Genomic DNA, 230686 nt, shown 5'->3' on the forward strand with positions numbered 1-230686 from the left:
CCGGAGGTGGTGCTGGAGAAGAAGTTCATGAACCGCGAGCCAGCCCATGCGTCCGTGTTGCTGGCCATCGTCTTGCGCGAGCAACCCATGGTGCTGCTGACGGAGCGCACGGCACACCTGTCCACCCATTCCGGGCAGGTTGCCTTTCCGGGGGGGCGCGCCGATCCGGAAGACGCCAGCCCGGCCGACACCGCCTTGCGCGAAGCACAGGAAGAGGTGGGGCTCGACCGTGCGTTTGTCGAGGTGCTGGGAACCCTGCCCACCTATGTGACCGGCTCATCGTTCATCATCACCCCCGTGGTCGCTCTGGTGCAGCCGGATTGCGTGCTGCAGCCCAACCCGTATGAAGTGGCCGACCTGTTCGAGGTGCCCCTGGCCTTCTTGCTGGACCCGGCCCATCACCGTCGCCACGTGTTTGATCGCGATGGCGTGCACCGCGAGTGGTTCTCCATGCCCTACGAGCAGGGCAACAAAACCCATTTCATCTGGGGTGCCACGGCGGGCATGCTGCGCAATTTCTACCGCTTCATGCAGGCCTGAAGCTGCCGCGCCCGCGATGGGGCGCACCAGGGCGAAGCGCCAGTATCATTGCCCTCCATGAGTTTCTTCGCCATCCTGTTCGCTCTGCTGATCGAGCAGGCACGTCCCCTGGCTCGCAGCAATCCCATCCATGCGGGGCTGCGTGCATGGGCGCTGTCCGTGAGCCGCAATTTCGACGCGGGCAAATCGCACCACGGCTGGGTGGCGTGGAGCCTTGCTGTGCTTGTGCCTGCACTGGTCACACTGGCCATCCACTGGCTGCTGTTGTGGGGGCTGGGCTGGCCGTTTGCAGTGCTCTGGAGTGTGGCGGTGCTGTATGTCACGCTGGGCTTTCGCCAGTTCAGCCACCACTTCACCGGCATCCGCGATGCGCTGGAAGAGGGGGACGAAGATGCGGCGCGCGAGCGCCTCGCGCACTGGCAGCAGGTGGATGTGGGCGCGCTGCCGCGCAGCGAAATCGTGCGCCATGTGATCGAGTATTCGGTGCTGGCCGCCCACCGGCACGTGTTTGGCGTGCTGGCCTGGTTTTCGGTGCTCGCCGCGCTGGGGCTGGGGCCGACGGGGGCGGTGCTGTATCGCCTGGCTGAATTTGTCTCCCGCTACTGGCACTACAAGCAGCGGACCGGTGCCTTACCAGCCAGCGAGTCCCTGCAGCAGTCTTCGGCACAGGCCTGGACGGCGATTGACTGGTTACCGGCGCGGCTCACGGCGCTGAGTTTTGCGGTGGTGGGCAGCTTTGAAGAAGCGATTGAAGGCTGGCGTTTTCACGCACAGCGGTTTCCGAACGACAACGATGGCGTGGTACTCGCCGCGACAGCCGGGGCCATTAATGTGCGCCTGGGCGGTGAGGCGCTGAAGGCGCGCACCGAGTTGCACGCGCCGCAGGGCCTGGAGATCGACGCTGACATGGGCGATAGCGACTCCACCCCCGGCCGCGAGCCGGAAGTGGGCCACCTGCGCAGCGTGGTCGGCCTGGTGTGGCGCTCGGTGGTGGTCTGGATGCTGCTGCTGGCGTTGCTCACGCTGGCGCGCTTGCTGGGCTAGCGGGTCAAAGCTTGTTGGCGCGGCGTAGAGCAGCGCTTCAGGCGGAGGTCCTCAATACCGGGTGTGGCTCAGCTCTTCAAATAAATCGCTATATATTTTGTAGCGCGAGGGGCTTATTCCTCCAGCGCTTGGGCCACTTTTTACAGCATCCAGTACGCCACAGCCCGGTTCATGCAGGTGAGTGCAGTTGTAGAACTTGCAGGCCGTCGCGTGTTCTGCGATGTCGGGCATGCAGGCGGCGAGCTGCATGGGGGCGATATGGTGGAGCCCAAATTCCTGGAACCCCGGCGAGTCGATCAGTGCGGTGGTGCGCGCCGCATCCATCCAGTACCAGTGGGTGCTGGTGGTGGTGTGTTTGCCAGAGTTCAGCGCCTGCGAGATTTCCCCGGTCAGCACAGAAGCGCCGGGCACCAGCAGGTTGATCAGCGTGCTTTTACCTGAGCCCGACGGGCCTAACACCAGCGTGGTTTTACCCTGCAGGTGTTCCATCAGCAGGGCGCGGTCCACATCGCTGGACAGCGCCAGAGACAGCGGCAGCACCCCGTAGTGTTTGCCTGCGCCCATGTGCCGGTAGGGCAGCAGGCGCTCCCATGCGCGGGCAAAGGGTTCAACCAGATCACTCTTGTTGAGGGCAATGATGGGCTTGATGCCCTCAGCTTCGGCCGCAATCAGCGCGCGGGACAACTGGCTTTCTGAGAACACCGGCTCTGCCGCAATCAGGATGAGCACCTGGTCCAGGTTGGCGGCAAACGACTTGGTGCGGATCTCGTCCTGGCGGTAAAAGAGGTTGCGCCGCTCCTTGACCTTTTCGATGGTGCCTTCTTCGCCTTGGCCGGGCGGCGGTGCCTGCCACAGCACATGGTCGCCGACGACGGCCTGGCTTTTTTTGCCACGGGGGTGGCAGATGCGGCGCTCCCCATCCGGGGTCTCGACCATACAGTGGCGCCCATGGCTGGCCACCACGGTACCTTCCATGAGGGCGCTGCGTTCAGCCATGGTGGGCCTGTGTCACAGCGCGACCAGCGCGTCGAACTGTGTGGCGCACTCAAAGTCGGTGCTGGAGATGCCGTGCACGTCGTGCGTGTTCAGCCGTACCACGCAACGGTTGTAGTGCACCGACAGATCGGGGTGGTGGTCTTGCGCGTTGGCGATAAACGCCAGCGCGTTCACGAACGAGATGGTCTCGTAGTAATTGGCAAAGTGGTAGGTCTTCTCGATGGCGACGTTGGCGCCGTCGCCGCTGAGGCTCCAGCCTTCCAGCTTGGCCAGGTTTGCTACGACTTCTGTGGCTGTCAGGGCACGGCGGGTCAGCGTAGACCAGTCTTTTTTCTTCAACATCGTAGTCATGGATGGGCAGAGGTTTGCATGCGCGCCAGCCGTTCGGTGGCCGGTGGATGCGAGTAATAAAACTTCACGTACACCGGATCGGGTGTGAGCGTGGAGGCGTTGTCTTCGTACAGCTTGAGCAGGGCCGACGACAGATCGGCGCCGCTGGCCTGGGCCACGGCATACGCATCCGCCTGGAACTCATGGCGGCGCGACTGCTGCGAGAACAGCGGCGAGACGAAGAAGGTGAATACCGGTACGACCAGCATGAACAGCAGCAATGCCAGTGCGTCATTGGGGGCAGCTGCCATGGCCGGGTCCAGCGAGATATTGGGGCGCACACCCAGCCCGGTGTAAAACCACACCTGGGTGGAGAGCCAGCCCAGCAACGCAAAGCCCGCCAGGCTCAGCGCAAACATCATCACGACGCGTTGGACGATGTGGCGGTGTTTGAAGTGGCCCAGCTCATGGGCCAGCACGGCTTCGACCTCGCCGGGGGCCAGCTGACGCAGCAGAGTGTCGTAGAACACCACGCGCTTGGCGGCACCAAAGCCCGTGAAGTAGGCGTTGGCGTGGGCACTGCGGCGGCTGCCGTCCATCACAAACAGGCCCTTGGCCGAGAAGCCGCAGCGCTGCATGAGTGCCGTCACGCGGGCTTTGAGCGATTCATCTTCCAGTGGCTGGAATTTGTTGAACAGCGGTGCGATGAAGGTGGGGTAGATCACCATCAGCAGCAGGTTGAAACCCATCCAGAAGCACCAGGCCCACAGCCACCACAGCGGGCCTGCAGCGCCCATCAGCCAGAGGATCAGTGCGGCAATCGGCAGCCCGATGAAGGCGCCCACCAGCAGGCCCTTGAGGGCATCCGCCAGCCACAGGCGCCAGGTCATCTTGTTGAAGCCAAACCGTTCTTCCACCACGAAGGTCTGGTACAGCGACAGGGGCAGGTCGATCAGTCCGCTGATGGCAGCAAAGGCCACCAGCAATGCCATCTGTTGCCACATGCCGCCACCCAGTGCGCCAAGCAGCGCTTGGTTCAGTGCATCCAGGCCGCCGAGCAAGGTCCAGCCCAGCAGCACTGCCGCGCCCAGCGCCATCTCCAGCATGCCCAGGCGGGCTTTGGTGATGGTGTAATCAGCCGCCTTCTGGTGTGCGGCCAGCGCGATGCGTTCGGCAAACGGGGCGGGGACTGCAGTGCGGTGGCGGGCTACATGCCGGACCTGGCGTGTCGCCAGCCAGAACTTGAGGGCCAAGCCCAGCAGCAGCGCGGAGGCAAAGGCCAGGGTGAGCAGCAAAGAGGGGGAAATGTCGTCAGAGGTGGGCATGTGCGGCGAGTTTAGGCCATCGGCGACAATGCGCGCCATGTCAGAAGCCAACAACCCCACCCCTGCCACGCTTGCCAAATCCGACCAGAACCTGGTCTGGCTGGACTGTGAAATGACCGGCCTGGAGCCCGACACCGACCGCCTGCTGGAGATTGCTGTGGTCGTGACCGGCCCGAGTCTCGAACCCCGCGTTGAAGGTCCCGTGTTTGCCATTCACCAGTCGGACGAATTGCTGAACAAGATGGATGCCTGGAACAAGGGAACGCACGGCCGCAGTGGCCTGATCGACAAGGTGAAGGCGTCCACGGTGACGGAGGAGGAAGCGGAGCAGAAGATCCTCGCCTTCCTGGCCCAGTACGTGCCCAAGGGCACTGCGCCCATGTGCGGCAACAGCATTGGCCAGGACCGGCGTTTCCTGGTGCGCTACATGCCCAAGCTCGAAAAGTTCTTTCACTACCGCAACGTGGATGTGAGCACGCTCAAGGAACTGGCCAAGCGCTGGAAGCCCGAGGCCTACACCAGCTTCAAGAAGGCGCAAAAACACACGGCGTTGGCAGATGTCCATGAGTCCATCGACGAACTTGCACATTACCGCCAGCACCTGTTGGCGGTGGAGGCGAAAGCGCCTTGAGTTGCCGGTGCGAGGTGGGGCAAGAATCCCCCGTGGCGCCGATCTCAACGCGCTTGCTTCGCCGGGGCAGCATCGAATTCTTCGTATCTGGAAGCCTCCTCTAGCGATGCGCAGGGGATGGGCTTGCGGGGAAACCCTTAACCGTGCGATAATCTACGGCTGCGCAGGAAATCCTCGCAGTTTGTGCATCTCCCCTCACACACCGGGCTTGCCAGCCGACTGTCTTAGACAGTGCTGGACTAGCGAACAACGCCCACCCGCACCGGCCTCTACCGAGAGAGCCAACGCAGGTTTCGTTTGATGGTTGATGTTTTTTAACCATTGACGAAGCCCCTCGCAGGCGCTGCCTGCGATCGTCTTCGTGAGAGAAAAATCATGACCGACACCTCTTTGGTGCAGGGCGAATTCGCGCCTGCCGATACTTCCTTTGCTGCCGACGTTTCCGTGCAGTCTTCCCCTCTGGACGCCGTGATGGCATCTGCCATTGAGGCCGATGCCGCTGTGACCGCCGAACCCAACGGTTTTGTGGAGCTGGGCCTGGCGCCTGAACTCGTTCAGGCGGTGGCCGACCTAGGCTATACCCAGCCCACGGGCGTTCAGCTCAAGGCCATTCCCCTGGCCATGGGAAGCGGCAACGACTCCACCAAGTTCATCGACCTGATGGTTTCCAGCCAGACCGGCTCGGGCAAGACAGCTGCCTTCCTGTTGCCCGTGCTGCACACCCTGATCAAGCAGCAGGCCGCCGCCGAAGCTGAAGAACGCGCTGCTTTCGAGCGCGCTGTTGCAGAGGCTGCCGCCCGTGGCGAACCTGCACCGAAGCGGGCCAAGCGCAAGGACCCCACCAGCTCGCGCAACTTCAAGGCAGCGACCCCTGGTGCGCTGATTCTGTGCCCCACGCGTGAACTGGCGCAGCAAGTTGCGCACGACGCGATCGACCTGGTCAAGCATTGCCGCGGCCTGCGCGTGGCCAACGTCGTGGGTGGCATGCCTTACCAACTGCAGATTGCCAAGTTGCAGAACGCCAACCTCGTGGTGGCAACCCCTGGCCGCCTGCTGGACCTGCAGCGCTCGATGCAGATCAAGCTCGACAAGGTGCAGTTCCTGGTGGTGGACGAAGCCGACCGCATGCTCGATCTGGGCTTCTCGGACGATCTGGCAGAACTGAACCAGCTGACCAGCCAGCGCAAGCAGACCATGATGTTCAGCGCGACTTTTGCCCCGCGCATTCAGCAACTGGCCATGCGCGTGATGCACGACGGTGGTTCGTCGGTGCAAAAGGTGACCATCGATTCTCCGCAAGAGAAGCACGCCAACATCAAGCAGGTGCTGTACTGGGCTGACAACGCCCAGCACAAGCGCAAGATGCTCGACCACTGGTTGCGTGACACCACGATCAATCAGGCTATCGTCTTTGCCAGCACCCAAGTGGAGTGCGATGGTCTGGCCAACGACCTGCAGCAAGACGGTTTCTCCGCCGTGGCGCTGCATGGCGCCCTGAGCCAGGGCCTGCGCAACCGCCGCCTGATGGCGCTGCGCGCGGGTCAGGTGCAGATCCTGGTGGCGACCGATGTGGCTGCCCGTGGCATCGACGTGCCCACCATTACCCACGTGTTCAACTTCGGCCTGCCCATGAAGGCTGAGGATTACACCCACCGCATCGGCCGTACTGGCCGTGCGGGCCGCGATGGCCTGGCCGTCACGTTTGCCGAGTTCCGCGATCGCCGCAAGATCTACGACATTGAGTCGTACAGCCGCCAGCAGTTCAAGGCCGAAGTGATTCCGGGCATGGAGCCTTCGCAGCGCGCCCCGCAGGCGCCTCGCGGTGGGGACTTTGGTGGTGGCCGTGGCCGCTCGTATGACAACCGCGACAACCCATCGCGTGGCCGTTTCGGTGGTCCCGCACGCGGTGGCAACGACCGTGGTGGTTTCGGTGGTGGCTTTGGCGGCGGTTTTGCCGGCCGTGACAATCGAGGCGTACCTGCCCGTGGTGAAGGCGGCGGTTTTGCAGGCCGCGACGATCGCGGCGGTGATCGTGGTTTTGCCCCACGCCGTGACAGCGAGGGTTATGGCCGCAAGCTTGGTTTTGGCGACACAGGCCGTGGTGGCTTTGCTCCCCGTGGCGACGCGGGTGCACCGCGCGGTGATTTCGCACCCCGCAAGCCCGCGTTTGCCAAGCCTGCTGGTGGTGGCGGCAAGCCTTTCGTGGCCCACGACGCCCGCAAGCGTCCTGCTCGCCCGGCTCGCTGAGCGTTGAGGGTTAATGGCGCTAGTTAGCTAGCTAGTGCCGCTCCTGTTGCAAAGGCTGGTACCGCAAGGTGCCGGCCTTTTTTCATGGTGGCGGCCCGGTGTGTCGCAGAGGCGGCGGGCGGCTCGTCAATAATGGCCTCCGGAGGAATCTGCTGTGTCGTCTTCTTTATCTTCGGGTGCGGACTTTGAGCACATGTTCGGGCTGGCGCCGGTGTCACTCTGGCTGGAGGACTACAGCGCGCTCAAGCAGCTTTTTGATCAGTGGCGTGCCGAAGGCGTGACCGACATCCGCCAGTTCCTGGCCCAGGACCCAGCCCGCCTGAGGGCCTGCAGTGCCGCCCTCAAGGTGCTCAAGGTGAATCAGCGCACGCTGGATCTGTTTGCCGCCGAGAGCCAGCAGGTCCTGGAAGCCAACCTGGACAAGGTGTTTCGGGACGACATGCACGACGCGGTGGCGCATGAGCTGTCGCAGTTGTGGGATGGGCAACTGGAGTTTTCCAACCAGACCGTGAACTACGCGCTCGACGGTCGACGGCTGGATGTGCAGATCCGTGCGCGCATCCTGCCCGGCTACGAGGACAACTGGAGCCGTGTGTTGGTGTCACTGGAGGATGTGACGGCCACCGTGCGCGCAGGGGCGGAGCTACGCCGCAGCGAGCGCTACGCTCGCGACCTGTTCGAACATTCGCCCGTGTCCTTGTGGGTGGAGGACTTCAGCGCGGTCAAGAGCCTGCTCGATGGTGTGCGTGCGCAGGGCATTGACGATTTCAAGACATTCATTCGGGTGCATCCCGAGTTCGTGACACGCTGCATGCACGAAATCAGGGTGATTGACGTGAACCAGCAGACCCTGCGCATGTTCGGCGCAGAGAGCAAGGAGATGCTGCTGAACAACATTGGCAGGGTGTTTCGCGGGGAGATGCACGAGTCCTTTGCGGAGCAGTTGCTGGACCTGTGGGAGGGCAAGACCTTCCAGCAGCGCGAAGTGGTCAACTACGCACTGTCTGGCGATGCGGTGCATATCCACATGCAATTCTCGGTGCTGGCCGACCACATGAGCGACTGGGGTCTGGTGCTCCTGTCGCTGGTGGACATCACGGCGCGCAAGAAGGCTGAGGCCTACCTGGAGTACCTGGGCAAGCACGATGTGCTCACGCAGTTGCGCAACCGCGCCTTTTACGCCGAGGAACTCAACCGCCTGACCCGCAAGGGCCCCTGGCCTTTGTCCATCATCGCCATCGACCTCAATGGGCTCAAGGTGGTGAACGACGAGCAGGGCCATGCGGCGGGAGACTCCATGCTGCGCCGCGTTGGCGAGGTCTTGGCCAAGGCTGTAGATGCACCGGCTTGTGCAGCACGCATTGGCGGCGACGAGTTCACGGTGTTGTTGCCCGGTACGGATGAACGTGGAGCCATGGCCCTGCAGGAACGCATCTTGTCGATGCTCGAACTCAACAACCAGTTCTACCCTGGCCAGCACCTCAGTCTGGCCATGGGAATCGCCTGTTGCCAGTCGGGCGATGCGGTAGAGGCTGCAATCCACCGTGCAGACCAAGCGATGTACGCGGAAAAGAACCGCTACTACCAGCAAAAGAACGTGGACCGGCGGCAGTCTGGCAGTCCTTGATACGCAGCTGGATCAGAGATAGACCGGGGTGCGGCCGATCTCGGGCCAGCGATGGTGCAGAAACATCCACGACAGCATGCCAATGCACAACATCAGCAGCGATGACAGTGCCAGCAAAACCGTGGAATGCATCACCAACGGTGCAATGAGGCCCGCCACCAGCCCATTGGCCGTCGAACCGACAAACGCCTGCATGGACGAGGCCATGCCCCGGCGCTCCGGGTAGAGGTCCAGTACCAGCAGCGTCACCACGGGCACCATCAGCGCCCAGCCAAAAGAAAAGATCGCAATGGGTGCGAGTGCCCACCAGGCGTGGGCGGTGAACAGGAGATTGGCGCCCAGGTTCAACACGGCCACCGAAAACATGATGACGAACCCGTGGCGGATCTGGCGCTTGGGCGGAATGCGTCCCGCCAGCCTTCCGCTGAGCCATGCACCGCCCATGATCCCTGAAATGGTGAGCACAAAGAACCAGAAAAACTGTGTCGGTGCAAGCGACAGGTGCTCCCCCAGAAACGCGGGGGCCGACAGCACGTAAAGGAACATGCCATTGAAGGGAACGCCGCTGGCCAGTGCCAGCAGCACAAAGCGTGCACTGGTGCCCAGCTGCATGTAGCCCCGCATCAGGTGGCGCACATGAAAGGGCTGGCGCTGCTCCACATGGAGGGTCTCGGGCAGCAGCCGGAAGTTGGCAGTCCACAGGGCAACGCCTACCAGGGTCAGGAACCAGAAAATGCTGTGCCAACCCGCGTGGACAAACAGCCAGCCACCAATGATGGGTGCAATCGCCGGAGCCACACCAAAGTAGATGGTCACCTGGCTCATGACCTTCTGGGCCTGTGCCGGGGGAAACATGTCGCGGATTACCGCACGCGAGACCACGATGCCTGCCCCCGTGGACAAACCTTGCAGCGCGCGGAAAAAGACCAGCTGCCCAATTGTTTGTGACAGGGCGCATCCGGCGGAGGCGAGCGTGAACACGGCAATGCCCCACAAGATCACGGGCCTGCGCCCGAAGCTGTCCGCCAGCGCGCCATGGAACAGGCTCATGAATGCAAAGCCGAAAAGGTAGGCCGACAGCGTCTGCTGCATCTCCACCGGCGTGGCTCCCAGCGCCGCGGCGACGCCTGAGAACGCGGGGATGTAGGTGTCGATGGAGAAAGGCCCGAGCATGCCCAGCACAGCCAGCAGGATCGCGAGCGCCCAGCGGGGTGCTTTCCAGAGCAGATGGGCTTGAGGATTCATGGATGGAGACCGATGGAGTTGCAGACGCGCGGAAGGACATCACACCGCCGTGCCATTGTGGGATGGCGCGGAGGGCGGATGGATTATGCGGGACGCACTTGGGCGTCTGTGAAAGAGGGGCACCGTCGCGCAACCCCCTGATCACGCCCCCTTCGGCTTCAAGCCAACGCCTTCAGTAGTTGTAGGGAACCCATTCGCCGTTCCCCGAGCGCATCAGGTACTTGCCTTCCATGTTGCGCATCACGATCACATCGGCGTTCTCTGAAACAAACGGGGTAGTGACCGGTGTCGCGAGCCGCTCTGCCAGAGGGCGTGCGGAGTTGGCGTAAGGGTTGTCGCGAATCAGATCGCCCAGCAAGGTGTACAAGCCCAGATAGCTCATCGGCTGGTTCACGACAAGGGGACCGGGAGGAGGGGATGCGTCTGATGCCTTCATGCCCACCAGCTTCACCGCAGCCGGGACAAGGGTGATGCGGGGGCCGGGAATCTCCCGCATGCCCGACATCTGGATCTTGTCTCCGCGCAGCGACGCCCCATGCTCGGGAACCAGCATCACGACAACGGGGCGTCCAGATGACTCCAGCTCAGAGATGAACTTGTCGAAGTCGGCGAGCAGTTGCACCAGGCGGGGCTTGAACGTCTCCAGGCTGTTGCGTGAAGCCATGCCCGGTACGCGATTGCCATCGTGCAGCGAGATGGTGTTGTAGTACAGCGCTACCGGTCCGGTACTGCGGTCAGTGCTGCGCTTCTTCCACCACTGCGCCAGCAGGGCATGGTCGTTGTAGATGGGCGAGCCATCAAAATTCTGCATGTGGACGGGTGCCCCCTGGTTGGATTGCAGCTTGCCCGCAAGACCTCCGCGTTGCTCCAGCGCATGCGCAAACTCTTCATACACCCCGTCGTGGTTGAGCAGCGCAGCGGTCTGGTAGCCCACTTTCTCCAGGTTGGGAAATACATAACACTGCGGATCGATGCCCTCGTACAGCTTGGTGTGCGGTGTTTGTCCGCAGGTGCCGTGCAATACCCGCAACGAGGCCGGCCCGCTGTAGCTGGCGGCACTGTTGAAGTTCGTGAACAGCACATCAAAGCGCTTGAGGAACGGGTTGTCGCGCTGTCCTACAAAGTCCATGTCGTCCCATGAGAGGGAACAGACATGCAGCAAGATGATGTCGAACGCGGGTGGTCCGTTGGGCGCGGTGAACTGAACGCGCCGCTGGCTTTCGCTGGCATAGAAGCGCTGCAGCAGGGCGTCTGGTGACGTGTCCTGGCTGTCGTTGGGCGCAGCAGCCGAATTCGATCCATTGGCTGCAGCCATGGTGGTTGGAGATGTAGCTGCCTGCTCCTGCAAGGCCGCGACCACCGGCACGCTCAACAACGTCAGCAATGCAAAGGTTCCTGCACGCACCCGCCGGGCCAGTGCCGAATAAAGCACGATACCGGCCAATCCCACCAGCAGTATTTCAGGGTTGAACACCCGCTGGGCGAGTTCCAGCCAGTAGTCTGCGCTGAAACCGCTCAGCGCTTTGAGCTGTGACAGCACGCGCGCCGGGCTGGGGAGGTATGAGTCGGCATACAGAAGTGCGATGGCTGCCAGTATGGCGATGGCCGTGCGTGCACGTCGCCACCCGTTGTGCGCAATAGGGGGCAGCATGGACGCCCACAACAGCAGGTTCAGCCACCAGTTCAGGCCGATGTAGCCACCAAAGTACAAACCTACCTTGGCAAGGAAAATCAGGTGCCAGAAGCTCATGCCGGCAGCCTTTCTTGCCCGCGCTGCTTGCGAAGGGGCCATCGGCTGCGTGCCGATTCCACCAGCGAAGCCCAGAACTTGCGGTAGCCCAGAACACCCAGCTGCGCGATTTCCTGCAGGCCATGCAAAGGCCGGTCGGTATCGTGGCTGTCGTTCCATTGCGTCCAGGTGTCGGGGCGGGCAAAGGTGCACTGCACCAGATCGATTTGTTGTTCGCGCGTCATGGGGTCAAACTGAAAACCGGTGGCGCTCTGGCCCCTGTGCAGCATCACCGTGGCTGGAAAGACGCATTCCGAATCGTTGCGCCACAGTCCTACCTGCACCTTGTCTCCTACGGCCAGCGGTATGCCTTCAGGCAACTGCAGGCCCACACCGGTCATGGAAAAGTCGATACAAACGGCCCGTAGCACTGTCCCATCGTCCAGGTACAAGGTCGCGGGCAATTGCGTGGCCACGCGGTGCATGCGCCGCACCTGGCGGGCCTCGGACGCCACACCCAATGCAGCACCTAGCATGAGGATGCTGTAGACCGTCCACAGCAGGTTGAGGAGCACGGTGGCGGTTTCCTCGGTGTTCCAGAAGAACAGGCGCAACAGGCCCATGCCAAAGGCCGCAAAGTTCAGCAGAACCAGGATGGTGTAGGGGCGGGAGATCACCCAGTCGAAATACGGCTCATCCACCAGCCCGCCCTTGGCTGTCACGTTGAACTTGCCCAAGCGCGGGTTGATCAACGCCACCGTGGTGGGCAGGGCCACATACCAGGCCAACACTGTCTCGTAGACCTCCGCCCAGAAGGTGTGCCGGTGCTCGCCTTGCACGTGCGCATTGGCAATGTTGGACTGCAGGATGTACGGCAGCACGTACAGCGCAATCATGATGGCGCCTGCATTGATGATGTGCCATTCAAAAAACAGGAAGGCCATGGGCGCGGTAAGGAACACCAGCCGCGGCAGCCCGAAGAAGAAGTGCACCATGGCATTGGCGTAGCAGATGCGCTGCCACAGCGTGAGCCCCTTGCCCAGAAAGGGGTTGTCCACGCGAAAGATCTGCGCCATGCCGCGCGCCCAGCGGATGCGTTGGCCCACGTGGGCCGAAAGGCTTTCCGTGGCCAGACCGGCGGCCTGCGTCTCGTTGATGTAGGCCGTGGTGTAACCGCGCCGGTGCAGCTTGAGGGCGGTGTGCGCATCCTCGGTCACGGTTTCCACGGCAATGCCGCCCACTTCCAGCAAAGGTCCACGCCGTATCACCGCGCAGGAGCCGCAGAAGAACGTGGCGTTCCAGAAATCATTGCCATCCTGGATCAGACCGTAGAACAGCGCACCCTCGTTGGGGACACGGCGGAAGGTACCCAGGTTGCGCTCAAACGGATCGGGCGAGAAGAAATGGTGCGGCGTCTGCAGCATCGCGCACTTCGGGTCGCGCTGGAACCAGCCCACGGCCGTGGTCAGGAAGGAGCGTGTGGGGATGTGGTCGCAGTCGAAAATGGCAACCAGCTCACCATCAGTCTTTTTGAGCGCGTGGTTCAGGTTGCCAGCCTTGGCGTGGTTGTTGTCGGGCCGCACGATGTAGCCCACCCCCATGGATTCAGCGAATGCACGGAATTCCTCGCGCCGTCCGTCGTCCAGGATGAAGACCTTGACCTTGTCTTGGGGCCAGTCCAGTGCCATCGACGCCAGCACTGTGGTGCGCACCACGCTCAACGGCTCGTTGTAGGTGGGGATATACACATCCACCGTGGGCCAGGACGCGGGCGTACCTTGCAGCTCCGCCGGACGGCGGTGCAGGGGCCAGGCCGTCTGTATGAAGCCCAGTACCACCACCAGCCAGGTGTAGGCCTCTGCCGCCAGCAGGCCATAGCCCAGGAAGGACTCGATGACCGAGTCGAATTCAATCGACGAAGTCAGGCGCCACCAGGCATAACGCCCCATGGCCAGCAGGCTGATGGCTGCAAGCGCCAGCGAAGGATAGCGGCCTGGCAGGCGCCGGAGCACCAGGGACAGTCCCCAGCAGAGCAGCATGAACAACAGTTGCCCGAACCAGTTGAATGGGGTGGTCATGACGACCAGACCGGTGACCGCCCCCACCGCCAGGATCACCCAGCGCAGACCCGGAATCTCCAGGGCCGGTGTGAGCCACTGGTCTGCCAGCCGCATGCCCTTGCCCACGTTGACGTGGGTGGCCAAGCGGTCCATGGCCCGCAGGAAAAGCCGGATCGGCCAGAAAAGCAGATTCAGTGCGAGTGCCACACCCCTCCAGAGCCAGCGCATCGCCCAGCCGAGGCCTGCCCATAGACCCCTCACTGGACGCAGCAACCAAGGGCGTAAAGCGCGCTGCGGCGAGGGCGGCAGCACAAAGCAGCGCCACAGCCACATCCACCAGGGAGCACCAGGCTCAATCTCCAGCCAGAGTCGGAGCCATCCCAGCACTTGGTGGGCAGGTGCTCGTACACCCGGTGGCTCAGGGGATGGCGTGGGCGTCGTGATGCTGGAAGGGGCCTGGTCCGTCATGGTGCCGCCACCTCTGCTGCAGGCGAAGGCAGCACCTGCACGGGAGACACTGCCGACAGCCAATGGAAAATGCCCTGGAGATCGTGTGCAGACTGTGCATGTGGGGCCATGCTGTTCACGGACTGCGATGCCGCCAGCGCACGCGCGAGGTTCTCGTCTTCGTGCACCGTGTACGGCAGCAACTGGCTTCCCCACTGCTCGCGCAGAGTGGTGAGTGCTTCCCGGTGTGAGGCGCGGCGCGGGTCAAAACGTGTGACTGCGATGCCCTGCGCGTTGGGCGCTGCTGGCGATGCCTGCAGCATGGCGCGTACGCTGTCCATGCTGGCACATCCGCGGGCAGACGCTTCCAGGACCACCAAAACCGCATCTGCGCAGCGCAGCGCTGCCTGGGCCAACGGCGAAGGCCATTGCGGTGTGTCCAGCAGCACTGTGCAATGCTCCGGCACATCGAGCAGTGCCAACTGGTCTTGCAGCCACTGTGGGTTGGCCGCCAGCAGTTGGTGGAGTGTGGTGATGGTATCTGGCGCCGCCGGGCCAAAGGGAAGAACGCCTACGCCGTCTGTGTTGTCAAAGCTGCCATCCGCCCACCATGAGCCCGTGGCGGCAAGTGCTGCCCACCCCTGGCGGGCGGGGCGTGGCATGCCCAGGTGCATGCCCAGCAGATTCTGGGCACACAGCTCCACGGCCAAGGTGGGCTGACCTTGTCGGGCGCCCAGCGACGCCAGGTGTGCGACCAGGGTGGTACGCCCAGACCCGCCGAGGGGCGAAACAACAGCAATCACGCGCATGCAAACTCTTTGTTCATGGAGCCTTGTTCACCCCGTCTTGCGGAGGAACGGGGGATTCTTCAGGCGGAAGGGCTGGGCGGTAGGGCTGCACACAGCGCAGCGGCTGGCGTGCTTGCAGCATGCGGCGCAGCAGCCTGGCACAGGGCCAGGCCAGCAAGGCGCCCAGCAGCACGTAAACGAGCACCCACGCATTGCTCATGCGGAAGCCCTCCCGAGTGCACGTGGCACGGCGCGCCGTCCGATGGGGCGAGGTCGCACTTGCGGGCTCGCCGCAACTGGCGGCTGGGCGCTGGGCTGCTGGTCTTCCAGAGGGTTGTGCTGGGGTAATGCCGGCGTTGCCTTCGGCGCCTGCGCCTTGGGTGTAGCGGAACTGTTCACAAGGACGGCAGCCGGTGGAGCGCTGACGTCGGCCAAGATGGCGCTGTAGTCAGGCACCCCTTTGCGCAGGGTCTCCTGCAATTGGTCGGTCATGGCGCGTATGCCGGGTGCGGAGCAATCTGTGGCCTGTGAGGTGAACAACTGGGTCAGTGGCAGCGCAAACACACGCTGCAGGGCCAGCTCCACATCGGGCTCCCGGCAGGCAAAAAGGAACACGTAGATTGCTTCGTGGTCGGCCGTGAACAGGTCTCCATCGCGAGAGGTGTGACAGGCACGCAAGGCATCGATGTGCGGCATCTGGTCCAGCATGTTCAGCCGGACCATGCTGTGCGACAGACCGATGTCATGGGTGCGGTCCAGCATCCCCCGTACCAGCGTACAGAACCGTGCCGGGGCCTGGTAACCCCGCTCACGGGGGGGCATAAAGCTGTCGAGCGCCAGCGCATAGTCGGTGTGTACTTTGCGGGTATGGCTCTGGGCATTGATGTCCTGCAGCAGTTGCAGCAGGCGCGAGAACCCCACCTCTTTGTAGACCACCACGCTGGCGCCCAGTTGGAGCAGTGCCTGTTCGCTGTGGGTGCGCAACTTGCCCAGGTTCTCGCGCACCACGATCTTGAGCGTGGGGGGGCGCGAGAGGCGCAACTGGTGCACCAGGCGTGCGCGGGACTCGAAATCGCTCGCAGAGCCCGCATCGATCAGCACCGTGGAGGCCACGCAGGTGGCGGCAGCCACTTCGATGTCCTCCAGCCCATCGAAGATGCGCCAGTGGCCGGGGATACCGCGCTGCCCCTCCACCGATGCCCGGGTGGCCAGCACACTCCATTGGTCGGCCGCAGTGACCAGTTCGGGTGTGGCGCCCTGGGTGCGCGTGCCGTCGGCAGCCAGCCGGTGGGTGCTGGCGTCCTGCACCAGGCCAAAGCCCGTCTGAAACAGTGCCCCGGTGTCCGAACTCCAGCGGTCCAGGCTCAGGCGCCAGCGGTCTGCGTCGGCATGCAAGGTGGCAATGTGCATGGACATCTGGCACAGGTTGCGTAGCGTTGGTAAAAGGGCGCTGGTGTCCAGTGGTGGGGTGAATCCGAGCACCACAGGGCGAGGCCGTTGGCGGCACAGTGTGCTGAGCTGGTCGCTGACCCGGGCGAGTTGCGCCATGTTGAGCCCGGACAGCAGGTTCTGTGCGTCGTACAGATGCAGCGCGTGCTGTGGTGGCAGGCCGGTGCGTTCAAGCTCCTGCAGCAACGCACTGAGGCCGTCGCGCTGGACTTGCGCGTGCAATCCCGGTGAAAATGTCCAGGGCCTCAGCCGACCCGTTTGGTAGGCGGCTTGTACTGCCGGGCGCTCCAGCAATTCATCCAACCACTGCGTGCTGGATGCGACCAGCCCCAAAGGGCCTGCCGCCAGGGCATCTTCAATGATTGCGGGGAACCATGCCGCAGCGCTGCGGCTGTCGGCGGCGACGAGGGATACGGGCACATGGGCCGGGAGTTGGCCGATACCGTCCGGCAGCCCTGCAATGCCGATGTTGGTCGGTCGCATGGCGTTGCCGGCTGCACCCTTGGAAGGCCAAAGGCGTGTGGCGAGCGAACGCAGCACACCGCTGGCGGGTGGGCTCTTGCGTGGGGATGAAGCGGCAGAGGACATGTCAGAAGCTGGAATAGGTCTGCACCGGACGGGGGCGGTTGTCCAGCGGAGCGTTCCCGGGCTCAAAGCGGTAGCGGCCGTACACCATGAAATTGGTGGGCGCGTAGTAGGCCGAACGATCCAGCTCCAACTGTGCACCCAGTGCGAGGTGGGGGGTGACCTGGTACTCCAGTGCGCCCCTGAATGAGCGACCGAAACCCGAGCCCGAACTGCCCGCATACACCGGAACACCACCGTCGGCCGCCAGCCGGGCACGCGCCAGGGACTGCAGGAGTGCGCTCTGCGGAAAATAGTCGCTCTCGCCACTGCTGCTGCGCGAGACGGACACAGACCCGCGCGCGAGCCACGTGAGTGCGCCACGGCGTCCGCTCCACTCCAGTGGCAGGGCGACGGACACGTAGTTGCGCGGGCTGTAGTAGCCCCCGTGCCCGAAGCTGTACTCGGCCAGGTCTTTGCCATAGCGCCAGGCCGACACGGCAACCCCGAGGTTGACCACCCCGTCAGCATGACGCCATACGTCGCGGTCCAGGGCCCATCGCAGTTGCATGCGGGTGTTGGTCGCCACGTTCTTGCCGGTGAGCGCGGCCAGGCTGAGGCTCAGCGAAGTGCTGTAGGGGCCCATGTCGGTGGAGAGGCGGCCTGCAGCGCCCGTTGCCACCACGCCGCCCCATACCTGGCCTGTGATGGGGTCGCGTGCCCCTGCGTACGACAGCAGGCTGCCGGTGATGGGGCGCCGATACGCTTCGAGGTTGTAGCTGTAGCGGCCGATATCGCCGGTCTTGGACAGTCCCCCTACGACATTGGTCACCGGAAAACCTACCCCGGTGGTTCCGATGTCCCACTGGATGTCGTCGCCAACGTAGCCGAACCCCAGGTTGGACCCCTGCCCGCGTTGGCGTCGCTCGGTGGCAAACGGCGACCCGGGCGGTAGCGCCGCCACCTGCCCGTAGGTGAGCAGGTCCGGACCGTCAGCGGGAAGATCGCCCGCATCCAGCTGCACCCGATCCACGTGCAGGAAGTAGTGCCCGTCGTAGCCACGCGGCATCCACGCCACCACAGGTCGCTCCCAGCCGTGCAGGCTGGAGATGCCGTCGGTGGAGCGCTTGCTCAGTGCCTGATGTCCCGCTTCGATCCGCGGCTGGCGCCGTGCCTCGATGGCGTCGATCTCGCCCTGGATCTTGGCGACGACGGCGGGGGCGGAGGGGACGGACAGCGTGTAACTCTGCTGGAGAGCCAGTGGTCTGTCTGAATCAACCGGCGCCTGGGCCTGGCTGTCTGAGAGCGTTGCAGTCGGGGGAGTGTCCTTTCCGCGCGTCTCCAGCATGAGCGCACTGCGGAAGAACACCATGGCCTGTGCGTAGTTGCGGTTGGCCCGCTCCAGGCGCGCTGCATGCAGCAGCACGTCACTGTCCTGCGGAAAGCGGTCCAGCAAACGGGTCGCCAATGCCCGTGCCTCGTCCATGCGGCCAATGCGTTGCCAGATGCGTAGCAGTGCCAGTTGCTGCCCCACATCGCTCGGAGGGATGCGGTCTTTCAACCAGTCGGCCTCATTGGTCGCAGCCCGCCGGTCTCCGGTGTCCTGCAGTCGTGACAGGGTGTCCGCCAGCGCCATGCGAACAGACAGATCATCCGGTTGTGCGGATGCCAAAGGCTTGAGCAACTGGGCGGCATGGGCATATTCGGCTGCAGCCATGAGCAACCGTGCCTGGGTCAGGCTGCGTTGGCGTGGTGTGGAGAGTGTGTCCGGCAGGGGTGTCGCCTGGCGTGCCAGGCGCGAGGCTTCGTTGGTACGTCCGGCCTGCCGCTGCTTCTCGATGAGCCGCTCCTGGTGCGCGGTGTACAGCGCTACCAGCCGGCTTTCTTGCTCGGCGCTCCAGCCCTTGGTTTGCAGCAGGCGAGGCAATTGCTCGGCGAGGCCGGCATCGTCCTCCGCCCGGTTGAGCAGCTGTGCGTAGTCCAGCTGCGTGTCTGGCGCCAGCGTGGGGACACGCGCTGCCAGGCGATGAAAGACTGCCACGCCCCGCGCGGGCTGTGCACGGAGAAACCAGGCATTGGCAACGCTGTAGAGCAGGTCTACTTCATTGCCCGCTGTTCGCTCCGCTTGCTGTAGCAGTGCCTCGACTTCAGCTGCCGGCAGGGGTTTCAGGGCCTGCGTGACGAGCGACTTGACCTGGGAGCGCCGCACTAGCGCGCGCATGGCGTCTGTCTGATCGGTGGAGGGTATCCGCTGCATGTCTGCAAGGGCAGCGGTGTCATCGTCCAAGGCCGAACGTATCAGGGCGCGGGCATACAACATCTCGGCACTGACAGTGCCGGACGGAATACGTGCCACGCCCTCATCCATGGCGTGCAGTGCTTCCTGGGGGCGGCCCAGGCGCAAGTAAACACGTGCGAGGCGGTGCCGTAACCACGCATCGTCAGGGGTCAGTACCACGGCAGACTCCAGCGCATGCAGTGCGGGGCCCAGGCGCTGGGCCTGCAGGTCGTCCTCTGCCTGGGCCACCAGCACATCCGCCTGGGCACTGGCGAGTTTTTCGGCGAGTGTGGTGTCACGTGCAGCGGCCTCTGCCAGCAGGGACTGCGCTTTGGTCACCCGCCCGGTGCGGGCATAGAGGCTTGCCAGGCCTTTGATGGCGGAAGTGCTGTTGGGCTCCTGTTGGAGGGCCTGTTGGTAGAAATTCTCTGCCAGCGCATGGTCACCCTGCAGGTCGCGAATGCTCGCCAGGGTGGTCAATGCGTCAGCACTTTGGGGCTGCATCTGCAGTGCGCGTTCGGCCAAGCTGGCAGCGGTGACGAGTTCGTTCTGCTCGACAGCTCGGTCGGCCTGTCGCAGCAGTCCCCAGAATCTGGCGGTAGCCTGCAGGTCCTTCCAGCGGCCCTGGCGTGTGAGCGCATAGGCCTGGCTGAAGAGGTCCTGCGCCTGGGCATGCTGGCCCTGGCGCAGGCGGATCAACCCCAAGTTCCCCAGGCTCTCTCCGTCCTGGGGGCGCAAGGCCAGCGTCGCCTGGATCTGCTCTTCCGCCAGCTCCATATCGCCCTGGTCCAGTGCCGTGCGCGCTGCCTGACGGGCGATGTTGGCCGGGTCGCGGGCCGCGCGCTCTGCGCGTTCGACCGCCTGTTGCATGGCGGCCAGTCGCTCCACCATGGCGCTGTCAGCCGGATAGCGCTGCAGAAATGCGCGCACGCGGGGCAGGTTGGCGGGTGTGTTGGTCAGCCGGTCCAGGGCGCGGCGCCAGAGGTCTTGCAGCTGCTGGGCATTGGTATCGGGCTGCTTTGCCAGGGCCTCGATCTCCTGCACCACGGCCGTTGGGTTGCCACCCTGGTACATCCGCAGCTCCAGCTGTGCCAGCCGGTAGCGGGACTCCCCGGTCTGCTGGTACAGCTTGGCCAGCTGGCGCTGGGATTCGGTGCTCTGCTTGGCGGTGGAGCCCATGATTTGGTGGTACTCCAGCGCCAGTCCGCCGAGCGTGGGCGGGCCTTGCGGGAACAGCTCGCGCGCCAGGTCGGCGGCCTCGGCCTTGCGGCCTGCGCGTGCCATCAGGCGCATCTGGGCGAGTTTTTCCCGGTCGGGGCCATACACGCGCACCAGAGTTTCCAGTTCCTGGGTCAGCACATGGCTGGGGTGGCGGGCACGCAAGGTGGCCAGAGCGCGTTGGGCCTCATCGGTTTTCTTTTCGCGCAGAGCCAGGTCGCCCAGCGTTGCCAGCCCCTCAGGAGAGTTCGGGTCCATGGCCAGCAGTTTGTCCACCAGCTGGCGGGCCATGTCCGGCCGGTTCTTGCTGGCCCACAGGCGGGCGCCGCTGAGCAGCTCCGCTTCGATAGCGGGTGGGGTGCTGGCATGCACGCCGTGCTGCCCAGGCAGGCAGGCGGCGGCAAGCAGGGTCAGTGAGGGCAGCCAGCGGCGTGTACGGCGTTTCACGGTTTCCATCGCACAGTGAGTTGGCCGTTGGCGGTGAAGCGATAGTGCCCCTCCATCGCGCCCAGCCCAAACAGGCCGAGGACCTGCTCGTAGTAGGCCGTGGGGCGCAAGGGGCGGGCCTCTAGGCGCATGCGCTGCGATTGCAGGGCGCGATCATCCCCCACCGCGCGCAAAAACGGCAGGACTGCCGCCGAGAACCCGGACGGAGCGGGGCCCGAGGCCTGCGCCGTCAGGATGTCGATGGATTCCGGCGGGTATCCCTGCTCCCGCACAAAGCGGGCCATCGGCTGCAGGGTCTCCAGCAGGGCCTTGCGCCCGGGGGAGTTGGCGTGCAAGGTGCCCGCCCACAGATAGACGCGGATGGCGTTGTAGCTGCCCTGGCCTTTTTCCTTGCCCTTCTCGTCCACCAGAAAGCCCTGCTTGGTGTCGTACACGGTCCAGTCCGGCGTGAAGCCCTTGGGCGACGCGCCCTGGATGACCTTGAGCGAACTGTCCACCAGTTGCTTCCATTCGGGCTGCGGGTCCACCGCTGCCAGCCAGTGCATCAGGTGCATGGGCATGTAGCTGGGGTTCAGGCGCCAGCGACCGTCTCCCTGCGCAAAGCCTTGGGGTGCAGGCAGAAGGGTCAGTCCCAGGCCGGGCAGTTGTGCGGTTTCTTCACGCAGGATGCGGGCTGTCAGCAAGGCCGAGAGCGCGCGGTAGCTGCGCACGTTCCACAGGCGGCCAGCTTCGCCCAAGGCGTACGCAATCCAGAGGTCGGCATCAGAAGCGGCGTTGCTGTCGATGACCCCCCAAGAGCCATCGGGGCGTTTGCCCCAAAGCCAGGCCGGGAGGCGGGCGGTCATGTCGCCGTCGCACAGGTTGTTTTCCGTCCAGCGCAGTAGCTTGTCGAAGGCGGCGCGGTCGTTGGCCACCAGGGCAAAAAACAAGGCATAAGCCTGGCCCTCGGAGTACGTCTGCCCTCCCCCCGCATCGTCTGAGACGACGCGGCCGCCTTCGTTGATGAACTGGGCCTTGAAGGCCTCCCAGGCGGGCCATCCGGGGCGTTCTGCTGCGGATTGGGTTTGCGCGCGGAGACTTGGCAGCCAGGACAGCAGCGCGGCACCGCCGCCAGCCTGCAGGGCCGTGCGCCGACGGAGGGAATCAGTCATGCTGGGAGGCCAATCGGCGGCGCGCCATGGTGCGCAAGGCGCCATAAACGATGAAGGTCAGCAGAAGGCCGGTGGCGATGCCCGCCAGCGCCAGCAGCAAGGGGTGACTGTGCAGGTGGAACCACAGGCGCTGCCACCACGGCAGGTCGCCCACGTAGTACACCGGCTTGATGCGGAAGCTTTCGATGGCGTCGCCGCGCATCAGTCCCAGATCGCCGCGCAGGCTCTTGATCTTGCCCGCGTCGTTCAGGCTCTGGCTCAGCAGCCCCATGGCTTCCTTGTCCGTGGCGGTGAGGGCCACCACACTGCGCCCGCTGTGCAAAGGCGATTCAAAGCCGGTGACGGCAGCCAGCGGACCTGTGCCTTGCAACACGGCTTGCCCGCCGGACGCGGAGAGGCGGTGTTCGGACTCCAGGTTGAACAGTTCGATGAACGATCCCAGGGCCCGCTCCAGGGGCTGGACGGACCGTGCCCCGGCGGCCAGCAGCGCCGGCAGATGGTTCTTCCATTGCTCCAGCAAACCATCGGCGTCGGCCTGCGACACGATCAGGATGTCTGTGTCGCCAGCCTTGTTGGCATCTGCGGCGCGCAGCAGCTGAAAGCGGGTACCGGGATAGCCGGTCGATGCACTCATGCGGCCCACGGAGGTCAGGAAGACCTCGATGTCTGCGGTGCTGGGCTGGTTGGGCAGGATGATGGAGGTCTGGGCCAGGTCCGGCACGCGGGTGAATGGGAAGCCACTGTTGGCATAGGCCGCCAGATTGGGCATGGCCAGGTAGTGGCGAAAACCCGTGAGGTCGATGGTGGACTGTGGATCGATGGCCGCAAACAGTTCGGTCGGCGGCGCGGACTTGCAGCGGCCCAGGTCGTTGGGCGGTATCTGGAACGCGAACTGCAACTGGTTGTCGCCACCGATCATGAAAGCCGGAATCTTGAGGTCCGAACGGTTCTGGGCGTTCCCGTCGTCGAACAAGGGCAGCATCACCGTGTTCTTGCCACTGGTGCGGTCGTCTCGCGACTGCAGCGGATACGACTGGATGAACTGGTTGTTGATGGAGATGTTCAGGCTGCCATGGTCCGAAACACTGCTGGGGGTGTAGCGGTAGGCGAGGTCCAGCGGCACGCCCTTGGCGTTCCAGGTGAACAGGTCTGGGGCCATGCGGGTGTAGATGTTCACCGTGTCGTTGAGCACCGTGCCACGCAATTGCAAGTCCGAAGGACTGCCCACCAGCTCGGCCAGCTTCACGGGCCGCTGGGTGGTGATCCAGCGGGGGGCGTCATAGGGCTTGGTCAGTGCGGGATAGTCCAGCGACTTCACGGCAATGGTCTGCCCGGACAAAACCGCTTTTCCCAGGGCCAAGGCGTCGGCCGCCATCTGCAGCTGGGCGTCGTCCTTGCCCAGCACCAGCAGCAATTTGGCGCCTGGTACTTCGGGGTGGTTGACCACCGAGATCGTGGGCTCGGTCACGGGTGCCATGTCCTGCAGGAAAGCGGGACGTTGGCTGTTGGTGGCCAGCACCACGGCGTGCGAGCGGGGGAGCTGGTTTTCCAGCACCGGGAACTGGTTGCCTCGGTAGCCTGCGAGCATGCCGATCCAGCTGGCGATGGAGCCAGACGCCTTGAGTGTGCCGGTGCTGGGTTGGTTGCCAAACACAAACGGCAGCTTGACGGGGCGGTTGTCCCGGGGGTCGAAGAACGGTGCCGGCAGCAGCGCGAGGTCATTGCGCAGAGGGATCTGCCGCAGCGAAAGCTCCAGCTGGCTGTCGTTGCTGATGGTGGCCCACAGGCTGGAATGGGTGGGCGTTTCACATTCCATCGTGTAGTGGCCGATGAACTGGAAGCGGAACCGGTTGTAGTCCGTGAAATAGCGGGGGTCGATGTTCAACTCGACCGTCTGTGGTGTGCCCAGACGCTCCTTGTCCAGCACCACTGTCTGCAAGGTTTCGTCGTTGAGCATCAGCTTGAGATGCGACAGCGAAGGAATCAGCGCGGGTGACAGCGTGAAGGTCAGGCGCAGCTTGGCAGCTTCGACGATTTCGTCGCGCCGTACACCCACCCCCACGCTGGCTTCGCTCTCCACACCGCGCAAGGCGATGGGGCGCCCCACGCCCAGCTCCTTGAGGCTGACCTTCCACTGCCGCGCAGGCAACGCCGCGTTGGGGGCAGCCGGGCTTGCCCCGCTCGTGTTGTCAGTAGCCTGCGCTGCGCGGTCTGCCTCGCGTTCCTGGCGGGCCATCGCCTTCTCCTTGGTCGCGGCGTTTCGGGCCTTGCTGGTCTGGGCCTTGGCTTCAGGGGTGGGGGCGGAGATCAGCCCGGCAGTGATCAGCGCAATCAAAAGGGGGAGTGCGCGGGTAGCGGAAGTGGATTTCACAGTGTTCTTTTTGCTGGCTCGTACCTGGTGGATGGGACGCGTTGGACCCATGCCGGGGCGGTGTCACTTGTATGACAAAGTGTATCGAGGAGGCAGTGCGCGGCGGCTTCGCAAGACAGTTGTTTGCAATTGCGGGGCCGATAGCGTTGCTGCTTCACAGCAGCAAATACGCGAAGAGTGGTCGCCTGGATTCATGGTTCGAAAAAACGGTGCGCGACTGTTGCACTGTTCGGGGCCCGTGACATGGTGTGTTGTACGTCTATGGCCAGCGAACAGCAAGCAGCCCACGCGGTGGTTCTTGCAAAGACACATCCGTTGCCGCCCGTGGAGGGCGGACACCGGGGCCGTAGGCCCCAGGCGGCCAGACGATGATGCTGCCGGCGGATGACTCCTGACCCTGGCGGGCCGGGCTGCCGCTGACGGGGAAGCAATCGGTCTGAAAACAAAAAAGCCTGCTACTTATGGGTAGCAGGCTTTTTGTGCCTTGCGGCTTGATTTGGTGGGTCCTGAGTGACTCGAACACTCGACCTACGGATTAAGAGTCCGCTGCTCTACCAACTGAGCTAAGAACCCAAATCTTTAAAATTCGTCTGCATCGCTGCAGAGCCTCGAATTATGCACTAGTTTTTGCGATCTTTGCAACTCGCGCCCAAAAATTATTGCATCGCATTGCGGCTGGCCAGTTCCACAAAGAGGCCGCTGTGGTCCAGTTCGCCCAGGCCGTGGTCCACGCCCTCGGCATACAGCGCCTCAAAAAGGGCCGTGATGGGGGCATCGAAGCCGGTCTCTCGGGCAGTGGCCAACGCATTGCGCATGTCCTTCAACTGAACGGCCATGCGGCCCCTGGGGGCAAAGTCGCGTTCCACCATGCGCTGGCCATGCAGCTGCAGGATGCGGCTGTCGGCAAAACCACCGCTGATGGCTTCGCGGACCTTGGCCATGTCGGCGCCTCCCTTGGCGGCAAACAGCAGGGCTTCGGCCACGGCGCCGATGGTGATGCCCACAATCATCTGGTTGGCCAGCTTGGCCAGCTGACCCGCACCGTGCGGCCCGACATGGGTGGAGCGGCCCAGGCAGGCGAATACGGGCTGGGCGCGCGCAAAGTCCTCGGGGCGGCCACCGGCCATGATGGCCAGGGTACCGGCCTCGGCCCCGACGGTGCCTCCTGATACCGGTGCGTCCAGGTGGGCCACGCCCAGCTCGCCCAGGCGGGCCGCGTGGTCGCGCGCCTCGCTGGGCTGGATGGAGGCCATGTCGATGAAAAGAGCGCCCGGGCGCATGGCCTGGGCTGTGCCTTGCTCAAACAGGACCTGGCCGACGACCGGCCCGTTTTCGAGCAAGCTGATGGCCACATCGGCGTCCTTGACGGCATCGGCAGGGCTGCTGTGCACGGTGACACCCCATTGCGTCAGCGGTTCTGCCTTGGCGCGGGTGCGGTTCCATGCGTGTACCTGGTGGCCTGCTTCGCTGAGGCGTCGGGCCATGGGCAGCCCCATCATGCCAATGCCAAGAACGGCGATACGAAGCGGAGTGGTAGTCATGGCGTTGTTCTTCTTGGGAAAGGAGTTCAAGAGCGTCTCTGTTGCCATCATGTGCCTTTTTGGCGCTGCAGTCTGTCACGGAGCTTGCAGCGCACAGCGATTGGCCAGATGATTCTGCAGCGCCAGCGCCGTCCCTGCGTCTGCCGAGCCTGTGGGCCGGGCCGCGGTATGGCACCGAAGGCCGCTCACACAAACCGGAGACCCTTGCCCATGACCTTGCCCCTGTACGACCCCGCCTGGCTGGAGCGCATGTACAACAACCGCGCCCTGGTCCCTGACCACATGGACTACTTTGAGCGCTGGGCCCGGGACTCCGCCCAGGTGCGCGCCAACATTCCCTGTGCGCTCGATGTCGCTTATGGAACCGGTGTGGGTGAAACCCTGGACGTGTTCCCCTCCGCCCGCACCACCGGTGGACCGGTGCCGGTGCTGGTGTTCATTCACGGGGGCTACTGGCGGTCGCTCGACAAATTCGACCACTCGTTCATCGCGCCGCCCTTCACCCAGGCCGGGTTTTGTGTGGTGGTGGTGAACTACGCGCTGTGCCCGGGCACCCCCGATGCGCCGGTGAACATTCCCCACATTGCGCGGCAGATGGAAAAGGCGCTGGGCTGGGTGTGGCACCAGATCGCCGCCCATGGTGGCGACCCCCGGCGGATCACCGTGGCGGGGCACTCGGCGGGCGGGCAGCTGGCGGCCCTGCTGCTCACCAGCGTGTGGCCCCTGATCGGCAAGGGCTTGCCCGACGGCCTGGTGCGCAATGCGCTGTCGATCTCGGGGGTGCACGACCTGGAGCCCATCATGCACACGCCCATGTACCAGTCGGTGTTGCACCTGACTGAGCAGCAGGTGCTGCAGTGCAGCCCCGCACGTTTGCTGGAGCCGCCCACGGGCACGCTGTATTGCGCCGTGGGGGGCGATGAAAGCCCCGAATTCCTGCGCCAGAACCAGCTCATGCAGGACGCCTGGGGCAGCCATTTTGTGCCCCGCAGCGTAGCCTTGCCGGGGTTGAACCACTTCAGCATCGTCGATGCCCTGGCCAAGCCGGGGCATGACCTGCACCACATGGCGCAGAACCTGCTGCGGGCCTGAGAACAGGTTCTCCTACCGGGCGGCGGCTCGCGCCCGGTGGGTGGGTTACATCAGCAGGTGCTCGCCTGCGTTGTCGCCGCCCAGGATCACGTAGTTGACCTTGCGCACATCCATCAGCTTGGTGCCACCCGCATAGCTGATGGAGCTTTGCACGTCCTGCTCCATCTCAATGAGCGTTTCGGCCAGCTTGCCCTTGATGGGCTCCAGGATGCGTTTGCCTTCGACGTGCTTGTATTCGCCCTTGTTGAAGTCGCTGGCCGAGCCGTAGTACTCCTTGAACAGCGCGCCGTCCACTTCCACCGTCTTGCCCGGTGATTCCTCATGGCCGGCAAACAGCGAGCCAATCATCACCATGCTGGCGCCAAAGCGGATGCTCTTGGCAATGTCGCCATGGCTGCGGATGCCGCCGTCGGCAATGATGGGCTTGGTGGCCACGCGGGCACACCACTTCAGCGCGCTGAGCTGCCAGCCGCCCGTGCCAAAACCTGTCTTGAGCTTGGTGATGCACACCTTGCCCGGGCCCACGCCCACCTTGGTGGCGTCGGCGCCCCAGTTTTCCAGGTCGATGATGGCTTCGGGGGTGGCCACGTTGCCGGCAATCACAAACGACTGCGGCAGGTGCTTTTTCAGGTAGCCGATCATGTTCTTCACGCTGTCGGCATGGCCGTGGGCGATGTCGATGGTGATGTACTCGGGCGTGATGCCCTGTGCCACCAGCTGGTCCACCGTGGCGTAGTCGGGTTGCTTCACGCCCAGCGAGATAGACGCGTAGCAGCCCTTGGCATGCATGTCCTTGACGAACTGGACGTTGTCCAGGTCAAAGCGGTGCATGACGTAGAAATAGCCGTTCTGTGCCATCCAGGTGCAGATGGTTTCGTCCACCACGGTCTTCATGTTGGCCGGCACCACCGGCAGGCGGAAGCGGCGGCCACCCAGCTCCACGCTGGCGTCGCATTCCGAGCGGCTTTCCACGCGGCACTTGCGGGGGAGCAGCAGGATGTTGTCGTAGTCGAAGATTTCCATGAGATTCCAAGCTCCATAAAGGGACGCCGCCAAACTATTTCGACGGCGGTGGGCGCTTGGCTGTCAGACCGGCTTTGCGGGAGTGAACGTGACAGTCACTCCGAACCCTGCTGAGCGCAGGCACAAAAAACCGGGCGTCAAGAAACTTGGGCCCGGTGATTGATTCTACCCGCCTGACAAATGGCCGTCATAACGGCCCCGGTATTACCTGCATACGGATTGCGCAGCCGCCACGATCTGGCCCGACGCATCCTGTACCCAGCCGACCAGGTGCAGCCGTTCGGCCCGCGCGCCTTCGGGAATGCGCATGGACCGGGTCTCCATCCAGGCCCACGGTTTGCCTGGGGTGCGAGCTTGCCGCTGGGCGGGGAGCCACTCGCCCTCGAACGCGTTGCGCACGACATGGCGGGGCACCACCGTGCCGTCCGTGCCGGCGGCGATGGCTTCCACCAGCAGCAGGTGAAAGGCAAAGGGGGCTGCGGCCACCTTGCGCTGTGGCTTCGCAGCGGAAGGCGCGAAGTTGATGCCCACACCCACATAGTCATTGAACGCCACCCCGTGGGCCACGCGCAGCCTGCCACGTGCGTCCACATCGACGGTGCTGATGTGTACGTCAGTGGAGGTGGGGGGCTTGCGCCCCAGGGCTTGCAGGCGGGTCAGCGCGTCGGTCGAGGCCGCAGCCGACAGGGGGGCGTCGTCGCCCGCCTTGCCCGGCACGATCCAGTCCAGCACCAAGGCACCTGCCTTGGCTGACGGTGCCGGGGTGGCCGCATCGCCCCAGCAGGACTCGCAGTCGGCGCTGATGAAGCGCTCGAACACGGCCACAGGCCTGGGGGTGCCGTCGCTGCTGCAACTGGCCTGGGCCATCGCCTGGGGGGCGTGCGCCAGGGCCAGCCACAGGCTGGCCAAGGTGAGGGCAATGTTTTTCATGGTGCGAGGCGGCGTGGGGCAGGGTGCTTTCTACAATGGCTGGATGTTCCCACAAGACCCGTTTTCGGGTGCGCCAGATGCCCTGGTGCCCCCACACTCCGGTGCGCCCTCGGCCGCATCCCCCCTTCTGGCCCACCTGAACGATGAACAACTGGCTGCGGTGACCTTGCCCGCAGGCCATGCGCTCATCCTGGCGGGGGCGGGGTCGGGCAAGACCCGGGTGCTGACCACCCGCATTGCCTGGCTGCTGCAAAACGGCTACGCCACGCCCGGTGGCATTCTGGCCGTCACATTCACCAACAAGGCTGCCAAGGAGATGGTGGCCCGCCTGTCGGCCATGCTGCCGGTGAACGTGCGTGGCATGTGGATTGGCACCTTCCACGGCCTGTGCAACCGGCTGCTGCGCGCGCATCACAAGGCAGCGGGGCTGCCGCAGTCGTTCCAGATCCTGGATACGCAAGACCAGCTCTCGGCCATCAAGCGCCTGTGCAAGCAGCACAACGTGGACGAGGAGCGCTTTCCTCCCAAGCAGCTGTCGTACTTCATCGCCAGCTGCAAGGAAGAGGGCATGCGTCCCGGCGACGTGCCCACGCACGACAGCGACGCCCGCAAGAAGGTCGAGGTCTACCAGCTGTACGAAGAGCAATGCCAGCGCGAAGGCGTGGTGGACTTCGGCGAGCTGATGCTGCGGTCTTACGAGCTGCTGCGCGACAACGACCCGATCCGCGAGCACTACCAGCGCCGGTTCCAGCACATACTGGTCGATGAGTTCCAGGACACCAACAAGCTGCAGTACGCCTGGCTCAAGCAACTGGCGGGCAACGACGTGGGCGGGCGCTATGAAGCGCGCGGTAGCGTGATAGCCGTGGGCGACGACGACCAGAGCATCTATGCCTTCCGTGGCGCGCGCGTGGGCAACATGACCGACTTTGTGCGCGAGTTTGATGTGCAGCGCCAGATCAAGCTGGAGCAGAACTACCGCAGCTACAGCAACATCCTCGACTCGGCCAACCACCTCATCAGCCACAACAGCCGCCGCCTGGGCAAGAACCTGCGCACCACCCAAGGTGCTGGCGAGCCCGTGCGCGTGTACGAGGCCAGCTCTGACCTGGCCGAGGCGCAGTGGATGGTGGACGAGATCAAGCAGTTGGTGCGCAACGACGGCTTTGAGCGCAAGGAGATTGCCGTGCTCTACCGCAGCAATGCGCAAAGCCGGGTGATCGAATCGGCATTGTTCAATGCCAGCGTCCCCTACCGTGTGTACGGCGGCCTGCGGTTTTTTGAGCGTGCCGAAATCAAGCATGCGCTGGCCTACCTGCGCCTGTTGGAGAACCCGCACGACGACACCAGCTTCACGCGCGTCGTCAACTTTCCTCCGCGCGGCATTGGCGCGCGCAGCATCGAGGTGCTGCAGGACGCGGCCCGCGCCGCGGGCTGCTCGTTGCACGATGCGGTGAGCGCCGTGCCCGGCAAGGCGGGGGCCAACCTGGGCGCGTTTGTGGCCATGGTGGATGTGCTGCGCGAGCAGACCCAGGGCCTGAACCTGCGCGGCATCATCGAGCAGATGCTCGAATCCACGGGGCTGGTGGAGCACTTTCGCACCGAGAAGGAAGGCGCCGACCGCATCGAGAACTTGGAGGAACTGGTCAACGCCGCCGAGAGCTTTGTCACGCAAGAGGGCTTCGGCCGTGACGCGGTGGCGCTGCCGCTGGACGAGCACGGCACGCCGCTCATCCAAAGCGCGGTCAGCCAAGGGCTGGACCTGAACGCGCCCGTACTCGACGAGCCTTTGAAACCCGCTGTGCCCGGCATCGTGGACGCCGACACCGGCGAAACCCTCTCGCCCCTGGCCGCCTTCCTGACCCACGCCGCACTCGAAGCCGGTGACAACCAAGCCCAGGCTGGGCAGGACGCTGTGCAGCTCATGACGGTGCATGCCAGCAAGGGGCTGGAGTTTGACTGCGTGTTCATCGGTGGCATGGAGGAGGGCCTGTTCCCCCACGAGAACTCCGCCAGCGACCGCGACGGCCTGGAGGAGGAGCGCCGCCTGATGTACGTGGCCATCACCCGCGCGCGCAAGCGCCTGTACCTGAGCCACTCGCAAACGCGCATGCTGCACGGGCAGACGCGCTACAACATCAAGAGCCGGTTTTTTGACGAGCTGCCCGAAGCGGCCCTCAAGTGGATCACGCCCAAGCAGCAGGGCTTTGGCTCGTATGCGCCTAGTTTTGCTACTAATTCAGGAGCTGGTGGTGTATATGGATCTAGCGCTAGAGGCCAATTTGGCTTCAAATCCGAGACGTTTGCCAGCCCCCCGGTGCCTGTGCAGAAGGCGGCACCATCGCACGGCCTGCGCGCGGGGATTGCCGTGTTCCACACCAAGTTTGGCGAGGGCAAGGTGCTGGCCATTGAAGGCACCGGCGACGACGCACGTGCACAGGTCAACTTTCCGCGCCACGGCACCAAGTGGTTGGCGCTGTCGGTGGCCAAGCTGACGGTGGTCGAATAGCGCGTTTTGAGCCAAATCGCCTGCTAGCGCTAGTACCTTATGCCCTGGTAGCTATTGTTTGTATAGCAAACCGGGGCCGCCAATGACAACGGGGCCCTGAGGCCCCGTTGGTTTTTGAAGCGGGCCGCACCGGGTGCAGCCCTGTTGGCCCTTCGCTCAGGCTGAGTTCAGGCCTGGTTCAGGCTGGGCTGCTTGGCCGCTGCCGTCAGGTAGCCCACGGCCGCGCCGTTCTTGTTCTTGTAGTTGGCCTTGATCATCGGGTCCAGCGTGTCCTTGACCACGCTGTGGATGGCGCCCCAGTCACCGGCGTGTTGGAAGTTGCTCATGATGTACGTCCAGCCGTTGATCTCGTCCACGGCGTGCAGGCCGGTGGACTCGCCGCCCGAGGGGATCGACATCACGCGCGACAGCTGCTTGGTGTCCACGTTGTAGGCCCACAGGAAGTTGTTGACGTGCTGGCTGCTGTCCTCGCCGATGAACAGCGTGCGCATCTTTTCGGAGAACTTGAGGTTGTCCGGGTTGGCGATGTTGTTGGGGTTGGCGGTGTTGCCCAGGGCGTCGGCGGTGATGTCTTCACCGGCCAGCAGCACCTTGGTGTCCACGGGCATCCATTCGCTGTTGATGGTGCCGCCGGCGGTGTCCTTCTGGCCACCCTTGAGGTTCAGCGCCATCACGGCACCAGCCACCAGTTGCTTGGGCACCGAGATGCCGTTGCCCGGCACGTTGGCGGCGTTGCCTGCCACCATGGACGACTGGATGTTCTGCAGCGCAGAGTAGGCAATCTTGTCCTTGGCGTTGACCGTGGTGCCTTCCATCTTGGTGAAGCCCAGGCTGGCGCCCAGGTAGGCGGCGTAGCGGTGGGTTTCCAGGAAGGCGGCAGCCTTTTCCATGCCGGGGTTCAGCTTGATCCACTCGGTCTTGCCGTTGGCCACGATCTTGGTGTAGCTGGCATCGGCCGGGTCGGTGGTCTTCACGGTCATGATGTCCGTGGGCTTGAGCGTGTTGGCCAGGTTCTCGATCTCGGCGCTGGTGGCCGAGCCCATCTTGATCCAGGTGAGGGGCGCTGCCGTGCCGACCTTGGGGTCGATGGAGAAGCCGCTGCCCACCTTGGCCACGTACAGCGTGCCGGACGAAAGGTCTTTTTCCTTGTCGGCCACGAACACGAAGTAGCCGCTATTGGTGGCGTCGTCGCCCATCAGCGCCGTGCGGTTGTCAGGCATCACCTGCACCAGCTCGTGCGAGATGCGGCCCATGCAGAAATGCTTCTTGATGCTGGCGGTGCCGTCGGGGTTCACCGTCACTTCGGGCATGTGGCCGTAGTGGTAGGGGTTGGCCTTGGTTTCGTCGCCATACAGGTTCTTGCTGTAGGCCTTGAACATGGCGTTGCTGGCAATGCTGAACGCATCGGGTTCGTACTCTTCGCTCGACAGGTGGGTGCCCCAGGGCGACAGGCTGGCGCCGCAGGTGATCCACAGGCCGTGCACCTTGGAGGTGTCCACGTTGTGGTACTTCACCAGGCTCAGCTTGCCGGTGGTCTGGTCCTGGTCCAGCGTCAGCACGGCGATGGGCGAGGGCAGCTTACCGTACATGTCGGTCTTGCCGTCTTGCGCCCAGGTGGTGTATTCAAACTGCACCACGGCAAACACGGCCTTGCCCTTGAGGCCGGTCACGGTGGGGTTGGCCACAGTCAGCAGCGAGGTGCCGTCGGGCGAGTCCGAGAAGTATTGGCGCTCCTTGCCAGCCACCGTGGCGTCGATGATGGGCTTGTTGTTGATGTCGTAGTAGCCACCCGACAGGATGGTGCCGCCCTTGCCGTCGGACACCATGTCGCCCGTCACGAAGAACGGCTGGTAAGCCAGCTGGTACGAGCGCACCGAATCGTCGCTGAGCTTGATGTTGAGCGTGGAGCCCACGGTGGTGGTGGCCATGGCAGCGGCGTTGGCCAGGGTGGGGGCTGCCATCGACGTGAAGCTGGCCGACACAAAGCTGGGCGCGGCGGAGTCGCTGCCACCGCAGGCGGTCAGCAGGGCGGCCGAGGCGCTGGCGCTGAGCGGCAGCATGGGAACGCCGGCCAGCAGTTGCAGGGCCTTGCGGCGGGTGGGCATCGTCGGTTGGGTCATTTTCGGGGTGTTTCCAAGTGGGTATGCGAACGGGCATGCCACGCCCTGATCCGACCAGGAGCCTTGTTGGAAAGGCGTGTGGAACGGGTGGCATGGAATCCAGGCCGCGATCCTAGGAACGCCCCGTGACAGTGGTTTGACGTTTGTGTGACGGTTTGACGCAGTGCATGGCGCACTGCGTAACTGCACCCCCAGGCGCGCCGCACAGCCATCGCGGCGAGCGCTGCGGCTCAGCGCGGCAGAGTACCGCTGAGCAGCGTTCAGTCCCGGGAGCCGGGCGGGCCGTAGGAGTTGCCAGTTCCGTAGTTGTTGGCCGGTGCGGCCGCGCCACCGCTGCCATCCTTGATGCCCTTGCGGCCTGACACCTGCCACGCGGTGCGCTGGTTGACCAGCCCCGCCAAGAACTCCATCTCTTCGTCCGTGTGATTGATGGCACCGGCCGGAGTCAGCAGCCGGCCATTGCGGGGTGCGGGCTCGGCCCAGAACGACTGGTGGTAGCTGGACTGGCTCAACAGGCGCTCGCCGCCTGCCGTCAGCTCCACCGTGCCATAACAGTTGCAAAGGTAGCCGCGCTGGTCCTGGTCGGCAAACACCTCGGCGTACACGCCGGTGCCGCGGATGCCTGCGGTGGCCGTGGGCAGCGCAATCTGCCGGTCGGGGCCACGCCCCCACACGGTGGCCACCGCACCGCTGAGCAGGCGCAGCAGCTTGACGGCGGTGGGGGTGTCGCTCTCCATCGCCATGCGCGAGTTCTGCCGCACCATGAAGGCGCTGTCTCCCACTGAGAACACCAGGCTGGCGCCCGGCCCGGTCTCAATGCGGTCGTTGGCGGTGATGGTGTGCTGCGCCGTTAGGGGCTCGCCATTGCGCAGCACATCGCCGCGCACTTCCACGATATTGCTGCGCGCCTGCGCATGGGCGGCAGCCCAGCCACCGCCCGCTACCCACAGCGCGGCGGCCTGCACCACGCTGCGGCGCTGGAACCAGACCAGCTCTTCGTCAGAGCGGCCCTGCAGGTGGTGCGTCAGGGGGGCTGGGGGGCGGGTTGTCATGGGGCGCCTCTTCTTGCTGCGGGGTGTAGGGGGGCTCGAAGCAGTCGCGGAAGGTGAAGACCACCGAGGTGAAGAACATGGCCGCCAACATCATGGCAGCGCCCACCATGATGCCACCGGCCATCGATCCCGCAAGCCCCGCCACAGCCAGCAGGGCCGACACGATGCTGACCACCAGCCCGCCCAGCAAAAACACCCCCAGCCAGCCCAGGCCGTAGACGAGGAACGCGCCAAAGTTGCGCACGCAGGCCACGATGGAGAAGAACAGCGCCTTGACCGGCGGCACGCCATGCCAGTGCACGAGGCCCGGTGCATGCCAGAACAGCAGCGACAGGGGCAGGTACAGCAGCATAGACAGCCACATGGCGCGCTGGAAGTCCGGGTTCTCGGCAATCTCTCGGGTCATGGGCGCGCCACCCAGGTAAACCTGCGCAAACTGGCCGCCGTCCAGCAGGGCCGACAAGCCCATGATGCCGAGAAAAGCCACCGCATACAGCACACCCAGTGTGAGCATGTCGCGCAGCCGCTCGCGCCCGGTGCGAAAGGCCACCAGCAGCACCGTGGGCATCGGAAACCGCCCTTGCGATGCCTGCGCTGCCGCCACCATCATGGCCAGCGTGGCAGACGGCAGCAGTGCCAGTGCAATGGCCGGACCCACCAGCGGGATCATGGTGGCCAGCGACATGGCCGCCATGGTCATGAAGAACAGCGCAGCCAGCGCCATGGGCTGCCGCCAGAACGCCCGAACGCCGAGCTTGACCCAGGCCATGCCGGTGCGCGCGGGGACGATATGGAGTTTCATGAATACGTTGGAAAGGAAGAGGGGCCTGCACCGCCGACTGCGCCCCAGCGCCCATGGGGGGCACCTAGCGGCATCTGATGTCGAGTGGGCGAATAAGGTCGAATTTACCCCACTGCCCCAAACCGGTGGCGGGGTCAGGGGTTAGAGGCTGCCCGCCTGTGGTGGGATCAGCCCGCGCGTACGGGCAGGGCCAGGCGCCCGCGCAGCACGCGCTCGAAGTGCGTGGGGTCGTGGGGTTTGAGCATGGAGGCCTCGCGCGGCAGGTAGAAGTCCCACAGGCGCGAAATCCAGAACCGCAGCGCCCCTGCGCGCAGCATGGCGGGCAGCAACTCGCGCTCGGCGGCCGTCAGCGGACGCACGGCCTGGTAAGCGTCCAGCATGCGCGTGGCGCGCTCGGCATCGTGGGCGCCGGTGGGCAGGTCGATGCACCAGTCGTTCAGGCACACGGCCAGGTCAAACAGCCAGGTGTCCACACCTGCAAAGTAGAAGTCGAAGAAGCCCGTCAGCTCTTCCCCCTCGAACATCACGTTGTCGCGGAACAGGTCGGCATGCACGGGCCCGCGCGGCAGGGCGGCATAGGCGGAGCTGGCGGCCACATGGTTCTGGTAGGCCAGCTCGGACCGCAGCAATGCGGCCTGTGCGTCGTCAATGTGGGGCAGCACCACCGGCACCGTCTCGTTCCACCAGGGCAGCCCGCGCAGGTTGGGCTGGTGGCGGTCAAAGTCGCGGCCCGCCAGGTGCATGCGGGCCAGCATGGTGCCCACGGCCGCGCAGTGCACGCCCTGCGGGGCCAGCTGGCTCTTGCCGCGCAGCTTGTTGACCACGGCGGCGGGTTTGCCACACACGGTGTGCAGGATGTCGCCGTTCTTGTCGGCACGCGGGTCGGGCACGGGCACGCCGCCGTGCGCCAGGTGCTTCATCAGGTACAGGTAGAAAGGCAGCTGCTCGGCCGTGAGGCGCTCGAACAGTGTCAGCACGAACTCGCCCTGGTCGCTGGTCAGAAAGTAGTTGGTGTTCTCGATGCCGCCCTCAATGCCGCGCAGCTCCACCAGCTCGCCCAGTTGCAAACGGCGCAGCAACTCGCGCGCCTCGGGATTGGAGACTTCGGTAAAAACGGCCATCGCTCAGGGGGTCGAAGAAAAGAGAGAAGGGGAAGGGGCGGGACAACGGGCGGGGCTCAACCGGTGGCAACGCAGTGCGTGCGCGCCACCCTGCCACCCATCAGAACTTGAACACGTTCCAGACGCGGGGCGCCGTGGTGGTTTCAGCGCCATTGTTGCCACCGGCGCGGCTGCGCGCGCCATCAGGCGACTGCACTTCGTAGGCGGGCAGGTTGCCGGTCTTGGGCTGCACCGAGATGTTCTGGGTTTGCCCGCCGACCCGCAGCTCGTCCACACGGCTGCCTGCGTCTTCGATCTGGATGCGCTCCGTGCGCTGGTTGGTGCGACCAGACAGGGGCTCGGGATCGGGCAGCGCATCGCGCTGGTTACCAGCGCCTGCGGTGGTGGCAGCGGGGGATGGGGACGGGGTTTGGGCCAGGGCATTGCCGCAGGCCATGCCCAGCAGCAGGAGAAGGTGAACAGCGCGCATCGGGCGATTGTAGAGCGCCGCCCGGCGGGCGCTGCCCGTGCACAATTGCCGGATGAGCAACAAAAAGACCCTGGTGCTGGTGGACGGCTCCAGCTACCTCTACCGCGCCTTCCACGCCATGCCCGACCTGCGGGCCGTGCCGGGCGACCCTACAAGCCCTGCCACCGGTGCCATTCGCGGCATGATCAACATGATGCAGGCCCTGCGCAAAGAGGTGACGGCCGACTACGCCGTGTGCGTGTTCGACGCCTCGGGCCCCACCTTCCGCGACGCGCTGTACACCGAATACAAGGCCACGCGCTCGCCCATGCCCGACGACCTGCGCAGCCAGATCGAGCCCATCCACCAGGTGGTGGACCTGCTGGGCTGGAAGGTGGTGGCCGTGCCCGGCGTGGAGGCCGACGACGTGATCGCCACCCTGGCCCACACGGCCGCAGCGCAGGGCATTGAAGTCATCGTGTCCAGCGGCGACAAAGACCTGAGCCAGCTGGTCAACGAGCACATCACCATCATCGACACCATGAGCGGCAAGCGCCGCGATGTGGCGGGCGTGACGGCAGAGTTTGGCGTGCCGCCCGCGCTGATGGTGGACTACCAGGCGCTGGTGGGCGACACCGTGGACAACGTGCCCGGCGTGACCAAGGTGGGCCCCAAGACCGCCGCCAAGTGGCTGGAAGAATATGGCTCGCTCGACAACCTGATTGCCAACGCCGACGCCATCAAGGGCGTGGCGGGCAACAACCTGCGCGAGGCCATCGCCAGCGGCCAGCTGGCCTTGAGCCGCCAGCTCGTCACCATGAAGACAGACTGCGCGCTGGCCGACCACATCCCCGGCCTGCCCGCGTTTGACGACATCACGCTGGACGCGCCGGACAACGAGGGCCTGCTGCCGTTTTACGAAAAGTACGGCTTCAAGGGCCTGGCTGCTGCCATCAAGGGCGCTACTGCTTCTGCCACCACAGCCCCCACCGTTGCCATGCCCGGCCAAAGCGGCGACCTGTTTGCCGACCATTCCGCCAGCACCGTGGCCGAAGAAGCCCAGCACCGCACGGTGGTGTACGACACCATCCTCAACTGGGCCGACTTTGACCAGTGGCTGGAGCGCCTGCACAAGGCCCCGCTCACGGCCATCGACACCGAGACAGACTCCCTCGACGAAATGCGCGCGCAAATCGTCGGCATCAGTTTCAGCGTGCAGCCCGGCGAAGCCGCCTACATCCCTCTGCGCCACGAAGGCCCCGATGCGCCCGCGCAACTGCCGCTGGATGAAGTCCTCGCCCGCCTCAAGCCCTGGCTGCAAGACCCCAAGCACCACAAGCTGGGCCAGCACATCAAATACGACCGCCATGTGTTCGCCAACCACGGCATTGAAGTGCAGGGCTACGCGCACGACACCATGCTGCAAAGCTACGTGCTGGAAGTGCACAAGCCGCACAACCTGACCAGCCTGGCCGAGCGCCACACCGGCCGCAAAGGCATCACCTACGAAGACCTGTGCGGAAAAGGAGCGCACCAGATCCCGTTTGCCCAAGTGCCGGTGGACAAGGCCGCCGCCTACTCGTGCGAAGACTCCGACCAGACCCTGGACGTGCACAACGCCCTGTGGCCCCTGCTGCAGGCCGACGACAAACTGCGCTTCATCTACGAACTGGAGATTGCCAGCAGCGAAGCCCTGTACCGCATTGAACGCAACGGCGTGCTGATCGACGCGCCCACGCTGGCCGCCCAAAGCCACGAGCTGGGCCAGCGCATCCTGCAGCTTGAAACCGAGGCGTACGAGATTGCAGGCCAGCCCTTCAACCTGAGCAGTCCCAAGCAGCTCGGCGAAATCTTCTTCGACAAGCTGGGCATGCCCGTGGTGAAGAAGACCGCCACCGGCGCCCGCAGCACCGACGAAGAAGTGCTGGAAAAGCTGGCCGAGGACTACCCCCTGCCCGCCAAGCTGCTGGAGCACCGGTCGTTGAGCAAGCTCAAAGGCACCTATACCGACAAGCTGGCGCAACTGGCCCTGCCACGCACCGGCCGCGTGCACACCCACTACGCGCAGGCTGTGGCGGTGACTGGGCGCTTGTCCAGCAACGACCCCAACCTGCAGAACATCCCCATCCGCACGCCCGAAGGCCGCCGCGTGCGCGAGGCCTTCGTAGCGCCCGCAGGCCGCGTGATTGCCAGCGCCGACTACTCGCAGATCGAGCTGCGCATCATGGCCCACCTGAGCGGCGACCACTCGCTGCTGCACGCCTTCCACGCCGGGCTGGACGTGCACCGTGCCACCGCCGCTGAAGTGTTTGGGGTGGAGGTCGATCAGGTGTCCAGCGAGCAACGCCGCTACGCCAAGGTCATCAACTTTGGTCTCATCTACGGCATGAGCAGCTTTGGCCTGGCCAAGAATTTAGGCATCGAGACCAAGGCCGCCGCCGCCTACATCGACAAATACTTCCAGCGCTACCCCGGCGTGAAGCAGTACATGGACGACACCAAGGCCGCCGCCAAATCCATGGGCTATGTCGAAACCGTGTTTGGCCGCCGCCTGTACCTGCCCGAGATCAATTCCCCCAATGGCCCCCGCCGTGCCGGGGCCGAGCGTGCTGCCATCAACGCCCCCATGCAGGGCACCGCGGCTGACCTCATCAAGCTCGCCATGGTGGCTGTGCAAAAAGAGCTGGACGCCCACAAGCCGGACATCCAGATGATCATGCAGGTGCACGACGAACTGGTGTTTGAGCTGCCCGAGGGCGAGGTGGACTGGCTTAAGACCCACATCCCGCGCCTGATGGCGGAAGTGGCGGCGCTGAAGGTGCCGTTGCTGGCTGAGGTGGGGGTGGGGGCTAATTGGGATAAGGCGCATTGAGGCGGCGCGGGCTATCAGATTCTCAGATTCATTAATTCACTATGTCCAAAGCGCCGCGTAAGTACTCAACCGAATTTGTGCTGAATATCTATTCGACGGATCCGGCCATGATCTCGCCCGCGCATCTTGATGACCTCGTGTATGAGAGCGATGAAGCACGGGAGCAGATACGAAACTCAAATATCTACTTGATTCTCAAGCGACCACGAATTGCCTTTGTCCCCGGTAGCATTTCGATCCGAGATCGGGAAGTAGTCGGCGAGTTGTCCGTTCAACTCGAAGACAAAGCCCCTACCTTTCCTTTCCGCCTCTGCGGGGAGCTTCCTGCCGAAGTCTCATCGGTGGCTGCTCTCAAGTACCCATACACGAAACTCTCTTTTTTGTCGTCAGGTGGTGACACGCTGATGACTGTGCCTGTCGCATACCTTCTCAAGCATTGCGAGGCACAACTAAACGGCCTAGACAGTCAAGAAGTCGTGTATGTAGGTCAAGCATTTGGAACGGCTGGTGAAAGATGTGCAATCGAACGCCTGTCCTCTCATTCAACTCTGCAAAAAATCCTTGCCGATATTTCAGCAAATGAGCCCCACATGGAGGTTTTGCTTGCGCTCTACAGTTTCGGCTTCCATCGATTTATTATGAGTATCGATGGCATAAACCCCGCCTTGATTGACGGGGATGCTGATAAGCAGCATTACCAAAAAGTACTTCAGTCGCAGTTCAAGCGGTCAATGAGGGTTTCCCTTGCCGAAGCCGCACTAATCCGACATTTCGAACCTAAGTACAACAAGCAGTACAAGACAGGCTTCCCTCATAAGCGACAGAAGATTCTGGAAAAACTCTATGACTTCGACTTTGCGGGTTTGGTTGTCGAGGCAAGCGTTGAAGACCATCGCATGCATTTGTATTCAGAGAAGCAGAGTCCAAAATCTCATCACATAGCCAAGTTCGACTTGCATGAGCCGGCCACTCGTCGGAGCTTCTTTTACGCAGAGCCTTAAAAAACGAGCACGGATGGGTCGGTGAGAAAAACGTCTCAAATGGCCTCTGCAGAGAGCATTCGCCCCCAACCCCAACCTGCAACGAATCAGTCCGATCTTTAAACTGCTTTAACACCAGCTGGCAAACCCGCCAGTTTTGACTGTCTTGTCTGGAGCCCTCATGTCCACCCCCTACACCCCCCCCGCAATCTGGCAATGGAACAAAGAAAACGGCGGCCAGTTCGCCAGCATCAACCGACCCATCGCCGGGGCGACGCATGACAAGGAATTGCCCGTGGGGCGCCACCCGCTGCAGCTTTACTCGCTGGGCACACCCAATGGCGTGAAGGTGACCGTGATGCTGGAAGAGCTTCTGGCGCTGGGCCACAGCGGTGCGGAGTACGACGCGTGGCTGATCCGCATCAACGAGGGCGAGCAGTTTGGCAGCGGGTTCGTGTCGGTGAACCCCAACTCCAAGATCCCGGCCCTGCTGGACCGCACCGACCCCGCCAACCCGGTGCGAGTGTTCGAGTCCGGCGCCATCCTGATGTACCTGGCTGAAAGGTTCGGTAGTGCCTTTTTGCCCAAAGACGGCGCTGCGCGTGCCGAGTGCCTGTCGTGGCTGTTCTGGCAGATGGGCAGTGCACCTTTCGTGGGCGGCGGGTTTGGGCATTTTTATGCCTATGCGCCGGTCAAGATCGAGTACGCGATTGACCGTTATGCGATGGAGGCCAAGCGCCAGCTCGATGTGCTGAACCAGCGTCTGGCGGTCAATGAGTACGTGGCGGGCGATGAGTACACGGTGGCCGATATCGCGATCTGGCCCTGGTATGGTCTGCTGGTGAAAGGCCAGGCCTACAACGCAGGCGAGTTTTTGCAGGTGCACGAATACACGCATGTGGTGCGCTGGGCCGAGCAGGTGGCCAAGCGCCCGGCGGTGCAGCGGGGGCGCAAGGTGAACCGTGTTCAGGGCGACCTGGCCAGCCAGTTGCGCGAGCGGCATGAGGCCAGCGACTTTGACACCAAGACGCAGGACAAGATCGAAGCGGCGGCAGCAGCTTCTTCACCCGCACGCTGAGTGTTTTTGCAAGGCGTCACCATGATCACTTTGTACGACTGCGCCACCGCGCCCAGCCCGCGCCGCGCGCGCATTCTGCTGGCAGAAAAGGATGTGGCCCACGACACCGTGCAGGTGGACCTGCGCAATGGCGAGCAACTGGGCGAGGCCTACCGCCAGATCAACCCGCAGTGCACGGTGCCCGCGCTGCGCACCGAAGAGGGTTTGCTGCTGACCGACAACGCGGCCATCACCGCGTATGTCGAGGCGCGCTACCCGCAACCTGCGTTGCTGGGCGAAACGCCTGCAGAGAAGGCCGAGATCGCCAGCTGGAACTGGCGCATGGAGTTCGAGGGCCTGTTGGCCATTGCCGAGGCGCTGCGCAACAGCGCGCCCGCCATGGCCAACCGGGCGCTGCCCGGCGCAGTGGACTACCCACAGATCCCGGCGCTGGCCGAGCGGGGGCTGGTGCGCGTGGGGCAATTCTTTCAGTTGCTCAACGAGCGCTTGGCGGACCGCGACTTCATTGCCACCGACCGCTTCAGCGTGGCCGACATCACGGCGGTCGTGGCGGTGGACTTTGCGCGTGTGGTCAAGCACAAGCCCGGCGAGCAGCACCCGCACTTGCTGCGCTGGCGCGCGGCCTTGGCGGCGCGGCCGTCTGTGTCGCTCTAGCTATCGCGCTGCTCCAGTCCCCGTTTTTAGTCGCAATGGGTGGATGCAAGGATTGCGCATCGGGCCTGTTCCTTGCATTGTTAGCCCATGCGCCTTCGCCACATAGAAGTTTTCAACGCCGTCATGCTCACCGGCAGCGTGAGTGCGGCGGCCCGCCTCATCAACGTTACCCAGCCAGCGGTCAGCCGCATCCTGGCGCATGCCGAGCTGCAGCTGGGCTTTCCGCTGTTCCATCGCCTCAAGGGCAAGCTGGTGCCCACCACCGAGGCGCAGACGCTGTACCCGCACATCGAGCGCTTGTTCACCCAGTTGGATGATGTGCAGCGCCTGGCCAACAGCCTCAAGAGCGACCGGCGCGAAGGGGAGCTACACATCCTGAGCGTGCTGGCGCTGAGCTACGAGGTGCTGCCGCGCGCATTGCGGTTCTTTAGGCAAAAGCACCCGGATGTGCAGGTCACCATCGACGCGCTGCACTCGCCCCAGATTGTCTCGGCCCTTGTGTTGCAGGAGGCGGATGTGGGTTTTGTGTTCAGCGCCATCGCACACCCCGCGTTGACGCAAGAGCATCTGGCCGATGGGCGCATGGTGTGTGTGGCGCCCAAGGGCATGCTGGGTGCTGAGCTGGTGATGGCCGGGGTGGTGCATCTGGCCGACCTGGCAGACACGCCTGTGGTGCGGCTGGATGTGCGCGACCCCATCGGCACGGTGGTCAACCACGCGTGCCGCGAGGCGGGTGTGGGCCTGCAGACAGCGTTCACGGTGCAGACCTACCATGCGGCGCTGGCACTGGCACACCATGGTCACGCGGTGGCGCTGGTGGATGCCTGCACGGCGGCATCGGCCGACCGCAGCAAGGTGGATGTGCTGGCGCTAGCGCCGCACATTGCCGTTCCCATCAAGTCGCTGCGCACCGTGAACCGGCCCAGCTCACTGCTGGCCAGTTCCATGACGCAATGCATGCGCCAGGCGGTGGCAGAGACGCTGGAAGCGGTGGGCCTGCAGCTTGAGGTGGAATGAACGCTCCCCCGCCGGGGCGGGCGGCACCTTAGGTTGCAATAGAGTGCTGGAGCGCGGTTGTGAGTGCGATGGGATCAGGCGGGTGCCAGCAGCTCGGCCACCTGTGCGGCCGTGCCAAACGCCAGTGTGAACCCCAAAGACCCATGGCCTGTGTTCAGCAATAGGTTGTCGGGCGCGTCCGCCCTCCGGCCCACCACCGGGAGCCCGATGGGCGTGGCGGGGCGCATGCCGGTCCAGGCATGCAGCTCCCCGCCTTGATGGCAGTGGGGGAAGACGGCGCGTGTGGCGTCGCGCAGGCTCTGGATGCGCGCGGCAGGTATGTGAGCATCGTGCCCCACGAGTTCTGCCATGCCCGCCACCCGCAGGCGCTGGCCGATGCGCGCAAATACCACCTTGCGTGCTGCGTCGGTCACATTGACGCGAGGCGCAGCCGATGGCGCCGGACTGGTATCGAGTGTGATGCTGTAGCCCTTGAGGGGGTACACGGGCAGGCGAAAGCCTAGCGTCTGCGCCACCTGGTGGCTACGGCTGCCCAGGGCCAGCACAAACTGCTGCGCCTCGATGGCGCCTGCACTGGTCTGCACCGCAGCAATGCGGATGCCCTGGCGCACAAAGCCCTGGACCGTGGCACCCAGTACAAAGCGCACCCCCCGTGCGGCCAGCACGGCCTGCAAGCCTTGGCAGACCTGGAGGCAGTCGGCCGCGCATTCGCTGGGGGTGTAGATGGCTCCGGCAATGCGCGGCTGGTAGTGCTGCAGCGCGGGCTCGATCTCTGTGCAGCGCTGGGCTGACACCGCCTGTTGTTCGCAGCCCCACTGGCGCTGCAGGTCCATCTGGCGTTGCGCAGCGGCCAGGCCGGTGGCGGTGTCATACAGCACCAGCTTACCGGTGCGGGAGAAGTCGCAGTCCAGAGCTTCTGCCCGCAGCATGGCCTCGAAGTGGTGGCGGCTCAGGGCGGCCAGCGCCAGCAGCTGCGCGGTGCTGCGTTCAGAGGTTCGCCGGTTGCAGGCGCGCAGAAACTCCAGCCCCCAGCGCCACTGGTGGGTGTCCCACTGCAGGCGCAGCTTGAGCGGTGAGCTGGGCGACAGCAGCAGCCGGGGCAGCTGCCGCCAGATGCTGGCGTCTGCCAGGGGCTGCACATAGCTGTAGCTCAGCTGCGCGCCATTGCCACCGCTGGCGCCCGTGCCGGGCTGCGCCTGGTCGATGACGGTGACCTGCAGGCCGCGCTGTTGAAGTTCATACGCCGTGGCCAGGCCGACGATGCCTGCGCCCAATACACATACCTGCATCGGAGAGAGTGAAACGGTTGGAGGAGATGCCAACGAATGTAGGGGGCGATGCACCTGCTGAACAATGCCAAAGCAGTGCCTTGCCATGCCGGGAAGTTATGCGCATGTCGGCGCCTGACGCGTCCAGCCAAGCATGTGGAGGTGGAGTGGGGGCTGCCGACGCCATGGTTCAAAAATGAGGGCGCGGCGGTCCACGATGGTGCATGGATGTGCACCGAAACAGAGCCATAACTTTTCATCATGGTGGACCCGTGCAAATGAATTGTTCAAGACCGCCGCAAATTTTTACAGTGCCCCTGCGTCCTGTTTTCTCGTCTGTCCGACTGTCTGTTCACCTGATTTTTTGCAAAGGGATTCCCATGAAGCTCTCCGCTGTCACCGCTGCTGTCCTCGTGGTCGCCGGTGTGCTGGCCAGTACCGTGGCCAGTGCCGACACCCTCAAGAAGATTGCCGACACCGGCAAGATCACACTGGCCTACCGCGAGTCGTCCGTGCCCTTCAGCTACCTGGCGGGCCCGGGCAACCCGGTGGGCATGTCGGTGGACATCTCCAACGCTGTCGTCGATGCGGTGAAGAAGCGGTTGAACAACCCCGCCATCAAGGTGGAGCTGCAGGCCGTGACTTCGCAAAACCGCATTCCGCTGCTGACCAACGGCACCGTGGACCTGGAGTGCGGATCGACCACCAACAACACAGCCCGCGGCAAGGATGTGCAATTTGCGATCAACTATTTCTACACCGGCACCCGGCTGCTGACCAAGAAGGCCTCGGGCGTCAAGAACTACGCCGACCTCGCCAAGAAAAAAGTGGCCAGCACCTCGGGCACCACCAACGCGCAGGTGATCCGCAAGTACAACCGCGACAACAACCTGGACATGGACATCGTGCTGGGCAAGGACCACGAGGACTCGCTGCTGCTGGTGGACACCGGCCGTGCCGAGGCCTTCGCCATGGACGACATCCTGCTGTTTGGACTGATGGGCAACACGCGCAACCCGGCCGACTGGGTGGTGGTGGGCGACTCGCTGCAGGTGGAACCCTATGCGTGCATGCTGCGCAAGGACGACCCGCAATTCCAGGCGCTGGTCAACGGCGTGATCGGTGGGATGATGAAGTCGGGCGAGTTCGAGAAGCTCTACACCAAGTGGTTCATGTCGCCCGTGCCCCCGCGCGGCCAGAATCTCAACCTGCCCATGAGCAAGGAGCTGCGCGACAACCTGGTGGCCCAGAGCGACAAGCCTGCGCTGTGATGAGCGTGAGCATGTTGCCGTCCCCCCCGCACCCCCAGGCCCCGCAGGTGGTGGGCATTTTGGGCGGCATGGGGCCTGCTGCAGGTGCTGACTTTGTGCGCCTGTTCGTGCAGGCCTGCACTGACCGCATGGCGGCCCTGGGCATCCCCGTGCATGACCAGGCTTACCCTGAGCACTGGCTGGCGCAGGTACCCATCCCCGACCGCACTGCCGCTCTGCACGACACGCGGCCCGGTGCCCACCAGCCTGCGGACCCCATGCTGCAGGCCACGGGTCGCCTGGCGGCGCTGGGCGCGCGCGTGGTGGCCATTGCCTGCAACACGGCCCATGCCTGGCATGGTTTGCTGCAGCAGCGCTTCCCGCAGTTGGTGGTGCTGCATGGGGTGCAGGAAGTAGCGGCCGACCTGGCGCTGCGCAAGGTGCACGGCGTGGGCCTGCTCGCCACGCAAGGCGCGTACGAGGCGGGCTTGTACCAGCGCGAACTGGAGCACCGCGACATCGACTGCTTTGTGCCCGAACCACGCGAACGTGACCAGCTGATGCAGGGCATCTATGACGGCGTGAAGGCCGGCAACTACGCACTGGCCCGACAGCGGTTTGAGGCGGTGTCGCTGGTGCTGCAACAGCGCTATGGGATCTCCACGCTCATCATGGGTTGCACCGAGATTCCGCTGGCACTGTCGGAGCATTCCCGGCTGGAGGGGCTGACGCTGGTCAACCCGTCTCTGGTGCTGGCGGCCGCCTTGGCGCGGCATGCGTACGGGTCCATGGGCGCGGGAGTGTCACTCACCGCTGCGTCCTCCACCCCACGGGCGTTGGTGTAGCGGCCTCGCGCCGTTGCGCTGCAGATCGGTAGCGCCGCCGCGCCTGCCGGGTCTGATGCAAAGGGCAAACAAAGGCCACTTCGACGGCGGCAGTTATCCAGATTGATGAGAGGTAAGCCATGGGCTTTGGAGCAACCCTACCGAGACGGGGACTGGTGTGTGCCCTGATCGCCTGTGCCATGGGGCCCATGGCGGGCGCCATGGCGCAGAGCAGTGGTGCGGCAGCTAGCCCATCGTTACTGCCCAAGGCAGGCGCGTCTGCCACCGTCGCTGCGCTCTCTGCCCAGCCGCCGGGCAGGACGCTGCAGCGCATCCAGGCCTCCGGGGTGGTGGTCATCGGCCACCGTGAGTCTTCTATGCCCATGTCTTACGTGGCCAATGGGGTGCCCATGGGCTACAGCGTGGATGTGTGCCTGCAGATTGCGCAGGCCATCGGGCGCCATCTGCAGCGGCGGGATTTGCGGGTGGACTTCCGGCAGGTCACGTCGGGCAACCGCTTTGAGGCCATCGAGCGCGGCGAGGTGGACCTGGAATGCGGCTCCACCACCAACACGGCCGCGCGCAGGCAGCGGGTGGCCTTCACCATTGCGCACTTCATTGCGTCGTCGCGCATCGTGGTGCAGAGCCAGCGCCCCTACGAGCGCATTGAAGACCTGGACGGCAAGACCGTTGCCTCGACGGTGGGCACCACCAACATCGAGTCGCTGGCGCGCGAGGCCGCCAACAAATCGGTGCGCCTGCGCATCGAGCCCGCCCGGGACCATGCCGAGGGCTTCGGCTGGGTGGTGGATGGCAAGGTGGACGGCTTTGCGATGGACGATGTGCTGCTCTATGGCCTGCGTGCCAGCCATGCGCGTCCACAAGACCTGAAGGTGATTGGCAAGCCCATGACCATCGAGCCCTATGCCGTGGCGTTTGACCGCAGCGACCCGGCACTCAAGGCCGTGGTCGACGCCGAGCTGCGGCGGCTCATCCAGACGCGGGAGCTGCATCGCCTGTACGACAAGTGGTTCACCCAGCCCATTCCACCCCACGGCATCAACCTGGGCATGCGTATGTCGCACCTGCTGGTGGATTCGCTGCGGTATCCGTCGGACTACGTGCCCCAGTGACAAGGGCCCAGCCTGTGCGCATCACCGCCAGGCAGTTGCCACCAGCTGGCTGTAGTGCACTGCCTTGCGGCCCAGCAGCTGTTCGAACACGGCGGGGTTGCCGACGTTGTCGCTGCCCAGCATGGTCAGGGTTTCGGTGCACCAGGGCACGCTGGGCACGGCGTCGCCCAGGCGAGCGCTCAGCTGGGTGAGCGGGTCGGGCAGACGCAGTACATGCGCCTTGCCATGGCCCAGTTGCAGGCGCAGGCTCGCAATGAAGTCGCCCATGGTCAGGGCCTCGGGGCCTGCGCACTCGACAATGCCCTGCGTGGCGATGGCAGGGCCCAGCAGGGCAACGATGGCGGCGGCCAGGTCGTGCACCGACACGGGCTGCACCCGCGCCGTGAGCATGGGGCCGGGGAACAGTGCCACCGGCAGGCGCGCCAGGTTCATGAACAGCGCGCTGCTGTCACCGCCTTTGCCAAACACCACACTGGGGCGCAGGATGGCCGGGTGCAATGCCCCTTGTTGGGACAGCGCCAGCAGGTGCGTGTCTGCCGCGCGTTTGGTGGTGGCGTAGCGGGTGGCGCTGCCTTCAATGCCCAAGGCCGAGATATGCACCACGCGCCGCACGCCCGCCTGGGCGCAGGCGTCAAACAGCGCGACGGGCGTGTGCTGGTGCACGGCATCAATCGGGCGCGCACGGCTGTTGCGCAGTACCCCCACGGCGTTGACCACCGCATCGATACCCGCCAGGCGCGGCAGCCAGGCCTGGGCCGAGGTGTCCCGCGCAAAGTCCATGGGCACCTGCAAGGCGCCGGGTGACCGATGGCGGGGCGATACGCCGCCGTGCACCTGGTGTCCTGCCCGGGTGAGTGCGGCAGCCACAGTGTGGCCCACAAAACCCGTGGAGCCGGTGAGCAAAATGTTCATCAGCGTTGTCCTGCGAAGAAGGTGAAGCGTGCAAGAAACCGAGGGCCCGGGGCAAACCTCCTCAGTCCGTCGCTACCCCGCAGGCAACACGGTCACTGCGGAGGCGTAAAGACCTCGAAGCGGTTGCGCCCCCCGTACTTGGCGCGGTACAGGGCCGCATCGGCCGCGTGCACGAGTGTGTCAGAACTGGTGCCGGGGCGTGGCACCAGGCTGGCAATGCCCATGCTCGCCGTGATGTAGGGCGCCGTGGGAGAGCGGGGGTGGGCCAGGGCCGCCTCGCGCAGGCTGGCCATGCAGCGCTCTGCCACCGTTACGGCCTCGGGCAGGGGCACATCGGGCAGCAACAACACAAACTCCTCGCCGCCGTAGCGCGCAGCCACCTCGTCGGCCCGGCGGATGGTGCCCTGCAGCAGCTGCGCCACGCGGCGCAGGCATTCGTCACCGGCCAGATGGCCGTAGTGGTCGTTGTAGAGCTTGAAGTGGTCGATGTCGATCAGGATCACGGCCAGCGGCAGCTGGTGCCGCCCGCAGCGCATCCATTCGGTGGCCAGCCGCTCGTCAAAGCGCCGGCGGTTGCCAATGCCCGTCACGCCGTCGGTGGTGGACAGCAGGGCCAGCTTGGCGTTGGCGGCGGCCAGTTCCTGTTCCTTGCGCACCAGCTGGGTGACGTCGGTGCGCACACCGGCGATGCCGCCCTGGGGGGTGCGCCGCTCGTCGGCCTGCAGCCAGCGGCCCTCGGGCAGACGCTGCAGCACGGCGTGGTTGGCCGCACGGTGGTCGGCCATGCGCTGGGCGAGCCAGGCTTCTTCGTTGCCAACGGCGTCGGGGTACTGGCCGCGCTCCGCGCCGTAGCGCGCGATCTGCTCAAACGTGCTGCCGGGCACGATCATGGGGGCCGAGATGGGGTACAGGCGCCGGTACTGGGCGTTGCACACCACGAGCTTGTCTTCTGCATCGAACAGGGCAAACCCCTCGGGCAGCGACTCCACGGCGTCCTGCAGCAGCTGGCGCGCCTGTTGCGCGGCCTGTTGGGCGGCCTCCAGGGCCTGGCGTTGCTCGATGAGGTTGGTGATGTCCAGCCGCACGGCCACCACGTAGTTCTCGGGGGTGCGGGTTTCGTAGATGTTGATCCAGCGGCCGTCGCTCAGGCGCTGCACCAGGGTGGAGGTGCTGCTGCCATGCTCCGACAGGCGCTCTGCGATCCAGGCCTCTTCGCGTCCCTTGGCCGAAGGGATCAGGCCGCGCGAGACCGAATAGCGCAGGATGTCCACAAACCCCTTGCCCAGGTGCTCGGCATAGTCGATGTAGGGGTACATGCGGGACAGCTGCTGGTTGTAGAGCACCAGCCGGTCCTGCTCGTCGAAGATCTCGATGCCCACGGGCAGTGCCTCCACCGCGCGCTCCAGCAGCTGGCGCATGCGCTGGCTTTCCTGGCGGGCGGCCTCGACCTTCTGGCGCTGTTCGATCAGGTCGCTGATGTCCAGGCGCACGCACACCGTCATGCCGGACGGGGTGCGGCATTCGTGCATGTGCATCCACGTGCCGTTGGGGTAGTGGCGCACCTCGGGGCCAGGCCGGTGGCCTCGGATGGCCAGCTCGTGGGCCAGCCACAGTTCTTCCTGGCCCTTGGCTTCCTCGGGGATGCCGTAGCGCAGACCTTCGCGCAGCAGTTCTTCGTAGGTCTTGCCCAGGGACTCCGCCACGGGCAGGTGCGGACGCAGGCGCGCCATCTGGTCATTGCACAGCACCAGCCGGTCTTGTTCGTCGTAGATGTCCAGCCCGGCGGGCATGGCGTTGACGGCTTCGCGCAGGCTGCGTTCGGCACGTTCGGCATCATGCAGGGCCTGCTTGAGCGCACGCTCCTTGTGCACCGCGTCCGTGATGTCGGCGCGCAGCACCACCATGCCGCCGCCCTCTTGCAGGCGCTCGGTGATGAGCATCCAGCGGTCGCCCTCGACCTCCTGCACCTCGGGCTGGCCGGGGGCGCGGTGGCGGGCCATGCGGTCGGCCAGCCAGGCGTTGGTGTCTTGCCGTGCGGCCACGATGTGGCCGGACTCGGCTGCCCGGCGCAGCACATCTTCAAAGCGGGTGCCGTACTCGACGGCCATGGTGGTGCCGGGGCTGACTTCCCGGTAACGGGGATTGCACAGCACCAGGCGGTCGTCGGCGTCGTAGATGGCCAGGCCGTCGGGCAGGATGTCGAGCGTGGCGCAGAGCTGGTTGGTGGCCCGCTGCGCGGCGTCCTGGGCGGCCCTGGCGGTGGCATGCATCGCCACCAGCCGCAGGCTGAGCCACCAGCACAGCACGGCGCTGGCCACCAGCCCCAGCCCGGCGCCCACGCTGGCCAGGCGCATGGCGGGGTCCATGCTCTGGCGGGCCAGGGCCCAGGTCAGCAGCCCCAGGCCCCCGGCTCCACAAATCCCGGCCACCAGCCGGACCAGCAGCTGTCCGCGCAGGGGGAGGGGCGTGGGGTGAGGGGGCATGCGCTGGGGCCGTTGCGAGGGTCTGCGGAAAGTGGTCGGGCGGGTGGGGGTGAGAAAAAAATCTACAACAAAGGGGCGGGCGAGCAGACGTCTGAGTGGCGGCGGTCCGTGGACACAGGCCCCTGACGACGGTGCTCGCAGAAAGTCTAGCAGCGCTCCCCGTTTTCCGGTATCCGAAAATGCGGAGGCGATGCAAACCCCATAGACTCCGGGGCTGGCACTTTTCACCCCTTGCCCATCCCTTCTTTTGGAGAAAACCGATGTTCAATGACGACCTCCATGCCGACGCCCAGGCGCTGTTGCCCGGCCGCACCACCGAAGCGGGCGCCACGCGCCGCACTGCGCTGCAGGCAGCGCTGGGCCTGGGTTATGCGGCCGCAGCCGCACCCATCATGGCGCAGACGGCCATTGCAACGCCGGCAGACGGCCTGACGGTGGGGGAGGTGAGCTTCACGGTCAACGGTTTCAAGGTGCCCGCCTACCGCGCGGCGCCCGCAGGCAAGACCGGCCTGCCCGTGGTGCTGGTGATCCAGGAGATTTTTGGTGTGCACGAGTACATCGCCGACACCTGCCGCCGTTTTGCCAAGGCGGGTTACCTGGCTATTGCGCCCCAGCTGTACGCGCGCCAGGGCGACGCCTCTGCCTACACCGACATCGCCAAGCTGATGGCCGAAGTGGTGTCCAAGGTGCCAGATGCCCAGGTGATGGCCGACCTGGATGGCGCCGTGGCCTGGGCCACCGCCAACGGGGGCGATGGCGCCCGGGTGGGTATCACCGGCTTTTGCTGGGGCGGCCGCATCACCTGGCTGTATGCCGCCCATGGCCCCGTCAAGGCTGGCGTGGCGTGGTACGGACGACTGGTAGGCCAGGCCAGCGAACTCACCCCCAAGCACCCCGTGGACCTGGCGCCTATTCTCAAGGCGCCGGTGCTCGGCCTGTATGGAGAAAAAGACACCGGCATCCCCCTTGACACGGTTGATAAGATGAAAGCGGCCTTGTCCAGCGGCTCGCCGCAGGCCAAGGCGTCGGAATTTGTGGTGTACCCCGATGCACCGCACGCCTTCCATGCCGACTACCGCGCCAGCTACCGCAAGGAAGCGGCCGAAGACGGCTGGAAGCGTGCGCTGGCCTGGTTCAAGACGCACGGTGTGGTTTGATGCACAAACCCCCGGCCCAGCAGGCCACCCACAGCCGCCCCACACCCGGGGCGGCTTTTTTCATCTTGCATCGGGCGTGCAGAGTTTGAACAGGTTTTAAGGCATACAGATAAAGCGCAACAAGCTATGACTTTGGTAGCAATCATTCTGGCCACCCTGGCCGCTGGTATCGGCAGCGTGTGGCTGGCCGCCTTGCTCATGCGGCTGGGCCTGGGCGGGCGCACCGACAGCGTGGGCCCCCAGCACCTGCTGAGCCTGGCCGCGGGCGCCCTGCTGGCCACGGCCTTCATGCACCTGCTGCCCGAGGCGTTCGAGAGTCAGGCGGGTGCGCACGACCTGTTTGCCACCCTGCTGGTGGGTGTGGTTTTCTTCTTCCTGCTCGACAAGGCCGAGCTGTGGCACCACGGGCACGAGCACAGCCACGCGGAGACCGCCGCACACAGCCACGCCCCGCACGACCACGGCCACGGCCACGCGCATGACCACAGCCATGGCCATGCCTACCACCATCACCACGGCCCCCGTTCGGGCGGCTGGGCGGTGCTGACGGGCGACAGCGTGCATTGTTTTGGCGACGGCATCCTGATCGCGTCCGCCTTCATGGCTGACATCCGCCTGGGCGTGATCGCCGCTGTGTCGGTGCTGGCGCACGAGGTGCCGCACCACATGGGCGACCTGGTGGTGCTGCGCCAGACCAGTCCCAACCGCCGCATGGCGCTGGTGAAGGTGTCGCTGGCAGGCGCGGTGACGGCGCTGGGCGGCGTGGTGGGCTACTTTCTGGTGGGCCAGTTGCAGGACTTCCTGCCGTACTTTTTGGCGGTGGCCTCCAGCAGCTTTGTGTACGTGGCGCTGGCCGATTTGATCCCCCAACTACAAAAGCGCCTCACGGCCAGGGAAACCATTGCGCAGATCGCCTGGCTGATCGCGGGCATGGTGATCGTGACGCTGGTAAGCGGGGCGGCACACGCGCATTGACGCGCGGGGGGGGGGCTTGACTTTGCTCAAGGCGGCACCAGGCGGTTGTGCCATGCTGGACGCATGACCGCTCCACACGCCAGCACCGTCTCGCTGGGCCTGCTCGACCAGCCCACGCGTTTTCTGTTCTTCACCGGCAAGGGCGGGGTGGGCAAAACCTCGCTGTCCACCGCCACGGCCATTGCCCTGGCGGATGCCGGGCGGCAGGTGCTGCTGGTCAGCACCGATGCAGCCTCCAATCTCGATGAAATGCTGGGCGTGCCGCTGTCCAACCAGCCTGTGGCTGTGCCCGGCGTGCCGGGGTTGCACATGCTCAACATCGACCCCGACACGGCGGCCGAAGCCTATCGACAGCGTGTGCTGGCGCAGCTGGAGGCCACGGCCACCAGTGACGAGCGCTCCACCGTGAGGGAGCAGCTCTCGGGCGCCTGCACGACCGAGATCGCGGCGTTCGACGAATTTGCGGCCTTGCTGGCCAGCGAAGGCGATGCGGTGGGCCACCAGTTCGACCATGTGGTGTTTGACACCGCACCCACCGGCCACACGCTGCGCCTGCTGAGTCTGCCCAAGGCCTGGACCGGATTCTTGGCGGGCAATGATCGCGGCGCCTCGTGCCTGGGCCCGCACTCAGGCCTCAAGATGCAGGAGGCGCGCTTCAACGCCGCTCTGGCCGCGCTGAGCGACCCGGCGCTGACCACCGTGGTGCTGGTCACCCGCCCCGACCCCCGCCCCATGCAGGAGGCCGCACGCACGGCAGTGGAGCTGCGCGCCCTGGGCTTGGCCCACCAGCGCCTGGCCATCAACGGTGTGTTCCGTGCCAGCCAGCCGGGGCAGGACGCGGTGGCCGATGCCATCGAGGCCCTGGGTCGTCAGGCCCTGGACCAGATGCCAGATGCGCTGGCGCAACTGCCGCGCGACGAGGTGCCGCTGCGCGCCTTTGACACGGTGGGCCTGCCTGCGCTGCGGGCATTGCTGAGCGGCGGCGACGTGCCTTCCAGTGCGCTCAGCGCCACAGCCGCAACGCCCTTGCAGGCCGAACCGCTCGCAGCCCTGGCCGACGCGCTGGCCGCCAAAGGCCACGGCCTGATCATGGTGATGGGCAAGGGCGGCGTGGGCAAAACCACCATTGCTGCCGCACTGGCCGTGGGGCTGGTGCAGCGTGGGCACAGCGTGCACCTCACCACTACCGACCCGGCCGCCCATGTGCAAAGTCAGCTCGATGGCAGCCTGCCGGGGCTGAAGGTGGGGCGCATCGACCCCCATGCTGAAACCCAGGCCTACATCGACAAGATCATGGCCACGCGGGGCAAGGCGCTGGACGACGCGGGCCGCGCCCTGCTGCTGGAAGACCTGCAGTCACCCTGCACCGAAGAGGTGGCCGTGTTCCACGCCTTCAGCCGCGTGGTGAACGAGGCCCGCAGCGCTTTTGTGGTGCTGGACACGGCTCCCACTGGCCACAGCCTGCTGCTGATGGACGCCACCGGCGCCTACCACCGGCAGATGACGCAGCAGTACGAAGGCAGTGCGAACGCCAAACACATCATCACGCCGCTGATGCGCCTGCAGGACGCCGACATGACCCACGTGGTCATCGTCACGCTGCCCGAGGTCACCCCCGTGAGCCAGGCCGCTGCGCTGCAAGACGACCTGCGCCGCGCCCGCATCGAGCCCTGGGCCTGGGTCATCAACAAAAGCGTGGCGGCCACGGGCACCAGCGACCCGCTGCTGCAGGCCCGGCTGGCGGGCGAGCAGCAGCAGGCCGCGCGCATTGCCAGCGGCCTGGCGCAGCGTACCTACGTGCTGCCCTGGCTGGCGACCCCGCCGGTGGGGGTGGATGCGTTAGGGCGGCTGGTGGCTGCGCCTTCTGCCGTTGCAGGGAATTTGCTATCTCATTGATAGCTGCTTGGGTATATGGAACTAGCGCTAGCGGCCAAAATGGCTCAACAATATCCGTAGGGGTGTTCCAAGGCCCCCACAGGCCTGTGCAGCCCCGCGGCTAGCGCGCCAGTTCCTCGCGCACGGCCGCCACCTGCCGCCGCGACACCGCCAGCAGTTCGGTTGATCCCTGCAGCCGCACGGCCCAGCCTTCGCCCTCTTCGGGGTCGTAGTGCTTTTCCAGCGCGCGCACGGCACGGCGTGCGACGAGTGCGTTGCGGTGGATGCGCAGAAAGCGCGGCGCAAACTTGGTTTCCAGCTCGCTCAGCGAGCCGTCCATGATGTAGCTGCGGGTGGTGGTGCGCACGGTCACGTACTTCTGCTCGGCCTTGAAGTACAGCACCTCGGCCAGGGGCAGGCGTTCGGTGCGGCCCCGGTCCTGGATCAGCAAGGTTTCGCCCTCGGGCAGGCTGGGCACGGCGCTGGGCCCTGCCGGGCGACTGGTGCGTTGCACCTTCGCCAGGGCCTGCTGCAGCCGCTCGCGGCGCACGGGTTTGGTGAGGTAGTCCACGGCGTCCAGCTCGAACGCGCTCACCGCGTGGTCCGCATGGGCCGTCACAAACACCACAGCCGGCGGCTGGGGCAGGGCCTGCAGCGCATGCGCCAGCGCCAGGCCGTCCTGCCCCGGCATGTGGATGTCCAGCAGCACGAGGTCGTACGCACGCCCCCCGGTGGGGCCCAGCAGCGCCATGGTCTCGGCGGCGTTGGAGGCCTCGGCCACCGTGCAGCGCTGGATATCCGAGCAGTCGGACAGCAGGGTGCGCAAGCGGCTGCGCGCCAGGGCTTCGTCGTCAACGATCAGGATGTTCATGGGGTTTGGAGGGGGTAGGTTCGGTGGGCGCGACCACGCCACGGCGGGAGCTGCCGCGTGGGTCGCCACGCCCGCGTGGGGCCTTGCGCTGGCGGGAGGTGGGCTGGGACGTGGGGTCGGCAGCGGGCAGGGTGATGCGTACCTGGTACAGCCCGTCCTGCACACCGGCGGTGAACTCGCCCTGCACGTCGTGCAGCAAGGCCAGCCGCGCGCGCACGTTGGCCAGTGCGATGCCGTGCCCCCGTGTGCTGGGCTCGTCGTGCCTGCCGGGTTTGCCCTCCTTGGGGGGCAGGGTGTTGGTGATGCGCACCACCACGCGGTTGCCGCGCAGCTCGGTCAGCACGCGCAGCTTGCCGCCCCGGGCGCTGGGCTCCACGCCGTGCTTGACGGCGTTTTCCACCAGCGGCTGCAGCAGCAGCGGGGGCAGGCGCGCGCTGTCGGTGCGCGGGTCCAGGTTCCACTGCACCTGCAGGCGGTTGCCAAAACGCACCTGCTCAATGCCCAGGTAGCGCCGCGCCAGGGTGATCTCCTCGGCCAGCGTGGTGGATTCGCCTTGCTCGATGAGGGCCACGCGGAACAGGTCCGACAGGTCTTCGAGCAGCGACTCGGCCTTGGCCGGCTCCTCACGCACCAGCGCAATGGCACTGTTGAGCGTGTTGAACAAAAAATGCGGGCGGATGCGCGACTGCAGCTCCGTCAGGCGCGCCGTGGTGGCAGCCGGGGTGCGGCCCCGGGCGCGCAGCACCAGCGCGGCCACCAGCATGGCTGCCAGCAATGCGCCGGTGGCAGCGCTGGCCAGCCAGGGGGGCGATGCCGACAGGCCCACCAGCGCCAGCATGGCGCAGGCACAGGCACCCGCCACGGCGCCCAGCAGCACCCCGGCGGCATATTGCTGCGCGGTGGACAGCCGCTGCAGCACCGTCTTGAGGCTGCACGCCGTGACCAGCCACACCAGCGTGGCCGGCAGCGCGCCGCCGGTCAGCAGCGCCAGGCTGGCCAGCCATGCGGACGGGCTGCTGGCGCCGTACATGGCGCCCACGCCCACCACCACCTCCACAAACAGCACGGCCCGCAGCACCACACCGACCTGGCAGGCATCGAACACCAGGGCCCGCCCGCGTGGCGGCTGCCCGCCCGGGCCGGCGCCTGCAGCCGCCCGCACGCTGCGCACGGGCCTGTGTGGCAGGGCGGAATCCGGCGGCGGGGGCTGGGTCGATAAAATTTGGGTGTTTTGCATTGCGGCATCCGGGCAGTCCGGGTGTCTGAACCATCGGATTATTGCCCTCCTTATGTCCAAAGCCCAAGCCACCAGCGCCGACTCTGCGCCGTCCCACAACCAGCTCGACACCAAGGCACAGGCCTGGTCGGCGCTGTTTTCCGAGCCCATGAGCGACCTGGTCAAGCGCTACACCTCCAGCGTGTTCTTCGACAAGCGCCTGTGGCAGGCCGACATTGCAGGCAGCCTGGCGCACGCCGAAATGCTGGCCGCGCAAGGCATCATCAGCCCCGAAGACCATGCCTCCATCCAGCGTGGCATGGCGCAGATCAAAGAGGAGATCGAGTCCGGCGCCTTTGAGTGGAAGCTGGACCTGGAAGACGTGCACCTGAACATTGAAGCCCGCCTCACCCAGCTGGTGGGCGACGCGGGCAAGCGCCTGCACACCGGCCGCAGCCGCAACGACCAGGTGGCCACCGACGTGCGCCTGTGGCTGCGCGGCGAGATTGACCTGATCGGCGACTTGCTAAAAGAGCTGCAGGTATCGCTGGTCGACGTGGCCGAACAGAACGTGGAAGTCATCCTGCCCGGCTTTACCCACCTGCAGGTAGCGCAGCCTGTGAGCTTTGGCCACCACATGCTGGCCTATGTGGAAATGTTCAAGCGCGACGCCGAGCGCATGGCCGACGTGCGCCGCCGCACCAACGTGCTGCCGCTGGGCAGCGCGGCCCTGGCCGGCACCACCTACCCGCTGGACCGCGAACGCGTGGCGCGCACGCTGGGCATGGAGGGCGTCTGCCAGAACAGCCTGGACGCCGTGAGCGACCGCGACTTCGCCATCGAATTCACCGCCGCCGCCAGCCTGTGCATGGTGCACGTAAGCCGCCTGTCCGAAGAGCTCATCATCTGGATGAGCCAGAACTTCGGCTTCATCAAGATCGCCGATCGTTTTACGACTGGCTCGTCCATCATGCCGCAGAAGAAAAACCCCGACGTGCCTGAACTCGCACGCGGCAAGACTGGCCGCGTGGTGGGCCACCTCATGGGCTTGATCACCCTGATGAAGGGCCAGCCCCTGGCCTACAACAAGGACAACCAGGAAGACAAAGAACCGCTGTTCGACACCGTGGACACGCTCAAGGACACGCTGCGTATCTTCGCCGAGATGGTCGGCGGCCAGTTGAACCCCGCCACGGGCAAGAAAGAGGGCGGCATCACCGTCAACGCCCAGGCCATGGAGCAGGCCGCGCTCAAGGGCTACGCCACCGCCACCGACCTGGCCGACTACCTGGTCAAGAAGGGCCTGCCCTTCCGCGACGCGCACGAAACCGTGGCCCACGCCGTCAAGGCCGCAACCTCGCACAACTGCGATCTGTCGGAGCTGCCCCTGAACGTGCTGCAGGGCTTCCACCCCGCCATCGAGAAGGATGTGTACGATTGCCTGAGCCTGCGCGGCTCGCTCAACGCCCGTAACACGCTGGGCGGTACCGCCCCAGCGCAAGTGCGTGCCCAGCTGGCCCGCCACCGCGCCCGCCTGGCCTGATCCTTGCACCGCCGCTTGACCTTCTACCCTGGAGCTTTTTCATGACAACTTCTCGCCGCAGCCTGCTGTCCCGCCTTGTGCGCACTGGTGCTTTTGTGGGGGCCGCACTGGCCGTGGGCCTGGCGTCTGCCCAGCAGGCCAAGCCCATTCGCCTGCTCGTGGGCTTTCCGCCCGGCGGCGGCACGGACGCCATTGCGCGCACCTTGTCCGAGAAGCTCAAGGACGAGCTGGGCCAGCCCGTGGTGGTGGAAAACCGCCCCGGCGCGGGCGGCCAGATTGCCGCGCAGACCCTCAAGGCCTCGGCGCCCGATGGCACCACGCTGTTCCTAACGCATGACCACACCATTTCCATCCTGCCCCAGGTGGTGAAGAACCCCGGCTACGAACCCGCGCGCGACTTTGTGGCGGTGGGCGGTTTTGCCACGTTTGTGAACGCGTTTGCGGTGTCAGGCGGCACGCCGGCCACGTCCTTCACCGAGTACGTGGGCTGGGTCAAGGCCTCGGGCGGCGGCAAGGGGGCCGTGGGCATTCCGGCCCCGGCGTCCACGCCAGAGTTCCTGGTCAAGCTGATCGGGCAGAAGTACCAGCTGGACCTGGTGTCCGCACCCTACCGGGGCAGCGCCCCCATGATGGCCGACATGCTGGGCAACCAGATCAGCGCGGGCGTGGCCTCGGTGCAGGACTTCATGGAAAACCACAAGGCTGGCAAGGTGCGTGTGGTGGGCGTGCTGGGCACCAAGCGCCAGGCCTCCATGCCCGACGTGCCCACGTTCGACGAGATGGGTCTCAAAGGCTTTGAAGACCTGCCGTACTACGGCATCTACGCCCCCACCGGCACGCCGCAAAAGTTCATCACCGACTTCTCGAACGCGCTGGCCAAGGTGGTGGCCCAGCCCGACGTGCGTGAACATCTGACTGCCATGGGCCTCACGGTGGGCTACATGTCGCCCCAGCAGCTGGCCACGCGCGAAAAGGCCTACACCGAAGCCTGGACGCGCATCATCAAGACCAGCGGGTTTGTGGCGCAATAAGGGCTGTCAAACGGGCGGCGGGTCATACACCTGACCCCGTCCGGATTCGCAGCGCCGGCGGTGCGCCTCCTGAGGGGCCGACGTGAGACCCTTGCCCCGACCGGCCTGGATGCCATCCGCGCGTTCAGCGTCTGCGCATTCGGTGCTGGCTGGGCTGCGCAGACCATGGCACCATCCGGCACCCTCCCCGGACCTTCTTCATGCCCACCAGCCGCCTTCCTTCGAACTGGATCCATCACCGGTACCTGCCCCTTGCGGTGGGCGTGTGCAGCAGCACACTGGCCGCCTTGCTGGCCTGGGTGGTCATCGATATCTCGCACACCAAGGCACGTGCCGAGATTGCTGCGCAGGCGCAAAGCCACCTGCTGCAGATCCGCGACCGTCTGGACCGGCAATTGCAGAGCACGCTGTCGGTGCCGGAAACGGTGTCCGCCTTCATTGCGGCGCAAGGCAGCATGTCGCCCGACATCTTTGCCACCGTGGTGGGCCGTCTGCTGGAGCACCAGCGCAATATCCGCAACCTGGCCCTGGCGCCTGACAACGTCATCAGCGACGTGTACCCGCGCGTGGGCAATGAGCGGGCGATTGGCCTGCGGTACCTGGACAACCCGCAGCAGCGTGGCGCGGTGGAGCGGGCCATCCAGACCCGCCGCACGGTCGTTGCGGGCCCCATTCCTCTGGTGCAAGGGGGGCTGGGCATCATCAGCCGCACGCCGGTGTTTCTGGCGCATCCGCCGGGGCGCGCACCGGTGGGCGGGCCCCGTTACTGGGGCATCGTGTCGCTCACCGTCAATGCCGACACCCTGTTCGCCGATGTGGGCCTGAACTCCGACCAGATGGGCTTTCAGGTGGCGGCGCGCGGCCTGGATGCCATGGGCGCGCAGGGCGCGGTGTTCATTGGCCGATCCCAGTTGTTCGACGAGGAGCCCGCCACGCTCGATGTGCCTTTGCCGGGTGGCGGCAGCTGGATTCTGGGCGCCGTGCCCACCGGTGGCTGGGGGGCTGCAGGCCGCGCACCCGTGCTGGTGGTGATGCTGGCCTATGCGTTTGCGCTGGTGCTGGGGCTGTTGAGCGCGCGGCTGGTGCGCGCCCACCAGCAGGTATTGGCCCTGGCCAGCCATGACCGCCTGACAGGCTTGCCCAACCGGCGCCTGTTTGAAGACCGCTTGTCGCAGGCGGTGCTGACGGCCTACCGCGACCACCGTGCTGGCGCCTTGCTGCTGGTGGATCTGGATGGCTTCAAGGCCGTGAACGACAGTCTGGGGCACGGCAGTGGCGACCAGGTGCTGGTGCGTGTGGGGCAGCGTCTGGCCGGACTGGCGCGTGCCAACGACACCGCCGCCCGCCTGGGTGGCGACGAATTTGCCCTGGTGCTGAACGCCGTGGCGTCCCCCGAGGCCGCCATGGAAATGGCCCAGAAGGTATTGGCAGCGCTGGTGGCACCCATCGGGCTGGACAGTGGCCAACACGTGCTGACCGGTGCGAGCATCGGGGTGGCCTTGTTCCAGGGCCCTGCGGTGGAGTCCATGCCGGCGCTCATGGACCGGGCGGACCGGGCGCTGTACACCAGCAAGCGCAGCGGCAAAGGGCTGGCGATACTGGCCGAAGCCCCCGGAGCTGCAGAGCCGCAGGAGATCTCAACGCCATCGGCGTGAGAGGCGAGTTTTGCCGATATCCAACAAAAATAGCTGCAAGCGCTAGTGCATCAAGCGCTTGCAGCTATATTTTTAGGAGCGAATCCTGTCGCGAGGCTGCCGCTCAGCCCGCAACCCGGTTACAGCATGGCCGTGCGCTGCTGCTCGGCGCGCGATGCGCCGATGGCGGTCTCCACGTTCTTGACCTCTTCGGGCGGGGGCAGCACGGCGGGCATGCCCAGGGCCTGAATAGCCAGTTCGCGGCACCAGCCCTTGGTGTGGTACAGGTGGTGGTCCTCGTCTTTTTCCACCGCCTTGTGGGCCTCCTTGAGGGTGTGGCCCACATCGCCCGTCGCCACCTTGGCCACCTGGCCCAGCAGCTCCCAGTTGGCGTGGTCCTTGGTTTCGGCATGCACCACACATTCGCAGGCCACCAGCTGTGCGGCCTCTGGCGTGCCCGACTTTTTGGCCAGCTGCATCGCCTGGACCAGGGAGGTGCCAATGTGCTTGACCACGGCCCGCGTGGGCGACTGCGCATCGGGGTCCAGGCCCAGCGCATCGCAGATGCCGCGCACCACGTTCTGGTGCGCCAGCGTTTCTTCCAGATAGCCTTCCCATTCCTTCTTCAGGTCGGGGTTGATGGCGCAGGTGAGGGCGGTGCGGTACACCTGTTCGCCGCCGAGTTCGGTCTCCATCATCTGCAGGACGAGGTCGTCGAGTTGATGGCTGTCGTAGTGGCTTTTGGGCATGGTGACTCCTTGGGTGGTGGGTGAACAAAAAAGGGGGGCGATGCGTTCAGGCCAGCGTGCGGACTTGGGGCTCGCGGTCCCACTGGCGGGTCTGGGCGGCGGCGATGAAGCCCTGCGCATCGGCCGGGTCCACCACGCCCGCATCGGGCTCGATGCCACCAGCCTGCAGGATGGCCCGCGTGCCCTTGCAGGCGGCAATGGCCTTGAGGTGGCCAAACGCGTCGCGGAACCAATCCACGGCCGCCGCCTCCTTAGCCAGCTGTGCGCCCATGTCGGGCGACAGGATGGAGGCCACGGCGTCAAACACCGCCGACGGGGTGCCCGCCAGCTGGCCGTCGGCGGGCAGCAGCGTGCCGTCTTTCAGCACAGCGCCGCCCACCTTGGGCGCGACGATCTTCACGGTGGCGCCCACCTTCTCCAGCGCCTTGCGCAGGTTGGACACCGAGGTGCCGTTGGAGCCGTCGGCCACCAGGATGCCGATACACCGGCCCTGCAGCGTGGGCTTCATGCGGTCGATGATGCGCAGCGCGGGCGACAGGGGCAGGTCCTGCACCGGCTCGGTGGTGGCGGGGGCAGGCGGCAGGGCTTGCAGGCCCAGGCCGTCGGCCACGCGCTGGGCCAGGTCAGCATCCACATGCTGCAGATGGCCCACCACGGCTTCGCGCACATGGGGTGTGCCCACCTTGGACAGCTCGAACACCAGCGCTGACGCCATGTGCGCCTGCTCCAGCGGGCTCTGGCTGCGGTAGAACATGCGCGCCTGGCTGTAGTGGTCGGCAAAGCTCTCGGGGCGCACGCGGCCCTTCACGCCGTCGTCTGCCTGGGCAACGTGGCGAAAGCCTTGCGCCAGCGAGGCACGGGGCGTGTCGCCCTGCAGGCTGCTGGGCTCGTAATTGACGCGGCCCTTGGGCACCTGCATCTGCATGTGGCCGTCGCGCTGCAGGTTGTGGAACGGGCACTTGGGCGCGTTGATGGGGATCTGCGCAAAGTTGGGCCCGCCCAGGCGCGACAGCTGCGTGTCCAGGTACGAGAAAAGGCGTCCCTGCAGCAACGGGTCGTTGCTGAAGTCGATGCCGGGCGGCACGTTGGCGGGGCAGAAGGCCACCTGCTCGGTTTCGGCAAAAAAGTTGTCGGGCCAGCGGTTGAGCACCAAGCGGCCGATGGGCTGCAGCGGGATCAATTCCTCAGGGATGAGCTTGGTAGGGTCCAAGTGATCAAACTGAAAACGCTCGGTATCCTGCTCGGTGAACAGCTGCACCGACAGCTCCCATTCGGGGAAGTCGCCCCTCTCAATCGCCTCGAACAGGTCGCGGCGGTGGTAGTCGTTATCGGCCGATTGCAGCTTGACGGCCTCGTCCCACACGGTGGACTGGATGCCCAGCTTGGGGCGCCAGTGGAACTTCACAAACGTGCTCTCGCCCGCTGCGTTGAGCAGGCGAAAGCTGTGCACGCCAAACCCCTCCATCGTGCGCAGGCTGCGCGGGATGGTGCGGTCGCTCATGGCCCACATGATCATGTGCATGGTTTCGGGCATCAGCGAGACAAAGTCCCAAAAGGTGTCGTGCGCGCTACCTGCTTGCGGAAAGCCCCGGTCGGGCTCCATCTTTACGGCGTGCACCAGGTCCGGGAACTTCATCGCGTCCTGAATGAAAAACACGGGGATGTTGTTGCCCACCAGGTCCCAGTTGCCTTCGGGCGTGTAGAACTTGACAGCAAAGCCGCGCACATCACGCGGCGTGTCCACCGAGCCCGCGCCGCCAGCCACGGTAGAAAAGCGCGTGAACACCGGTGTGTGCACGCCTGTCTCGGTCAGCACCTTGGCAGTGGTGTATTTCTTGAGCGAGTGCGTGAGTTCAAAGAAGCCATGGGCCGCCGTGCCCCGTGCATGCACGATGCGCTCGGGAATGCGTTCATGGTCAAAGTGGGTGATCTTCTCGCGCAGGATGAAGTCTTCCAGCAGCGCCGGGCCGCGCGGCCCTGCGCGCAGCGAGTTCTGGTTGTCGGCGACCGGAATGCCCTGCTGCGTGGTCAGCACCGGGTGCTTGCCGCCGGCCTGTTGCTGCAGTTCGCCCGCGTTGCCGCGAAAGTTGTCGGACTGGGTGGAAGAGGGCAGGGCAGACGGCGATTTGTGGGCCGCGCTGCGCGAGGTAGGGGGTCGTGCCATGGGCGCTCCTGAGGGTGCGTGGGGTAAAACGAAGCCGTCATCTTTGGGCGCTGAGCCAGGGCAGCGGGTAGGACACGGCCCCATCGGCACGTCGTCATGCACAGGAGATGCCCACCGGCCCGCTCGATACGTAAGTGCTTGCAACACACACCCGCGCGACATGGCACTTTGTTACGCTTGCCGGTTCCTTCGGAGGGGATAGCGTGAACGCAAAAAAATGGATGTTGGCCGCCAGCCTGTCTCTGGTGGCCTGGGGGGCGCAGGCCCTGCAGATCACCAGCTTCTCGCCCCAGGGCGAGGTGGCGCGCGTGCGCCAGGTGGTGGCCAAGTTCGATAGTGCTGCGGTCAATTTCGGCGACCCTAAGGCGCCCGCGCCGCTGAGCCTGAGCTGCAGCGACGCCAGCGTCACCAAGGGCACGGGCCGCTGGACCGGCGAGCGCGAGTGGGTGTTTGACTTCGAGCGCGACCTGCCGCCGGGCGTGCGATGCACCGCCAGCGTCAAGCCAGGCTTCAAATCGGCCGCTGGCGCAGAGCTGACGGGCGCCAAGAGCTATCAGTTCAATAGCGGCGGGCCGTTTGTGCAGAACCTCCGCCCCAGCACCTACGAGCAGATCGACGAGGAGCAGTTCTTTGTGCTGTTCCTCAACGGCGCCGCCACCACGGCCAGCGTGCAGGCCAACGTGTGGTGCACGGCCGAAGGCGTGGGCGAGCGCATCCCCGTGCGCCTGATCGAAGGAGCCCAGCGCGCCGAGATCCTCAAGGGCCTGGGTCTGGAGAAAGACGCCGCACGCGACCCCTTGTCGTTTGCCACGTTGGCCTGCAACCGCCGGTTCACCTCCGGCTCGCGCATGCAGATCGTGTTCGGCAAGGGCGTGGCAACGCCCAGCGGCGTGGCCAACACGGTGGAAAAGCGCTTCGACTTCAAGGTGCGCGAGCCGTTCTCGGCCGAGTTCAACTGCGAGCGTGAAAACGCCCAGGCGGCCTGCCTGCCCATCCGGCCGATGATGCTGTCGTTCAATGCGCCCGTGCCGCGCAAGCTGGCCGCGGCCATTCGCCTCAAGTCCGCCAAGGAAACCCTCAAGCCCCAGATCGACGGCGGCGCAGAAGGCGCCCAGGCCGATGCCCTGGTCAACAGCCTGCAGTTCAATGCGCCGCTGGCCGAGAACACGGCCTTCACCATCGAGCTGCCCAAGGACTTCAAGGACGCCTCGGGCCGCCCGCTGCGCAATGCGGACAACTTCCCGCTCAAGGTGTCCACCGGCGGCATGCCGCCGCTGGCCAAGTTTGCGGCAGCGCCGTTTGGCATCGTGGAGCGTTTTGCCGAAGGCCCCGCATCGGACAACCCGCCTGCGCTGCTGCCCGTGACGCTGCGCAACGTGGAGGCTGCCCTGCGTGTGCAGGGCCTGCAGGCGGGCACCGCCACAGCCAGCGCGCCAGCGGGCAAGGTGAGCACGCTCAAGCCCCGCACCGACGCGGACATCATTGCCTGGTTCCGCAAGGTGCAGCGCTACGACAACTATGTGGTGAACCGCAAGCAGGCGCGCCAAGACGTGACCGGCCCCCTGCCCAAGGTGCTGGATGACGACAAGGAGTACGTGCAGTCGCGCATGCTGTCGCTGCTGGCGGGCAAGGGCGGCGTCAAGACGCTGGACCTGCCCAAGCCCGCGAGCAACGACCCGCGTCCGTTCGAGGTGGTGGGCATTCCGCTCACGCCCGGCTTCCATGTGGTGGAGATCGCGTCGCAAAAGCTCGGCGCCTCGCTGCTGGACGACCGCCATGGCGAAGGCCGCACGATGTATGTGCGCACCTCGGCGCTGGTGACCAACCTGGAGGTGCATTTCAAGCTCGGCCGCGAAAACGCCATGGCCTGGGTCACCACGCTGGACAAGGGCCAGCCCGTGCAGGGCGCCACAGTGCGCGTGTCGGACTGCCGGGGCAACGAACTGGCCAACGCCACCACCGATGCCCAGGGCATAGCCCGCATCGAAGGGCTCTCGCCCGAGCCGCCGGGCTGCAATTCCAATTCTGAGGACGAGGTCGGCCAGTCGTACTTTGTGAGCGCCCGCCACAAGGGGGGCGATGGCGTCGAGGACATGGCCTTCACCTGGAGCGACTGGCAGCGCGGCATCGAGCCCTGGCGCTTCAATGTGCCCACCAGCCGGTCTCCATCGCCGGACGAGCGCGCCCACACGATCTTTGACCGCACGCTGTTCCGTGCGGGCGAAACCGTGTCCATGAAGCATCTGCTGCGCGCCGAAACGCGCCAGGGCTTTGCCCTGCCGGGGTCGCGTCCCGACACCCTCGTCATCACCCACCTGGGCAGTGGCCAGCAGTTCACCCAGCCCCTGGTGTGGCGCGGCACGGCCACCGGCGGGCTCAGTGCGCAAAGCACTTTTGCGATTCCGCCCGCGGCCAAGCTGGGCGTGTACCAGGTCGAGCTGGGGGGCAACGGCACGGTGAATGGCAGCCTGGCGTCGGGCTCGTTCCGCGTGGAGGAGTTCCGCCTGCCCGTGCTGGAAGGCCGCATCGCCCCGGTCGAGAAAAAGGCGCTGGTGCGCGTGCGCTCGGTGCCCACCGACGTGCAGATCAACTACGTGGCCGGTGGCGGCGCTGCCAACCTGCCGGTGCGCGTGTCGGCCCTGGTGCGCGGCAAGTCCCTGGAGTTCAGCGACTACGACACCTTCCGCTTCAACCCGCCCCGCAAGCGCGAGCAGAGCAACGCCAACAGCGACGACGAAGAAGCCACCGCCAGCCAGGACGCGCGCGTGATTGCCGACAAGCTGCCGCTCACGCTGGACAAGAACGGTGCGGGCAAGGTCACCATCGACAACGTGCCCCAGGCCCGCCAGCCGCAGGAGCTGCTGCTGGAGGCCACCTATGCCGACCCCAATGGCGAGGTGCAGACCCTGCGCAGCACGCAGACGCTGTGGCCTGCCGGTGTGGTCGCGGGCATCAAGACCGAAGGCTGGGTGTCTGCGCGCCAGAAGATTCGCTTCCAGGCGCTGGCGCTGCAGCACAACGGCAAGCCGGCGGCCGACACCTCGCTGCAGGTGCAGGCGGTGGCACGCATCACCACCACCACGCGCAAACGCATGGTGGGCGGCTTCTACAGCTACGACAACCAGACCGAAACCAAAGACCTGGGCACGCTGTGCACCGGCAAAAGCGACGCGCGCGGCCTGCTGCTGTGCGAGGCCAAGCTCGACGAGGCGGGCGAGGTGGAGCTGGTGGCCACGGCCACCGACAAAGACGGCAACACCAGCGTGGCCGCGTCGTCGGTGTGGGTGACGCGCCAGGGCGAGCTGTGGTTTGGCGGCGAAGACCACGACCGCATCGACCTGCTGGCCGAAAAGAAGAGCTACCAGCCCGGCGAGACCGCCAAGTTCCAGGTGCGCATGCCGTTCCGCTTTGCCACGGCCCTGGTGGCGGTGGAGCGCGAGGGCATCATCGACACGCAGGTGGTGCAGCTCAACGGCCAGGACCCCACGGTGAGCCTGAAGGTGCAGCCCGACTGGGGACCCAATGTGTACGTGAGCGTGCTGGCCCTGCGCGGCCGCCTGCGCGAGGTGCCGTGGTACAGCTTCTTCACCTGGGGCTTCAAGGCGCCGCGCGAGTGGTGGAACTCGTTCTGGTACGAAGGCAAGGAATACCAGGCGCCCACGGCGCTGGTGGATCTGTCCAAGCCCGCATACCGCTTGGGCGTGGCTGAAATCCGCGTGGGTACGCAGGCCCACCAGATCGATGTGAAGGTGCAGGCCGACAAGGAGAGCTATGCCGTGCGCGGCAAGGCCCAGGTCACCATCACCGCCACGCTGCCGGGCGGCAAGCCCGCCGCCAATGCCGAAGTGGCCCTGGCCGCTGTGGACCAGGCCCTGCTGGAGCTGATGCCCAACAACAGCTGGAACCTGCTCGAAGCCATGCTGCAGCGCCGCAGCTGGGGCGTGGAGACATCGACCGCGCAGATGGAAATCATCGGCCGGCGCCACTACGGCAAGAAGGCTGTGCCCGCTGGCGGCGGTGGGGGCAAGTCGCCCACGCGCGAGCTGCTGGACACCCTGCTGCTGTGGGAGCCCGCGCTCAAACTCGACGCCAACGGCCAGGCCAAGGTGACCGTGCCGCTCAACGACGCATTGACCACCTTCAAGATCGTGGCGGTGGCCGATGCGTCCACCGGCCTGTTCGGTACCGGCAGCACCAGCATCCGTGCCACGCAAGACCTGCAGATCATCAGCGGCCTGCCACCGCTGGTGCGCGAGGACGACCAGTTCCGCGCGCAGATCACGCTGCGCAACACCACCAAGGCCGCGATGAAGGTGGAGGTGGCGCCGCGCGCCACGCTGCTGGACCTGAAGCCGCAGACCATCGACATCCCGGCCGGAGAGGCGCGCGAGGTGGCCTGGGACGTGACCGCCCCCGCGCAGCTGGCGCAAACGCGCGCCGAGGCCATCCTGTGGGAGATCGAAGCCAAGGACCAGGTCAGCGGCGCCCGCGACGCGCTGAAGGCCCGCCAGCGCATCGTGCAGGCGGTGCCGCTCACGGTGCAGCAGGCCACACTGGTGCAGGTGGACGGTAGCTACAACCTCGACGTGAACCCACCCGCTGACGCATTGCCCGGCCGGGGCGGCCTCAAGATGTCGCTGCAGCCCAAGCTGGCCGAAGGCCTGCCCGGCGTGCGCGACTGGTGGGCCCGCTACCCGTTTGCCTGCCTGGAGCAAAAGACCAGCAAGGCCGTGGGTCTGCGCGACGGCGCGCTGTGGCAGACCGTGGTGGCGCAGTTGCCCACCTACCTCGACAGCGATGGCCTGGCCAATTACTTCCCGCCGCGCGACGGCGACGCCAACCGGGGCAGCGACACCCTCACGGCCTATGTGCTGGCCGCCACGCACGAGGCCGCCAGCATCAACCCCGCGTTTGCCTTGCCCGACGAGGCCCGCGCGCCCATGGAGCGTGGCCTGATCGCGTTTGTGGAAGGCCGCATCCAGCGCAACTTCTGGAGCCCGCGCAAGGACCTGGACATGCGCAAGGTGGCCGCGCTCGAAGCGCTGTCGCGCTACGGCAAGGCCCAGGGCCGCATGGTGAGCAGCATCACCATCGCGCCCAACCAGTGGCCCACCCACACGGTGATCGACTGGGTGAATGTATTGAGGCGTGTGGCCGATGTGCCCGAGCGCGACAAGCGCCTGGCCGAGGCGATGCAGATCCTGCGCGGCCGCCTGTCGTACCAGGGCACCAAACTCATCTTCAGCACCGAGCAGGACGACTACTGGTGGTGGCTGATGCAGAACGGCGACGTGAACACCGCCCGCCTGATGCTGGCCGTGATGGACGACCCGGCCTGGAAGGACGACATGGGCCGCCTGGCCAACGGCTTCATCAGCCGCCAGCAGGCGGGCGCCTGGCACACCACCACGGCCAACCTGTGGGGCGGCTTGGCGCTGGAAAAATTCAGCGCCAAGTTCGAGGCCACACCCGTGTCGGGCACCACCAAGGCCAGCATGAGCGGCAACACCGCCAGCGTGGACTGGAGCAAGGTGGACCGCGTGAAGGCATCGGACGCCACCGGCGCTCCCAACCAGATCACCTGGTTTGGCGCGCCCGCATCGCCCGGCAACCTGAAGAACAACGGCATGTTCCTGCCATGGTCTAGTACTGCAGGCAAGACGGGCGGCAAGGAGCAGCTGGCCGTCACGCACCAGGGCCCGGGCAAGCCGTGGCTCACGCTGCAGTCGGTGGCGGCCATCGATCTCAAGGCGCCGTTCGCGGCAGGCTATGCGATCAAGAAGACCATCACCCCGGTGGAGCAGGCCAACAAGTCGCTGCCCGCCGGCCAGTACACACGCGGCGACGTGCTGCGCGTGACGCTGGAGGTCAACGCCACAGCCGACATGACCTGGGTGGCCATCACCGACCCCATCCCCGGCGGCGCCACCATTTTGGGCAGCGGCCTGGGTCGCGACTCCGAGATCGCCACGCAGGGCGAAAAGAAGACCGGCGCGGGCTGGCCCGCGTTCGAGGAGCGCAGCTTCGAGTCCTTCCGCAGCTACTACGAGTACCTGCCCAAGGGCACCGTCAAGATGGAGTACACCGTGCGCCTGAACAACGCGGGCGACTTTGCGCTGCCGCCGAGCCGTGTGGAGGCCATGTATGCGCCCGAGATGTTTGGTGAGTCGCCCAACGCACGGGTGAAGGTGCAGGTGGCCAAATAAGCTGCGACGCCCCAACGCCACTCTGTCATAACGCCGCCATGCACCGCCTTGCCCATCGTCCTCCCCAGGCCTTCATGCCATGAGCCTCAGCGTCTTTCTGGAGCTGCGGTTCTGGCTGCTGGTGGGGTTCTCGCTGGTGCTGCCGGTGGGCATCTATGCGCTGCTGTTGGTCACACGGTCGATCTCGCGCTGGGCGGTGCTGGGGTTTGGGGTGGCGCTGGTGCTCATTGCGGGCGTGGATGTGTACCTGTTGCAGTCCATCGCCGCGCAGGCCAAGAGCACGCCGTCGCTGGCCGACGATGCGTGGTTCAGTTCCGAGCTGACGATTGCGCTCTACCTGCTGCCGGTGGTGTTCGGCGGCATCGGCGTCAATCTGATCTCGCACGTGCTGCTGCGCCACCTGACCGAGGCCGAGGGGCGGTTTGACCGTGAGCACTCCGATCGCTGAGCCGTGAGGGGCTTACGATGCTCCGATCCCTTCGTTTTCAGAAAGTCAACCTGCCATGATCCTGGGTCTCGCTGCCAACCGCCTGCACCACCACACCGAAGACGCGGCGCTCTTTGCCTGGTTGCGCGCCTGCGAGGCGGGCATCCGGGAACTGCAGCTGGGGTTGCACGCCGTGGGCCGCACGCACGATGCCATCGTCGCTGCGGGCATGCTGCAGGGGTACCGCCCGCTGGTGCGCTATCCGTACGGGCGCGACGGTGGGCTGATGAAAGTGGTGGCAGAGGTGGTGGGCATGGGGGAAGGGCGCACGCTCGATGGCGCGATTTACCTCACCGACCCAGTGGACCCTTCTTCCATCTTCCCCGAGGCGCTGGCCCTCAAGCGGCAGTGCGTGATCCATGGCAAGCCGTTTCTCTCCACCGTGGCCAGCGCACGTGACTGGATCGAGATGGAGCGCATCCACGCCGGGCTGGCGCCCGACCCACAGGCCGACCGGTTTCATGACCATGGCAACCAGACGCTGGCGCTGATTGCGCACGACGCGTGCAAACAGGCCATGCTCGACTTTGCCGATCGCAACTTTGATGTGCTGTCGCAGTTTCGCCACCGGGTGGCCACCGGCACCACGGGCCAGCGACTGAACGCCCTGGCGTGGAGCAAGGGCTGGCCCGAGGGGCAGCCCTGGGTGCAGCGCTTTAACAGCGGGCCGCTGGGTGGCGACGCGCAGATTGCCGACCTGGTGCTGGAGCGCCGTTGCCACCGCGCCGTTTTTTGTGAGGATCCGCATGTGGCGCGCCAGCACGAGGCCGACATCCAGCTGCTGGAGCGCGCCGTGACCACCGCCACGCACGACGCGGTGTGTGTCACCGTGCCAAGCGTGGCGCAGCGCTGGTGCGACGCCGTACGCCTGCGCGCGGCGCGCTGAGGGCGCTTTTTTTATCTCTGCGCGTTTGTGTTCCTTCCTTTCGATTTCTTCTTCACCTTGCGCCTGCGAACGCAGGCCGCTGCGCTGGTGCTGGCGGCCTGCGCCTCGGGCGCCTGGGCCATCCCCACGTTTGACGAGGTGCGCGCGGACTTCAAGCCCTCGGACACCCTGATCCTCTCGCGCGAAGGCGAGGTGCTACAGCGCCTGCGCACCGATGCCACCGTGCGACGCGGCCAGTGGGTGCCGCTGGCCGATGTGTCGCCCGCGCTGCGCCAGGCGCTGGTGCTGAGCGAGGACAAGCGGTTTTTTGAACACAGCGGCGTGGACTGGCGTGCGGCCTCGGCCGCCGCCTGGGGCAACCTGTGGAACCAGCGCACGCGCGGTGCCAGCACCATCACCATGCAACTCGCCGGCCTGTTGGATGGCGATTGGCGCCAGGGCCCCGGCGGACGCACGGTGGCGCAAAAGCTGGGCCAGACGGTGGCCGCCCAGGTGCTGGACCGGCGCTGGCGCAAGGACCAGATCCTGGAGGCGTACCTCAACCTCGTGCCGTTTCGCAGCGAGCTGGTGGGCATCGACGCCCTGAGCCGCACCCTGTTTGACAAGGCGGCCCACGGGCTGGACGACCGCGAAGCTGCGGTGGCAGCGGCGCTGGTGCGCGCGCCCAACGCACGGCCTGCGCTGGTGGCACAGCGTGCCTGCGGGGTACTGCGCGACATGCAGCAGCGCCCCTCCACCCCTGTCTCGCCCGCTGCACCGGCGGCGCGCGTGGACTGCGATGCGCTGGACCTGTTCACTACGGCCGCATTGCAACGCCGCGCGTTCGATGCGAGCGAGGGTGTGGCGCCACACTTTGCGCGCTACCTGCTGCGCCAGCGGGACAAGGACAGCGCCGTGCCCGAGCGGGTGACCAGCACCCTGCGCGCACCGTTGCAGCGTTTTGCCATGCAGAGCCTGCAGCAGCACCTGCGCGAACTGCGCGGGCGCCATGTGGAAGACGGCGCGGTGCTGGTGCTGGACAACGCCACGGGCGCCGTGCTGGCCTGGGTGGGGTCGTCCGGCCAGCTCAGCCAGGCCAGCGAGGTCGATGGCGTGCTGGCGCTGCGCCAGCCGGGCTCCACGCTCAAGCCTTTTTTGTATGCCCAGGCGATTGCAGAGCGGCGACTCACAGCGGCGTCGCTGGTAGAGGATTCTCCCGCGCAGATCACCACGGCGGGGGGGCTCTACATCCCGCAGAACTATGACCGCCAGTTCAAGGGCTGGGTGTCGGTGCGCACGGCGCTGGCGGCGTCGCTCAACGTGCCGGCGGTGCGCACCTTGGTCATGGTCACGCCCGATGCCTTCCATCGCCAGCTCGGCGCTGTCGGAATGCCGCTGCGCGAAAGTGGCGACTACTTTGGCTACAGCCTGGCACTGGGCAGCCCCGAGGTGCCGTTGCTGCACCTGACCAATGCCTTCCGCACACTCGCCAACGGCGGGCGGGCGAGTCCTGTTGCAGGCACGCTCGCCAACGGCGGGCGGCAGGTCACCGTAGCCTCGGCCGATGCCAAGCCCCGCTTCACGTCCGCCATCGACCCACGCGCCGCCTTCATCGTGGGCGACATCCTGTCCGACGGCAATGCACGCGCACGCACCTTTGGCACCGACAGCGTGCTGGCCACCCGCTTCTGGGCGGCCGTGAAAACCGGCACCAGCAAGGACATGCGCGACAACTGGGCCGTGGGGTGGTCGGAGCGTTACACCGTGGGCGTGTGGGTGGGCAACGCCAGCGGCGCAGCCATGCACGAGGTTAGCGGCACCAGCGGCGCAGCACCCATCTGGGCGGCGGTGATGGGCTTTCTGCACGCCCGCGAGCCCAGTCGCGCGCCCAAGGCCCCTCAGGGGCTGGTGCGGGCGGCTGTGCGGTTCGGCCCGGGGCCGTCTTCGGGCGCGGGGCCGCCCCAGCCGCTGGAGGCCGCGCGCGACGAGTGGTTTGTTCCCGGCACGCAGCAGCCGTTATTTGCTATGGATTCAATAGCTGGTGAGGCATATAGCAGTAGCGCATCTGGCCAAAAAACCTCCAAAACCGCCGCCCGAGCCCCTGCAGCGCCCGCATCGGCTTCGGTAGCCGCCCCGGCGCGCATCACTGCCCCGGCATCCGGCACGGTGATTGCGCTGGACCCGGACATTCCGCCCGCGCGTCAGCGCCTGCAGTTCACCGCCACGCGCGATGCGGTGCAGTGGCGGCTGGACGGCAAACCGCTGGGCCGTGGGGCCCGGGTGCCCTGGCTGCCCTGGCCGGGCCGGCATGTGGTGCAGATCACCGACGCCCAAGGCACGGTACTGGACGAGGTGCGGCTGGAAGTGCGCGGTGCCGGTGTGGTGGCCGCACCCACCCAGGCAGGTGCGCATTGACGCCGCCAATCCCGAGGAATACGGTGTGCCTTGGTGCTAAGTCTCAGCTAAGGCGGCTGTTTAAAATAGTTACAAACTATCCCTATGCCATCGCTCCGCCAGTTTTTCTCTCACCGCCTGATCTGGCTGGCCTTGCTGGTGGCTCTGGGCATTGGTGCGTTGTTTGCGCGCACCATCTGGACCATTCGCAACGACGAGTGGAGCTACGCAGAGCAAACCAATGCCAACCTGGCCCGCACCCTGGAGCAGGGCCTGGCATGGTCGCTGGACTCGTTTGACAAATCTCTGGAAGGCGTGGCCCGCGAGGTGGCACGCCCCGAGGTCTGGGCCTTGCCTCCCGACCTGCGCGCGCGGGTGGTGTTCGACAACTCGCTGCGCGCGCGTGGCGCGGGCGATGTGCTGGTGCTGGACGCGCAGGGCAACGTCATCCTGGACTCGGGCTCCCTGGTGCCCCGCAAGGCCCATTTTGCCGACCGTGACTACTTTCTGGCGTTCCGCGAGCAAGGCCAGCAGGGGCTGTTCTTCGGCAAGCCCGTGCCTTCGCGGGTGACGGGCCTCAACATCCTGCCCATCTCGCGCGGCTACTACAACGCAGACGGCAGTTTTGCTGGTGTGGTGGTCGGCGCTATCCGCCTGAGCTATTTCAATGAACTGTTTGGTTCGCTGAATCTGGGCGCCAACAGCGGTATCAACCTTTTCCGGCAGGACGGGGTAGTAATCTCCCGTTTCCCCTATGGCGATGCTGACGTCGGCAAGACCATTGCGGGCACCCCCAACCTGCTGCGCTTTCAGGCGGAGGGCTCGGGGTCGTTTGTGGGCACGGCCGCGCTTGATGGCGTGGAGCGGCTGTATTCCTTCAGGCCCGTGGGCAACTATCCGCTGATCCTGAACGTCGCCCAGTCCACCGACACCATCCTGGCCAAGTGGCGAAGCAGCGCCTGGGTGCTCGGCGGCTTTGCCGTGCTGCTGATGCTGGGCTGCCTGGGGCTGGCCCTGCTTTTTGTGCGGGAGCTGGTGTTGCGCCAGCAGGTATCGGTACGCCTGACCGAGGCCGAGCACGACCTGCGTACCACCCTCGACAACGTGCCCTCCATGATTGCCTACTGGGATGCCGGTATGCACAACCGCTTTGCCAACCGCGCAGCGCTGGAGGAGTTTGGCACCTACCCGGCACCGGTGCGGGGCCGCCACATCAGCGAGCTGCTGAGCGAGGCCCGCTACGCGGCCAGCAAGCCCTACTACGACCTGGCGCTGTCGGGTGCGCCGCAAAGGTTTGAACGCACGGACGAGGGCCCCCAGGGCCTGCCGCGCCACAGCATCGTGTCTTACCTGCCGGACACCGACGCGCGCGGCGTGGTCACCGGGCTCTTTGTGCAAGTGACGGACATCACCGAGCGCAAGCGCATGGAGAACGAGCTGTTCGACGAGAAAGAGCGCGTACGCCTCACGCTGCAATCCATCGGTGATGCCGTGGTCTGCTCGGACGCCAAAGGCATGGTGACCTACCTCAACCCTGTGGCCGAACGCCTCACGGGCTGGCAGGCGTTTGATGCGGCCGGGCACAACGTGGACGAGGTGGTGAGCCTGCGCAGCCCCGACAACGACGAGCCCTTGCCCAACACGCTGCGCACCGCGATACAGCAAGGCGCCGCCACGGACCCCGTGCGGGGTGTTCTGGTGCACCGCACCAGCGGCCAGCGCTTCCAGGTGGAGGAGACGGCCAGCGCCATCACGGACCGCCATGGTGCGGTGACCGGTGCGGTGGCCGTGCTGCGCGATGTGACCGAGGCCGTGGCCATGGCCGAGCGCATGGCCCACCTGGCCCAGTACGACGCACTCACCGACCTGCCCAACCGCGTGCTACTGCAGGACCGCGCCCAGCTGGCGATGGCGCTTGCGCGGCGCGAAGGCAAGTCGCTGGCGGTGATGTACCTGGACCTTGACGGTTTCAAAGAGGTCAACGACCGCCTGGGCCATGACGCGGGCGACATCCTGCTGGTGCAGTTTGCCCAGCGCCTGCGGGCGGCGGTGCGCGCGTCCGACACCGTGTGCCGGCAAGGGGGCGACGAGTTTGTGGTGTTGTTGCCGGGGCTGGACGGGGTGGAGCCCGCCTGCCTGGTGGCGCGCAAGATCCTGGCGGCCTGCGATGCTGCTTTTGAGCTGGCCGGGCAGCCGGTGCGGGTGGGGGTCAGCGGCGGCATTGCACTGTTCCCGCAGCATGGCAGTACCTTTGACGAGTTGTCGCGCCATGCCGACGGAGCCATGTACGCGGCCAAGCGTGGTGGCCGCATGCGCTTCATGCTGTACCGGGGGCCCGACGCCGAGCCCGAGGCGGTGTTGCCAGAGCCGGACCTGGCGGCCACGGCCCAGTAGCTGGCGCGCAAGGCGGGGCGACCTGACCCCCCAGCTGGAAATTTGTTGCAAGCCGTCGAAAAAATTTTGATGGCTGCGCCCTGCGCCACCGCCTACCATCTGGCGCATTTCCCATACCGGAGAGCCTGCGTGCCCAACCTGTCCAAAATCACCTGCATCGAAGACCTGCGTGTCATTGCCCAGCGCCGCGTGCCGCGCATGTTCTATGACTACGCCGATTCGGGCTCGTACACTGAGGGCACCTACCGCGCCAACGAAAGCGACTTCCAGCGCATCAAGCTGCGCCAGCGCGTGGCCGTGAACATGGAAGGCCGCACCACCCGCACCACCATGGTGGGCCAGGACGTGGCCATGCCGGTGGCCATTGCGCCCACCGGGCTCACCGGCATGCAGCATGCCGACGGCGAGATTCTGGGCGCCAAGGCGGCCAAGGCGTTTGGCATTCCGTTCACGCTCTCGACCATGAGCATCTGCTCCATCGAGGACATTGCCGAACACACGGGCCGCCACCCGTTCTGGTTCCAGGTCTATGTGATGCGCGACCGCGACTTCATCAACCGCCTGATCGACCGCGCCAAGGCGGCCAACTGCTCGGCGCTGCAACTCACGCTGGACCTGCAGATCCTGGGCCAGCGCCACAAGGACATCAAGAACGGCCTCTCGGCCCCGCCCAAGCCCACCCTCGCCAACCTCATCAACCTGGCCACCAAGCCGCGCTGGTGTATGGGCATGCTGGGCACAAAACGCCGCAGCTTCGGCAACATCGTGGGCCACGCCAAGGGTGTGGGCGACTTGTCGTCACTGTCGTCGTGGACTGCTGAACAGTTCGACCCGCAGCTCAACTGGGGCGATGTGGAATGGATCAAAAAGCGCTGGGGCGGCAAGCTGATCCTCAAAGGCATCATGGACGCCGAAGATGCGCGCCTGGCCGTCAACAGCGGTGCCGACGCACTGATCGTCAGCAACCACGGCGGGCGCCAGCTCGATGGCGCGCCATCCTCCATTGCCGCACTGCCCGGCATTGCCGCAGCAGCCGGCAAGGACATCGAGGTGTGGATGGACGGCGGCATCCGCAGCGGGCAGGACGTGCTCAAAGCCCGCGCTTTGGGCGCGCAGGGCACGCTGATCGGCCGCAGCTTCTTGTACGGCCTGGGGGCCTACGGCGAGGCGGGCGTGACGCGTGCGCTGCAGATCATCCAGAAAGAGCTGGACATCACCATGGCGTTCTGTGGCCATACCAACATCAACAACGTCGATTCGTCGATCCTGCTGCCCGGTACCTTTCCCACGGCCTGAGCGGCTGAAAGCCCTCTACCGCGCGGCCGTCGTCGGCGCCGGCAGGCGCTTGAGCGTGGCCAGGTAGGCCACCACGTCCTCGCGGCCCTGCGCATCGTCGAGCTGGTAGTCCATGCCCTGGCCGGGGATCAGCGCCTCGGGGTCGGTCAGCCAGGCCTTGAGCGTGGCACGCGTCCACAGCAGCTTGCTTGCGCGCAGCGCGGGCGAGTAGTCAAAATCCTTCAGCGCGCCCGCGCGGCGCCCCACCACGCCCCGGTGCGCCGGGCCGTCGCCATGCTGGTCCGGGCTGTGGCAGCTGCTGCAATGCGCCGCGTACAGCGCAGCGCCACGCTCCACCGACTGGGCCGCAGCGGGGCTGTGGGCCCCCCACAGCAAGGTGGCCGCAACGGCAACCCAATGAACAGGGAACAGTGGGCGAGGCAGAGGCATGGCGGGCAGCATGGGGTGGAAAGCGCGAGCGTTGTGGGCAGAGGTGACTCTTGCAGTACGGACGATCCCGCCGCCTGGATTCATGCCCGTCGCGGTTGGGGTGCCCGGTACTCGACTACACCAATTCACGGAGCCAGGGCACTGTTTTTGTGTCCGGCGACATCCAAAGTGCCTGCTGTGGCGTATTCACCTACAGCAAAGCCCCGCAAGGCCTGCCAACCCGATCAATCCAAGACAATGGGCGCATGAGCACCCTCCACCCAGACAGTGAACTGATGGACCTCCTAGACCGCATTGCCGCGCAGGACGACTCCGCGCTGAAAAAGCTGTACGAGCGCACCTCGTCGCAGCTTTTTGGCCTGGCCCTGCGCATCGTCCGCAACCGCGATGCGGCGGAGGATGTGCTGCAGGAGGCGTTTTTGACCATCTGGCGCGGCGCGGGCAACTACCGCGCATCGCTGAGTCCGCCCATGGCCTGGATGGGTTTGATCGTGCGCAGCCGGGCGCTGGATGCCCTGCGCAAGCGCACCACCGACCGGTCCGATCTGATGAACGAGCTGGATGACGAGATGGCGCAGACGCTGGAGGGCGATACGCCCAACCCCATGGACGCCGCCGATGCCAGCGAGCAGGCCTTTGCGCTGCACCACTGCCTGGGAAAGCTCGATCACAAGCAGCGCGAGGTAGTGAGCCTGGCCTACCTGCGCGATCAGAGCCACGGCGAGCTGGCCGAGCAACTCAAGCTGCCGCTGGGTACCGTCAAGACCTGGATCCGTCGGGGCCTGGAACAGCTGCGCACCTGCATGGCGCGTTTTGCGTGAGGTTGCCATGAACATTACCCAACACCCCGAACTGCTCGACCGCCTGGCTGCCAGCTACGCCCTGGGCACACTGCGTGGCGGCGCCCGCCGCCGATTTGAAAGCCTGGCCCGCGAACACGCCACCGTGCGCGCTGCCGCGCTGGTCTGGCAGACCCGCTGGTCCGGCCTGACCGAGTTGCAGCCCGCCATCCACCCCGCGCCCGCCGTGTGGACGCGCATCGACAACCTGGTGCAGGCCGACCGGGCTGCGGCAGCCATGCAGGCGGCCCGTGTGCACCAGGCCGCAGCGGCCCCAGGCGGCTGGTGGCGCAACCTGCTGGTGTGGCGCGGTGCGGCAGCTGCGGGCGCCATCGCCACGCTGGCGGCTGTGGTGGTGGGCGTGCAGGTCAATGGAGGCCTGCGTGCCACCACGGGCGCGCAGATCGCCGCACTGCAGCAACAACTGCAAGCCACGCCCCAGATCCAGTACGTGGCGGTGCTGGCCGATGACAAGGCCGACGCGTCGATGCTGGTGACGTTCGACCCCAAGAACAACCAGCTCGTGTTGCAGCGCGTGGGCGGTTTCCAGGAGGGCGCGGACAAGTCCTTGCAACTGTGGGCGCTGCCGCCCGCTGGCGGCCCGCGCTCATTGGGCGTGCTGGGGCAGGACAAGCTGCTCAAGCTGGTGGCCCAGGAGGGCGATGTGAAAGAAGTCCCCACGCTGGCCATCAGTCTGGAGCCAAAGGGTGGTGTGCCCAGCGCCACGGGCCCCACAGGGCCGGTGCTGTTCAAGGGCGCTCTGATCCGCAAGGCCACCTGACACCCGGGTTTCAGGCAGTTGCGTACAGGTCTGGAAGAACCGGTGGCAAAAGAAAAGAATAGTCGCCACCGTTGAATCCACGGGTTTCTCTTCGTCGTATTCAAGGTGGGGTGCTTGGCACCCCTCCATCCACTTACGAGGAGATCCCCATGCCATTGAAAAAAATCAGTCTGGCCGTGCTGGCTGTTCTGGCTGCCTGCGCAGCGGGCGTCAGTCTGGCGTCCAGCCACCGCGAGGCGCCGTTCATCACGACCCAGCCCAAGGTTGACGGCAGTGACTTCTACCTGTTCAACAGCTACGAACCGGGTCGAGCGGGTTTTGTCACCATGATCGCCAACTACCTGCCGCTGCAGGATGCCTATGGCGGCCCCAACTACTTCAGCCTGGACTCGAATGCGCTGTACGAGATCCACATCGACAACAACGGCGATGCAGCGGAGGACATCACCTTTCAGTTCCGCTTCAAGAACACGCTGAACAATGGTGGCAACGGCATCACGCTCGATATCGGTCCTGATGGTGCCCGCAAGAAGGTGGCCATTCCGCTGCGCAACGCCGGTGGCATCAGCGGCGCAGCGGGCGACCCGCTGGCCTACCGCGAAGAGTACGAGATGTTCATCGTGCGCGGTGACCGCCGTACCGGCAAGCGCGAGCAGATCACCATGGCCGGTGGGGGTACCACCTTCACCAAGCCCATCGACTACATCGGTGAAAAATCGCTGGGCAATGCGGCCGCCTACGACGCCTATGCCGGCAAGTATGTGTATGGCATCAACATCCCCGGCTGCTCCACCCCCGGCAAGGTGTTTGTGGGCCAGCGGCAGGACCCGTTCCCGGTGTCGTTGGGCACCATCTTTGATCTGGTGAATGCACCTGCCGCCGTCATCACCAGCGAGTCGAATGCTGCGGCCTTCGGCGCGGGCCAGATTGCGAACAAGAACGTGACGTCGCTCGCGGTTGAAGTGCCCACCAACTGCCTCACGGCGGCATCGGGCGAGAAGGTCATCGGCGGCTGGACCACTGCCAGCCTGCGCCAGGCCCGCTTGCTCAATGGCAAGCCAGACTCGGGCCTGCAGGCCAGCGAGAAGGCCGGTGGCGCATGGACGCAGGTCTCGCGCCTGGGCATGCCGCTGGTCAACGAGGTGGTGATTGGCCTCAAGGACAAGGACAAGTTCAATGCGTCCAAGCCCAAGGATGATGCCGCCAACTTTGCGGACTACGTGACGCACCCCACGTTGCCCGCGCTGGTCGAGACGCTGTTTGGCGCCAAGGCCCCCACGAACTTCCCGCGCACCGACTTGATGACGGCCTTCCTCACGGGGCTGCCCACCGTCAATCGCCCCGGCAACATCACCGGCCTGGGTGCTGGCGGCCCCCTGGCCGAAATGCTGCGCTTGAACACGGGCATTGCCGCCACGGCTGCGGCTGCGCAGAACTCGCTGGGGGTGGTGGCAGGGGACGCGGCCGGCTTCCCGAACGGCCGCCGCTTGGGCGACGACGTGGTGGACGTATCGCTGCGCGTGGCCATGGGGGCGCTGTGCACGGTGACGGGTGCCACGGACACGCTCAAGGTGGGCTGCAAGCCGGGTGATGCCCCGGCAGGAGGGGTAGCGTTTGTTGACGGCTCGCGCACCAAGGCGACGGACTACCGTACGGCGTTTCCGTATGTGAACCCACCGCTGCCCGGTGCCAAGAACTTCTGATCCGAAGGAGCCACACCATGCAAAAGAACCTTCGGATTCAGCACCTGGCCCTTACTTCGGTGGCGGCATTGGCCATCACCGGTTGCGGCGGTGGCGGTAGCGGCGACAACACGGCAGACCCTGGCAATGGGGGCCCGGTGATGGTGAACGCGTTCGCGTATGTGCAGCCCATTGTGGCCAGCGGCGCGTCGGACACCGCCGAGCCTCAGGCGGTGGACCAGCTGGTGCTGTCCAGCACCGAGGCAGAAGAGCCCGATTCGCGGCTCTGACCCTCGCGCGATGTCCTGGCTGCGCCCTGAAGGGGTGTGGCCAGGGCGTGCGTGGGTGATTGTGTCTCTTTCGATATCCGCTGTTGTCACGAGCCCATGAAGAAACCTCATCACTGTTTGTGCGTGGCCTTGTGCCTGGTGCTATGGGCGGGCACGGCCCTGGCGGCCTTGCCGCAGGACTTGCCACCCGGCCTCGATGCCGATGTGGTCGAGCGTCTGCCCGAACGTCTGCCCGAGCGTGTGAGCGCAGCCCCCGCCACGCCCCAGGCCGCTGCCGCCACGGCCCGGCGCTGGATCACGCTGTCACGCGAGACGGCGGACCCGCGTTACCTGGGCCGGGCACAGGCGGCCCTGGCTCGCTGGTGGGGCCAGGCGGACGCCCCGGCCGATCTGCTGGTGTTGCAGGCCACCGTAGAGCAAGGGCGCCATGAATTTTCAGCAGCGCGCGCCACGCTGGAGCGCGCCTTGCAAACCAACCCCGCACAGGTGCAGGGCTGGCTCACGCTGGCCACGCTGGAGCGTGTGGCCGCGCGCTATGAGGCCGCCGAGGCCGCCTGCCGCAACGTAGCCCGCCACGGTGCTGCGCTGTATGCCACCGCCTGCCTGCTCGAAACCCGTTCACTGCAAGGCCAGCACGATGCCGCACGCAATGGCTTCACCGCGCTGCGGCAACAGGTGGCAGGGGATGCTGCCCAGCGGGCCTGGATCGGTTCGCTGCTGGCCGAGAGCGAAGAGCGCGCAGGTCGCGATGACGCTGCCGACGCGGCCTACCGCCGCAGCCTGGCCGATGCCCCCGACGGCTACACCGCGCTGGCCTATGCCGACCAGCTGTTGCGCCGCAATCGTGCGAGCGCCGCGCTGGAGGTGCTCCGGCACCAGCCCGACAGCGACTCCGTGCTGCTGCGGCGCGCGCAGGCCTTGCGGCTGATGGGGGACGCCGCGTGGCAGCCCCTGGTGCGCGACCTGGAAGCGCGTTTTGCCGCCATCGCGGCGCGCGGAGAGGGACTGGACGCCCACGCCCGGGAGCGTGCCTTGCTGGCGCTGTGGTTGCAGGGGCAACCCGCCGCCGCATGGAAGGCGGCCCGCACCAACCTTGCCCTGCAAAAAGAGCCACTCGACTGGTGGCTTGCACTGCAGACCTCTGAGCAGTCGGGCGATGCTGCTGCCCACCAGGCCGTGCGGCAGGCCCTGCAGCAAGCAGGACTGCAAGACCTGCGCCTGGCGCGCTGGCAGACCTGGGGAGCCCAATGATGCGCTGCATGCACTGGTTAACGGGCCTCCTGCGCCCACACGGGCGTTCCCTGCGGGCCATGGTGGCTGTCGCGTTGACTGCCGCAGCACTGGCGCCCAGCGCCTGGGCCCACAAGGCCAGCGACGCCTATCTGCGGGTGGCGGATGCGCCGGCACCCCTGGGCACTGCAGGGGCGGGCGCATCGATAGGCCTTGTGCTGTCGGTGGCCTTGAAGGATGTGGATGCCGCGCTGGAGCAACTCGATGCCGATGGCGACCGCCAGCTCACATGGGGCGAGGTGCGGCAGTCCATGCCCGCCATCGTCCAGTGGGTGGGCCAGGGCATGTTGTGGCAGTGCGACGGAACGGCGACGGTGCCTGCCTGGCGCTTTGAAGCGTTGGAGCAGCGCACCGATGGGCGTTACGCGCGGCTGGCTGCCACGCTGCCCTGTGCGCCAGCCCAGGCGGTCACTCTGCGCTACGGCCTGATGCAGGGCATCGACCCCACACACCGCCTGCTGGTGGGCGGCGCGTTCAGCGGCCAGACGCTGGCGGCCGTGCTGGCCCCTGACGGGCGCTCGGGCACCGACCTGCGCTCTGCGGGCAGCCGCGCAGGACAAGCGGGGGCAGACGGTGCGGAAGGGGCTCAAGGTGCGGACGCATCAGAGCCCGGCGCCCCACGCGGCGGGTTGGCCACGCTGCTGCACTTTGTGACCGAGGGGGTGCACCACATCCTGTCTGGCTACGACCACCTGGCCTTTTTGCTGGCACTGTTGCTGCCCATCTCCCTGGCGCGGCCGCAGCCCCGCCACCGCGATCTGCCATTGCACACGGAGTCCGGCACAACGCCGATCGCTGAAACCCCGGCCTCCGGCGCCAGGGACCGCTTCGCCGGGATCAAGGCGCTCCTGCTCACGGTGACCTGTTTCACCGTGGGCCATTCCATCACCTTGGCACTGGCAGGCCTGGGCTGGGTCACCGTGTCGGGCAACTGGGTGGAGCCCGCCATTGCCATCAGCATCGGCATCTCGGCGTTGCTGAACCTGTTTCCCGTCCAAGGCCTGCGCAGTAGCTGGCTTGCTCTGTGCTTTGGTCTGGTGCACGGGCTGGGTTTTTCCGGGGTGCTGGTTGAAGCTGGCGTGGCGGGGGCTTCGCTGTTGTGGGCCCTGGCGGGGTTCAACCTGGGGGTCGAAGTGGGCCAGCTGATGGTGGTCGCCCTGTGGTGCGCGGTTTCGGTGGCACTGGCGCGCAGGGCGTGGTACCGCTCGGTGGTGGTGCGTGGGGGCTCCGTCGCGTTGCTGGTGCTGTCGCTGTACTGGACCGTGCAGCGCCTTGCCTTCGCTGGCTGACGAGAACGGTGGCCAGTCCGTCGTGGAGGGCCAGACCCTGATCAGGCGCTAAAGACCCTTTGCGGTACTCTGGATTCACATCTGGACGCCGCCCGTGTGCGTAATGACGCTGTCGTAGCAATTATTTACAAACACGAGGAGCGCCCCATGAAGAGTCCCCTTTCCATCGCCGTGCTGGCTGGCGTTGCACTGGCCTGCAGTGCGGCCCAGGCCGATACCGGCAAGCTGCTGCTCACGGGCGGCGTCAGCACCATCGCCGGGTCGGCTGGTGGCGGGCTGACCCCCTGGGCGGTGATTGGCAGTAACGCCACCGAGGGCGAGGTGGGCGTCAGCGCCTATGCCACCCGCGCAGCCACACAGGACTACAGCCTGAACGGCTATGGCGTGGCCCTGGGTCTGCACGACCGCCTGGAGCTGTCGCTGGCGCGGCAGGACTTTGATGCGTCGCCCGCCATCGCGCTCAACGGCATTGCGCCGTTTGGCGTGACGCCGGGCCAGCACATCAAGATGGACGTGCTGGGCATCAAACTCAAGGTGGCGGGCGATGCTGTGCTCAACAGCGACAGCTGGATGCCGCAGATTGCGGTGGGGCTGGAACACAAGCAGGTGCATCCGGGCTCCATCGGGTCGGTGCTGGACTTTCTGGGCACCAAAACCAGCGGCACCGATGTGTACGTGAGCGCCACCAAGCTGCTGCTGGCGCAAAGCGTGCTGGTCAACGGCACGCTGCGCTACACCAACGCCAACCAGAACGGCCTGCTGGGCTTTGGCTCGGCTGCGCCCGGCAAGAACAGCCGCAGCCTGCAGCCCGAGTTCTCGGTGGCATACCTGATCAACAAGAACCTGGCAGTGGGTGCCGAATACCGATTCAAGCCCAACAACTTGCAGGCCTTGGGCGCGGCGGCAGGCCTGGGCGCCGCCTTGCGCGAGGACGACTGGAAGGACATCTTTGTGGCCTGGGCGCCCAGCAAGAATGTGTCGCTCACGCTCGCCTATGTGGACCTGGGCCGCATCGTCCCTGGCATCACCAACAACCGCCGCCAGACCGGCTACTACCTGTCGGCCCAAGTCGCCTTTTGAGGACATTGTCATGACGCACTCCAAAACCCTCATCGCCCTGGCCATCTCCCTCGGCAACTTGCTTGCTGCCCCGGCCTTTGCGCAGACCGCTGCGGCTCCGCTAGCGACCACTGCCGCCCCAGCAGCCCCTGCAGGCCTGTACCAGGCCCTGGGCGAAAAGCCGGGCATCACCCGCCTGGTGGACGATTTTGTGAACCGCGTGGTCAAGGACCCGCGCATTGGCGGCCACTTCAAGGACACCAAACCAGCCGCCCTCAAGGAGAGCCTGACCGACCAGTTCTGCCAGCTGAGCGGTGGCCCTTGCAAATATGAGGGCGCTGACATGAAATCGGCCCATGCCGACATGGACATCAACAAGGGCCACTTCAACGCCCTGGTGGAGGTGCTGCAAAGCGCCATGGACGCCCAGGGCATACCGTTCGCTCAACAGAACCGCCTGCTGGCCTTGTTGGCGCCCATGCACCGTGATGTGATCACCAAACACTAAGACGATGAAAAATGCTATTTTTTTCATAGCTGCTAGCGCAATATTCACTAGCGCTTGGGCCGGAAATGTCCAAATCCAGGTGCTGGACCGCGACGGCAAGCCCGTGCCTGACGCCGTGGTGGTGGTGTACCCCAGCGCCACCACCGCTGCGGCCCCCAGCCTGCTGCAGCCCAGTCCCACCATCGAGCAGGAGCGCATGCGGTTTGTGCCTGCCGTCACGGTGGTCATGCCGGGTTCCACGGTGCGCTTTACCAACCAGGACCGCTGGGACCACCATGTACGCGGCAACCCCACGGGGGCGGCCGCTACGGCAGCACCGGCTGCGGCCAGTTCCAACTTCGAGCTGCGCCTGGCGGGCAAGGCCGATGGCAAGCCTGCCAACTTTGCCGACGTGAAGCTGGATACGCCCGGCGTGGTGCTGCTGGGCTGCCACCTGCACGGCTCCATGCGCGGCCATGTGTTTGTGACCGATTCGGCCTGGACACTCAAGACCGACAACGATGGCATTGCCCGATTTGCCAGCGTGCCGGATGGCGCCGCACAGGTGCGCGTGTGGCACGCCGAGCAACTGGTGGACCTGCCGCGCAAGGCGCTGAATGTGGTGCCCGGCCCGGTGCTGGATACCGTGCAGCTCAGCGTGGTGCCACGGGTGCGCCGCGCACCACCGGCTGCGCCCGCCGGCCCTACCAACAGCCCCGGTGGGCCCATGGGGTCGTACAGCCAGGCGCCCGTCTCGCCTCCCCAGGCACATCAGCACCCGGGCAGCTGACACGCCACCACAGCGGGTGGTCCAAAGGGGGCGGGTCAGCAGGGCAGCGATTTTTGGGGGCGCGGTCCTTCGCCCGCCTTTCGTCCGAGTGTCTGCGGGCGTCCCCCTGCGGGGCCGTCCACAGGCTCTCAGGTCAACCTGGCAGCTTGAGCCCGCCCGGTCCGGAGGGCACGGTGTTGGCACTGCTCTTTTGGCTGCCGGCCGTTGCACTGCCCACGTCTTGCTTCACGCTGCCAGGGGGCGCGTTCAGGTACAGGTACAGCGCTTGTGCATCCACGTCGCTGAGTTGCCCGAGCGACTCAAAGGGCATCACCTGGATGGGTGTGCCGTCAGGCCGCTTGCCTGTGCGCAGCATGGCCACAAAGCTTGCGGCGTTGGGGTAGCGCGCCAGGGCGCTGTCGGCACTGTGTGTGCCAGGGCGGATGTCTGCTGCCGCAGGCCAGTCAGGCGGGCCGCCGGGGATTTTGCCGCCCGACAGGTCGGCACCATGGCAGCCGATGCACATGTTGGCCACATACTGACCATTGGCCAGCGTCACTCCGGCAGCCGTCGGCCGCGAGGGGGCCAGCTGGTGGTCAATGCGCGAGGCCGCGTCGGGAATCGCACCCAGCCCATACAGCACCCAGGCAGGGTGCGGCAGATCGACCACGGCCTGCGTGCCCTCCTTGGGGGGGAACTGGCGCACATACGACACCAGGGCGTTCAGGTCTTCGTTGGTGAAGCGGTTGTAGTCCTCGCTGGGCATGATCAGCACCGGGCGGCCGTTGGGCTTGACGCCATGGCGGATCACGCTGTTCCAGTCCTCGGGCTGGTAGCGCGCCACCACGCCAGCCGGCGTGATGTTGGGCCCCACGATGCGCGTGCCCTTGCCATCGTTGACGAACTCACGGCCCGTGCCTTGTGCGCCATGGCAGTCGGTGCAGCCGCGCGATGCATACAGATAGCGCCCACGTTCGATGGTCTGCGCATCGGTGGTATAGGCCACGGGGCGGGGTTTGATGTCGATGTAGCGGTTGCGTTTTTGCTCGGCCAGGTACAGACCGCTGGCGGCGGTGGCGACAACGATCACGCCCAGCAGCAGCGCGCTGCCAGCGGTCCATTTGATCCAGCGTTTCATGGTGGTATCCCTCTTCTTCGAATGTGGGCGGACTGGCTGAAAGGATCAGCGTGTCCAGGCGCCGGATTCTGAAGTCGAAGCAGGGGTTTGTGACACCCCACCACCGCAGGGGACAGCGGGGCCGGTGACATTTGTCACAAACGGCCCGCCGGTGTGAGCAGGTGTAGCCCGCTCACACGCTCGCCACGTTCTCTCAACGCTCTTTCAACGTCCTGTCAGCGCTCGATGGTTTTGTTCCAGCGTGCATTCCAGGCGGGGCGGTTCGCGTTCACGCTGTCCCAGTCCAGGGTCACGGCGTTTTTCATCCACTGGCTGATCTGTGCGACCTGGGCGGCACCTTCACCCACGGCCGGGGCCTTGGGGTTGGTAGGGATCTGCGCGCCAAACTGCAGCACGTTGGCTTGGGCCAGCGGGCTCAGCAGAAACTCGGCCAGCTTTTGGGCCAGCTCGGGCTCGCTGTTCTTGGCGATCACGCACTGGCCAGTCATCAGCACCACTGAGCCCTCCTTGGGCTGCGCGTATTCCACCGGAATGCCCTTGGCCTTGAGGGCCGCAACACTGGTCGGCGTGAGCGGGAAGATCGCGGCTTCACCCGTCTGCACCATCTCTGAAATCTTGGCCGAGCTGGGGATGTACTCCAGCACGTTCGGGCCAATCGTCTTAGCCCAGTTGGTAAAGCCTGGCTCCACGTTCTTGTCGTTACCGCCCTGGATGCGGTTGAACATCAAGAAGCCGTGCAGCCCGAACGACGACGACGGCATGGACTGGAACACCACCTTTCCCTTGTACTTGGGGTCGGCAAAGTCCATCCACGACGTGGGCGCGGCCCAGCCCTTTTCGGCAAACATCTTGGTGTTGTAGGCAATGCCAGTCATGCCCAGGCTCACGCCGCTGGCCAGGTCGTCCTTGAAGCGGGCGGCGGGGTACAGGTCGTTCAGGTTCTGGTTGGGCTTTTGCTTCTCGCACAGGCCCATGCCCATGGCGCGCACCATGATGCCGTCGTCCAGAAACATCACATGCATCTGCGGCTTGTCCTTGTTGGCCTGCGCCTTGGCCAGGATGTCCGAGGACGTGCCGGGCACCACCACCACCTTCACGCCATGCAGCTTTTCAAACGCCGGGAACACGTACTGCGTGTACGCCTTCTCCATGGTGCCGCCGTTCATGCCGATGTACAGCGTCTTGGTCTGCGCGGTGGCGGTGCCTGCGGCGGCCATGGTGGCCAGTGCGGCGGCCGCCACAAGGGCGCGGCGGGTGCGGCTGGCAAAGCGGGGGGAGAAGGTCATGGTGGTTTCCTTTCTGGTGGGAGAGTGGGGACGGGTCGGTGGCAAACGGGTCACTGGGCAGTCGCAGTGCTGGCCACTTCAGCCACTGCTTTGGGAACAAATCGCTCAATTGCAAACGCATCAATCGGCGTGGTGCTGCGGCCATCGCGTGCCAGCTCGGCCAGCACCTCGCCCACACCGGGGCCAATCTGAAAGCCTGCACCGGCAAAGCCAAAGCCATGGATCAGGCCGGGCGTGGTGTGGCTCTTGCCCAGCACCGGCTGGCGGTCAGGCAGATAGCCTTCGGTGCCGCTCCAGGTGCGAATGAAGTGCGCATTCTTGAGGGCGGGCAGCAGCTCCACCGCCTGCACTGCCAGGGTAGCGATGGCGCTGCGCTCGGAGCGGGCGCGGTCGGCATCCAGCGCCACACCTGCGCCGCCGCCCAGCACCAGATTGCCGCGCGCCACCTGTCGGCAGTAGATGCCGCCGCCTTCCACACCCAGGCTCCAGTGCATGAAGAAGGGCAGGGGCTCGGTCACCGCCATGGCGGGGTGGCCGGAGTGAATGGGCACGGCCTCGCCAAACTGCGCGGCCAGCGCACCGGCCCAGGCACCAGCGCAGTTGATGAGCACGGGCGCACGCACCGCCACGGTGGTGCCGGAGCGCACGGTAAACAGCTGCCCGTCGTGCTCCACCGAGGTCATTGGTGTGCGCTCCAGAATCTGCGCACCCGCACGCCGCGCAGCCAGGGCAAAGGCGGGTGACACCAAGCGCGGGTTGGCTTGCCCGTCATCGGGGCACAGCGAGCCACCCACGGCGCGCCCGCCCAGCCAAGGGCAGCGCTCGCGCAGCGTGGCGCCCGAGATGAGCTGGATGCCCAGGTCGAAGTCTCGGCTCAGGTTGGCATAGGCTTCCAGCGAAGCCATGTCCGCCTCACTGCGTCCGATCTTGAAGTGCCCGCTGCGCTGGTATTCGCCATCGGTGTCAATCAGCGCGGGCAGGTTGGCCCACACCTGGTGGGCGCGCTGCGCCAGGGGCAATTGGCTCACAGGCCGGCCCTGGCGGCGCACGCCGCCGTAGTTCACGCCGCTGGAGCGGGAGCCGCACAGATCGCGCTCCAGCAGCACCACGCTCACGCCCTTGCGGCGCAGGGCCAGCGCGGCGGACGCACCCATGATGCCGCCGCCCACAATGGCAACGTCGGTGTCAATGGTTCGGGTAGTCGTGGTCATTCGGCAGCCTCCGCCTGGGCTTGCAGGTGGATGGGGATGGGCTTGATCGGCGCCTGTCCGCGCAGCCGTCCTACCGTGTCAATCGGCTTGCCTGTGGCGTGGGCCAGGATTTCTGCCGCGGCCACACCGCACATGCGGCCTTGGCAGCGGCCCATGCCCACGCGGGTCAGGGCCTTCAGGCGGTTCAGTTCGTCGGCCCCAGCATCGTGGGCGCAGGCGCGCAGCTCGCCTGCCGTGATGTTCTCGCAGCGGCACACCACCAGCGCATCGGGGGCTTGCGTTGCCCAATCTGTGGGGAAGGGGAAGGCGCGCTCCAGCCCTTGGCGGAACGGCATCAGATTTGTCAGCTTGCGTTCCAGCTCCGCGGCGCGTGCTGCATCCACCTTCACGCCATGGTCGGCCAGCAGCGCCAGTGCGGCGCGCTCGCCCGCCCACTCGGCTGCATCGGCACCCATGATGCCCGCGCCATCGCCCGCCAGGTACACACCGGCCATGCTGGTGCGGCCTGCGCTGTCGCGCTCAGGCAGGTGCGCGCGGTGCATGGGTGCCCAGGCAAAGCGGCAGCCCAGCAGGTCGGCCAGCTGGGTTTCGGACCGCAGGGCGTAGCCAAAGCCCACGGCATCGCAGGGCACGGTGTGCTCGGTTTTCCCATCGCTCCACACCACGGCGTTCACCCGCATATCGCCCTCTATGCTGCCTTCCACGCGCACCGGCCGCACGCCGGTGTGCACGGCCACGCCCTGCGTACGCAGCCAAGCCACGTAGTACAGGCCCTTGCCCAGCACGGCGGGCTGGGTGAGCATGCCGGGCAGTGCGGCCAACTGGTCGGCAAAGCGGGCGGTGTCCAGCACTGCGGCTACCTTGGTGCCCGCCTTGGCATATTGGTAGGCCACCAAATACAGCAGCGGCCCAGTGCCCATCAGCACTACGTTGCGGCCAATGGTGCAGCCCTGGAACTTGAGCGCCACCTGGGCGCCGCCCAGCGTGTACACGCCGGGCAGCGTCCAGCCGGGCACGGGCAGTACCCGGTCGGTAGCACCGCTGGCCACGATGAGCTGGCCGTAGGGCACCGTGCGCGTGGTCTGCGTGGGGCCATGCAGCACGTCCAGGAGGCCACCCTGGGCGTTCCACACCAGGCTGTTGGGTTGGTAGTCGATGTGCGCACTCAAGCTGTCAAAGGTGCTGTGCAGCGCGTTAGCGCGTGCTGCTTCGGTTCCGTATAGTGTTTGTGCGCTGCGGGCAAATTGGGCGGGTGGTCGGCGGTAGATTTGTCCGCCGCTGCGCGCGGCCTCGTCGATCACCACGGGCCGCACGCCATGCGCCACCAGGGTGTGCGCGGCGCGGATGCCCGCAGGGCCTGCGCCCACGATCACGGGTTGCAAGGTGGGTGCGGTCATGCGGGAGCTCCGGTGGTCAGCTGCATGCCTGCCTGGATGAAGGTGGCGCAAGACCGCAGCCGTTCGCCCGTGGCGGTTTGCACCCAGCAGTCCTGGCACGCACCCATCAGGCAAAAGCCTGCGCGGGGTTCGTGGCCGAACTCGTTGCGTCGCAACTGGGCCCGGTGGGTGAGGATGGCCGTCAGCACCGTGTCGCCTTCAAGCGCAGTGGCAGGCTCGCCATCGAGCAGGAAGGGCACAGGCGCGCGGTCTTTTTCGGCCACGCGGTGGAGCAGGGCTGTGTTCACAGTCATGGAATTCGTGCCCATTTATTTCTTGCCTACGAGCACACGGTCCAGGCCGTACACGCGGTCAAGAATCACCATCGCGCAAGCCGTCAGACCCACCATCAGCGCCGACACCGCCGCCATCAGCGGGTCAATCGATTCGGTGGCGTACATGTACATGCGCACCGGTAGGGTCACCGTGCTGGGCGAGGTGACAAAGATGGACATGGTCACTTCGTCAAAGCTGTTGATGAAGGCCAGCATCCAGCCACCTGTGACGCCCGGCAGGATCATCGGCAGCGTGATGCGCGTGAATACGGTGGCCTGGCTGGCGCCCAGCGACAGGGCGGCATGCTCGGCACTGCGGTCAAACCCCACCAGCGCGGCCACCACCAGCCGCAGCGTGTAGGGCGTAACGATGAGCGCATGCGCAAACACCAGCCAGCCAAAGCTGCCTGTGCCGCCCAGCAGCGCAAACAGGCGCAGCAGGGCCACGCCCAGCACCAGGTGCGGAATGATCAGTGGCGAGAGGAACAAGCCATTCAAAAAGCCGCGCCCCGCAAATTCGTAGCGCGTGATGGCAATGCCCGCAGGCACGGCCAGCACCGTGGCCAGCGTGGCAGAGGCCAGCGCCAGCCACAGGCTGTTCCAGAACGACTGCACAAAGTCCGGGTGCTCGAACACCGCTTTGAACCAGCGCAGCGAAAGCTCGGTGGTGGGCAGCGTCAGCGTGTTGTGCGGCGTGAACGCCACGATGCACACCACCAGCAAGGGGGCGAGCATGAAGGTGATGACCAGCGCGTTGAACGCGAGGGCGAGAGGGCCGTTCTTTTGCATCGTGCTCACCCGAGAGATTTCTTGTAGCGGCCTTCAACCAATCGGTTGTAGCTCAGCATGACCACCAGGTTGGCCACCAGCAGCGTCAGCGCAATCGCCGCGCCCAGGGGCCAGTTCAGCTCGTGCAGGTACTCGTCGTACACCACCGTGGCCACCATCTTCAGCCGCCGCCCGCCCAACAGGCCGGGAATGGCGAACGAGCTGGCCGCCAGGCCAAACACGATCAGGCTGCCCGACAAAATGCCTGGCAGCACCTGCGGCAACACAATGCGCCGCAGCGTGGTGAAGGGGCTTGCCTGCAGCGACAGGGCCGCGTTTTCAACGCCCGGGTCGAGCTTTTGCAGCGAGGTCCACACGGGGATCACCATGAAGGGCAGCATCACATGCACCAGGGCAATGACCACCGCGATCTCGGTGTAGAGCATCTTCACGGGTCCAAAACCCAGCAGCCCGAACAGCCCATTCACCAAACCCTCCGGCCCCAGCAGCATGCTCCAGCCAAAGGCGCGCACCACCACCGACACCAGCAGCGGCGCCAGCACCATCAGCAGCAAGATGGAGCGCCACGGGTTGCCCATGCGGCTCAGGATGTAGGCCTCGGGCGCTCCAACGACCACGCAGATCAGCGTGACCAGGCCCGCGATCCAGAACGTGCGCCAAAAAATGGAGTAGTAGTACGAATCGGTGAACACATGGGCGTAGTGCTCCAGCGTGAACTCGCCCGCCTTCACCCCCGTGGTCGGGTCGAACGCGTTGAACGACAGCACGGCGGTGAGTGCCAACGGCACCAGCAACAACACCGTGAACAACAGCAGCGCCGGGCCGGACAGCCACCAGGGCGCGGCCTTTTTGTGCAGCAAGGTGGTGGCCAGGCTCATGGCGCCACCTCGGCGGCAGCGTCTTCGGCTTCCAGCTCGGCCAGTGCGGTTTCATCGGCGGGCAGCAGGCGCATGCAGTGGTCGGGCCAGTCCACGCCCGTGCGCTCGCCTTCGGCCAGCGCGGCGCGGCCGTCATTGGGCACCAGCACCATCAGGTCGCCCACGGGGGTGCCCACGCGGTACAGCCACTGGCTGCCCAAAAAGAAGCGCTCGCACACCTGGCCGTCCATCCGGCCTTGCACGGCGGGCACCAGTTGCACCTTTTCAGGCCGCACGCTCAGCAGCACGGCGGCGCCGGGGCGGTAGCGGGCGCCGCCCACCTCCATCGTCAGGGCCCCCACCTTCACCTGCGTGTGCGTGCCGCTCGCGTAGGCGACCTGGCCCGGCAGCAGGTTCGCCTTGCCCACAAAGGTGGAGATGAAGCGCGTACGCGGGTGCTCGTACACGCGGTGCGGGTGGTCGATTTGTGTGGCGCGGCCGGCCTCCATCACCACCACGCGGTCGCTGATGGACATGGCCTCGCTCTGGTCGTGCGTGACCATGATGGTGGTGGTGCCCACCTTGCGCTGAATTTGCCGCAGTTCAAACTGCATCTCCTCGCGCAGCTTGGCGTCAAGGTTGGACAGAGGCTCGTCCAGCAGCAGCACGGGCGGCTCGATCACCAGCGCGCGGGCCAGGGCCACCCGCTGGCGCTGGCCGCCCGACAGCTCCCGAGGGTAGCGCGTGGCGTGCTTTTCCAGGTGCACCAGGGCCAGGGCCTGGGACACGCGCTCGGCGCGCTCGGCCTTGGGCACCTTGCGCATTTCCAGCCCAAAGCTCACGTTGGCCGCCACCGTCATGTGCGGGAAGAGGGCATAGCTCTGGAACACGATGCCCAGGCCGCGCGTGTTGGCCTTGGCGTGGGTGATGTCCTTGCCGTCCAGCTCGATGCGCCCGCTGGTCACGGCCTCAAACCCCGCCACCATCTGCAGCGTGGTCGTCTTGCCGCAGCCCGAGGGGCCCAACAGCGACACAAATTCACCCTTTTGCACCGTGAGGTTCATGGCCTGCACCGCGCAGGTGCTGCCATAGAACTTGGTCACATCCGTGAGCTTGAGAAACGACATGGCGAAAGCCTTTCCGGTGGTGGCGCCGCACGGGTTACCTGGGGGCGGTGCGTGCCACCTGCTGTGGAGTTGCAGGGATGGGCTGCGGACCTTTGAGGTGTTTGCACCGGGGTGGTGCAAGCGCCACACAAAGAATGGAACAGCCGCTTGATTCGGTGGAATCTATTGCAATAAACAAACCAGAATGCTTCGGGTATTCCATTAATCAGAATTTTTATTGAATTTATTCCGTTGAATGAAATATGATGCCTTCAGTTTGTTCAACGAATTCCACAGGAGCGAGGTATGGAAGCCGCATCCACCGCCACCGGCGGCGTACCCCGGGTGTTTGCCGTCATCCGGGCCCTGTCGGCCGTGCAGGCCGAGGGCGGGCGAGTCACCCAATTGGCGCGTGCCGTGGGCCTCACACAGGCCACCACGCACCGTTTGCTGCAATCGCTGGTGGCAGAAGGCATGGTCGAGCAGGATGAGCGCAGCAAGCTCTACCGCCTGAGCATGGATTTCTTCGCCTTGGCGGCGAAGGCTGGCAACCCCGGCGACCTGCGCAGCCTGTGCCGCCCCGCGCTGCTGCGCCTGTGCGCCAGCCTGGGTGACAGCATCTTTTTATTGGTGCGCAGTGGGTTTGACGCCGTGTGCCTGGACCGCAGCGAGGGCCCGTTCCCCATCCGCTCGTTCACCGGCGACATCGGCGGTCGCGTGGCCCTGGGTGTGGGGCAGGGCGCGCTGGCCATCCTGGCCTTTTTGCCCGAGGCAGAGCGCGAAGAGGTCATCCGCTTCAACCTGTCGCGCGTGCGGGAGTACGGCGTGTTTGACGAGGTCTACCTGCGCACCGAAATCGAGCGCGTGCGCCAGTTGGGCTATGCGGGCCGCAATACCGGGTTGCTGGAAGGCATGGCTGGCGTGGCCGTGCCCATCCTCGACCGCGAAGGGCGCGCAGTGGCAGCGCTGAGCGTGGGCACCATTTCTGCGCGGCTCAATGACGACCGGCTGCCCACGGTGGTGGAGCTGCTCAAGCGCGAAGCTCTGGCGGTGGGGCCCAAGATCAATCCGTTTGATGTGACGCTGCGGCGGCCAGCACAAAGCCTGTCGAGCGTTCGCCCCGATCAGGCCATTCAGCCTGCGGGACAGGAACAGAAATAGGCGGCTGGCGGTCCGGTCAGCAGCGCACGGCGAATGCTTTTTTGACCTGTGCGTGGGCATGGTCGTCCAGCACCTGGTTGTGGGCCGTCACGACCCGCTCAAAGGGCCAGCGCAGCACGCGCTCTGCGCTGCGGGCTGCGGCACGACGGTCACGCACCAGCGCGCGCACCGTGAGCGGAACCGCCAGTTGGCGCCGCACCCCGGTCAGCGTGGCATAGGCACGCGTGGACCAAGGCAGGTCCCCCGCCATCCACTGCAGAAGGTCTGTCACGATGAGCGTGGCCGAAGGGCGGTGGAACCATACCGACTCATTGCCTGCAGGAATGCCCTCAAAAGCCAAATGCTCCAGGTCTGGCAGCCATTCGGGCACATCGCCTGAGGGCAGATCGTGCAGCCTGGCTGCCAGGTCTGGCCGCTTCTGAGCCAGGCCCTTGGGGCCATACACCCTGGCGTTCGGGAAGGTCTGGGCGCAAGGCGCCAGAAACAGGTGGTGCATCTTGTTCGGCGCCACGATGAAAGCCACCGTGCCAAGTGCCTGCAGCTGCTCCAGCAGGGCACTCCCTGGGGGCATTGGAATCGGTGAGTGGACCAGAAGCTGCTCTCCTGGCAGTCGCACCACCGTCATGCGCGTGGTGATGGGAAGTCCGTTGGCCTTGAAAGCGTGGGTGGCGTGCCAGAGATGGGTGGCGAGGGATTCAAGTTGCATGGCGCCGGAGGATGCCCTGGCGCTGGGGGCAGCGTCTTGAACGAATTCGACATGGAACAGAGTTTTGCCGCGTGGTTGGGCGCTTTGGAGCGCATCAATTTCCAAAGCAGATACGGGCCACGTAGCTGCTTCTTCGAACGCTATAGTTCGCTGGGTTGAAATTCCGGGGTGCCATGGGATCTTGGCCTTCGCCATGCGCGCAACGCTTCACATCTGCAAACCCGGGTCGTCAGTCATTTCCAGGAGGTATCGATGTCCAGCGTCTTCAGAACGGCCCCTTCCATCCTCGATGGTTCTGCAATGCAAGTGACGGAGAGGCAATGACGCGCAAAAGTCCGAAGAAGAACGAACGCTCTGGCGTGGATCGCATGGGGCGAACAGAACTTCACTACGCGGCTCTGGAGGCTGACTTGTCGAAGGTGAAAGAACTTCTGTTGGCCAGTGCGGACCCCAATGCGTCGGATGACAATGGCTTGACCCCACTGCACTTCGCTGCACAGTCCAACAGCTACGCCGTCAGTGAGGCGCTGATATTGGCGGGAGCGAGCGTGGACTCTGTTGATGCCAATGGAAATACACCGCTTTCAGATGCTGTGTTCCATTCGGACGGCAGCGGCGATTTGATCAAGTTGTTGCTTCGCTCTGGGGCTGACAGAAACAAAGAGAACAACTACGGTATCTCTCCTTTGGAGCTTGCGAAGTCTATTGACAATTTTGACCTGGTGCAGTTTTTTTACTAGCCTTCAAGCATCGTCAGGCATCGTCAGGCATCGTCAGGCATCGTCAGGCATCGTCAGGCATCGTCAGGCATCGTCAGGCACTTGGGTCATCCCTAGGCAGCACATGCTCCCTGCGCACCTCCTCAAGCGCTTGAGCACAGGTGCCCTTCTGCTTCAGCGGTGAGCGTTTCACCCCTGCCTCTGCCCCGCGCATTCCCCCACCACCCAATCCCTGAACGCCTTCACTAGCGGCGTCTGCGCCCGCGCCTCCGGGTACACGAGGTAGTACGCATCGGTACTCGTCAGCACTTGGTCTGACAGCTCCACCAGGCTCCCTGCCGCCAGCTCCTGCTCGATCAAGAAGCGCGGCAGCAGCGCCGCCCCCAGGTGCGACACGGCAGCCTGCGCAATCATGGCGAAGTGTTCAGACTGGGGGCCGCGCAGGGCCAGGGCTGTGGGGGCGCCCACCAGCTCGAACCATTCGGCCCATTGGGTGGGGCGGGTGCTTTGCTGCAGCAGCACCACGCGCGTGAGGTCTTGCGGTGTGTGAATGTTGTGGCGGTCGCGGTAGGTGGGGCTGCACACGGGCACGGTTTCTTCGTGCATCAGGTATTCGCACACGGCGCCCGCCCAGTGCGGGGTGCCGAAGTGGATGGCGGCGTCGAACGGCGTGCCCGCAAAGTCAAACGGCTCGGTGCGGGCCGAGAAGTTGACCATGGCCTCGGGGTGCAGCGCCATGAAGCCGCCCAGGCGCGGGATGAGCCAGCGCGTGCCCAGCGTGGGTAGCACGGCCAGGTTGAGCAGGCCGTCGGTGCTGGAGAACGCCATGGCTTTCTGCGTGCTGGCCGACAACTGCTGCAGCACGTTTTGCACATCGGCCGCATAGACGCGGCCCGCGTCGGTCAGCACCACGCGCTGGCGCACGCGGTGGAAGAGGGCGGTGCCTATCTGCTCTTCCAGCTGGCGGATCTGGCGCGACACGGCGCTTTGGGTGAGGTGCAGCTCCTCGGCCGCGCGCGACACGCTCTGGTGGCGGGCTGCCGCCTCAAAGGCCAGCAGGTCGGCGGTGGAGGGCAGGAAGGCACGGCGCAGCAGGGTCATGGTGGCAAATGGGGTCAATCATGCGCAGGGGGAATGAGCGGCTCTGTCACGTTGTGCATGGTTTTGGGGCGTAGCGCTAGTACATCAAGCGTCGGCAGCTCTGCTATTTTCAGGCACTTCATGCTGATTTGTGATCAAGTAGTTCCATTTTTTTGCTATCCAGCACGGCGTGATTGGCGGATATTGGCGCATTCATTGCGTGTGTTCTTCCACGCTGTTGCCATCTCTCTGCCTCCACTCACCTTTGCGAGTCGCCATGTCTGCCACCCCTGCCGTCACCCCTGTTGTCACACCGCTCTTGTCTGAAGTCGATCCACTGCTGCAACGCCTGGGCGTGCCCCGCGCTGCCTACACCGGCGGCACGCTGGCGGCCCGTTCGCCCATCACGGGCGAGGTGCTGGCCCAGGTGCCGCAACAAAGCCCGGCCGATGCCACGGCCGCCATCGGCCGCGCGCATGCCGCATTCGCCGCGTGGCGCAATGTGCCCGCACCACGCCGGGGCGAGCTGGTGCGCCTGCTGGGCGAAGAACTGCGCGCCGCCAAGGCAGACCTGGGCCTGCTGGTGACCATCGAGGCGGGCAAGATCCCGTCCGAAGGCCTGGGCGAGGTGCAGGAAATGATCGACATCTGCGACTTTGCCGTGGGCCTGTCGCGCCAGCTGTACGGCCTGACCATCGCCACCGAGCGCCCCGGCCACCGCATGATGGAAACCTGGCACCCGCTGGGCGTGTGCGGCGTGATCTCGGCCTTCAACTTCCCGGTGGCCGTGTGGTCGTGGAACGCCGCGCTGGCACTGGTGTGCGGTGATTCGGTGGTGTGGAAACCGTCGGAAAAGACCCCGCTCACCGCCCTGGCCACGCACGCGATTGCACAGCGTGCCATTGCACGCTTTGGCAGCGACGCGCCCGAAGGCCTGCTGGAGCTGATCGTGGGCCAACGCGACATTGGCGAAGTACTGGTGGATGACGCCCGCGTGCCCGTGCTGTCGGCCACGGGCTCCACCGCCATGGGCCGCGCCGTGGGCCCGCGCCTGGCAGCGCGTTTTGCGCGCGGCATTCTGGAGCTGGGCGGCAACAACGCGGCCATCGTGGCGCCCACGGCCGACCTGAACCTGGCCCTGCGCGGCATTGCGTTTGCCGCCATGGGCACGGCGGGCCAGCGCTGCACCACGCTGCGCCGCCTGTTTGTGCACGAGAGCATTTACGACCAGCTGGTGCCCCAGCTTGCCAAGGTGTACGCCAACGTGCAGGTGGGCGACCCGCGCACCGCTGGCACGCTGGTGGGCCCGCTGATCGACCGCATGGCTTTTGACGGCATGCAAAAGGCGCTGGAGCTAAGCCGTGCGCTGGGTGCCACGGTGCACGGTGGTGGCCGCGTGGAAGGCGTGGGCGGTGCGGACGCGTACTACGTGCGCCCTGCGCTGGTGGAGCTGCAAAAGCACGAAGGCCCCGCGCTGCATGAAACCTTTGCTCCCATCCTGTACGTAGTGCGCTACAGCACCATTGACGACGCCATTGCCATGAACAACGCCGTGGGCGCGGGCCTGTCGTCGTCCATCTTCACGCTCAACGTGCGCGAGGCCGAGCAGTTCATGTCCGCAGCGGGCTCGGACTGCGGCATCGCCAACGTGAACATCGGCCCCAGCGGCGCCGAGATTGGCGGCGCTTTTGGCGGAGAGAAGGAAACGGGCGGTGGGCGTGAAGCGGGCTCGGACAGCTGGAAGGCCTACATGCGCCGTGCGACGAACACCATCAACTACTCCACCGCGCTGCCGCTGGCACAGGGCGTGACGTTTGACGTGTAAGCCACGCGCTGGTTGCCCCGTTCATGTTGATTGCTAAGGACTCACACCCCATCGTCATCATTGGCGGTGGTGTCATCGGCAGTGCGATTGCGTACTTCCTCACGTTGGAGCAGCCGGGCTGCGAGGTGGTGGTGGTCGAGCGCGATCCGACCTACGCGCGGGCGTCATCCGCGCTGTCGGCGAGCTCCATCCGCCAGCAGTTTTCTACCGACATCAACATCCAGATCTCGGCGTTTGGCATCGGCTTTTTGCGTAACGTGGGCCAACTGTTGGCGTGCCATGGTGATGTGCCTGACATCGGTCTGCACGAAGGCGGCTACCTGTACCTGGCCACCCAGGCGGGCGAGGCCACGCTGCGCGAGAACCATGCACTGCAGAAGCAGCACGGCGCCGATGTGGCGCTGCTGAGCCGGCAGCAACTGACCGAGCGTTTTCCGTGGCTGGCGCTGCAGGACGTGGTGCTGGGCTCGTTGGGCCTGTCGGGCGAGGGCTGGTTTGATGGCTACCTGCTGCAGACGGCTTTGCGTAAAAAGGCGCAGAGCCAGGGCGTGCGCTATGTGGCCGACGAGGCGGTGGGCCTGGATACGGCGGCCAACGATGGCGTGCTGCATGTGAACGCAGTACGCCTGCAAAGCGGCACCGTGCTGCCTTGCCGCTACGCCGTGAATGCGGGTGGCCCCTGGGCGGCCGCCATTGCGGGCTGGGCGGGCATTGATTTGCCCGTTGTGGGCAAACGCCGCACCGTCTTCAACCTGGCCAGCCCCGCAGCGCTGCCGGGCTGCCCACTGCTCATCGACACCAGCGGCATTTCGCTGCGGCCCGAGGGCAAAGGCTTTATCTGCGGCTTTGCGCCCGACGCAGTCAACGATGCCGACTTTGCCCCGCTGGAGCCGGAGTACACAGCGTTCGAGGACCACATCTGGCCCACGCTGGCCGAGCGCATCCCGGGCTTTGAGGCACTGCGCATGCAGGGCGCCTGGGCGGGCTACTACGAGATGAACACGTTCGATCACAACGCCATCGTGGGCCTGCACCCGGCGTGCGACAACCTGGTGTTTGCCAACGGCTTTTCGGGCCATGGCCTGCAGCAGTGCCCCGCCGTGGGCCGGGGCGTGGCCGAGCTGTTGCTCACGGGCAGCTACCAAAGCCTGGACCTGTCGCCGCTGTCCATTGAACGCATTGCGCGCAACGCGCCGCTGCTCGAAAAGAACGTGATTTGAGCGTCACCCGGCCGCCCGATTTCTCTCTCACCAATTCATCCACCTGCCAACCACAACACACACGGAGACAATGACATGGCAATTTCCCGCAAGACCTTCACTGCGCTCGCCGCAGGTCTGGCCCTGGCATGCATGGCCACGGCCCCCGCACAGGCGCAGACGGTCACCCAGCCCACGTTGGAGAAGATCAAAGTCAGCGGCAAGGCCGTGCTGGGCGTGCGCGAGACCTCGCCGCCCATGGCCTATGCGCTGGGCGCCAACGAAAAATACGTGGGCTACCACGTCGAGTTGTGCGAGCGTGTGCTGAAAGAAATCGCACCCGACGCCAAGCTCGAATACATGGCCGTGACGGCGCAAAACACACTGCCCTTGGTGCAGAACGGCACGTTGGATATCGGCTGCGGCCCCACCACCAACAACACCGCGCGCCAGCAGCAGGTGGCGTTTGCGGTGACCACCTACGTGAGCGAAGTGCGCATGGCGGTGCGCAAGGATTCGGACCTGAAGTCCATCAGCCAGCTCGCAGGCCGCACCATTGCCGCATCCACCGGCACCACCGCCGTGCAACTGCTGCGAAAGCAAGAGCGCGCCCTGGGCGGCGCCCCCATCAAGACCGTGCTGGGCAAGGACCACCACGAGAGCTTCCTGCTGCTGGAGACCGGCCGCGCCGATGCCTTTGTGCTCGACGACAACCTGCTGGCCGGGATGATTGCCAACTCCAAAGACCCCTCGGCCTACCGCATCGTGGGCGAGCCGCTGGGCGCCGAGCCCATTGCGCTGCTGTTCCGCAAGGACGACCCGACCTTCAAGGCTGCGGTGGACGGCGTGCTCACCAAGCTGATGCAGTCCGGCGAGATGGAAAAGATCTACACCAAGTGGTTTGTGAGCCCCATCCCGCCCAAGAACATGAGCCTTAACCTGCCGCTGGGCACCACGCTGCGCCAGCTGTTTGCGACCCCCAACGACAAGCCCCTGGAGACCTACCAGCAATGAACGCTCCCATCCCCGCCACGGCCTTCCGCGCGGCCGACCGCCTGGGCGCCATCGGCGTCTCCGAAATCGTGCGCCTGACGCAAGAGGCCAACCAGCTCAAGCGCCAGGGCCAGCCCGTGATCGTGCTGGGCCTGGGCGAGCCCGATTTCGATACGCCCGCCCACATTCTTGAAGCCGCGCAGCAGGCCATGGCGCGGGGGGAGACGCACTATACGGTGCTGGATGGCACGGCCGAACTCAAGGCCGCCATCCAGCACAAGTTCAAGCATGACAACGGGCTGGACTTTGCGCTCAACGAAATCACCGCCGGTGCAGGCGCCAAACAGATCCTCTACAACGCCCTGATGGCGTCGGTGAATCCGGGCGATGAAGTGATCCTGCCCGCGCCGTACTGGACGTCCTACGCCGACATGGTGCTGATTGCGGGCGGTGTGCCCGTGGTCGTGCCCTGCACCGAGGCCAACGGCTTTCGCATCACGCCCGAGCAGCTGGAGTCGGCCATCACGCCGCGCACGCGCTGGGTGTTCATCAACTCGCCCTCCAATCCCAGCGGCGCGGCCTACAGCGCCGAGCAGCTGCGACCGGTGCTGGAGGTGGTGGAGCGCCACCCGCAGGTGTGGCTGCTGGCGGACGACATCTACGAACATATCCTGTACGACGGCCGCGCGTTTGCCACGCCCGCCGCCGTGTTGCCCTCGCTGCGCGATCGCACGCTGACGGTGAACGGTGTCTCCAAGGCCTATGCCATGACCGGCTGGCGCCTGGGCTACGGCGCGGGTCCCAAGGCGCTGATTGCGGCCATGGCCGTGGTGCAAAGCCAGGCCACGTCGTGCCCCTCGTCCATCAGCCAGGCCGCAGCCGTGGCGGCGCTGACGGGACCGCAAGACGTGGTGCGCGAGCGCTGCCAAGCATTCCAGGACCGGCGCGATCTGGTGGTGGCTGCACTCAACGCCTCCCCCGGCCTGCGCTGCCGCGTGCCTGAGGGCGCGTTCTACACCTTCGCCAGTTGCGAAGGCGTGCTGGGCCGCACCACGCCCGGCGGCATGTTGCTGCGCACCGATGCCGACTTTTGCGCCTACCTGCTGCGCGAGCACCATGTCGCGGTGGTGCCCGGCGGGGTGCTGGGGCTGGCGCCATACTTTCGCATCTCCTACGCCGCCTCTACCGCTGATTTGCAAGAAGCCTGCGCGCGCATCCAGCGCGCCTGCCAGGCCCTGTTCTGAATTTTTGATCCGATACCGTTGATATGAATACGACCTCCCTCACCCCGCGCACCGGCGGCCAGATCCTGGTGCAGCAGCTCATCACCCATGGCGTGAAGCAGCTTTTTTGTGTGCCCGGCGAAAGCTACCTGGCGGTGCTCGATGCGCTGCACGATGCCGACATCGGCGTGACCGTGTGCCGTCAGGAGGGCGGTGCGGCCATGATGGCCGAGGCGCAGGGCAAGCTCACGGGCCAGCCCGGCATCTGTTTTGTGACACGTGGGCCGGGTGCTACCAATGCCTCGGCCGGCGTGCATATTGCGCACCAGGATTCGACGCCCATGATCCTGTTTGTGGGCCAGGTGGCCCGCAACGCCATGGGGCGTGAGGCATTTCAGGAGCTGGACTACAGCGCGGTGTTTGGCACTATGGCCAAGTGGGTGGTGCAGATTGACGACCCGGCCCGAGTGCCCGAGCTGATCTCGCGCGCCTTCCATGTCGCCACCTCGGGCCGCCCCGGCCCCGTGGTGGTGGCGCTGCCCGAAGACATGCTGACCGAAGCCGCCACCGTGGCCGATGCACTGCCCTACCAGGTGACGGAAACCCACCCTGGCGCAGCGCAGATGGCCGAGCTGGCCCAGCGTCTGCAAGCCGCCCAAAGCCCCGTGGCCATCCTGGGCGGCAGCCGCTGGTCTGAGCAAGCGGTGCGCGAGTTCACCGCGTTTGCCGAAGCGTGGTCCATCCCTGTGTACTGCTCGTTCCGCCGCCAGATGCTGTTCCCGGCCACGCACGCTTGCTACGGCGGCGACCTGGGCCTGGGCGTCAACCCCAAGCTGCTGGCACGCATCAAGGCGTCCGACCTGGTGCTGGTGGTGGGCGGCCGCTTGTCAGAGGTGCCATCGCAGAGCTACGAACTGTTCAACATTCCCACGCCTGCACAGCCGCTGGTGCACGTGCATGCCGATGCGGATGAGCTGGGCAAGCTCTACCGCCCCACACAGGCCATCCACGCCACTCCCCAGGCGTTTGCTGCGGCGCTCAATACGGTGCCCCCCACGGCCACTGTGCCGTGGAAGGCCCACACAGAAGCCGCCCATGCCGAATACTTGGCCTGGAGCGACACGGCGCCCATCCGCATCCCCGGCAACCTGCAAATGGGCCAGGTGATGCAGCACCTCAAGGAAGTGCTGCCCGCCGACACCATCTTCTGCAATGGCGCGGGCAACTTCGCCACCTGGATTCACCGCTTCTGGCCCTTCACCACCTACGCGAGTCAGCTTGCGCCCACCAGCGGATCGATGGGCTACGGCCTGCCCGCAGGCGTGGGCGGCAAGCGCCTGTGGCCGCAGCGCGAGGTGGTGATCTTTGCGGGCGATGGCGACTTTTTGATGCACGGGCAAGAGTTTGCGACCGCCGTGCAATATGGCCTGCCCATCATCGTGGTGCTGCTGGACAACGCCATGTACGGCACCATCCGCATGCACCAGGAGCGCGAGTACCCCGGCCGCATCAGCGCCACGCAGCTCAAGAACCCCGACTTCAAGGCCTACGCCCAGGCCTTTGGCGGCCATGGCGAGCGGGTGGAGCGCACCGAAGACTTTGCCCCCGCGCTGGCCCGTGCCCGCGCCAGCGGACTGCCCAGCGTGCTGCACTGCCTGATCGACCCCGAGGCGATCACGCCCACCGGCACACTGCAGGGCATTCGCAGCGCGGCGCTCTCCAAAAAGTAGGCTCCCTTTTCGTAAGCAGGCGCTGAGGCGTTCAGCCGGTCACGCGGGCGCCACCGGATTGCCGCAGGGTCTGCACCAGCAGATTCTGCAGGCTGTCCACCGCCTTGGAGCCGCGCGATGCGCGGCTGCGATACACGGCCACCTCCATGGGGGCCAGCGGCCCCAGGCCGTGCTCGGTGCCGAGTACCTGCAACTGCGGTGGCACGCTGCAGTGGGTGAGGGCGGCCACGGCCAGGCCGCTTTCCACCGCTGCAATTTGTCCGGCCAGGCTGGAGCTGTGATAGACCACCTTGTAGCGGCGCCCCTGCTGCGCCAGCGCGTGGATGGCGCCGCGCCGCGCCAGGCTGGCCGATTCGTACACCGCAATGGGCAGCGGGTCGCGCCTCCACAACTCGAACTGCGCAGACCCCACCCACACCATGGGCTCATGGAACAGCAACGTGCCCCGGCGTGCGTGGTCGCGCGAGATCAGGGCCAGGTCCAGGTCGCCACTGGCCACGCGCGGGATGAGGGCGGTGGACTGCTCGCAGTCCAGTTCAATCTCCACCGCGCTGTGCCGGGGGGCAAAGCGTTTGAGCACGGGCGTCAGGTAGCGCGCCGCATAGTCATCCGGCACCCCCAGCAGCACCCGGCCTGTGAGGGCGTCGCCGTTCAGGGCATCGTGCGCTTCTGCATGCAGCTCCAGAATGCGGCGGGCGTAGCCCAGCAGGGTTTCACCCTCGGGTGTGAGGTGCTGCTTGCGGGCGTCGCGTTCCAGCAGTCGGTGGCCTACGGCGTCTTCCAGCTTCTTGAGCTGCATGCTGACCGCCGACTGGGACCGGTGCACCTCGGCCGCCGCGCCAGAGAGCGAGCCTGCATCCACCACCGCCACCAGGCATTGGAGCCAGTCGAATTGCAAGTCGCGGTAGCTCATGGATTGCCCCTGTGGTGATGTATTCGAAGATCGAATGGTTGATGCATAAATTATGCGCTTTCGATTGCTGGGGCTGGCAGCCACACTGCGAGCATGCAGCAGTCTTCCTCTACCGTTTCAGGCACATCCGTCCCCGTGGTTCCCGCGTCCGCTTCCCCTGCGGGCAGCGCGCGTGGGCTGTCGTCTGCCCACCGGCTGGATGGCTGGATCGCCTTTGTGCTGGGCAACGCGCTGCTGGGCACCATCGGCGTGTTCGTGCACGAGGCGCAGGCGGCGCCATTGACGGTGACCTGGTTCCGCTGCGCTTTTGGTCTCGTGGGTCTCACGTTGTGGATGGCGTGGCGCCACCGGTCATGGTCGGGACTGTGGCGGGGGCTCTGGGTGGGCTGGGCGGCTTTGCCGTGGGTGTTGCTGCTCAGCGGGCTGATGCTGGCGAGCTGGTGGCTGTTTTTCACGGCGATCCAGCAGGTGCCTACCGGGGTGGCGGTGGTGCTGTTCCATGTGCAGCCCCTGTGGGTGTTGCTGCTGGGGGCCTGGTGGCTCAAAGAAGCCGTACCCCGGCAGCGCGTGGTGTCAGTGCTGGTCGCGATGGTGGGGCTGGTGCTGGCCACGGGCGTGGCCGGGGGGCTGACCTCCTCCGGCGCCGGGCATGCGTCTGGCTACTGGGTGGGCGTAGGCCTCTGCCTGGTCGGTGCGCTGTGCACAGCCACCGTCACCGTGGTTGCCAAGCGCCTGGGGGCGCTGCCGGTAGGCGCGCTGGCGTGGTGGCAATGCGCGCTGGGTGCGGCCGTGCTGTGGGTGGCCCCCGTGGGACAAGGCTGGCCCGCCTGGGGCGCCCCATGGGCATGGCTGGCCGGGCTGGGGCTGATCCACACGGGCCTGGCATACACCTTGATGTACGCAGGCATGGCCCGGCTGGCGACGGCCCGGGTGGCGGTGCTGCAGTTTGCCTACCCGACGGTCGCCATTGTGGTGGACTGGGTGTACTTTCAGCACACCTTGGGCGCATGGCAGATGGCCGGTGTGGTGCTGATGCTGGGGGCCATAGCGGCAGGGGAGCGTAGCGCGCGGCGTAATCGCTAATGCACCGCCTGCGCAGGGATGGCTCCGCCCCGCACAATATCGGGTGTGACCGCCACCGAGTTCGATTCTTCTGAGACCCAAACCCCTGCGCAGGCTGCCTCTTCGGGCAAGCGGCGCCGCATCGCGCACCTGGACATGGACGCTTTTTTTGCGTCCGTCGAGCTGCTGCGCTACCCGCAGCTCAAGGGCCTGCCCGTGGTGATTGGCGGCGGCAGGCGCAAGGTGGACGAGCTGCTGCTGCGCGGCCCGGACGGCACCGCAGAGCGCGAGCGGCGCTTCATCCCGGTGGAGGACTTTCCGCTGCTCAAGGACTATGTGGGCCGGGGTGTGATCACCACGGCCACCTACCCGGCGCGGCAGTTCGGCGTGGGCTCGGCCATGGGCATGATGAAGGCCGCCAAGCTGTGCCCTCAGGCCATCGTGCTGCCGGTGGATTTTGAAGAGGTGCGACGCTTTTCTCGCCTGTTCAAGAGCACCATCACCGAGATCGCACCGGTGATGCAGGACCGGGGGGTGGACGAGGTCTACATCGACTTCACCGACGTGCCGGGAGGCCAGCGCGAAGGCGGGCGGGTGCTGGCGCGGCTCATCCAGAAAAGTATCTTTGAAAGGACCGGGCTGACCTGCTCGATTGGCGTGGCGCCCAACCGGCTGCTGGCCAAGATGGCCAGCGAGTTCAACAAGCCCAACGGCATCTCCATCGTTTACGAGGAAGACCTGCAGAGCAAGATCTGGCCCCTGAATGTGCGCAAGATCAACGGCATCGGCCCCAAGGCCGGCGAGAAGCTGGCGGGGTTGGGCATCGAGACCATCGGGCAGCTGGCCGCGCAGGATGAGCAATGGCTGATGGGCCACTTTGGCAAGTCCACTGGCGCATGGATGCACCGCGTGGCCTGGGGCCGCGACGACAGCCCGGTGGTGACCGAGAGCGAGCCCGTGAGCATGAGCCGCGAGACCACCTTTGACCGCGACCTGCACGCGGTGCGCGACCGGGCCGAGCTGGGCGCGATCTTTACCGACCTGTGCATGCGCGTGGCCGAGGACCTGCAGCGCAAGGGCTATGTGGCGCGCACCATCGGAATCAAGCTGCGCTACGACGACTTCAAGATCGCGACGCGCGACCACACCGCCCACAGCTACACGGCCGACGGGGCCACCATCCGGCAGCTGGCCGGGCAGTGCCTCAAGCGCGTCCCGCTGGACAAGCGCCTGCGGCTGCTGGGCGTACGTGCCAGCACGCTGGTGCGGCGCGGCGAGGAGCCCGTGCCCGAAGCGCAGGCCCGTGGGGCTGCTGCGAGCGGGCGACGCAGACCGCAGCCAGGTGTGGACAGGGACACAGTGCAGCTCTTTTGACGCCACAGGAGTAGGGCTGGGGTGTTTGCGCCTCGGGAGGGTTGTGCAGGCCATCCCTCATTCGGCACCTTTTGGGGGCAAATCGGGGGAGTGAGCAGTTAGACTTGATTCGTATCAAGCGGTTACACGAACGTCTAACAAAACACCGCGCTGCCTGCCCCTGCCGCAGGCCTTCCAGGAGCCTCGAATGCGCATTAACCTGCCAGTGACCCAGCAGAATTTTGACTACCCCGGTGATGAGCTGCTGGTGTCCAGCACCAACACCAAGGGCGAGATCACGCACTGCAACCCGGCGTTTGTGCGCGTCAGTGGCTACAGCTACGACGAACTCATCGGCCAGCCGCACAACATCATTCGCCACCCGGACATGCCGCCCGAGGCCTACAAGGACATGTGGCGCACCATTGGCCGGGGCGAGCCCTGGACAGGTCTGGTGAAAAACCGGCGCAAGAACGGCGACCACTACTGGGTGCGCGCCAACGTCACTCCCATCATGGAAGGCGGCAAGCCACGCGCTTACATGTCGGTGCGCACCAAGCCCAGCGCGGCAGAAATTTCTGCCGCCGAAGCCCTGTATGCCCAGATGCGCAGCGAGGCGGCGTCGGGCGCGAGCAGCTTTTACCTGGACTCGGGCAACGTGCGCTATCGCGGGGTTCGCGGCTGGCAGCAGCGCCTGGCGCAGATGGCCTTGCTGCCCCGCATGGCGCTGTTGCTGGCGGTGATGGTGCTGCTGGCCTTGTTGCCCGACGTGATGGGCCTGCAGGGCACTACCGCCTGGGTGGCCCGCCTAGCGCTGCTGGTGCTGGGGGCGGGGTGGACGCTGTGGCGCTTTCAGGCCACCGTGCTGCAAGGGGTGCACGACGCCACCCGCTTCGCATCCGACATCTCGGCCTGCAACCTTGCCACGTCGGTGGGCACCGACTACCCCCAACCCCTGGGTGCGCTGATGCAGCGCTTGCAACAGACCCAGGTCAACCTGCGCGCCGTGGTGGGCGACGTGCGCACCGAGGTGCGCAATTTCATCGAATCGGCCGACGAAATCGCACGCGGCGGCATGGACCTGTCGGCCCGTACCGAGTCGCAGGCCAGCAGCCTGGAAGAAACCGCCGCGGCCATGGAGCAACTGGCCAGCACGGTGCTGCAGACGTCGGAGACAGCGGCCAAGGTGTCGCACGAGAGCGCACAGAGCAGCGACATCGCCACGCGCGGCGGCCAGGCGGTGCAGGAGGTGGGGGCGGCCATGCAGCAGATGAAGCTGTCGTCCACCAAGATCAGCGAGATCGTGGGCGTGATCGAGGGCATTGCCTTCCAGACCAATCTGCTGGCGCTCAACGCCGCCGTGGAGGCGGCCCGTGCAGGCGAACAGGGCCGGGGCTTTGCGGTGGTGGCGGGCGAGGTGCGGGCATTGGCGCAACGCAGTGCCAGCTCGGCCAAGGAGATCAGCGGTCTGATCGGCGTCACGGTGAACCAGATTGCCAGCGGCGCGCAGCAGATGGACCATGCCGGTACCACCATCGAAGGCGTGGTCCATGCGGTGGAACGCGTGAGCACGCTGGTCCAGCAGATCAGCAGCGCCACCAAGGAGCAGTCGCAGGGCATTGCCCAGGTCAACGAGGCCGTGACCCAGCTTGACACCGTGACGCAGCAGAACGCCGCGCTGGTGGAGGAGTCGGCTGCCGCCGCCCAGGGCCTCAAGGAGAGCGCGGTGTCGCTGGGCCGCTCGGTGGATGTGTTCCGGCTGGGGTGAGCGGCGCTGCAACGAGCCGCCCGCAGCCATTCGTATCTTGACGAATTCTTACTCGTAACTTACAGTGATTTTCCCGTTTTCCGGGAGATCACCATGACCCTCGACGAGCTGCAGCGCATCAAGCAGTGGCATGTGGCACACAAGGCCGACCACCCGCTCGAATACCACCTGTGGGACCTGGTGCTGACGGTCTGGATGCTGGGCTGGGTGGGCTGGTTTCCCATCTGCGCGTTTGGCGAGCCTTGCGCCGCGCCGGTCTGCCTGATCGGCATTTTTGTCCCCAGCCTGTACGTTGCCTGGCGCACCCGCGCGCACCTGCGCCACACCCTGCGGTGCGACTGGATTGACGCGCGCAACTGACGGACGCGGTCGGTTGACGGGGATGGTCAGGCCTACTGGCGCGCCGTGCGCACGTTGCGCGGCAGGGCTTGCGGGTGGCTGGTGCGCAGGGGGTTGATGTCCAGCCCGCCACGGCGCGTGTAGCGCGCGTACACCGTGAGCTTGATGGGTTTGCAGCGTGTCCACACGTCCATGAAGATGCGCTCCACGCACTGCTCGTGGAATTCGTTGTGGTTGCGAAAGCTCACCAGGTACTGCAGCAGGCCTTCCTGGTTGATCTGCGGGCCGCTGTAGCTGATCTGCACGCTGCCCCAGTCGGGCTGGCCGGTCACCAGGCAGTTGCTCTTCAGCAGGTTGCTGGTGAGGGTCTCGGTCACGGGCGCTTCGTTGAATGTGGCCGTCAGCAGGTCGGGCGCGGGCTGGTAGCGCGTGCATTCCACGTCCAGCCGGTCCAGGCTCAGGCCGTCCAGCTCGTGCACGGGCTCCTGGTCGAACAGTTCGGGCGCGATGAGCTTCACGCCCACGGTGGCGGGGTGCTCGGCGCCACGCCACACGGCCTCGCTGATGTCGGTGCGGATGCGGGCCTGCACCTCGGCCGCATCGGCAAAACGCGTGTTGTTGAAGCTGTTGAGATACAGCTTGAACGACTTGCTTTCAACGATGTTGGGCGTCTCGCACGGCACCGTGATGTGCGCCAGCGCCACCTGCGGTTTGCCACGCTGGTTCAGCCATGACAGCTCGAATGCCGTCCACAGGTCGGCCCCGAAGAAGGGGGCCGCGCCGGTGATGCCGATCTCGGCCCGCTTGCCCGCGCGCGGGATGGGGAACAACAGCGAGGCGTCGTACTGGTCTATATAGGCCGAGGCCTTGCCAAGCTGGGATTGTTCTGGCGTGTTCATGGCCTGGTCTTTCGGGTGTATGGGTTCCAAGGGGGACGTGTTTTGCTACTGTTTTTGTAGCTGCTGGCGCATATTCGACTACCGCATGCCGGTGTTTTTACTGAAATTCCCGCTCGCGCAGCCATTTGGTGGCGATCCATTTGTCCCCTGCGATCACGGGGGCGCCGCCATGCAGGGTGCGGGTGGACGGGTGCGGGCGCTCGTAGCTGAAGAACACCGCGTTGCCACGCTGCGGCGCGACCTCCAGGTGCACGTCGGGGAAGGTGGTGCCGCCGCCCTTTTCGGGCGTGTTGAGGTACATCACCAGCGTGCCCACGCGCTGGCCGCCGCGTTTGATGATGCTGGGCGTGCCAGGCTCGGCGGGGTCGAAGTAGTCGTAGTGGGGTTTGTATTCGGCACCCGGGCGGTAATGCAGCACCTGCAGGCCTTCGCCGTTTTCGATGGGCCACTGGAGCAGGCGCGCGATGCGCTCTTCGATGCGCTGGATCAACGGGCTTTGGCCGCGCTGGAAGAACATGCCGTCGCTGGTGCGGTCGGCGTTGATCTCTTCGCCGCCGGTCTTTGTGGCCACGGTGAGCGAGCGTGCCATGCGGGGCTCTGCGGCGGCGATCAGGGCATCACACTCCTCCGGCGACAGCAGGTTGCCAAACACCACGATGCGCGGCTGCGCCATGGCCAGCAGCACATTCACGGTGCGGTCTCCGCAGTCCACCTGGGCGGGGGATTCATCCAGCCGGGGCTCGGGCACCGGCACTGCCGAGGGCAGGCCCTGCTGCACGGCCAGGTCGTTCAGGTGCTCCTGCAGCGTGATCTCCAGCGCGTCGGCGGCCACGTCCTCGTCCCAGCCTGCGTCGCGCATGGATTGCAGCACCACGGGTGCGGCGTAGCCCGCCTGTGCCTGCTCAATGATCCAGCGGCGCAGCTCGGGCGTGATGGCCTGCCGCGCTGCGCTGGGGCGTTGGGTGCTGGTGGTCGTGCCGTCCGGGTGCTGGTCAGAACGCAATGTCATGGCGGTCCTTCAACAAGAAAGAGCAGGGGAGGAGTGTTTATAAGGCCGGCGGGGCCTTGCGCCGGAAGACCAGGCGCTCGGGCGTGGAGGAGGCCGGGGCAAAGGCATAGCCGTCCAGATCGAAGCCTTCGAGCTGGTGGGGTGTGGCAAGGCGGTGGGTGATGGCATAGCGCGCCATCAGGCCGCGTGCGCGCTTGGCAAAGAAGCTAATGATCTTGTAGTTGCCGCCCTTCCAGTCCTCGAACACGCATTCGATCACGCGCGCCTTGAGCACCTTGCGGTCCACGGCCTTGAAGTATTCCTGCGAGGCGAGGTTGACCACCACCGGCGTGGTGTCGGCGCGCAGCCGGGTGTTGAGATGCTCGGCAATCTGGCGGCCCCAGAACTGGTAGAGGTTGCTGCCCGCGCCGGTGGCCAGGCGCGTGCCCATCTCCAGGCGGTAGGGCTGCATGCGGTCCAGCGGCCGCAGCACGCCGTACAGGCCGCTCAGGATGGCGACATGGCTCTGGGCCCAGTCCAGGTCGTCAGCGCTCAGGCTGCGGGCCTGCAGCCCCTCGTACACGTCACCATTGAAGGCCAGCACCGCCTGGCGCGAGTTGTGGGCGGTGAAGCGGGGGCGCCAGGCTTGGTATCGCGCCACGTTCAGGGCCGCGAGCGTGTCGCTCAGTTCCATCAGCGACGCAATCTGCTGCGGCGACTGCTCGCGCAGCACCTCGATGAGGGCCGTGGACTGCGGCACAAACTGCGGCGTGGTGTGGGGTAGGCCTTCGGGAACGGGCGTCTCGTAGTCGAGCGATTTGGCGGGAGACAGCAGGAACAGCATGGGGTGAGGGGTCCGTGAATCTCGGGAGTGGGGCGTGGCCTAGGCGGCGCGGGCAGTGGGCTGCACTGCGGCACCGGCGACCCGAAATGGTACCTGCTGACAGGCTGCCTCCGGCCGCTTGCGGGTATTGGCGCGAAGGGCCGCGCACACTCGGCGGCCCCAAAAAAAGAAGGCGGCCTGAGCCGCCTTCTGGGTGATGGCTACCGCCCTGGGGCAGCAGCCATTGCAGCGCGTCAGGCTGCGGGGGGCTGCTCAAATGGCAGCGCCATGGCCGACAGGTCGCGGCGGGTTTCCACCAGCACCAGCGGGCCTTCGTCCAGCACCACCGCTGGGGGGCGCTCGCGGGGCACGCGGATGGGCTTGGGCTCGGCAGCGATGGCGGCCTGCACGGCCGCAATCTTGTCTGCGTCCGAGTTCACCCACTGCAGACCCGATGCGGCAGCCACTTGCTGCAGTTCATCGATGGGCAGCGTGAACGCTTGGACGCGCGGCAGGCCCTTGGCAGGCGCTGCTGCGGGTGCTGCAGGCGCCGGTGCGGCAGCGGCCGGAGCGGGTGCCGCGACCGGAGCCGGTGCGGCCACGGGGGCAGCAACAGGCGCTGGAACAGCTACAGGTTCGGTAGCCGCTGCGACTGGCGCTGCGGCCACAGGGGCTGTCGCCGGTGCCACAGGCTCTGCGGCGGGCGTGTTGTTGCTGAAGTAGCTGCGGCGTGGCGCTTCGTCCTGTGCCGCGGCGGGCTCGGCCTGGGTGGGGTCGAAGTCCAGCATGGCGGGGGCTGCGGCTTCGGCGTTGCCGTTGGCGTCGCGTGGGCCACGCTCGCCACGTTCGCGGCGGTCACGGCCGTAGCGGTCGCGGGAGCGGCGCTCGCGGCGTTGCTCTTCGCTGGCGCCATTGCCATTGCCATTCGCGGGTGCGTCATTGCCACTCAGGTCCAGATCTGGCAGCGAGGCGAGTGGCGCGGTGTCGGCAAAGTCGCCAGCAGCGGCTGGGGCTGCTGCCTCCTGGGCCTCAACCGCACGGGGAGCGCGTTCACCACGCTCGCCACGGTTGCCACCGCGATCACCGCGTTCGCGGCGCGGGCCGCGTTCGCCACGGGGTTGCTGGGCGGGTTGGCCTTCTGCACCACCGGCGTTGCCTGCGTTGGGGCCTTCCACCTGAGCGGTGGCGGCGTTGGTGTTGTCACCGTTCGTGCCAGCGTTCAGGTTGCGCGGCTCGCTGTCGCGGCGGCCACGGCCGCCTTCACGGCCTTCGCCGCGTCCGTTGCGGCCACCGTCACGGCCTTCGCCTTCGGGGCGGCGCTCTGCGTCGCGGGGTGCGCGGCCTTCGGCCGAACGTTCACCACGGCGGCCACGGCTTTCGCCGGTGCTGCCTTCGCGGTTACCGTCACGCGGTGCGCCTTCGCGCTGACCGTCGCGGTTGCCATCACGACCGCCACGGCGGCCACGGCTTTCGCCATTGCGGCCTTCGCGGCGGGGTTCGCCACGGCCGGTGGTTTCGGCTGCGGCCGGTGCGGCGGCTGGCGCAGCCGTTGCCACCGGGGCGGGTGCGGCAGGGGCGCTGCCAAAGCCGAACAGGCTCTTGAGCCAGGCGAAGAAGCCTTGCTCCTGCGGCGCGGGGGCGACAGGCGCCGGAGCGGCCACGGGGGCTGGTGCAGGGGCTGCATGGGCTGTGGGGCGCTGGCCGCCACGGGGTGGGCGCGCCGCGCCTTCGGGGCGGGGTTCGGCCACGGGGGCGGGGGCGTCAGGCAGCACGCCCTTGATCACCGGGGTCTGCTTGTTGGTGGGCTCCTGCGAGCGGCGTGTGACAGACGTCGGGTCTTCCACTTCTTCGGCGAGTTTGTAGCTGGCTTCGATGTGGTCCAGGCGCGGGTCGTCGTGCTTGAGGCGCTCCAGGCGGTAGTTGGGGGTTTCCAGCGTCTTGTTGGGAACCATCAGCACGGCCACGCGCTGCTTGAGTTCGATCTTGGCGATCTCGGTGCGCTTTTCGTTCAGCAGGAACGAGGCCACTTCCACCGGCACCTGGCAGTGCACGGCGGCGGTGTTGTCCTTCATCGACTCTTCTTGAATGATGCGCAGGATCTGCAGCGCCGACGATTCGGTGTCACGGATATGGCCTGAGCCACCGCAGCGGGGGCAGGGGATGGACGAGCCTTCGGACAGCGCAGGCTTCAGGCGCTGGCGGCTCATTTCCATGAGGCCGAACTTGCTGATGGTGCCGAACTGCACGCGGGCGCGGTCCTGGCGCAGCGCATCGCGCAGGCGGTTCTCGACCTCACGGCGGTTCTTCGACTCTTCCATGTCGATGAAGTCGATCACGATCAGGCCGCCCAGGTCGCGCAGGCGCATCTGGCGGGCCACTTCATCGGCGGCTTCCAGGTTGGTGCGGGTGGCAGTTTCCTCGATGTCGCCGCCCTTGATGGCGCGGGCCGAGTTCACGTCCACGGACACCAGTGCTTCGGTGTGGTCGATCACGATGGCGCCGCCCGAGGGCAGGCTCACGGTGCGGGCGTAGGCCGACTCGATCTGGTGCTCGATCTGGAAGCGGCTGAATAGGGCGGCGTCGTCGCGGTAGCGCTTCACGCGGGCAGCATGCTCGGGCATGACGTGCGCCATGAACTGCTGCGCCTGTTCGTAGATGTCGTCGGTATCGATGAGGATGTCACCGATGTCGTTGTTGAAGTAGTCGCGGATCGCGCGGATGACGAGCGACGATTCCTGGTAGATCAGGAAGGCGCCCTTGCCGCCCTTGGCGGCGCCATCGATGGCGTTCCAGAGCTTGAGCAGGTAGTTCAGGTCCCACTGCAGCTCTGGCGCGGTGCGGCCGATGCCAGCGGTGCGCGCAATGATGGACATGCCGTTGGGGTACTCCAGCTGGTCCATCGCCTCCTTGAGTTCGGCACGGTCCTCGCCCTCAATGCGGCGCGACACGCCGCCACCCCGGGGGTTGTTGGGCATCAGAACCACATAGCGGCCGGCCAGGCTGATGAAAGTGGTGAGGGCAGCGCCCTTGTTGCCGCGCTCTTCCTTTTCGACCTGGACCAGCAGCTCCTGGCCTTCCTTGATGACTTCGTTGATGCGCGCCTGGCTGGGCGACACGCCGGGGGCGAAGTACTGGCGCGAGATTTCCTTGAACGGCAGGAAGCCGTGGCGGTCTTCGCCGTAATCGACAAAGCAGGCTTCCAGCGAGGGCTCGACGCGCGTGACGACGGCCTTGTAGATGTTGCCCTTGCGCTGCTCGCGCCCTTCAATCTCGATTTCGTAGTCGAGGAGCTTTTGTCCGTCGACGATGGCCAGGCGCCGTTCTTCGGGCTGCGTGGCGTTGATGAGCATCCGCTTCATGATGCGATTCCTTCAGTGTGTTGCGGACAGCAGCGATGCAGACGTCCCTCTCAGCGGGGAAAGCTGCGCGGGCTGCCGCCCACAGTTCCAAACCATTAACAACAAGCTCTACAGGAGCTGTGAATGCCTGGACTGACGCATCGAAACGAAGGGAATTGCCGGGAATGCCAATGATCTGCCGCGCTCTAGCGCAGCATCGTGAGGCAGGGGCGCGTGGATGGGGGCGAGTGGTAGGAGCGCAGTTTTGCTAGCAAAAAAGTAGCTGGTTGCGCTTGCTGGCTGGGCGCTAGAGCCGAATAGGAGCGTGCAGCCGGGGGCATCAGCCACCGCCACAAGGTCACCATCCAGCTCATCAACAACCACATGCTCGCTTTGATCCGCTGGCAGGCTGCGCCCGGGTAGGGTGCATCTGCCAGCTGGGGGATTCCGTATCAGTGTTTCAATCTGTCAGCCCGCCGCACGGCATGCGGGCCACCACAGGCATCTGGCCTGCAATCTGCGCGCACGACGCCCGCTGGCATCGACCTGCCTGCGTGAGGGGCAAGGGCTGTGTGGACTAAACTCCAGACAAATCAACCACTTACATAACAACGCGCAGGTGAAACACATTATAGGGGCCAAACCGCCCGCAGCTTCTGCGGGGCTTCCCGCAGCCCGCCTGGTGGAAGTGGATGCTGACTCCGCCGGCCAGCGGCTCGATAACTTTTTGATACGCCACCTGAAAGGTGTGCCAAAAACGCATGTCTACCGCATCATCCGCAGCGGCGAGGTGCGCATCAACAAAGGCCGCGTGAGTGCCGACACCCGCGTCGAGGCGGGCGACATCGTGCGCCTGCCGCCTGTCCGGATTTCAGACAAGGTCGCCGAAAAGGCCGAGCGCCCGGCGCCCGCACGCGAATTTCCCATCCTGCTCGAAGACGAGCACCTGATCGCCATCGACAAACCCGCTGGCGTGGCGGTGCACGGCGGCAGTGGTGTGAGCTTCGGCGTGATCGAGCAACTGCGCCAGGCGCGCCCGGCCTCCAAGTTCCTGGAGTTGGTGCACCGACTGGACCGCGAAACCTCCGGCATCCTGCTGGTGGCCAAGAAGCGGTCAGCGCTCACTCACCTGCAAGACCAGTTCCGCGAGCGCGAGACGGGCAAAACCTATCTGGCGCTGGTCACGGGCACCTGGCCCGCCAACAAGAAGGTCATCGACCTGCCGCTGCACAAATACCTGCAGGCCGACGGCGAACGCCGCGTGCGCGTGGCCACCGCCGACGACCCGGACGGCATGCGCTCCATCACCCTGGTCAAGGTGCGCAGCACGGCAGCGGCCCGGCCGGAGCAGGGCCTGCCCGCGATGTCGCTGCTGGAGGTAACCATCAAGACCGGCCGCACCCACCAGATCCGCGTGCACCTGGCCAGTCAGGGACACGCCATCGTTGGCGACGACAAATACGGCGATTTCGACCTCAACAAACGCCTGCAGAAGCAGGGGATGAAGCGCATGTTTCTGCATGCCTGGCGGTTACAGTTCAACCACCCCGCCTCGGGTGAACGCGTGCAGCTGATCGCCGAGCTGCCCCCCGAGCTGGCCGATTTTGTGCCCGCCGCCTGATGATCCTGCGCGAGAAAACCTGCTCTCATGTCCGCCAAAAACTTCCGTCCGCGCCGCTTCGACCTCATCGCCTTTGACTGGGATGGCACGCTGTTCGATTCCACCGCCATCATCGTGCGCTGCATCCAGGCGGCGGTGCGCGATGTGGGCGGCACCGTGCCCACCGACAAGGAGGCCGCCTACGTGATCGGCATGGGCCTGATGCAGGCGCTGGCCCATGCGGCGCCCGATGTGCCGCCCGAGAAGTACACCGAGCTGGGCAACCGCTATCGCTTTCACTACATCCAGCACCAGGACGACCTGAGCCTGTTTGAAGGCGTGCTGCCTCTGCTGAACGACCTGCGCGAGCGCGGCCACCTGCTGGCCGTGGCCACCGGCAAAAGCCGGCGCGGGCTGGACGAGGCGCTGCACACGGTTCAACTCAAGGGCGTATTCGACGGCTCCCGCACCGCAGACCAGACCGCAGGCAAGCCCCACCCCCTGATGCTGCAGGAGCTGATGGCTGAATTTGACGTGGCGCCGGAGCGCCTTTTGATGATTGGCGACACCACGCACGACCTGCAGATGGCCGTCAACGCGGGCTGCGCGAGTGTGGGGGTGAGCTATGGCGCCCATGAGCCTGACGCCTTCCACGCACTCCAGCCGCTGGCGGTAGCCCATTCGGTGCGCGAACTGCACGACTGGCTGCTGAACAACGCCTAACGCTGGGCCGTGAAGCGGAGCAAGCCATGAACACGTCGCCCGAGCAGTCCTTCGCTTTGTGCAACAGCGCCGACCTCGTCGATGGGGGGCGGGCCGTGCCGTTTGATGTCGTGTACGCGGGCCAGACCTGCCGGGCCTTTGCAATCCGCTACCAGGGCCTGCCACACGCCTACCTCAATCGCTGCACCCATGTGGCGATGGAGATGGACTACCAGCCCGACCGCTTTTTTGACGACACGGGCCACTGGCTGTTGTGCGCGACCCACGGCGCGGCTTATTTGCCCCACACCGGCCAGTGCGCGGGCGGACCCTGCCGGGGTGGACTGGTGAAAATTGCCCTGTCGGAGAGGGATGGCGTGGTGCGCTGGCATACTGCCTACAACCTGCAGCCCGTAGAGTTCTAGAAAATCCAGATGAATTACCCTGATGTGCTGTCGCCTGGTTCCGTCCGGCACGGCGCGCGGGCTGCAGCGGTGCAGTTCCCAGGACGCATGACATGACAGACCCCCAACAGCCCGGTTCGTCGGGCTTTGACCCCAAAACCAATTCCGCGCCCGATCTGTGGGCGCAAGCAGCTACAAATTCAGGAGCACCTGTGAGCGACTCATCGCGTGAACCCGGCTGGGAACGTGCCACGCTGGAAAAGCTGGCCTTTGCTGCTCTCAATGAGCAACGCAGCGCCCGCCGCTGGAAGATTTTTTTCCGCCTGGCCTGGCTGGCCCTGCTGGCGGCGATTGCGTTTGCCGCCTTGCGCCAGGCATCGCCCAGCACCAGCACCAGCACGCCGCACACAGCGGTGGTGGACATCAAGGGCGAAATCGCCAGCGGTGCCGAGGCCAGTGCCGAGTTTGTGGTGGCCGCCATGCGCAGCGCGCTGGAAGACGAGGGTTCGCAGGCCTTGGTGCTGTTGATCAACTCGCCGGGCGGCAGCCCCGTGCAGGCGGGGATCATCAACGACGAGATCGTGCGCCTGAAGGCCAAGCACAAGAAACCGATCTACGCCGTGGTGGAAGAAACCTGCGCCTCGGCCGCCTACTACATCGCTGCCGCTGCCGACGACATCTACGTGGACAAGGCCAGCATCGTGGGCAGCATCGGCGTGCTGATGGATGGCTTCGGCTTCACTGGCACCATGGAAAAGCTGGGTGTGGAACGCCGCCTGCTCACCGCCGGTGAAAACAAAGGCTTTCTCGACCCCTTCAGCCCGCAGACCGAAAAGCAGCGCGCCTACGCGCAGACCATGCTGGACCAGATCCACCAGCAATTCATTGCCGTGGTGAAGGCTGGCCGGGGTGATCGCCTCAAGACCACGCCCGACACCTTCAGCGGCTTGTTCTGGACGGGCCAGCAGGCCGTGGAGATGGGGCTGGCCGACAAGCTGGGTAACCTGGACTATGTGGCGCGCGAAGTGGTCAAGGCCGAAGACATCATCGACTACACCCGCCGTGACAACGTGGCCGAGCGCCTGGCCAAGCGCTTTGGCGCTGCCGTGGGCATGGGCGCGGTCAAATCGCTGGCTGTATCGGGGCCGCAGCTGCGCTGACATTCGCCTGGAAGTCAGCCGGGGAACTTGATCATCCACAAGCCCTTGAATTGACTGGAGATGTGTATCCAAAGCCCCGGCAGAGGTTTCTGTCGGGGCTTTTTTTGTGGGTCCTGGCTGTGTGCGCTGCATCTGGCGCCTGTGCGAGGCCGTTGTGCAGCGTTTTGCGGTGTTTTCGGGCGAATGCGCTAGTGAAATATGTCTGAAATGCTCTTAAATTTATAGCGTTTCAGGCGCCGCGCGTGTATCGTGCCGCCCCGTCGCTGTCTCAGCGCCCCAGTGCAAACACCACGGGTGTGCGGTTGTCCGGTGGCGCGGGCTGCTGCTTCCACTGGCGCACCAGCTGGCTTTGCACCCGCGCATCGGGCAGGGTCAGGCCGCTGGCCAGCGCCAGCCGGGTGTGCGGCTGCAGCGTCTGCACCAGGGCCTGCCACAGGGCAGGGTTGCGGTACGGGGTTTCGATGAACAGCTGGGTCTGGCCCGTGCGTAGCGCCAGGCCCTCCAGCTCCTTGATGCGCTGTGTGCGCTCTTGCCCGTCTTGCGGCAGGTAGCCGACAAAGGCGAAGTTTTGGCCGTTGAGGCCGCTGGCCGCCAGCGCCAGCAGCAGAGACACCGGCCCGACCAGTGGCACCACGCGCAGGCCCAGGTCGTGCGCAGCCCGCACCACCGACGAGCCGGGGTCGGCCACGGCGGGCATGCCCGCTTCGCTGACCAGTCCGACATCGTGCCCGTTCAGCGCAGCAGCCAGCAGCGGGCGGGCGTCGAACGGGGCTGAGCCCTTGTCGCCGTGGTCGCCTTTCTTGTGCACCTCGCGTGGCAACTCGGTGATCTGCTGTTGCTGCAGGGACAGGGCCAGGGGGTACAGCGCGTCAATCCGCTTCAGGTAAGCGCGTGTGCTTTTGGCGTTTTCGCACACCCAGTGGGTCAGGCGGGCGGCTGTTTGCAGGGTGGCAGAGGGCAATGCATCTTGCAGCGGGGCCTGGGTGTCGCAGCCAAAGTCCAGGGGGGCAGGCACAAGATACAGCGTGCCGGATTTGACGCTCATGGCAGCACCAGCCCTGCTGCGCGCAGCATGCGGCATGTGCGGATCAGTGGCAGCCCGATGAGCGCCGTGGGGTCATCGCTGTGGATGGCGTCCAGCAGTGCAATGCCCAGGCCTTCGCTCTTGGCGCTGCCCGCGCAGTCGTAGGGCTGTTCGGCGCGCAGGTAACGTTCGATTTCCTCGTCCGACAGGTCGCGGAACTTCACCTCCACGGGGGCGAGGTCCACCTGCTCAAAGCCGGTGGCGGCGCACACCACGGCCAGCGCGGTCTGGAACACCACCGTCTGGCCGCGCATCTCGCGCAACTGCTGCACGGCGCGCTCGTGCTGGCCCGGTTTGCCCAGCGGCTCTCCGGCCAGGTCGGCCACCTGGTCGGACCCGATCACCACCGCTTCGGGGTGCTGCCGTGCCACAGCTTTCGCTTTAGCCAGCGCCAGGCGCAAGGCCAGGGCGCGGGGCGCCTCGCCGGGCAGGGGGGTTTCATCGACATGGGGTGCGGTCACTTCGAAAGGCAGGTTCAGCCGTTCCAGCAATTCGCGCCGGTAGCGCGAGGTCGAGCCCAATACCAGAGGGCGTTGCGAGGAGGGGGATTGATGCATACGCCGATTCTCTTACACTGCCGCCATGACCAAGGAATTCTCCGCACAGCGCCTCGACGTGAAAGCCTTTGCACAGGCGGGCGGTCGGCTGGCGGGCCACGACTCGCTGTTGAAGTACGAACGCCTGGCGCAAGAGGCCAAAGGCCTGCACCCGGACCTGCTGGTGGACTGGGAGGCGACCGGTGAAATACGCACCGCGCTAGGCGGAATGGGGCAGGTCTGGTTGCACATCAAGGTACGCGCCAGCTTCCCTATGGAGTGCCAGCGCTGCCTGACGCCGGTAGACGTCCCGCTGGAGGTGGATCGCGAGTTCCGCTTCGTGGCCGATGAAGCCACGGCCGAGGCCCTGGACGATGAGAGCGAAGAAGACCTGCTGGCCCTGAGCCGCGAGTTTGATTTGCACGAGCTCATCGAAGACGAATTGCTGATGGCCTTGCCCGTGGTGCCCAAACATGACGAGTGCCCGACCTCGGTGCCTCTGGCGTCTTCTGACGACGATTTTGAAGAAGCCAATGCCGAAAAACCCAACCCGTTCGCTGCCTTGGCCGCTTTGCGCAAGGACGCCAAAGACTGATTGGCGGGCCCAAAAAGCATTTGGGTTATAATCGTGGGCTTCACGCGAACCCCATCGTGTCTTTTTGGGCTGATCGCGTTTTTACCAACCTATTCCAGATCAGGAGCCATCATGGCCGTTCAGCAAAACAAAAAGTCCCCTTCCAAGCGCGGTATGCACCGCTCGCACAATGCCCTGAATGTGCCAGGCATTGCTGTGGAACCCACTACCGGTGAAACGCACCTGCGTCACCACATCAGCCCCAACGGTTTCTACCGTGGCCGTCAGGTGCTGAAGAACAAGTCTGAAGCCTGACCTTCACTCCATCCAAAGGCCCGTTGCTACACACCCTGTAGCGCGGGCCTTTGTTTTGACCGTCGTATTCATTTCTCGGCCCTTCGGGCCGACCGGACAAGTCGCCCATGATCACACTGGCTGTTGACTGCATGGGGGGCGACCACGGCCCCCGCGTCACGCTCGCGGCGTGCCGCCAGTTTCTCGACCACCACCCGGATGCCCGCCTGCTGCTAGTTGGCCTGGCGGATAGCCTGCAATCGTTTTCCCACGACCGAGCCACCATCGTGCCAGCTACCGAAGTGGTGGCCATGGACGATCCGGTGGAGGTGGCTTTGCGCAAGAAGAAGGATTCTTCGATGCGGGTTGCCATCCAGCAGGTCAAGGACGGCGCTGCATCGGCGGCGGTGTCTGCCGGCAATACCGGGGCCCTGATGGCCATTGCCCGGTACCTTCTCAAGACGCTGGACGGCATCGACCGGCCCGCCATCGCCACCCAGATGCCCAACGCCACCGGCGGTGCCACAACCGTCCTGGATCTGGGCGCTAATGTCGATTGCTCGGCCGAACATCTGCTTCAGTTTGCCGTGATGGGCTCTGCCCTGGTGTCGGTTCTTCAAGAGGGGGGTGAGCCCACGGTGGGCCTGCTGAATATTGGTGAAGAAGTCATCAAGGGCAGTGAAGTGATCAAAAAAGCGGGTGAATTGCTGCGATCTGCGGCCAATTCCGGTGATTTGAACTTCTATGGCAATGTCGAGGGCAACGATATCTTCAAGGGCACGGTGGATATCGTGGTCTGTGACGGTTTCGTGGGCAATGTGGCCCTCAAGGCCAGCGAAGGGGTAGCCTCGATGATCATCGGGGCGCTCAAAACCGAGTTTTCGCGCCACATTTTTACCAAAATGGCTGCCATCGTCGCTTATCCGATTCTAAAAGCGTTGATGAAGCGCATGGATTATCGTCGTTACAACGGTGCGGCGCTGCTGGGCCTGCGCGGGCTGGTGTTCAAGAGCCACGGATCGGCAGACGCCATGGCTTTCGAGCAGGCGTTGAACCGGGCGTATGATGCAGCCCGCAACAACCTGCTCGACCGTGTCCGGACCCGGATTGCGCATGCGGCGCCCCTGCTGGCGCCTGCAGATGCCCAGCCCCAGCCTGGCGTTGCGGCGACCCCACAATAATGAGACGTTATTCCCGCATTACCGGCACCGGCAGCTACCTGCCCCCACGCCGGTTGACCAACGCCGATCTGGTCGCAGAACTGGGCCAGCGCGGCATCGAAACCTCGGATGAATGGATTGTGGAGCGCACCGGCATTCGGGCGCGCTACTTTGCCGCGCCGGATGTCACCGCCAGCGACCTCGGTTTGGAGGCTGCGCGCAACGCCTTGCAGGCCGCCAATCTGCAGCCCACTGACATTGATCTGATCATCGTGGCCACGTCCACGCCAGACATGGTGTTCCCGTCGGTCGCCTGTATTTTGCAGAACAAGCTGGGCGCCAATGGTTGCCCTGCTTTCGATGTGCAGGCGGTCTGCAGCGGGTTTGTTTATGCCCTGTCGGTGGCGGACTCCATGATCCAGACCGGTGCAGCCAACCGCGCCCTGGTGATTGGCGCCGAAGTTTTCAGCCGCATTCTGGACTTCAACGACCGCACTACCTGTGTGTTGTTCGGGGATGGCGCGGGCGCTGTGGTGCTGGAGGCCTCTGACACACCGGGCATTCTGTCGAGCGACTTGCACGCCGACGGCAAGCATGTGGATATTTTGTGTGTGCCCGGCAATGTGTCTGGCGGCAAGGTGCTTGGCGACCCGGTCCTCAAGATGGACGGGCAGGCGGTCTTCAAGCTGGCAGTCGGTGTGCTGGAGAAAGCGGCCCACGCGGCCTTGGCCAAGGCCGGGCTGACTGAGGCCGATATCGATTGGCTGATTCCGCACCAGGCCAACATTCGCATCATGCAGGGCACTGCCCGCAAACTGAAGATGTCCATGGACAAAGTCGTGGTCACGGTGGACCAGCACGGCAATACCTCGGCGGCGTCCATTCCTCTGGCTCTGGACCACGCGGTGCGTGCCGGTCAGGTCAAGAAAGGCGAAACCCTGCTGCTCGAAGGCGTGGGCGGCGGCTTCACCTGGGGCGCCGTGCTCCTGAAGTTGTAGCTGCTAGCGCAATAGGTACTAGCGCTACCGGCCAGTTTCATCATATTTCTGGATTTTTCATGAAGTCTTTTGCATTTGTCTTTCCTGGGCAAGGCTCGCAATCGGTGGGCATGCTGGATGGCTGGGGTGACCACCCGGTGGTGGCTCAGACCCTGAAGGAAGCCTCGGATGCCTTGGGCGAAGATGTTGGCCTGCTGATCAAGGAAGGCCCCAAGGAAGCGTTGGCTCTCACCACCAACACCCAGCCGGTGATGCTGGTCGCGGGTGTGGCGGCATGGCGGGTGTGGCGCGCAGAAGGTGGCGCAGCCCCAGCGGCTGTGGCGGGGCATTCGCTGGGTGAATACTCCGCCCTGGTGGCGGCTGGTGTGCTGACGCTGGCGCAGGCGGCTCCGCTCGTGCGGTTGCGCGCAGCGGCCATGCAAGAGGCTGTGCCCGTCGGGACCGGAGCCATGGCCGCCATTCTGGGCATGGAGGCTTCCAAGGTCATCGCCGGTTGCGCCGAGGCATTGGCCTCGTTCGGCCCGGGCACGGCCGAAGTGGTGGAGGCTGTCAATTTCAACGACCCGATCCAGACCGTGATCGCTGGTACCAAGGCGGCGGTGGACAAGGCCTGCGAAGTGCTTAAGGCGGCGGGCGCCAAGCGTGCATTGCCCCTGCCGGTGTCGGCGCCTTTCCACTCCAGCCTGATGAAGCCGGCCGCTGAAAAGCTGCGTGTGGCGCTGGCAGACGTTGCCTTGGCTGCCCCCCAGATTCCGGTGGTCAACAACGTGGACGTGGCGGTGCAGCAGGACGCTGATGCCATTCGCGAAGCGCTCTATCGCCAGGCCTTCGGCCCCGTGCGCTGGGTGGAATGCGTGCATGCGCTCAAGGCGCGCGGTGTGACGCACATCATTGAATGTGGCCCCGGCAAGGTGCTGGCTGGCCTCACCAAACGCATCGACCCCGAACTGGTCGGTGCTGCATTGTTTGACTCGGCCACGCTGGCCGAAACCCGGGAGTTGTTGGCATGACGGAATCGACCCAGACAGCGGCGCAAGTGGCGCTGGTGACCGGCGCATCGCGCGGCATTGGCGCGGCCATTGCCCTGGAATTGGCGGTGCGCGGCTACCAGGTGGTGGGCACGGCCACCACGGATGAAGGCGCTGCGCGCATCGGCCAGGCGCTCTCGGCTTACCCTGGCTGCCGGGGTGCCAACCTGAACGTGAACGATGTGGCTGCAGTCGAGGCCTTGATGGACGCCATCGTCAAGCAGCAAGGCGGCCTGCATGTCCTGGTGAACAACGCCGGCATCACGCGCGACACCTTGGCCATGCGCATGAAAGACGATGACTGGGATGCGGTGCTGGACACCAATCTCAAGGCCGTATTCCGCACAAGCCGTGCCGCTATTCGCCCGATGATGAAGCAGCGCTTTGGGCGCATCATCAGCATCACCAGCGTGGTGGGTGCGTCGGGCAATCCGGGGCAGGCCAACTATGCTGCGGCCAAGGCGGGTGTGGCGGGTATGACGCGTGCACTGGCCCGTGAGCTGGGCAGCCGCAACATCACCGTGAACTGCGTGGCACCCGGTTTCATCGAGACTGACATGACCTCCGTGCTGCCCGAAGAACAGCAAAAAGCGCTCAATGCGCAGATCCCGCTGGGTCATATGGGCAAGCCTGCGGACATCGCACACGCGGTGGCATACCTTGCCTCGCGCGAGGCTGGCTACGTGACGGGGCAGGAGTTGCACGTCAATGGCGGCATGTACATGTAATTAAGACAAGTTAACGCCGGTTCATCCGGACGGCGGGTCGTTTAGGGGCTTCTCCTTAAGCGGCTAGAATCGCGGATTCATTCACAACCCCCAGAGGGAAACCATGAGCGATATCGAAGCACGCGTCAAAAAAATCATTGCCGAACAACTCGGTGTGGAAGAGTCCCAAGTCACCAATGAAAAGGCCTTCGTGGCAGACCTCGGTGCCGACTCGCTCGACACGGTGGAACTGGTGATGGCTCTGGAAGACGAATTCGGCATCGAGATCCCGGACGAAGACGCCGAGAAGATCACCACGGTGCAAAACGCCATCGACTACGCCAACACCCACCAGAAGGCCTGAGCGGCGCCCTGCGCCTGACTCAAGCGATCAGCAGAAGGTTTTATACGCATGAGCCGTCGTCGCGTTGTCGTGACCGGCCTGGGTTGCGTCAGCCCCGTGGGTAACACGGTGGCCGATTCCTGGGCCAACCTCCTTGCCGGCCGATCCGGCATTGACCTCATCACCAAGTTCGACGCGTCGAACTTCGCCTGCAAGATTGCGGGAGAGGTCAAAGGTCTTGACCTGGAGTCGTACATCAGCGCCAAGGACGCGCGCGCGATGGACACCTTCATCCACTACGGCATTGCTGCCGCGGCGCAGGCCGTGCAGGACGCAGGCCTTCCCACGGGGGAAGCGCTCAGTGAGGAGTTCGCCACACGCATTGCCTGCGTTATCGGCTCCGGCATTGGCGGCCTGCCGCTGATCGAAGACACCCACGCCGAACTGGTCAGCCGTGGACCCCGGCGTATCACCCCATTTTTTGTCCCTGCGTCCATCATCAACATGGTGGCAGGGCATGTGTCCATGCGTTTTGGCTTCAAGGGCCCCAACCTTGCCGTGGTGACTGCCTGCACAACGGGCTTGCACTGCATTGGCGAGGCAGGACGCATGATCGAATACGGCGATGCCGACGTGGTTGTGGCTGGCGGGACCGAATCCACGGTTTCCCCGCTGGGCATTGGTGGGTTTGCCGCCATGCGCGCACTGTCCACCCGCAACGACGATCCCAAGACAGCATCCCGCCCATGGGACAAGGATCGCGACGGTTTTGTGCTTGGCGAGGGCGCTGGCGTGATGGTGCTGGAAGAGTACGAGCACGCCAAGGCCCGAGGTGCCAAGATTTACGCCGAACTCAGCGGCTTTGGCATGAGCGCAGATGCTGGGCACATGACGGCTCCCAACATGGACGGGCCTCGGCGCGCCATGCTCAGTGCACTGCGCAATGCCGGGATCAATGTGGATCAGGTGGACTATCTCAATGCCCACGGCACGTCCACCCCCTTGGGCGACATCAACGAAACCAACGCGATCAAGGCGGCCTTGGGCGACCATGCCTACAAGACCGTGGTGAGCTCCACCAAGTCCATGACGGGCCACTTGCTTGGTGGTGCGGGCGGTATTGAGAGCGTGTTCACCGTGCTCGCCCTGCACGAACAAAAAGTGCCACCCACCATCAACCTGTTCAACCAGGACCCGGAATGTGATCTGGACTACTGTGCCAACACGGCGCGGGACATGAAGATCGACGTGGCCGTCAAGAACAACTTCGGTTTTGGCGGTACCAACGGAACGCTGGTGTTCAAACGCGTCTGATTGGGCGCAAACATCACGGATTCGGTTGCAACAAGCATTGCTTGTCCGCTTGCGACCGTCCTCCCAAAGGAGTACGTCGTCGTTTTTTTGGCGCTCGCAGGCATTCGGTCTGTCGGCCTGAGCAGGTAGTCCTGTGACACTGCTCTCAAGGCGTGCTCCTTCTGTTCAGTACCCGCTGCGGCGCAGCAGGGTGTTGGGTGCATTGCTATTGGCTCTTTTGTTCACCGGGGCCGGGGTCGTGGCTGCTTGGGTGAGCTCTGGGGCGCGCGATGCAGTTGTATCGGCTGCTGTGGCCCTCGGACTCTGGCTGTTGGCAGCGGCGGGTGCAGCCCATTTCTGGTGGGGCCAGCCTCGCGGAGTGCTGCAATTCGATGGTCAAGCCTGGACGCTGGGCCAAACGGCAAAGTCCTTTAGTGGGCCACTGGCGCTTTCTGTCCCTCCGGAGGTCTTGCTGGATCTGCAGGTGCACCTGTGGGTGCGCATCGTGCCCATAGGGCATTCGGCCCAGTGGTTATGGCTGGAGCGCTCCAGCCAGCCTGAGCGCTGGATGGACTTGCGCCGTGCGGTATATTCGCGCGCCAGATCGGGCGTTGACAACGCTGACGAAACCGCCCGGCAAGCTGTTGCAGGGCGTGAATCCTGAGTATCCATGACTGTAATTCCGCCTTCCCCCTCCGAAGACAGCGATCTCCAACTGGTGGAGCGCACGGTAGCGGGCGACCAGCGCGCCTATGAATTGCTGGTCATCAAGTACCAGCGTCGCATCGAGCGACTCATCGGACGTATGGTGCGTGACACGGACTTGGTCCAGGACATTGCCCAGGAAACCTTCATTCGCGCCTATCGGGCGCTGCACCAGTTCCGTGGCGACGCCCAGTTCTACACCTGGCTGTACCGGATTGCCGTCAACACTGCCAAAAAGGCGCTGATGGACATGAAGCGCAACCCGGTCATTTCTGAAAATGCCTTCCGGGGTTCCGAGGATGAAGATGAAACTTCCCGCCTTGGACACGAACTAACCAGCGACGAAACTCCAGAGACTGTTCTTGCGGCCCAAGAAATTGCGCAGGTCGTGAACGCAGCTATGGAGGCCTTGCCTGACGATCTGCGCCAAGCGGTCACGCTGCGAGAGATTGAGGGGCTCAGTTACGAAGAAATTGCAACCGCAATGGGATGTCCCATAGGTACGGTGCGGTCTCGAATTTTTCGGGCGCGCGAAGCCATTTCGGCCAAAGTGCGTCCCTTGCTCGAAAACCAGTCGGGCAAACGGTGGTGAGGTGATCGAATGAACAAGGCAGAAACAGGTATCAATACCCCGGCAGAACTTGACTTGCGCGAAGTGCGAAGCGAGCAGTTGTCGGCGCTGGCAGACGGTCAGCTCCATGGTGACGAGTTCGCCGCTGCGCTGGCCTGGGCGGCGGAAGATGAAGGACGAGACACCTGGGGGGTGTATCACCTTGTGGGCGATGTGTTGCGCTCCTCTGACCTGGCCCGGCCAGTCAATCCAGCATTTCTATCCCGTTTGCGCGACGAGCTTGCCAAGGAAGCGCCGCCACAGCGCCCTCAGGCTCCGGCTGAACTGGACCCACTAGACCATGTAGCAGCTCACTTGCCGGAGGCCGCCAATGCTTCGGTGTTCCGCTGGAAGATGGTGGCGGGTTTTGCATCGCTGGCCGCCGTGGCGGCCATAGGCTGGACCTCGTTCTCCCAACTCCAGGGTGCCGGCGGGCCGGGGGCGCAACTGGCCGCATCTTCCCCCGAGCGCGCGACGGCGCAAGGCGCGCCTGTGGTGGCCGTTGCAGACGCAGACGGTCAGCAAGTGATGATCCGCGACCCCCGTTTGGACGAGTTGCTGGCCGCCCACAAGCAGTTTGGCAGTACATCGGCCCTGCAGATGCCGGCGGGCTTTTTGCGCAACGCGACGTTTGAGACCCCTGGCCGCTGAACCGTGGATGGCAATTTCTGGCGCTGAGATCGTGTGATGAACCCCTCTGGAGTAGTGAAGGTCTTTGGAATTTCCCGGGTTCGTTGGTTTGGCTCGCTGATCGCGGCGGCACTTTGCGGACTGAGCGTACTTCCTGCGGTGGCTGGCCCCGCTGAATCATCTGCCAGTGCACCGGCAGAGCGCGACATGGCGCAGTGGATTGAGCGCATGCACAGCGCGCCCTGCAGCCGCGCTTATGCCGGTACGTTCGTGGTGTTGTCAGCCAACGGCGCCATGTCCAGCTCACGCATCTGGCATGCATGCGACGGCCAGCAACAGCTGGAGCGGGTGGAGTCGCTCAGTGGTACACCGCGCACGGTCTATCGTCGCAATGATGAAGTTCGTACCTTTCTGCCCCAGGTGCGCGTCGTTCGGTCAGACCGTCGTGATACGTCCGGGCTCTTTCCGCGCGTACCTGTCGTCAGCGGAACGTCGATTGCCCAGTTTTACACACCCCGCCTGCTGGGCCAGGAGCGGGTGGCGGGCTTCATGTCGGATGTGGTTTCGTTTCAGCCCGCGGACACTCTGCGCTTTGGTTATCGGCTCTGGAGTGAGCGGGAGACCGGGCTGGTGGTGAAGCTGCAGACGCTGGCGGCGGACGGTCGGGTGCTGGAGCAGGCGGCTTTTTCCGAACTGGACCTCAACGCGCCGGTGAAGGTGGAGCAGCTGTCGCGTCTGATGGATGCGACCTCGGGTTACAAGGTGGTCGCACCTTCCGTCGTCAAGACCACGGCCAAGGCCGAAGGTTGGACCTTGCGCCAGCCGGTGGCGGGTTTTGTGCCTGTCAGTTGCCATCGCAGGGCGGTATCCGACGCGCCGGACGCCCCCAGTGTCTTGCAGTGTCTTTACTCCGATGGGTTGGCTTCGGTCTCGCTTTTCGTCGAGCCGTTTGACCCCCAGCGCCATCCCGCGCAGCCCCAGGTGTCCAGCATGGGAGCCACCCAGTTGCTGGCCCAACGTGGGCCATCAGACATGTGGCTGACTGCGGTGGGTGAAGTGCCACTGCAGACGCTGCGCCTCTTTGTCGGCCAACTGGAGCGCCTGCGCTGACCGGTGCTGTGGGACCGAAGCGGTGGGCCCATCGCTCGTGGACCTGTGGATCGTCGTGGGGTCATGGTGGTGGCCACGCATCCCGGGAACCATTTGGCGTCACACTCTTCACAGTCACACACAATTCGTGAACAGCATTCGCCAAGAATCAAGAAAGGTCGAAGATGCCGAAGTTTGATGGAAGTATGTTGCGTTCGGTGGCAGTGGCATGCCTGATGGGTGGTTTGGCCACTATGTCGTTAGCGCCCCATGCGGCGTTGGCACAGCCTGCACCACTGGTTCGAGGCCTGCCTGATTTCACTGATCTGGTGGATCAGGTGGGGCCTTCGGTGGTCAACATCCGCACGGTCGAGAAAGTGTCCAGTCGGTCCAATGCCAACGGCATGGACGAAGAGATGCTCGAATTCTTCCGCCGGTTTGGTGTTCCAATCCCCAACGTCCCGCGGCAGCAGCGGCCCCAACGACCCCAGCAGGAGGAAGAGGCTCAGCCACGCGGCGTGGGGTCGGGGTTCATCTTGACGTCGGACGGGTTCGTGATGACCAATGCGCACGTGGTCGATGGTGCCGATGAAGTCATCGTGACTTTGACCGACAAGCGCGAGTTCAAGGCGCGTATCGTGGGCGCCGACAAACGCACCGATGTAGCGGTGGTGAAGATCGAGGCGTCCGGACTGCCTGCGGTCAAGGTGGGCGACGTGAGCCGGCTCCGCGTGGGTGAATGGGTGATGGCGATTGGCTCACCCTTTGGGCTGGAGAACACGGTGACGGCAGGCATCGTCAGCGCCAAGCAGCGGGACACGGGCGACTACCTCCCCTTCATTCAGACGGATGTGGCCATCAACCCTGGGAACTCTGGAGGACCGCTCATCAACATGCGGGGCGAGGTGGTTGGCATCAACAGCCAGATCTATTCCCGCTCGGGGGGGTTCATGGGGATCTCATTCGCAATTCCCATGGATGAAGCCATCCGTGTGAGTGATCAACTGCGCGCGTCGGGCCGCGTGACGCGTGGCCGCATCGGCGTGCAGATCGGGCCAGTCACCAAGGACGTCGCCGAATCGATTGGTCTGGGCAAGGCGCAAGGAGCCTTGGTGACGGGGGTGGAGGCCGGATCGCCTGCCGACAAGGCCGGCGTGGAGGCGGGCGACATCATCACGCGGTTTGATGGCAAGCCCATTGAGAAAGTGGCAGACCTGCCGCGCTTGGTTGGTAACACTAAGCCGGGTAACCGCAGCTCCGTCACGGTGTTCCGTCGCGGTGCCTCGCGTGATCTAGCGATCACCATTGCTGAGATCGAGCCAGATAAGCCAGCGACCAAAGTGGCTGAGCGCGAAGAGAAGCCCAAGGCCTCGGCCGCTGCGCAGCAGGTGGGTTTGTCTGTGACCGACCTGACGGATGCCCAGAAGAAAGAGCTCAAGCTCAAGGGCGGTGTGGTGGTGGCTGCCGCTACGGATGCTGCTGCACGCGCGGGCCTGCGCGAAGGGGACATCATTTTGTCGGTGGCCAACACGGAAGTCTCGGGCGTGAAGGAGTTCGAGTCCGTGTTGTCCAAGGCCGATAAGAGCAAGGCTATCAATGTGCTCTACCGCCGCGGCGAGTGGGCGCAGTATGCGCTGATTCGTCCTGGCAAGTGAGCGAGGCGGAGGTCTGAGGGGAGTGGCTCCGCCCGGGGCGATTCCCTACTCAGAATGGGGGACTTTGCCGTGATCGCTGAATTTTTGACAGGTCGATCGCTGGCGCCGCAATGAGTCTAGATGTTAGCTTTTGCTAACTTTTTAAAGGGCCATCAACCACTTTCGATAGAATAGAGGCTGGCGTTCAACGCTTATCTGCATATCGACCGGCTCTGTGTTCACGATGTGGGATGTTTTTGTGCAATGCACAGTTGATCCACAGCTCGCCCACAAGTTGTTCAGCGTTGTTTGTGTGTGGGCTGTGCATAAACTGTGTATAAAATCCCTGTTGCACCATGGCAACTTCCCTCAGATACCGGAGGGTGGGCTTTTTCAGTTGGCCTTTTTGCCTACAATGAAGCTCCAACTATCGCAGTTGCCAATGATTGTTGGTTCAGGGCGCGTCGCCACTCGACGCGCCCTTTTTTCTTGTGCGCGCTGTTTTAATTCAATCACTTGACGCTTTCCGTTGATGAATCACATCAGAAATTTTTCCATCATTGCGCACATCGACCATGGCAAGTCGACGCTGGCCGACCGCTTGATCCAGCGGTGTGGAGGTCTTGCAGACCGTGAGATGGAGGCCCAGGTCCTGGACTCGATGGACATCGAAAAAGAGCGTGGGATAACCATCAAGGCGCAGACCGCTGCGCTGCATTACAAGGCGCGCGATGGGCAGGTCTACAACCTCAATCTGATCGACACACCGGGCCATGTGGACTTCTCCTACGAGGTCAGCCGTTCGTTGTCTGCGTGCGAGGGCGCACTGCTGGTCGTGGATGCATCGCAAGGGGTGGAGGCACAGACTGTGGCCAACTGCTACACCGCGCTGGATCTCGGTGTCGAAGTGCTGCCCGTGCTCAACAAGATGGACCTGCCACAGGCCGACCCCGACAACGCAAAGGCTGAGATCGAGGATGTCATCGGCATCGATGCCACGGATGCCATCCCATGCTCGGCCAAGACGGGCATGGGCATTGATGAAATCCTGGAGCTGATCGTCGCGAAGGTGCCAGCACCTCGTGGCAATCCCGATGCCCCACTGCGTGGGATGATCATTGACAGCTGGTTCGACCCATACGTCGGCGTGGTGATGCTGGTGCGCGTGGTGGATGGTCGCCTGCTCAAGGGCGAGCGCATCAAGATGATGGCATCGGGTGCGGCCTACAACGCTGACAACCTGGGTGTGTTCACGCCTGCCAACTCACCGCGCGACGCCCTCAATGCCGGCGAGGTGGGCTACATCATTGCGGGCATCAAGGAGCTGAAGGCCGCGAAGGTGGGCGACACCATCACGCTGGAAAAGAAGCTACCCAACAACCTGGGCCCGGCCGAGCAGGCGCTGCCCGGCTTCAAGGAAATCCAGCCCCAGGTGTTCGCCGGTCTCTACCCGACTGAAGCCAGCGAATACGACCAGCTGCGCGACGCGCTGGAAAAGCTCCAGCTCAATGACGCCTCGCTGCACTTTGAGCCGGAGGTGTCGCAAGCGTTGGGCTTCGGATTCCGCTGCGGCTTCCTGGGCCTCTTGCACATGGAGATCGTTCAGGAACGTCTGGAGCGTGAATTCGACCAGGACCTGATCACCACCGCGCCCAGCGTGGTGTACGAGGTGGTCAAGGGTGACGGCGAAGTCATCATGGTGGAGAACCCCTCCAAGATGCCGGAGCAGGGGCGTATCCAGGAGATCCGCGAGCCCATCGTCACGGTGCATCTGTACATGCCGCAGGAATACGTGGGCCCTGTGATGACGCTGGCCAACCAGAAGCGTGGCGTGCAGTTGAACATGGCCTACCATGGCCGCCAGGTGATGTTGACCTACGAGTTGCCGCTGGGCGAGATCGTGCTGGACTTCTTCGACAAGCTCAAGTCCGTGTCGCGCGGCTACGCGTCCATGGACTACGAGTTCAAGGAGTACCGCGCCTCCGATGTGGTGAAGGTGGACATCCTGCTCAACGGAGAAAAGGTCGATGCGCTGTCCATCATCGTCCACCGCAGCCAGTCGGCCTACCGTGGCCGCGCGGTGGCGGCCAAGATGCGCGAGATCATCAGTCGCCAGATGTTCGATGTGGCGATTCAGGCCGCCATCGGCGCCAACATCATTGCCCGTGAAACCATCAAGGCGCTGCGCAAGAACGTGCTGGCCAAGTGCTATGGGGGCGACATTACCCGCAAGCGCAAGCTGCTGGAGAAGCAGAAGGCCGGCAAGAAGCGCATGAAACAGATTGGATCGGTCGAGGTGCCTCAGGAGGCATTTTTGGCCATTTTGCAGGTGGAAGACTAATGCAGTTCATGCAAATTTTGACGTCGCTGGTGCTGGCGGCCTTTGTGGGTTACATCGGTGCCTGGTACACCGGGGCGATCGAGGGCAACTTTGCGCTGCTCCTGTTCCTTGCGACGGTCGTCACCGGTGTTTACTGGCTGGCGGAGCGTATTTATTTTCACCCTCGCCGGCGGCGTGCAGCCCAGGCCATTGAGGATGCAGCCGCCGAGCGGCGCGCAGAACTGGATCGCATGGGGATCCAGAAGGTGGACGTGGATGTGCAGGAAGCCAAGGGCCGCATCCTCATGCAACCCTGGTGGCTGGACTGGACGGCGGGCTTGTTCCCCGTGATTGCGGCCGTTTTCTTTTTGCGCTCGTTTCTGTTCGAGCCCTTCAAGATCCCGTCGGGCTCCATGATCCCGACCCTGCTGGTCGGTGATCTGATTCTGGTGAACAAATTCACATACGGTATCCGGCTGCCGGTCATCAACACACGGCTGACGGAAGGCACCCGGCCCGTACGTGGCGATGTGCTGGTGTTTCGCTACCCGCCACAACCGAGCATGGACTACATCAAGCGGGTGGTGGGTGTGCCGGGCGACGAGGTGGCCTACATCAACAAGCGCCTCACCATCAATGGGAAAGCGGTAGATACTAAAGCCTTGCCCGACTTCTTTGAAGAAGATTCGATGCGGTACTTCAAGCAGTTCGAAGAGCAACTGGGTGATCAGCCGCACCGGTTGTTGAACAACCCCGATGTGCCCGCCTTTGTACAAGGCGCTAGCAATTTTGCCTATCGTGAAAACTGCCGCTACAGTGTGGAAGGTGTCACTTGCAAGGTGCCGGAGGGGCATTACTTCATGATGGGTGACAACCGCGACAACTCACTGGATTCCCGTTACTGGGGGTTCGTGCCAGAGGGCAACATTGTGGGTAAGGCCTTTTTTGTCTGGATGAATTTCGGTAATCTCAAGCGCATCGGCTCGTTCCATTGAGCACGGGCGATTGCCAACAATATTGAGGGGATCATTAATGAAGACACATCGCATCGCTAGCCGCTCGCGCCAACGCGGGTTGTCGTTTTTTGGACTGATTTTTGTGGGGTTGATCGCCGTGGCCGCGTTTGCTATCGGCGGGCAGTCCGTGCCTATCTTTCTGGAGTACAGCGCAGCTAAGAAGGCCATCGAGAAAGCCAAAGTGGAGACGACGGTGCCCGGTGTGCGCGCTGCTTTCGACCGCGCGGCGGCTATTGACGACATCACATCCATCAAAGGCTCTGACCTCGAAGTGACTAAGCGCGGCGATAAGGTGATCGTTTCTTTCAAATATTCGCGCGAGATCCCCCTGGCGGGTCCAGCCTATCTGGTCTACCGCCTTGAAGCGCAGACCAACTAGGTGCAGGCCGGTCTCTTGGCGCTGCAGGGTCGCCTGCAGCATGTATTTTCTGATCCCTCGCTGCTCCAGCGTGCCACCACGCACCGCAGTTTCTCGGCCGACCACAACGAGCGGCTTGAATTCTTGGGCGATTCCGTCTTGAATCTGGCGGTGGCCAGTTTGTTGTACCAGCGGCTGTCGGCCTTGCCGGAGGGTGATCTTTCGCGCGTCCGGGCCAATCTGGTCAAGCAAGACACGCTGCACCAGTTGGCTGTGCGGCTCAAAGTGTCCGAGGTGCTGCGTCTGGGCGAGGGCGAGGCCAAGTCGGGCGGGCAGCAGCGGCCCTCCATCCTGGCGGACGCATTGGAAGCCCTGATCGGTGCGGTGTATCTGGACGCTGGTTATGCCAGCGCAGAAGCCCTGGTGCACCGCCTTTTCCAGGGTGTGGAGATCAATCCGCAGATGCAGGCAGCGTCCAAGGACGCGAAAACCGCGTTGCAGGAGTGGCTCCAGGGCCGCAAAATGAAGCTGCCGCAGTACAAGGTGGTGGCGACGGTGGGGGCAGCTCACCGCCAGACCTTCGACGTCGAATGCGATATTCCCGAACTGGGCCTGACCGAGCGTGGCATCGGCGGGTCCCGCAGGGCGGGCGAACAAGCCGCTGCTGCGGCCATGCTGGCCACATTGAAAGCAAAAAATTTATGAATGACGCTACCAAAGATGTAGCAGCTGACGACGGCGCTGAAAGCGCCCCAGTGCAAGATGATCTCGAAGCCATGCTGGCTGCGGCCGGAGCTCCCGCTGCAGTGCACGGCCAACGCTGCGGCGTGATCGCCATTGTGGGCAAGCCCAACGTGGGCAAGTCCACCCTGCTCAACGCCCTCGTGGGGCAGAAGATCAGCATCACCTCGCGCAAGGCGCAGACCACGCGCCACCGCATCACGGGCATCCGTACCCTGGATCAGACGCAGTTCATTTTTGTGGACACCCCGGGCTTCCAGACCCGGCACGCCACCGCCCTCAACAAGTCGCTGAACAAGACCGTGATGGGCGCGATTGGCGACGTGGATCTGATCCTCTTTGTGGTCGAGGCTGGCAATTTCACCCTGGCCGACGCCAAGGTGCTGTCGCTGTTCAAGCCCGGCATCCCCACGCTGCTGGTGGCCAACAAGCTGGACATGGTGCATCGCCGTGCCGAGCTGGCCCCCTGGCTCAAGAGCATGCAAGAGCGCCATCCGTTCGCCGAATTTGTGCCCATGTCGGCCAAGAACAAGGGTGACATCGAGCGCTTGTTCGGCATCTGCGCCAAATACCTGCCCGAGCAGCCCTGGTGGTATGGCGAGGATGAACTGACCGACCGCAGCGAGAAGTTTCTGGCGTCCGAAACGGTGCGCGAGAAGCTGTTCCGCTTTACGGGCGACGAGCTGCCCTACACCTCGACCGTGGTCATCGACAAATTTGACGAGGAAAAAAGCAAGCAGCACAAGCGCTTGGTCAAGATCGCCGCCACCATCGTGGTGGAGCGCGAGAACCACAAGATGATGGTCATCGGCGACAAGGGCGAGCGCCTCAAGCGCATTGGTACCGAGGCCCGCCAGGAGTTGGAAAAACTCATGGACGCCAAGGTGTTCCTGGAGCTGTGGGTCAAGGTCCGCTCCGGCTGGGCCGATGACGAAGCCCGGGTGCGCTCCTTCGGCTACGAGTGAATCCCGAACGCTAACGCTCCCTTCCTGCTGCTCGCGCACACCGCAGCAGGCGTCACAGGCGATCCTTTCCCTCCCTCCATCCCTGCAGTACCGTGGCCGTAGCCAAGCGCGTTTCCGATGAGCCTGCGTTCGTGCTGCACAGCTACGATTGGAGCGAGTCCAGCCTGATCCTGGAGGTCTTCTGCCGCCAGCAAGGGCGAACTGCTCTGGTGGCCAAAGGGGCCAAGAAGCCCAGCTCCAACTTCCGCCCGGTGCTGCTGCCGCTGCAGCCCTTGCTGGTGACCTACACGCTCACGGGCGATGGTCATGCGGACATCCATACGCTCAAGGGCGCTGAATGGGTGGGCGGGCATGTGATGCCAACCGGCGATGCCTTGCTGTCGGGCATGTACCTCAACGAACTGCTGCTGCGCCTGCTGGCGCGTGCAGACCCGCACCCAGCCTTGTTTGATGCCTATGCGGGCGTGGTGCGCGTGCTGGCCAGCGAACATGGCGATGCACTGGAGGCGGTGCTGCGCAGTTTCGAGCTGCTGCTTCTGCGCGAGATCGGCCTCTTGCCCAGCCTGGACGTGCAGACGATGACCTTCGACCCCCTGAAGCCCGACACCCGCTACACGCTGGTGCCCGAGGGCGGCTTGCGCGCTGCGTCCGCCGTAGACCGCGCAAGCCTGACAGGCAGCCAGTGGCGGGCCTTGCAGCGTGGCCTGGATGATGTGGCCAGCTACACGGCCACCTTGCGCGCTTGCGCTCCCGTGGCAGCTGAACTCAAGCCGCAGCTGCGTGCCCTGCTGCAATACCATTGCGGTAGCCCGACGCTGCGCACCCGCCAGCTCATGATCGATTTGCAGGCCCTATGAACCCATCCTCCCGTTCCCTCCAGCGCACCGCCTTGTCCGTCAACGTCAACAAGGTGGCCCTGCTACGCAACACGCGCCATCTGGGCATTCCCAGCGTCACCCGCGCGGCCGAGCTGTGCCTGAAGGCGGGGGCCCAGGGCATCACCGTGCACCCCCGCCCCGACGAGCGTCATATCCGCCGCCAGGACGTGTTTGAGCTGGCAACGCTGATGAAGGCCTGGCCCGAGCGCGAATACAACATCGAGGGCAACCCTTCGCAGAACCTGATGGACTTCATCCGTCAGGTGCGCCCCCACCAAGCGACCTTTGTCCCCGACAGCGAGGACCAGTTCACCAGCGACCACGGCTGGAGTTTTCCGAAAGATGCCGAGCGCCTGGCGCCCCTGGTGGCCGAATGCAAGGCGCTGGGCGTGCGCGTGAGTCTCTTCATGGACCCGGTGCCCGAGCAGATGGCCGCCGCCAAGGCGGTGGGCGCTGACCGGGTGGAGCTGTACACCGAGCCCTATGCTGCCGCCTGGGGCTCGCCGCAGCAGGCGGTGGAGCTGAAACGCTACGCTGCAGCCGCCCAGGCGGCGCTGGATGCAGGCTTGGGCGTGAATGCGGGCCATGACCTCAACCGGGACAACCTGGCGGCCTTTGTGCGCGAAGTGCCGGGCGTGCTCGAGGTCTCGATCGGCCATGCGCTGATCGCCGATGCGCTGGAGCTGGGCTACACAGCCACCGTACAGGCCTACCTGGATTGCATTGCACAGGGGTTTGCGGTTGCTGGAGACTCCTGATTTGATAGCTGCAACTGCATATTGCACTAGCGCTTGCAGCCATTTTTGTTGAAATTCCATGATCTACGGCATCGGTACCGACATCTGCGACGTGCGCCGCATCGCGGCCGGCCTGGCCCGCCACGGCGACCGTTTTGCAGAAAAGGTGCTGGCCGATGGCGAACTGGCCACCTGGCGCGAACGCAGCGCGCGCTGGCCCGACCGGGGCTTGCGCTACCTGGCCACCCGGTTCTCCGCCAAGGAGGCCTTCAGCAAGGCGATTGGCCTAGGCATGCGGATGCCGATGACCTGGCGCCACTGCGAGGTCGCCAAGCTGCGCAGCGGCCAGCCCGTCATCGTGCTGCACGGCGCGCTCAAGGAATGGTTTGAGGCCCAGGGCCTGCAGGCGCACCTGAGCGTGACTGACGAGACCGACTACGCCGCCAGCTTCTGTGTGGTGGAGAAAATTCAAACCCAATCACCTTGAAGCGCTGGATTGATATGCGCTGATAGCTGTCCATTGAGTAGCAATTGCCCTTTGAAACCTTCCATGACTGAACACGCACCTCTGATCCTCGACGTCGCTGGTACCACCCTCAGCGCCGATGACCGCCGCCGCCTGGCGCACCCGCTCACGGGTGGCGTCATCCTGTTTGCCCGCAACTGGGAAAACCGCGCGCAGCTGCTGCAGCTCACCAGCAGCATCAAGGCCGTGCGCGACGACCTGCTGATCTGTGTGGACCACGAAGGCGGCCGCGTGCAGCGCTTTCGCACCGATGGCTTCACCCATCTGCCGCCCATGCGCGCGCTGGGCGAGATGTGGATGGACGACGGCAAGGGCGCCAAGGCCGTGCCCGGCAGCGGTGCCCTGCGTGCCACCAACGCAGCCACGGCGGCGGGCTATGTACTGGGCGCGGAGCTCCGCGCCTGCGGCGTGGACTTCAGCTTCACACCGGTGCTGGACCTCGACTGGGGCGAAAGTGGCGTGATCGGCGACCGCTCCTTCCACCGCGACCCTCGCGTAGTGGCGCTGCTCGCCAAGAGCCTCATGCACGGCCTGCTGCAGGCGGGCATGGCCAACTGCGGCAAACATTTCCCTGGTCACGGCTTCGTCAAGGCCGATTCGCACACTGAAGTTCCTGTGGACAAGCGCAGCCTCAAGGCCATCCTGGCCGACGATGCAGCGCCGTACCCCTGGCTCAGCAGCACGCTCACCAGCGTGATGCCGGCCCACGTGATCTACTCCAAGGTCGACAGCCGCCCCGCAGGATTCTCGCAGCGCTGGCTGCAAGACATCCTGCGCCGCGAGATGCGTTTTGACGGCGCCATCTTCAGCGACGACCTCAGCATGGAAGGGGCCCGCCGACTGGACGGCCAGGTGGTCAGCTACACCGATGCCGCTGTGGCGGCGCTGGAGGCAGGTTGCGACCTGGTGCTGTTGTGCAACCAGAGCGTGGGGGATGGCAAGGCCGTGGACGAACTCATCGAAGGCCTGGAAAAGGCCCAGCAGCAAGGCCGCTGGCAGCCGAGTGTGGACAGCGAATCCCGCCGCCTGGCGCTGCTGCCCGAAACCCTGCCGCAGGCCTGGGACGAACTCATGTACCAGCCTGCTTACCTGCAGGCGCTCGACCTGTTGCCCTGACCTGGTTGGTAATGAGGCGTTGGGTGCGGCGCCGTCCCGCGCGGCGCTGCCCCTTCACCGCTAAGGCGTGTTGAAAGGCCCTGGCGTCACCGGCGTCGGTGCGGCCGGGGAGGCGTTGGCTACAGCATCCGCGGCGGTAGCCGGTGGTGTGGGTGGGGCAGGGGGCGGTGGCACCCCCTGAAACCGGCGCACCACGCGCTGGAACACCAGCGCATTCGGAATCTGCAGCCAAGCCACGTGGCCGGATGTTGCGCCGTGGTCTTCCAGTGTGGTGTAGAGCAGGTTGATGTCCACCACCCGTCCCTTCGCGCCCGGCTTTTCAGCAGTGTCCAGCACCTCGATGTAGTCGCCAATCTTGAAGGGCCGCACGGTGAAGATCAGCAGCGCGCAAAACAGGTTGGACAGCACGCTCCAGGCCGCGAAGAACGCTACCGCCCCCACCGTGGCAAACCCGGTGAACGCAGTCCAGAGCACCGTGGCGGATACCCCCATGCGCTCCAGCACCAGCAGCAGCGCGCTGGCAATGATGATCCACCGGATGAGGCCGTTGATGGGCACCACCAGCTCATTGGGCAGCTGGTAGTGCGCACTGGCGCGGCGTACCAAACGGCGCAGCGTGCGCTGCAGCAACCAGGCTGCGAACAGGATCAGCAGGATTTGCGAGCCGGGGATGATGACTTCGAGCCAGTCCTGCATCCACTCAGGCAGTCGGGTTTTCAGAACTTGCATGCGGGAGACGGCGGTACGTGCGTTGCGTTCGGTCGCGTCAAACGAGAAAAAGTGGAAGAAACTCAATGGCGTAATTGCTCCAGGGTGTCCATCTGCATTTCAAAACTGAAAAAGCGGTTGCGGCCCTGCGCCTTGGCGGCATACAGCGCCTGATCGGCCCGCATGATCATGCTTTCGGCGTTGGTGCTGTCATCGGGCACGCAGGTGGTGATGCCGCCCGACAGGGTCAGCGTGTCGCCCAGCGGGGAGCCCGCGTGCGGAATGGCGCGCACCTTGAGCAACTGCCCCAGCGCGCGCGCAAACGTCATCGCGCCGGAGCGGGGCGTGTTGGGCAGGATGAGGGCGAATTCCTCGCCGCCATAGCGCGAGGCCACGTCCCGGGGGCGTACGCAGACTTCGCGCAGCAGGCGGCCCACTTCCTTCAGGCAGGCATCGCCTTGCACGTGGCCGCTGGCGTCGTTGAACAGCTTGAAGTGGTCCAGATCGCAGAGCATCAGCGTGAGCGGCGTTCCGTCGCGTCGTGCGGCCAGGATCTCGTTGTGTAGGATGCGGTCGAACCCGCGGCGGTTGACGAGGCCGGTGAGGGCATCTATTTCCACCATCTCATTGAGCCGCTGGTTGACAGCATGCAGCTCGGCAGACATCGACACCAGCCGTCGGCGCATGTCCAGCAGGCGCCGCATGGCACGCAGCTTGGCCATCAGCACGATGGGTTTGACCGGCTTGACGAGGTAGTCGTCGCCGCCCACCTCGATGCCGCGCCACACATCCAGTTCGTTGTCCAGGCCCGACAGAAAGATGATAGGTGTCCAGTCGCCGGCCTCGCTCTCGCGCATCTGCTGCGCTACCCAGTAGCCGTCCTGGCCTGGCAGCTTGATGTCCAGTAACACCAGGTCCGGCCGGTGTGTCTTGAACAGATGCAGCGCGGCCTGGCCTTCAGGCGCTTCGAAGATGTCGGACACACCCGCCCGCCGCAGTTCGGCCACCAGCGCCGCGCGCACGGAGCCCTGGTCCTCGACCACCAGCACCGAAAAAGCATTGCCCGAGGGCAGGGGCTCGTTGGCAGGGTAGGGGGCGTTGCTGGAGCTGAAGGGCACGGTGTGTCTCCTTGGTGCCGGGGGCGAGGACGGTCAAGACCGCCCCCAGGGCAAATCCAGGCCTCAGGACTCGCGGCGCAGCGCAGGGAACAGGATCACGTCGCGAATGCTGGGGCTGTCTGTCAGCAGCATCATGAGGCGGTCAATGCCGATGCCGCAACCCCCCGTCGGTGGCATGCCGTATTCCAGTGCGCGCACGAAGTCGTGGTCGTAGAACATGGCCTCGTCGTCGCCGCTGTCCTTGGCCGCCACCTGGGCGTGGAAGCGTGCGGCCTGGTCTTCGGCGTCGTTCAGCTCGCTGAAGCCATTACCGAACTCGCGGCCCGTGATGTACAGCTCAAAGCGCTCGGTCACCTCGGGGCGGTTGTCGTTCGCACGCGCCAGCGGCGAGATCTCGGTCGGGTGCTCCATGATGAAGGTGGGCTGCCACAGCTTGTCTTCCACCGTTTCTTCAAAGTACAGCACTTGCAGGCTGGCCAGAGTTCGGGTGGAGAGCTTGTCCTTCTCTTCCGTCATTCCCAGCTTCTTGAGCGCGCTGATGATCCATGCTGCATCGTCCACATGGGCGCCGGCTTCGGTGTACTGGAAGATGGCTTCGCGGATGGTCAGGCGGGCAAACGGCTGGGACAGGTCCACCGCGCGGCCCTGGTAGGTCATCTGCAGCGAGCCAGTGGCCTTGAGCGCCACTTCACGGATCAGCGTTTCGGTGAAGTCCATCAGATCCAGGTAATTCCAGTACGCCGCGTAGAACTCCATCATGGTGAACTCGGGGTTGTGGCGCACCGAGATGCCTTCGTTGCGGTAGCTGCGATTGATCTCGAACACACGCTCAAAACCGCCCACGATCAGGCGCTTGAGATACAGCTCAGGCGCAATACGCAGGTACATCTCCTGCTCTAGCGCGTTGTGGTGCGTGACAAACGGCTTGGCATTGGCGCCGCCCGGAATGGGGTGCAGCATCGGCGTCTCGACTTCGAGGAAGCCATGGCTCACCATGAACTCGCGCAGGCCGCTCACGGCCTTGCTGCGGGCCACGAAGCGCTTGCGGGCCTGCTCGTCGGTGATCAGGTCCACATAGCGCTGGCGGTATTTCTGCTCCTGGTCGGCCATGCCGTGGAACTTGTCCGGCAGCGGTCGCAGGCTCTTGGTCAGCAGGCGCAGGCTGGTCACCTTGACCGACAGCTCGCCAGTCTTTGTCTTCATCAGCGTGCCCTCGGCGCCCAGGATGTCGCCCAGGTCCCAGTGCTTGAAGGCCGCATACAGATCTTCGCCCACGGCGTCGCGGGTCACATACAGCTGGATGCGGCCACCCACCTCGCCCAGCGAGCCGTCCTGGATAGTGGCAAAGCTGGCCTTGCCCATCACGCGCTTGAGCATCATGCGGCCAGCCACGGAAACGTTCACCGGCGTGGCTTCCAGCGACTCGTTGGTGGCCGCGCTGTGTTCCAGGTGCAACTGCGCCGCCTTGTGGGCGGGCTTGAAGTTGTTGGGGAAAGCAACGCTACCGCCGTTGGCCTGGGCTTCGCGCAGAGCGCGGAGCTTTTCGCGGCGCTCGGCGATGAGCTGGTTGTCGTCCTGGGGTGCGGGGGCGTGGATTTGGTCTGACATAGGTGCCGTCGGTGCGGAGCTTGGAGTGGAGGGCTGCGTTCAGCCGAACCGTTGATTTTATCGGTTACGCACTGCCTGAAGGTCCTCTGCCCCCGGACGGGGGGGCGCTCCAAAGCGCAGATATGGTTCTGGCGATGATTTTCAGATCCGCCCACAGCGTGTGCGAGCGGGCGTATTGTGCCGCGTAGCGCAACTTGACGGGGAGAATCTCTTCGACATACGTGCGCTCGGGGTCGCTGCTTTGGCCCAACAAAGTGCTTTCGTCGCGAAATTCGATGGATGCGTGGTCTGTGATGCCCGGACGCACACTGAGTATCAGCTCCCTCAGGTCACTGGGGTAAAGCGCGACATAGTGAGGCACTTCAGGCCGGGGGCCGACGAGGCTCATCTGGCCGAGCAATACGTTCACCAGCTGCGGCAGTTCATCTGCTTTGGTACGCCGTAGCCAGTAACCGGCGCGCGTAATGCGGGCGTCTGCACCGATCGTAATGGCGGGGCCATGAGCCGCTGCACGCTGGTGCATGGTGCGGAACTTGTAGATGTGAAACAGCTTGCCTGCCCGTCCTACGCGCTGTTGCCGAAAGAGCGCAGGGCCGGGTGAGTCGCAAACCACCCACAGCGCCACCGCCAGCAGCAAAGGTGTGAGCAATACCAGCCCAAGCGCAGCAAATACCAGGTCGAACAACCGCTTGGGCATGGTCAGCCCAGCACCTCGTGCAACGCTTCAATCACACGTTCCTGGTCGTTGTCGCTCATGGCAGTAAACAGGGGGATGCTGAGCATCGACTGGTAGGCTGTATCGGCCACAGGAAACATCGTGGGGGTCAGCTGATACCGGTCGCGCCAGTACGGGTGTCGGTGTAGGGGGACATAGTGCACACTGGTACCGATCCCCCGATCCGACAGTGCCTGGATGACCTCGTCGCGCCCCAGCGGTGCATCGGCTCTCAGCCGGATGACGTACAGGTGCCAGGCATGGGTGTCGCCGTGTGGCGCGCTGGCGGGCAAGGTCAGCGGTAGTTGTGCGAGCTGTTCGTGATACCGGTGGGCGAGTGTCTGACGCCGTTGCAAGAATTGCGGCAACCTCGCCAGCTGCTTTACGCCCATGGCGGCGGCTACGTCCGTCATGTTGTACTTGAAGCCTGGCGCAACGACCTCGTAGTACCACGCCGGGGTTTTGGAAGTGAAACGGTCAAACGCATCGCGGTTCATGCCGTGCAGGCGCATCACGCGCATGCGCTGGGCCAGGGCTGCGTCGCGCGTTACGGCCATGCCGCCTTCTCCAGTGGTGATGGTCTTGTTGGCGTAGAAGCTGAACACCGTCACATGAGACTGCAGCTGCCCTACCAGCGTGCCGCGCCACGTGGTGGGTAATGCGTGGGCCGCGTCTTCCACCACCTTCAAGCCGTGTTCTTTGGCGATGGTGAGGATCGCATCCATGTCGCACGCCAGGCCACCGTAGTGCACGGGCATGATGGCTTTGGTGCGGGGCGTGATGGCGGCGCGGATTTTGGCGGGGTCGATGTTCAGAGTGACAGGGTCCACATCCACCAGCACCGCATCGGCCCCTATGTAGCGCACTACCTCCGCCGTGGCGGTGAAGGTGAGTGTGGGCGCAATCACTTCATCTCCCGGGCCAATGCCCAGGGCCTCCAGCGCCAGATGCAGCCCGGCCGTAGCCGAATTGACAGCCACGCCTTGCAGCCCGCCACCCAGGTAGTCCACAAAGTTCTGTTCGAATTGGCGCGTGACGGGGCCTGTAGAGACCCAGCCGGAGCGCATGGCCTCGGTCACGGCGGCGATTTCGGCGTCGCCAATGTCAGGGCGGGCGAAGGGGAGGAAGGGTGTGGTGGAAGCGGAAGACATGGTGATCAGGAATGTTGAGGGGGGACGGATGACACCGCAGCCCGTCCAATAGGGTAGTACTCCAGCCCAGCGCTGCGCATCGTGTCTGACTCAAACAGGTTGCGCCCATCAAACACCACCGGGTGCTTGAGTGTGGCGGCCATGTGAGAAAAGTCAGGGCTGCGGAATTCCTTCCACTCGGTGACGATGACCAGCGCATCCGAGCCCGCTAGGGCCGCATCGGCTTGGGGTGCATAGTACAGGTGCGGCCGTGGGCCCAGCACGGCCTGCGCTTGCAGCATGGCCTGCGGGTCATAGGCCACCACTTCGGCACCCCGCGCCAGCAGTTGCTCTATCACCTTCAGGCTGGGCGCTTCACGCATGTCATCGGTACCGGGCTTGAAGGCCAGGCCCCACAGGGCAAAGCGGCGGCCTTGCAAGTCGGGGCCAAAGCGGGCGACGATCTTGTCGATCAGCACCTGCTTTTGTCGCTGGTTCACCGCCTGCACGGCTTGCAGAATCTGCAGCGGCTGGCACGCGCTTTCGCCCGTTTGGATCAGGGCGCGTACATCTTTGGGAAAGCACGAGCCGCCGTAGCCGGTGCCCGCGTACAAAAAGTGCGTGCCAATGCGCGGGTCGGTGCCGATGCCGGTGCGCACCTGCTCAATGTCTGCCCCCAGCTTTTCGGCTAGCAGGGCCAGCTCGTTCATGAAGCTGATGCGCGTGGCCAGCATGGCGTTGGCTGCGTATTTGGTGAACTCGGCACTGCGCACATCCATCTCGATCAGCCGCTCGCGGTTGCGCATGAAGGGGGCGTACAGGGTGCGCATCAGGGCGGTGGCGTGCTCGTTGTCGCTGCCCACGATCACGCGGTCGGGCCGCATGAAGTCCTGCACCGCAGAGCCTTCTTTGAGGAACTCAGGGTTGGACACGACGGCAAAGTCGGGCGTTAGCCCGCGTGCGGCCAGCACCTGCTTTACCTCCTTCGTCACAGCATCGGCCGTGCCCACGGGCACCGTGCTTTTGTTGATGATCAGCTTGTAGCTCTGCATCCGTTCGGCCACGGCCCGTGCAGCGGCCAGCACATGCTGCAGGTCGGCCGACCCATCCTCGCTGGGCGGTGTGCCCACGGCAATGAACTGCAGCAGGCCGTGCGCCACGGCGGTGTCGATGTCGGTGGTAAAGCGCAGTCGCCCGGCCTGGGCATTGCGCGCCACCACATCGCCCAGGCCGGGCTCGTGGATGGGCATTTCGCCCCGGTTCAGCGCGGCGATGCGCTGGGCGTCCAGATCGAGGCAGACCACCTGGTTGCCCATTTCTGCCAGGCAAGCGCCAGTGACCAGACCCACATAGCCGGTGCCGATAACAGTGATTTTCATGACGGTAAAGCGGTAGGCCCCGTACTGAGGGCTGGTTTCACCGCCCAGGTCAGGCGGTGGGTGCGCAAAAAGGGCAGCAGCGCGGCGCAAGGCGCAATCATGCCGCCGGGAAGGCGGCGCGCCACGGGCGGTGCCAGCGTGAGGCGGCGGGAATGCAGCCGGGCCTGCGGGAACAGCCGCTGCACTTCGGCCAGCGGCACGCCCTGCACATCGGGGTTGCGCGGGTTGTTGACGACAAAGTCGTACACCAGCACGCCGCCACCGGGGACCACCCACTGCCACATCTGCTGCGCAAGCGCGATGCGGAAGGGGGCGTCGAGCAGCGAGCTGAACAGGGTGAACGCGAGAACAGCCTGCTGGCTGCCAGGGGCGATGGTGGCGCTGGCCGCATCGCCCGCGTGGATGGCCAGTGTGGCGGGCAAGGTGGCACGGGCCTGGGCGGCGCGTTCGGTCAGCAATTCCAGCCCTTGCAGGCGCTGGGGCGCTGCGCCCAGGCGCACCAGGTCGTGCAGGTTGCCGCCAGTGCCGCAGCCCACTTCGGTGATGTGCAGGCCCGCCAGGCTGTGCCAACCGTGCGTGCGCCACAGCTGCACCATGGCGCGCAGCCGTTCTTGCTGCGCCTGCAGGGCCGAGGCGCTGGCGTACAGGCTGTAGTGTTGTGCGTCGGCCACCGCATTGCGCCGGGCGTAGCGGGCCTGCACGGCGGCGGGTTCGTGGGAGGGGTCGAGGCTCATGGGGAGGCGTGCTGCGGTTGGGTACAGGCTTTAGCGCGTGATGCGCGCAAACTGGGCCGAGGGCTGGCGGCCCCGCAGCACATCCCACAGGCCACGCCAGGTGCCCAGGCCGTAGGCGACGTGGTAGGCCGCAATCACCACCGGCAGGCGCGGTAGGGTGTGCCACTGGCCTGCAGCGCGGGCGGCCAGCACCGAGGCTGCGCCCACATAGCCGCCATACGCTGCCAGCAGCACTGCCAGTGGCCATGCACTGACGGGGCTGATGGCAACAAAGCCCAGCACCGCGGCCACAAAGGCCGCTGGCACCAGCTGCCGCACCGAGCCCGGCTGGCCGTGCTTGCGCATGACGAAGGGCCGCCAGTAGCCATACTGCCGTTGCTGGGCAAACAGGTGGCGCAGCGAATCGCGGGGGCGGTAGCTCGACTGGATGCGCCCGCTTTGCCAGATGCGCGCGCCGCCCAGGCGCAGCCGCAGGTTGTACTCATCGTCCTGGTTGCGCACCAGGGTTTCGTCAAAACCGCCAAAGCGCTCCAGCGTGGCGCGGGGCCAGCATCCCAGGTACACGGTGTCTACGGGGCCTTCGTAGGCTGTATCGCGCGACAGCGCCCCGCCCACCACCCAGCGGCTCTGGAAGGCGGCAGCAATGGCACTACCCATGGCACCGCGCCCTTCGGCCACCCAGGGGCCACCCACGTTGTCGGCCCGGGTGCGTTCCAGCGCCGCCAGGCACTGCGCCAGGTAGTCGGGTGCAAACTGGGTGTGCACATCCAGCCGTGCCACCACGCTGCCACGCGCCAGGCGCAGGCAGGCATTGAGCCCGGTGGAGACGATGCGGCCTGGGTTGTCCACCCAGCGCAGGCGCGGGTCGGCCGCGCAGCGCTGCTGCAGCCGCTCGCGCGTGCCGTCATCGCTGCAACCGTCAGCCACCAGCACTTCCATCTGCCAGCCGGGGGGCAATTGCTGCTGCAGGGCGCTGTCGCAAAAAGCATCGATGTGCGCAGCCTCGTTTCGGCAGGGCACGATGACGCTGAGCAGCTGGGGCTGGGCGGGCTGGGTGAACATGGTTGCTATATTTTATGTAGCTGCCAGCGCTTGATTGGATTGCGCTAGAAGCCTATTTTCTTGTTAACTGGTGCCCGTGTGTGTCGCAGGGCGCTTCAACAGCCCACGGTACAGCGCATGCATGCGGTCCATTTGCACGGCGCGGTCGCCCTCTTGCTGAATGCGCTGGGCATTGTGCTGACCTGCCACATGCGCTGCGGCGTCGTCGTGCGCCAGTGCGGCCAGCTTCTGCGCCAAGGCATGGCTGTCCTGTGCTGGTACCAGCGAGTCAACAGGCAGCCACTGGGCGTTGGCCTGGAGCTGGGTGGCCACCACGGGCAGGCCGCAGGCCATGCTTTCGAGCACCGAGACCGAGGTGGCATCTTGCGTGGGCACCGACACCGAAACCTTGCATCGGGCCAGCACGCGGGCCATGCCGGCGTCGTCGAGCCGTCCGTGAAAAGTCACTGCTTCGCCCAAGCCCAGGCGGGCGACTTGCTCGCGCAGGGCGGCCTCCAGGCTGCCGCCGCCCAGCAAGTGCAGGTGCACAGGCAAAGCAGGCTGCTGCGCCCGCAGGTGCGCCAGGGCGTCGATGATGGTGGCGATGTTGTAGTTGGGCTCCCACGAGCGCAGGCTCACGATCTCGAAGCCGGGTTTGTCTGGCCACGGCGCAGGCCCAAAACGCGCCAGGTCCACCCCCCAGTGGATGCAGTGCACCGCAGCGCGTGGGTGGTAACTGTGTGCCGCATCGACCAGGCTTTGTGAATCGCCGGTAATGAGGTCTGCGCGGCGCAGCGTCCAGCCGGTGAGCCAGCGCATCCAGGGGCTGGTGTGGGGTGTCACCAGCAAGTCGCTGCCCCAGGCCGTCATCACCAGCGGGTGGCGGCCGCAGCGTGCGCCCAGGTAGCCGTAGGACGTGGTGTAGTGCGCGTGCACGATGTCAGGGGCCAGCGCCTGCACAGCGCGGCATGCCTCGCCTGCGCGCAGCAGCCAGTGGGCAGAGCGGTGCACGGGGCGCAGCACCTGCTGCTCCACACCATCGATGGGCCCGGGCCGTGCGGTGACCAGCGAGACGCGGTTGCCGCGTACCTGCATCTCACGCGCCCAGCGCTGGATGTGGGGGCTGGTGGCATCGCCCAGCAGGCACAGGTGGATGGGGGGCATTGACTACACAGTCCCTTTGTCATCGGCAGGCAATTGGCCCGCCCATTCTCGATAGCTTTTTTGAAGATCAGGGCTGTCTTTTAAATACTTCGCATCAATTCTTCTGGTGTCTCCAATGATCTTTGCTGGCTGGCCAGAAATTATTGAAAAATCTGGATAAATTCCACTGACAAGGCTGTATGCGGAGACGATGCAGCCTTTTCCTATTTTTGTGCCAGGTAATATGGTGCTGTGCGCTCCAATAAAAGAATATTGCCCAATCTCTACCGCGGAAGTGAAGTAGTGTTTTTTGTCTTTGGTGTTGACATATTCTTTTCCGTAAAGCCTGATGGCGGCGTGGCTCGAGTGGGTGAATATTCCGGTGAAGAAACCGATTTGACAGCCCTCTTTGATGGTTAATCCAAATGTGGCGTCTATTACAGAGTGGTGTCCTATGAAAACATGGTCTTCGATTGTTAAATTTTCTTTTGAGAAAATACAGGCGGTATTGCTTATTCTGGTATTTTTTAAAAATAAACCATCGCCTCTAACAAAGCCCCCCACCATACGAGTGCCTTGAATTCGAGAAATCATCATTTTGAGTGATATTAGTATTTTTCTCAGCATGTGGGATGGTTTTTAATGTTTTTTAAATCAGAGAAATCCCAGTGTAAAAGGGCCCAAAAATAGTAGCCAAAGTACAGCAGCATGGAGGCGGAAATGCCCCAGGCCGCGCCAGTGAGCCCATCCAGCGCCAGGCCTGCCAGCAGCCCTGCAAAAAACGCCACTTGGCCCACCAGCGCCAGGCGCAGCGCCCAGGCCTGGGCCTTCCACGCCAGCGTGGTCACGGCCAGGGGCGATGCAATGAAGTGCAGCGCAATATACGGCGCCAGCGCACGGGCCAGCTCGCCCGCCCCCGCCCAGCGGCTGCCAAAAAAGGCAGTGAACAAGGCGGGCCCCCACAGCAGCAGCACGGCGGCCATGGGCAGCGCGATGGCCGCCAGCAGCCGCATGCTGTGGTGCACGGCCTGGCGCGCCGCCTGGGCGTTGGGGGCCTGCACCAGCCGGGGGTAAAGCGCTTGGGACAAAGCCCCGCCCAGCAGGCTGGCGGGTGCCTTCAGGTAGCGCAGCGACATGGCCCACAGACCTGCGGCGGCGTCACCCGACCAGGCGGTGACGGCCAGCAGTGTCAACGTGTCTTGCAGCGCGCCCATGAATGCGTGGGGGGTGTTGAGCAGCGGAAAGTCGCGGTGGCGCAGCGCCATGGCGCGCAGCGCGGGCCAGGGGGTGCGCAGGCCGCTGGCCCAGCCGCCCAGCGGGGCAGGCTGCGCCAGCAGCCCCGCTGCCAGCAACGCGGTGGTGATGGCGCCTAGGCACAGCCCCCACAACGCGGCCCCATCGTTCGATACGGTGTGCCCCATGGGCCCCAAAAGCCACCAACCCAGCGCCAGTTGCAGCACCGCACCGCCGCCGTACTGCACGAGCCGGGCGCTGGACAGCAGCCCAAAGCGCTCGGCCCGCGTGGCCCACATCGTGAGCCACTGGGTGGCCCCCAAGGCCAGCACCGCCAGCGGCAGCAGCCAGTAAATGGCCATGCCGCTGCGCCAGGCCAGCACGCCAGCAGCACACAGCGTGGCCAGGCCCACGGCGGCCAGCACATGGCCGCACAGCGCCATCAGCTGCGCGGCCTCGGGCTCGGCGCGCTCCAGCGGCAGGGCGTATTCATAGCGTGCACAGGCCACCACGGCCACATTGGTGGCCAGGGTCCACAGCAGGGCAAACTGGCCAAAGGCCTCGGGCGAATAGGTGCGGGTGAGCGCAGGCCCCAGCAGCAAGGGCAGGGCGTGGGCCGCCACGCTGCCGGTGAGCAGCGTGGCGGTGGCTTTGAACAGCCCTTGGGTCATGCCACCTGTTCAGTCATGCCGCCTGTGCAGCCACTTCGGGTGGGGCGTGCTGCTCAGGCTGGTAGCCTGGCACCAGGGTGTGCAGCAGTGCCCGCATGCCGTCGGAGTCATTGGCCAGGGCCGCCGCTTGCAAGCGGGTTAGCAGGGCGCTCAACGTGGCCCAGTCAAAGCGCTCCTCTTGCGCCCGCAGGATGCGCGGGTGCGCCGTGGGCAGCGGGTTGTCGCCAATCAGCAGCTCTTCGTAGAGCTTTTCGCCGGGGCGCAGACCGGTGAAGGTGATGGCGATATCGCCGCTGGGATGCTGTGCATCACGCACCGTCAGGCCCGCCAGGGTCACCATGCGCTCGGCCAGTTCGCGGATGCGGATGGGCTCGCCCATGTCGAGCACAAACACATCCCCGCCCTCGGCCATGGCGCCCGCTTGCAGCACCAGCTGAGCGGCTTCGGGAATGGTCATGAAGTAGCGGGTGACCTCCGGGTGCGTCACGGTGATGGGGCCGCCGTGCGCGATTTGTTGGCGAAACAGCGGGATCACGCTGCCGCTGGAGCCCAGCACGTTGCCAAAGCGCACCATGGAAAAACGGGTGGGGCTGCGCCAGGGGGCCGATCCCTGGGGCGTGCTGTGCGGTGCGCTGGCAAACGGGGGCTCGGCAGCGTGGGCCATGGCCTGCAACACCAACTCGGCCACGCGTTTGCTGGCACCCATCACATTGGTGGGGCGCACGGCCTTGTCGGTGGAGACCAGTACAAAGTGCCCCACGCCTTGCTCCAGCGCTACGCGCACCATGTTCAGCGTGCCGAACACGTTGTTATTTATGCCCTCGGCCGCGTTGGCCTCGACCATCGGCACATGCTTGTAGGCGGCGGCGTGGTAGACGCAGGTGGGGCGGTGCAGTCGGCACAGCTCGGCCATGCGTTGCGGATAATTCACGCTGGTCAGCAGGGGCGTGAGTTGGGTCTGGATGACGCCTTGCTGTGCGAGCGCCTGCAGTTCCTGGTGGATGCTGTAGAGCGCGAACTCGCTGTGATCGACCAGCAGCAGTTGTGCGGCACCCAGCTGCGCCAGTTGGCGGCACAGCTCGCTGCCAATGCTGCCGCCCGCGCCGGTGACCAGCACCACCTGGCCTGCGATGTGTTGCTGCATCAGGGGCAGGTCGGGGGCGACAGGCGCACGGCCCAGCAGGTCTTCAATGTCCAGGTCCTGGAAGTCGGTCACAGTGACCTTGCCGCTGGCCAGGTCGGTCAGGCCGGGCAGGGTGCGGATGCGCACGGGCAGGGGGCGCAGGCTTTCGATGATCTGCTGGCGCCGCTGGCGGGGCACGCTGGGCAGGGCCAGCAGCACGTCGGTAATGCCCAGGCGCTGCACGGTGGCGGGCAGGGTATCGGGTGCGTACACGCGCACGCCGTTGATGCTGCGGCCCACTTTGCAGGCGTCGTCGTCCGCAAAGGCCAGCAGGTGGTAGCTGCGGGCGCTGACCAGGCCTGCGGCAGTTTGGGCGCCTGCCGTGCCCGCTCCGTAAATCAGCAGCCGGTGGGGCGCTGCTGCAGTGCGCCCGGCCAGCCACAGCCAGCCCAGCGAGCGGCTTGCGCCCACCAGCAGCAGAAAAATCACGGGCTGCAAAATGCCCACGCTGCGCGGAATCCCCTCCCACTTGCCGATGAGCAGCGTGAGCAGCAGTACCGCGCCGTAAATGGCCACCGCTTTGCCGGTGGTGAGCAAGGCCTGGATGCCGGTGTAGCGGAAGATGGCGCGGTACAAACCAGCGTGGATGAATATGGGTAGCGCCAAGGCAGGACCCAAGCCATAAACTAACCATTGCAGACCGTCGGGCCAGTGCAGCGTATCCAGTCGCAAACTAAAAGCCAGCCACATAGCGACAAGGCTCATGCACAGGTCTAAGCTCACCACAACAATCCGCTTAGCGGAACGTGGCCATGAGAGGATGTTGCTCGGCATGGAGGTGCTTGATGCAATGAGCGATGACTCGGCGCAAGCCTTGAGAATTGAGGGTGTGCGCATCAGGACGGCGCTATCCCCGTCCGCTCAAGCACATCCCCCACCAGTTCCAGACGCACCAGCGGGTTATCCAGCTCCATCAACCGCTGTTTCAGCTCGAGGGGAACGGGCAGCAATTCGCACCACCTGTTGGCTACCCAGCCGCAATCATCCAGTTGCGCTGCGGTAGGCTTGACTAAGTGAGGCATGCCCGGGGCGCGTACCTGGAGAGTGTTTAAGACCTGCGCCAATGCCGTTGACGCCTTTTTGAGATCCTCTGGGACCGGCACAGTCAGATCCCGTTCGATATGGCCTACGTCCGCTGTCCACAAGCCGTGTGACAAGTGGCGGCGCTGGGTGATTCGAAAACGCTGGCTACCACGGCATAGCACAGTGATCAGTCCAGGCTGTGGTGTTTCCAGTTGCTCGATGACGGCGAGGGTGCCGATGTCGTTGAAGCGTTCCTCCGGTGCGCCAGCTTGACGTACTTCCTGTCCCTGGGTGAGAGAGACGACGCCAAATGGTGCGCCTGCTTGGTGGCACTTGCGCACCATGTCCAGGTAGCGCACCTCAAACACCCGCAGCGCCAGCACCCCGTCCGGGAACAGGACGGAGCCCAGGGGGAAAAGCGGCAGGGACGACAAGGTGAGGGGTGGGGTCATGGGCGCGCGGGTGCCTTGGCCCGCTATCATCCCATGACACTGTCGGCTTTTGCTGCGCACCACTGCTTTTGTCTCATCCATGCTCTATCAGATCGCCTCTTTCCTGCTTGATGTTATTGGCGGCTTGCTGACCGGGGCCTGCCTCTTGCGGCTGTACATGCAGTGGCAGCGGGTGCCGTTTTCCAACCCCGTTGGTGGGTTGGTGTTTGCATTGACCGACTGGCTGATCATGCCGCTGCGCCGGGTGATACCACCGGCGGGGCGTTGGGATGTGTCCAGCCTGGTGGCAGCGATGCTCGTGCAACTGGTGCAGTACGCGTTGTTGACGTTGCTGCTGGGAGCTGGCTCGGCGTGGGCATGGTTGCCCTGGCTGGCCTTGTTCGGTCTGCTGCGCGTGGCGGTCTCGGGGCTGATCGGCCTGCTGATCGTCTATGCGGTCCTGTCCTGGATACAAGGCGGTCGTTCGCCGCTGGCCGATGTGATTGCACGGCTGTGCGAGCCCGTGTTGCGACCATTTCGCCGGGTGATTCCGCTGATGGGCGGCTTTGATCTGTCACCCTTGGTGGCGCTGGTGGTGCTGCAGGTCGCGATGATCGTTTTGGGCCATTTGCAGGCCAGTGTGATGCGTTGAGGCACCAAAACGGCCCAATGCGCCAGGCGCATATGACTTAATTGCTATTGAAAATATAGCATTGGTGGTGGGGGATAGGCCCGACCCAGTCCCTTCCCAGGGACTGGGCGTTGTTCACATCACCGCGTCGGCGGGCAGTCGTTGCAGCATGGCCAGGCTGCTGGCGACGGTGTTGCGCAGCTCGCGGCGGTCGCAGATGAAGTCTACGGCGCCCTTGGTCTGCAGGAATTCGGCACGCTGGAAGCCCTCGGGCAGGGTCACGCGCACGGTGGATTCGATCACGCGCGGGCCGGCGAAGCCGATCAATGCCTTGGGCTCGGCGATCACGATGTCACCCACGAAGGCAAAGCCGGCGCTCACGCCGCCCATGGTCGGGTCGGTCAGCACGCTGATGTAGGGCAGGCCCTTTTTGGCCAGGCGAGTGAGGGCCGCGTTGGTCTTGGCCATCTGCATCAGCGACAGCAGGCCTTCCTGCATGCGCGCACCGCCGGTGGCGGTGAAGCAGATGAAGGGCACCTTCTGCTCGATGGCGGTTTCCACGCCGCGCACAAAGCGCTCGCCCACCACGGACCCCATGGAGCCGCCCATGAAGTCGAACTCGAAGCAGGCAGCCACCACGTTGATGCTCTTGACCGCGCCGCCCATGACGATGAGCGCGTCGGTCTCGCCGGTGTTCTCCAGCGCTTCCTTCAGGCGCTCGGGGTACTTGCGGCTGTCCTTGAACTTGAGTGCGTCCACGGGCAGCACTTCCTGGCCGATTTCGTAGCGGCCTTCGGTGTCCAGAAAGGCGTCCAGCCGCGCGCGTGCGCCGATGCGGTGGTGGTGGCTGCAATGGGGGCAGACGTTCTGGTTGTGCTCCAGATCGGCCTTGTAGAGCACCGTCTCGCAGCTCGGGCACTTGATCCAAAGGCCTTCGGGCACCTGACGGCGCTCGGTGGGGTCGGTTTGCTGGATTTTGGCGGGCAGAAGTTTTTCGAGCCAGGACATGGTGTTCTCCTCTTCAGTGGCGCGACCTGCTGCAAAGCCCGTAGGCGTTTGCGGGGCAGGCCGGGTGTGAATCTGTCGGCGCACCCCACAGGATGCGCCGGTCTGCATTATGCGACTAGGCGTCCAGGGCCTTGCGGATGCCGCGCAGGAAGTCGATGGTCAGGGGCACCACCTTGGCGTGCTCCTGGTCTTCAATCAACTGGATGATGCGGCTGCCGATGACCACGGCGTCGGCCACCTTGCCGATGGCCTGGGCGGTGGCCGCGTCGCGGATGCCGAATCCCACACCCACGGGAATGGTCACATGCTGGCGGATGCGGGGCAGCATCTGCTCTACAGCCGCCGTGTCCAGCGCGCCGGAGCCGGTCACGCCCTTGAGCGACACGTAGTACACATAGCCGCTGGCCACGCGCGCCACCTGGGCCATGCGCTCGTCCGTGCTGGTGGGAGCCAGCAGGAAGATCAGGTCCATGCCGTGCGCGCGCAGGCTGGCGGCGAAGGCTTCGCATTCTTCGGGCGGGTAGTCCACGATGAGCACGCCGTCCACACCCGCTGCCGCGGAGTCGCGCACAAACGCGCCGTCACCGTGCTTCTGGTCGTAGCGTTCCACGGGGTTGGCATAGCCCATCAACACCACGGGCGTGGTGCTGTTGCGCTTGCGGAACTCACGCACATGGTCGAGCACCTGCACCATGCCAATGCCCAGGCTGAGGGCCTTTTCGCCCGCCTTCTGGATCACCGGGCCATCGGCCATGGGGTCGGAGAAGGGCACGCCCAGCTCAATCACGTCGGCACCTGCCTCGACCATGCCGTGCATCAGCGCGGGGGTGATGTCAGCGAACGGGAAGCCGGCGGTCACATAAGGAATCAGCGCCTTGCGGCCCTGCGCTTGCAGGGCAGAGAAGGTGGATGCGATACGGCTCATTTATTTCACCACCTTGATGGGTTGCTCGCCGCCCTTGACGGACTGCCCCTGGCAGCTGGGTCGGCAGTAAAAGTCGGCACCGCTCAGGTCGGCCACGGTGCCGATGTCCTTGTCGCCCCGGCCCGAGAGGTTGACCAGGATCGACTGGTCTGGGCGCATGGTTTTGGCTAGCTTCATGGCATAGGCCACGGCGTGGCTGGATTCGAGCGCGGGGATGATGCCCTCGGTGCGGCACAGGTAGTGGAAGGCGTCCAGCGCCTCCTTATCGGTGATGCCGACGTACTCCGTACGGCCGATCTCCTGCAGCCAGGCGTGCTCGGGGCCCACGCCGGGGTAGTCCAGGCCCGCACTGATGCTGTGGGTTTCGGTGATCTGGCCGTTGTCATCCTGCAAGATGAAGGTGCGGTTACCGTGCAGCACACCCGCGCTGCCTTTTTGCAGCGATGCGGAGTGCTTGCCCGACTCCAGGCCTTCGCCTGCGGCTTCGACGCCGATGAGGCGCGTTTTCTCGAACGGGATGTAGGGGTGGAAGATGCCCATGGCGTTGCTGCCACCGCCCACGCAGGCGATCACGGCATCGGGTTGCTCGCCCAGCAGCTTTTGCTCGGCCAGCATGGCGGGCATCTGCTCAATGCATTCCTTGCCAATCACGCTCTGGAAGTCGCGCACCATCATGGGGTAGGGGTGCGGGCCTGCCACCGTGCCGATGATGTAGAAGGTGTTGTCCACATTCGCCACCCAGTCGCGCATGGCGTCATTCAGGGCGTCCTTCAGAGTCTTGCTGCCGGACTCCACGGGCACCACCGTGGCGCCCAGGAGCTTCATGCGGTACACGTTGGGGCTCTGGCGCTTCACGTCTTCGGCGCCCATGTACACCACGCATTCCAGGCCGTAGCGGGCGCAGATGGTGGCCGTGGCCACGCCGTGCTGGCCCGCGCCGGTTTCTGCAATCACACGGGGCTTGCCCATGCGCTTGGCCAGCATGGCCTGGCCGATCACGTTGTTGATCTTGTGCGCGCCGGTGTGGTTCAGGTCTTCGCGCTTGAGGTAGATCTGCGCGCCGCCCATTTCGCGGCTGGTGCGCGCCGCATGGTAGATGGGAGACGGGCGGCCAACGAAGTGCTTGAGTTCGTACTGGAATTCGGCCAGAAACTCCGGGTCGTTCTGGTAGCGCGCGTAGGCCTCGCGCAGTTCCTGGATGGCGTGGGTCAGGGTTTCGCTGACGAAGCTGCCGCCGTAGGGGCCGAAATGGCCGGAGGCATCAGGTTGCTGATAGGAATTCATGGGGGTTCTTTGCAAGTTGTGCATCGGCCGCACGCACGGCGGCAACGAAGCGTTGGATCTTCACGGCGTCCTTGATGCCCTTGATGGGTTTGCCATCGGGGCCATCGGCTTCAACGCCGGAGCTGACATCAACCGCCAGCGAGAGACCCCGCGGGCGGACTTGCAAAATGCCATCGGTCACGTTTGCAGGCGTGAGTCCACCAGACAAAACGAGGTGAGAGCTGACGCTTGGTGGAAGGAGTGACCAATTGAATGCCTTGCCGCCGCCGCCAAACCCGTCGACGTGGGCGTCGAGCAGGATGGCTTGGGCGTGGGAGTAATTGTGGGCGTATTTTACGAGGTCAAACTGCGCCGCTCCATCGCCAAGGGGAATTCGGGCGGCTCGCAGGTAGGGGTGTGCCCCGTGGTGGGTGGCGGCCAGGCAGTCCTGCGGCGTTTCATTACCATGAAATTGCACTGTAGCGCCAGCAATCATTGTGCTGGCTGCTATCACATTAGGAGTGGATTCGTTCACGAACAGCAGCACGGGTGTGACAAACGGCGGCAGGCGCCGGGCCAACTGCGCGGCCCGCTGAGGGGTGACCGCCCGTGGGCTGGGGGCGTAGAGCACAAAGCCCACCGCATCGGCGCCCGCAGCCACGGCTGCATCCACGTCTTCCTCGCGGGTCAACCCACAGATCTTGATGCGGGTGCGTACGTTGGCAGACGCCTGGAAAGGGGCGTGGAGGCGTTGACTGGCGGCTAGGGCAGTTGTGGTCAGTGGGGTGGCCTGGTTCATGGAAGCCAATCATACGCAGCCGTGCGCTGGGGCAGGCCCCAGGCTGCGTCGTAGACGGGCCCTTGAAAGTACAGCCCGTCTGGCGAAAACGTCGGCGCAGCCACCTTGCGGGATCGGGCTGCCAGCACCTCGGCCATCCATTCGGGAGGCTGCGTGCCTTGGCCGATAGCGATCAGGCAGCCCATGATGTTGCGGATCATGTGGTGCAAGAAGGCGTTGGCTTCAAATTCAAAACGCCAGTAACAGGGGCTCCAGCCCAGCTCTGGGTGCGGCGCACTCGCGCCCCGTCGCACGATGTCGATGCGATGCAAGGTTTTGACGGGGGTCTTGGCCTGGCAGGCGGACGCGCGGAACGAGGTGAAGTCATGTTCGCCGATCAGGTAGTCGGCTGCCTGCCGCATGGCGCCATGGTCCAGCGGGTGAAACACCCAGCCCACCCGACCGGCATCTACGCTGGGCCGCACCGGAGACTGCAGCAACACGTAGGCATACCGCCGTGCCACCGCACTGGCGCGTGCGTGAAATTGCTCAGGCACTGCCTGTGCCCATTGCACTGCAATGTCAGGCGGCAGGAAGGTGTTGGTGCCCCGCACCCAAGACGCAGCAGGGCGGTTGAGGGGGGTATCAAAGTGCACCACCTGCATCAACCCGTGCACACCGGCATCCGTGCGGCCTGCGCAGAGCGTGCTGACCGGATGCGTAGCAAAGCGGCCCAGGGCCGCTTCGAGTTTGTCCTGCACGGTGTTGCCAGAAAGCTGGCTTTGCCAGCCGTTGTAGGTCTGACCGTTGTAGCTGACGCCCAGCGCCACCCGGGTCATAGGGTGGCCTGGGGAAGTGCTGGGTGCTAGATCAGCGGATGGGCCGACCGGCATTAGCCCAGTTCGGCCAGCATGCGCTGCGCACGGGTCTTGAGGGCACCGCTGGACTCTGCCACCACTTCTTCAATCAGCGTGCGTGCACCATCCGTGTCACCAATGGCGTTGAACTCCTCGGCCAGTGCCAGCTTCGTGGCCAGAGGGTCGTCTTGTGCTGCGGCCGATCCGTCGTCGGCAAATTCTGGCGCCGGGGCAGCGGGTGCTTTGGCGGCAGGCGCTGCCATGGGCTTGGAGGGGGCGTTCAGGTCCAGAGACAGGTCGCCCAGGTCAAACTCCATCGGGCCAGAATCCTGGGGCTCGCCGCTCAGAGGCATAGGGCCCGACGGAGCCATGCTCAGGTCGTCACCGCTGGGGAAGTCCAGATTGGCCACGGGCGGGGGCGCCATCATGGGGCTGGGTGCGGTTTCCTGGCTGTTCCACGAGGCGCTAGGTTCTTCGGGGATGCTGGGCAAGTCCAGTTCGGGGCGCAGCGTTTGTGGTTCGCTGGCTTCGCTGCGGTTGTTGGCTGCAGTCGCCGCTGCGGCGGCCGCTGCAAACCCACCGGCTGCTGCTGGCGGCGCATCCGTCAGCGCGTCATCGGGCAGGTCCAGATCCAGGTCGAGGTCCAGGTCCGGTGGCAAGGCTGCAGCAGGGCTGCCTGCGCCTGTGAAGGTGCTGGGGAAGCCGCCCGGTGGCACCGAGGGCGATTCATCTTCGGCCATGCCGGGGCGGCCGCCAGGTTGGTACAGGCGGTTCTCGGGCTCCAGGTCACGTCCGAGTTCGGCAATGCGGTTCCAGTCGGGCCCTTCGCCCTGGGTCAGCTTGAACACTTCACCAGCCACAGCCTCCAGGGCTTTTCGGTCCTGGCGCTTGGCGTAGATTTCGCCCAGTTTGACGTGCACCGAGACACGGCCGGGGTTGTGGCGCACGGCCTCTTTCAGGATTTCTTCGGCCTGGAGATCGCGGCCATAGGCCAGATACACATCGGCTTCTGCCACAGGGTCTACGTCACCGCCTGCATCCAGCTGGCTGGGAGAGTAGGCCATGGACGAGCCCGTGGTCATGTCGCTGTTGGCCGTGTCTACGCGCTGGCCGCCGCTGGCGCCAAAGAACGAGTCGGGCTGAATGCGGCTTTCGAGGAAGGAGCTGTCCACCCCGCCGTTCTGGCGACGGCGCTGGACCAGCCGGTAGGCGCCAAACCCGAGCAGACCCGCGACCAGGATGCCGCCGCCGATGGGCAGCAGCGGGTCGTCCATGAGGGTGGACAAGAAGCCAGGCTCTTCCACCGGCGCGGGGGCAGGCTTGGGAGTAGGCGCTGGCTTGGGTGCAGGTGCGGGGGCGGATGCCTCTGCGGCGGGAGCAGAGGCAGCCGCTTCTGCTGCCACTGCGGTCTCTGCCGGCGTGCTGGCTGCTGCCTCGGGGGCAGAAGCGGGGGCTGCAGGTGCTGCGGGCGCGGTCGGTGTGGCCGGCACGGCCGGGGTCTGCACTGCCACTCCTGCTGGCGCGCTGGCGGCGCCTGCAGCGGCCGGCGCGGCACTGCTGCCAGCGGCTGCGGACGCCGCGCTCAGCTTGTTCAGGTCGGTAATGTTCTTGGACAACTCCGCCATCCGCGTGGCGGCTTCGCTGGCCTGTTTGTCCTTGGCGACTTGCTCTTCGGCCGCCTTTTGGCCCTTGACGGAGCCTTTGGACAGCGTGAGTTTGTCAGGTGCCGCTGTCGCGGGCTTTTTGTCTTCGACGCGCGTCTGGACGCTGCCGGAGGCAGAGCGCTGGGCCACTGCCACTTCGGTCGAAGGGGCTGCCCCAGCCAGCTTGCGGCGGAAATCATTGAAGTCCCGAGCCTGGGCCGCCAGAATCTGTCGTGCTTCAGGGGCGGGGGTGGATTGTGCTGCGGCCTGGTCAGGCATCTGCAGCACGGCGCCAGCCCTCAGGCGGTTGACGTTGCCCTGGATGAATGCATCCGGGTTGGCTCGCATCATGGCGACCAGCATCTGGTCGAGCGACACGCCAGCAGGCTTGTATGCGTTCGCAATGCGGCCTGCAGTGTCGCCTGCCTGCACCGTCACACCGTCTGCCGGTGCGGGGCGGGGCGCGGCCGCGCGCGGCGCGGCCGGAGCTGCCGCGGGCTCGCTGGTGCGGGCCGTTGCTGCTGGGCGGGTTGCTGGCACCTGGGGCGCAGCAGGTGCAGAAATCTGGGGTGCTGCTGTGACCGCAGGCGCGGCGCGGCGCATGCTGGGCGGATCGAACAGCATGGTGTAGCTGCGAACGATACGGCCCGATCCCCAGTTGGCATCCAGCACCAGGTCCAGGAAGGGCTCATTCACAGGCCGGTCGCTGGACAAGCGCAACACGGCAGTGCCGTCGGCGCGGCGCTGCAGCTGGATCTGCAGGTTGTTCATGGTCTGCGTGTATTCCATGCCCTGGGCACGGAAGACTTCGGGGGCAGCCGTTGTGGCACGCAGCGAGTCGGCTTCTGCGGGGGTGATTTGTGGCAGGTCGATTTCAGCGCGCAGGGGTTCGCCCAGGGCAGACTGCACGGTGATGCGGCCCAGCGCCAGCGCAGACGCGTCGCTGGTGTAGAAGCCAGCGCAAGCCACGGCCGCGGCCGCCAGGACAGAAAATTTCCAACGATGCATGTTTGCCAACAACTGATGAGGATTTTGTGCGGCTCGGACGAGCGGTGCTTTTTTTGTCATGGTCTGGTCCCGCCCCGGCGCGTGAAAATATGTAAAAAGCACCATAGCATCAATGTTTTGCACTGACAAGCTGAGGTGGCTCCGAAGCTTTGTGAGGGGTCCCGGCGCCCCAAATTGGGGCGTGCAGTTGTTGCCAATTGCCAACGTCGCGTAACCGAGTGTGTCGATGGTCCAGACGCAAAAAAGCGCGCGCAACTGGGTTTGCGCGCGCTTTTTGCGGGAGGTTATCAGGCGTTGAGCAAAATGCGCAGCATACGGCGCAGGGGCTCTGCGGCACCCCACAGCAACTGGTCGCCAATGGTGAAGGCACCCACATACTCAGGGCCCATGGCCAGCTTGCGGATGCGGCCCACGGGGATGGTCATGGTGCCGGTCACTGCCACGGGGGTCAGGTCCTTGATCGTGGCTTCGCGGGTGTTGGGTACCACCTTCACCCATTCGTTGTCGGCGGCGATCATGGCTTCGAGGTCGGCCACGGGCACATCCTTCTTGAGCTTGAAGGTCAGCGCCTGGCTGTGGCAACGCATGGCACCCACGCGCACGCAGAAGCCGTCGACCGGTATGGCGGCAGAGCCAAAACCCTCGCCCAGACCCAAAATCTTGTTGGTCTCGGCCATGCCCTTCCACTCTTCCTTGGACTGGCCGTTGCCCAGATCCTTGTCGATCCAGGGGATCAGCGAGCCGCCCAGGGGTACGCCGAAGTTGGCGGTTTCGGCGCCGGTCAGGGCGCGCTGCTTGGCAATGACCTTGCGATCGATTTCCAGGATGGCGCTCTTGGGGTCGTCGAGCAGGGCCTTCACCTCGGCGTTCAGCGTGCCGTATTGCGTGAGCAGTTCGCGCATGTGCTGCGCGCCGCCGCCCGACGCGGCCTGGTAGGTCTGGGTGCTCATCCACTCGACCAGACCGGCCTTGTAAAGTGCACCCACGCCCATCAGCATGCAGCTCACGGTGCAGTTGCCGCCCACCCAGTTCTTGCCGCCGTTGGCCAGCGCGTCCTTGATGACGGGCATGTTCACGGGGTCGAGGATGATGACCGCGTCCTTCTCCATGCGCAGGGTGGAGGCGGCGTCGATCCAGTGGCCGTTCCAGCCCGCAGCGCGCAGCTTGGGGAAGACTTCGGTGGTGTAGTCGCCGCCTTGTGCGGTGATGATGATGTCGCAGCGCTTCAGGGCGTCGATGTTGAAGGCGTCTTGCAGGGTGGTTTCGTTCTTGGCCTGCGCAGGGGCCTTGCCGCCGGCGTTGGAGGTGGAGAAGAACAATGGCTCAATCAGGTCGAAGTCTTTTTCTTCGACCATGCGGTCCATCAACACTGAGCCGACCATGCCGCGCCAGCCGACCAAACCTACCAACTTGCTCATTTCAACGCCCCTTTCAGATTAAGAAACAGTGCCAGACCAGACTGTTTGCCCCGGCTCGTCTGGCCGGGAGAGGGCGCACGACGGTACCGGAGCTGGATCAGCCCTTAATAATGGTCGTGGTTTTGGTGGTGATTGCGCGCACAGCCACGCCTGCCAGGGCGGCAGTAGCGGTGTTCAGGGCGAACGGGCGGGCGGCAAACATGGGCGTGATTGTAATGGATCGCGGCTTGCACGGGGCTTGCAGCGTTGCGCGAATGCCATGAAGCGCTGTGCAACGCCCCCTAAAGGGCTGGGTGGATCTGCGAGCCGGTGCCTGCCCATGAAAAAGGCGACCACTGAGGGTCGCCTGTGATGGATGCCGCTTGCCCCCGCTACGAGCAGCTCGCGTGGCTGTGGCGGTTTACGCTTGCAGCGCCTTCACCACGGCGTCGCCCATCTGCGCCGTGCCGACCTTGGTGGTGCCTTCGCTGTAGATGTCGGGTGTGCGCAGGCCTTGGGCCAGCACCTTTTGTACAGCCGCTTCGATGCGCTGGGCGGCGGCTTCTTGGTTCAGGCTGAAGCGCAGCATCATCGCGGCGGAGAGGATGGTGGCCAGCGGGTTGGCCACGCCCTTGCCGGCGATGTCGGGGGCGCTGCCGTGGCTGGGCTCGTACAGGCCCTGGTTGCTGCTGTTCAGGCTGGCCGAGGGCAGCATGCCGATGGAGCCGGTGAGCATGGAGGCTTCGTCGCTCAAGATGTCGCCAAACATGTTGCCGGTCACCACCACGTCAAACGCCTTGGGGGCCTTGACGAGTTGCATGGCCGCGTTGTCCACGTACATGTGCTGCAGTTCGACGTCGGGGTACTGCTGGCCCACTTCGGTCATCACGTCTTTCCAGAACTGGAAGGTTTCCAGCACGTTGGCCTTGTCCACGCTGGTGACCTTCTTGTTGCGCTTGCGGGCGGCCTGGAAGGCGACATGGGCGATGCGTTCGATCTCGGGGCGCGAGTAGCGCATGGTGTCAAAGGCTTCCTCTGCACCGGGGAAGTGCCCATCCACTGCCGTGCGGCGGCCACGGGGTTGACCGAAGTAGATGTCGCCCGTCAGCTCGCGGATGATGAGGATGTCCAGGCCTGCGATCAATTCGGGCTTGAGGCTCGAGGCGCCCACCAGTTGCTCGTAGCAAATCGCGGGGCGGAAGTTGGCGAACAGGCCCAGGTTCTTGCGCAGGCCCAGGATGGCTTGCTCGGGGCGCAGGGGGCGGTCGAGCTTGTCGTATTTCCAGTCGCCCACGGCGCCGAACAGGATGGCGTTGGCTTCCTTGGCGAGTTGGAGGGTGGATTCGGGCAGCGGGTGGCCGTGGGCCTCGTAGGCGGCACCGCCGACAAGGGCTGATTCCATCTCGAACTTCAGGTCGAGTGCGTTGAGGACCTTGACGGCCTCGGCCACGATTTCGGTACCGATGCCGTCACCCGGCAGAACTGCGATTTTCATTGGTTTTGCTTTGTTTTTGATAGCTGCCAGCGCATATGGATGTAGCGCTTGCGGCCAATTGGGCTGAATATTGGGGTTACGACACCATGGTGTGTGCCAGCCAGGGCTTGGTGGCCAGGCGCTGGGCTTCAAAGGCCTTGATCTTGTCCGACTGGCGCAGGGTCAGGCCGATGTCGTCAAAACCGTTGAGCAGGCAGTACTTGCGGAAGGCCTGCACCTCGAACGGGATTTCCTCGCCCTGGGGGCGCACGATGACCTGGTGCTCCAGGTCGATGGTGAGCTGGTAGCCCGGGAAGGCCGCCACTTCGTCGAACAGCTGGGCGACGGTGGCTTCGGGGAGCACGATGGGCAGCAGGCCGTTTTTGAAGCAGTTGTTGAAGAAGATGTCGGCAAAGCTGGGCGCGATCACGGCGCGAAAGCCGAACTGGTCCAGCGCCCAGGGCGCGTGTTCGCGGCTGGAGCCGCAGCCAAAGTTCTTGCGCGCGATCAGGATGCTGGCGCCTTTGTAACGTGGCTGGTTCAGCACAAAGTCGGGGTTGGGCTTGCGCTGGCTTTCGGGGATGCCCGGCTCGCCCTTGTCCAGGTAGCGCCACTCGTCAAACAGGTTAGGGCCAAAGCCCGTCTTCTTGATCGACTTGAGGAACTGCTTGGGGATGATGGCGTCGGTATCGACGTTCTCGCGGTCCATGGGAGCCACGAGGCCTTTGTGAAGGGTGAACTTCTGCATGTCAGGGGGCCTTATTTGGCTGCGCGCTCGATGGCCGATCCGGCCTTGCCGATGTCCTGGCCCACACCCTTGACGGTATTGCAACCGGCCAGCAGGAACGTGAGGGTCAAAGCGATGAGGGTAGCGGTGGTTTTCATGGCAAAGCTCCTTCAGGCAAATTGGCGGATGTCTACGAAATGCCCATGCACGGCAGCCGCAGCGGCCATGGCGGGGCTCACGAGATGGGTGCGGCCCCCAGCGCCCTGGCGGCCTTCAAAGTTGCGGTTGCTGGTTGATGCACAACGCTCGCCGGGCTCCAGGCGGTCGGCGTTCATGGCCAGGCACATGCTGCAGCCGGGCTCGCGCCACTCAAAGCCTGCGGCCTTGAAGATCTGGTCCAGGCCTTCGCGCTCGGCCTGCTCCTTGACCAGGCCCGAGCCGGGCACCACCATGGCCAGCTTCACATTGCTGGCCACCTTGCGGCCCAGGTTCTTCACCACGGCGGCGGCTTCGCGCATGTCTTCGATGCGGCTGTTGGTGCAGCTGCCGATGAACACCTTGTCGATGGTGATGTCGTTGATCGGCTTGCCCGGCGTGAGGCCCATGTAGGTCAAGGCGCGCTCGATGGCGCCACGCTTGTTGGCGTCTTTCTCCTTGTCGGGGTCCGGCACGCGGGCGTCCACGCCCAGCACCATCTCGGGGCTGGTGCCCCAGGTGACCTGCGGAACGATCTCCGCCGCGTCGAGCTTGACCACGGCGTCGAACTTTGCGTCGGCGTCAGAGTGCAGCGTTTTCCAGTACGCCACGGCCTGATCCCATTCCACGCCTGTGGGCGACAGGGGGCGGCCCTTGACGTATTCGATGGTCTTGTCATCCACCGCCACCAGGCCTGCGCGGGCACCGGCCTCGATGGCCATGTTGCACACGGTCATGCGGCCTTCCATGGTCATGGCGCGGAAGACGGAGCCGGCAAATTCAATCGTGTAGCCCGTGCCGCCGGCGGTGCCGATCTTGCCGATGATGGCCAGCACCACGTCCTTGGGCGTCACGCCCTTGGCCAGCGTGCCGTCCACCTGGACCAGCATGTTCTTGGCCTTCTTGGCCAGCAGGGTCTGGGTGGCCATCACGTGCTCGACTTCGGAGGTGCCGATGCCGTGCGCCAGTGCGCCAAACGCGCCGTGTGTGCTGGTGTGGCTGTCGCCGCAGACCACGGTCATGCCGGGCAGGGTGGCGCCGTTTTCGGGGCCGATCACGTGCACGATGCCTTGGCGCTTGTGCATGAATGGGAAGAACGCTGCCGGCGTGATCTGCGCGATGTTGTCGTTCAGCGTGGTGATCTGTTCTTTGCTGATCGGGTCGGTGATGCCGTCGTAGCCGTTCTCCCAGCCCGTGGTGGGCGTGTTGTGGTCGGCGGTGGCCACGATGGAGCTCATGCGCCAGACCTTGCGGCCCGCCTCGCGCAGGCCTTCAAACGCCTGGGGGCTGGTGACTTCGTGCACCAGATGGCGGTCGATGTAGAGGATGGAGGTGCCGTCCTCTTCGGTGTGGACAACATGCTCGTCCCAGATCTTGTCGTACAGGGTGCGTCCCATGGCGTGGCTTTCTTTCTGCTTTCGGGCTTCAGGTGGGGGATTGGATTTTAGTGTCGGGGGCTGTTTGCGCCGAGGGCGGTTCCGGCCGCGGTGCCAGGTGTTCCACCAGCAAACGGGCAGTAACAGGCAGGGCGTCAAAGTCGCGGGCCACCACACGCAGTTCGCGGTGCGCCCAGGCATCGGTCAGTGGGATGGCCTGCAGGTTGCCCACGCCGCGCATCAACGCAAACGCCCGGTCGGGCAGCAGACCCACGCCCAGGCCGTTGTCGATCATGCGGCACATGGCATCGAGCCCCGTGACCTGGATGCGCTGGCGCAGCGGGCGCCCGGCAGCGGCAGCGGCAGCGCGCATGGCCAGGCTGATGCTGCTGTTGGCGTGCAGGCCCACGATGTCCCAGTCCAGGACTTCTTCAAAATTGATAGCATCTAGCGCAGACAAGTCATGCGCTCGGGGCACAACCAGCACCAGATGGTCAGCGCGGTAGGGGCGGGATTGCAGCGCCAGGGCACCGCCACTGTTCGCCATGCCGACGTTGCAGATGCCCAGGTCGGCGGCGCCTTCTTGCACGGCGTGCAGCACGTCGCTGGAGAGGTGCTCCTGCAGATCGATTTTGATCTGACTGTGCTCGCGCGCGAAGGCGCCCAGGTCTTCGGGCAGAAACTGGAAGATGGCCGAAATGTTGGCGTGCATGCGCACATGGCCGCGCACGCCGTCGGCATATTCGCTCAGTTCGCCCTGCATGCGCTCCAGGCCGAACAGCACGGTGCGCGCATGGTGCAGCAGGCTCTCGCCAGCGGGCGTGAGCGTCACGCCCCGGCTGTGGCGGTAGAGCAGGGCCGTGTCCACGGCCGTTTCCAGATCCGACAGGCGCTTGCTGACGGCCGACGCCGCGATGAATTCGCGCTCGGCCGCGCGGCCGATGCTGCCGAGCTCGCACACCGCCACAAACAATTGCAGCGAGGTCAGGTCAATACGGCGCGCAAAACTGCGCTCGGAGCTTTTCATGGGGTTTCGACTTCTCGGAAAGAGAAGGTTTCATATTTTCTCCCCAATATTGGCGGTTTGCTATCGCGATACGCGATGACTGCGATGCCTTTCTGCGCGAGAACTACTCTCCTGGAGCGCAGAAAGATACCGGGGCTCAGGCCGAGCAGGTGCTGCCGTGCTCTGGCACCGAGGCCCGCCAGCGCAGCTCGTGTTCAACGCGTTGGCGCAGCCGGTCTGCGGCGTCCATTTCGCCGTGCACCACATACACCTGATCGGGCGCGTGGCCCATGCTGCGCAGCCAGGCGATGAGCTGATTGCCGTCCGCATGGGCCGATGCAGAAGACAGCTTGACCACCTCGGCCCGGACAGCCACATCCTGGCCGTGGATGCGGATGTTTTTCTCGCCCTCGGCCAAGCGGGCGCCGCGCGTGCCTGGCGCCTGGTGCCCAGTCAGGATGATCATGTTGCGGTGGTCGCCCGCGTGCAGCGCCAGGTGGTGCAGCACCCGGCCTCCGGTGGCCATGCCGCTGGCCGACAGAATGACCATGGGACCATGCAGCCGGGCCAGTCCTTTGGACTGCTCCGTCGTCTGGACCATGGTGGCGCCGTGTTCCAGCGCCTGCACTTCGCGCCCGCTCAGGCGGTGTTCCTGCATGTGGTGCTGGAACAGCCCCGTGGTGCTCACAGCCATGGGGCTGTCCAGGAACACTTTGAGCGATGCGGGTATCACGCCCTGTGCCTTCAGCAGCCCAATGGCGTGCAGCACGACCTGTGCACGGCCCACGGCGAACACAGGCACCACGGCGATGCCCCCGCGTGCAGCCAGCCGCTGCAGGGCGGGGCCCAGTTCGTCGAGCAGGCCCTCAGGCGGGTGCTCGCGGTCGCCGTAGGTGGATTCGATGAGCACCGTGTCCGCCTGGGGCGGGGCGTCTGGTGGGTTCATCAGCAAGTCGTCCGGCCGACCCAGGTCGCCGGAGAACAGGATGCGCCTGCCTCCCACCTCCAGCAGCACGCTGGCCGCCCCCAGGATGTGACCCGCAGGCGAAAAGGTCACGCGCCAGCCGGGCAGGGGCTCGAAGGCTTTGTGGAACGGATGGATCTGGAACTGCTTGAGGCAGTGCAGTGCATCTAGCCGGGTATACAGGGGCAGGGCAGGGCTGTGGCTGCTGAGCTGGTGGCGGTTGAGGAAGGCGGCGTCTTCTTCCTGCAGGTGTCCGCTGTCAGGCAGCAGGATGGTGCACAGGTCGCGCGTGCCCGGCGTGCAATGGATGGCGCGGGTGTAGCCGTCGCGCGCCAGCAGGGGCAGGTAGCCGCTGTGGTCCAGATGGGCGTGGGTCAGCACCACGGCGTCGATCTGGTGCGGCGTGACGGGCAGGGGCTGCCAGTTGCGCAGGCGCAGCTGCTTGTAGCCCTGAAACAGCCCGCAATCGACCAGAAGGCTTTTGCCTTTGTAGCGCACCAAATACTTGGAACCGGTGACGGTGCCGGAGCCGCCCAGGAAGGTGATGTTGACGTTCATGTCGATGCCTCTTGTTCCTCGTGTCCCGGAATGTGGCTCCATAGCCGCCGTGTGGGCTTTCATGCTACTGCGCAGGTGGCCCGAGGGCGGCGGCTGGCGGGCGGATTCTTGCCTCAGATCAAGAAATTCACGCTGGCAATGTTTTTCTGTTGCAGATCCTTTGGCGGTACTACAGTGGGGAGCCCAATCCCTGATACCCCGTTTGGCGGGACCTTCATCCAAAAAGGTTGAGGTATGGAACCCAGATTTTCCTGTCACGCACATGGCGCATTGTTGGCAGCGGTTTTGCTGTCCGGTGGAGCGTGCGTGCGAGCCCAAGCCCCGGATGAACCGCCTGAGTGGGCTGACGAGCCGCCCGTGTTGTCGCGCTGGCTGGAAGAGGGCTACGCGGCCGAAGCGCTGCGCCAGCCGCACCGCGCAGCGCAGCGGTACTGCGACGCGGCGCGCTATGGTAGCGTGGAGGCGCAATACCGCTTGGGCCGCCTGCTGATGCAGGGGCGCGATGTAGTGCCTGATCCGGTGGCCGCCGCCACTTTGCTGGCGTTGGCCGCGCAGCGTGGGCACGAAAAGGCGCGCAGCTTGGCCGAAGGCCTTGTGCCAGGCGACCGCCTGCCGGACTGCTTGACAACGGGCGAGGCGCCCCGGCTGGAGGTGCGCGATTCTGCCCATGAGGTCGTACCCCAAGAGGTTGTGGACCGCTATGTCAGCAACCTGCCCGACGATAAGCGCCGTCATGCCGAGCTGGTGCAGCGGCTCGCCCCCCGCTTCGAAGTGGACCCGCGACTGGCGCTGGCCATCGTGCGGTCGGAGTCCAACTTCCAGGCCCGGGCGCTGTCGCCCAAGAATGCGCAGGGGCTGATGCAACTGATCCCCGAGACCGCAGAGCGCTTTGGCGTGGGCGACGTGTGGAACCCTGAGCAGAACGTGCGTGGCGGGCTGACCTACCTGCGCTGGCTGCTGGACCGTTTTGGGGGGGATGTGGCACTGGCCTCGGCCGCCTACAACGCGGGCGAAAAAGCAGTGGAGCGCCACGGCGGCGTGCCGCCCTACAGCGAGACGCGCGAGTACGTGCGCCGCATTCTGGGCTTCTACCGTGCGCCCCTGCACGAGCGGCCGGGCAAGGCCACGGGGTTGGCCCTGCCGCCTGCAACACGCATGAAAAAACCGCCCGGGCCGTGAGGCCGAAGGCGATTTGAAAGCGGCGCAGCGCTGGCTCAACTGAAGAAATTCTTTAGTCGATCCGTCCAGCTCTCGCCGCTGGGCGAATGGCGTGCGCCGCCCTTCTTGAGGGAGTCTTCCAGCTCGCGCAGCAGCTTGCGCTGGTGCTCGGTCAGCTTGACGGGCGTCTCGACCGCGATGTGGCAGTACAGGTCGCCCGGGTAGCTGGCGCGCACACCCTTGATGCCCTTGCCGCGCAGGCGGAACTGCTTGCCGGCCTGGGTGCCTTCGGGGATGTCGATGGCTGCCTTGCCCGCCAGCGTGGGCACTTCGATCTCGCCGCCGAGGGCGGCCGTGATGAAGCTCACGGGCACCTGGCAGTGCAGGTCGTCACCGTCGCGCTCGAAGATGTCGTGTTTCTTCAAGCGGATCTCGATGTACAGGTCGCCCGGTGGGCCGCCGTTGGTGCCCGGTTCGCCGTTGCCCGTGCTGCGGATGCGCATGCCGTCGTCGATGCCGGCGGGGATCTTCACTTCCAGCGTCTTTTGCTTCTTGAGCTTGCCCTGGCCGTGGCAGGTGGTGCAGGGCTCAGGAATGATCTTGCCCGTGCCGCGGCAGTGGGGGCAGGTCTGCTGCACGCTGAAGAAGCCCTGGCGCATCTGCACCGTGCCTGCGCCCTGGCAGGTGCCGCAGGTCTTCGCGCTGGTGCCGGGTTTGGCGCCGCTGCCATGGCAGGTGTCGCAGGTGTCCCACGAGGGGATGCGGATCTGTGCATCCTTGCCGCGCGCGGCTTCTTCCAGCGTGATCTCCATGGCGTAGCTGAGGTCGGAGCCTCGGTACACCTGGCGTCCGCCGGCGCCCCGGCCACGGCCTTGCTGGCCGAACATGTCGCCGAAGATGTCGCCAAACGCCTCGGCAAAACCGCCAAACCCTTCGGCCCCTGCACCGCCGGGGCCGCGCATGTTGGGGTCCACACCGGCGTGGCCGTACTGGTCGTAGGCGGCCCGCTTTTGCGGGTCGGAGAGCATCTCGTAGGCCTCTTTGGCTTCCTTGAATTTCTCTTCGGCAGGCTTGGCGGCATCACCCTGGTTGCGGTCAGGGTGATGCTTCATCGCCAGCTTGCGATAGGCCTTCTTGATTTCTTCGTCCGAGGCGTTTTTCGGAACGCCCAGGATTTCGTAAAAGTCTCGTTTGGACATAGTGATTCAGAACCCAGTTGGAACAGGAACGCCGCGCAGCCCCTCAGAGCAATGCGCGGCGGCTCGGGTCAACGGGGGCTCGTTCAGCCCTTCTTGACTTCCTTCACCTCGGCATCGACGACGTTGTCGTCATCGGCGGGCTTGTTGGCTGCACCAGCCGATGCACCTGCGGCGTCTGCACCACCGGCCGCCTGGGCGGCTTGCGCTGCCTGCGATTCGGCGTACATCTTCTCGCCCAGCTTCTGGCTGGCGGCCATCAGCGCGGTCGTCTTTTCGTCGATGGCAGCCTTGTCTTCACCCTTCAGGGCTTCTTCCAGGGCCTTCACGGCGGCGGTGATGGCGTCCTTTTCGCCGGCTTCGAGCTTGTCGCCATGCTCGGCGAGGCTCTTGTTCACGCTGTGTACGGCAGCTTCACCCTGGTTGCGGGCCTGCACCAGCTCCAGCTTTTTCTTGTCGTCGGCGGCGTTCAACTCGGCGTCCTTCACCATCTTCTGGATTTCTTCTTCCGACAGGCCCGAGTTGGCCTTGATGGTGATCTTGTTTTCCTTGCCGGTGCCCTTGTCCTTGGCGCCCACGTGCAAGATGCCGTTGGCGTCGATGTCGAACGACACTTCGATCTGTGGAACACCACGGGCTGCCGGTGGAATGCCTTCCAGGTTGAACTCGCCCAGCAGCTTGTTGCCCGAAGCCATTTCGCGCTCACCCTGGTAGACCTTGATGGTCACGGCAGGCTGGTTGTCGTCGGCCGTCGAGAAGGTCTGTGCGAACTTCGTCGGGATGGTCGTGTTCTTCGTGATCATCTTGGTCATCACGCCGCCCAGGGTTTCGATGCCCAGCGACAGGGGGGTCACGTCCAGCAGCAGCACGTCCTTGCGGTCGCCCGACAGCACTTGGCCCTGGATGGCGGCGCCCACGGCCACGGCTTCGTCAGGGTTCACATCCTTGCGGGGGTCCTTACCGAAGAATTCCTTGACCTTCTCCTGCACCTTGGGCATGCGGGTCATGCCACCGACCAGAATCACGTCATGGATGTCGGACACCGACACGCCCGCGTCCTTGATGGCCATGCGGCAAGGAGCGATGGTGCGCTCGATCAGCTCTTCCACCAGGGCTTCCAGCTTGGCGCGGGTCAGCTTGATGTTCAGGTGCTTGGGGCCCGAAGCGTCGGCCGTGATGTAGGGCAGGTTGATGTCGGTAGAGGCCGAGTTGGACAGCTCGATCTTGGCCTTTTCAGCGGCTTCCTTCAGGCGTTGCAGGGCCAGGACGTCCTTAGACAGGTCCACGCCTTGCTCTTTCTTGAACTCGCTGATGATGTAGTCAATGATGCGCTGGTCGAAGTCTTCGCCGCCCAGGAAGGTGTCGCCGTTGGTCGACAGCACTTCGAACTGCTTTTCGCCGTCCACGTCGGCGATTTCGATGATGGACACGTCGAACGTACCGCCACCCAGGTCATACACGGCGATCTTGCGGTCGCCCTTTTCCTGCTTGTCCAGGCCGAAGGCCAGGGCCGCAGCCGTGGGTTCGTTGATGATGCGCTTGACATCCAGGCCTGCAATGCGGCCGGCGTCCTTGGTGGCTTGGCGCTGAGCGTCGTTGAAGTACGCGGGCACGGTGATCACGGCCTCGGTCACGGGCTCGCCCAGGTAGTCCTCGGCGGTCTTCTTCATCTTGCGCAGGATGTCGGCGGACACTTGCTGAGCCGACAGTTTCTTGCCGCGCACTTCCACCCAGGCGTCACCGTTGTCGGCGGCCACGATGGAGTAGGGCATCAGGTCGATGTCCTTTTGCACTTCCTTTTCGGTGAACTTGCGGCCGATCAGGCGCTTGATCGCGAACAGCGTGTTCTTGGGGTTGGTCACGGCCTGGCGCTTGGCGGATGCGCCGACGAGGATCTCGCCGTCTTCCTGGTAAGCCACGATGGACGGCGTGGTGCGCGCGCCTTCGCTGTTTTCGATCACGCGGGTGGTGTTGCCCTCCATGATGGAGACGCAGCTGTTGGTGGTGCCCAGGTCAATGCCGATGATTTTTCCCATGATTTTTCTCCGAATGCTTGAATGGTTTGGATGGCTAGTAACTTGTGGATAACTTGGTGGGGTTCAAGTCTTCCGGGGCGATTTTTTGCGGCTTTTATTTGGGGGCCGCCACGGTGACCAGGGCGGGGCGCAGTACGCGCTCGGCGATCACATAGCCCTTTTGCAGCACAGCCACCACCGTATTGGCTTCTTGCTCCGCAGGCACCACGCTGATGGCCTGGTGCTGGTGGGGGTCGAACTTGGCGCCTGCGGCGGGGTTGATGGCCACCACCTTGTTGCGCTCCAGCGCAGACGTCAACTGGCGCAAGGTGGCGTCGGCGCCTTCGCGCAGCTGCTGGGGCGTGGCCTCCTTGATGGCCAGGGCCGCGTCCAGGCTGTCAGCCACGGGCAGCAGGCTCTCGGCAAAACTCTCGATACCGAATTTGCGGGCCTTGGAAACCTCGTCTTCAGCGCGGCGGCGGGCGTTCTCCGCCTCGGCCTTGGCGCGCAGGAACTGGTCCGCCAGATCGGCACTTTTGGCCTTCAGCTCAGCCAGCTCGCCCTGCAGGCGTGCCAGCTCATCGGAGGCGTGGGCGGCCATGGCGGCTTCGACTTCTTCGGGGGCGGGGGCGCTTGGGGCGGGGTTGGTTTGGCTGTGGTCTGACATGTCAGGATTTGAAGAGGTAAAAAATGCAGTACGCGCGGCATCTGGGGGCTTGCCGGGGAATATCAAGGTCTGCGCCAGGGATTTGTCGTTACGACGGCCCCGGGTTGGCGCAAGTGGTTGTAAGGCATGTCGGCCCAACCGCCGTTTTTGCAAGGGCCGCACCTTCCATGGCTGGACAAATGGGGTGTGGACGATGCTGTAGCGGGTGTACTGAGTGTACAAGCGCAAGCGGTCGGGTTATAATCGCAGGCTTTCCCTTGCCACACCACTTCTAGACGCGGTGGGTGGTCTCACCCAAAAGGAGTCTGCATGCGTCATTACGAAATCATTTTGTTGATCCATCCGGATCAAAGCGAACAAGTTCCAGCCATGCTGGAGCGCTACAAGGGCATGATCACCGCTGGCGGTGGCAAGGTGCACCGCGTGGAAGATTGGGGCCGTCGTCAACTGGCGTACCTGATCAACAAGCTTGCCAAGGCCCACTACCTGTGCGTAAACATCGAAGCCGACCAGGCTGTGATGGCTGAATTGGAGCACGCCTTCAAGTTCAACGACGCCGTGCTGCGCCACCTGACCGTGCAAAAGAAGAAGGCTGAAACCGGTCCTTCTTCCATGATGAAGACCGTCGAGCGCGAAGAAGCCCGCAAGGCCAGCCAAGCTGAATACGCAGCGGCCGGCGAGCGCTGATCCTCTTCTCTCTTTGGAGTGGAGAACCGCGTCGTCTTGACCGCCTGTATCGCAGAGGCTGAGCCCTTGCGGTACACGCCCGCCGGACTGCCTGCCCTCACGCTGCGCCTCGAACACGAGTCCCAGCAAACTGAGGCAGGCCATCCCCGCGAAGTCAAGGCCGCCATGAAAGCCACCGCCTTTGGAGCGATGGCTGAGCGACTGGCAAGGCAAAACATCGGAAGTCTCTGGACTTTTCATGGATTTCTGGCCACACCGCGCAATGGCAAGACTGCAGTGCTGCACATCCAGGATATTCAACAAAATTAATTTTCAAGGGGTCCGCAATGGCCACGTTCAAGAAGTTCAACAAAGACAAGCGCCCAAAGCGCAACACCCAGTCCCTGCTGTTCAAGCGCAAGCGCTTTTGCCGCTTCACGGTGACCGGTGTTGAAGAAATCGACTACAAGGATGTCGATACGCTGCGCGATTTCATCGCCGAAAACGGCAAGATCATCCCCGCACGCCTGACCGGCACGCGCGCCATCTTCCAGCGTCAGCTGAACACTGCCATCAAGCGCGCACGCTTCCTGGCCCTGGTGCCTTACAGCGACCAGCACAAGATCTAAGGAGCACAACCCATGCAAATCATCCTGCTCGACAAGGTTGTGAACCTCGGCAACCTCGGTGAAATCGTCAAGGTCAAAGACGGCTATGCCCGCAACTTTCTGATTCCCGCCGGCCGCGCACGTCGCGCCACGGAAGCCGCCAAGGCAGAGTTCGAAGCCAAGCGCGCTGAACTCGAAAAGGCCGCTGCTGCCAAGCTGGCAGAAGCCCAGGCCCAAGGTGAAAAGCTGGCCGGTACCACTGTCAAGCTGACACAAAAGGCTGGCGTGGATGGCCGTCTGTTTGGTTCCGTGACCAACCATGACATTGCCGAAGAGCTGAACAAGCAAGGCTATAAGGTTGCCAAGTCGCAAATCCGCCTGCCCAACGGCCCGATCAAGGTCGTGAGCGACAGCGCTGTGAGCGTTGCTCTGCACACCGACGTGGTCGTGGAAGTCAACGTGTCGGTCTACGGCGAAACCGCCTGATCGTCCGTCAGGACCTCTCAAAAAAGCCGCCCTTGGGCGGCTTTTGTCTTTGTGTGACCGTAGTTTGTACACGGTTGCCCACGGGTTACCCCCGCCTTATCCACAGACTTGTGCGATGACGACACGCCGCGTGGGCGATAGCATGCCGGGTTGACTCCGAGGATTCCATGTCTGCCGTTTTCCCACCCCTTGATGATGGATTCACGCCCGTGCCGGACCGTGAAATTGCCCAGTTGCGTGTGCCGCCGCACTCCATCGAGGCGGAGTCCAGCGTGTTGGGGGGGCTGCTGCTGGACAACAACGCCTGGGACCGTGTGGGCGACTTACTGGTGGAGAGCCATTTCTACCGCCATGAACACCAGATGATCTATACGGCCATTGGCGCGCTGATCAATGCCAGCAAGCCAGCCGACGTGATCACGGTGTTCGAGCATCTGCAGAACCAGGGCAAGGCGCAGGAGATGGGCGGGCTGGCCTATCTGAACAATCTGGCGCAATACGTACCCAGTGCCAGCAATATTCGGCGCTATGCCGAAATCGTTCGCGAACGCGCCATCCTGCGCAAGCTGGTCACGGCCAGCGACGAAATTTCGACCAACGCGTTCAACCCCCAGGGTAAAACGGTGGAACGCATCCTGGACGAAGCCGAGGCCAAGATCTTTGCCATTGGCGAAGAGGGTTCGCGCACCAAGCAGGGCTTCCAGTCGCTCGACACGCTGGTGATTGACCTGCTCGACCGCGTGCAGGAGATGGCTGACAACCCTGTGGACGTCACGGGCGTCCCCACCGGCTTTGCCGACCTGGACCGCATGACCAGTGGCTTGCAGGCGGGCGACATGGTGGTGCTGGCAGCACGCCCGTCCATGGGCAAAACCTCGTTCGCGGTGAACATCGCTGAGCACGTGGCGCTCAACGAGGGCTTGCCGGTCGCCATCTTCTCGATGGAAATGGGCGCAGCTCAATTGGCGGTGCGTATTGTGGGCTCGATCGGCCGGGTGAACCAGGGCAACCTGCGCACCGGCAAGCTCACCGACGATGAATGGCCGCGCCTGACCGAAGCCATCGAAAAGCTGCGCACGGTGTCGCTGCACATCGACGAAACCCCGGGCCTCACGCCCAGCGAGCTGCGTGCCAACGCGCGCCGTCTGGCGCGCCAGTGCGGCAAGCTGGGCCTGATCGTGGTGGACTACTTGCAGCTCATGAGCGGCTCGGGTTCGTCGGGATCGGACAACCGGGCGACGGAGCTTGGGGAAATTTCCCGGGGCCTCAAGATGCTGGCCAAGGAGCTGCAGTGCCCGGTGATCGCGCTGTCTCAGCTCAACCGCTCGGTGGAGCAGCGTACCGACAAGCGCCCCATGATGTCCGACCTGCGCGAATCGGGCGCCATCGAGCAGGACGCGGACATCATCATGTTCATCTACCGCGACGACTACTACAACAAGGACTCCAAGGAGCCCAATGTGGCCGAGGTCATCATCGGCAAACAGCGGAACGGCCCCACCGGAACCGTAAAGCTGTTCTTCCAGAAGAACCAGACGCGCTTTGAGAACCTGGCGATGGGTTCCGGCGACGATTTCTAATAAAAATAGCTGCTAGCGCCGGTTTTATATGCGCTGGCAGCTATTGAATTTATAGCGAACAAGTTCTGGCGCAATGCCGTACAGTGCCCGTGGTTCCAGGCTCCCGGCATGCGCGGTATCGCTATTGCACTATTGAGTTAGTACCCACACCAGCAAACCTGCGCATGCCACTGCCAGCATGCTCACCGCCACGGTGAGCCATTGTTGGCGTCGGCGCAGCACTTCCACCGCCTGCACCACCTGGGCATGCTGTTCGGCCAGGGACTGGATCAGAATGGCGGACTCTTGCTGCTCCCGCTCCAATTGCGCCACGCGGTCACGCAGATGCTGAAGCTGCAAGGCCACCGGAATGGCGGGCTCGCCAACGGCACCATCGAGTGCAGCCGTCGCCGCTTCGGCATTCCCTTTTTGGGTGGTGCCCAGCAGCTTCTTGGCCGCCTGCAGGATCTGGGGCGTCGCCTCGATGACGTCGCCCCAGGGCACCAGCTTCAGTGCTGCAACCCAGCTTGCCGCCAACTCAGAGCACCTCGCTGGCGAAGTCCGCCAGGCGTGAGCGTTCGCCTCGCGCCAGGGTGATGTGCCCGCTGTGTGGCCAGCCCTTGAAGCGGTCCACCGCATACGTCAGGCCGGAGGAGCCTTCGGTCAGGTACGGTGTATCGATCTGCGCCAGGTTGCCCATGCAGATGATCTTGGTGCCGGGGCCTGCGCGGGTGATCAGTGTCTTCATCTGCTTGGGCGTCAGGTTCTGCGCTTCGTCGATGATCACGTACTTGTTCAGGAAGGTGCGCCCGCGCATGAAGTTCATGCTCTTGATCTTGATGCGGCTGCGGATCAGCTCGTTGGTGGCCGCGCGGCCCCACTCGCCTGCGTTGCCGCCATCGCCCTTGGCCAAAAACTCCAGGTTGTCATCCAGTGCGCCCATCCAGGGGCCCATCTTCTCTTCTTCGGTGCCGGGCAGGAAGCCGATGTCTTCTCCCACGCTCACGGTGGCGCGGGTCATGATGATCTCGGTGTAGCGGCGGTCGTCCAACACCTGAGTGAGGCCCGCGGCCAGGGCCAGCAGGGTCTTGCCGGTGCCTGCAGTGCCGGTCAGGGTCACGAAGTCGATCTCGGGGTCCATGAGCAGATTCATGGCGTAGTTCTGCTCGCGGTTGCGCGTGGTCACGCCCCACACAGCATTCTTGGTGGAGCCATAGTCCTTGAGCGTCTGCAGCACCGCAGTCTTTTCACGGATCTCGCTCACGCGCGCAAACAGGCTGGGCTCGCCGGGGGCCTCGAAGTACACAAACTGGTTGATCATCAGCTGCGGCACGATGGGCCCGCCGATGCGGTAGTAGGTGTGGGCGCCGCTCTGCCAGCTTTCCACGTTCTTGCCGCTCTTGGCCCAGAAGTCTGGGGGCAGGGCCAGCACGCCGGCGTACAGCAGGTCGCCATCTTCCAGCGTCTTGTCGTTCTGGTAGTCCTCGGCGTTCAGGCCCAGGGCGCGCGCCTTGACGCGCATGTTGATGTCCTTGGATACCAGTACCACCTCGCGCGGGGCGTGCAGCTTGCGCAGGGCTTCGACCACGCCCAGGATCTGGTTGTCGGCCTTGCCGGGGGGCAGGCTGGTGGGCAGGCTGTAATCCAGCGGTACGGTCTGGAAGAACAGGTGGCCGCCCGCGGCGCGCTGGCCGGTGGAGTCGAGCTTGAGGCCCTTGGCCATGTCGGCGCCCTGGGCGGCCGCCAGCGCATCCAGGGTGCGGCTGGCTTGGCGGCCGTTGCGCGCGACTTCGGTCATGCCCTTCTTGTGGCCGTCCAATTCTTCCAGCACGATCATCGGCAGGAAGATGTCGTGCTCTTCAAAGCGGAACAGGCTGGTCGGATCATGCAGGAGCACATTGGTGTCCAGCACGAAGAGCTTGCTCGGGCCGTGCGATGCGGACTTGCGGCTGCGTGCGGTGGTTGCGGTGGCTGGCGCGGGGCTGGCGGTGACGGCAGCAGGAGTGGCGGTACCGCGCGCCTTGCGCGTGCCAGTGCTGCGAGCCACGGGAGCGGCAGAGGGGGCGGCTATACGGGTTCGGGTCTCGATCTGTAGCAGTGGAGCGGTGTCAGGCGCTGCCAGCGACGAGGCCACACTGTCTGCCTTGCGTCCCGCGCGGGCTGGGGCTGCAGCGGCGCGCTGAGGCATGGCAACGGCTTCGTTGGCCGAGGTGGTGGCTACGCGGGGGCGGGCCGTGACTTCAAAGGCTTCTGGCGCGAGGAGTGCAGCGCGCCGGCTGGGGGCGGGGGGCAGGGGCATGGTGGCAGGGCCTCGGTCGGTAAAGGGGTAACGGATGGGGTCAGAAAGCAAAAAGCCGCCTGGAGGCCAAGGCGGCTTTTTGGATGGGTGCTAACGGTGCAAGAACCAGGGGCATTGATCCATTATGCCCACTCCATGTGTCTTGCCAGGGCAAACCGGGCGGTGTGTCGCGTGGATGCTCCAGTGCCTTTTGGTGGATTGCAACGGTCGCCGCAGCGCTGATGCGATCAGGTGGTCCGCTCAGGCGGCCTTTTTCAGGGCTTTGAGTGATTTGACGGTCTTGAGGACTTCGTCCACGTGGCCTGGTACCTTGAGGCCGCGCCACTCTTGCACCAGCAGGCCATCGGGGCCGATCAGGAAGGTGCTGCGCTCGATGCCCTTGACCTTCTTGCCGTACATGATCTTGTTCTTGACCACACCAAACATGTGGCACATCTTTTCTTCGGTGTCGGCAATCAGCTCGAACGGCAGTTCCAGCTTTTCCTTGAAGTCGTCGTGCGACTTCATGTTGTCGCGCGAGACACCGAACACGGCTGCGCCAGCTTTCACGAAATCCTTGTACTTGTCGCGAAACTGCATGGCCTCCGTGGTGCAGCCCGGCGTGTTGTCCTTGGGATAGAAGTAGAGAACCAGAATTTGGCCAAGGTGGGAGGTGTTGGAGACCTTAATACCACCGGTTGCGTTGGCTTCAAATTCAGGGAGGGGTTTGTTGACAACGATCGCCATATCACTTCAATCTCTCAGGATGTAGTCGTTGGTAAGCCGGGGGAGTGGGTGTGTTATTGCTCTTGGTGGTGCCCCCGACCGCAACCGGTGATTTTACCCTGAAATCGGTTCCCAGCCAAATGTAAGACAGTGTGTCCTGCGTGGGGCGGCGGGCACTTTGGCACGGCCGTGCATAAGTGGCATTCCCGGTGCGCCAGACTTTGAGGCAGGCCGTGAGCGCCCGTTCAGACTTCCAGAATCAGGGCTGCGACCACGTTGCGTCCTTCGCTCGCCAGGATGTTGTAGGTGCGGCAGGCTGCCTGGGTGTCCATGGTCTCCAGCCCGAGTCGCCGCGCGATCAGGGGAGCCAACCATGCGGGCGGGGGAAAACGATTGCGCAGCCCGCTGCCAAAAATGACCAGTTCGGTTTCCAGCCCGGCCAACTGGGCGAAATGCTCCGGGGTCAGATTCTCAAAGCGGGAGCAGGGCCAGGGCTGGCGCAGGCCTGCCGACCCGATGATGACGCTGTGGGTGATCTTGTCGGCATCGATGCCGATCCAGCCGGGGCCGTAGCCGCTGATGGTCTGAGCGTTGGAGCGGTCGGGCTGGAATTTCATGGCAGGAAGTGGTGGGCCTCAGGTGCTGCGGGGTGTGGCAGCGGCGCCCGGCGCCAGGGGAAGGCAACGGTTCTGTGGTCAAATTATAGGTTTCGCCTGAGGGCGCCGGCTCCGGCGGCCTCCTGACCCCACCGCACTACTGTCAGCGCATGAAAACCGTCCAAAAATCCGCCAAGCTCGCCAATGTTTGCTACGACATCCGGGGCCCGATCATGGACGCGGCCAAGCAGATGGAGGAAGACGGGCACAAGATCATCAAGCTCAACATCGGCAATCTGGCCGTGTTCGGCTTTGATGCCCCCGAAGAAATCCAGCAGGACATGATCCGCAACCTGCCCAACTCGGCGGGCTATTCGGACAGCAAGGGCATATTCGCCGCCCGCAAGGCAGTGATGCATGAGACCCAGAAGCAGGGTATCAAGGGCGTGGCGCTGGACGACATCTACCTGGGCAATGGCGCCAGCGAACTGATCGTGATGGCCACCAATGCGTTGCTGGATACGGGCGACGAATTGCTGCTGCCGTCGCCGGATTACCCGCTGTGGACGGCTGCGGCGAGCCTGTCGGGCGGCACCCCGGTGCACTACCTGTGCGACGAAGCCAATGGATGGATGCCCGACTTGGACGACATCCGCTCCAAGATCACGCCGCGCACCAAAGGCATCGTAGTCATCAACCCCAACAACCCCACGGGGGCCCTGTACTCGGTCGAGCTGCTCAAGGGCATTGTCGCCATCGCCCGCGAACATGGCCTGGTGATCTTTGCGGACGAGGTGTATGACAAGGTGCTGTACGACGGCGCCAAGCACACGGCCATTGGCTCGCTGAGCGAGGATGTGCTCACACTCACCTTCAACTCGCTGTCCAAGAGCTACCGGTCCTGCGGTTACCGCGCTGGCTGGCTGGTGGTGTCGGGTGACAAGAAGCCTGCCAAGGACTACATCGAGGGCCTGAACATGCTCTCGAACATGCGCCTGTGCGCCAACGTGCCCGGCCAGTGGGCCGTGCAGACGGCGCTGGGGGGCTACCAGAGCATCAACGAACTGGTGTGCGAAGGCGGCCGCCTGCGTAAGCAGCGTGACCTGGCCTATGAGCTCATCACGGCCATTCCCGGTGTGACCTGCGTGAAGCCGCAGGCCGCGCTTTACATGTTCCCGCGCCTAGATCCGGCGGTGTATCCCATCGAGGACGACCAACAGTTTTTCCTGGAGCTGCTGCAGGAAACCAAGGTCATGCTGGTGCAGGGCACGGGGTTCAACTGGCCCGCGCCCGACCATTTCCGCATCGTGTTCCTGCCGCATGAAGACGACTTGCGCGATGCCATCGGCCGCGTGGCGCGCTTCCTGGAGCAATACCGAAAGCGCAAGCAGACCACTGCGGCAGCGGTCGCGGCCTGATCCGTCGCGTTGCCCAGACAACAAGGCGATACGCTCCATGCGCAGCCCATCCGCTCTTGACCTAGCCCGGCATGTTGCCGCCTGCGTGCTGGTGGCGGCGGGTTTGCTCGGTACCGTGCACGCTGCCGACAAGGGCAAGGAGCCCGTGAGCTTCCAGCACAAGGACTGGGCCTTGCAATGCGACAACACCCGAACCTGCAGGGCCGTGGGGTACCAGTCGGAGAGTGGAGAGTCAGAGCCGGTCTCCATGCGCCTGACCCGCGAGGCAGGGCCTGACACACCGGTGCTGGTGGACCTGCAGGTGTCCACCGAGAAGGCTTCTCCAGCGTCGCTGCACCTCAAGGTGGGCGCACTCTCGTTGCCGGGGCTCAAGGGCGACACCCCCAGCGTGCCTGCGGCCCAGGTGCCCCGCCTGCTGCAGGAGCTGCTCAAGAATGAAGAGGCCACGGTGGCCGCTGGCAAGGACCGTTGGGTACTGTCGCTGGTGGGTGTTACCGCAGTTCTGCTCAAGATGGACGAGGCCCAGGGCCGGGTGGGCACACCGGGCGCCCTGGTGCGCAAGGGCACGAAGCCAGAGGCTTCCGTGCTGCCCCCTTTGCCAGCTCCCGTGATCAAGGCGGTGACCCCGCTGCCTGCGCGCAAGGGCGATGCCGCGTTGGCCAAGCCGCTGGTGGCTGCGCTGGACCGCGCCAGTACTGAGGGCCAGTGCAATGGCGACGATGCGTTCAACCCCGCCAACGTGCAGGTCTACCGGCTTACGGATCGCAAGGTGCTGTTGTCCGTGCCCTGCGGCATGGGGGCCTACAACTTCAGCAGTCTGCTGTGGGTCGCCAACGACCGCCCGCCCTACAAGCCAGAGCCCTTGCAGGACGTGGACGGCGATTTCGATCCCGCCTCGGGCATGGTGCATTCGGCGATGAAGGGCCGTGGCATTGGCGACTGCTGGTGGGTGCGTGAGTGGCAGTTCGACGGCCAGGGTTTTGTGCTGCGCAGCGAGTCTGGCGATGGCATGTGCCGCGGTTTTGCGGGCGGCGCCTGGCAGTTGCCGACCTATGTCACCCGTTGATGGATCTGCTGCTCGACACGGCGCCCCATACATCCTTCCCGAATCATTGTTTTTCTTTCTCTTCCCATTGCTATGAAACCCATCCAAGTAGGCCTTCTGGGCATCGGCACCGTCGGCAGCGGCGTGTTCAACGTGCTCGCACGCAACCAGGACGAAATCAGCCGCCGTGCTGGCCGTGGCATCGAGATCACCATGGTGGCCGATCTGGACGTGGCGCGCGCCAAGGCCGTGGTGGGTGACGGCATCCAGGTCGTCAACGACGCCCGCTCCATCATCGCCAACCCCGACATCGACATCGTGATCGAACTGATCGGCGGCTACGGCATCGCCCGCGCCCTGGTGCTCGAAGCCATCGCGGCGGGCAAGCATGTGGTCACTGCCAACAAGGCGCTGCTGGCCGTGCACGGCACCGAGATTTTTGCGGCCGCATCGGCCAAGGGCGTGATGGTCGCCTTCGAGGCCGCTGTGGCTGGTGGCATCCCCATCATCAAGGCGCTGCGCGAAGGCCTCACGGCCAACCGCATCCAGTGGATCGCCGGCATCATCAACGGCACTACCAACTTCATCCTGTCCGAGATGCGCAGCAAGGGCCTGGACTTTGATGTGGTGCTCAAGGAAGCCCAGCGCCTGGGCTACGCCGAGGCCGACCCGACCTTCGACATCGAAGGCGTGGACGCCGCGCACAAGGCCACCATCATGTCGGCCATCGCCTTCGGCATCCCCGTGCAGTTCGACAAGGCCTATGTGGAAGGCATCACCAAGCTCTCCGCTGCCGACATCAAGTACGCCGAGCAGCTGGGTTACCGCATCAAGCTGTTGGGCATCACCAAGCGCGCCGAAAAGGGCATCGAGCTGCGCGTGCACCCGAGCCTCGTGCCCTCCAAGCGTCTGATCGCCAACGTGGAAGGCGCGATGAACGCCGTGGTGGTGCAGGGCGATGCCGTGGGCACTACGCTGTACTACGGGAAGGGCGCGGGCTCCGAGCCCACCGCCAGCGCCGTGATTGCCGACCTGGTGGACATTGCCCGCCTGCACACGGCCGACCCCGAACACCGCGTGCCCCACCTGGCCTTCCAGGCCAACACGCTGCAAGGTGCCATGGACCAGCTGCCCGTGCTGCCGATGAGCGAAGTGGTCACCAGCTACTACCTGCGCCTGCGCGTGGCCGACCAGGCCGGCGTGCTGGCCAAGGTCACGGGCCTGCTGGCCGAAGCGGGTGTGAGCATTGACGCCGTGCTGCAGCGCGAGGCGGACGAAGTGGGCGGCGAGGGCTCGACCCAGACCGACCTGATCATCCTGACCCACGACACCCGCGAAGGCACGATGGATGCCGTCATTGCACAAATGCAGGCACTGCCTACCGTGCTGGCGCCCATCACGCGCATCCGCAAGGAAGAGCTCAACTGATGATGGACCACGCCGCGCCATGATGCTGCCTCGCCATGCCCACGCTGGTTGCCGCCCTCACGCTGTCGGCGCTTCTCAAGATGGCGCATGTCGATCTGCCGCGCTGGCATCTGGCGTTCTGGTTCGGCCTGCTGGTCGCACTGGCCCTGTTCGGGTCCATGCCGCGCACGCAGGCCGTCCTCAACGGGGCGGGCAGCTTTCTGGCCGCGTGGCTCTACTTTGTGCTGCTGGAGCGCACCGACAACCGCCAGGACCGGGCACTGCACTGGCTCATCCTGATCGGCGGGTTCTTCCTGCTGATCGCCTCGCGTCTCTACATTGACATCCGTGTGTACGGCATCAGCTTTTAGCCAGTTCACCCCATTCACCGATACCGACGGCAACCCCTCATGAAGTACCTCAGCACCCGCGGCCATGCAGACCGCAAGCAGTTTTGCGACATCCTCCTCGAAGGCCTGGCGCCCGATGGTGGCCTGTACCTGCCCGAGCATTACCCGCAGGTGGATGACGCCATGCTCACGCGCTTGCGCAAGGCCTACCACGAGCAAGGCTATGCAGAGCTGGCGTTCCAGATCCTGTCGCTCTACATCGACGACATCCCCGCTGCCGACCTGAAGGCCCTGTGCGCCAAGACGTACACCGCCGAAGTGTTCGGCACGGGCGAGATCGTGCCCCTGCGCCACCTGGAAAACAGTCTGTGGCTCGAAGCCCTGTCCAACGGCCCCACACTGGCCTTCAAGGACATGGCCATGCAGTTGCTGGGCAACCTGTTCGAGTACGAACTGGGCCGTCGTGGCGAGCAGCTCAACATCCTGGGCGCCACCAGCGGCGACACCGGCAGCGCGGCCGAATACGCCATGCGTGGCAAGGCGGGCGTGCGTGTGTTCATGACCAGCCCGCACGGCCGCATGAGCGCCTTCCAGCAGGCGCAGATGTTCAGCCTGCAGGACGAGAACATCCACAACATCGCCATCGAAGGCGTGTTCGACGATTGCCAGGACATCGTCAAGGCCGTCTCCAACGACCACGCCTTCAAGCACAAGTACAAGATCGGCACGGTCAACTCCATCAACTGGGCGCGCCTGCTGGCGCAGGTGGTGTATTACTTTGCGGGCTACATCCAGGCCACCGAGACCAACGACCAGAAGGTCAGCTTCACGGTGCCCAGCGGCAACTTCGGCAACGTGTGCGCAGGCCATGTGGCGCGCATGATGGGCCTGCCCATTGCCAAGCTGGTGGTGGCCACCAACGAGAACGATGTGCTCGACGAGTTCTTCCGCACCGGCGTGTACCGCGTGCGTGGCAGTGCGGATACGCACGAAACGTCCAGCCCCTCCATGGACATCAGCAAGGCCAGTAACTTCGAGCGCTTTGTGTTCGACCTGCTGGGCCGCGACGGCGCGCGCACCAAGGCTTTGTTTGGCGATGCCCTGTCCAAGGACGGTCGGTTTGATCTGAGCCAGGACCCGTGTTTTGCCGATGCCGCTGCCAAGTACGGCTTTGAAAGCGGCAAGAGCACCCATGCTGACCGCCTGGCCACCATCCGCGACAACTACCAGCGCCATGGAGTGACCATCGACACCCACACCGCCGACGGGGTGAAGGTGGCCCTGGAGCACCATCAGGACCCGAACGTGCCGATGATCGTGCTGGAGACGGCGCTGCCCATCAAGTTTGCCGAGACCATCGTCGAAGCCCTGGGCCATGCGCCCGAGCGGCCTGCCAAGTTTGCCGGCATCGAAGACCTGCCCAAGCGGGTGCAGGTGATGCCCGCCGATGTGGACTTGGTCAAGGCCTACATCGAGCGCCATTGCGCGTGAGCCGGGCGGGGTGACGGCTCAGCCCGGGCAGTCAGGCCGCAGGTGCCAGTAGGCGCTTTGCAGGTCGGGATAGCCCGGGTTTGTGATCAAAATCGCCCCAAGCGCTAGTCTGATATGCGCTGCAAGCTATAAATAGCATAGCTAATCAAGGAGCAGTGGATGAAGGTTGTCGGTTTTGCCGGGTTCTCCGGCAGTGGCAAGACCACGCTGGTCGAGCAGTTGATCCCCGCGCTGCGGCTGCGGGGGCTGCGCGTATCGGTGGTCAAGCATGCCCACCACAGTTTTGATGTGGACCACCCGGGCAAGGACACCTACCGCCACCGTGAGGCGGGGGCTTTCGAAGTGGTCGCCGCATCGGACAAGCGCCTGATGCTGGTGCGCGAGTTCGAGCAGCCCGCCACGCTCAGCGTGCATCACCTGCTGGCCGAGCTTTATCAAGGCGTGGACTGGGTGCTGGTGGAGGGCTTCAAGGACAGCGACCTGCTCAAGATCGAGGTCTGGCGTGCGCCCGAGCCCGGGCAACTGGCCAAACCCGTGCGCTACCCGGAAGATGACTTTGTGGTGGCCGTCGCCACCGATGCGCCCGAGAGCCTGCCGGTGCCCACGCAACTGCCGCTGTTGGACCTCAACGCGCCCGACCAGGTGGTGGACTGGCTCATCCAGTACGAACACCGCTTTGAATACAACTGGGAACTGCACGGGGGGCTGCTGCCATGCGCCCCGCAATGAAGCCCCTCAAGCCGCTGGACGAGGCGCTGGCGGATCTGTTGGCGCAAGCCCAACCGCTGCCTGGCACCGACACGGTCACCACCTTTGACGCCGACGGCCGCGTGCTGGCACAAAGCTGCGTGTCGGCCTTGCAAGTGCCCCCGCAGGACAACAGCTCGATGGACGGCTATGCCGTGCGTTGCGCTGATGTGGCGGCGGCCGGTGTGGTGTTGCCCGTGTCGCAGCGCATTCCTGCGGGCAGTGCGGGCGACCCGCTGCTGCCTGGCACGGCGGCGCGGATCTTCACCGGCGCGCCGGTGCCTGCAGGCGCCGATGCCATCCTGATGCAGGAGGACTGCGAGGCCCTGGCGGCGGCCGAAGGCCTGGGTTCGGTGCGGATCAACGCTGTGCCCCAAGCGCGTCAGTGGATTCGCAGTGCGGGCGAGGACATCACCCGGGGTGCGGTGGTGCTGTCAGCGGGCACGCGTCTCACTCCGGCCGAACTGGGGCTGGCGGCCAGCATTGGCCTGCACCAGCTGCAGGTGGCGCGCCGTCCGCGCGTGGCACTGTTCTCCACGGGCGATGAACTGGTCATGCCCGGCGAGGTGCCGCCCGAGCAGATGCGCCCCGGCGCCATCTACAACAGCAACCGCTTTTTCCTGCGCGCCATGCTGCTGCGCCTGGGCTGCGAGGTCACCGACTTTGGCATCGTGCCCGACCGGCGCGACGCCACCATCGACGCCCTGCGCCAGGCCAGCAGCGCACACGACCTGATCCTGACCAGCGGCGGCGTGAGCGTGGGAGAGGAAGACCACATCAAGCCGGCGGTAGAGACTCTGGGCACGCTGGACCTGTGGCAGATCGCCATGAAGCCCGGCAAGCCGTTTGCCTACGGCCAGATCCCGCGAGAAGGCGGCGCCGCCCACTTCATGGGCCTGCCCGGCAACCCGGTGTCGAGCTTCCTGACCTTTGCGTTGCTGGTGCGGCCCTTCGTGCTGCGGCTGCAGGGTGTGCAGGATGTGGCGCCGCAAGCTGTGGCGGTCCGTGCCGATTTCCATTGGCCCAAGGCCGACAAACGCCGCGAGTTTCTGCGCGTGCGGCGCAACGCGGCGGGCGGGCTGGACCTGTTCAGCAACCAGAGTTCGGGCGTGCTGACCTCGGCGGCCTGGGGTGACGGCGTGGTGGACAACCCGGCGGGCCAGACGATTGCGCCGGGGGACACGGTGCAATTCATCGCGTTTTCGGAGTTGCTGGGATGAAGATCACTGTGCGCTACTTCGCATCGATCCGCGAAGCCATTGGGCAAGGCAGTGAGGCGGTCGAAACCGCCGCCACCACGCTGGGCGCCTTGCGCGACGACCTCATCGCTCGCGGCGGTGCCCACGCCAGCAGTCTGGCGCGGGGCCGCGCCGTGCGCATGGCGCTCAACCAGACCTTGAGCGACGAGTCCGCCACCCTGGCTGATGGGGCCGAGGTGGCGTTTTTCCCCCCGGTTACCGGGGGCTGAGCCCGGGCAGGGCCTGCAGCCGCTGCTCCAGCGCGGCGGAGGCCGCTGTCATCGGTGCGCGCAGTTCATTGCGCATCCAGCCCGCGTGGGCCAGCACGGCCTTCAGCGGCGCCGGGTTGGCTTCTGCAAAGCACGCCTCCACCCAGGGCAACAAGGCTTGCCATACCCTGCGGGCCTCCGGCAGGTCACCCGCGCGCAGCAACTCCATCAAGGCCACAAAACGCGGTGCCTGCCAGTGCGCGCTGGCAGCAATGGCGCCGTGGCCGCCCAGGGCCAGGGTGGTGAACATCTGCGCATCTTCGCCCGCCAGCACGGCCAGGCGCCCGTCCGCGATCAGTGCCTGGGTCTTGGCTGCATTGCCGCCGCAGTCCTTGATGGCGCAGATGCGCGGGTGTTCGGCCAGTGCCAGCAGGGTGTCGGTGGCCAGGGTGGCGCCTGTGCGGTAGGGGATGTCGTAGATGACCAGCGGCGCGGCGCTGGCGTCGGCAAGGGCGCGGAACCACAGCAGCAACCCGTCTTGCGACGGGCGGATGTAGTGCGGTGCCGGTACCAGCAGTCCGGCCAGGGGGTACCGCGCCAGGGCCTGCACCCATTCTTGCGTCTGGCCCAGGTGGTAGCCCGACAGTCCCATCACCACGGGCAGGCCTTGTGAGGCGTCGAGCACCGTCTCCAGCACGGCCAACTGCTCCGCCTTGTCGAGCGCTGCGGCTTCGCCGGTGGACCCGCAGGCCATAAAGCCTGCAATGCCCTGGCCGGCCAGCTTCTTTGTCATACGGGCGAGGGAGGGGTGGTCCACAGCGCCGTCATGGAACGGGGTGACCAGAGGAATCCAGAGACCCTGGAATGGGGTGGAAGAGGCAGAGACTGCAGGCATGCGAAGCGTCCTTTCAAGGTTCGACCAAGGGAAGAACCGTCACAGGTGCGCGAGTCGCCAGGAGCCAAAAAAGGGAGATTTTTGCCAACAGGTTCCGTCGCTCATCCGGGACGGAACCACACAGCTCCGGTCAGATGAGCTGGGGTTTTTTGGTTTTGACCACGCACTGCAATGCCACCGCAGGTGCGGAGGTCATGGCAAAGAGTGCGTACGTGGGCATGGGGCGCAGTATAGCCAAGGCTTTGCAAAGGCCATGGACCCGGACCCATCAGCGGGAGGGCAGTCCCGGTGGCGCGTCATCCACCGGCGTGGGTGGAGGGGCTTGGAGCAACGGGCATTGCCACACCAGCAGCTCGGCCAGCCGGGTGACGATCCACGTTGCCTCGGGCATCGACACGCCAGATTCCGCCGTGCACAGTCCTGCATGGATGCGCTGCAGGATCTCGGTCTCTGACGGCGCCTGCACGTGGTACAGCGTCTGTGCGTGCTCCACCAGGTGGCCCGCCAGGTCTTCGCACAGCTCGTAGCGGGTGCGCACGGCGTCCGCCTTGTCGGTCAGGCGACCCCGTGCGTCGGTGTACACCGCCATGAAGGACGGGGGCACGTGGATCTGGTTGTCGTCGTCCATGGGCTCAGTCGGGGGTAAAAAGCCGCTCGAACTTGGCCTGGTCGGCAGCCAGCTCAAAGGTCACGACCTGGCCCATTTTCATGTCCGACAGGCGGCAGGCGCCGAACAGCGTGGTTTTGCCCGCCAACTCCATCACATCGAGGTCAATGATGGCGTAAGGGTGGGGCACGAAGACCTGGTGATCGAACACATCGCGGACCGCATTGCGCGGGGATGGATAGAGCTTGTAGAGGTCGGTCTCAATCGTTTGTGTGGCCATGGGCGGGGGAGGGCTAGAAGATCGCGCACCCGATCGCATGCGGGTACAGTGCGGGCGAATCGTACAGACAAATGTTTTTACCAAGTTATGGCACGCAACAAAAGTGAATGGCCCGCCAAGGTACTGGCGCTGGTCCGGGGCGGCAACCTGCCTGCCGCCGTCGCACAGATCAAGGTGGCGCCCAGCGTGGGCGACATCACGCGCCTGCAAGCATTGCTGGCCCAGTTGCCCTCGTCGCCCGCACTGGTGCAGCTGAACAAGGTGGTGGAAGAAGAGCGCGCACTGCTGGCTGCACCACGGCTGCATCGCTCGCCTTGATGCGCCTTTCTGGCCGAACTTCCTACGCCCCCCGCTGAGAGCTATTGCCATGAGCCTGCCCCGTGTTTCCATCCAGACCGAGGACTTTGACCTGTCCGTTGAAATCGCCACCCTCCGCCGCGAGAACAAGGGGGTGGGTGCTGTGTGCAGCTTTGTGGGCACCGTGCGTGACCGCAACGATGGCGACCCGGTGTCGTCCATGGAGCTGGAGCACTATCCCGGCATGACCGAAAAATCCATCGAAGCCATGGTGAACGAGGCCTTTCGGCGCTTCGATATTTTTGGTGCCCGCGTGATTCACCGTGTGGGGCTGCTGCAGCCGCTCGACCAGATCGTGCTGGTGGCGGTGACCAGCGCGCACCGGGGGCAGAGTTTTCAGGCCTGCGAGTTTCTGATGGACTACCTCAAGACCCAGGCGCCTTTCTGGAAAAAGGAACAAACCCCCCAGGGCGCCCGCTGGGTGGATGCGCGGGTGAGTGACGACGCTGCGCTCGCGCGCTGGGGCATCACGGCGGCCAACGCCTGAACCAGCAGCGGCCGGTGCGCAGCGCCTGCGCCGTGCCAGGGCGTCTCAGCGATGCGGTGAGCCTGTGTCTTTGTAGGGGGTACGTGGGGTCAGGGTTTGCTGGTGTATCCCAGGCAGGCACCTGCATTGGCGCGACCCTTGCATTCCCGGTACAGCCGGCGGTCACGGTCCGAGCGGCTTTCCTCGGATGAGCTTCGCTCCTGTTTCACCTTGGTGGACTTCTTTTTCTTGCTCGCTTCGCCATGGGCGCCTTGGGTCGCGTTCTTGGTCGTGGCGTGGCTTGCCCCGGAATGCAGCCCGAAGCACAGGGCCAGCATGCACAAAAGCAGGGGAGCGGTCGTCTTGTGCAGTGCCACGTGGGTCGAGGGGTGTGGAGCCGGGGTGGGTGGCATGTTGAATCGTCCGGGAGTGAAGTGTTGAAATTCCGGGGCTTGGCTGATCCACGAGTGATCTTAAGGGTGGCTTGGGCTGGAATGCGCCGGGGTGGCCCTATGTCACCGGCGCCGGAGCTGCGGCGTATCCTCGGCGCTACACAGGCGGTCCAAGGCGGCAACAGGCCTTTGGTTCAGATCGGGTGACACCGGCCTGGGCGTGTGCCGAGAGACCGGCCAGAAGTGAATTCAGGGCCTCGGGTTATAATCCGCGAGTTTTGCATGGTGCAAGACGCACGCCTGCGGCCGTTCCAGCTGCTGGCGCAAGTAAAAACCATGGCTTTCCGCTTGCGGCAGGCCACATTCAAGGAAAAAACATGATTGCATCCTCCATCAAGGCCGAAGTCGTCAAGGCGAACGCCCGTGCTGCCAACGACACTGGTAGCCCGGAAGTGCAAGTGGCTCTGCTGACCGCTCGCATCAACGAACTGACCCCTCACTTCAAGACACACGCCAAGGACCACCATGGTCGCCGTGGCCTGCTGCGCATGGTGAGCCGTCGTCGCAAGCTGCTGGACTACCTGAAGGCCAAGGACGCTGACCGTTACACCGCGCTGATCGCCAAGTTGGGTCTGCGCAAGTAATTTTCATTGCATGCCAAAACGCCTGGGTTAGTCCGCTAGCTCAGGCGTTTTTTACTTCGGAGTCGCAAAACAGAGCGAAGCTGTGTCATTCCAATGAAGTTGTTGCCGCTGCATTGTGTAGCACTTCACTGGAATGGCATCGTGTTCTGAATTGCTCTCCAAGCCAATCTGGTAGGGCACTACCAGCTATTAAAACAGGAGCTGAACATGAGCATTTTCAACAAAGTCACCAAGACCTTCCAATGGGGCGACAAGACCGTCATCATGGAAACGGGCGAGATCGCCCGCCAGGCCTCCGGCGCCGTGCTGGTGAACATTGACGACACCGTGGTGCTGGCCACTGTGGTGGCTTCCAAGTCCGCCAAGCCCGGCCAGGACTTTTTCCCGCTGACGGTGGATTACATCGAGAAGACGTACGCCGCAGGCAAGATCCCCGGCAGCTTTTTCAAGCGCGAAGCCAAGCCCAGCGAACACGAAACCCTGACCAGCCGCCTGATCGACCGTCCGATCCGCCCGCTGTTCCCTGAAGGTTTCTTCAATGAAGTGCATGTGGTGGTCCACACGATCTCGTTGAACCCCGAAGTGGACGCTGACATTGCAGCCCTGATTGCCACCAGCGCAGCCCTGGCCATCTCTGGCATCCCGTTCAACGGCCCCATCGGTGCCGCCCGCGTGGGTTACATCAACGGCGAATACGTGCTGAACCCCGGCCAGACTGCGCGCAAGAACTCGCAGATGGACTTGGTGGTGGCGGGCACTGAAGCTGCTGTGCTGATGGTGGAGTCCGAAGCCCAGCAACTGTCCGAAGAAATCATGCTGGGCGCCGTGGTGTTCGGTCACGAGCAAGGCAACGTGGCCATCAACGCCATCCACGAACTGGTGCGCGACGCGGGCAAGCCCGTGTGGCAATGGGAAGCGCCTGCCAAGGACGAAGCCTTGATCGCCAAAGTGGTGGCTCTGGCTGACGACAAGCTGCGCGCTGCCTACCAGATCCGCAACAAGCAAGCCCGTACCCAAGCCTGCCGTGAAGCCTACGCTGCTGTGATGGCTGGCCTGAAGGCCGATGGCGTGGAGTTCGACTCCGTCAAGGTCGAAGGCATGCTGTTCGACATTGAAGCAGGCATCGTGCGCAGCCAGATCCTGGCGGGCGAACCCCGCATCGACGGCCGCGACACCCGCACCGTGCGCCCCATCGAAATCCGCAACAGCGTGCTGCCCCGTGCCCACGGCTCGGCCCTGTTCACGCGTGGTGAAACCCAGGCGCTGGTGGTGACCACGCTGGGCACCGAGCGCGATGCACAGCGCATCGACGCGCTGGCCGGCGAGTACGAAGACCGCTTCATGATGCACTACAACATGCCTCCCTTCGCCACCGGCGAAGTGGGCCGCATGGGCTCGACCAAGCGCCGCGAAATCGGCCACGGCCGTCTGGCCAAGCGTGCTCTGGTGGCTGTGCTGCCGACCAAGGAAGAATTCCCCTACACCATGCGTGTGGTGTCGGAAATCACCGAGTCCAACGGCTCCTCGTCCATGGCTTCGGTGTGCGGCGGCTGCCTGTCGCTGATGGACGCCGGCGTGCCCATGAAGGCGCACGTGGCGGGTATCGCCATGGGCCTGATCAAGGATGCCAACCGTTTCGCCGTGCTGACCGACATCCTGGGTGACGAAGATCACCTGGGCGATATGGACTTCAAGGTGGCGGGTACCACGGGCGGTATCACGGCCCTGCAGATGGACATCAAGATCCAGGGCATCACCAAGGAAATCATGCAGGTGGCACTGGCCCAGGCCAAGGAAGCGCGCATGCACATCCTGGGCAAGATGCAAGAAGCCATGGGTGAGGCCAAGACCGAAGTGTCAAACTTCGCGCCCAAGCTGTACACCATGAAGATCAACCCCGAGAAGATCCGTGACGTGATCGGCAAGGGCGGCGCCGTGATCCGTGCGCTGACCGAAGAAACCGGCTGCCAGATCAACATCGAGGAAGACGGCACCATCACCATCGCCGCCACCGACGCTGCCAAGGCTGACGAAGCCAAGCGCCGCATCGAGCAGATCACTGCCGAGGTCGAGATCGGCAAGATCTACGAAGGCCCTGTGACCAAGATCCTGGACTTTGGCGCACTGATCAACCTGCTGCCCGGCAAGGACGGTCTGCTGCACATCAGTCAGATCGCCCACGAGCGCGTCGAGAAGGTATCCGACTACCTGACCGAAGGCCAGATCGTGAAGGTCAAGGTCATGGAAACCGACGAAAAGGGCCGCATCAAGCTGTCCATGAAGGTGTTGGCAGATCGTCCCGCTGGCGGCAGCGACCGCCCCGCGCCTGCAGAGCGTGGTGACCGCGAACCCCGCCGCGACCACGGCCGCGATGGCGGCCGTCATCCCGCCGAGCAGCAACAGCAGCAGTCCCTGCCTGCAGATGGTGCCTCTGCCCAGGTGAACGGCTAAATCGCGGATGTGCTATTGATTTGGTAGCTGCCAGGGCATGTAAGTCATGCGCTAGCGGCCCAAATCATTCCAATCCATATCCGGTAAACCCCGTTATGCAAGCTGTCGAGATCACATCCTTTGGTGGGCCTGAGGTGCTGCGTCTGGGTGAGCGTCCTGCTCCCGTGGCGGGGGCGGGTGAGCTGCTGATCCGCGTGGCGGCCAGTGGCATCAACCGCCCCGACGTGTTGCAGCGACTGGGCCACTATGCGCCGCCCCCCGGCACCTCGGACCTTCCGGGGCTGGAGGTCGCGGGGGTGGTCGAGTCGGGCGATGCTTCGGCGATGGCAGAGGCGGGCATTCGTGTGGGTGACCGCGTTTGCGCCTTGGTGGCAGGTGGTGGTTATGCCCAGTGGTGCGTCGCACCGGTGGTGCAGTGCCTGCCGGTGCCTGAGGGCTTCAGTGACGTGGAGGCTGCTTCCCTTCCGGAGACGTTCTTTACGGTGTGGAGCAATGTCTTTGACCGTGCGCGTTTGCAGGCGGGGGAAACCTTGCTGGTGCAGGGCGGCACGAGCGGCATTGGCGTGACCGCCATTCAGCTCGCCTGTGCGTTCGGTGCCACCGTGATCGCCACGGCGGGCAGCGATGACAAGTGTGCGGCTTGCCTTTCACTGGGTGCACACCACGCTATCAACTACAAGTCCCAGGACTTTGTGGCCGAGGCGAAGCGAATCACCGAAGCGCGTGGTGTTGACGTGGTGCTCGATATGGTGGCAGGTGACTATGTTGCCCGCGAAGTCGAATGCCTTGCCGAGGATGGCCGGATCGTCATCATCGCCGTGCAAGGGGGCGTGCAGAGCGGCTTCAATGCGGGACTGGTGCTGCGCAAGCGTCTCACCATCACGGGGTCTACATTGCGTCCGCGTCCCGTGGCGTTCAAGGGTGCAATTGCACGCTCGCTGCGCGAGCATGTCTGGCCCTTGCTGGCAGCGGGCAAGGTCCGTCCGGTCATCCATAGCACGTTTGCCGCGGCGGACGCCGCACAAGCCCATGCGCTGATGGAGTCCAACCAGCACATCGGCAAGATTGTTTTGACGTGGAAATCATGAACAACAAGAAAAAACTCATCGCCGGTAACTGGAAGATGAATGGCGGCCTGGCCGCCAACGAGGCTTTGTTGAAGGCCTTGATTGCGGGCACCGCAGAGGTGGCTTGTGATATCGCTGTCGCAGTGCCTTCGCCCTATCTGGCGCAGGTGCAGGCATTGACAGCCGGCACTGCCATTGCGGTGGCGGCGCAGGATGTGTCTGCGCACGAGTCGGGCGCCTACACCGGTGAAGTATCCGTGGCCATGCTGAAGGATTTTGGTGTGCGTTATGCGCTGGTGGGGCACTCCGAGCGTCGCCAGTACCATGGTGAAACCGATGCAATCGTGGCGGAGAAAGCCCAGCGCGCGCTGGCGGCGGGTGTGACTCCAGTCGTCTGCGTGGGTGAAACTCTGCAAGAGCGTGAAGCGGGCATGACCGAGGCGGTGGTCAAGCGCCAGCTCGCCGCAGTGATCCATCTGAACGGCCATTGCATCAGCGAGATCGTGGTGGCTTACGAACCTGTGTGGGCCATCGGTACGGGTCGCACTGCGTCGCCGGAGCAGGCGCAAGCCGTGCATGCGGTGCTGCGCACCCAGCTGGCGGCTGCGAGCGAGCATGCGGATCGCATCCGCTTGCTGTACGGCGGCAGCATGAACGCAGCCAATGCGGCCCAGCTGCTGGCCCAGCCCGATATCGACGGCGGCCTGGTCGGCGGTGCCTCGTTGAAGGCGCCCGACTTCCTACAAATCATTGCGGCAGCCCGTTGAGGCGGCTGCGAGGCAAACAATTCAATCAGGAGTGAACAGAGAATGAACGTGATCGTGAATGTGATTCTGGCGGTGCAGATGTTGGCGGCCTTGGCCATGATTGGCCTGATCCTGATCCAGCATGGCAAGGGGGCTGACATGGGTGCCGCCTTTGGTAGTGGCAGCTCGGGCAGCCTCTTCGGTGCCAGTGGCAGCGCCAACTTCCTGTCCCGCACGACGGCTGTGCTGGCAGCCGTGTTCTTTGTCTCGACGCTGGCATTGGCCTACTTTGGCAATGCGCGTCCTGCCAGTTCGGGCAGCGTTCTGGAAACGCCTGCGGCTGCCGTGCCCGCCAGCGCACCGGCTTCTGAGGCGCCTGCGGCGCCTGCGACTCCCGCCTCTGGCGCAGCGCAGATCCCGACCAAATAATTGAACTGAATTTCGGCCCTCTGGGCCGAAGCAGGGTTTTTCCGGAGTAGAATTCTGGATTGTCTGGAAAGCCAAAAGCCGCAAGGTTCCTCATGCCATCCAGATGCAAAAATCAGCCGTCGTGGTGAAATTGGTAGACACGCTATCTTGAGGGGGTAGTGGCGAAAGCTGTGCGAGTTCGAGTCTCGCCGACGGCACCAAAACAAAGGCCTGCCTGCATGACCCGGCTTGGGTCCTGACGGGCAAGGCCACAGCGGTGAGCACATCCTCAAGATGAACCTCGATCAGTACCTCCCCGTCCTTTTGTTCATCTTGGTCGGCATCGCCGTAGGCGTTGTCCCCCTTGTACTCGGCTACATACTGGGCCCCAACCGCCCAGATGCCGCAAAGAACTCCCCCTACGAATGTGGCTTTGAAGCCTTCGAGGATGCGCGCATGAAATTCGATGTGCGCTACTACCTCGTGGCCATTCTCTTCATTCTGTTCGACCTGGAAATCGCATTCCTTTTCCCCTGGGCGGTCACGCTGCACGAGGTGGGTGTTGCCGGTTTCGTGGCGGTCGTCATTTTCCTGGCCATTCTGGTCGTGGGCTTTGCCTACGAGTGGAAAAAGGGTGCCCTGGATTGGGAATGAGCGGACTTCAACAAGGACAATGCAATGATTGAAGGCGTGATGAAGGAAGGCTTCATCACCACGAGTTACGACTCCGTGGTGAACTGGGCCAAGACCGGTTCCCTGTGGCCGATGACGTTTGGTCTGGCCTGCTGTGCTGTCGAAATGATGCATGCGGCAGCGGCTCGGTATGACATCGGCCGTTTTGGTGCGGAAGTGTTCCGTGCCAGCCCCCGTCAGTCCGATCTGATGATCGTGGCAGGAACGCTGTGCAACAAGATGGCCCCGGCTTTGCGCAAGGTCTACGACCAGATGTCCGAGCCCCGCTGGGTTCTGTCGATGGGTTCGTGCGCCAATGGGGGTGGCTACTACCACTACAGCTACTCGGTGGTGCGCGGTTGTGACCGCATTGTGCCCGTAGATGTCTACGTGCCCGGCTGCCCTCCGACGGCAGAAGCCCTGATTTACGGGATCATTCAGTTGCAGCAGAAGATCCGCCGCACCAACACCATTGCTCGCGTCTGAAGGGTTGATGATGACAGCTGTTGCCATTCGGCCTGAGAAGCTCAAGGACAATATCGCTGCGGCTCTGGGTGCCAAAGTGCGCCAGATTTCGGTGGCCCTCGACGAGGTGACCGTGGCGGTCGCCGCTGCCGACTATCTGGACGCCATGCGCCTGCTGCGCGACTCCGAAGGTTGCCGTTTTGAGCAACTGATCGATTTGTGTGGTGTGGACTATTCTGCGTATGGGGATGCTGTCCATGAAGGCGCCCGCTACTGTGTGGTGTCGCATCTGTTGTCGGTCAGCCTCAACCAGCGCTTGCGCGTGAAGGTGTTCTGCCAGGACGACGACTTCCCGGTCGTTCCCTCGGTGGCTGAGTTGTGGAACTCCGCCAATTGGTACGAGCGCGAAGCGTTTGACCTGTTTGGCATCGTTTTCGACGGCCATAACGACCTGCGCCGCATTCTCACGGACTACGGCTTTATCGGGCACCCCTTCCGCAAGGATTTCCCGTTGTCGGGTCATGTCGAAATGCGCTACGACGCCGACCAGCGCCGCGTGGTGTACGAACCCGTGTCCATCGAGCCGCGCGAAATCACGCCGCGCATCATCCGCGAAGACAAGTACGGAGGCCTGCACTGAGCCGCCCCGCGTCTCATGTGATCCATCATGGCTGAAATCAAGAACTATTCCCTGAACTTTGGTCCGCAGCACCCTGCGGCGCACGGTGTGTTGCGCCTGGTGCTGGAGCTGGACGGCGAGGTCGTGCAACGCGCTGACCCGCACATCGGTCTGCTGCACCGCGCCACCGAAAAGCTGGCCGAACACAAGACCTACATCCAGTCGCTGCCTTACATGGACCGGCTGGACTACGTGTCGATGATGTGCAACGAGCACGCCTACTGTCTGGCGATTGAAAAATTGCTGGGCCTGGAAGTGCCGGTGCGCGCGCAGTACATCCGCGTGATGTTCTCCGAAATCACGCGCCTGCTGAACCACCTGATGTGGCTCGGTTCGCACGGTAACGACTGCGGCAGCTCCACGATCCTGATTTACACCTTCCGCGAGCGTGAAGACCTGTTCGACATGTACGAAGCGGTTTCTGGTGCGCGCATGCATGCGGCGTATTTCCGTCCCGGCGGCGTATACCGCGATCTGCCCGACAGCATGCCGCAGTACAAGGTCAGCAAGATCAAGAACGCCAAGGCACTGGAGGCTCTGAACCAGAATCGCCAGGGTTCTTTGCTGGACTTCATCGACGATTTCACGCAGCGGTTCCCCGGCTGCGTGGACGAGTACGAAACGCTGCTCACCGACAACCGCATCTGGAAGCAGCGCACCGTAGGCATCGGCGTGGTGCCGCCTGAGCGGGCGTTGAATCTGGGCATGACTGGCCCCATGCTTCGCGGCTCCGGCATTGCCTGGGACCTGCGCAAGACCCAGCCGTACGATGCATACGACCGCGTCGACTTCGACGTGCCAGTGGGCAAGACCGGCGACTGCTACGACCGCTATCTGGTGCGTGTGCAGGAAATGCGCGAGTCCAATCGCATCATCAAGCAATGCGTGGACTGGCTCAAGGCCAACCCCGGCCCGGTGATCACCGACAATCACAAGGTTGCCGCGCCTGCGCGTGAATCCATGAAATCGAACATGGAAGAGCTGATCCACCATTTCAAGCTCTTCACGGAAGGCTTCCACGTCCCCGAAGGCGAGGCCTACGCCGCTGTGGAGCACCCCAAGGGCGAGTTCGGTATCTACCTGGTGAGCGATGGTGCCAACAAGCCTTACCGCCTCAAGATCCGGGCACCGGGTTTTGCGCATCTGGCCACGCTCGACGAAATGGCGCGTGGCCACATGATTGCGGATGCCGTCGCCATCATTGGCACCATGGATATCGTGTTCGGAGAGATTGACCGATGATTACCGAAGCGACCAAGGCGCGGTTTGCGCGCGAAGTGGCCAAGTACCCCGTAGACCAGAAGCAGTCTGCGGTGATGGCGTGCTTGTCCATCGTTCAGCAGGAGCAAGGCTACGTCAGCGCCGAAAGCGAGGCGGTGATCGCTGACTATCTGGGCATGGCACAAATCGCCGTGCACGAAGTCACGACCTTCTACAACATGTACAACCAGCAACCGGTGGGAAAGTACAAGCTCAACGTGTGCACCAATCTGCCTTGCCAGTTGCGCGACGGGCAGAAGGCGCTGCATCACCTGGAAAAGAAGCTGGGTGTGTCGATGGGTGAGACCACGCCTGATGGCCTGTTCACCCTGCAGCAGTGCGAATGCCTGGGTGCTTGCGCCGATGCGCCCGTGATGCTGGTGAACGATCGCACGATGTGCAGCTTCATGGACAACGACAAGCTCGACCAGCTCGTGGACGGCCTGCGCGCCGCGGAGGGCCAGTGATGACCACGGCAGCCCAAATACTCTCCCAGTTCCAGGCCACAGGTGTTCAGACCTGTTTCCATGACCGCCATATCAACCCCCAGATCTATGCGGGACTCAATGGCAGCAACTGGAGCATCAAGGACTACGAAGCGCGTGGCGGCTATCAGGCGCTGCGTCGCATCCTGGGCAAAGACGGTAACGAGGGTCTGACGCAAGATCAGGTCATTGCCACTGTCAAGGAATCCGGTCTGCGTGGCCGCGGCGGCGCGGGCTTCCCTACGGGTCTGAAGTGGAGCTTCATGCCCCGCTCATTCCCTGGCCAGAAGTATCTGGTGTGCAATTCCGACGAGGGCGAGCCTGGTACCTGCAAGGACCGTGACATCCTGCAGTTCAACCCGCACATCGTCATCGAAGGCATGATCATCGCTGCCTATGCGATGGGCATCTCTGTTGGCTACAACTACATCCACGGCGAGATCTTCCAAACCTACGAACGGTTTGAAGCTGCGCTGGAAGAAGCACGGGCAGCGGGTTACCTGGGTGACAACATTCTGGGTAGCAGCTTCAGTTTTCAGTTGCATGCGGCCCATGGTTTTGGCGCCTATATTTGCGGTGAAGAAACGGCATTGCTCGAATCGCTGGAAGGCAAAAAAGGGCAACCCCGTTTCAAGCCGCCGTTTCCCGCCAGCTTTGGCCTGTACGGCAAGCCCACCACGATCAACAACACGGAAACCTTTGCGGCCGTGCCATGGATCATTCGCAACGGCGGAGCGGCTTACCTGGAGTGCGGCAAGCCCAACAACGGCGGCACCAAGATTTTCTCGGTGTCCGGCGACGTTGAAAAGCCCGGTAACTATGAGGTGCCCCTGGGTACCCCGTTTGCCAAGCTGCTGGAACTGGCCGGTGGTGTGCGCAAAGGCCGCCAGCTCAAGGCGGTGATCCCTGGCGGTTCGTCGGCACCTGTCTTGCCAGCATCCATCATCATGGAATGCACGATGGACTATGACTCCATCGCCAAGGCCGGCTCCATGCTGGGCTCGGGTGCCGTGATCGTCATGGACGACTCCCGGAGCATGGTCGAGAGCCTGCTGCGTCTGTCGTATTTCTATTCGCACGAATCCTGCGGCCAATGCACGCCTTGCCGTGAAGGCACGGGCTGGATGTGGCGCGTGATCGATCGCATCCAGCATGGCCAGGGCCGCGAGGGCGACCTGGATCTGCTCAATTCCGTGGCAGACAACATCCAGGGCCGCACCATCTGTGCGCTGGGTGATGCCGCAGCCATGCCTGTGCGCGCCATGATCAAACACTTCCGTCCCGAGTTTGAGGCACTGATCCGGAACAAGGCTCCACAAGCCGCGACTTCCGTCTGATCGCGAGAGAACATATGGTTGAAATTGAACTGGACGGTCAGAAGGTGGAAGTCGCCGAAGGCTGCATGGTGATGCATGCGGCTGAAAAGGCGGGCACTTACATTCCGCATTTCTGCTACCACAAGAAGCTTTCGATCGCCGCCAATTGCCGCATGTGCCTGGTGGACGTGGAAAAAGCGCCCAAGCCCATGCCTGCCTGCGCCACGCCGGTCACGCAGGGCATGATCGTGCGCACCAAGAGCGACAAGGCCATCAAGGCTCAGCAGTCGGTCATGGAGTTTCTGCTGATCAACCACCCCCTGGACTGCCCTATCTGCGACCAGGGTGGCGAGTGCCAGCTGCAGGATTTGGCGGTGGGCTACGGTGGTTCTTCCTCGCGTTACGAGGAAGAAAAGCGTGTGGTGTTCCACAAGGACGTGGGCCCGCTGATCTCCATGGAAGAGATGAGCCGCTGCATCCACTGCACCCGCTGCGTGCGCTTCGGCCAGGAAGTGGCGGGCGTGATGGAGCTGGGCATGATCCATCGTGGCGAACATTCTGAAATCACCACGGTCACCGGCGACACGGTGGACTCCGAGTTGTCGGGCAACATGATCGACATCTGCCCTGTCGGAGCACTGACCAGCAAACCTTTCCGCTACAGCGCCCGCACCTGGGAGCTGTCGCGCCGCCGTTCTGTGAGTCCACATGACTCCACTGGCGCCAACCTGATTGTCCAAGTCAAGAACCACAAGGTCATGCGCGTGGTCCCGTTCGAAAACGAGGCTGTCAACGAATGCTGGATTGCCGACCGTGATCGTTTCTCATACGAAGCGCTCAACGGCGACGACCGCCTGACCCAGCCCATGCTCAAGCAGGGCGGTGTGTGGAAGGAAGTGGACTGGCAGACTGCGTTGGAATACGTGGCCAACGGTCTCAAGAACATCAAGAACGATCACGGCGCCGCCAGCATTGGTGCGCTGGTGAGCCCTCACAGCACGGTGGAAGAGCTGTACCTGGCCAGCGCCCTGGTGCGTGGCCTTGGCAGCGACAACATCGACTATCGCCTGCGCAACGCCGAGTTCGCTGCGCCCGAAGGTATTCGCTGGCTCGGTACGTCCATCGCTTCGTTGTCCACACTGCAGCGCGTGCTGGTGGTGGGCTCCAACCTGCGCAAGGACCATCCGCTGTTTGCGCAGCGCATCCGCCAGGCGGCCCGCCATGGCTGCCAGGTCAATGCCATCGCTTCGGTCACCCATGACTGGGCCATGCCGGTGCAGACATTTGTGGAACAGGGGGCTGGCCAATGGGTAGAGATGCTCGGAGGCATTGCTTCCGCCATCGCCCAGGAAAAGGGTATTGCTGCTCCGCAAGGTGCCAGTGCGGCCAACGAGGCTGCCCAGGCCATCGCCCGCTCGCTGCTGGGCGGCGAGCGCAAGGCTGTGCTGCTGGGCAATGCGGCGGCGCACCATGCGCAAGCCACCCAATTGCTGGCATGGGCCAACTGGATTGCAGAGAACACCGGCGCGACAGTGGGTTACCTGACAGAAGCTGCCAATACCGTGGGCGCGCAGTTTGCGGGCGCTCACGCTGTCAACGGTGGTCTGAATGCGGCTCAAATGCTCTCCGGTGGTTTGAAGGCGGCGGTGCTGCTGAACACTGAGCCCGTTCATGATTCTGCTGCGGGTGCTCAGGCTGCAACTGCCCTTGCTGGTGCAGAAATGGTGGTCACGTTGAGCCCGTTCAAGGCCAACATGGAGTTCAGTGACGTTTTGTTGCCAATTGCTCCGTTCACCGAGACCTCGGGCAGCTTTGTCAACGCCGAAGGGCGCATACAGAGTTTCCATGCCGTGGTGCGCCCGCTGGGCGATACCCGTCCGGCATGGAAGGTTCTGCGCGTGCTGGCCAATCTGCTGGGCGTTCCAGGTTTCGACTTCGAAACCTCCCAGGACGTGCTGGCCCGTGCCACAAATGCCCCTGCCGGTACCGTCACGCAAGTGCCTGCCCTACAGTTGTCGAATGCTGTGAAGGCAGTGCCCGCTGCGACGGCTGCAACTGGTGAACCGGTCGTGGCTTCCATCTATCAACTGGACGGCTTGGTGCGCCGTTCCACGTCGCTGCAGCTGACAGCCGACGCACGCATGGCACGTGAAGGAGTGGCCGCATGATCGACGCGATCTACAACGCGGGCCTGAACCTGCTCTCCTTTGGGTGGTGGACCGGCATAGTCTGGCCAGTGCTCTGGATCCTGATCAAGATCGTCTGCATCCTGGCGCCGCTCATGGGTGCCGTGGCTTACCTCACGTTGTGGGAGCGTAAGCTGCTGGGCTTCATGCAAGTGCGCCATGGCCCCAACCGCGTGGGGCCCATGGGGTTGCTGCAGCCCATCGCCGATGCGCTGAAGCTGCTGACCAAGGAAATCATCCAGCCCACCGCGGCCAGCAAGGGCCTGTTCGTCTTGGGGCCTGTTATGGCCATCATGCCGGCCTTGGCTGCCTGGGTGGCGATTCCCTTCGGTCCCGATGTGGCCCTGGCTAATGTGAATGCCGGCCTGCTGTTGGTGATGGCTATCACGTCCATCGAAGTCTATGGCGTGATCATTGCCGGCTGGGCCTCCAACTCCAAGTACGCCTTCTTGGGTGCACTGCGGGCCTCGGCGCAGATGGTGAGCTACGAGATCGCGATGGGGTTCTGTTTCCTGGTCGTGATCATGGTCTCGGGCAGCATGAACCTGACGGAAATCGTGCTGGGGCAGGGCAGAGGCATGGCTGCAGACAAGGGCCTGACTTTCCTGTCCTGGAATTGGCTGCCCTTGCTGCCGATCTTCCTCGTGTACTTGATCTCTGGCGTGGCAGAAACCAATCGCCACCCCTTTGACGTCGTGGAAGGCGAGGCAGAGATCGTGGCCGGCCACATGGTCGAGTACTCGGGTATGGGTTTCGCGATCTTCTTCCTTGCCGAATACGCCAGCATGTGGCTCGTGTCCATTCTGGCGGCGCTGATGTTCCTGGGTGGCTGGTTGCCTCCGATCGACAGCGCTCTGTTCAACTGGGTGCCGGGCTGGATCTGGCTGGGTCTCAAGACCTTCCTTGTGGTGTCCATGTTCATCTGGATCCGGGCCACCTTCCCACGGTTCCGGTATGACCAGATCATGCGTCTGGGCTGGAAGATTTTCATTCCGGTCACGCTGGTGTACTTGTTGATTGTTGGCGGGTGGTTGCTCTCGCCTTGGAATATCTGGAAATAAGCGGGGACACAAATGACTGCTGTTGCTGCTGCTGCACCTTTTTCGTTCAAGGATTTCTTCAAGAGCTTCATGCTCGTGGAGTTGCTCAAGGGGATGGCCCTGACTGGCCGCTATGCGTTTCGCCGCAAGGTGACCGTGCAGTTCCCTGAAGAGAAGACGCCTTTGTCGCCACGTTTTCGTGGACTGCATGCGCTGCGCCGTTACGACAATGGCGAAGAGCGTTGCATTGCTTGCAAGCTGTGCGAAGCCGTATGCCCAGCGATGGCCATCACCATCGAATCGGATGTGCGTGCTGATGGTTCGCGCCGCACCACGCGCTATGACATCGATCTGACGAAGTGCATTTTCTGCGGCTTCTGCGAAGAGAGCTGCCCGGTCGATTCGATCGTCGAAACACACATCTTTGAGTACCACGGCGAAAAGCGTGGTGACCTGTATTTCACGAAGGACATGCTCTTGGCCGTGGGCGACCGGTACGAAGGTGAAATTGCGGCAGCCAAGGCTGCAGACGCCAAGTACCGCTGAGCGGTGCGGGGTTCAGCCTCTTTGCCAGACTTTCTATAAAGACCCGATTCATGGACGCCAAGACTGGTTTCTTCTATCTCTTCTCGGTGGTGCTGCTGTTCGCGGCCTTCCGGGTGATCACTGCGCGCAACCCCGTGCACGCGGTGCTGTATCTCATCCTTGCGTTTTCGCAGGCGGCGGCTGTCTGGCTGTTGCTCAAGGCCGAGTTCCTGGCGATTGCACTCGTGCTGGTGTACCTGGGCGCGGTCATGGTGCTCTTCTTGTTCGTGGTGATGATGCTGGACATTCACATCGATACCGTGCGCAAGGGGTTCTGGAAACACTTCCCATTGGCGGCTCTCATCGGGGCGGTCATCGCCCTGGAAATGGCGGCGGTGCTGATGGGTGGATTCCGGGGCATGGAAGAGCCCAAGGCGATCGCTGCCGTGGTCGATGCGGCCGGCCATGTCGTCCCTTACTCCAATACCAAGGCGCTGGGCAAGCTGCTGTACACCCAGTATCTGTACCCCGTTGAGATAGCGGCAGTTATTCTGCTGGTGGCCATGGTTGCAGCCATCGCTCTGACCCTGCGTCAGCGCAAGGACAGCAAGGCCATTAATCCATCCACGCAGATTCGTGTGCGTGCGGCTGATCGTCTGGCTGTGGTCAAGGTGGCTGCCACCCAAAAGCCTGCGGCGGAAGAGCCTGCCCAAGCTGCTGCCGAGGAGAAAAAAGCATGACATTGACTCTGGGCCACTTTTTGTCGCTGGGCGCCATGCTGTTTGCGCTCGCTGTGATTGGCATCTTCCTGAATCGCAAGAACCTGATCGTGCTGCTTATGGCGATTGAGCTCATGCTGCTGGCCGTGAACATGAACTTCGTGGCGTTCTCCCACTACCTGGGAGACATGCACGGCCAGGTGTTCGTGTTCTTTATCCTGACCGTGGCAGCCGCCGAATCGGCGATCGGCCTGGCCATCCTGGTGCTGCTGTTCCGCAACAAATCCAGTATCAACGCGGAAGACCTCAACACCCTTAAGGGTTGATGGGTCACGAGTATTCCCAAGGTTCTCAAGAATGAGTCAAACCCTCTCTGCTTCAACGCTCCTGGCTGTGCCTTTGGCACCGCTGGCGGGCGCCGTGCTGGCCGGCATCTTCGGTACGACCTTCGGTGGTAACTGGATCGGTCGTCGTTTGAGCCACACCCTGACCATCCTCGGCGTACTGGTTGCGTTCATCCTGTCGGCCATGACGCTCAAGAGCGTTGCGCTCGACGGTGCCCGCTTCAATGAAACCCTGTACACCTGGATGGTGGTGGGTGGCCTGAAGATGGAAGTGGGCTTCCTGATTGACAGCCTCACCGCAATGATGATGGTGGTCGTGACCTTCGTGTCGTTGATGGTGCACATCTACACCATCGGCTACATGGAAGAGGACGAGGGCTACAACCGCTTTTTTGCTTACATCTCGCTGTTCACGTTCTCCATGCTCATGCTGGTCATGAGCAACAACCTGCTGCAGTTGTTCTTCGGCTGGGAGGCGGTGGGCCTGGTGTCCTATCTGCTGATTGGCTTCTGGTTCAACAAGCCTACTGCCATCTTCGCCAACATGAAGGCGTTTCTGGTCAACCGCGTGGGTGACTTCGGCTTCATTCTGGGCATTGGCCTGATCGCCGCCTACACCGGCACCCTGAACTATGGCGAGATCTTCGCCAAGGCTGGCGATCTGGGCGCGCTGTCTTTCCCCGGCACCAGCTGGATGCTCGTTACCGTGATCTGCATCTGCCTGTTCATCGGTGCGATGGGCAAGTCAGCCCAGTTCCCGCTGCACGTCTGGCTGCCCGATTCGATGGAAGGCCCCACCCCCATTTCGGCACTGATCCACGCCGCCACCATGGTGACGGCCGGTATCTTCATGGTGTCGCGCATGTCACCGCTGTTCGAACTGTCAGACACCGCGCTGAATTTCATCCTGGTGATCGGTGCCATCACGGCATTGTTCATGGGTTTCCTGGGCATCATCCAGAACGACATCAAGCGTGTAGTGGCCTACTCCACCCTGTCCCAGCTGGGTTACATGACGGTGGCCTTGGGCGCTTCGGCCTACTCGGTGGCCGTGTTCCACCTCATGACCCACGCGTTCTTCAAGGCGTTGCTGTTCCTCGGGGCTGGCTCGGTCATCATGGGCATGCACCACAACCAGGACATTCGCTGGATGGGCGGCGTGCGCAAGTACATGCCGATTACCTGGATCACCTCGCTGCTCGGCTCGCTGGCCCTGATCGGGACCCCGCTGTTCTCGGGTTTCTACTCCAAGGACAGCATCATTGAGGCCGTGCACTTCAGCCACCTGCCAGGTGCGGGCTTCGCACACTTCGCTGTGCTGGCAGGCGTGTTCATCACCGCGTTTTACTCGTTCCGGATGTACTTCCTTGTCTTCCATGGCAAGGAACGTTACGACCAGAACCCGGATGCTCACCACGACGATCACCATGCCCATGATGACCACCACGGTCATGATGCCAAGCCGCACGAGTCGCCCTGGGTGGTGACGGTCCCCTTGGTGCTGCTGGCCATCCCGTCGGTGGTGGTGGGCTTCCTGTTCATCCAGCCCATGCTGTTCGGTGATTTCTTCAAGGATGTCATTTTTGTGGATGCGGCCAAGCACCCGTCCATGGCACATATCGCTGAACATTTCCACAGCGCATGGGAGATGGCTCTGCACGGCTTGAAGACGGCCCCGTTCTGGCTTGCTGCGGCGGGTGTGGCTACCTCGTACTACATGTACATGGTCAACCCCGCGGTGCCTGCGGCACTCAAGCGCTTCTTCGAATCGATCAAGGTCTACCAGCTGCTGGAAAACAAATACGGCATGGACTGGATCAACGAGAACATCCTGGCCCGTGGTGCCCGTGCACTGGGCGTGGGTCTCTGGAAGGGCGGAGATCAGGCGGTGATCGATGGCGCTTTGGTCAATGGCTCTTGGAAGTTGGTGCGCTGGGTGGCCGGTGCCGTGCGTTGGGTGCAGTCGGGCTTCATCTACCACTATGCGCTGGTCATGATCCTGGGTGTTTTTGTGCTCATGACGTATTTCGTCTGGCTCAACAAGTAGGAGAAGAATAAAAATGGGTCTGTTGAGTCTTGCAATCTGGACACCGATTGCGTTTGGTGCGCTGTTGCTCGCCATCGGGCGCGACGAACATGCGCGTGCAGTGCGGTGGTTGGCGCTGGTGGGAGCCTTTCTTGGGTTCCTGGTCACGCTGCCTCTGTACGATGGCTTCAAGCTGGGTACGGCAGCCATGCAGTTCGTGGAGAAGGCCGACTGGATCGAGCGCTTCAACATCCACTACCACCTCGGGGTGGACGGCATCTCCTTCTGGTTCGTGCCGCTGACTGCATTCATCACCGTCATCGTGGTGATTGCTTCCTGGGAGTCCATCACCGAGCGCGTGAACCAGTACATGGGCGCCTTCCTGATCCTCTCGGGGCTCATGATCGGTGTCTTCAGTGCACTCGACGGCATCCTGTTCTACGTGTTCTTCGAGGCGACGCTGATCCCGATGTACCTGATCATCGGTATCTGGGGCGGCCCCAACAAGATCTACGCGGCGTTCAAGTTCTTCCTGTACACGCTGCTCGGTTCGCTGCTGATGCTGATCGCGCTGATCTACCTGTACAACCAGTCGGGTGGCAGCTTTGACATTGCAACCTGGCACCAGCTGCCATTGAGCGGCCGTGCGCAGACCCTGTTGTTCTTTGCCTTCTTTGCCGCCTTCGCTGTGAAGGTACCCATGTGGCCAGTCCACACCTGGCTGCCCGACGTGCACGTGGAGGCGCCTACCGGTGGCTCCGCAGTGCTGGCCGCCATCATGCTGAAGCTGGGTGCCTACGGTTTCCTGCGGTTTTCTCTGCCGATCGCTCCTGACGCTGCACGCCAGTGGGCATGGCTGATGATTGCCTTGTCGCTGATCGCCGTGATCTACGTGGGTCTGGTGGCCATGGTCCAGAAGGACATGAAGAAGCTGGTGGCCTACTCGTCGGTGGCGCACATGGGCTTTGTGACACTGGGCTTTTTCATCTTCAATGATCTGGGTGTCTCTGGCGGTATCGTCCAGATGATTGCGCACGGTTTTGTGTCCGGCGCCATGTTCCTGTCCATCGGCGTGCTTTATGACCGCGTTCACTCGCGTGAGATTGCCGCCTATGGTGGCGTGGTGAACACCATGCCCAACTTCACGGCTTTCGCTTTGCTGTTTGCCATGGCCAACTGCGGCCTTCCGGGCACGGCTGGTTTTGTGGGCGAATGGATGGTGATCCTGGGTGCTGTCAAGGCCAATTTCTGGATCGGTCTGGCCGCTGCCACGGCGCTGATTTTTGGTGCTGCCTACACCCTGTGGATGTTCAAGCGTGTGTACCTGGGCCCCGTGGGCAATGACAACGTCAAGGGCTTGACGGACATCGACAGCCGCGAATTCCTGGTGCTGGCTGTTCTGGGCATCGCAGTGCTGGCCATGGGCCTCTACCCCCGTCCGTTCACCGATGTGATGGACACCTCGGTGGCAGAACTGCTCAAGCATGTCGCGCAGACCAAGCTGAACTGAACAGACCAGACTGAACTGAGAGATTCGAGATGATTGACAACATCAGCTGGCTAGCGATTTACCCCGAAATTGTGCTGTTGACCATGGCCTGCGTGATTGCGCTGGTCGATCTGGGTGTTCACAGCCCTCGCCGCACCAGCACTTACGTGCTGACCATGCTCACGCTGGCCGTGGTGGCAGCCCTGCAGGGCATGTATGCCAGCAGCGGCAACACCTTCTATGGTTTTGGCAACATGGTGGTGAGCGACGCCATGGGCAACTGGCTCAAGTGCTTTGCCACCGTGGCCATGATGGTCACCCTGGTGTACGGCCGCCCCTATGCTGCCGACCGCGACATGCTGCGCGGGGGCGAACTGTTCACGCTGTCCATGTTCGCCTTGCTCGGCATGTTCATCATGATCTCGGGCAACAACTTCCTGGTGATCTACCTGGGTCTTGAGCTGCTGACACTGTCGAGCTATGCCCTGGTGGCATTGCGCCGCGACAACGCCACGGCCACGGAAGCGGCCATGAAGTATTTTGTGCTGGGCGCCATGGCCAGTGGCTTTCTGCTCTATGGCTTGTCCATGGTGTACGGTGCCACGGGCTCGCTGGATATCGGCCAGGTGTTCAAGGCCGTCAACTCCGGTCAGATCAAGCACCAGGTGCTGGTGTTCGGCCTGGTGTTTGTGGTGGCCGGTCTGGCTTTCAAGCTGGGCGTGGTGCCTTTCCACATGTGGATTCCCGATGTGTACCAAGGCGCCCCCACGGCCGTGACCCTGATGATTGGCGGCGCGCCCAAGCTGGCTGCCTTTGCCATCGCCATCCGTTTGCTGGTGGACGGCCTGCTGCCCTTGGCCATCGACTGGCAGCAGATGCTGGCTGTGCTGGCGATTGGTTCGTTGCTGGTGGGTAACCTGGCAGCCATTGCGCAGACCAACCTCAAGCGCATGCTGGCGTACTCCACCATCTCCCAGATGGGTTTTGTGCTGCTGGGCCTGATGTCTGGGGTCATCAACGGCAATGTGGACGCCACTGCGGTGGAGAACGCCTACAGCGCCTCGATGTTCTACGTCATCACCTACGTGCTGACCACGCTCGCAGCGTTTGGTGTCATCCTGCTGCTGGCCCGTGAAGGTTTCGAGAGCGAAGAAATCTCCGATTTCGCAGGCCTCAACCAGCGCAGCCCCCTGTACGCTGGTGTGATGGCAGTCTGCCTCTTCTCCATGGCAGGTATTCCTCCCCTGGTTGGCTTCTACGCCAAGTTGGCGGTTCTGCAGGCCCTGGTGGCCTCGGGCCAGACAATTTACATGGCGATGGCCGTGTTCGCCGTGATCATGTCGCTGATCGGAGCCTTCTACTACCTGCGTGTGGTGAAGGTGATGTATTTCGATGCACCGCTCACAGCGACCAATGTGTCTGCCCCGGTGGATGTGCGCGTGGTGCTGACCATCAATGGCGCTCTGGTGCTGGTGTTGGGCTTGCTGCCAGGTGGTTTGATGGCCCTGTGCGCAGACGCCGTGGTGCGCGCACTGGCGACCTGATCGGGAGAGCAGGCGCTCGCACCGTGCGGGCAACTGTTCATCCGTCGAATTTCTCTCCTCGATCAGTTTCCCTGTGTCACTTACCGGATCGGTTTGGCTCGTGATTGTGGCAGCGTTGATCGCTGCCAATCTCCCATTCATCAACCAGCGGTGGTTGGTAGTGGGGCCTGCAGCGGCTCACGGCAAGCCCTTGGTCGGACGGTTGGCTGAACTGATCCTGTTGTATTTTTTGGTGGGCGGTCTGGCCTTGCTGCTGGAGCGGCGTGCAGGCCAGATTGCACCGCAGGGATGGGAGTTCTACGCCATCACCGGCACCATGTTTTTGACGCTGGCCTTTCCAGGCTTCGTCTACCGGTATCTGCTGCGTCGCCACGGGTGATGGCCTTGGCTGGATCGTGTTGAAGCGTAGGGGCTTCCGCGACCTATGCTCTACCGGTTTCGCTGTTTGGGCGAAGCACTCTTGCATGTAACCCTGCACCTTGGTGTGCCCGGTTTCCTCGATCTCTTGATGGTGCGGACCGGCGTACGATGCATCTTATGAAGGTACTGGATCTCCAATGTCAGCACGGCCATGTCTTTGAAGGCTGGTTTGGTTCTGAAGATGACTTTCAGAGCCAGAAGCAGCGCGGCCTGGTGCAGTGCCCTTTGTGCGCAGACATCCACATCGACAAGCGTCTTAGCGCGCCGCGCCTGAATCTGGGTGCCCGCGAGCCCGCTGCGACTCCAGTGGCATCGTCCGTTTCACACGCTGCTTCCGATACACCGGTCGAGGCATCGACGCTCCCACCCGCGCTTCAGGCTGCCTGGCTGCAACTGGCCCGCAAAGTCATTGCGAATACGGAGGATGTAGGCGCCCGTTTTGCCGACGAAGCCCGGCGCATGCACCACGGCGAGATCCAGGAGCGTGCCATCCGTGGCCAGGCCACCGCGCAGGAGGCATTGCAGCTCCTGGATGAGGGCATTGCCGTCATGCCTTTGCCCCTGCCAGCGGCAGCCAAGGAAACCTTGCAGTAGCCCCTGCGACGGTGTTCTGGGGGCAGACCCTGCGATGGGCGCCGCGATCAACTGGTGAACTGCAGCGCCGCGAGGCGTGCATACACCCCACCTCGCGCCATCAGCGCGCTGTGGGTGCCTTGCTCCACGATCTGACCGTGGTCCAGCACCACGATGCGGTCGGCATTTTGCACGGTGGCCAGGCGATGGGCGATCACCAGAGTGGTTCTTCTGCCCGTGTGGCGCTGCATGGCGGTGTCCAGCGCTGCCTGTACCATGCGCTCGCTTTCCGCGTCCAGCGCGCTGGTGGCTTCGTCCAGCAGCAGCAACAGCGGGTTTTTGAGCATGGCGCGGGCGATGGCGATGCGCTGGCGCTGGCCGCCCGAGAGACGTACCCCCCGCTCGCCCAGAAACGTGTGGTAGCCCTCGGGCAGGGCCATGATGAAGTCATGCGCAAAGGCCGCCTTGGTGGCTGCCATGACCTCTTCGTCCGAAGCATCCGGACGGCCATAGCGGATGTTGTCCATGGCCGAGGCAGAGAAGATCACGGCATCCTGGGGTACAGTGCCCGTATGGGCGCGCAGCGTGTCCAGCGTCAAGTCCCGGATGTCTACGCCATTCAGCAAGATGCGTCCGGCCGGTGCGTTTTGTCTGCCGGTCTGCCCGCCTCCATCCACGTCGTAAAAGCGCTGCAGCAACTGAAACACCGTGGTTTTGCCCGCGCCGCTGGCGCCCACCAGTGCCACCGTCTCGCCGGGCGCCAGGTGCAGCGAGAAGTTTTGCAGCGCTGGCTGGTCCGGGCGCGATGGGTAGTGAAACTGCACGTTGTCAAACTGCACTTCCAGCCCCTGATCCGAAGTGGGCAGCCGTTGGGGTGTTGCGGGGTTCGACACGGGGGACTGGCTGGACAGCAGCTCCATCAGCCGCTCGGTGGCGCCCGCCGCACGCAGCAGGTCCCCGTAGACCTCGCCTAGCACGGCCACGGCGCTGGCCAGCAGAATGACATACACCACGGTCTGGCCCAGGTGGCCCGCGCTCATCTGTCCGGCCAGTACGGCCTCTGTGCCCCGGTACAGCCCCCACAGAAGCAGCGCTGCGTTCGCAATGATGATGAAGGCCACGAGCAAGGCGCGTGCCTTGGTGCGCTTGACGGCCGTGCGAAACGCGTCTTCGGTGGCTCGCGCAAACCGCGTGGCCTCGCGGGGCTCGGCGGTATAGCTCTGCACCACCGGGATGGCGTTCAGCACTTCGGCTGCGATGGCACTGGAGTCCGCCACGCGGTCCTGGCTGTCGCGTGACAGCCGGCGTACCTTGCGCCCAATCCACATGGTGGGCAGCACGACCAGCACCACGGCCAGCAACACCACCGACATCACATAGGGATTCGTCCACACTAGCATGACGAGGGCTCCCAGGCCCAGCACGGCGTTGCGCAGCCCCATGGACAGCGACGAGCCGACCACGGTCTGTACCAGCGTGGTGTCTGACGTCAGCCGCGACAGCACCTCGCCGGTCTGGGTGGTCTCAAAGAACTGGGGGCTTTGCTGCAGCACATGGCTGTAGACGGCGTTGCGCAGGTCGGCGGTGACGCGCTCGCCCAGCCAGCTCACCATGTAAAAGCGTGCGGCTGAAAACCCACCCAGCGCCATAGCCACGGCAAACAGCTCTTCAAAATGCCCACGAAGGGCCATGGCCTGCGCTCCCCGGTCACCCGTCGCAGAAACCAGGCCCCCATCGATGAGATTGCGCAACGCCATGGGAAACGCCAGGGTGGCCAATGCCGCCAGCACCAGGAATACCAGCGACAGTGCAATGCGCGCTCGATACGGGCGCAAAAAGGGCAGCAGTCCTGTGAGCGAGCGGGGGGCGCCACGGGCGGGCGTGGAGGAGGGGAGGGAGGGCATCGCGGCAGTGTAGGCGGCGCAGCCGGGCGCTACAGAAAGAGGAGGCACAGCCCCCTTTTGACTGTAGGTGGTGCCCACGGCGGTAAATGCCAAGGCCTGTCAGCAAAAAGTCAGTGAGGGGCGCGGCGCTGCGCCACCACCAGTTGCCAGCTTCTGAACCTGCTGCGGCGCCAGATTGAGCACTGGCGCGCTGCCCACGCCCGCACATCCCGGGCGCTGTGCGTCCTCAGGGCGGGTACGTAGGCATTTATACATAGGCATTAGTCCCAGTATCTACCGCAGGGTAGGGAGACATACGATGCGTTGCGATCCAACCTCCCCGGAGACCTTGTTGCAAGGCTCCTCATTTCAGCACCTTACGGAGCGGCCAAGGCGCAATGAGCGACGTCATTCTTGAAACCAACAGCCTGACCAAAGAGTTCAAGGGCTTCACCGCTGTCAGTGAAGTGAACCTGGCCGTTCGGCGCGGGTCCATCCACGCGCTGATCGGCCCCAACGGTGCAGGCAAGACCACGTGCTTCAACCTGCTCACCAAGTTTCTGGAGCCGACTTCGGGTGTCATCCGCTTCAACGGGCATGACATCACGCGGGAGCAGCCCGCGCAGATCGCACGCCGCGGTGTGATCCGTTCGTTCCAGATTTCGGCGGTGTTCCCGCATCTCACACTCATCGAGAACGTGCGCCTGGGCCTGCAGCGCAAGTTGGGCACGTCGTTCCACTTCTGGCGCAGCGAGCGCACCCTGCGGCAGCTGGACGACCGCGCCATGCAACTGTTGACCGAGGTGGGGCTGGAAGACCTGGCCGATGAGGTGACCGTGAACCTGCCCTACGGCCGCAAGCGCGCGCTGGAGATCGCCACCACGCTGTCGATGGAGCCCGAGCTGATGCTGCTGGACGAGCCCACCCAGGGCATGGGCCACGAAGACGTGGACCGCGTCACGCAGCTCATCAAGAAGGTTTCTGCCGGCCGCACCATCCTGATGGTGGAGCACAACATGAAGGTGGTCTCCACCATCGCAGACCGCATCACGGTGCTGCAGCGCGGCGCCGTGCTGGCCGAAGGGCCCTACGCAGAAGTCTCCAACAACCCCCAAGTCATGGAAGCCTACATGGGCACGACCGACGGCCAACTGCAGGGAGCGCACTGATGGCCGGCGTTCCCGCACTCGAAATCAAGAACCTCGAAGCCTGGTACGGCGAGTCGCATGTGCTGCATGGCGTGGACATCGTCGTCCAGCCGGGCGAGGTGGTCACGCTGCTGGGCCGCAACGGCGCAGGCCGCACCACCACCATGCGCGCCATCATGGGCCTGACCGGCGCACGCAAGGGCTCGGTCAAGATCAACGGCGTGGAAACCGTGAACATGCCTACGCACCGCATTGCACACCTGGGCGTGGGCTACTGCCCCGAAGAGCGTGGCATCTTCTCCAGCCTGTCGTGCGAAGAAAACCTGCTGCTGCCCCCCGCGCTCAAGACCAAGACCCCGGGCATGTCGGTGCAAGAGATCTACGCCATGTTCCCCAACCTGGCCGAGCGCAAGAACAGCCAGGGCACGCGCCTCTCGGGGGGCGAGCAGCAGATGCTGGCCGTGGCCCGCATCCTGCGCACTGGCGCCAATCTGCTGCTGCTCGATGAAATCTCCGAAGGCCTGGCGCCCGTCATCGTGCAGGCCCTGGCCCGCATGATCACCATGCTGCGCCAGAAGGGCTACACCGTGGTCATGGTCGAGCAGAACTTCCGCTTTGCCGCGCCCCTGGCCGACCGCTTTTACGTCATGGAGCACGGCCGCATCGTGGAGAAGTTCGGCGCCGCCGAGCTGGAGGCCAAGATGCCCGTGCTCAACGAACTGCTGGGCGTCTGAGCCACGCCCACATCCTTTCCCCACCGTTTTCTTCCACCACACCAACAGGAGACAAATCCATGAAGAAACAACTCAAAGTGCTGGCACTGATGCTGGGTGTTGCAGGTCTGGCCACGTCGGCCGCGCACGCGCAGGACAAGGTCAAGATCGGTTTCATCACCGACATGTCCAGCCTGTATGCAGACGTGGAAGGCAAGAACGGCGCAGTCGCCATCCAGATGGCGATTGATGACTTTGGCGGCAAGGTGCTGGGCATGCCCATCGAGCTGATGAGCGCCGACCACCAGAACAAGGCCGACATCGCAGCTTCCAAGGCCCGCGAGTGGATCGACACCCAAGGCCTGACCATGGTGTTCGGTGGCACCAACTCCGGCACCGCACTGGCCATTGCCAAGGTGGCCGCAGAGAAGAAGCGCGTCTACATCAACAACGGCGCTGCCAGCTCCGCGCTGACCAACGACCAGTGCACGCCGTACACCGTGCACTACGCGTATGACACCGTGGCACTGGCCAAGGGCACCGGCTCGGCCATTGTGGATGGCGGTGGCAAGAGCTGGTACTTCCTGACGGCAGACTACGCCTTCGGCCATGCTCTCGAAGCCGACACCACCGCCGTGGTCAAGGCCAAGGGCGGCAACGTGGTGGGTGCTGTGCGCCACCCGCTGAACGCGTCGGACTTTTCCTCCTTCCTGCTGCAGGCACAGAACTCCAAGGCGCAAATCCTGGGCCTGGCCAATGCAGGTGGCGACACCATCAACTCCATCAAGGCTGCCAAGGAGTTCGGCATCGGCAAAAGCATGAAGCTCGCCGGCCTGCTGATCTTCATCTCCGATGTGCACAGCCTGGGCCTGCGCAACACCGAAGGCCTGCAGTTCACCACCAGCTGGTACTGGGACCTGAACGACGAGACCCGCAAGTTCTCGGCCCGCTTCTTCGAGAAGACCAAGCGCATGCCGACCGAAATCCAGGCGGCTGACTACTCGGCCACCATGAACTACCTCAAGGCCGTGGAAGCCGCCAAGTCGGTGGACGCCGACAAGGTCATGACCACATGGCGCGGTATGAAGATGAACGACTTCTTCGGCTCGGGCCAGCTGCGCGCCGACGGCCGTTATGTGCACGATATGTACCTGATGGAAGTGAAGAAGCCTGCAGAGTCCACCAAGCCCTGGGACTACTACAAGCTGATCAAGAAGCTGCCTGGTGACTCCGTGTTCACCACCAAGGCCGAGAGCAAGTGCCCGCTCTGGAAGTAAACCCCTGAGAGGGCTCACGCTGGCCTGGCTGTCCCTGCGGGGCGCCGGGCCCGGTGTGGTCCTCTGACCTGAACTCTCTCCACCTGCTGCTGCCTCCCATGGAAATCTTTGGTGTCTCATTGCCCGGCCTGTTGAGCCAGCTCCTTCTGGGGCTGGTCAACGGATCGTTCTACGCAATCCTCAGCCTGGGGCTGGCTGTGATCTTTGGCCTGCTCAACGTCATCAACTTTGCGCACGGCGCACTGTTCATGACCGGGGCGTTGCTGACCTGGATGGCCATGAATTACTTCGGCATCAACTACTGGTTGATGCTGGTGCTGGCACCGCTGGTGGTGGGCCTGTTCGGTGTGCTGATCGAGCGCCTGCTGCTGCGCTGGATCTACAAGCTCGACCATCTGTACGGCCTGCTGCTCACGCTGGGCCTGACCCTGCTGATCGAAGGCGTGTTCCGCTCCATCTATGGCGTGTCGGGCCTGGGCTACGACACCCCCGAGCTGCTGGAAGGCGCGACCAACCTTGGCTTCATGATCATGCCCAACTACCGTGCGTGGGTGGTGGTGGCCTCGGTGGTGGTGTGTATCGGCACCTGGTACGTGATCGAAAAAACCAAGCTCGGCGCCTACCTGCGCGCCGGTACTGAAAACCCGCGCCTGGTGGAGGCCTTCGGCATCAACGTGCCGGTGATGGTGACACTCACCTACGCCTTCGGCGCTGCGCTGGCCGCCTTCGCGGGTGTGCTGGCTGCTCCCGTGTACCAGGTCACGCCGCTCATGGGGCAGAACCTCATCATCGTGGTGTTTGCCGTGGTGGTGATTGGCGGCATGGGGTCCATCATGGGCTCCATCCTCACCGGGCTGGGCCTGGGGGTCATCGAAGGCTTCACCAAGGTGTTCTACCCCGAGGCGTCTTCCACCGTGGTGTTCGTCATCATGGTCATCGTTCTTCTCATTCGCCCCGCCGGCCTGTTCGGCAAAGAAAAATAAGGGGCTGCCAGCATGAATTCCAAGAACACTGCCACCATTGGTTACGGCCTGCTGTTGCTGGCCCTTATTGCCGCGCCTTTTCTCGGTGCGTATCCGGTCTTTGTGATGAAGCTCATGTGCTTTGCACTGTTTGCTTCTGCGTTCAACCTGCTGCTTGGTTACACCGGCCTGCTGTCTTTCGGCCATGCGGCCTTCCTGGGTGGCGCGGCCTACGTGGCCGGCCACGCCATCAAGGTGTGGGGCCTGACGCCTGAAGTGGGCCTGCTGCTGGGCACCGCCGGGGGCGCGCTGCTGGGCTTGCTGTTTGGCTGGCTGGCCATTCGCCGCCAGGGCATCTACTTCTCCATGATCACGCTGGCGCTGGCGCAGATGCTGTTCTTCGCCTGCCTGCAAGCTCCCTTCACGGGCGGTGAGGACGGCCTGCAAGGCGTGCCGCGCGGCAAGCTCTTTGGCGTGATCGACCTCGGGAGTGACTTGGTCATGTACTACGTGGCGCTGGTCATCGTGGTCGCTGCGTTCCTGCTGATCGTGCGCACCATCCACTCGCCGTTTGGCCAGGTGCTCAAGGGCATCAAGGAGAACGAGCCCCGCGCCATTTCACTGGGCTACGACACGCACCGCTTCAAGCTGCTCGCTTTTGTGCTGTCGGCTGCCCTTGCGGGTCTCGCCGGCGCGCTCAAAACGCTGGTGCTGGGCTTTGCAACGCTGTCGGACGTGCACTGGACGGCCTCGGGCCAGGTCATCTTGATGACGCTGGTGGGTGGCCTGGGCACGCTGTCGGGCCCGCTCATCGGCTCGGCTGTGGTCGTGCTGCTGGAGAACAAGATTGGCGAGTTTGGCAACCTGCTGGCCGCACTGACCAGCGTGGAATGGTTCAAGACCCTGGGCGAATCCGTCACCATGGTCACAGGCCTGATCTTCGTGATCTGCGTGCTGGCCTTCCGCCGCGGCATCATGGGCGAGATCATCGCCTGGTTGGCACAACGCCGCGCAGGCAACTCTGCCAAGCATTGAAGAAGTGACACCGCCCGATCTGGCGGTATCTTTCTGACATCAAGCCGCTGCAGCCTTCACAGGCGCAGCGGCTTTGCATATCCCGTCATCTCCAGGTAACCCCGGCCCACGGGCTGGCCTGTGGCACCCATCAGGTCCGACAGCCCTTCCCAGTAGATCGCACCCGTCGATCCGCTGCTGTCCAGCTCCTGGCTGTCCAGCAGCGCATTCACGGCAAAAGTACCTGCGGGCGTTTGCACCTGCCATTGCACCGGGTAGCGCGCGCCACTGCGCGGGCTGGTCCACCACCGCAGGGGCGTGAACGCCACAGACTGCGCCCCAAACACCTGCACCGGCTGTCCTGGCGCTCGCCAAGATCCCCCCGCCCACAACGCAGTGCCATCAGCCCGCCGCAGGCGGAAGGCGGTGAGCGCACTGCCATCATGCAGGTTCATGCCAATCCAGTCCCACCCCTGGGCGTCAGGGTGCAGCAGTGCCTCGCTCCACTCGTGGTCCATCCAGGCGCGGCCCGTGTCGGGCGTCACCGCCATGCGCTTGTTGCCCACCTGCAAGGTGCCGCTGACGGCGAGCTGGGGCTGGCTGTAGTAGTAGCTGGCCTGCTCGGCGTCCGGCCCCTTGCGGGACAGCCCTTGCTGCCCCTGAAGCAGCAGGGGCTGGGTGCTGTCAAACGCCAGGTCCAGCCCAAACTCGCTGCCCATAATGCGGGTGGTGTAACGGCTGGCTGCAAAGTCTGGCTTGCCGCGCGCTGTGTCGCTGCGTTCCAGCGTCCAGTCCTGCAGGCGGATGCGGGTGTCGGCCTCACTGGCCTGCGCAACCCCAAAACCAGCACGCGCAATCCGCTGGTCATGCACCAGCCGCTGGCCGCGCACATCAGTGATGGCGGCGTGCGCAAACAGCAGGTGTTTGGCCGCAAAGGCCGACTGCAGCTGCTGCGTGCCATCCACCCGCGAGCGGAAGAACGTGATCTGAAAACCCCAGGGCTGCCCTTGCGCCTGCACATGGCCGGTGATGTACCACCACTCGGTGCGCAGCTCCGGGTGGCTGCCGTGGTCACGCGGAAAGACCAGCGTGCGTGCCGGCAAGGCATGCGCGGCAGGGGGCAGCCACCCAGCAGCCCCCACGGCCGCCAGGCCCCAGGGCATCTGCTGGGCCAGCCATTGCCGGCGCGTGACCATGGGGCCGGGGGCAAGCGGCAAAGAACCTGGGGGCAATGCTTGGGAGGGCATGGTGCAGTGCGTGGCTGGCATCAGCCGATCAGGCCATCCACCTTCTGCTGCGCAGCCGAGCAATCGCCAAACGTGCGGTCCACCCATGCCGTGTCGAAGTACGTGGGCAGATACCGTTCGCCCGCATCACACAGCAAGGACAGGATGGAGCCGCGCTCGCCCCGCTCGCGCATCTCGCTGGCCAGCGTGAGCATGGCCACAAAGTTGGTGCCCGTGGACGGGCCTACGCGCCGCCCCAGCAACTGCGACAGCGCGCGCATAGCGGCAATGGATTCGCAGTCCGCCACATCCACCATACGGTCCACCAGCGTGCGGATGAAGCTCGGCTCCACACGCGGGCGGCCAATGCCTTCAATGCGCGATCCTGGCGCCGTCAGCTGCGCATCACCCGTACGGTGGTAGGCGCTGAATACCGACCCTGCCGGGTCTGCCACACACACCTGCGTGGCATGGCGCTGGTAGCGCACATAGCGGCCAATGGTCGCACTGGTGCCACCCGTGCCCGCGCCCACCACAATCCAGCGCGGCACTGGGTGCGGCTCGCGCGCCATCTGCGTGAACATGCTCTCGGCAATGTTGTTGTTGCCCCGCCAGTCGGTCGCGCGCTCGGCATACGTAAACTGATCCATGTAGTGGCCGCCCGTCTCTTCGGCAATCGCACGGGCCGCGTCGTACACCGCGCCCGCGCTGTCCACAAAATGGCAACGCCCGCCATGAAATTCGATCTGCGCAATCTTCTCGGGCGACGTGCTGCGCGGCATCACCGCCACAAACGGCAGCCCCAGCAGCCGCGCAAAGTAGGCCTCGCTCACCGCCGTGGAGCCGCTGGACGACTCGACGATGGTCGAGCCTTCATGCACCCAGCCATTGCACAGCGCATACAAAAACAGCGACCGCGCCAGCCGGTGCTTCAGGCTGCCGGTGGGGTGGGTGGATTCGTCCTTGAGGTACAGGTCAATGCCATGCGCGGCAAAGGCGGGCAGGCGCAGCGGGATCAGGTGGGTGTCGGCACTGCGCTGGTAGTCGGCTTCGATGCGGGCGATGGCTTCGTGGAGCCAGGGGGCGCTGGTGGAGAGTGAAGGGGGCTGAGTCTGCATGCATGCATTGTCGCAGTCCATATGCCTTGTGCCCGCAGCGGTACTACTCCAAAACTCTGATGCATTGCCCTTGCGCAATCGCCACAAGGCGTGGCACGCCTTGGCGCTATTTCGGTAGTGACTCAACCCACCAAGTCAGCTCTCCGGTGGGGGAGTTGAGAGCCAATTTCCCCTCACGCTTCACAAAGGTAGAGCAGCGATCATCAAAGCGTTGCTTGTTCCACCGAACACAATAGCCTGCATCGCCGTCCCTCCGCCAAGTACCCACATCGTTGTAGCCCTGTCGGGCCACCACCGAGCCGTCTGCCTTGAGGTGTACCTCAATCACAGTGCCATTCTTGGCGTGAGTCGCCTTGAAGGGGCTGACCACGATCTGGTCGAACTCTTCTTTGGTGATGGCGCCATCCATCGCGTGAGCAGAAAGTGCGGCCAGCATGGTGACGCAGAGCAGTCTTTGACGAAGGTTCATTGGAAACTCCTGTGTTGATAGCGTCGGAGGACGATAAAGGCAAAACTTCGAGCCGGTCAATGCTGACCAGCCCTAGTGAAATCGGTCAACGGCCTCGCAGCTCAAGCTGCTCATGGCTTTCCGATGGGATGACTCACCAATCCTCCTTCACCGCCATCACCGCTTCCTTCCCCGCCGCCGCCCGTCCCGCCAGCCACGCGGTCACCGTGCCTGACACCACCACTGCAGCACACAGCGCAAGCAACCTTCCCCCCGGCACCGCCAGATCCATCGTCCAGTAAAAACTCTGCGGATTGACCACGTGCACTAGCACCACCGACACGGCCAGCCCCAGCAGCACGCCCGCCGCCGCACCCACGGCCGTCCACGCAGCGCCTTCGCTAGCCACCACGGTCAGGATCTGCCGACGTGTGAGGCCCAGGTGGGCAAGCAGGCCAAACTCCTTGCGCCGCGCCAGCACCTGGGCGCTGAAGCTGGCGGCCACGCCGAACAGGCCGATGCCGATGGCGACGGCCTGCAGCCAGTAGGTGACGGCGAAGCTGCGGTCGAAGATGCGCAGCGAGCGCTCGCGGATGGTGGCGGCGGAGCTGAACTCCACCAGGGCCTCGCCGCTGTCGCCCGTTGCGGCACCCGCCCCAGTGGTGGGTTGGCGACCCGCTTGGGTTGCAGCGAGCGCGCGGATGGACGCCTGCAGGGCCGACACATCGGTGCCTTCGCTGGGCCACAGGGCCAGGTCGCTGGTGCGGGCGTCGCCGGTCAGGCGCAGCCACACGGCGCGGTCCATCACCACGGCGCCGGTTTGCCGGGCGTAGTCCCGCCAGATGCCTGCTATGTAAAAGATAGCTGTTGGCGCATGATTCTCTAGAGCTTGGGCGTTAAATGCCTTGGAAAGTGCAGGCCACTCCATGCCGGGGCGCAGGCCGTACAGGTCCACCACGGCCTCGCTGATGTACACGCCGGTGCGGCCAGGGGGCACGGGCAGGGCTTCGCCCACCAGGGGCAGGGTCTGCGCTGGCTCATCGCCCAAGGGGCGGCTTAGCACCGTGAGCGAGGGCAGGGTGGGGGACAGTTGCAGCGGGCTGGCGCGCAGCGGCTGCACGCGGTCTAGGCCCGGTAACTGGGCCACCGCTTCTGCAAAGCCTGCGGGCAACAAAGCGGCCTCACCGCCGCCCGTGCCACCCCCACCGATGGCCGAGCGCGCGTACAGCGGCGACGGCAGCACCGCGTCCAGCCACTGCGTGACCGAGCCGCGAAAGCTGGACACCATCACCGTCAGCGCCACGGCCAGGCTCAGCGACGCCACCACGCCGCCCACCGCGATGGCCGCGCTGCCGCGCATGCGCCGCGCGCGCTCCAGCGCCAGCAGTGGCAGCGCATGGCGTGCGGCCAGAGGCTGCAGCCACGCCAGCAACCGCGCCATGCCCCAGGGCAGCAGGGCAATGCCCCCCACCAACAGCAGCGCAATGGCCACGTACGCGGCCAGTGGAATGCCAAATACGGGTGGAGCGCTAGTGAGCAGTGCCCCGGCAGCTATCAAAAAGATACCAACGGTACCTTTGTCCGCCTGGCTGGCTGCGGCACCAAGGCCCTTCAGGGTCTGGGCGGGGGGCAAGGTCTGCGCGGCGCGGGCGGGCCACCAGCCACCCGCCAAGGCGGCCGCCACGCCGAGTGCGCCGTACACCAACGCGGCGGGGGCGCTCCATTGCAGCGCAGGCCGCACGCCCGCAAAGTAGCCGCCGCCCAGGTCGCCGCCCAGCAGTTGCAACGCCGTGGCTGCCAGCGCGGTGCCCAGGGCAATGCCCAGCACGCTGCCCAGCAGGCCCAAGGCTGCCGACTCCGCCAGCACCAGCGCCAGCCGCTGGCGCGGTGTGGTGCCCAGCACGGCGAGCAACGCAAACTGCGGCCCGCGCTGCGCCACGCTGAGGGCCAGCACCGAGAACACCAAAAACGCCCCGGTGAACAGTGCCACCAGCGCCAGCACCGTCAGGTTGACCCGGTAGGCGCGCGACAGGTTGCTGATGCGCTGGGTGGCATCGCCGGGCTGCGCCAGCACCAGGTTGGCAGGCCAGCCAGGCTGCGCGCGCAGTGTGGTCTCCCACGCAGTGCGGTCGGTGCCGGGCTGCAGTTGCAGGTCGATGCGGGTGAGTGCGCCTGCGCGGCCAAACAGGTCTTGCGCAGCGCCAATGTCCATCACAGCCAGCGGCGCGCCGCCGGCGGTCACGGTGCCTGCCACCTGCACCGTGAGCGCCTGTTGCAAACCCACCTGCAGCGTGAGGCGGGGCAGGGGCGACGCTGGTGCTGGAGCGGCGGCAGAAAGCCCCAGTGCCTGCAGCGCCGCCGTGTTGAGGAACACCGTGGCGGGTGCGAAGAGGGCAAACCGGTCGGCGCTGTCCCAGGGGCGTGGCACCAGCGCCGGGGCCATGGTGGGCAGTAGCAGTGCATCGGCGCCCAGCACACGGATGGGCGTGCGAAGGGACTGGTCTTTGGCGCCCGCTGTTGTAGCTGCCTGCGCTACGGCCGACAGCTCCAGCAGCGGGCTGGCGCGGGCCACTTGCGGGTCGGTGGCCAGGCGTTCGTACAGCGCCTCGGGCAGGCCGCCTTGCATGGCGCGCAGCTCCAGGTCGGGCTGACCGTTGACGGCGCGCACGGCCTGCGAGAACTCGTCCAGCGCCGACGCATTGATCACATGCACGGCAAACGCCAGCGCCACACCGAGCATCACAGCCGCCACCGCTGCGGCGCTACGCCAGGGGTGGTGGCGAAGGTCTTGCCAGGAGAAGGTGCGGAGCAGGGCGAGCATGGGCTGCATTGTGGCCGCAGGTGTTGGTAGCCTGGGCTTTTGATACACATCAACCTTGCATTTCAACCCCCTTGAAGACGCGATTCGGCAGGCCTATCTTGGAGTTAGGGCCAGCCCTCCTGCGCAGGCTCAGTTGTCCGTTTCAACCCCTTTTCAGGAGCCAAAACCATGAACTCTCTTGTGACCCGCGGCAGTCTGTTTGACGACTTCTTCAAGGACATTGCCCCCGGCTTTTACGTGCGCCCGCTGCATGGCGACAACCTGCCTTCGCCCAGCCAGATCAAGGTGGATGTGAAGGAAACCGAAGGCGGCTACACGGTGCAGGCCGAAGTGCCCGGCGTGGCCAAGGAGGACATCCACGTGTCCCTTGAAGGCAATGTGGTGAACTTGCGTGCCGAGGTGCGCCAGCACGATGAAAAGCGCGAAGGCGAAAAGGTGCTGCGCAGCGAGCGCTACTTTGGCGCCGTGGCCCGCAGCTTCCAGCTGCCGGCCGATGTGGACGCCGCGCAGGCCAAGGCCAAGTATGACAACGGCGTGCTGACGTTGACCCTGCCCAAGAAGGTGAACAAGGCGGCGCAGCGGCTGAACATCGAGTGAGCGCAGCTCACACAACCCTTCTGGCGTTGTTGCTGCGTCTTGTCGTACTGAACGTACTGCCTGCGACGCAGCGCCTAGCCAGAACCGCTGCGCTGGGTTGTGCGATCCGCTCCACGCGTCCGCAGCCGCTTTGGCTGCGATGGGCGCTACCTAGGCCGCGATACCGCCGGCCGTGAGCCGCAGCACCCGGTCGGCCCGCGCTGCGGCGGCGTCGGAATGGGTGACCAGCACCAGCGATGCGCCGTGCTCGCGCGTCTGGGCCAGCAGCAGGTCCATCACGCGCGTGGCGGTGGTGGGGTCGAGGTTGCCGGTGGGCTCGTCGGCCAGCAGCAGGGCGGGGCGGTGCACCAGCGCGCGGGCAATGGCCACACGCTGCAGCTGCCCGCCGCTGAGCTGTTGCGGCAGCCGTGCACCCAGCCCTTCCAGGCCCACGGCGGCCAGCATGTGGTGCACGCGGGCCGCATCACTTTGGCCCAGCAGCATCAGCGGCAGGGCCACGTTCTGTGCCACGTCCAGGTGCGGCAACACGTGGAAGGCCTGGAACACAAAGCCCACCTGCGCGCGGCGCCACAGAGCGCGGGCGGTGTCGTCCAGCTGGCCCAGGTCGGTGGTGCCGTGGGTGATGCTGCCGGTGTCCCAGGTATCGAGGCCCGCCAGGCAGTTGAGCAGCGTGGACTTGCCCACACCCGAATCACCCACGATGGCCACAAACTCGCCCGGTGCCACGGCGAACTGCACGTTGGCAAACACCGGCGTGCTGCCGTAGTGCTTGCCCAGGTTCTGCACACGCAGCAGCGTCATGGCGTGCGCTGCTCCAGGCGCTGCAGCACGGCCTGCACCAGG

At 64.5% G+C, this 230686-nt stretch carries 205 protein-coding genes and 2 tRNA genes (2 of these 207 cut by a window edge); 117 read left to right on the forward strand and 90 right to left on the reverse strand.

Translation table 11 applies throughout. From position 1 onward, the window contains the following. Together ACT531_RS08375 and ACT531_RS08380 are read left to right on the forward strand one after the other, a co-directional pair. Positions 1–540, forward strand: partial view of a CoA pyrophosphatase gene (locus tag ACT531_RS08375; RefSeq protein WP_296336824.1) — the 3' portion only. It extends 180 nt beyond the left edge of the window; only the last 540 of its 720 coding nucleotides appear in the window; its start codon lies off the left edge, out of view; it ends in the stop codon at positions 538–540. A gap of 57 nt (positions 541–597) precedes the next feature. Next, the gene (locus tag ACT531_RS08380) at positions 598–1584 is read left to right on the forward strand and encodes a CobD/CbiB family protein (RefSeq protein ID WP_209817256.1); all 987 of its coding nucleotides are present in this window, start codon (positions 598–600) and stop codon (positions 1582–1584) included. A 51-nt stretch (positions 1585–1635) separates the two neighbouring features. Here ACT531_RS08380 and rsgA read toward each other — a convergent pair whose 3' ends face one another. The 3 genes from rsgA to ACT531_RS08395 are packed head-to-tail and all read right to left on the reverse strand — an operon-like array spanning position 1636 to position 4235. After that, entirely contained in the window at positions 1636–2580 is a 945-nt protein-coding gene (rsgA, locus tag ACT531_RS08385) for a ribosome small subunit-dependent GTPase A (RefSeq protein WP_422849014.1), read from the reverse strand. A gap of 12 nt (positions 2581–2592) precedes the next feature. Next, positions 2593–2931 carry a 4a-hydroxytetrahydrobiopterin dehydratase gene (locus tag ACT531_RS08390; RefSeq protein WP_060986897.1) on the reverse strand — a complete coding sequence of 113 codons (339 nt, stop codon included), beginning with the start codon at positions 2929–2931 and terminating at the stop codon, positions 2593–2595. Further along, positions 2928–4235, reverse strand: a complete 1308-nt coding sequence (locus tag ACT531_RS08395; protein ID WP_476017124.1) for a M48 family metallopeptidase — start codon at positions 4233–4235, stop codon at positions 2928–2930. Before ACT531_RS08395 ends, ACT531_RS08390 begins: the two co-directional genes overlap by 4 nt. Before the next feature lie 37 nt (positions 4236–4272). Here ACT531_RS08395 and orn point away from each other — a divergent pair, with 37 nt between their 5' ends. The 3 genes from orn to ACT531_RS08410 all read left to right on the forward strand — a co-directional run bounded on the left by orn (position 4273) and on the right by ACT531_RS08410 (position 8740). Then, positions 4273–4866: an oligoribonuclease gene (gene orn / locus ACT531_RS08400; protein WP_476017125.1), complete on the forward strand. Its 594-nt coding sequence runs from the start codon at positions 4273–4275 to the stop codon at positions 4864–4866. 375 nt (positions 4867–5241) lie between these two features. Beyond that, positions 5242–7113 carry a DEAD/DEAH box helicase gene (locus ACT531_RS08405; RefSeq protein WP_476017126.1) on the forward strand — a complete coding sequence of 624 codons (1872 nt, stop codon included), beginning with the start codon at positions 5242–5244 and terminating at the stop codon, positions 7111–7113. A 154-nt stretch (positions 7114–7267) separates the two neighbouring features. Then, positions 7268–8740 (forward strand): sensor domain-containing diguanylate cyclase, encoded by a 1473-nt coding sequence (locus tag ACT531_RS08410; protein WP_203422216.1) that lies wholly within the window; start codon positions 7268–7270, stop codon positions 8738–8740. A gap of 12 nt (positions 8741–8752) precedes the next feature. On the opposite strand, the gene ACT531_RS08415 is transcribed toward ACT531_RS08410, so the two are convergent. The 11 genes from ACT531_RS08415 to ACT531_RS08465 form a co-directional block, all read right to left on the reverse strand. After that, entirely contained in the window at positions 8753–9985 is a 1233-nt protein-coding gene (locus tag ACT531_RS08415) for a multidrug effflux MFS transporter (RefSeq protein ID WP_476017127.1), read from the reverse strand. 172 nt (positions 9986–10157) lie between these two features. After that, positions 10158–11735, reverse strand: coding sequence for a cellulose biosynthesis protein BcsG (gene bcsG, locus ACT531_RS08420; protein ID WP_476017128.1), 1578 nt, complete (start codon positions 11733–11735; stop codon positions 10158–10160). Then, positions 11732–13927 carry a UDP-forming cellulose synthase catalytic subunit gene (bcsA, locus tag ACT531_RS08425; RefSeq protein WP_476017129.1) on the reverse strand — a complete coding sequence of 732 codons (2196 nt, stop codon included), beginning with the start codon at positions 13925–13927 and terminating at the stop codon, positions 11732–11734. The genes bcsG and bcsA overlap by 4 nt, the downstream gene beginning before the upstream one ends. A gap of 311 nt (positions 13928–14238) precedes the next feature. Next, a complete protein-coding gene (gene bcsQ, locus ACT531_RS08430) occupies positions 14239–15030 on the reverse strand; it encodes a cellulose biosynthesis protein BcsQ (RefSeq protein ID WP_476017130.1) in 792 nt (263 codons plus the stop codon). A gap of 13 nt (positions 15031–15043) precedes the next feature. After that, positions 15044–15229 (reverse strand): hypothetical protein, encoded by a 186-nt coding sequence (locus ACT531_RS08435; protein ID WP_209817246.1) that lies wholly within the window; start codon positions 15227–15229, stop codon positions 15044–15046. Further along, the gene (locus tag ACT531_RS08440) at positions 15226–17046 is read right to left on the reverse strand and encodes a BcsE family c-di-GMP-binding protein (protein ID WP_476017131.1); all 1821 of its coding nucleotides are present in this window, start codon (positions 17044–17046) and stop codon (positions 15226–15228) included. The genes ACT531_RS08435 and ACT531_RS08440 overlap by 4 nt, the downstream gene beginning before the upstream one ends. A gap of 1 nt (position 17047) precedes the next feature. Further along, positions 17048–20965 carry a cellulose synthase subunit BcsC-related outer membrane protein gene (locus tag ACT531_RS08445; RefSeq protein ID WP_476017132.1) on the reverse strand — a complete coding sequence of 1306 codons (3918 nt, stop codon included), beginning with the start codon at positions 20963–20965 and terminating at the stop codon, positions 17048–17050. Then, positions 20962–22116, reverse strand: a complete 1155-nt coding sequence (bcsZ, locus tag ACT531_RS08450) for a cellulose synthase complex periplasmic endoglucanase BcsZ (protein WP_476017133.1) — start codon at positions 22114–22116, stop codon at positions 20962–20964. The genes ACT531_RS08445 and bcsZ overlap by 4 nt, the downstream gene beginning before the upstream one ends. Beyond that, positions 22109–24487: a cellulose biosynthesis cyclic di-GMP-binding regulatory protein BcsB gene (gene bcsB, locus ACT531_RS08455; RefSeq protein WP_476017134.1), complete on the reverse strand. Its 2379-nt coding sequence runs from the start codon at positions 24485–24487 to the stop codon at positions 22109–22111. The genes bcsZ and bcsB overlap by 8 nt, the downstream gene beginning before the upstream one ends. A gap of 497 nt (positions 24488–24984) precedes the next feature. Then, positions 24985–25060, reverse strand: a tRNA-Lys gene (locus tag ACT531_RS08460). Between the two features lie 83 nt (positions 25061–25143). After that, positions 25144–26028, reverse strand: coding sequence for an NAD(P)-dependent oxidoreductase (locus tag ACT531_RS08465; RefSeq protein WP_043566181.1), 885 nt, complete (start codon positions 26026–26028; stop codon positions 25144–25146). Between the two features lie 210 nt (positions 26029–26238). Between ACT531_RS08465 and ACT531_RS08470 the strand changes: the two genes are divergently transcribed. Next, positions 26239–27120, forward strand: a complete 882-nt coding sequence (locus ACT531_RS08470) for an alpha/beta hydrolase (protein WP_476017135.1) — start codon at positions 26239–26241, stop codon at positions 27118–27120. Between the two features lie 45 nt (positions 27121–27165). Here ACT531_RS08470 and ACT531_RS08475 read toward each other — a convergent pair whose 3' ends face one another. Beyond that, complete coding sequence (locus ACT531_RS08475) at positions 27166–28143, reverse strand: GMP reductase (protein ID WP_015013119.1); 978 nt, start codon at positions 28141–28143, stop codon at positions 27166–27168. Positions 28144–28347: 204 nt separating this feature from the next. After that, positions 28348–29073: a hypothetical protein gene (locus ACT531_RS08480; protein ID WP_476017136.1), complete on the reverse strand. Its 726-nt coding sequence runs from the start codon at positions 29071–29073 to the stop codon at positions 28348–28350. Positions 29074–29116: 43 nt separating this feature from the next. On the opposite strand from ACT531_RS08480, the gene ACT531_RS08485 reads away from it, so the two are divergent. Continuing rightward, positions 29117–31582 carry a UvrD-helicase domain-containing protein gene (locus tag ACT531_RS08485; protein ID WP_476017137.1) on the forward strand — a complete coding sequence of 822 codons (2466 nt, stop codon included), beginning with the start codon at positions 29117–29119 and terminating at the stop codon, positions 31580–31582. 167 nt (positions 31583–31749) lie between these two features. Here the strand turns inward: ACT531_RS08485 and ACT531_RS08490 are convergent, their stop codons facing one another. From ACT531_RS08490 to ACT531_RS08510, 5 genes are all read right to left on the reverse strand, one after another. After that, on the reverse strand, positions 31750–33702 hold the full coding sequence (locus ACT531_RS08490) for a PhoX family protein (protein WP_260666721.1): 1953 nt from the start codon (positions 33700–33702) through the stop codon (positions 31750–31752). A 260-nt stretch (positions 33703–33962) separates the two neighbouring features. After that, on the reverse strand, positions 33963–34754 hold the full coding sequence (locus ACT531_RS08495; RefSeq protein WP_476017138.1) for a FecR domain-containing protein: 792 nt from the start codon (positions 34752–34754) through the stop codon (positions 33963–33965). After that, positions 34702–35556 carry a BPSS1780 family membrane protein gene (locus ACT531_RS08500; protein WP_422849033.1) on the reverse strand — a complete coding sequence of 285 codons (855 nt, stop codon included), beginning with the start codon at positions 35554–35556 and terminating at the stop codon, positions 34702–34704. The genes ACT531_RS08495 and ACT531_RS08500 overlap by 53 nt, the downstream gene beginning before the upstream one ends. A 167-nt stretch (positions 35557–35723) precedes the next feature. Beyond that, the gene (locus ACT531_RS08505; protein ID WP_476017139.1) at positions 35724–36677 is read right to left on the reverse strand and encodes a homoserine kinase; all 954 of its coding nucleotides are present in this window, start codon (positions 36675–36677) and stop codon (positions 35724–35726) included. Positions 36678–36777: 100 nt separating this feature from the next. Further along, complete coding sequence (locus ACT531_RS08510; protein WP_056747503.1) at positions 36778–37146, reverse strand: hypothetical protein; 369 nt, start codon at positions 37144–37146, stop codon at positions 36778–36780. A 52-nt stretch (positions 37147–37198) separates the two neighbouring features. Here ACT531_RS08510 and polA point away from each other — a divergent pair, with 52 nt between their 5' ends. The 5 genes from polA to ACT531_RS08535 all read left to right on the forward strand — a co-directional run bounded on the left by polA (position 37199) and on the right by ACT531_RS08535 (position 43726). After that, positions 37199–39997: a DNA polymerase I gene (polA, locus tag ACT531_RS08515; protein ID WP_476017140.1), complete on the forward strand. Its 2799-nt coding sequence runs from the start codon at positions 37199–37201 to the stop codon at positions 39995–39997. 41 nt (positions 39998–40038) lie between these two features. Continuing rightward, positions 40039–40998, forward strand: a complete 960-nt coding sequence (locus tag ACT531_RS08520; protein ID WP_143227244.1) for a hypothetical protein — start codon at positions 40039–40041, stop codon at positions 40996–40998. A 160-nt stretch (positions 40999–41158) separates the two neighbouring features. Beyond that, positions 41159–42055, forward strand: a complete 897-nt coding sequence (yghU, locus tag ACT531_RS08525) for a glutathione-dependent disulfide-bond oxidoreductase (RefSeq protein ID WP_476017141.1) — start codon at positions 41159–41161, stop codon at positions 42053–42055. A gap of 21 nt (positions 42056–42076) precedes the next feature. Continuing rightward, complete coding sequence (locus tag ACT531_RS08530; RefSeq protein ID WP_476017142.1) at positions 42077–42709, forward strand: glutathione S-transferase family protein; 633 nt, start codon at positions 42077–42079, stop codon at positions 42707–42709. Positions 42710–42796: 87 nt separating this feature from the next. Continuing rightward, the gene (locus ACT531_RS08535; RefSeq protein WP_476017143.1) at positions 42797–43726 is read left to right on the forward strand and encodes a LysR family transcriptional regulator; all 930 of its coding nucleotides are present in this window, start codon (positions 42797–42799) and stop codon (positions 43724–43726) included. A gap of 74 nt (positions 43727–43800) precedes the next feature. Here ACT531_RS08535 and ACT531_RS08540 read toward each other — a convergent pair whose 3' ends face one another. Continuing rightward, positions 43801–45015, reverse strand: a complete 1215-nt coding sequence (locus ACT531_RS08540; RefSeq protein WP_476017144.1) for a D-amino acid dehydrogenase — start codon at positions 45013–45015, stop codon at positions 43801–43803. A gap of 359 nt (positions 45016–45374) precedes the next feature. Between ACT531_RS08540 and ACT531_RS08545 the strand changes: the two genes are divergently transcribed. The 3 genes from ACT531_RS08545 (at position 45375) to ACT531_RS08555 (ending at position 48201) form a co-directional block, all read left to right on the forward strand. Further along, the gene (locus tag ACT531_RS08545) at positions 45375–46265 is read left to right on the forward strand and encodes an amino acid ABC transporter substrate-binding protein (RefSeq protein ID WP_209817228.1); all 891 of its coding nucleotides are present in this window, start codon (positions 45375–45377) and stop codon (positions 46263–46265) included. An 11-nt stretch (positions 46266–46276) separates the two neighbouring features. Next, positions 46277–47089 (forward strand): aspartate/glutamate racemase family protein, encoded by an 813-nt coding sequence (locus ACT531_RS08550; RefSeq protein ID WP_209817227.1) that lies wholly within the window; start codon positions 46277–46279, stop codon positions 47087–47089. Between the two features lie 155 nt (positions 47090–47244). Continuing rightward, a complete protein-coding gene (locus ACT531_RS08555) occupies positions 47245–48201 on the forward strand; it encodes an amino acid ABC transporter substrate-binding protein (protein ID WP_476017145.1) in 957 nt (318 codons plus the stop codon). Positions 48202–48222: 21 nt separating this feature from the next. Here the strand turns inward: ACT531_RS08555 and ACT531_RS08560 are convergent, their stop codons facing one another. Then, positions 48223–49113 carry an NAD-dependent epimerase/dehydratase family protein gene (locus ACT531_RS08560; protein WP_476017146.1) on the reverse strand — a complete coding sequence of 297 codons (891 nt, stop codon included), beginning with the start codon at positions 49111–49113 and terminating at the stop codon, positions 48223–48225. A gap of 92 nt (positions 49114–49205) precedes the next feature. After that, complete coding sequence (locus ACT531_RS08565) at positions 49206–51596, reverse strand: sensor domain-containing diguanylate cyclase (protein WP_476017147.1); 2391 nt, start codon at positions 51594–51596, stop codon at positions 49206–49208. Between the two features lie 260 nt (positions 51597–51856). Here ACT531_RS08565 and ACT531_RS08570 point away from each other — a divergent pair, with 260 nt between their 5' ends. The 3 genes from ACT531_RS08570 (at position 51857) to arsA (ending at position 55624) form a co-directional block, all read left to right on the forward strand. After that, complete coding sequence (locus ACT531_RS08570; protein WP_015013138.1) at positions 51857–52753, forward strand: dienelactone hydrolase family protein; 897 nt, start codon at positions 51857–51859, stop codon at positions 52751–52753. Between the two features lie 126 nt (positions 52754–52879). Beyond that, a complete protein-coding gene (locus ACT531_RS08575) occupies positions 52880–53728 on the forward strand; it encodes a ZIP family metal transporter (protein ID WP_476017148.1) in 849 nt (282 codons plus the stop codon). 63 nt (positions 53729–53791) lie between these two features. Beyond that, complete coding sequence (gene arsA, locus ACT531_RS08580; protein ID WP_476017149.1) at positions 53792–55624, forward strand: arsenical pump-driving ATPase; 1833 nt, start codon at positions 53792–53794, stop codon at positions 55622–55624. Positions 55625–55724: 100 nt separating this feature from the next. Here the strand turns inward: arsA and ACT531_RS08585 are convergent, their stop codons facing one another. Both ACT531_RS08585 and ACT531_RS08590 read right to left on the reverse strand, forming a co-directional pair. After that, complete coding sequence (locus ACT531_RS08585; protein WP_015013141.1) at positions 55725–56474, reverse strand: LytR/AlgR family response regulator transcription factor; 750 nt, start codon at positions 56472–56474, stop codon at positions 55725–55727. After that, complete coding sequence (locus tag ACT531_RS08590) at positions 56455–57711, reverse strand: sensor histidine kinase (protein ID WP_476017150.1); 1257 nt, start codon at positions 57709–57711, stop codon at positions 56455–56457. The genes ACT531_RS08585 and ACT531_RS08590 overlap by 20 nt, the downstream gene beginning before the upstream one ends. A 52-nt stretch (positions 57712–57763) precedes the next feature. Between ACT531_RS08590 and argH the strand changes: the two genes are divergently transcribed. From argH to ACT531_RS08605, 3 genes are all read left to right on the forward strand, one after another. Continuing rightward, entirely contained in the window at positions 57764–59233 is a 1470-nt protein-coding gene (argH, locus tag ACT531_RS08595; RefSeq protein ID WP_476017151.1) for an argininosuccinate lyase, read from the forward strand. 41 nt (positions 59234–59274) lie between these two features. After that, a complete protein-coding gene (locus ACT531_RS08600; protein WP_476017152.1) occupies positions 59275–60264 on the forward strand; it encodes a Bug family tripartite tricarboxylate transporter substrate binding protein in 990 nt (329 codons plus the stop codon). Between the two features lie 200 nt (positions 60265–60464). Further along, entirely contained in the window at positions 60465–61919 is a 1455-nt protein-coding gene (locus ACT531_RS08605) for a diguanylate cyclase domain-containing protein (protein ID WP_476017153.1), read from the forward strand. A gap of 119 nt (positions 61920–62038) precedes the next feature. Here the strand turns inward: ACT531_RS08605 and ACT531_RS08610 are convergent, their stop codons facing one another. Further along, positions 62039–62647, reverse strand: coding sequence for a hypothetical protein (locus tag ACT531_RS08610; RefSeq protein ID WP_476017154.1), 609 nt, complete (start codon positions 62645–62647; stop codon positions 62039–62041). A gap of 46 nt (positions 62648–62693) precedes the next feature. Then, the gene (locus tag ACT531_RS08615) at positions 62694–64811 is read right to left on the reverse strand and encodes a catalase (RefSeq protein ID WP_476017155.1); all 2118 of its coding nucleotides are present in this window, start codon (positions 64809–64811) and stop codon (positions 62694–62696) included. A gap of 221 nt (positions 64812–65032) precedes the next feature. On the opposite strand from ACT531_RS08615, the gene ACT531_RS08620 reads away from it, so the two are divergent. The 6 genes from ACT531_RS08620 (at position 65033) to ACT531_RS08645 (ending at position 78453) form a co-directional block, all read left to right on the forward strand. After that, positions 65033–71017, forward strand: a complete 5985-nt coding sequence (locus tag ACT531_RS08620) for an alpha-2-macroglobulin family protein (RefSeq protein ID WP_476017330.1) — start codon at positions 65033–65035, stop codon at positions 71015–71017. 79 nt (positions 71018–71096) lie between these two features. Further along, positions 71097–71465: a hypothetical protein gene (locus ACT531_RS08625; RefSeq protein WP_015013149.1), complete on the forward strand. Its 369-nt coding sequence runs from the start codon at positions 71097–71099 to the stop codon at positions 71463–71465. Positions 71466–71520: 55 nt separating this feature from the next. Next, complete coding sequence (locus ACT531_RS08630; protein ID WP_476017156.1) at positions 71521–72390, forward strand: methylglyoxal synthase; 870 nt, start codon at positions 71521–71523, stop codon at positions 72388–72390. Between the two features lie 27 nt (positions 72391–72417). Beyond that, on the forward strand, positions 72418–74784 hold the full coding sequence (gene pbpC / locus ACT531_RS08635; RefSeq protein ID WP_476017157.1) for a penicillin-binding protein 1C: 2367 nt from the start codon (positions 72418–72420) through the stop codon (positions 74782–74784). Positions 74785–74868: 84 nt separating this feature from the next. Then, positions 74869–77157 carry a bifunctional diguanylate cyclase/phosphodiesterase gene (locus ACT531_RS08640; RefSeq protein WP_476017158.1) on the forward strand — a complete coding sequence of 763 codons (2289 nt, stop codon included), beginning with the start codon at positions 74869–74871 and terminating at the stop codon, positions 77155–77157. Between the two features lie 129 nt (positions 77158–77286). Then, on the forward strand, positions 77287–78453 hold the full coding sequence (locus tag ACT531_RS08645) for an alpha-hydroxy acid oxidase (protein WP_476017159.1): 1167 nt from the start codon (positions 77287–77289) through the stop codon (positions 78451–78453). Positions 78454–78468: 15 nt separating this feature from the next. Here ACT531_RS08645 and ACT531_RS08650 read toward each other — a convergent pair whose 3' ends face one another. Next, a complete protein-coding gene (locus tag ACT531_RS08650) occupies positions 78469–78882 on the reverse strand; it encodes a c-type cytochrome (protein WP_436078047.1) in 414 nt (137 codons plus the stop codon). A gap of 245 nt (positions 78883–79127) precedes the next feature. On the opposite strand from ACT531_RS08650, the gene ACT531_RS08655 reads away from it, so the two are divergent. The 9 genes from ACT531_RS08655 to ACT531_RS08695 all read left to right on the forward strand — a co-directional run bounded on the left by ACT531_RS08655 (position 79128) and on the right by ACT531_RS08695 (position 87389). After that, positions 79128–79703 carry an RNA polymerase sigma factor gene (locus tag ACT531_RS08655; protein WP_099729648.1) on the forward strand — a complete coding sequence of 192 codons (576 nt, stop codon included), beginning with the start codon at positions 79128–79130 and terminating at the stop codon, positions 79701–79703. 7 nt (positions 79704–79710) lie between these two features. Further along, positions 79711–80502: an anti-sigma factor gene (locus ACT531_RS08660; RefSeq protein WP_288850886.1), complete on the forward strand. Its 792-nt coding sequence runs from the start codon at positions 79711–79713 to the stop codon at positions 80500–80502. Positions 80503–80651: 149 nt separating this feature from the next. Next, positions 80652–82205 carry a DUF4331 domain-containing protein gene (locus ACT531_RS08665; RefSeq protein WP_476017160.1) on the forward strand — a complete coding sequence of 518 codons (1554 nt, stop codon included), beginning with the start codon at positions 80652–80654 and terminating at the stop codon, positions 82203–82205. Between the two features lie 17 nt (positions 82206–82222). Then, positions 82223–82474 carry a hypothetical protein gene (locus tag ACT531_RS08670; RefSeq protein WP_108499985.1) on the forward strand — a complete coding sequence of 84 codons (252 nt, stop codon included), beginning with the start codon at positions 82223–82225 and terminating at the stop codon, positions 82472–82474. Positions 82475–82570: 96 nt separating this feature from the next. Beyond that, positions 82571–83725 carry a hypothetical protein gene (locus tag ACT531_RS08675; protein WP_476017161.1) on the forward strand — a complete coding sequence of 385 codons (1155 nt, stop codon included), beginning with the start codon at positions 82571–82573 and terminating at the stop codon, positions 83723–83725. 59 nt (positions 83726–83784) lie between these two features. Continuing rightward, on the forward strand, positions 83785–85053 hold the full coding sequence (locus ACT531_RS08680) for a HupE/UreJ family protein (RefSeq protein ID WP_476017162.1): 1269 nt from the start codon (positions 83785–83787) through the stop codon (positions 85051–85053). 147 nt (positions 85054–85200) lie between these two features. Then, positions 85201–86133: a DUF3034 family protein gene (locus ACT531_RS08685; RefSeq protein WP_476017163.1), complete on the forward strand. Its 933-nt coding sequence runs from the start codon at positions 85201–85203 to the stop codon at positions 86131–86133. A 10-nt stretch (positions 86134–86143) separates the two neighbouring features. Further along, entirely contained in the window at positions 86144–86620 is a 477-nt protein-coding gene (locus ACT531_RS08690; protein ID WP_476017164.1) for a group I truncated hemoglobin, read from the forward strand. Positions 86621–86699: 79 nt separating this feature from the next. Beyond that, positions 86700–87389, forward strand: coding sequence for a cupredoxin domain-containing protein (locus ACT531_RS08695; protein WP_476017165.1), 690 nt, complete (start codon positions 86700–86702; stop codon positions 87387–87389). Between the two features lie 133 nt (positions 87390–87522). Here the strand turns inward: ACT531_RS08695 and ACT531_RS08700 are convergent, their stop codons facing one another. The 8 genes from ACT531_RS08700 to ACT531_RS08735 all read right to left on the reverse strand — a co-directional run bounded on the left by ACT531_RS08700 (position 87523) and on the right by ACT531_RS08735 (position 95487). Continuing rightward, positions 87523–88506 (reverse strand): c-type cytochrome, encoded by a 984-nt coding sequence (locus ACT531_RS08700; protein ID WP_476017166.1) that lies wholly within the window; start codon positions 88504–88506, stop codon positions 87523–87525. A gap of 215 nt (positions 88507–88721) precedes the next feature. Beyond that, positions 88722–89792, reverse strand: coding sequence for an ABC transporter substrate-binding protein (locus tag ACT531_RS08705; RefSeq protein WP_110959411.1), 1071 nt, complete (start codon positions 89790–89792; stop codon positions 88722–88724). A 50-nt stretch (positions 89793–89842) separates the two neighbouring features. Further along, on the reverse strand, positions 89843–91003 hold the full coding sequence (locus tag ACT531_RS08710) for an NAD(P)/FAD-dependent oxidoreductase (RefSeq protein WP_476017167.1): 1161 nt from the start codon (positions 91001–91003) through the stop codon (positions 89843–89845). Further along, the gene (locus ACT531_RS08715) at positions 91000–92400 is read right to left on the reverse strand and encodes an FAD/NAD(P)-dependent oxidoreductase (RefSeq protein ID WP_476017168.1); all 1401 of its coding nucleotides are present in this window, start codon (positions 92398–92400) and stop codon (positions 91000–91002) included. Before ACT531_RS08715 ends, ACT531_RS08710 begins: the two co-directional genes overlap by 4 nt. Continuing rightward, positions 92397–92693, reverse strand: coding sequence for a (2Fe-2S)-binding protein (locus tag ACT531_RS08720; RefSeq protein ID WP_476017169.1), 297 nt, complete (start codon positions 92691–92693; stop codon positions 92397–92399). The genes ACT531_RS08715 and ACT531_RS08720 overlap by 4 nt, the downstream gene beginning before the upstream one ends. 15 nt (positions 92694–92708) lie before the next feature. Next, positions 92709–93503, reverse strand: coding sequence for an ABC transporter permease (locus ACT531_RS08725; RefSeq protein ID WP_476017331.1), 795 nt, complete (start codon positions 93501–93503; stop codon positions 92709–92711). Between the two features lie 5 nt (positions 93504–93508). Further along, the gene (locus tag ACT531_RS08730) at positions 93509–94381 is read right to left on the reverse strand and encodes an ABC transporter permease (RefSeq protein ID WP_476017170.1); all 873 of its coding nucleotides are present in this window, start codon (positions 94379–94381) and stop codon (positions 93509–93511) included. After that, positions 94378–95487 (reverse strand): ABC transporter ATP-binding protein, encoded by a 1110-nt coding sequence (locus ACT531_RS08735; RefSeq protein ID WP_476017171.1) that lies wholly within the window; start codon positions 95485–95487, stop codon positions 94378–94380. Before ACT531_RS08735 ends, ACT531_RS08730 begins: the two co-directional genes overlap by 4 nt. A gap of 285 nt (positions 95488–95772) precedes the next feature. Here ACT531_RS08735 and ACT531_RS08740 point away from each other — a divergent pair, with 285 nt between their 5' ends. Next, on the forward strand, positions 95773–96627 hold the full coding sequence (locus ACT531_RS08740) for an IclR family transcriptional regulator (RefSeq protein WP_110959404.1): 855 nt from the start codon (positions 95773–95775) through the stop codon (positions 96625–96627). 16 nt (positions 96628–96643) lie between these two features. On the opposite strand, the gene ACT531_RS08745 is transcribed toward ACT531_RS08740, so the two are convergent. Continuing rightward, positions 96644–97333: a DUF4336 domain-containing protein gene (locus tag ACT531_RS08745; RefSeq protein ID WP_476017172.1), complete on the reverse strand. Its 690-nt coding sequence runs from the start codon at positions 97331–97333 to the stop codon at positions 96644–96646. 320 nt (positions 97334–97653) lie between these two features. On the opposite strand from ACT531_RS08745, the gene ACT531_RS08750 reads away from it, so the two are divergent. Next, positions 97654–98073 carry an ankyrin repeat domain-containing protein gene (locus ACT531_RS08750; protein ID WP_476017173.1) on the forward strand — a complete coding sequence of 140 codons (420 nt, stop codon included), beginning with the start codon at positions 97654–97656 and terminating at the stop codon, positions 98071–98073. A 168-nt stretch (positions 98074–98241) separates the two neighbouring features. Here the strand turns inward: ACT531_RS08750 and ACT531_RS08755 are convergent, their stop codons facing one another. Further along, positions 98242–99153, reverse strand: a complete 912-nt coding sequence (locus ACT531_RS08755) for a LysR family transcriptional regulator (RefSeq protein ID WP_200954258.1) — start codon at positions 99151–99153, stop codon at positions 98242–98244. A gap of 256 nt (positions 99154–99409) precedes the next feature. Here ACT531_RS08755 and amaB point away from each other — a divergent pair, with 256 nt between their 5' ends. The 5 genes from amaB (at position 99410) to ACT531_RS08780 (ending at position 106102) form a co-directional block, all read left to right on the forward strand. Further along, positions 99410–100957, forward strand: a complete 1548-nt coding sequence (amaB, locus tag ACT531_RS08760; RefSeq protein WP_476017174.1) for an L-piperidine-6-carboxylate dehydrogenase — start codon at positions 99410–99412, stop codon at positions 100955–100957. A 23-nt stretch (positions 100958–100980) separates the two neighbouring features. Further along, the gene (locus tag ACT531_RS08765; protein ID WP_476017175.1) at positions 100981–102177 is read left to right on the forward strand and encodes an NAD(P)/FAD-dependent oxidoreductase; all 1197 of its coding nucleotides are present in this window, start codon (positions 100981–100983) and stop codon (positions 102175–102177) included. A gap of 75 nt (positions 102178–102252) precedes the next feature. Beyond that, complete coding sequence (locus ACT531_RS08770) at positions 102253–103170, forward strand: amino acid ABC transporter substrate-binding protein (protein ID WP_209817198.1); 918 nt, start codon at positions 102253–102255, stop codon at positions 103168–103170. Next, the gene (locus ACT531_RS08775; RefSeq protein WP_209817197.1) at positions 103167–104393 is read left to right on the forward strand and encodes a pyridoxal phosphate-dependent aminotransferase; all 1227 of its coding nucleotides are present in this window, start codon (positions 103167–103169) and stop codon (positions 104391–104393) included. The genes ACT531_RS08770 and ACT531_RS08775 overlap by 4 nt, the downstream gene beginning before the upstream one ends. A gap of 23 nt (positions 104394–104416) precedes the next feature. Then, a complete protein-coding gene (locus ACT531_RS08780; protein WP_476017176.1) occupies positions 104417–106102 on the forward strand; it encodes a thiamine pyrophosphate-binding protein in 1686 nt (561 codons plus the stop codon). Between the two features lie 31 nt (positions 106103–106133). On the opposite strand, the gene ACT531_RS08785 is transcribed toward ACT531_RS08780, so the two are convergent. Continuing rightward, positions 106134–107015 carry a LysR family transcriptional regulator gene (locus ACT531_RS08785; protein WP_476017177.1) on the reverse strand — a complete coding sequence of 294 codons (882 nt, stop codon included), beginning with the start codon at positions 107013–107015 and terminating at the stop codon, positions 106134–106136. Positions 107016–107150: 135 nt separating this feature from the next. Here ACT531_RS08785 and ACT531_RS08790 point away from each other — a divergent pair, with 135 nt between their 5' ends. The 4 genes from ACT531_RS08790 (at position 107151) to ACT531_RS08805 (ending at position 111558) form a co-directional block, all read left to right on the forward strand. Next, entirely contained in the window at positions 107151–108098 is a 948-nt protein-coding gene (locus ACT531_RS08790) for a DMT family transporter (protein ID WP_476017178.1), read from the forward strand. A 135-nt stretch (positions 108099–108233) separates the two neighbouring features. Beyond that, a complete protein-coding gene (locus tag ACT531_RS08795) occupies positions 108234–109451 on the forward strand; it encodes a Y-family DNA polymerase (RefSeq protein WP_476017332.1) in 1218 nt (405 codons plus the stop codon). 187 nt (positions 109452–109638) lie between these two features. Then, a complete protein-coding gene (locus ACT531_RS08800; protein WP_422849069.1) occupies positions 109639–111198 on the forward strand; it encodes a methyl-accepting chemotaxis protein in 1560 nt (519 codons plus the stop codon). Between the two features lie 93 nt (positions 111199–111291). After that, positions 111292–111558, forward strand: coding sequence for a hypothetical protein (locus tag ACT531_RS08805; protein WP_056061307.1), 267 nt, complete (start codon positions 111292–111294; stop codon positions 111556–111558). Between the two features lie 32 nt (positions 111559–111590). On the opposite strand, the gene queF is transcribed toward ACT531_RS08805, so the two are convergent. The 4 genes from queF to ACT531_RS08825 form a co-directional block, all read right to left on the reverse strand. After that, positions 111591–112436 (reverse strand): NADPH-dependent 7-cyano-7-deazaguanine reductase QueF, encoded by an 846-nt coding sequence (queF, locus tag ACT531_RS08810; RefSeq protein WP_476017179.1) that lies wholly within the window; start codon positions 112434–112436, stop codon positions 111591–111593. 97 nt (positions 112437–112533) lie between these two features. Next, positions 112534–113445 (reverse strand): 2OG-Fe(II) oxygenase, encoded by a 912-nt coding sequence (locus tag ACT531_RS08815; RefSeq protein ID WP_110959393.1) that lies wholly within the window; start codon positions 113443–113445, stop codon positions 112534–112536. A gap of 37 nt (positions 113446–113482) precedes the next feature. Continuing rightward, the gene (gene yaaA, locus ACT531_RS08820; RefSeq protein WP_476017180.1) at positions 113483–114268 is read right to left on the reverse strand and encodes a peroxide stress protein YaaA; all 786 of its coding nucleotides are present in this window, start codon (positions 114266–114268) and stop codon (positions 113483–113485) included. A 233-nt stretch (positions 114269–114501) separates the two neighbouring features. After that, the gene (locus tag ACT531_RS08825; RefSeq protein WP_476017181.1) at positions 114502–117606 is read right to left on the reverse strand and encodes an Rne/Rng family ribonuclease; all 3105 of its coding nucleotides are present in this window, start codon (positions 117604–117606) and stop codon (positions 114502–114504) included. A gap of 598 nt (positions 117607–118204) precedes the next feature. On the opposite strand from ACT531_RS08825, the gene ACT531_RS08830 reads away from it, so the two are divergent. The 4 genes from ACT531_RS08830 to ACT531_RS08845 all read left to right on the forward strand — a co-directional run bounded on the left by ACT531_RS08830 (position 118205) and on the right by ACT531_RS08845 (position 121451). Next, complete coding sequence (locus ACT531_RS08830; RefSeq protein WP_476017182.1) at positions 118205–119206, forward strand: RluA family pseudouridine synthase; 1002 nt, start codon at positions 118205–118207, stop codon at positions 119204–119206. A 27-nt stretch (positions 119207–119233) separates the two neighbouring features. Next, positions 119234–119908, forward strand: coding sequence for an HAD family hydrolase (locus ACT531_RS08835; protein WP_476017183.1), 675 nt, complete (start codon positions 119234–119236; stop codon positions 119906–119908). Positions 119909–119934: 26 nt separating this feature from the next. Then, complete coding sequence (locus ACT531_RS08840; protein WP_110959388.1) at positions 119935–120312, forward strand: Rieske (2Fe-2S) protein; 378 nt, start codon at positions 119935–119937, stop codon at positions 120310–120312. A gap of 92 nt (positions 120313–120404) precedes the next feature. Next, positions 120405–121451, forward strand: a complete 1047-nt coding sequence (locus tag ACT531_RS08845; protein WP_015013182.1) for a S49 family peptidase — start codon at positions 120405–120407, stop codon at positions 121449–121451. Between the two features lie 268 nt (positions 121452–121719). Here the strand turns inward: ACT531_RS08845 and ACT531_RS08850 are convergent, their stop codons facing one another. Together ACT531_RS08850 and ACT531_RS08855 are read right to left on the reverse strand one after the other, a co-directional pair. Then, complete coding sequence (locus ACT531_RS08850; protein WP_343734970.1) at positions 121720–122496, reverse strand: SAM-dependent methyltransferase; 777 nt, start codon at positions 122494–122496, stop codon at positions 121720–121722. Further along, positions 122493–123092, reverse strand: a complete 600-nt coding sequence (locus tag ACT531_RS08855; protein ID WP_476017184.1) for a Maf family nucleotide pyrophosphatase — start codon at positions 123090–123092, stop codon at positions 122493–122495. Before ACT531_RS08855 ends, ACT531_RS08850 begins: the two co-directional genes overlap by 4 nt. Positions 123093–123117: 25 nt before the next feature. On the opposite strand from ACT531_RS08855, the gene ACT531_RS08860 reads away from it, so the two are divergent. The 21 genes from ACT531_RS08860 (at position 123118) to nagZ (ending at position 142793) form a co-directional block, all read left to right on the forward strand. Next, on the forward strand, positions 123118–123666 hold the full coding sequence (locus ACT531_RS08860) for a YceD family protein (RefSeq protein ID WP_043565232.1): 549 nt from the start codon (positions 123118–123120) through the stop codon (positions 123664–123666). Between the two features lie 111 nt (positions 123667–123777). Continuing rightward, entirely contained in the window at positions 123778–123960 is a 183-nt protein-coding gene (rpmF, locus tag ACT531_RS08865) for a 50S ribosomal protein L32 (RefSeq protein WP_005794249.1), read from the forward strand. A 107-nt stretch (positions 123961–124067) separates the two neighbouring features. Further along, a complete protein-coding gene (gene plsX, locus ACT531_RS08870; RefSeq protein WP_476017185.1) occupies positions 124068–125120 on the forward strand; it encodes a phosphate acyltransferase PlsX in 1053 nt (350 codons plus the stop codon). Further along, positions 125120–126097 (forward strand): beta-ketoacyl-ACP synthase III, encoded by a 978-nt coding sequence (locus ACT531_RS08875; protein ID WP_476017186.1) that lies wholly within the window; start codon positions 125120–125122, stop codon positions 126095–126097. The genes plsX and ACT531_RS08875 overlap by 1 nt, the downstream gene beginning before the upstream one ends. A gap of 59 nt (positions 126098–126156) precedes the next feature. Further along, positions 126157–127107: an ACP S-malonyltransferase gene (fabD, locus tag ACT531_RS08880; protein ID WP_422849078.1), complete on the forward strand. Its 951-nt coding sequence runs from the start codon at positions 126157–126159 to the stop codon at positions 127105–127107. Beyond that, on the forward strand, positions 127104–127853 hold the full coding sequence (fabG, locus tag ACT531_RS08885; RefSeq protein WP_209817183.1) for a 3-oxoacyl-ACP reductase FabG: 750 nt from the start codon (positions 127104–127106) through the stop codon (positions 127851–127853). The genes fabD and fabG overlap by 4 nt, the downstream gene beginning before the upstream one ends. A 103-nt stretch (positions 127854–127956) precedes the next feature. Further along, the gene (acpP, locus tag ACT531_RS08890; RefSeq protein WP_003058049.1) at positions 127957–128196 is read left to right on the forward strand and encodes an acyl carrier protein; all 240 of its coding nucleotides are present in this window, start codon (positions 127957–127959) and stop codon (positions 128194–128196) included. 48 nt (positions 128197–128244) lie between these two features. Further along, entirely contained in the window at positions 128245–129489 is a 1245-nt protein-coding gene (gene fabF, locus ACT531_RS08895; RefSeq protein WP_291441507.1) for a beta-ketoacyl-ACP synthase II, read from the forward strand. Between the two features lie 649 nt (positions 129490–130138). After that, positions 130139–130765 carry an RNA polymerase sigma factor RpoE gene (gene rpoE / locus ACT531_RS08900; RefSeq protein WP_015013192.1) on the forward strand — a complete coding sequence of 209 codons (627 nt, stop codon included), beginning with the start codon at positions 130139–130141 and terminating at the stop codon, positions 130763–130765. Between the two features lie 9 nt (positions 130766–130774). After that, positions 130775–131434, forward strand: a complete 660-nt coding sequence (locus ACT531_RS08905) for a sigma-E factor negative regulatory protein (RefSeq protein WP_309825531.1) — start codon at positions 130775–130777, stop codon at positions 131432–131434. Between the two features lie 36 nt (positions 131435–131470). Continuing rightward, complete coding sequence (locus ACT531_RS08910; protein WP_309825529.1) at positions 131471–132523, forward strand: MucB/RseB C-terminal domain-containing protein; 1053 nt, start codon at positions 131471–131473, stop codon at positions 132521–132523. Positions 132524–132687: 164 nt separating this feature from the next. Further along, positions 132688–134157 carry a DegQ family serine endoprotease gene (locus tag ACT531_RS08915; RefSeq protein ID WP_309825526.1) on the forward strand — a complete coding sequence of 490 codons (1470 nt, stop codon included), beginning with the start codon at positions 132688–132690 and terminating at the stop codon, positions 134155–134157. A gap of 511 nt (positions 134158–134668) precedes the next feature. Then, on the forward strand, positions 134669–136477 hold the full coding sequence (gene lepA / locus ACT531_RS08920) for a translation elongation factor 4 (protein ID WP_476017187.1): 1809 nt from the start codon (positions 134669–134671) through the stop codon (positions 136475–136477). Beyond that, the gene (gene lepB, locus ACT531_RS08925; protein ID WP_476017188.1) at positions 136477–137451 is read left to right on the forward strand and encodes a signal peptidase I; all 975 of its coding nucleotides are present in this window, start codon (positions 136477–136479) and stop codon (positions 137449–137451) included. Before lepA ends, lepB begins: the two co-directional genes overlap by 1 nt. Before the next feature lie 37 nt (positions 137452–137488). Next, positions 137489–137851, forward strand: coding sequence for a DUF4845 domain-containing protein (locus tag ACT531_RS08930; protein WP_422849084.1), 363 nt, complete (start codon positions 137489–137491; stop codon positions 137849–137851). After that, entirely contained in the window at positions 137852–138535 is a 684-nt protein-coding gene (gene rnc, locus ACT531_RS08935) for a ribonuclease III (protein WP_015013199.1), read from the forward strand. It begins immediately after the preceding gene. Continuing rightward, a complete protein-coding gene (era, locus tag ACT531_RS08940; RefSeq protein WP_476017189.1) occupies positions 138532–139536 on the forward strand; it encodes a GTPase Era in 1005 nt (334 codons plus the stop codon). Before rnc ends, era begins: the two co-directional genes overlap by 4 nt. Before the next feature lie 92 nt (positions 139537–139628). After that, positions 139629–140393, forward strand: coding sequence for a DNA repair protein RecO (recO, locus tag ACT531_RS08945; RefSeq protein WP_476017190.1), 765 nt, complete (start codon positions 139629–139631; stop codon positions 140391–140393). Continuing rightward, positions 140390–141172: a pyridoxine 5'-phosphate synthase gene (locus tag ACT531_RS08950; RefSeq protein WP_476017191.1), complete on the forward strand. Its 783-nt coding sequence runs from the start codon at positions 140390–140392 to the stop codon at positions 141170–141172. Before recO ends, ACT531_RS08950 begins: the two co-directional genes overlap by 4 nt. A 58-nt stretch (positions 141173–141230) precedes the next feature. Further along, positions 141231–141638 (forward strand): holo-ACP synthase, encoded by a 408-nt coding sequence (gene acpS, locus ACT531_RS08955; protein WP_422849088.1) that lies wholly within the window; start codon positions 141231–141233, stop codon positions 141636–141638. 63 nt (positions 141639–141701) lie between these two features. Beyond that, positions 141702–142793, forward strand: coding sequence for a beta-N-acetylhexosaminidase (gene nagZ / locus ACT531_RS08960; protein ID WP_295940502.1), 1092 nt, complete (start codon positions 141702–141704; stop codon positions 142791–142793). 60 nt (positions 142794–142853) lie between these two features. On the opposite strand, the gene ACT531_RS08965 is transcribed toward nagZ, so the two are convergent. The 13 genes from ACT531_RS08965 to ACT531_RS09025 all read right to left on the reverse strand — a co-directional run bounded on the left by ACT531_RS08965 (position 142854) and on the right by ACT531_RS09025 (position 156931). Then, positions 142854–143522 carry a mechanosensitive ion channel family protein gene (locus ACT531_RS08965; RefSeq protein ID WP_291441529.1) on the reverse strand — a complete coding sequence of 223 codons (669 nt, stop codon included), beginning with the start codon at positions 143520–143522 and terminating at the stop codon, positions 142854–142856. A gap of 62 nt (positions 143523–143584) precedes the next feature. Continuing rightward, positions 143585–144619 carry a GGDEF domain-containing response regulator gene (locus tag ACT531_RS08970; protein WP_476017192.1) on the reverse strand — a complete coding sequence of 345 codons (1035 nt, stop codon included), beginning with the start codon at positions 144617–144619 and terminating at the stop codon, positions 143585–143587. Between the two features lie 63 nt (positions 144620–144682). Continuing rightward, entirely contained in the window at positions 144683–146227 is a 1545-nt protein-coding gene (lysS, locus tag ACT531_RS08975) for a lysine--tRNA ligase (RefSeq protein ID WP_476017193.1), read from the reverse strand. A gap of 64 nt (positions 146228–146291) precedes the next feature. Next, positions 146292–146924 (reverse strand): sugar transferase, encoded by a 633-nt coding sequence (locus ACT531_RS08980; protein WP_476017194.1) that lies wholly within the window; start codon positions 146922–146924, stop codon positions 146292–146294. A gap of 2 nt (positions 146925–146926) precedes the next feature. Continuing rightward, positions 146927–148093: a DegT/DnrJ/EryC1/StrS family aminotransferase gene (locus ACT531_RS08985; RefSeq protein WP_476017195.1), complete on the reverse strand. Its 1167-nt coding sequence runs from the start codon at positions 148091–148093 to the stop codon at positions 146927–146929. 5 nt (positions 148094–148098) lie between these two features. Further along, complete coding sequence (locus ACT531_RS08990) at positions 148099–149451, reverse strand: UDP-glucose dehydrogenase family protein (RefSeq protein ID WP_476017196.1); 1353 nt, start codon at positions 149449–149451, stop codon at positions 148099–148101. Then, positions 149448–150185 carry a class I SAM-dependent methyltransferase gene (locus ACT531_RS08995; protein WP_476017197.1) on the reverse strand — a complete coding sequence of 246 codons (738 nt, stop codon included), beginning with the start codon at positions 150183–150185 and terminating at the stop codon, positions 149448–149450. Before ACT531_RS08995 ends, ACT531_RS08990 begins: the two co-directional genes overlap by 4 nt. 30 nt (positions 150186–150215) lie before the next feature. Further along, positions 150216–151247 (reverse strand): glycosyltransferase family 2 protein, encoded by a 1032-nt coding sequence (locus ACT531_RS09000; RefSeq protein WP_476017198.1) that lies wholly within the window; start codon positions 151245–151247, stop codon positions 150216–150218. A 63-nt stretch (positions 151248–151310) separates the two neighbouring features. Then, positions 151311–152390, reverse strand: coding sequence for a glycosyltransferase (locus ACT531_RS09005; protein WP_476017199.1), 1080 nt, complete (start codon positions 152388–152390; stop codon positions 151311–151313). Between the two features lie 3 nt (positions 152391–152393). Beyond that, complete coding sequence (locus ACT531_RS09010) at positions 152394–152966, reverse strand: acyltransferase (RefSeq protein WP_476017200.1); 573 nt, start codon at positions 152964–152966, stop codon at positions 152394–152396. A 23-nt stretch (positions 152967–152989) separates the two neighbouring features. Continuing rightward, positions 152990–154273 carry a lipopolysaccharide biosynthesis protein gene (locus tag ACT531_RS09015; protein WP_476017201.1) on the reverse strand — a complete coding sequence of 428 codons (1284 nt, stop codon included), beginning with the start codon at positions 154271–154273 and terminating at the stop codon, positions 152990–152992. A gap of 13 nt (positions 154274–154286) precedes the next feature. Next, entirely contained in the window at positions 154287–156230 is a 1944-nt protein-coding gene (locus ACT531_RS09020; RefSeq protein ID WP_476017202.1) for a polysaccharide biosynthesis protein, read from the reverse strand. Between the two features lie 62 nt (positions 156231–156292). Next, the gene (locus ACT531_RS09025; RefSeq protein WP_476017203.1) at positions 156293–156931 is read right to left on the reverse strand and encodes an LON peptidase substrate-binding domain-containing protein; all 639 of its coding nucleotides are present in this window, start codon (positions 156929–156931) and stop codon (positions 156293–156295) included. Between the two features lie 79 nt (positions 156932–157010). Between ACT531_RS09025 and ACT531_RS09030 the strand changes: the two genes are divergently transcribed. Continuing rightward, positions 157011–157562 (forward strand): YggT family protein, encoded by a 552-nt coding sequence (locus tag ACT531_RS09030; RefSeq protein WP_291441717.1) that lies wholly within the window; start codon positions 157011–157013, stop codon positions 157560–157562. Between the two features lie 114 nt (positions 157563–157676). Here ACT531_RS09030 and accD read toward each other — a convergent pair whose 3' ends face one another. From accD to ACT531_RS09095, 13 genes are all read right to left on the reverse strand, one after another. Next, positions 157677–158549 (reverse strand): acetyl-CoA carboxylase, carboxyltransferase subunit beta, encoded by an 873-nt coding sequence (gene accD / locus ACT531_RS09035; RefSeq protein ID WP_476017204.1) that lies wholly within the window; start codon positions 158547–158549, stop codon positions 157677–157679. Between the two features lie 115 nt (positions 158550–158664). Further along, positions 158665–159474: a tryptophan synthase subunit alpha gene (gene trpA / locus ACT531_RS09040; protein WP_060984511.1), complete on the reverse strand. Its 810-nt coding sequence runs from the start codon at positions 159472–159474 to the stop codon at positions 158665–158667. After that, a complete protein-coding gene (trpB, locus tag ACT531_RS09045; RefSeq protein ID WP_476017205.1) occupies positions 159475–160758 on the reverse strand; it encodes a tryptophan synthase subunit beta in 1284 nt (427 codons plus the stop codon). Beyond that, positions 160736–161536, reverse strand: a complete 801-nt coding sequence (locus tag ACT531_RS09050) for a phosphoribosylanthranilate isomerase (protein WP_476017206.1) — start codon at positions 161534–161536, stop codon at positions 160736–160738. The genes trpB and ACT531_RS09050 overlap by 23 nt, the downstream gene beginning before the upstream one ends. After that, a complete protein-coding gene (truA, locus tag ACT531_RS09055; RefSeq protein WP_015013233.1) occupies positions 161533–162354 on the reverse strand; it encodes a tRNA pseudouridine(38-40) synthase TruA in 822 nt (273 codons plus the stop codon). Before truA ends, ACT531_RS09050 begins: the two co-directional genes overlap by 4 nt. A 53-nt stretch (positions 162355–162407) precedes the next feature. Beyond that, entirely contained in the window at positions 162408–165023 is a 2616-nt protein-coding gene (locus ACT531_RS09060) for a motility hub landmark protein FimV (protein WP_476017207.1), read from the reverse strand. A 287-nt stretch (positions 165024–165310) separates the two neighbouring features. Next, the gene (gene asd / locus ACT531_RS09065) at positions 165311–166441 is read right to left on the reverse strand and encodes an aspartate-semialdehyde dehydrogenase (protein WP_110959350.1); all 1131 of its coding nucleotides are present in this window, start codon (positions 166439–166441) and stop codon (positions 165311–165313) included. Between the two features lie 400 nt (positions 166442–166841). Continuing rightward, on the reverse strand, positions 166842–167915 hold the full coding sequence (gene leuB / locus ACT531_RS09070) for a 3-isopropylmalate dehydrogenase (RefSeq protein ID WP_476017208.1): 1074 nt from the start codon (positions 167913–167915) through the stop codon (positions 166842–166844). 76 nt (positions 167916–167991) lie between these two features. Further along, the gene (leuD, locus tag ACT531_RS09075) at positions 167992–168642 is read right to left on the reverse strand and encodes a 3-isopropylmalate dehydratase small subunit (protein ID WP_476017209.1); all 651 of its coding nucleotides are present in this window, start codon (positions 168640–168642) and stop codon (positions 167992–167994) included. Positions 168643–168653: 11 nt separating this feature from the next. Continuing rightward, positions 168654–168779 carry an entericidin A/B family lipoprotein gene (locus tag ACT531_RS09080; RefSeq protein WP_015013238.1) on the reverse strand — a complete coding sequence of 42 codons (126 nt, stop codon included), beginning with the start codon at positions 168777–168779 and terminating at the stop codon, positions 168654–168656. A gap of 12 nt (positions 168780–168791) precedes the next feature. Further along, the gene (leuC, locus tag ACT531_RS09085) at positions 168792–170213 is read right to left on the reverse strand and encodes a 3-isopropylmalate dehydratase large subunit (RefSeq protein ID WP_422849104.1); all 1422 of its coding nucleotides are present in this window, start codon (positions 170211–170213) and stop codon (positions 168792–168794) included. Between the two features lie 28 nt (positions 170214–170241). Next, positions 170242–171219, reverse strand: a complete 978-nt coding sequence (locus tag ACT531_RS09090; protein ID WP_476017210.1) for a LysR family transcriptional regulator — start codon at positions 171217–171219, stop codon at positions 170242–170244. A 136-nt stretch (positions 171220–171355) separates the two neighbouring features. Continuing rightward, positions 171356–172720 carry an MBL fold metallo-hydrolase gene (locus ACT531_RS09095; protein WP_476017211.1) on the reverse strand — a complete coding sequence of 455 codons (1365 nt, stop codon included), beginning with the start codon at positions 172718–172720 and terminating at the stop codon, positions 171356–171358. A gap of 306 nt (positions 172721–173026) precedes the next feature. Here ACT531_RS09095 and ACT531_RS09100 point away from each other — a divergent pair, with 306 nt between their 5' ends. Further along, positions 173027–173899: a lytic transglycosylase domain-containing protein gene (locus tag ACT531_RS09100; RefSeq protein ID WP_476017212.1), complete on the forward strand. Its 873-nt coding sequence runs from the start codon at positions 173027–173029 to the stop codon at positions 173897–173899. 35 nt (positions 173900–173934) lie between these two features. Here the strand turns inward: ACT531_RS09100 and dnaJ are convergent, their stop codons facing one another. The 3 genes from dnaJ to grpE form a co-directional block, all read right to left on the reverse strand. After that, positions 173935–175077, reverse strand: a complete 1143-nt coding sequence (gene dnaJ / locus ACT531_RS09105) for a molecular chaperone DnaJ (RefSeq protein ID WP_015013242.1) — start codon at positions 175075–175077, stop codon at positions 173935–173937. A gap of 83 nt (positions 175078–175160) precedes the next feature. Beyond that, positions 175161–177110, reverse strand: a complete 1950-nt coding sequence (gene dnaK / locus ACT531_RS09110; RefSeq protein ID WP_110959345.1) for a molecular chaperone DnaK — start codon at positions 177108–177110, stop codon at positions 175161–175163. A gap of 94 nt (positions 177111–177204) precedes the next feature. After that, the gene (gene grpE / locus ACT531_RS09115) at positions 177205–177756 is read right to left on the reverse strand and encodes a nucleotide exchange factor GrpE (protein WP_476017213.1); all 552 of its coding nucleotides are present in this window, start codon (positions 177754–177756) and stop codon (positions 177205–177207) included. Between the two features lie 309 nt (positions 177757–178065). Here grpE and rpsF point away from each other — a divergent pair, with 309 nt between their 5' ends. From rpsF to dnaB, 5 genes are all read left to right on the forward strand, one after another. Further along, positions 178066–178443 (forward strand): 30S ribosomal protein S6, encoded by a 378-nt coding sequence (gene rpsF, locus ACT531_RS09120; RefSeq protein ID WP_015013245.1) that lies wholly within the window; start codon positions 178066–178068, stop codon positions 178441–178443. 18 nt (positions 178444–178461) lie between these two features. Then, entirely contained in the window at positions 178462–178752 is a 291-nt protein-coding gene (gene priB, locus ACT531_RS09125; protein ID WP_056061479.1) for a primosomal replication protein N, read from the forward strand. A gap of 17 nt (positions 178753–178769) precedes the next feature. Further along, positions 178770–179051: a 30S ribosomal protein S18 gene (rpsR, locus tag ACT531_RS09130; protein ID WP_005795932.1), complete on the forward strand. Its 282-nt coding sequence runs from the start codon at positions 178770–178772 to the stop codon at positions 179049–179051. 12 nt (positions 179052–179063) lie between these two features. Continuing rightward, complete coding sequence (rplI, locus tag ACT531_RS09135; protein ID WP_015013247.1) at positions 179064–179516, forward strand: 50S ribosomal protein L9; 453 nt, start codon at positions 179064–179066, stop codon at positions 179514–179516. Positions 179517–179683: 167 nt separating this feature from the next. Then, positions 179684–181096 (forward strand): replicative DNA helicase, encoded by a 1413-nt coding sequence (gene dnaB, locus ACT531_RS09140; RefSeq protein ID WP_056061481.1) that lies wholly within the window; start codon positions 179684–179686, stop codon positions 181094–181096. 129 nt (positions 181097–181225) lie between these two features. Here dnaB and ACT531_RS09145 read toward each other — a convergent pair whose 3' ends face one another. The 4 genes from ACT531_RS09145 to ACT531_RS09160 all read right to left on the reverse strand — a co-directional run bounded on the left by ACT531_RS09145 (position 181226) and on the right by ACT531_RS09160 (position 184696). After that, complete coding sequence (locus ACT531_RS09145; protein ID WP_476017214.1) at positions 181226–181612, reverse strand: hypothetical protein; 387 nt, start codon at positions 181610–181612, stop codon at positions 181226–181228. A gap of 1 nt (position 181613) precedes the next feature. Next, positions 181614–183374, reverse strand: a complete 1761-nt coding sequence (locus ACT531_RS09150; RefSeq protein WP_476017215.1) for a PhoH family protein — start codon at positions 183372–183374, stop codon at positions 181614–181616. 240 nt (positions 183375–183614) lie between these two features. Then, positions 183615–184100 carry a peroxiredoxin gene (locus ACT531_RS09155; protein WP_015013251.1) on the reverse strand — a complete coding sequence of 162 codons (486 nt, stop codon included), beginning with the start codon at positions 184098–184100 and terminating at the stop codon, positions 183615–183617. 224 nt (positions 184101–184324) lie between these two features. After that, positions 184325–184696, reverse strand: coding sequence for an Mth938-like domain-containing protein (locus tag ACT531_RS09160; RefSeq protein WP_476017216.1), 372 nt, complete (start codon positions 184694–184696; stop codon positions 184325–184327). Between the two features lie 149 nt (positions 184697–184845). On the opposite strand from ACT531_RS09160, the gene ACT531_RS09165 reads away from it, so the two are divergent. From ACT531_RS09165 to moaD, 8 genes are all read left to right on the forward strand, one after another. Then, entirely contained in the window at positions 184846–186093 is a 1248-nt protein-coding gene (locus ACT531_RS09165; RefSeq protein WP_015013253.1) for a pyridoxal phosphate-dependent aminotransferase, read from the forward strand. 37 nt (positions 186094–186130) lie between these two features. Then, positions 186131–187159, forward strand: coding sequence for a DUF1176 domain-containing protein (locus ACT531_RS09170; protein WP_476017217.1), 1029 nt, complete (start codon positions 186131–186133; stop codon positions 187157–187159). 72 nt (positions 187160–187231) lie between these two features. Then, positions 187232–188566, forward strand: a complete 1335-nt coding sequence (locus ACT531_RS09175) for a homoserine dehydrogenase (protein ID WP_476017218.1) — start codon at positions 187232–187234, stop codon at positions 188564–188566. A 35-nt stretch (positions 188567–188601) separates the two neighbouring features. Beyond that, complete coding sequence (locus ACT531_RS09180) at positions 188602–188916, forward strand: response regulator (protein WP_309825412.1); 315 nt, start codon at positions 188602–188604, stop codon at positions 188914–188916. A 39-nt stretch (positions 188917–188955) separates the two neighbouring features. Beyond that, on the forward strand, positions 188956–190386 hold the full coding sequence (gene thrC / locus ACT531_RS09185) for a threonine synthase (protein WP_015013257.1): 1431 nt from the start codon (positions 188956–188958) through the stop codon (positions 190384–190386). A gap of 159 nt (positions 190387–190545) precedes the next feature. Beyond that, positions 190546–191115, forward strand: a complete 570-nt coding sequence (mobB, locus tag ACT531_RS09190) for a molybdopterin-guanine dinucleotide biosynthesis protein B (RefSeq protein ID WP_015013258.1) — start codon at positions 190546–190548, stop codon at positions 191113–191115. Further along, on the forward strand, positions 191100–192353 hold the full coding sequence (locus ACT531_RS09195; RefSeq protein ID WP_476017219.1) for a molybdopterin molybdotransferase MoeA: 1254 nt from the start codon (positions 191100–191102) through the stop codon (positions 192351–192353). The genes mobB and ACT531_RS09195 overlap by 16 nt, the downstream gene beginning before the upstream one ends. Further along, positions 192350–192601, forward strand: coding sequence for a molybdopterin converting factor subunit 1 (moaD, locus tag ACT531_RS09200; protein ID WP_476017220.1), 252 nt, complete (start codon positions 192350–192352; stop codon positions 192599–192601). Before ACT531_RS09195 ends, moaD begins: the two co-directional genes overlap by 4 nt. Here moaD and dapA read toward each other — a convergent pair. The 3 genes from dapA to ACT531_RS09215 form a co-directional block, all read right to left on the reverse strand. Continuing rightward, positions 192588–193475: a 4-hydroxy-tetrahydrodipicolinate synthase gene (gene dapA / locus ACT531_RS09205; protein WP_476017221.1), complete on the reverse strand. Its 888-nt coding sequence runs from the start codon at positions 193473–193475 to the stop codon at positions 192588–192590. The genes moaD and dapA overlap by 14 nt on opposite strands. A gap of 268 nt (positions 193476–193743) precedes the next feature. Further along, the gene (locus tag ACT531_RS09210) at positions 193744–194103 is read right to left on the reverse strand and encodes a hypothetical protein (RefSeq protein WP_476017222.1); all 360 of its coding nucleotides are present in this window, start codon (positions 194101–194103) and stop codon (positions 193744–193746) included. A gap of 4 nt (positions 194104–194107) precedes the next feature. Next, positions 194108–194362 (reverse strand): hypothetical protein, encoded by a 255-nt coding sequence (locus ACT531_RS09215; protein WP_476017223.1) that lies wholly within the window; start codon positions 194360–194362, stop codon positions 194108–194110. 87 nt (positions 194363–194449) lie between these two features. Between ACT531_RS09215 and ACT531_RS09220 the strand changes: the two genes are divergently transcribed. Together ACT531_RS09220 and ACT531_RS09225 are read left to right on the forward strand one after the other, a co-directional pair. Further along, positions 194450–194680 (forward strand): hypothetical protein, encoded by a 231-nt coding sequence (locus ACT531_RS09220; protein WP_015013264.1) that lies wholly within the window; start codon positions 194450–194452, stop codon positions 194678–194680. A gap of 49 nt (positions 194681–194729) precedes the next feature. Continuing rightward, a complete protein-coding gene (locus tag ACT531_RS09225; RefSeq protein ID WP_476017224.1) occupies positions 194730–195206 on the forward strand; it encodes a molybdenum cofactor biosynthesis protein MoaE in 477 nt (158 codons plus the stop codon). An 89-nt stretch (positions 195207–195295) separates the two neighbouring features. Here the strand turns inward: ACT531_RS09225 and ACT531_RS09230 are convergent, their stop codons facing one another. Beyond that, positions 195296–195562 (reverse strand): hypothetical protein, encoded by a 267-nt coding sequence (locus ACT531_RS09230; RefSeq protein ID WP_051022510.1) that lies wholly within the window; start codon positions 195560–195562, stop codon positions 195296–195298. A 392-nt stretch (positions 195563–195954) separates the two neighbouring features. Between ACT531_RS09230 and rpsO the strand changes: the two genes are divergently transcribed. The 22 genes from rpsO (at position 195955) to ACT531_RS09340 (ending at position 216657) form a co-directional block, all read left to right on the forward strand. Next, positions 195955–196221, forward strand: coding sequence for a 30S ribosomal protein S15 (gene rpsO, locus ACT531_RS09235; protein WP_005793232.1), 267 nt, complete (start codon positions 195955–195957; stop codon positions 196219–196221). Positions 196222–196428: 207 nt separating this feature from the next. After that, positions 196429–198672, forward strand: a complete 2244-nt coding sequence (pnp, locus tag ACT531_RS09240) for a polyribonucleotide nucleotidyltransferase (RefSeq protein WP_015013267.1) — start codon at positions 196429–196431, stop codon at positions 198670–198672. A 95-nt stretch (positions 198673–198767) separates the two neighbouring features. Further along, positions 198768–199760, forward strand: a complete 993-nt coding sequence (locus ACT531_RS09245) for an NAD(P)H-quinone oxidoreductase (RefSeq protein ID WP_476017225.1) — start codon at positions 198768–198770, stop codon at positions 199758–199760. Then, complete coding sequence (tpiA, locus tag ACT531_RS09250; RefSeq protein WP_476017226.1) at positions 199757–200506, forward strand: triose-phosphate isomerase; 750 nt, start codon at positions 199757–199759, stop codon at positions 200504–200506. Before ACT531_RS09245 ends, tpiA begins: the two co-directional genes overlap by 4 nt. A 42-nt stretch (positions 200507–200548) precedes the next feature. Then, positions 200549–200914 carry a preprotein translocase subunit SecG gene (gene secG, locus ACT531_RS09255; RefSeq protein ID WP_015013270.1) on the forward strand — a complete coding sequence of 122 codons (366 nt, stop codon included), beginning with the start codon at positions 200549–200551 and terminating at the stop codon, positions 200912–200914. 115 nt (positions 200915–201029) lie between these two features. Continuing rightward, positions 201030–201114: transfer RNA gene (locus ACT531_RS09260), tRNA-Leu, on the forward strand. A gap of 73 nt (positions 201115–201187) precedes the next feature. Further along, positions 201188–201547 (forward strand): NADH-quinone oxidoreductase subunit A, encoded by a 360-nt coding sequence (locus tag ACT531_RS09265; RefSeq protein WP_056061547.1) that lies wholly within the window; start codon positions 201188–201190, stop codon positions 201545–201547. 24 nt (positions 201548–201571) lie between these two features. After that, a complete protein-coding gene (locus ACT531_RS09270) occupies positions 201572–202051 on the forward strand; it encodes a NuoB/complex I 20 kDa subunit family protein (RefSeq protein WP_007849129.1) in 480 nt (159 codons plus the stop codon). Between the two features lie 10 nt (positions 202052–202061). After that, positions 202062–202670 carry an NADH-quinone oxidoreductase subunit C gene (locus ACT531_RS09275; protein WP_476017227.1) on the forward strand — a complete coding sequence of 203 codons (609 nt, stop codon included), beginning with the start codon at positions 202062–202064 and terminating at the stop codon, positions 202668–202670. Positions 202671–202697: 27 nt separating this feature from the next. After that, positions 202698–203951 carry an NADH-quinone oxidoreductase subunit D gene (locus ACT531_RS09280; RefSeq protein WP_015013273.1) on the forward strand — a complete coding sequence of 418 codons (1254 nt, stop codon included), beginning with the start codon at positions 202698–202700 and terminating at the stop codon, positions 203949–203951. Beyond that, on the forward strand, positions 203948–204436 hold the full coding sequence (nuoE, locus tag ACT531_RS09285; protein WP_476017228.1) for an NADH-quinone oxidoreductase subunit NuoE: 489 nt from the start codon (positions 203948–203950) through the stop codon (positions 204434–204436). Before ACT531_RS09280 ends, nuoE begins: the two co-directional genes overlap by 4 nt. Next, complete coding sequence (nuoF, locus tag ACT531_RS09290; protein ID WP_015013275.1) at positions 204436–205791, forward strand: NADH-quinone oxidoreductase subunit NuoF; 1356 nt, start codon at positions 204436–204438, stop codon at positions 205789–205791. The genes nuoE and nuoF overlap by 1 nt, the downstream gene beginning before the upstream one ends. Before the next feature lie 14 nt (positions 205792–205805). Next, entirely contained in the window at positions 205806–207938 is a 2133-nt protein-coding gene (gene nuoG / locus ACT531_RS09295; RefSeq protein ID WP_476017229.1) for an NADH-quinone oxidoreductase subunit NuoG, read from the forward strand. Next, on the forward strand, positions 207935–209017 hold the full coding sequence (nuoH, locus tag ACT531_RS09300; RefSeq protein WP_015013277.1) for an NADH-quinone oxidoreductase subunit NuoH: 1083 nt from the start codon (positions 207935–207937) through the stop codon (positions 209015–209017). The genes nuoG and nuoH overlap by 4 nt, the downstream gene beginning before the upstream one ends. Positions 209018–209029: 12 nt before the next feature. Further along, positions 209030–209542 (forward strand): NADH-quinone oxidoreductase subunit NuoI, encoded by a 513-nt coding sequence (gene nuoI / locus ACT531_RS09305; protein ID WP_010463942.1) that lies wholly within the window; start codon positions 209030–209032, stop codon positions 209540–209542. A 50-nt stretch (positions 209543–209592) separates the two neighbouring features. Beyond that, entirely contained in the window at positions 209593–210261 is a 669-nt protein-coding gene (locus ACT531_RS09310; protein ID WP_209817125.1) for an NADH-quinone oxidoreductase subunit J, read from the forward strand. After that, entirely contained in the window at positions 210258–210566 is a 309-nt protein-coding gene (nuoK, locus tag ACT531_RS09315) for an NADH-quinone oxidoreductase subunit NuoK (RefSeq protein WP_005793248.1), read from the forward strand. The genes ACT531_RS09310 and nuoK overlap by 4 nt, the downstream gene beginning before the upstream one ends. Positions 210567–210597: 31 nt before the next feature. Further along, entirely contained in the window at positions 210598–212631 is a 2034-nt protein-coding gene (nuoL, locus tag ACT531_RS09320) for an NADH-quinone oxidoreductase subunit L (RefSeq protein WP_291441612.1), read from the forward strand. A 13-nt stretch (positions 212632–212644) separates the two neighbouring features. Continuing rightward, positions 212645–214120, forward strand: a complete 1476-nt coding sequence (locus ACT531_RS09325) for an NADH-quinone oxidoreductase subunit M (RefSeq protein WP_476017230.1) — start codon at positions 212645–212647, stop codon at positions 214118–214120. A gap of 29 nt (positions 214121–214149) precedes the next feature. Next, positions 214150–215643 carry an NADH-quinone oxidoreductase subunit NuoN gene (gene nuoN, locus ACT531_RS09330; RefSeq protein ID WP_291441614.1) on the forward strand — a complete coding sequence of 498 codons (1494 nt, stop codon included), beginning with the start codon at positions 214150–214152 and terminating at the stop codon, positions 215641–215643. Between the two features lie 73 nt (positions 215644–215716). Continuing rightward, positions 215717–216022 carry a DUF2818 family protein gene (locus ACT531_RS09335; protein WP_015013282.1) on the forward strand — a complete coding sequence of 102 codons (306 nt, stop codon included), beginning with the start codon at positions 215717–215719 and terminating at the stop codon, positions 216020–216022. Between the two features lie 158 nt (positions 216023–216180). Beyond that, positions 216181–216657 (forward strand): DUF1178 family protein, encoded by a 477-nt coding sequence (locus ACT531_RS09340; protein WP_060987078.1) that lies wholly within the window; start codon positions 216181–216183, stop codon positions 216655–216657. Positions 216658–216704: 47 nt separating this feature from the next. On the opposite strand, the gene ACT531_RS09345 is transcribed toward ACT531_RS09340, so the two are convergent. Then, a complete protein-coding gene (locus ACT531_RS09345; protein WP_476017231.1) occupies positions 216705–218540 on the reverse strand; it encodes an ABC transporter transmembrane domain-containing protein in 1836 nt (611 codons plus the stop codon). 377 nt (positions 218541–218917) lie between these two features. Here ACT531_RS09345 and ACT531_RS09350 point away from each other — a divergent pair, with 377 nt between their 5' ends. The 5 genes from ACT531_RS09350 (at position 218918) to ACT531_RS09370 (ending at position 223654) form a co-directional block, all read left to right on the forward strand. Further along, positions 218918–219688, forward strand: coding sequence for an ABC transporter ATP-binding protein (locus ACT531_RS09350; RefSeq protein ID WP_476017232.1), 771 nt, complete (start codon positions 218918–218920; stop codon positions 219686–219688). Then, positions 219688–220401 (forward strand): ABC transporter ATP-binding protein, encoded by a 714-nt coding sequence (locus ACT531_RS09355; RefSeq protein WP_015013286.1) that lies wholly within the window; start codon positions 219688–219690, stop codon positions 220399–220401. Before ACT531_RS09350 ends, ACT531_RS09355 begins: the two co-directional genes overlap by 1 nt. A 59-nt stretch (positions 220402–220460) precedes the next feature. After that, positions 220461–221657, forward strand: a complete 1197-nt coding sequence (locus ACT531_RS09360; RefSeq protein WP_116749359.1) for an ABC transporter substrate-binding protein — start codon at positions 220461–220463, stop codon at positions 221655–221657. A 98-nt stretch (positions 221658–221755) separates the two neighbouring features. Then, positions 221756–222640: a branched-chain amino acid ABC transporter permease gene (locus ACT531_RS09365; protein ID WP_015013288.1), complete on the forward strand. Its 885-nt coding sequence runs from the start codon at positions 221756–221758 to the stop codon at positions 222638–222640. A gap of 12 nt (positions 222641–222652) precedes the next feature. After that, the gene (locus tag ACT531_RS09370) at positions 222653–223654 is read left to right on the forward strand and encodes a branched-chain amino acid ABC transporter permease (protein WP_476017233.1); all 1002 of its coding nucleotides are present in this window, start codon (positions 222653–222655) and stop codon (positions 223652–223654) included. Positions 223655–223710: 56 nt separating this feature from the next. Here the strand turns inward: ACT531_RS09370 and ACT531_RS09375 are convergent, their stop codons facing one another. From ACT531_RS09375 to ACT531_RS09390, 4 genes are all read right to left on the reverse strand, one after another. After that, positions 223711–224880, reverse strand: coding sequence for a lipocalin-like domain-containing protein (locus tag ACT531_RS09375; RefSeq protein WP_476017234.1), 1170 nt, complete (start codon positions 224878–224880; stop codon positions 223711–223713). 20 nt (positions 224881–224900) lie between these two features. After that, entirely contained in the window at positions 224901–225977 is a 1077-nt protein-coding gene (locus ACT531_RS09380; RefSeq protein ID WP_476017235.1) for a PLP-dependent cysteine synthase family protein, read from the reverse strand. A 106-nt stretch (positions 225978–226083) separates the two neighbouring features. After that, positions 226084–226446 (reverse strand): hypothetical protein, encoded by a 363-nt coding sequence (locus ACT531_RS09385; protein WP_476017236.1) that lies wholly within the window; start codon positions 226444–226446, stop codon positions 226084–226086. A gap of 133 nt (positions 226447–226579) precedes the next feature. Beyond that, complete coding sequence (locus ACT531_RS09390; RefSeq protein ID WP_476017237.1) at positions 226580–229255, reverse strand: FtsX-like permease family protein; 2676 nt, start codon at positions 229253–229255, stop codon at positions 226580–226582. A gap of 159 nt (positions 229256–229414) precedes the next feature. On the opposite strand from ACT531_RS09390, the gene ACT531_RS09395 reads away from it, so the two are divergent. After that, a complete protein-coding gene (locus ACT531_RS09395) occupies positions 229415–229843 on the forward strand; it encodes an Hsp20/alpha crystallin family protein (RefSeq protein WP_476017238.1) in 429 nt (142 codons plus the stop codon). 150 nt (positions 229844–229993) lie between these two features. Here ACT531_RS09395 and ACT531_RS09400 read toward each other — a convergent pair whose 3' ends face one another. Both ACT531_RS09400 and miaA read right to left on the reverse strand, forming a co-directional pair. Then, a complete protein-coding gene (locus ACT531_RS09400) occupies positions 229994–230644 on the reverse strand; it encodes an ABC transporter ATP-binding protein (RefSeq protein ID WP_476017239.1) in 651 nt (216 codons plus the stop codon). Beyond that, positions 230641–230686: the 3' end of a tRNA (adenosine(37)-N6)-dimethylallyltransferase MiaA gene (miaA, locus tag ACT531_RS09405; RefSeq protein WP_476017240.1), read on the reverse strand. 956 nt of this gene lie beyond the right edge of the window; 46 of the gene's 1002 nt are visible here — the last part of the coding sequence; its start codon lies beyond the right edge, outside the window; its stop codon occupies positions 230641–230643. The genes ACT531_RS09400 and miaA overlap by 4 nt, the downstream gene beginning before the upstream one ends.

The sequence above is a fragment of the Acidovorax sp. DMC1 genome (genome assembly GCF_056314325.1).

Coding starts and splice junctions, on each gene's coding strand:
- ACT531_RS08380 (WP_209817256.1), top strand. CDS start 598: ATGAGTTTCTTCGCCATCCTGTTCGCTCTGCTGATCGAGCAGGCACGT.
- rsgA (WP_422849014.1), bottom strand. CDS start 2,580: ATGGCTGAACGCAGCGCCCTCATGGAAGGTACCGTGGTGGCCAGCCAT.
- ACT531_RS08390 (WP_060986897.1), bottom strand. CDS start 2,931: ATGACTACGATGTTGAAGAAAAAAGACTGGTCTACGCTGACCCGCCGT.
- ACT531_RS08395 (WP_476017124.1), bottom strand. CDS start 4,235: ATGCCCACCTCTGACGACATTTCCCCCTCTTTGCTGCTCACCCTGGCC.
- orn (WP_476017125.1), top strand. CDS start 4,273: ATGTCAGAAGCCAACAACCCCACCCCTGCCACGCTTGCCAAATCCGAC.
- ACT531_RS08405 (WP_476017126.1), top strand. CDS start 5,242: ATGACCGACACCTCTTTGGTGCAGGGCGAATTCGCGCCTGCCGATACT.
- ACT531_RS08415 (WP_476017127.1), bottom strand. CDS start 9,985: ATGAATCCTCAAGCCCATCTGCTCTGGAAAGCACCCCGCTGGGCGCTC.
- bcsG (WP_476017128.1), bottom strand. CDS start 11,735: ATGAGCTTCTGGCACCTGATTTTCCTTGCCAAGGTAGGTTTGTACTTT.
- bcsA (WP_476017129.1), bottom strand. CDS start 13,927: ATGGACCGCTTGGCCACCCACGTCAACGTGGGCAAGGGCATGCGGCTG.
- bcsQ (WP_476017130.1), bottom strand. CDS start 15,030: ATGCGCGTGATTGCTGTTGTTTCGCCCCTCGGCGGGTCTGGGCGTACC.
- ACT531_RS08435 (WP_209817246.1), bottom strand. CDS start 15,229: ATGAGCAATGCGTGGGTGCTCGTTTACGTGCTGCTGGGCGCCTTGCTG.
- ACT531_RS08440 (WP_476017131.1), bottom strand. CDS start 17,046: ATGTCCTCTGCCGCTTCATCCCCACGCAAGAGCCCACCCGCCAGCGGT.
- bcsZ (WP_476017133.1), bottom strand. CDS start 22,116: ATGACTGATTCCCTCCGTCGGCGCACGGCCCTGCAGGCTGGCGGCGGT.
- ACT531_RS08465 (WP_043566181.1), bottom strand. CDS start 26,028: ATGACTACCACTCCGCTTCGTATCGCCGTTCTTGGCATTGGCATGATG.
- ACT531_RS08470 (WP_476017135.1), top strand. CDS start 26,239: ATGACCTTGCCCCTGTACGACCCCGCCTGGCTGGAGCGCATGTACAAC.
- ACT531_RS08475 (WP_015013119.1), bottom strand. CDS start 28,143: ATGGAAATCTTCGACTACGACAACATCCTGCTGCTCCCCCGCAAGTGC.
- ACT531_RS08480 (WP_476017136.1), bottom strand. CDS start 29,073: ATGAAAAACATTGCCCTCACCTTGGCCAGCCTGTGGCTGGCCCTGGCG.
- ACT531_RS08485 (WP_476017137.1), top strand. CDS start 29,117: ATGTTCCCACAAGACCCGTTTTCGGGTGCGCCAGATGCCCTGGTGCCC.
- ACT531_RS08490 (WP_260666721.1), bottom strand. CDS start 33,702: ATGACCCAACCGACGATGCCCACCCGCCGCAAGGCCCTGCAACTGCTG.
- ACT531_RS08495 (WP_476017138.1), bottom strand. CDS start 34,754: ATGACAACCCGCCCCCCAGCCCCCCTGACGCACCACCTGCAGGGCCGC.
- ACT531_RS08500 (WP_422849033.1), bottom strand. CDS start 35,556: ATGAAACTCCATATCGTCCCCGCGCGCACCGGCATGGCCTGGGTCAAG.
- ACT531_RS08505 (WP_476017139.1), bottom strand. CDS start 36,677: ATGGCCGTTTTTACCGAAGTCTCCAATCCCGAGGCGCGCGAGTTGCTG.
- ACT531_RS08510 (WP_056747503.1), bottom strand. CDS start 37,146: ATGCGCGCTGTTCACCTTCTCCTGCTGCTGGGCATGGCCTGCGGCAAT.
- polA (WP_476017140.1), top strand. CDS start 37,199: ATGAGCAACAAAAAGACCCTGGTGCTGGTGGACGGCTCCAGCTACCTC.
- ACT531_RS08520 (WP_143227244.1), top strand. CDS start 40,039: ATGTCCAAAGCGCCGCGTAAGTACTCAACCGAATTTGTGCTGAATATC.
- yghU (WP_476017141.1), top strand. CDS start 41,159: ATGTCCACCCCCTACACCCCCCCCGCAATCTGGCAATGGAACAAAGAA.
- ACT531_RS08530 (WP_476017142.1), top strand. CDS start 42,077: ATGATCACTTTGTACGACTGCGCCACCGCGCCCAGCCCGCGCCGCGCG.
- ACT531_RS08535 (WP_476017143.1), top strand. CDS start 42,797: ATGCGCCTTCGCCACATAGAAGTTTTCAACGCCGTCATGCTCACCGGC.
- ACT531_RS08540 (WP_476017144.1), bottom strand. CDS start 45,015: ATGCAGGTATGTGTATTGGGCGCAGGCATCGTCGGCCTGGCCACGGCG.
- ACT531_RS08545 (WP_209817228.1), top strand. CDS start 45,375: ATGAAGCTCTCCGCTGTCACCGCTGCTGTCCTCGTGGTCGCCGGTGTG.
- ACT531_RS08550 (WP_209817227.1), top strand. CDS start 46,277: ATGTTGCCGTCCCCCCCGCACCCCCAGGCCCCGCAGGTGGTGGGCATT.
- ACT531_RS08560 (WP_476017146.1), bottom strand. CDS start 49,113: ATGAACATTTTGCTCACCGGCTCCACGGGTTTTGTGGGCCACACTGTG.
- ACT531_RS08565 (WP_476017147.1), bottom strand. CDS start 51,596: ATGCCCCCTCACCCCACGCCCCTCCCCCTGCGCGGACAGCTGCTGGTC.
- ACT531_RS08570 (WP_015013138.1), top strand. CDS start 51,857: ATGTTCAATGACGACCTCCATGCCGACGCCCAGGCGCTGTTGCCCGGC.
- ACT531_RS08575 (WP_476017148.1), top strand. CDS start 52,880: ATGACTTTGGTAGCAATCATTCTGGCCACCCTGGCCGCTGGTATCGGC.
- arsA (WP_476017149.1), top strand. CDS start 53,792: ATGACCGCTCCACACGCCAGCACCGTCTCGCTGGGCCTGCTCGACCAG.
- ACT531_RS08585 (WP_015013141.1), bottom strand. CDS start 56,474: ATGAACATCCTGATCGTTGACGACGAAGCCCTGGCGCGCAGCCGCTTG.
- ACT531_RS08590 (WP_476017150.1), bottom strand. CDS start 57,711: ATGCAAAACACCCAAATTTTATCGACCCAGCCCCCGCCGCCGGATTCC.
- argH (WP_476017151.1), top strand. CDS start 57,764: ATGTCCAAAGCCCAAGCCACCAGCGCCGACTCTGCGCCGTCCCACAAC.
- ACT531_RS08600 (WP_476017152.1), top strand. CDS start 59,275: ATGACAACTTCTCGCCGCAGCCTGCTGTCCCGCCTTGTGCGCACTGGT.
- ACT531_RS08605 (WP_476017153.1), top strand. CDS start 60,465: ATGCCCACCAGCCGCCTTCCTTCGAACTGGATCCATCACCGGTACCTG.
- ACT531_RS08610 (WP_476017154.1), bottom strand. CDS start 62,647: ATGCCCAAAAGCCACTACGACAGCCATCAACTCGACGACCTCGTCCTG.
- ACT531_RS08615 (WP_476017155.1), bottom strand. CDS start 64,811: ATGGCACGACCCCCTACCTCGCGCAGCGCGGCCCACAAATCGCCGTCT.
- ACT531_RS08620 (WP_476017330.1), top strand. CDS start 65,033: ATGTTGGCCGCCAGCCTGTCTCTGGTGGCCTGGGGGGCGCAGGCCCTG.
- ACT531_RS08625 (WP_015013149.1), top strand. CDS start 71,097: ATGAGCCTCAGCGTCTTTCTGGAGCTGCGGTTCTGGCTGCTGGTGGGG.
- ACT531_RS08630 (WP_476017156.1), top strand. CDS start 71,521: ATGATCCTGGGTCTCGCTGCCAACCGCCTGCACCACCACACCGAAGAC.
- ACT531_RS08640 (WP_476017158.1), top strand. CDS start 74,869: ATGCCATCGCTCCGCCAGTTTTTCTCTCACCGCCTGATCTGGCTGGCC.
- ACT531_RS08650 (WP_436078047.1), bottom strand. CDS start 78,882: ATGCCTCTGCCTCGCCCACTGTTCCCTGTTCATTGGGTTGCCGTTGCG.
- ACT531_RS08655 (WP_099729648.1), top strand. CDS start 79,128: ATGAGCACCCTCCACCCAGACAGTGAACTGATGGACCTCCTAGACCGC.
- ACT531_RS08660 (WP_288850886.1), top strand. CDS start 79,711: ATGAACATTACCCAACACCCCGAACTGCTCGACCGCCTGGCTGCCAGC.
- ACT531_RS08665 (WP_476017160.1), top strand. CDS start 80,652: ATGCCATTGAAAAAAATCAGTCTGGCCGTGCTGGCTGTTCTGGCTGCC.
- ACT531_RS08670 (WP_108499985.1), top strand. CDS start 82,223: ATGCAAAAGAACCTTCGGATTCAGCACCTGGCCCTTACTTCGGTGGCG.
- ACT531_RS08675 (WP_476017161.1), top strand. CDS start 82,571: ATGAAGAAACCTCATCACTGTTTGTGCGTGGCCTTGTGCCTGGTGCTA.
- ACT531_RS08680 (WP_476017162.1), top strand. CDS start 83,785: ATGGTGGCTGTCGCGTTGACTGCCGCAGCACTGGCGCCCAGCGCCTGG.
- ACT531_RS08685 (WP_476017163.1), top strand. CDS start 85,201: ATGAAGAGTCCCCTTTCCATCGCCGTGCTGGCTGGCGTTGCACTGGCC.
- ACT531_RS08690 (WP_476017164.1), top strand. CDS start 86,144: ATGACGCACTCCAAAACCCTCATCGCCCTGGCCATCTCCCTCGGCAAC.
- ACT531_RS08700 (WP_476017166.1), bottom strand. CDS start 88,506: ATGAAACGCTGGATCAAATGGACCGCTGGCAGCGCGCTGCTGCTGGGC.
- ACT531_RS08705 (WP_110959411.1), bottom strand. CDS start 89,792: ATGACCTTCTCCCCCCGCTTTGCCAGCCGCACCCGCCGCGCCCTTGTG.
- ACT531_RS08710 (WP_476017167.1), bottom strand. CDS start 91,003: ATGACCACGACTACCCGAACCATTGACACCGACGTTGCCATTGTGGGC.
- ACT531_RS08715 (WP_476017168.1), bottom strand. CDS start 92,400: ATGACCGCACCCACCTTGCAACCCGTGATCGTGGGCGCAGGCCCTGCG.
- ACT531_RS08720 (WP_476017169.1), bottom strand. CDS start 92,693: ATGACTGTGAACACAGCCCTGCTCCACCGCGTGGCCGAAAAAGACCGC.
- ACT531_RS08725 (WP_476017331.1), bottom strand. CDS start 93,503: ATGCAAAAGAACGGCCCTCTCGCCCTCGCGTTCAACGCGCTGGTCATC.
- ACT531_RS08730 (WP_476017170.1), bottom strand. CDS start 94,381: ATGAGCCTGGCCACCACCTTGCTGCACAAAAAGGCCGCGCCCTGGTGG.
- ACT531_RS08735 (WP_476017171.1), bottom strand. CDS start 95,487: ATGTCGTTTCTCAAGCTCACGGATGTGACCAAGTTCTATGGCAGCACC.
- ACT531_RS08740 (WP_110959404.1), top strand. CDS start 95,773: ATGGAAGCCGCATCCACCGCCACCGGCGGCGTACCCCGGGTGTTTGCC.
- ACT531_RS08745 (WP_476017172.1), bottom strand. CDS start 97,333: ATGCAACTTGAATCCCTCGCCACCCATCTCTGGCACGCCACCCACGCT.
- ACT531_RS08750 (WP_476017173.1), top strand. CDS start 97,654: ATGACGCGCAAAAGTCCGAAGAAGAACGAACGCTCTGGCGTGGATCGC.
- ACT531_RS08755 (WP_200954258.1), bottom strand. CDS start 99,153: ATGACCCTGCTGCGCCGTGCCTTCCTGCCCTCCACCGCCGACCTGCTG.
- amaB (WP_476017174.1), top strand. CDS start 99,410: ATGTCTGCCACCCCTGCCGTCACCCCTGTTGTCACACCGCTCTTGTCT.
- ACT531_RS08765 (WP_476017175.1), top strand. CDS start 100,981: ATGTTGATTGCTAAGGACTCACACCCCATCGTCATCATTGGCGGTGGT.
- ACT531_RS08770 (WP_209817198.1), top strand. CDS start 102,253: ATGGCAATTTCCCGCAAGACCTTCACTGCGCTCGCCGCAGGTCTGGCC.
- ACT531_RS08775 (WP_209817197.1), top strand. CDS start 103,167: ATGAACGCTCCCATCCCCGCCACGGCCTTCCGCGCGGCCGACCGCCTG.
- ACT531_RS08780 (WP_476017176.1), top strand. CDS start 104,417: ATGAATACGACCTCCCTCACCCCGCGCACCGGCGGCCAGATCCTGGTG.
- ACT531_RS08785 (WP_476017177.1), bottom strand. CDS start 107,015: ATGAGCTACCGCGACTTGCAATTCGACTGGCTCCAATGCCTGGTGGCG.
- ACT531_RS08795 (WP_476017332.1), top strand. CDS start 108,234: ATGGACGCTTTTTTTGCGTCCGTCGAGCTGCTGCGCTACCCGCAGCTC.
- ACT531_RS08800 (WP_422849069.1), top strand. CDS start 109,639: ATGCGCATTAACCTGCCAGTGACCCAGCAGAATTTTGACTACCCCGGT.
- ACT531_RS08805 (WP_056061307.1), top strand. CDS start 111,292: ATGACCCTCGACGAGCTGCAGCGCATCAAGCAGTGGCATGTGGCACAC.
- queF (WP_476017179.1), bottom strand. CDS start 112,436: ATGAACACGCCAGAACAATCCCAGCTTGGCAAGGCCTCGGCCTATATA.
- ACT531_RS08815 (WP_110959393.1), bottom strand. CDS start 113,445: ATGACATTGCGTTCTGACCAGCACCCGGACGGCACGACCACCAGCACC.
- yaaA (WP_476017180.1), bottom strand. CDS start 114,268: ATGCTGTTCCTGCTGTCTCCCGCCAAATCGCTCGACTACGAGACGCCC.
- ACT531_RS08825 (WP_476017181.1), bottom strand. CDS start 117,606: ATGAAGCGGATGCTCATCAACGCCACGCAGCCCGAAGAACGGCGCCTG.
- ACT531_RS08835 (WP_476017183.1), top strand. CDS start 119,234: ATGTCCGCCAAAAACTTCCGTCCGCGCCGCTTCGACCTCATCGCCTTT.
- ACT531_RS08840 (WP_110959388.1), top strand. CDS start 119,935: ATGAACACGTCGCCCGAGCAGTCCTTCGCTTTGTGCAACAGCGCCGAC.
- ACT531_RS08845 (WP_015013182.1), top strand. CDS start 120,405: ATGACAGACCCCCAACAGCCCGGTTCGTCGGGCTTTGACCCCAAAACC.
- ACT531_RS08850 (WP_343734970.1), bottom strand. CDS start 122,496: ATGAGCGTCAAATCCGGCACGCTGTATCTTGTGCCTGCCCCCCTGGAC.
- ACT531_RS08855 (WP_476017184.1), bottom strand. CDS start 123,092: ATGCATCAATCCCCCTCCTCGCAACGCCCTCTGGTATTGGGCTCGACC.
- ACT531_RS08860 (WP_043565232.1), top strand. CDS start 123,118: ATGACCAAGGAATTCTCCGCACAGCGCCTCGACGTGAAAGCCTTTGCA.
- rpmF (WP_005794249.1), top strand. CDS start 123,778: ATGGCCGTTCAGCAAAACAAAAAGTCCCCTTCCAAGCGCGGTATGCAC.
- plsX (WP_476017185.1), top strand. CDS start 124,068: ATGATCACACTGGCTGTTGACTGCATGGGGGGCGACCACGGCCCCCGC.
- ACT531_RS08875 (WP_476017186.1), top strand. CDS start 125,120: ATGAGACGTTATTCCCGCATTACCGGCACCGGCAGCTACCTGCCCCCA.
- fabD (WP_422849078.1), top strand. CDS start 126,157: ATGAAGTCTTTTGCATTTGTCTTTCCTGGGCAAGGCTCGCAATCGGTG.
- fabG (WP_209817183.1), top strand. CDS start 127,104: ATGACGGAATCGACCCAGACAGCGGCGCAAGTGGCGCTGGTGACCGGC.
- acpP (WP_003058049.1), top strand. CDS start 127,957: ATGAGCGATATCGAAGCACGCGTCAAAAAAATCATTGCCGAACAACTC.
- fabF (WP_291441507.1), top strand. CDS start 128,245: ATGAGCCGTCGTCGCGTTGTCGTGACCGGCCTGGGTTGCGTCAGCCCC.
- rpoE (WP_015013192.1), top strand. CDS start 130,139: ATGACTGTAATTCCGCCTTCCCCCTCCGAAGACAGCGATCTCCAACTG.
- ACT531_RS08905 (WP_309825531.1), top strand. CDS start 130,775: ATGAACAAGGCAGAAACAGGTATCAATACCCCGGCAGAACTTGACTTG.
- ACT531_RS08910 (WP_309825529.1), top strand. CDS start 131,471: ATGAACCCCTCTGGAGTAGTGAAGGTCTTTGGAATTTCCCGGGTTCGT.
- ACT531_RS08915 (WP_309825526.1), top strand. CDS start 132,688: ATGCCGAAGTTTGATGGAAGTATGTTGCGTTCGGTGGCAGTGGCATGC.
- lepA (WP_476017187.1), top strand. CDS start 134,669: ATGAATCACATCAGAAATTTTTCCATCATTGCGCACATCGACCATGGC.
- lepB (WP_476017188.1), top strand. CDS start 136,477: ATGCAGTTCATGCAAATTTTGACGTCGCTGGTGCTGGCGGCCTTTGTG.
- ACT531_RS08930 (WP_422849084.1), top strand. CDS start 137,489: ATGAAGACACATCGCATCGCTAGCCGCTCGCGCCAACGCGGGTTGTCG.
- era (WP_476017189.1), top strand. CDS start 138,532: ATGAATGACGCTACCAAAGATGTAGCAGCTGACGACGGCGCTGAAAGC.
- ACT531_RS08950 (WP_476017191.1), top strand. CDS start 140,390: ATGAACCCATCCTCCCGTTCCCTCCAGCGCACCGCCTTGTCCGTCAAC.
- acpS (WP_422849088.1), top strand. CDS start 141,231: ATGATCTACGGCATCGGTACCGACATCTGCGACGTGCGCCGCATCGCG.
- nagZ (WP_295940502.1), top strand. CDS start 141,702: ATGACTGAACACGCACCTCTGATCCTCGACGTCGCTGGTACCACCCTC.
- ACT531_RS08965 (WP_291441529.1), bottom strand. CDS start 143,522: ATGCAAGTTCTGAAAACCCGACTGCCTGAGTGGATGCAGGACTGGCTC.
- lysS (WP_476017193.1), bottom strand. CDS start 146,227: ATGTCAGACCAAATCCACGCCCCCGCACCCCAGGACGACAACCAGCTC.
- ACT531_RS08980 (WP_476017194.1), bottom strand. CDS start 146,924: ATGCCCAAGCGGTTGTTCGACCTGGTATTTGCTGCGCTTGGGCTGGTA.
- ACT531_RS08985 (WP_476017195.1), bottom strand. CDS start 148,093: ATGTCTTCCGCTTCCACCACACCCTTCCTCCCCTTCGCCCGCCCTGAC.
- ACT531_RS08990 (WP_476017196.1), bottom strand. CDS start 149,451: ATGAAAATCACTGTTATCGGCACCGGCTATGTGGGTCTGGTCACTGGC.
- ACT531_RS08995 (WP_476017197.1), bottom strand. CDS start 150,185: ATGAGCCTCGACCCCTCCCACGAACCCGCCGCCGTGCAGGCCCGCTAC.
- ACT531_RS09000 (WP_476017198.1), bottom strand. CDS start 151,247: ATGTTCACCCAGCCCGCCCAGCCCCAGCTGCTCAGCGTCATCGTGCCC.
- ACT531_RS09005 (WP_476017199.1), bottom strand. CDS start 152,390: ATGCCCCCCATCCACCTGTGCCTGCTGGGCGATGCCACCAGCCCCCAC.
- ACT531_RS09010 (WP_476017200.1), bottom strand. CDS start 152,966: ATGATGATTTCTCGAATTCAAGGCACTCGTATGGTGGGGGGCTTTGTT.
- ACT531_RS09015 (WP_476017201.1), bottom strand. CDS start 154,273: ATGACCCAAGGGCTGTTCAAAGCCACCGCCACGCTGCTCACCGGCAGC.
- ACT531_RS09020 (WP_476017202.1), bottom strand. CDS start 156,230: ATGCCGAGCAACATCCTCTCATGGCCACGTTCCGCTAAGCGGATTGTT.
- ACT531_RS09025 (WP_476017203.1), bottom strand. CDS start 156,931: ATGACCCCACCCCTCACCTTGTCGTCCCTGCCGCTTTTCCCCCTGGGC.
- ACT531_RS09030 (WP_291441717.1), top strand. CDS start 157,011: ATGCTCTATCAGATCGCCTCTTTCCTGCTTGATGTTATTGGCGGCTTG.
- accD (WP_476017204.1), bottom strand. CDS start 158,549: ATGTCCTGGCTCGAAAAACTTCTGCCCGCCAAAATCCAGCAAACCGAC.
- trpA (WP_060984511.1), bottom strand. CDS start 159,474: ATGAGCCGTATCGCATCCACCTTCTCTGCCCTGCAAGCGCAGGGCCGC.
- trpB (WP_476017205.1), bottom strand. CDS start 160,758: ATGAATTCCTATCAGCAACCTGATGCCTCCGGCCATTTCGGCCCCTAC.
- ACT531_RS09050 (WP_476017206.1), bottom strand. CDS start 161,536: ATGAACCAGGCCACCCCACTGACCACAACTGCCCTAGCCGCCAGTCAA.
- truA (WP_015013233.1), bottom strand. CDS start 162,354: ATGACCCGGGTGGCGCTGGGCGTCAGCTACAACGGTCAGACCTACAAC.
- ACT531_RS09060 (WP_476017207.1), bottom strand. CDS start 165,023: ATGCATCGTTGGAAATTTTCTGTCCTGGCGGCCGCGGCCGTGGCTTGC.
- asd (WP_110959350.1), bottom strand. CDS start 166,441: ATGAGCAAGTTGGTAGGTTTGGTCGGCTGGCGCGGCATGGTCGGCTCA.
- leuB (WP_476017208.1), bottom strand. CDS start 167,915: ATGAAAATCGCAGTTCTGCCGGGTGACGGCATCGGTACCGAAATCGTG.
- leuD (WP_476017209.1), bottom strand. CDS start 168,642: ATGCAGAAGTTCACCCTTCACAAAGGCCTCGTGGCTCCCATGGACCGC.
- ACT531_RS09080 (WP_015013238.1), bottom strand. CDS start 168,779: ATGAAAACCACCGCTACCCTCATCGCTTTGACCCTCACGTTCCTGCTG.
- leuC (WP_422849104.1), bottom strand. CDS start 170,213: ATGGGACGCACCCTGTACGACAAGATCTGGGACGAGCATGTTGTCCAC.
- ACT531_RS09090 (WP_476017210.1), bottom strand. CDS start 171,219: ATGAAAAGCTCCGAGCGCAGTTTTGCGCGCCGTATTGACCTGACCTCG.
- ACT531_RS09095 (WP_476017211.1), bottom strand. CDS start 172,720: ATGAACGTCAACATCACCTTCCTGGGCGGCTCCGGCACCGTCACCGGT.
- dnaJ (WP_015013242.1), bottom strand. CDS start 175,077: ATGTCCAAACGAGACTTTTACGAAATCCTGGGCGTTCCGAAAAACGCC.
- dnaK (WP_110959345.1), bottom strand. CDS start 177,110: ATGGGAAAAATCATCGGCATTGACCTGGGCACCACCAACAGCTGCGTC.
- grpE (WP_476017213.1), bottom strand. CDS start 177,756: ATGTCAGACCACAGCCAAACCAACCCCGCCCCAAGCGCCCCCGCCCCC.
- rpsF (WP_015013245.1), top strand. CDS start 178,066: ATGCGTCATTACGAAATCATTTTGTTGATCCATCCGGATCAAAGCGAA.
- rpsR (WP_005795932.1), top strand. CDS start 178,770: ATGGCCACGTTCAAGAAGTTCAACAAAGACAAGCGCCCAAAGCGCAAC.
- rplI (WP_015013247.1), top strand. CDS start 179,064: ATGCAAATCATCCTGCTCGACAAGGTTGTGAACCTCGGCAACCTCGGT.
- dnaB (WP_056061481.1), top strand. CDS start 179,684: ATGTCTGCCGTTTTCCCACCCCTTGATGATGGATTCACGCCCGTGCCG.
- ACT531_RS09150 (WP_476017215.1), bottom strand. CDS start 183,374: ATGCCCCTGCCCCCCGCCCCCAGCCGGCGCGCTGCACTCCTCGCGCCA.
- ACT531_RS09155 (WP_015013251.1), bottom strand. CDS start 184,100: ATGGCGATCGTTGTCAACAAACCCCTCCCTGAATTTGAAGCCAACGCA.
- ACT531_RS09160 (WP_476017216.1), bottom strand. CDS start 184,696: ATGAAATTCCAGCCCGACCGCTCCAACGCTCAGACCATCAGCGGCTAC.
- ACT531_RS09165 (WP_015013253.1), top strand. CDS start 184,846: ATGAAAACCGTCCAAAAATCCGCCAAGCTCGCCAATGTTTGCTACGAC.
- ACT531_RS09170 (WP_476017217.1), top strand. CDS start 186,131: ATGCGCAGCCCATCCGCTCTTGACCTAGCCCGGCATGTTGCCGCCTGC.
- ACT531_RS09175 (WP_476017218.1), top strand. CDS start 187,232: ATGAAACCCATCCAAGTAGGCCTTCTGGGCATCGGCACCGTCGGCAGC.
- ACT531_RS09180 (WP_309825412.1), top strand. CDS start 188,602: ATGCCCACGCTGGTTGCCGCCCTCACGCTGTCGGCGCTTCTCAAGATG.
- thrC (WP_015013257.1), top strand. CDS start 188,956: ATGAAGTACCTCAGCACCCGCGGCCATGCAGACCGCAAGCAGTTTTGC.
- mobB (WP_015013258.1), top strand. CDS start 190,546: ATGAAGGTTGTCGGTTTTGCCGGGTTCTCCGGCAGTGGCAAGACCACG.
- ACT531_RS09195 (WP_476017219.1), top strand. CDS start 191,100: ATGCGCCCCGCAATGAAGCCCCTCAAGCCGCTGGACGAGGCGCTGGCG.
- moaD (WP_476017220.1), top strand. CDS start 192,350: ATGAAGATCACTGTGCGCTACTTCGCATCGATCCGCGAAGCCATTGGG.
- dapA (WP_476017221.1), bottom strand. CDS start 193,475: ATGCCTGCAGTCTCTGCCTCTTCCACCCCATTCCAGGGTCTCTGGATT.
- ACT531_RS09210 (WP_476017222.1), bottom strand. CDS start 194,103: ATGGACGACGACAACCAGATCCACGTGCCCCCGTCCTTCATGGCGGTG.
- ACT531_RS09215 (WP_476017223.1), bottom strand. CDS start 194,362: ATGGCCACACAAACGATTGAGACCGACCTCTACAAGCTCTATCCATCC.
- ACT531_RS09220 (WP_015013264.1), top strand. CDS start 194,450: ATGGCACGCAACAAAAGTGAATGGCCCGCCAAGGTACTGGCGCTGGTC.
- ACT531_RS09225 (WP_476017224.1), top strand. CDS start 194,730: ATGAGCCTGCCCCGTGTTTCCATCCAGACCGAGGACTTTGACCTGTCC.
- rpsO (WP_005793232.1), top strand. CDS start 195,955: ATGATTGCATCCTCCATCAAGGCCGAAGTCGTCAAGGCGAACGCCCGT.
- pnp (WP_015013267.1), top strand. CDS start 196,429: ATGAGCATTTTCAACAAAGTCACCAAGACCTTCCAATGGGGCGACAAG.
- ACT531_RS09245 (WP_476017225.1), top strand. CDS start 198,768: ATGCAAGCTGTCGAGATCACATCCTTTGGTGGGCCTGAGGTGCTGCGT.
- tpiA (WP_476017226.1), top strand. CDS start 199,757: ATGAACAACAAGAAAAAACTCATCGCCGGTAACTGGAAGATGAATGGC.
- secG (WP_015013270.1), top strand. CDS start 200,549: ATGAACGTGATCGTGAATGTGATTCTGGCGGTGCAGATGTTGGCGGCC.
- ACT531_RS09265 (WP_056061547.1), top strand. CDS start 201,188: ATGAACCTCGATCAGTACCTCCCCGTCCTTTTGTTCATCTTGGTCGGC.
- ACT531_RS09270 (WP_007849129.1), top strand. CDS start 201,572: ATGATTGAAGGCGTGATGAAGGAAGGCTTCATCACCACGAGTTACGAC.
- ACT531_RS09275 (WP_476017227.1), top strand. CDS start 202,062: ATGACAGCTGTTGCCATTCGGCCTGAGAAGCTCAAGGACAATATCGCT.
- ACT531_RS09280 (WP_015013273.1), top strand. CDS start 202,698: ATGGCTGAAATCAAGAACTATTCCCTGAACTTTGGTCCGCAGCACCCT.
- nuoE (WP_476017228.1), top strand. CDS start 203,948: ATGATTACCGAAGCGACCAAGGCGCGGTTTGCGCGCGAAGTGGCCAAG.
- nuoF (WP_015013275.1), top strand. CDS start 204,436: ATGACCACGGCAGCCCAAATACTCTCCCAGTTCCAGGCCACAGGTGTT.
- nuoG (WP_476017229.1), top strand. CDS start 205,806: ATGGTTGAAATTGAACTGGACGGTCAGAAGGTGGAAGTCGCCGAAGGC.
- nuoH (WP_015013277.1), top strand. CDS start 207,935: ATGATCGACGCGATCTACAACGCGGGCCTGAACCTGCTCTCCTTTGGG.
- nuoI (WP_010463942.1), top strand. CDS start 209,030: ATGACTGCTGTTGCTGCTGCTGCACCTTTTTCGTTCAAGGATTTCTTC.
- ACT531_RS09310 (WP_209817125.1), top strand. CDS start 209,593: ATGGACGCCAAGACTGGTTTCTTCTATCTCTTCTCGGTGGTGCTGCTG.
- nuoK (WP_005793248.1), top strand. CDS start 210,258: ATGACATTGACTCTGGGCCACTTTTTGTCGCTGGGCGCCATGCTGTTT.
- nuoL (WP_291441612.1), top strand. CDS start 210,598: ATGAGTCAAACCCTCTCTGCTTCAACGCTCCTGGCTGTGCCTTTGGCA.
- ACT531_RS09325 (WP_476017230.1), top strand. CDS start 212,645: ATGGGTCTGTTGAGTCTTGCAATCTGGACACCGATTGCGTTTGGTGCG.
- nuoN (WP_291441614.1), top strand. CDS start 214,150: ATGATTGACAACATCAGCTGGCTAGCGATTTACCCCGAAATTGTGCTG.
- ACT531_RS09340 (WP_060987078.1), top strand. CDS start 216,181: ATGAAGGTACTGGATCTCCAATGTCAGCACGGCCATGTCTTTGAAGGC.
- ACT531_RS09345 (WP_476017231.1), bottom strand. CDS start 218,540: ATGCCCTCCCTCCCCTCCTCCACGCCCGCCCGTGGCGCCCCCCGCTCG.
- ACT531_RS09350 (WP_476017232.1), top strand. CDS start 218,918: ATGAGCGACGTCATTCTTGAAACCAACAGCCTGACCAAAGAGTTCAAG.
- ACT531_RS09355 (WP_015013286.1), top strand. CDS start 219,688: ATGGCCGGCGTTCCCGCACTCGAAATCAAGAACCTCGAAGCCTGGTAC.
- ACT531_RS09360 (WP_116749359.1), top strand. CDS start 220,461: ATGAAGAAACAACTCAAAGTGCTGGCACTGATGCTGGGTGTTGCAGGT.
- ACT531_RS09365 (WP_015013288.1), top strand. CDS start 221,756: ATGGAAATCTTTGGTGTCTCATTGCCCGGCCTGTTGAGCCAGCTCCTT.
- ACT531_RS09370 (WP_476017233.1), top strand. CDS start 222,653: ATGAATTCCAAGAACACTGCCACCATTGGTTACGGCCTGCTGTTGCTG.
- ACT531_RS09375 (WP_476017234.1), bottom strand. CDS start 224,880: ATGCCCTCCCAAGCATTGCCCCCAGGTTCTTTGCCGCTTGCCCCCGGC.
- ACT531_RS09380 (WP_476017235.1), bottom strand. CDS start 225,977: ATGCAGACTCAGCCCCCTTCACTCTCCACCAGCGCCCCCTGGCTCCAC.
- ACT531_RS09385 (WP_476017236.1), bottom strand. CDS start 226,446: ATGAACCTTCGTCAAAGACTGCTCTGCGTCACCATGCTGGCCGCACTT.
- ACT531_RS09390 (WP_476017237.1), bottom strand. CDS start 229,255: ATGCAGCCCATGCTCGCCCTGCTCCGCACCTTCTCCTGGCAAGACCTT.
- ACT531_RS09395 (WP_476017238.1), top strand. CDS start 229,415: ATGAACTCTCTTGTGACCCGCGGCAGTCTGTTTGACGACTTCTTCAAG.
- ACT531_RS09400 (WP_476017239.1), bottom strand. CDS start 230,644: ATGACGCTGCTGCGTGTGCAGAACCTGGGCAAGCACTACGGCAGCACG.